Raw genomic sequence first — 230686 nt, forward strand, 5'->3', positions numbered from 1 at the left:
GGATGAAGAAGCACTGAGGTTGGCGGACATCACATCAGAGGAGCTGCCAATTATCCAGCCGACTACATATTATTGGGACAAACTCTCTGAAGTCCTTGCACAAAAAACAGGTCTCGATCCCTCGGTAAAAGTAGTACTCGGAGCAACAGATGGCCCGTTATCGAATCTCGGAGTTGGGGCGATCTCACCAGGAGATGTAGCGGTAACAATCGGGACAAGCGGAGCAATCAGAACCACTTCAACTTCACCTGTACTAGATACAGAAGGCCGAACGTTCTGCTATCCGCTAACTGAAAATCTTTGGGTTTCCGGCGGTCCCGTAAACAACGGCGGGATTGCCTATCAATGGATTCATGACATTCTGCAAAAAGACGGAGAAAGTGCATATGAACAGCTCTCGAAGGATGCGGAAGACATTCAGCCAGGAGCAGAGGGACTTCTTTTTCTACCTTATCTAACCGGTGAACGAGCACCATTATGGGATGCTCAAGCAAAGGCGTCTTTTATCGGTCTCACGCTGCGTCATACTCGGAATCATATGGTGCGGTCGGTGCTAGAAGGAACGATCCTAAACCTTTACAGTGTCTATGCCCTGATTAAAGATCACGTTGCGGGTAAAGATGTTAAGATTTTCGCAACAGGCGGTTTTACGAACTCACCTCTATGGAAACAGATTTTAGCGGACGTTTTTCAAACCGAAGTGAGTATTCCTGAACATACGGAAAGTTCCTGTCTTGGTGCGGTTTTATTAGGAAGATATGCGATTGGGGAAACAGAGACATTACAAGAGGTGCCTTCTGAAACGAAACAGTACGAAAAAATCATGCCGAATAAGGCCCATCAGCAGATCTATCAAGAATTGTTTAACCTCTATCAATCCCTATCAAATGTGATGCAGTCACAGTATAAAGCGTTGCATGATTTTCAAAATAAACATAAAAAAGAGAGCGGAGAATAATCCGCTCTCGGCTTTAGTTGATATATGTAGCATTGATTAACGGAAGTCCTGACTTAGCGTCCTTGCCATTTTTCACGTTTCCATAAACCGTGATTTCTGAACCTTCTTTAAAACTGCTATCCATTGTAAAGTTCATTACTTTAAACGTTTTGTCGCCAACTTTCATCTCAAAGCTGCCGCCCATCCCTTTTTCTTCATAAGCACTTACAGTTCCAGTGGCTTTAACAATTTTTTCTTCATACACTTTAGGATCTGATTCAAGCGCTTTTGGATCTAACGCAACCGCGTTTTTCTCCATATTTTTAATGATTTCAGCTTGTTGACCAGCTAGATCATCATTCGTGTTTTGGTCTTCATTTGCTCTTTTCTCTGTTTTTTCTTTTGCTTCAGGCTTTGCTTTTTCTTCGCTGCAGCCAGCTAATGCTAGTACTAAAACAAGGAGACTCGCTCCAAACCACTTTTTCATCATGCTAAAAAACACCCCTTATATATAACTCTATCTCTATTATGTATCATCATACCATGTTCATTCCTATTAAATAAAATGAATTTTCACACTTGTGCATTTCCTCTTACAAGTCAAAGCATTAACGTGTAAGATAGAGGGGTATGTTACAATCATAATAATTTTTCACATAAGGTAAGGGGAAGCGAAATTGAACCATTTGAAAACAGCTGATCAAGAAGTCTACCAATCCATTATGGATGAATTGCACCGCCAGCGTACGAAAATCGAATTGATTGCTTCTGAAAACTTTGTAAGCCAAGCCGTAATGGAAGCTCAAGGCTCCGTTCTAACGAATAAATACGCTGAAGGCTACCCGTCTAAACGCTATTATGGCGGATGTGAACACGTGGATGTTGTTGAGAATTTAGCAAGAGACCGCGCGAAGAAAATTTTTGGAGCGGAACATGCTAACGTTCAACCTCACTCAGGTGCACAAGCAAACATGGCTGTCTACTTTACGATTCTAGAGCAAGGTGACACTGTACTTGGAATGAACCTTTCTCATGGCGGTCACTTAACACACGGAAGTGCCGTAAACTTCTCAGGAATTCAATACAACTTTGTTGAATATGGTGTTGATGCAGAGAAGAACGTGATCGATTATGAAGATGTTCGTCAAAAAGCACTTGAACACCGTCCGAAGCTGATTGTAGCGGGAGCGAGCGCGTATCCGCGTGCGATTGATTTTGCAAAATTCCGCGAGATCGCTGATGAAGTTGAAGCTTACCTTATGGTGGATATGGCCCACATCGCAGGACTTGTAGCGGCTGGCCTTCACCAAAATCCAGTTCCTTATGCAGATTTTGTAACGACAACAACACACAAAACACTTCGCGGTCCTCGCGGAGGAATGATTTTATGTAAAGAAGAATTCGCGAAAAAATTGATAAATCTATCTTCCCGGGCATCCAAGGCGGTCCTTTGATGCACGTGATCGCAGCAAAAGCGGTTGCTTTCGGTGAAGTGTTAACAGACGAGTTCAAGAGCTATGCAGAGCAGATCGTAAAAAATGCGAAGCGTCTAGCAGACTCTCTGAAAAAAGAAGGCATCACACTTGTTTCTGACGGCACAGACAATCACTTGATCCTGATCAACGTGAGCGAGCTTGCGCTAACAGGAAAAGTGGCTGAAAAAGCATTAGATGATATTGGAATCACTGTGAACAAGAACACGATTCCATTTGATAAAGAAAGCCCGTTTGTAACGAGCGGTATCCGTATCGGAACAGCAGCGGTAACATCACGCGGCTTTGTTGAAGAAGATATGGACGAGATTGCAGCAATCATGGCTTCTGTACTGAAAAACATCGAAGACGAAACGGCGTTGAAAGATGCAGAAGCACGCGTTGAAAAGCTAGCAGGGAAATATAAGTTATACGAATAAAATAGAGATAAAAAAACCAGTTTCTAAGCAGAAACTGGTTTTCTTTGTGTTGACTCTGAATGAGTTTTATTTTTGCGTTTAGAAGGAACTGGAATGATATATTGATGCTTTGGAAGTTGTTGAATGAGCTTAACGATCAACATGGTTACAATTAGAACGGCTATAAACATAATCGGCATAATTTCTGTTTCCCAAAATTTTGGTGGCAGTGTTTTTTGAAGTGCGATAAGTGTAAAAGGATGTACTAAATAAATCCCCATGGATAGTTTACCAACAGATTCTAACCATTTCTTAATCCAGCTTATTTTACTTAAATAAGAGTACAGTCCTATAGTAGCAAGGCTTAATAAAGGTAAGTTGATCAGATTTGTTACTCGAATCGAAGAGACTGATCCCATCATTTTGTATTCAATTACTGCCCCAATATAAATTGGCACAACAAGTAATCCAAGAAGTAAGACATGTTTTTTTGCCCAATTAGAGATTGGTTTCCAATAATAAGCTAAGAAACCTCCAAATATAAAGAAGTAAATCCAATGTAAAACAAAGACTTTATGCATCATTAATTTCTCTAGCATTCCCGTGATCATAGGAAGCTCTTCGACACTTATAAAGTACGAACTAATGGCAGCTGAAATGAGAAGTCCGATCCACCAGCCAATGCCGTTTTTTATAAAACGCAGAATAGGAAACAACAAATAAAACTGAACCACGATTGCCATGAAGTATAGATGGTAATAAGAGCCACCCATTAAAAATTTATATAGAAAAAGTTTTGCGTCAGCAGAGCAAAGGCTCATCTTTCATAAAAACGGTAATGAATTGATAGAAAATACTCCAAATAAAAAAGGGCAAAATGATTTTTGTGGTACGGGACATTAAGAATTTTTTAAAATTAAAACCGGCTTTATTTACTTGGTTGAAAAGCAAGAAACCACTGATAATAGCAAATGTAGGTGTGCCAAATCGGCCAACTTGGTTAAAAAAATAAGTGAAACCATTAAAAACATTGCCAGCTTCATCATAATAAGTTGCAGACACATGAACTAAAAGTACACCGATACAAGCAAAGGCTCTTAAAAAGTGAATTTCATTGAAATATTCTTTGGTATTCGTTTTTGTATTCACTTTTTTACATCCTTCCTATACAGAAAATATTTAATCCGTTTAATCATTTACACGTCTATACCATTCGAGCACACTATTATAAAGACTAGGGTTATGTGTCTTGTAATATTTGGGATTTCCCGAATCTGAAATAGAAAGATCATTTGATAGTATCTTAGAGATCGAACTTCAGCGTTCTTTTTTAATGCTTCGACAAAAAAACAAAAACTTTTTTTAAAAAAAGTGATCCAAATATAAACTCTCTCCGTTAGCTAAGTGTAAAAAACAAAAAAGGAGAGATTCCAAATGAAAATGAAAAAAGCGTTTTTAGCTGTACCGTTAAGTGTTTCTCTATTAATCCCTACATTCAGCGTGGCAAATGCACATGGCCACGAAAGCCACAGCAAAGGTCACATGTCAGCAGAAGTTACAAACCCGGCGATCGATCTTCGTGCTTCACTTGATACTCTTCTTTCTGAACATGCATTTTTGGCAGTAGTTGCCATGCAAAAAGGAATTGATGGAAAAGAAGACTTTGAAGCAGCAGCTGGACAGCTGAACCAAAATACAGAGGCACTGTCAAAAGCCGTTGGATCTGTTTATGGTGAAGAAGCAGGAGCACAGTTTAAAGAAATCTGGAGCAGCCACATCGGCTATTTCGTAGATTATGTAACAGCAACAGCGGAAAATAACGAAGAAGGAAGAAAGCAAGCACTTGCGGAATTGGACAAATACCGCGTAACGCAAGCGGATTTCCTGGATAAAGCAACAGAAGGCAGATTAAAAGCGAAAGATCTTGAAGAAGGATTGAAAGTTCACGTTGATCAACTGGTCTGGGCATTTGAAAGCTACAGAACAGGTGACTATGACAAAGCTTACGATAACATTTCAGAAGCCATGCACCACATGTTCATGACAGGTAAAGGTTTATCTTGGGCGATTACGGATCAGTTCCCTGACAAATTCGAAAACAAATCAGTCGATACACCAGCAGCTGATCTTCGCGCAGACTTGAACAGCGTATTCTCAGCACACGCAGCATTAGCAGCATTAACGATGCAAAAAGGAATCGATGGTGCGAAAGATTTTGAAGCGGCAGCAGCAGAGCTTAATGAAAACACAGATGACATCACTGCAGCTGTAGAATCTGTATACGGTGCTGAAGGCGCAGCTCAATTTAAGGAAATTTGGAGCAGCCACATCGGATACTTCGTGAATTATGTAACGGCAACAGCTGAAAACAATGAGGAAGGCAAGAAACAAGCGATGGCTGAACTGGACAAGTACCGTGCTGAACAAGCTAAATTCCTAGACACGGCAACTGAAGGACGTTTAAAAGCAGCTGACTTAGAAGAAGGCTTAAAAGTACACATCGACCAATTACTAGCAGCGTTTAACAGCTACACAGGAAAAGATTATCCTGCAGCATATAAGAACATTTCTGAAGCATATGCTCACATGTTCGGTGTAGGACAAGCGATGTCTGGTGCGATCGTTGATCAATTCCCAGAGAAGTTTGCTGGCCAAAAGCCATCCGAAATGCCTAAAACAGGTATGGGCGGCATGAGCCAAACAGCAAATGACGCTGTACTTTGGAGCTTGTTCGGGTTAATCCTAGCTTCTGCTACAACAGCTATGATTCTTCGCAAAAAAACAACAAACAACTAAAAGAGTAAAGAATGGAGGACGAATCTGTCCTCCATCTTTTCTATCTACTAGAGATGGAAAGGAAGGTTTTTATGAAAAAATTACTTGCAGGTATATTGCTAGCTGGACTGATCGCAAGCGGCTGTTCGAATTCAGAAGAGAAAGGGAAAAGTGAGAGTTCTAATAAACCTGTCGAATCTGTGAAAAAGCAAGAGCAGCAGGAAGAAGTGGCGTCCTCATCAACTGAGTTGACACCGCCTGAAGGATTAAAGTTAAAGGCAGATACAGAGGGAATTACACCTTCTACGATAGAAATTCCAGCATTGGATATCAACACCGACATTGAAAAAGTCGGTACGTTGAAAAATGGTCAGATGGGTGTTCCTAAAGGAATGGATACCGTTGGCTGGTTTGGTGACGGGGCGAAACCCGGTTCGCCAGGAAACGCTGTAATGGCAGGGCATGTTGACAGCAAGACAGGTCCGGCTGTGTTTTATAAACTAGAAGACCTTGAAAAAGGCGATGTAGTAATCGTTAAAGACAAAGACGGCAAAACACTAACGTATGAAGTAACTGGAAAAGAAAAATACGACAGAAAAAATGCGCCTGTCGATAAAATATTCGACTATTCGTATGGCAGCAAGCTGAACTTAATCACGTGTACCGGTAACTTTAATCGTGAAGAAGGCACACATGAAGAGAGATTGGTTGTTTATACAGAGTTGAAAACGGGTGAGTAAGGATGAAAATAACATAGGTTTTATTTAATGAAAAGCATCCATTCATGTGGGTGTTTTTTGTTGTGCGGGAGAACTAAGTGGACAGTATTTTTGCAGAAGTGGACAGTAAAATCAGAAAAGTGGACAGTAAACTTTAATTAGGGCTCAACCATCCCACGAGGGTAGCAAGCATATAGAAAGTTTTTCAGGATTTCACCTCTGAATTCAGGGAATAGTAGTAGAAGAGTTTATATGTAAAATTTGGAGTTCAAATTCCTTCTTATTAGCCGCTAGTTTTCCTTGAAGTGCATGACTTTTTTCTGTACAATGCTAGAGATGCTTTTTGAACGACAATAAAAGATACATAAGGAGAGGTGCTTAAACATGAGCAATGTATATGTCCTTGATCATCCGTTAATTCAGCATAAACTAACATACATCCGTGATGAGAGAACGGGTACAAAAGAATTTCGCGAGCTTGTTGATGAAGTAGCGGGGCTTATGGCTTTTGAAATTACACGTGATCTTCCATTGCAAGAAGTAACGGTGAAAACGCCGGTTGCTGAAGCGACAATGAAAACAATCGCTGGGAAAAAATTAGGGCTAGTACCGATCCTTCGTGCAGGACTTGGAATGGTAGACGGAATCCTTAAACTGATTCCAGCGGCAAAAGTTGGACATGTTGGCCTTTACCGTGATCCTGAAACACTAACACCGATTGAATATTACGTGAAGCTTCCTTCTGATGTGGAAGAGCGTGATTTCATCGTAATCGATCCAATGCTTGCTACAGGCGGATCTGCAGCAGCAGCCATTGAATCGATTAAGAAGCGCGGCGCAAAAAACATTAAGCTTATGTGCTTAGTGGCAGCTCCAGAAGGTGTTAAAGTGATTCAAGAAGAGCACCCTGACGTTGATATTTTCTTAGCAGCACTTGATGAAAAATTGAACGATCACGGATACATCGTTCCAGGTCTAGGCGACGCTGGAGACCGTTTATTCGGAACAAAATAAGATGAAATAAGATGAAAAGATGAAACTGACTCGATCGCGGGTGAAAAACCCTCTGTCGGGCCAGTTTTTTTGTTAATAACAGAGCTTAAATCTTCGCTGTGAGCGAAACTCCGGTGATTCTGAGTGAAAACTCTACTCAACTGAGCGAAACTGAGGCCAGACTGAGCGAAAACCCTACTCAACTGAGCGAAACTCATGGTCTTGTGCGCGAACGTGTAATAAATTAAAGAACACGTACCGTGAAATCGCAAAAAAGAAGGCTGACAAGCGTCAGCCATCCCAGAAAGTTTATCTAATTCATTTCCTCAAACTTCATATCCATCAGCTTGTTGTCATCATGCATCACGCCAACTTTGACTAAACGCTCCTTATCACCCTGGTACACGGTAAAATCAAAAAAATCTGTAATCGTGCCGTCCGGACTAACGCGTCGTGTATCGTACTGATAGTCGCTCACTTTGCTGTTCGCATACTTTTTCTCGTCTCAGCCAAAGCGATCTTACCCCATTTTGCGTAATCTTTTTGTGTCATTGACGAATCCATATCCGTCGGGGTCTGGTCATTGTATTGAACATTTAATGGCTTCGTACGTTCGTTCTCCACATTATTTCTCATATTTGTAGACTCTTCAGTTGGCTTCTTATCATTGTTCATGCATCCACCAGCAACCAAAACAGCGATCAACGCAAAGAAAAAGATCCATTTTTGTTTCATGTCGAACATGCTCCTTCACATATAATTAATGTAAGTATTTATCAAATGCAGTTAATTATTCAGGATAATGGAAATAGTAGGAAGAGATAGTAAACAAAGTGAATAATAAACCATTAAAACAAGCCACAAAATTTCCACAATTTATTTAATAAACCGTCCCGGAAGTCGTTGACATAGAAATGTCACTATTGTATTCTTACAAAGGGAATATGGTAAGGTTTACATTCTTGTTATTTCAAGGTTTTTCAAGAAAAAATTACCAGGTTTCCACAAGGAAGGAGTCCATACGATATGAGCAATGGGAAACGCCCTTATAAAGCGATGGCTTTAATGTCTGGCATTCTTTCTCAGCTTGTTGGCTGTATTTTGGTTGGACTTTTTGGAGGGAAATGGCTGGACGAGAAAGTCGGCAATGAATTTCCAATCTTCCTTATCATCGGGTTGTTTCTAGGTCTTGGAACAGGTGTTTACGGGATGATCCGCTTAATATCGAAGTTTTCAGGGGACGGGCAATGATGAATGAGTACAAATCGGTGTTTTTCAAATACATAAAGTACACATTGTATCTTCTCTCTCTTATTTTCGTCGGTTATGCTGTCACTCCTTACAAAGCTATCTTTTTAGGACTGGCTCTAGGAACTGTGTTTAGTCTCTACAATCTTTGGAGCATGTACTCGAAGATCGAACGAATGGGACAAGCAGTCATTCAGCAGAAAAGAGTGAAAACGCTCGGTTCACTTTCAAGACTCCTCTTTGCAGGGTTAGCGGTGCTCATCGCGATGAAATACCCGGAACATTTTCATTTATTAAGTGTGGTAGTGGGATTGATGGCAGTCTACATTATCATGTTAATAGATTCACTAACTCAAGTTACACGTACTCCAAAGGAAAAGAGGTGAACATAGGTGGAACATGGTGCAGTTACAGCTGATTTTCTAGGTTTGACTTTTAATCTGTCAAACGTACTAATGATCACAGTTTCATCCGTTATTGTTTTCCTTATTGCGGTACTCGCTACTCGAACCCTGTCAATGCGACCAGGAGGAATGCAAAACTTCCTTGAATGGGTAGTCGATTTCGTAAAAGGAATCATCAACAGCACAATGGATTGGCATACGGGCGGACGCTTTTTAGCTTTAGGACTTACATTAATCATGTATATTTTCGTTGCCAACATGCTGGGATTACCTTTTGCAGTAGTAGTCGACCATAATCTATGGTGGAAATCCCTACTGCAGACCCGACCATTACATTGACTCTAGCAGTTATGGTAGTGGCGCTTTCACACTACTACGGTGTGAGAATGAAAGGGTTCAAGGAATATGGAGCTGAATTCTTCAAGCCAATGAAGTTCTTGTTCCCACTAAAGATTATTGAAGAGTTTGCGAACACTTTAACGCTAGGTCTTCGTCTTTACGGAAACATTTTCGCTGGTGAGATGCTTTTAGGTCTATTAGTAGGTTTAACAAAGATGGGTATTTTTGCTGGCGTACTAGGAATCTTCCCATTAATCGTGTGGCAAGGCTTCTCAGTATTCGTTGGTGCAATCCAAGCATTTATCTTCACAATGCTAACAATGGTTTACTTGGCTCATAAAGTAAGTCACGATCACTAATCTTCAGGAAATATCAAGCTTCTATAAATAGGAGCCCATTTTCATAAAAACTTTAAGGGAATTCAGAAGGGAGAAATTTTATCATGAATCTTATTGCAGCTGCAATCGCGGTAGGTCTAGCGGCACTTGGTGCTGGTATTGGTAACGGTTTAATCGTAGGACGTACAGTTGAGGGGATCGCTCGTCAACCAGAACTACGTGGTACTCTTCAAACAACAATGTTCATCGGGGTTGCGTTAGTTGAGGCACTTCCAATCATCGGTGTTGTTATCGCGTTCATCGCGCTTGGTTCTTAATAAGCATAACAACCACTGTTTATTACGATTTCTATAATGGCGAAGCAAGTTTCCTTATTGGGACTACCCTTCGCCATTCCTTATGTATGATTGATTGAAGGGAGGAAATGGTGTGCAAAACTTAATTCTAGGTGCTGCTGCAGGTGGAGGCCTGAACACAGGTGATATTCTTTACCAGCTGGCTGCATTTTTAATCCTACTAGTATTATTGCGTAAATACGCATGGGGCCCATTAATGGGAATCATGAAAGAGCGCCAATCACATATCAACAGCGAAATTGATGCGGCTGAAAAATCCCGTCAAGAAGCTAAAAGCTATCTTGAGACTCAAGTTGAAGAGTTAAAGAAAGCGAAAGAAGAAGCAAAAGCTATTATCGATAATGCGAAAAAGCAAGGCGAAGCACAAGGTGAAGCGATCATTAAAGCATCTCGTGACGAAGCTGAGCGTGTGAAAGAAGCTGCATTGGCTGAGATCGCTTCTGAGAAAGAAAAAGCAGTTGCAACACTTCGTCAAGAAGTTGCTACTCTATCCGTTAAGATCGCTTCTAAAGTTATTGCAAAAGAACTTGATGAAAGCTCTCAGGAGAAGCTCATTAACGAATACCTTCAAGAGGTAGGCGAGTCTCGATGAGCAAAGATCAAGCAATCGTAGCAAAACGTTATGCATTAGCACTATTTGAAGTAGTTGGTGTTACGAAACTTGAAGATACAGTTTCAGAATTGCGCCTTGTGAAAAACGTACTGGAGATCAACAAAGATCTTCAAAAAGTTTTATCACATCCAAAAGTATCAAAAGATCAGAAGAAAGAATTGATCAAAGAGAGCGTTGGAGCTGACCTTTCTACTGCTGTAATGAACACGATTTATCTGATGGTAGACCGCAACCGTTACACATACATCACAGAGATGGCAGCGCAGTTCATTGAATTAGCAAATGAGGCACAAGGCATTGCCGACGCAAATGTATACTCTGTACGTCCTTTATCAGACTCAGAGATACAGAAGTTGGAGCAAACGTTTGCTGCCCGAGTCGGCAAAAGAGCGTTGCGCATTAATAATATTGTAGATTCTTCTCTTGTTGGAGGAATTAAGATCCGCATTGGCAACCGTATTTTTGACGGAAGCATCAGCGGAAAGTTGAATCGAATGGAACGTCAATTAGCTTCTAACGGAAGCTGAGAGGATAGGGTGAAATTCATGAGCATTAAAGCTGAAGAAATCAGTGCTTTAATAAAAAAACAGATTGAAAACTATCAATCTGAGATCGAAGTTAATGATGTGGGTACAGTTATCCAGGTCGGTGACGGTATTGCCCGTGCCCATGGATTAGATAACGTTATGGCTGGTGAGCTAGTTGAATTTTCTAACGGTGTAATGGGTATGGCCCAAAACCTTGAAGAAAACAACGTAGGTATCATCATTCTTGGGCCTTACCAAGAAATTCGTGAAGGTGACGAAGTAAAACGTACAGGACGCATCATGGAAGTTCCTGTAGGCGAAGAACTTCTTGGTCGTGTAGTTAACCCTCTTGGACAGCCTATCGATGGCAAAGGTCCAATTGCTACTACAAAGACTCGCCCAATCGAGCAAAAAGCTCCAGGAGTTATGGCTCGTAAATCAGTACATGAGCCGCTTCAAACGGGTATTAAAGCGATTGACGCACTAGTGCCAATCGGACGCGGACAACGTGAGCTTATCATCGGTGACCGTCAAACAGGTAAAACAGCTGTAGCGATCGATACGATCCTTAACCAAAAGGATCAAGATATGATCTGTATCTATGTAGCGATCGGACAAAAAGAATCAACAGTTGCGGGCGTTGTAGAAACACTTCGTACACACGGAGCGCTTGATTACACAATCGTTGTATCAGCATCTGCTTCTCAACCTGCACCAATGTTGTTCCTTGCTCCTTATGCTGGGGTATCTATGGCTGAAGAGTTCATGTGGGCTGGCAAGCACGTATTGATCATTTATGATGATCTTTCTAAGCAAGCTGCTGCATACCGTGAGCTTTCCTTGCTACTTCGTCGTCCTCCAGGCCGTGAAGCTTATCCAGGGGACGTATTCTACCTTCACTCACGTCTATTAGAGCGTGCAGCGAAGTTGAATGACGACTTAGGTGGCGGATCCATCACAGCGCTTCCGTTCATCGAAACGCAAGCATCTGACGTATCTGCTTATATTCCAACAAACGTTATCTCTATCACAGACGGACAGATTTTCTTACAATCTGACTTGTTCTTCTCCGGTGTTCGTCCGGCGATCAACGCAGGTATCTCCGTTTCTCGTGTAGGGGGAGCTGCTCAGATCAAAGCGATGAGTAAAGTATCCGGTACACTTCGTCTGGATCTTGCTTCATACCGTGAACTAGAAGCATTCGCTCAGTTCGGATCTGACCTTGATAAAGCCACTCAAGCAAAACTAAACCGTGGTGCACGTACAGTTGAAGTACTGAAACAAGGACTTCACAAGCCACTAAAAGTTGAGCACCAAGTTGCGATCCTTTATGCATTGACTCGTGGTTACATTGATGATGTAGCTGTTGAAGATGTAAACCGCTTTGAAGAAGCGCTTTACGCTCACATGGAAGCAAACTCTAAAGACGTTCTTGATGCGATCAAAACGACTGGTAAACTTCCTGAAGGCGACAGCCTAGACGAAGCGATCAAAGCATTCAAAAAGACATTCGCGTAAGATTTTAAATAGACTTTAAAGCAGCGGTACGGCGGTTAGCCGTGCCCTGCAACCAGCTTACAACAAAGGTTTGTTTTAAAACGTGGATTGCCTATGTTTTAAAACTTTCACTAAAAGGTGGTGAAAATGAATGGCATTAAAAGATATTAAAGCACGTATAGACTCCACTAAAAAGACGATGCAGATCACAAAAGCGATGGAGATGGTTTCAGCTGCAAAGCTAAACCGTGCTGAGCAAAATGCGAAATCTTTCGGCCCTTACGTGGACAAGATCCAAGAAGTGGTTGGAAGCATTGCATCTGGAAGCAACGCGAAACACTCTATGCTTTTAACACGACCAGTGAAAAAGACGGGTTACTTCGTCGTTACAGCTGACCGTGGATTGGCAGGTGCTTATAACTCAAATATTTTGCGTCACGTTTACCGTACGATTCAAGAGCGTCACAAGTCACCAGATGAGTACGCATTGATCGTAATCGGTAAAGTCGGTGTGAACTTTTTCAAAAGCCGTAAGATGTCTATCTTGGACAGCATCACAGGCGTGGCAGACCAGCCATCCTTTGCTGAAATCAAGGCGATCGCATCAAAGGCAGTAGGTCTTTATGCGGACGGGACATTTGATGAGCTTTACATGTATTACAACCATTTTGTAAGTGCCATTCAGAGCGATCTGACGGAGAAGAAGCTTCTTCCGTTAACTGATATCGCTGCAACAAAATCAAAATCTTCTTATGAGTATGAACCATCAGAGGACGAGATCCTTGAAGTGCTTCTTCCTCAATATGCAGAGAGCTTGATTTATGGTGCTTTACTTGATGCGAAAGCAGCCGAGCATGCTTCTCGTATGACTGCGATGAGAAATGCAACGGATAACGCTAATGAACTGATCGGCCAATTGAACCTCTCATACAACCGTGAGCGTCAAGCAGCCATCACTCAGGAAATTACGGAAATCGTCGGCGGTGTAGCAGCTCTAGAATAGACTTTTTTAAGAAAGTGATTTTAGCAGCTAATGTGCAAAGTAAGATAGGAGGGAAACCGATGAATAAAGGCTATATTACTCAAATTCTTGGACCGGTCGTTGACGTTAAGTTCGAAGGCCAGCTTCCAGAATTGCTTAACGCTTTAACAGTTAGCGCTGAGGGTGTTGACTTAACACTAGAAGTAGCACTTCACCTTGGTGATAACATGGTTCGTACAATCGCAATGGATTCAACGGATGGTCTTGTTCGTGGAATGGAAATCGCTGACTCAGGTAAGCCGATCTCTGTACCAGTAGGTGAAGCAACACTTGGACGTGTATTTAACGTAACAGGTGATCACATTGACCTTGGTGAGGCAGTACCGGCAGATGTTCGCCGTGACCCGATTCACCGTTCAGCACCTTCTTTTGAAGAATTAACAACTAAAACTGAGATCCTTGAAACAGGGATCAAGGTAGTTGACCTTATCGCTCCATACGTAAAAGGTGGAAAAATCGGTCTTTTCGGTGGTGCGGGTGTAGGTAAAACAGTACTTATCCAGGAGCTTATCAACAACATCGCACAAGAACACGGTGGTATCTCCGTATTCGCAGGTGTTGGTGAGCGTACTCGTGAAGGAAATGACCTTTTCCACGAGATGAGTGACTCTGGTGTTATCAAGAAAACGGCAATGGTATTCGGACAAATGAACGAGCCGCCTGGAGCACGTGCACGTATCGCTCTTTCCGGTTTAACAATGGCTGAATTCTTCCGTGACGAGCAAGGACAAGACGTTCTTTTCTTCGTAGATAACATCTTCCGTTTCACGCAAGCAGGTTCGGAAGTATCTGCCCTTCTTGGCCGTATGCCATCAGCGGTAGGTTACCAGCCAACTCTTGCAACTGAGATGGGTCAATTACAAGAGCGTATCACATCTACGAAAAAAGGTTCTGTAACATCTATCCAAGCAATCTATGTACCTGCCGATGACTATACGGATCCGGCTCCAGCTACAGCGTTTGCTCACTTAGATGCAACAACAAACCTTGAGCGTAAACTAACAGCTATGGGTATCTATCCAGCGGTAGATCCATTGGCTTCAACTTCTCGTGCACTTTCTCCTGAGATCGTTGGAGAAGAGCATTACGAAGTAGCTCGTAAAGTACAGGCGACTTTACAGCGTTATAAAGAACTTCAAGATATCATCGCAATCCTAGGTATGGACGAGCTTTCTGAAGACGATAAGCTAGTTGTACACCGTGCGCGTCGTATCCAGTTCTTCTTATCTCAAAACTTCCACGTTGCAGAACAATTTACAGGACAAAAAGGTTCATACGTTCCTGTTAAAGAAACAGTTCGTGGATTCAAAGAAATCCTTGAAGGAAAATACGATGATCTTCCGGAATCAGCGTTCCATCTCGTAGGCTCTATTGAGGATGCTATTGAAAAAGCAAAAACTTTGGCCTAATGCCTGAAAGGGGTAAGATTGGATGAAAACCATTCAAGTCAGCGTAGTAACCCCTGATGGTCCTGTGTTTGAAGGAAATGCGAAAATGGTCAGCGCGAAAGCAAAAAGTGGGGAGCTTGGAATTCTTCCAGGCCATATCCCTCTTGTAGCTCCTTTAACGATCAGCGCCGTGCGTGTTCACGACGTTGATGGGAAAACACAATATGTGGCCGTTAGCGGTGGATTTATTGAAGTGCGACCTGAAAAAGTCACGATCTTAGCAGAAGCTGCTGAAATCGCTGGGCAAATCGAAGTGGATCGTGCACGTGCATCAAAAGAACGTGCCGAGAAGCGTCTTGCAGGCAACAAACAAGACAACTTAGATGCAACGCGTGCGGAGTTGGCACTTAAACGTGCGATTAACCGTATCGACGTAGCAACAAAGCGATAATTTTCAAGCCTTCCAGCTCTCCTTTTGGAGAGTTGGGGGGCTTTTTTGTTGTGGTTACGGGGTTTTAGAGCTGTGACGTAGGGGTTGAAGAATGAGCTGCCTGTTGTCTGTGTATGGTGGGGGTATAGGTGTGGTCGAGACATGTCGGAATTTATCGACTCGCCGATATATGGCAAAAACTCGCCGGATTATCATTAAAACTCGTGGGAATAACCCCGAAACTCGCGGGAATATTGCACAAATTTCCAGAATTAATTTGTTAAATACCTATGTGGGTATAGGCATAGTCCAGTTTCGGGAACCGAAACTATACGTATTTTAACTTCAAGTAGACTAAAATCGACTCCTCCTAAGTAAAAAACCAAAGACATAAATGCTTTTTCGCTAGATCCTAAATAAAAGATTGTGCTTTTGTTCTTTTTTATTATTTTTTGTACCTCCTCCTCATTGAAAAGTTGATTGGAGTGCAAGGTGAGAGACTACGGCTAGGACAAACAGAACCAAAAACCCGAAAACCCCTCTGCCTTGTCTAAAACAAGATCAGGGGGCTCTCTAAAACAACATCACGGTCTAATGGAGGAGGTTGAAGACACGTTGATCCGTTTTATTTAGTTTCTTCCAAATGCCGGCGGAGCACCAGGTACCCTTCGTAACCACAGCTGGTCACCATTTTCATCAGGAATAGCGTTCATTTCCATAACCTCTTCTCCTTCAGCTACTTCATCACCAAATGGGTTAAGAAAGCTGCCGACAGGAGATAGTAGAGGTTTTTTCTCTTTTTTATCAATCAGATCACCTCCTCATGTAAGGAAGTGTGGAAAATATAGCTTCCCAAAAAGCTATACACTATTAAATGCTCGTCCCGCAGAGCTTGTATGTGTTATTATCACTTAATATGTAAAAAAAGGCGGATTTCCCAAAATGCAATAAAATACAAAAAATGGTGAATGATAAGGAAAGATGAGGAGTGTGCACGATGAGTTTTCATGGGCAACAAGTATTGCCGGCAGCTAGGAAGATGAAGGATTTTGAAAAGCTGCTGAAAAGCAAATATACATACATCGTTTGTTTGGATACACATATCAGTCAGCTGAAATTTATGATCTCTATGGCAAACGAAAGAAACAAGAAGGTGCTTGTTCACCTCGATCTTATCAACGGTTTAAAAGCAAATGAATACGCGGTTGATTTTTTAGCGCAGGAAATGAAACCGGCAGGAATTATCTCCACGCGTTCCAACTGCATCATTCGCGCCAAAAAGAAGAACATGATTGCCGTTCAGCGTTTATTTTTATTGGACTCTTTAGCCCTTGAAACGAGTTACAAAGTCATCGAACGTGCACAACCAGACTATTTAGAGGTTTTGCCAGGCATCATGCCGGAAATAATAAAAGAAGTGAGCCAGCATGCAGGTATACCGGTTATTGCAGGTGGTTTGATTCGTACAAAAATGAATGTAAAAGAAGCTCTTAAAGCAGGTGCAGAAGCAGTAACAACTTCAAACCCAGAATTGTGGATATAATGTTCTTGTGAAATAACGTTTGACAACGTTTACATCCTTGCTATAATAGAGACAAGTTCATAAACGTGACGGAGAACATGGAGATCCACAAGGGTTACTTATAGCAAAACTATAGGTATCTTTTGCTGGGTCTTTTTTTGTTCGAATTCCGCACATTAACAGCGCTTGTCAAAGCACAAAGGAGGAATTACGATGTCAACATTCATGGCAGAACTTATAGGTACCATGATTTTAATCATATTTGGCGGTGGCGTTGTTGCAAACGTTTCCCTAAATAAATCGAAAGCTCAAGGGGGCGGATGGATCGTTGTTGCACTTGCTTGGGGACTAGCCGTTGCAATGGCGGTTTACGCTGTAGGAAGTTTTAGCGGCGCACACCTTAACCCGGCAGTAACACTTGGTCTCGCATCAATCGGTGAATTTGCTTGGGCAGATGTGCCAGCATATATCATTGCTCAAGTACTCGGTGGAATGCTTGGTGGGATGGTTGTTTATTTTCACTTCCTGCCACACTGGAAAGCGACAGATGACCCAGCGGTTAAGCTAGGCGTCTTCTCAACAGACCCAGCAATTCCGCACACGTTTTCGAATCTTTTATCAGAATTTATTGGAACAGCGGTTTTACTAGTAGGATTATTGTCAATCGGAGCGAATAAATTTTCAGATGGTTTAAATCCTTTGATCGTTGGATTTCTAATCGTGGCAATCGGATTATCCCTTGGTGGACCTACAGGATACGCGATCAACCCAGCTCGTGATCTTGGCCCAAGAATTGCACACTTTATCTTGCCGATACCCGGTAAAGGCGGATCCAACTGGACGTATTCCTGGATTCCGATCGTAGGACCAGTACTTGGCGGTGTTTTCGGTTCATTATTTTATCAGGCGGTCTTTACTGGAAAAGTAACAACGCTTTTCTGGATCTGGACAGCGGTATCACTGGCAATTTTCGTAATCACATTTTTCTTAGGAAGCAAAGGCACACATGCACTGCCTCACGGAGATGAAATAGAAAACTAAACAACATACTTTTGGGAGGGTTTATTTATGGAAAAGAAATATATCATTGCACTCGATCAAGGAACAACAAGCTCAAGAGCGATTCTTTTTAATAAAGCAGGAGAGGTCGTTGAAATCTCACAAAAAGAATTCAAGCAGCACTTTCCAAAGCCAGGCTGGGTAGAACATGATGCACAAGAAATCTGGGGAACCATCTTAGCGGTTGTGGCGGAAGTTCTTTCAAAAACAGATACAGATCCAGGTGAGATCGCTTCGATCGGTATCACGAATCAGCGTGAGACAACGGTTGTTTGGGACAAGAACACAGGAAAACCAGTTCACAACGCGATTGTTTGGCAATCCCGTCAAACAGCAGAGATCTGTGATGAGCTGAAGAATCAAGGATTGAACGACAAGTTCCGTGATAAAACAGGACTATTAATCGACGCTTACTTCTCTGGAACAAAAGTAAAATGGATCCTCGATAACGTTGAGGGAGCAAGAGGAAAAGCGGAAAACGGTGACCTTTTATTCGGAACGATCGATACGTGGCTCGTTTGGAAGCTCACAGGCGGCAAGGCTCACGTAACCGATTATTCCAACGCATCACGCACGCTCATGTATAACATATACGATCTAAAATGGGACGACGAACTGCTTGAAATTTTAGGGGTTCCAAAATCGATGCTTCCAGAAGTGAAGTCGTCTTCAGAAGTATATGGCGAAACAATCGATTATCACTTTTTTGGTAAAAACATTCCGATCGCAGGTATCGCGGGTGATCAGCAGGCCGCGCTTTTCGGACAAGCGTGCTTTGAAAAAGGAATGGCCAAAAATACGTACGGAACGGGCTGCTTCATGCTAATGAACACAGGTGAAAAAGCGGTTAAATCAGAGCATGGACTATTAACGACCATCGCATGGGGAGTGGATGGGAAAGTAGAATACGCCCTAGAAGGAAGTATTTTTGTAGCGGGTTCAGCGATTCAATGGCTGCGCGACGGACTTCGTATGTTAAAAGATGCAGCAGACAGTGAAGCTTATGCAGAGCGCGTTGCTTCAACAGATGGCGTATATGTTGTCCCTGCATTTGTTGGCCTCGGCACACCTTACTGGGATTCAGAAGCACGTGGTGCGATCTTCGGACTGACGCGCGGTACTGAAAAAGAACATTTTATCCGTGCGACACTCGAGTCGCTAGCTTATCAAACTGCAGACGTACTAACTGCGATGGAAGCAGACTCTGGGATCGAACTGAAGAAACTGCGTGTAGATGGCGGAGCAGTTAAGAACAATTTCTTGATGCAGTTCCAGAGCGACATTCTAAATGTTCCTGTTGAGCGTCCAGAAATCAATGAAACGACAGCGCTTGGAGCCGCTTATCTTGCAGGACTTGCTGTAGGTTTCTGGGGAGATCGCCAAGAAATTGCAGATAAGTGGAAAGTGGACAAAGACTTTGACGTAAACATGAAAGAAGAAGAGCGTAAAGAGCTTTATGACGGCTGGAAAAAAGCGGTTGAAGCAACGATTGCGTATAAACCGAAAGCATAACCCTTTCAAAATCTTGAAAACTGCGTTATACTAAACCCAAGTTGATATTGAACCGGTTGGAGATTAGGAGAGACCACAAAACCTCGTACAGAAGATGCGAGGTTCTTGTGGTCTTTTTTTGCGCGCTAAAACACGATAATGTTGAAAAACGCGTGTTGCAGCCGCCATTTCCGGGAAAATTACCCGTATTATAAGATGTCCATCGGTTCTGTACAGAAGGAGTGAAGAGAAAATGACAGCATCATTTTCAACATATAATAGAGAAGCAATTATCGGTGATATGAAAAATCAAAAGCTTGATTTGCTCGTAATCGGAGGCGGAGTAACGGGAGCGGGGATCCTTTTAGACGCGCAAACGCGCGGAATGAAAGTAGGCCTTGTAGAGATGCAAGACTTTGCTGCTGGAACGTCCAGCCGATCCACAAAACTCGTTCACGGCGGTCTTCGTTATTTAAAGCAGTTTGAAGTGAAGCTCGTTGCTGAGGTTGGTAAAGAACGTGCAATCGTGTACGAGAACGCTCCACACGTAACGACACCAGAATGGATGCTTCTTCCGTTTTATAAAGGCGGTACGTTCGGCAAATTTTCTACGTCGATCGGTTTAAAAGTATACGATTTCTTAGCTGGCGTTAAACGAAGAGAACGCAGAAAGATGTTTTCAGCAGAAGAGACATTGCGCCGTGAACCTCTTTTGAAAAAGAAAGACTTACTTGGCGGAGGCTATTATGTTGAGTACAAAACAGATGACGCTCGTCTGACGCTTGAAATTATGAAAGAAGCTGTTGAGCGCGGTGCATCAGCTGTAAACTACGCGAAGGTAACTAGCTTTATCTACAACGGAAAAAGAGCAGTCGGCGTAAAAGTAGAAGATCAGCTGACAGGTGAAGTTCATGAAATTTATGCGAAGAAAATCGTTAACGCAACTGGCCCTTGGGTAGATGAACTACGCGAAGAAGACCGTTCTAAAACAGGAAAAGAAATTCATCATACAAAAGGAATCCACCTTGTAATTGACGGATCAAAGTTCCCGCTAAAGCAAGCGGTTTACTATGACACGGAAGATGGCCGTATGGTATTTGCCATTCCGCGTGCAGGCAAAACGTATGTTGGTACAACAGATACGGATTATAAGGGAGACCTTGCAAACCCTGGCATGACAGAGGAAGATTTAGAGTATGTACTGAAAACCATTAGCTTCATGTTCCCTGATGTGAAAATTACACGCGATGATGTAGAGTCGTCATGGTCAGGATTACGTCCATTGATTCATGAACCGAAAAAGGGTCCTTCTGAAATTTCTCGTAAAGATGAAGTGTTCCACTCACCATCAGGATTGTTGACGATCGCAGGCGGTAAGCTTACGGGTTACCGTAAAATGGCTGAAAAAGTAGTAGATATTGTTCGCGATCAGCTTGGAGAAGAAGAAGGCGCGAAGTTCCCGAGTTGCCGTACACAGCATATGGAGCTATCCGGCGGTAAGATGGGTGGAAGCGAAAACTTTGCGGATTTCCTGCGTACGAAAGTGCAAGAAGGGTTAGCTCTAGGCTTGGAAGAGAATAAAGCCCGTGAGCTCGTTCAGCGCTATGGTACGAACATTGATATGGTTTATGGATTCATGAAAGAACGCGGTGAAGAAGCGAAGAGCTATAATTTGCCGAAGAGTCTATATGCTTCATTACTTTACGCGTTAGAGTATGAGATGGCTTCTACTCCATCAGACTTTTTGATCCGCCGTACTTCCGCTTTATACTTTGATATCGATACCGTTTATAAGTGGAAAGACAGCGTGATTAACTGCATGGCAGATAAATTGAGCTGGGATGCAGAGCAAAAACGTGATCACGCAGAACAATTTGAAGAGCAATTGAGATTGTCTGTAGAGGCGATCTAATAGGTTTTTTGTAGGGAAGGCATTCCGTTTCGTTGAGCGGGATGTCTTTTTTGTGGGGTGGGGGTATTTGATTGGGTGAGTTTGTCGAAATTTGTAAACTCGCCGATATATGGCAAAAACTCGCCGGATTAATGGTAAATCTCGCAGGAATAAGTTATAAAGTCGCGGGATTAATGTGCTTTTTCTTGCATTATCTTTTGAAATACCCCTTGAGGTATAGGTGGAGAACAGTTTTGTTCACCGAAACTGCTCCTATTTAACCTATAACAAAGGATGCTCCCAATAATCTGCGGAAGCATCCTTAATTTTTAATAAAAGTTGAACGTAATAAGTAGTCTGAAGGGTATTTTTGCAGCAAATACTGCAAAAAAAGATCGATCTCATATGGAACTTCATCAAGATAATCATTATTTGATCCTCTTAACGTTTCCACTAACTCAATAAAGTGTTTTTTATCGGATTCATCCGCTGATTTCTTAAAATAACCCCAAACATGCTCAAGCGTGTTGCATAAAGCGCGCCGTTCAAAAGGCTTATCCTTCAAGTCGGCGATCATCATCATAATTTCTTTGTAATCGGCGTCAGATTGAGCATCTCTCATCAAACCCTGAACCTCTTTGTAAAAGTTATAGCCCTTTGCCATCACCGTGTACTTTTCACTGGCCCATAGCAATTCGGTTTCTATTTTCAAATGAGCTCACATCCTTTGCATACCGACATTTTATTAAAGATAAATGTACAGAGCAAGTGCAATAATGGAGATGAGTATGACAACTGCATAGATGGCAGTTAATCGAACCAAGTTTTGTTTTGTTGAGCTGCCGTATTTTTCGTCTTGCGTTCTAGAGATCATAATCGTACCGACTAAGCCGGCGATTGAGATCACAACAATCAAGAAATAAGCGATCCACCATATATCCATTTTAAATCTCCCCTTTCCTCTATAATACTGCTAACTTTCTGTCGCACACATGCAAAAAATTTACAGGATTATGAACATTTCTATAGAAAAATAAGAAGGAGACATTTATATAGTGAAGATCCCATATGTGAAGAAGCACATCGACACAAAATATGGAATTTGCTATAATTAAAGCGGTTACAGAATTTAAAAAATTCTGAAGATTAGGGGTAGTCAGAATGGATTTTTATCATCTGTATCAAAACAATTACCTCATTGTGGCTGTATTTTTATTTTTAGGGATTCTGTTGCCGGTGGTCGCATTGACTGCAGGCCGTTTGCTGCGTCCTTATAAACCATCAGCAGAGAAATACACCACGTACGAAAGCGGAATCGAACCTTTTCATCAAAGCTGGGTTCAATACAATGTCCGCTATTATTTGTTTGCGCTTATGTTTGTTATTTTTGATGTTGAAACCGTATTTCTATATCCGTGGGCCGTTGCCTATGAAGAGCTAGGTGTGTTTGCCCTGATTGAGATGGGAATTTTCGTCGTTCTTTTAACGTTAGGTCTTGTATACGCTTGGAAAAAGAAGGTGCTTAAATGGACATAAAGTGGGAGCTTACGGCTGAAGAACGCGCCGAACTAGATCGCAACGTATTCATGGTAACACTCGAACAAGTAAAAGCTTGGGCCAGAAGTAATTCGCTATGGCCGTTAACTTTTGGGCTCGCTTGCTGCGCCATCGAAATGATGGGTACAGGATCGTCACATTATGACTTAGATCGTTTCGGGAGCATCTTTCGGACGTCACCGCGTCAATCCGATGTGATGATCGTTTCTGGAACGGTAACGAAAAAGATGGCTCCTGTATTAAAAAGATTGTATGAGCAGATGCCTGAACCGAAATGGGTCATTGCGATGGGTTCTTGCGCAACAGCTGGCGGACCATACATCAAATCCTATGCGGTCGTAAAAGGTGTCGATCAAATCGTGCCTGTGGATGTATACATACCGGGATGTCCACCGAATCCAGCAGCACTCATTTATGGCATCAACAAGCTTCAGGAAAAAATTCGTTATGAAGCGAAGACCGGCAAGAAGGTGATGAGCGAATGACAGATAAGCAAAATGAATCCAATGAAGGATTATCGATAGAAGAACAAAAGAAGAAAGCAGCCGCTGAAGCGAAGGCAAAAGCCCTGGAGCTCGCGAAGCAGCGTCAGGCTGAAAAAGCGAAAGCAGCGGAAACAGCCGAACCGCCAGCCACTGATCCAGAGTTAACAAAAGAAGAGCTAAAAAGAAAGCGGCCGCTGAAGCGAAAGCAAAAGCGCTCGAGCTCGCAAAACAGCGTCAGGCTGAAAAAGCGAAAGCAGCGGAAACAGCCGAGCCACCATCAGCCGAACCAGAGTTAACAAAAGAAGAACTTAAAAAGAAAGCGGCCGCTGAAGCGAAAGCAAAAGCGCTCGAGCTTGCAAAACAACGTCAGGCTGAAAAAGCGAAAGCTTCAGAAACAGCCGATCCGCCAGCAATCGAACCTGAGTTAACAAAAGAAGAACTTAAAAAGAAAGCAGCTGCTGAAGCGAAAGCAAAAGCGCTCGAGCTTGCTAAGCAGCGTCAGGCTGAAAAAGCGAAAGCAGAGGAAGCGACGCCAGCCACGGATGATTCAACAGATGACCTTGCTAAACAAAAAGCACTCGCAGCCGCGAAAGCGAAGGCCGCAGCAGCAGCCAAGGCGAAAGCCGCCGCTGCCGCAAAAGCAAAACTAGCAAGAGAAGCGGGTGGCGACACATTAACAGAACCCGCAACCGATGACGAAAAAGCGAAAGCAGCGGCAAAAGCAAAGGCCGCAGCAGCCGCTAAGGCAAAAGCCGCCGCCGCTGCCAAAGCAAAAGCTTTACGAGAAGCAGGTGGCGACGCACCGGTTGAAACACCCGCCGGCGATGATGAAAAAGCAAAAGCAATTGCAGCCGCTAAAGCAAAAGCCGCTGCCGCTGCAAAAGCACGTGCCGCCGCAAATGCAAAGGGGCCGCAGCCGAACCGGCAGCAGAAGAAAAGCCATCACCAAACCAACCAATCCTCGATACCTACATAAAAGTCATCAAAGAACATCTAGGAGAAGATGTACTAGAAGATTCCTATATTAATAGGCTGTCTAAAGACGTGCCTACCTTAGTTGCGAAACCCGATACCTATTACAAAATCGCTGAGTTTTTAAAACATAACGATCAGCTTCGTTTTGACTATCTGTCCGAAATGCATGGCACAGATTTCGAGACGCACTTTGAAGTATATAACCACCTGTATTCGTACAATCACCGCCAGTCGGTCGCACTTAAAGTGAAGATTGACAGAACAAGTGCTACTACCCACTCTATTACCCCGTTATGGGAAGGAGCAAACTGGCCAGAGCGTGAAACGTATGACCTTTTAGGCATTCACTTTGAAGGTCATCCGAACTTAACACGCATCATGCTTCCAGATGACTGGGTAGGATATCCGCTCCGAAAAGATTACGAACCGCATGACGTGGAGGTGTAGACATTGATCAGAACAGAAGAGATGCTCCTCAACGTTGGACCTCAGCATCCAAGTACACACGGTGTGTTCCGGATCGTGCTGAAAATTGACGGAGAAACCATCATTGAAGCAACCCCCGTTATCGGCTACCTGCACAGGGGTACGGAGAAGCTTGCAGAAAACCTTCAGTATACACAGATCATTCCGTACACTGACCGAATGGATTACCTAGCAGCCATGACGAACAACTATGTCATCTGTCACGCGGTCGAAACAATGATGAGCCTTGAGATTCCTGAACGAGCGGAGTATTTGCGCGTAATCGTGATGGAGCTTGGCCGAATCGCAAGCCATCTCGTATGGTTCGGTACCTATCTATTGGATATCGGGGCGATGAGTCCTTTCCTATACGCGTTTCGTGAACGTGAAGCCATCATCAACATGCTGAACGAAATTTGCGGCGCACGTCTTACATTCAACTATATGCGCGTTGGCGGTGTGAAGTGGGATGCGCCAGATGGCTGGATCGAGAAGGTCCGAGATTTTGTTCCGTATATGAGAGAAGAACTTGCCGGCTATCACGATCTTGTGACAGGCAACGAAATCTTCCTGAACCGTGTAAAAGGAATCGGATATTACACGAAAGAAGAAGCACTGAACTTTAGTTTGAGCGGTGCCAACTTAAGATGCACGGGTACGAATTGGGATCTTAGAAAAGATGAGCCCTATTCGATCTATGACCGTTTCGACTTTGATGTTCCGGTCTTTCATACGGGCGATGCATGGGCGCGTTATCAGTGCCGCATGCAGGAAATTGAAGAATCATTAAAAATTTTAGAACAAGCGGTTGAGCAGTTTCCGGCAGAAGGTCCTGTGATGGCGAAAGTGCCAAAAATCATTAAGCCTCCTAAAGGAGAAGCTTTTGTCCGGATCGAGTCTCCACGCGGAGAAATCGGCTGTTATATTGCGTCAGAAGGAAAGAAAGAACCTTACCGCCTGAAGTTCCGCAGACCATCTTTTTATAACCTTCAGATCCTGCCAAAACTTTTAGTCGGTGAAAACATCTCCAACTTGATTACCATCTTAGGCGGTATTGATATCGTTCTCGGGGAGGTTGATGGCTGATGGAGGATCTTTTATACGCACAGCCTGGCTGGACGCATGTAGTGATTTTCTTTGCACTAGGTGCGGCATTGCTTGTAACGGTTCTTGGATTCGTAACATACGCGATCCTAGCTGAGCGTAAAGTACTCGGATTCATGCAGATGCGTACGGGGCCGAACCGGGTTGGAGGTCGCTTTGGTCTTCTTCAGACCGTAGCTGACGTTTTTAAACTTTTAATAAAAGAAGATACCATCCCGAAGCTTGCTGACCGTCCCTTGTTTATATTGGCACCGGTTATCGCGTTTGCGCCAGCTTTCATGGTGCTCGCGACGATTCCTTTCTCGGAGAACATGCAGTTCGCGGACCTTGGTGTGGGCCTGCTCTATTACGTAGCCGTTTCAGGTATCTCAACAATCGGAATCTTGATGGGTGGCTGGGCGTCTAACAATAAATACTCGCTTCTCGGCGGCATGCGTGCTGCAGCACAGATGATTTCATACGAGATTCCGCTCGTCATCTCCGTTATCGGAGTAATCCTGTTTGCCGGAAGCCTGAACTTAAACGACATCGTAAGAGGACAAGAAAACATCGCATACATTTTTTTAACACCGATCGGATTTTTCGTATTTTTGATCTCCTCGATCGCCGAGTTAAATCGTACGCCGTTTGACTTGCCGGAAGCCGAGTCAGAGCTCGTAGCCGGTTATCACGTGGAGTACTCAGGATTTCGCTGGGCGTTCTTCATGCTCACAGAGTATGTGTACCTGTTTGCAATGGCGTCCCTAACAACTGTCCTGTTTCTAGGAGGCTGGAACTCGATTCCGTTCTTAGATTTCATTCCGGGTATGTTGTGGTTCGGAGTCAAATTTAGCATCGTCGTATTTTTCATGATCTGGATTCGCGGAACACTCCCAAGACTCCGTGCCGATCAGCTGATGGGCTTCGCATGGAAAGTTCTACTGCCGCTAGCATTGCTAAACATTTTCGTCAGTGCAGCAGTCAAAGAACTGTTCTTATAGATTAATCTTGTTCATTGCCTTACTTTTTGCAGGTGGTTATAACAATCAAGTTTTTTGATGTAGCTTCATTGACTAGTTGATTGGAGCGCAAGGTGCGAGACTCCTGGGGGATTAGCGGGACAGGTGAGACACCTATGGTGCGAAGCACGAGGTGGCTCACCGCACGCCCCCGGAAAGCGAGCATCCTGGAGCGGAGATCAACACTTTCAAAAATGCTACACAGTGTCAGCCCACATAAGGTTAAAGTCCAACCCTGCTAATACAAAGAAAGACCAACGCATAAGGAGCGTGATCTCAGGATGAAAGGTCTTGTGAAAGGTTTAAGCTATACCGTCAAAAACCTGACAAAGCAAAACGTCACGACAAGTTATCCGGACGTGCCAATCCAGATGCCTGACCGTTTCCGCGGCATCCAAAAGTTTTATCCAGAAAAGTGTATCGTGTGCAACCAATGCGCGCAGATCTGCCCGACCGACTGCATCCAGTTAACGGGTAAGCCACATCCGGATCCTGCGAAAAAAGGGAAGATCATCGATACGTACGACATCAATTTTGAAATCTGTATTTTGTGCGATTTGTGTACAGAAGTTTGTCCGACTGAAGCAATCGTCATGACCAATCAGTTTGAGCTTGCAGAATACAGCCGGGATGAACTTTTTAAAAACCTCGAGTGGCTCGATGAAAACGATGAGAATGTCAGAAAGGAGAACAAAGCATGACCGGTGAAATGATCGCTTTTTCTTTCTCGCACTAACAGCCATTGCCGGCGGCGTTCTTCTCATTAACCTGACAAATGTCGTACACATGGTTGTTGCTCTTATATTTACGTTCATTGCCATTGCAGGGATCTACATCACATTATCGGCTGAGTTCGTTGCCGTCGTGCAAGTGCTCATTTATTCAGGTGCCATTACGATTATCATGCTGTTTGGAATCATGCTGACACGGCACCAGGAAAAAGAAAAACCGTTGCCTCGTTTAAAGTTCATCTTAACAGGGCTTGCGATTGGGCTTTTCTTTCTGATCATGTACGGCAAGATTAAAGACCTTGATTTTGGACAGCAGAACGCAGAGCTTCATATCGATAACACGAAAAAAATCGGGATTGAACTCTATTCCCATTATGTGATTCCGTTTGAGCTAACATCCGTGCTGCTGCTTGTTGCATTGATTGGCTCGATCATTCTTGCCAAGCGGGATGACGATGAAAAGGAGGCAAAAAAATGAGCTCTGTCCCTTTAGCAGCTTACTTAATGCTTGCCTTGATTCTTTTTTGCATCGGACTATTCGGTGCACTAACGAAGCGAAACGCGGTTATTGTACTCATTTCAATCGAATTGATGCTGAATGCCGTAAATATAAACTTGGTTGCTTTTGCTAAATACTCAATCAACCCAGGGCTGACTGGTCAGATTTTCTCGCTGTTCACCATAACGGTTGCAGCAGCAGAAGCGGCAGTTGGACTTGCGATTCTCATTGCACTATACCGAAACAGACAGACGGTAAATGTGGATGAGATGGATACGATGAAGCGATAAGGAAGGAGATGGACGATCATGTTGCAGAGTAGTTGGCTTATACCGTTGTTCCCGCTTTTATCCTTCATTTTATTGCTCATTTTTAGAAAATCAAGAAGTGAAAGCACGGCTTGGATCGGAGTGCTGTTAACTGGAATTTCGCTCGTGATGTCTCTTGGGGTTTGGCTCGCAGTATGGCAAGGTGACGGGATTAAGGTTGAGGGCACTTGGTTTCAAATCGGTGAACGTGCCATCACAATGGGCTATGAAGTAAATCCTCTGAATGCGCTCATGCTTGTGATCGTTTCACTTGTTAGTTTTCTAGTGCACTTGTACTCAAAGGGGTACATGCATGGTGATGAACGGTTCCCGGTATTCTTTGCGTATTTAGGATTGTTCTCGTTCGCGATGCTCGGACTCGTTCTTTCTCCGAATCTATTACAGCTCTATATGTTTTGGGAGCTGGTAGGGCTAGGTTCATTTCTATTAATCGGGTTCTATTATTTTAAGCCAGAAGCGAAAGCCGCTGCGAAAAAGCCTTCGTAATGACCCGTATCGGGGACGTTGGTCTCTTTATCGGAATGGTTTTGCTATTTTGGCAGGTTGGTAGTTTTGAATATGACCAGATTTTTGCTTCCGTTCGAAATGGTGATCTATCTTCTGGGATGCTGACGCTCACAGCACTTTGTATCTTTGTTGGAGCGATCGGTAAATCAGGTCAGCTACCACTTCACACATGGCTGCCTGACGCAATGGAAGGTCCGACACCTGTTTCAGCACTTATCCATGCGGCAACGATGGTAGCGGCTGGGGTTTATTTGGTTGCTGCGATGTATCCACTCTTCCAAGCATCAGAAACAGCGTTAACGGTTGTGGCTGTTGTAGGCGGAGTAACTGCAATTTTTGCGGCTACGATCGGCCTCATGCAAAAAGACATCAAACGCGTTTTAGCGTATTCAACCGTCAGTCAGTTAGGGTACATGATGCTCGCGCTTGGTGCATCAGGCTATGTGGCAGGCATCTTCCACTTAACGACACATGCTTTCTTCAAAGCGCTGATGTTCTTAGCTGCCGGTAGTGTCATTCATGCTGTACATACACAAAACATTGAAGAGATGGGCGGGCTTTGGAAAAAGCTTCGTGTCACAGGACCGCTTTTTTTAATCGGTGCACTCGCTATATCAGGTGTTCCGCTTCTATCCGGATTCTTTTCAAAAGACGAAATTCTGGCCAGTACGTATGCAGATGGCCGGTATGGACTATTCTGGCTAGCTGTTGTTGCTGCGTTCATGACCGCTTTTTACATGTTCCGTTTGTTTTTCCTCGTGTTTACAGGAAAACCGCGCGGCAATCAGAGTGGCGTTCATGAATCACCTAGCGTGATGACACTTCCGATGATCGTCCTAGGCGTTTTGGCAGTTGTTGCGGGTTACTTGAACACAACATGGTTCGGCACGTTTTTATCCGATTACTTGGCACAAGGTCCTGTTGAACTGCCCCATGGCGAGCATCACGGTCCAGGGTGGATTCCAACCGTCGCGACAGTCGCTTCGCTTTTAGGAATTGTTCTAGCTTATCTAATCTATCAAAAAGGTGCATTATCTCGAGATTGGATGACACGCTCATTGCCAGGACTCAGCAACGTGATCTACAACAAGTGGTACGTGGATGAAGGATATGACGCCACATTTGTAAAAGGAACGAAGGGCTTAAGCAAGCTTGGCGTTTTATTTGATAAATATGTAGTAGACGGACTCGTTGCCGCAGTGGTGAGCGGAGTACAAGGTCTGAGTAAGGTCGGTTCAAGACTGCAAAACGGGCAGGTTCAGTCATATGGAACGTTTGCCGTCTTTGGCATTGTCATTTTATTGCTGATCGTCGCATTAACAGGGGGTACTTTTCATGAACACATGGCTTCTATCCATCTTGGTTTTTTCCCCATTGTTAGGCGTACTTGTTCTTATGTTTACTCCTTCTCATGATGAGAAATCGATTAAATGGATTGGGATTTTAGGGACGCTATTCCCACTCGGCACAGCACTCGTAACGTTGTCTGCTTTTAATATATTAGGTGAGGGTCTTCAGCTAACCGAGAAATTCCAATGGGTATCTTACGAAGTCTTTCAGTCAAAAGGGGATGTAAGCTATCCGATTTTTTATGAAGTTGGTGTAAACGGCCTATCGATGGTGCTGATTCTATTAACGGCAGTTGTGAGTGTGCTCGCCGCCATCGCGTCGTTTTCTATAAAAAAGGACTGGAAAAGTTACTTCATTTTGTTCTTTTTGCTTGAGATCGGAATGCTCGGTGTATTCGCCGCACAAAATCTATTTTTGTTCTTCATTTTCTTTGAGATCACGCTTATTCCGATGTTTTTCTTAATCGGACGCTGGGGTTATCTAGAAAAAGAAAAAGCAGCGTACAGCTTTTTGATCTATAACGGAGTCGGTTCAGCCATTCTCCTTATCGCGTTTGTAGCCTTGTTTATGAAGACCGGAACGATGAACTTTGAGCAGCTTGCTTACACGTTCTCGCTTCCGCAATCTGAGTTGAACCAGCTGAATATAACGAAGAATTTTAAGATGGGTATGCTGATCGCGCTTCTAGTTGCGTTTGCGGTTAAGTTGCCGGTCGCACCACTGCATTCATGGATGGTTCGCGTCCACGTTCAAGCGCCGCCGCCGATCGTTATGATCCACTCAGGGATTCTTTTAAAAATCGGAGCATACGGTTTGATCGTGTTTGGCGCAGGACTTTTTCCGGATCAGTTCAAGTCTCTCGCGTTTATCATCGGATTGTTCGGTGTGATCAACCTGCTTTACGGAGCTTTTTTAGCATTAACACAGACTGACATGAAACGAGTGTTAGCTTATTCATCTGTCTCTCATATGGGAATCGTGCTCATCGGACTTGCGGCGGTGAACGAAGCAGGGATGACCGGCGCCGTATTCCAAGTGGTCTCTCACGGGTTGATCTCCGCGTTGTTGTTTTTCTTAGTAGGTGTTCTTTATGAACGAGCAGGCTCTTCTGAATTGAAAGATTTTGGAGGAGTGGCTAAAAAAATGCCGATCTTCGCGGGTGTCTTGCTCGCCGGAGGTCTCGCTTCACTAGGTCTGCCGGGGATGTCAGGTTTCATAAGCGAATTTATGGCGTTTTTAGGATTGTTTGAGAAAATGCCTGTGTTAGCCGCTGTAGGAACGCTAGGGCTGATTTTAACAGCAGTCTATGTGCTGCGAGCGGTCTTAGCCATCACGTTTGGTGCTGAAAAAGAACTATCAAATGCATATGATCTCTCTTCAACAGAACGGATTCCGGCGTTTATCTTGCTTGCAGCGATTTTGTTTATCGGAATCTATCCTGCTTGGTTAAGTGATATGCTCCGTCCAACATTAGATGTCATTCTGCTAGGGTTAGGGGCTAAGTCATGGATTTAGATACATTATTTTCTTTTGAGTGGGGCATTATGGCTCCAGAATTTATTATTCTTGGCGTCGCAACATTACTTTCAATCATCGATCTTTTTATGAAAAGAGAATCCAGCCGAAAACTTCTGGCTTGGCTTGCTGGAGCGGGAGTTTTGGCTGCACTCGTCGCGATCTTCATGCAGCTCGATCAAGATGTTACATCGATTCTTTATGATACGTATAGACTGGACTCGTTTTCAAAAGCCTTTAAGATTCTGCTTTTATTAGGAACGCTGTTGGTAATCGTATTAGCGTCCAATTATAAAAAAGAAGATTTGGAAGAAAACCGTGGAGAGTTCTATTACTTACTGCTAGCCGCACTATTAGGAGCCATGATGATGGCTTCAAGTGCAGATTTAATCACGCTTTTCGTTGGACTGGAGCTTCTTTCTCTATCCTCTTATATTATGGCTGGGCTGGAGAGACGAAATAAGAAAAGCAACGAATCAGCGTTCAAGTATGTCGTTTCAGGCGGAATAGCAACAGCCATTACTTTATTTGGGATGAGTTATATATTCGGCCTGACAGGCGAAACCAACCTTTTTAAGATTGCTGAGAACATGGGGAACGTTGAACTATTAAAGCACAGCTTTTTGATTGTCTTTGCATTCATTATCACGTTTGCGGGACTAACGTTTAAAATCGCAGCTGCTCCACTTCACATGTGGGCACCGGATGTTTACGAAGGCGCACCTGTTCCGGTTACGGCATTTTTGAGTGTCGTATCCAAAACAGCAGGCTTTGTGATTTTACTGCGTGTGATCATCATCACCTTTATTGCGGCACCTGGTATTGATAGTGAACCGCTTCTGCTGCAAGTTCAGCCGTACGTTATGCTATTAGCTGCCGCAACCATGATCATCGGTAATGTTACCGCGCTCCGTCAACGAAACATTAAGCGGATGTTTGCCTATTCGTCTATCGCACAAGCGGGTTACATTTTAGTGCCATTCGTTTCCAATTCGTCATTGCTGTTTGAGCTGATCTGGTTCTATCTGCTGGCATATCTGTTCATGAATATAGGCGCGTTTACCGTAATTCAGCTGTTAACGAGTCAAGAAGGTTCGAACGATATCAGTGTATTTCGCGGATTGTTTAAGCGTTCACCATGGCTTGCCGTTCCGATGACTTTTTTCATATTATCACTGGCTGGAATTCCTGTAACTGCTGGATTTATAGGGAAGTTTGGAATCTTTATGGGAGCGCTCGGATTGGAACCAGCCCATTATTGGCTTGCGGCTGTGATGATGGCGACGACCCTCGTATCTTATGTGTATTACTTTAATATCATTGCGATCATGTTTTTCCGTGATGAAGAAGGAGCGAAGGTATCGGTTCCGGGAGGCATGGCCGCCGTGTTGGCGTTCTGTACCGCATCCATCCTGATCTTAGGTGTCATGCCAGATCTCGCACTGGATTTCTTCTACGGGAACTTTGACGTGAACGAATTCTTTATGCAGATTGAAACAGAAGTTCATACGCATGATCATTGATTTTGAGTAATTTAAAAAGCTAGCTCATTGGGGTCTCTGCTAAGAAGACCTCAATGAGCTTTTTTGATGAAAATCAGCTAACGTGAAATTATTTAAATTAACGTGAATATATGGTGTTTTAACGTGAAATTATTGTAACTAACGTGAATATATCATTATTAACGTGAATATGATTTGTCTTCTCTTTATCTGATACGTTTCATGTCCGTTCCAGCTGGATAAAAATTAAATTTTCTCTCTGAAAAATACATCTCCTCACACTTCCACTCAAATTCAAAAATCCCCTTCAAAAATGAGTCAAAACTACCGTAACTTCTTATCATTTCTGTCGTCTAAATATAATGAAACGACTGTCTAAACTTTTTTACAGATAATAGTCGTTACAACTTTTTGAACTTCTTGTAAGAAAGGGCTTTCAAAACAGTTAAGTAGGGAAAAAGTATCTATCTAAAATAACGCGAAAGAATTATGCTTAAGATGTCGAAATATGTAATGAGGAGGTCAGACGTTTTTATGATTCCAATCGGACAACAAGCTTTGTTACATATCATCGTACATCTATTGTTTCTCGTTATTGCTTGGTGGGCATTGCAGGCGATCCACTTTGATAAATGGATCAAAAAGGGTAAGGTCATGCAGGCTAGAGTTTTATACATACTGCTAGTGATCAGTCTTGCGAGTATAGCGAGTGATTTTTTCTGAAGTATCTACAGTATTCCACCAATCTTAGTCAGTTATTTGGATGATTCATTGCAGCTTTACCAATAACGGAATTGTCGGAATATGACTACAACTTCCACGGATATCCTCTGTCTCTTTGGCAACAATGAGAAATAGAGAGGATGTGGTGGGGAATGAAAAAATGGACAATGACGATTACAGCGATTTTGCTTTTAGTTATGATTACTTCTGGATATGCAAAAACAGACGAAAAAACAAATGAAGTTACACATATAATAGACGTTTTAAAGGACGAGGGGTAAAACCTGACAAATGGACCATGTATTTTCGAGGTCAAATAGGTTTTACATCTAAAGGACTAGGGTATTTAAAACAAGCAGAAGAGCTTAAACGTAATTATCCTGAATTTGACTGGGCGGTAACGGAAGATGAGGCCGGACATTATAAAATGACCGGATTGTTTGAGCGTAATGACATCGGGGTTTCAGAGAAAATGACCATCATTACATACCCCCAAAAAGATCAATCTGCATCGTATTTTATTTATGCGGTTGAAGGACTTGTAAATACAAATCAAAACTGGAAAGAAATCCAGAACCTGTTTGATAGCCGTGTTGAACAATCAGTAGGAGGAAATCCCAAAATTTTCTCTTGTGTTACCGGTACATACGGTGATAGAATGGTGGTTGATTTGTATTCGCAAGCAAATGAATTGGTACGCGCCTTTTCTGGTGTTTCTGTAGAGGAACTAAAAGAAGAGACGTTTGTGTCGCTTTCTGCATATACTAAGCAGTGGGAACAAGCGATTTATACCGGTCATCAACATAAAATGAATCTTCAGGTTGCACTGCGAACTGAAGGATTGGGCAGTGAAACTACTGTCACAATTGGCACACCAATAATTACGTCTGAATATTAATATACAAATTGGACGCGGAGGGGAATATCGTTGGAAAAAATCATTGTCCGTGGTGGTAGGCGGTTAGAAGGCTCTGTACGAGTTGAAGGAGCTAAGAATGCCGTACTTCCTGTCATCGCAGCATCCATTTTAGCGAGTCAAGGCAAGAGCACGATTAAAGATGTGCCAGCCCTTGCTGATGTGTTTACGATTAACGAAGTATTACGTTATTTAAATATTGACGTAGCATTTGAAAACGGAGAAATTTCTGTCGATGCTACAAACGAATTAAAAACAGAAGCACCATTTGAGTATGTCCGCAAAATGAGAGCATCATTCCTAGTTATGGGACCGTTGCTTGCTCGTGTTGGACTATCTCGTATCGCACTTCCTGGAGGCTGCGCAATTGGATCACGTCCAATCGATCAGCATTTAAAAGGATTTGAAGCGATGGGAGCTACGGTTAAAATCGGGAACGGTTTTATCGAAGCAAAAATTGATGGCCGCTTGCAAGGTGCAAAGATTTATTTAGACTTCCCAAGTGTAGGGGCTACTGAGAACATCATGATGGCTGCAACACTTGCTGAAGGTACAACAATCATCGAAAACGCTGCAAAAGAACCAGAAATCGTATGTCTAGCTAACTACTTGAATGCGATGGGTGCAACAGTTATCGGTGCAGGTACAGGTACAATCCGTATCGTCGGTGCTGAAGAACTTACGGGTGCTGAGCATACTGTAGTTCCAGACCGTATCGAAGCAGGAACGTACATGGTAGCAGCAGCTATCACAGAAGGCGACGTATTGATCGAGAATGCAATCGCTGAACACCTACGTCCTTTAATCGCAAAAATGGAAGAGATGGGTGTACAAATTCAAGAAGAAGGAAACGGACTTCGTGTTCGCGGACCTCGTGAATTAAAACCTGTTGATATTAAAACAATGCCACATCCAGGATTCCCGACTGATCTTCAGTCGCAAATGATGGCGCTATTGCTTCGTGCAAACGGAACAAGCGTAATCACGGAAACTGTATTCGAAAACCGCTTCATGCACGTGGAAGAATTCCGCCGTATGAATGGTGATATTAAAATTGAAGGCCGTTCTTCTGTAATCAACGGACCTGTAAATCTGCAAGGTGCTGAGGTTGCTTCAACTGACCTACGCGCAGGTGCAGCTTTGGTACTTGCTGGGCTTGTCGCAGATGGTTACACACGTGTAACTGAACTCAAGCACATCGACCGTGGATACGTTGATTTTACTGGAAAACTGGCTGCATTAGGTGCTGACATCGAGCGTGTGAACGAAGATGTGAAATCAACACCTGCAAAAGAAGAGCAATCATTAAAAAGTAATTTAGCTTAATTTATACCAGTGAGGCTGACTCTAAGGTGCTTAATGTACCTATGGAGTCAGCTTTTTTATTTTTCGATTGTAAGTAGTTGATTTCCGCTCCAGTTTGCTCGCTTTCCGCGGGGCAGGCGGTGAGCCACATTCGTACGTTTCACTCTTAAGTGTCTCACCTGCCCACCCGCAGGACAAGGAACGCTTCGTCAGCGAAACATCGCACGAAGAAAATTTGAAGTTCAATTTTCGAGGAGTCTCGCATCCTTCCGCTCCAATCAACTTGGCAGTGAAGAGAATGAACAGTACGATTTTAAAGCAACAACCTTTTAGAAAAGAGCCTCTCAATGAGATCGTTCTTTAGATTAACAATGATTACACCAAATTGCGTGGAAAGAAGGCAAACCCTGCGTGAAAGAATTAACCGTATCATTCGCATCTTTGTGCCGGGAAAAGACTACAAAAAGTTTTAAGCCAAAATTGTTTATACCGCATGCTGTTCGGGAAATCTAAAGCTATAACTAAACATATCTATTTTTCTCGGAAAGGATGTCGAACTCATGCTTTGGACCATTATCGGAATATTAGTCGTACTCTGGTTATTAGGTGTAATCTTTAAAGTAGCAGGCGGTATTATTCATATCTTACTCGTCATCGCTTTGATCGTCTTCGTTTTAAATTTTATTAAAGGCAGGAAAATGAAATAGCTGTAGAAAAGCTGGCACAAGTAGCCGGCTTTTTTCATTGTCTAATTTTTGGAGTAATGGAGTCGCTTAATCGGTTATTTCCGGACTACCTTAGAATTATTGAGTCCATACAACAAAAAAACATATCTTTCGAGTGTGAAAATATAACATTTAATCAAATTTATAGTAAAAAACACCCATTTTATTGAAAATTAGCTTTCAACTAGTACCTTATAATCAAAATTTTTAAAATAGTTTGAAAATAAAATAAAAGGTGCTAATATAAATCCACTGGCTTTAAAATTTGAAAAAGCAAAGGGGATTGGAAAGGGATGAAAAAGCAGTTATCGGTATGGGGTTTGGCACTCGGTCTTGCGGTGAGTCCATTAGCGGCAGGACAAGCTTCAGCAGAAGCACCAGTTAATGTTTTATCAACAAAGCAGTTCAATAGTTTAACGGGTACACCATCTTTTGTATCAGGTAAATTAACGGAGGCATCTTCAAAATCTGCAAAAGAAGTTGTCATGTCTTACCTGCAAAAAGAATCAAATACATTTAAATTAGGCAGTCAAAAAGCGGAAGAGGCGTTCACGGTTAAGTCTGTGACAAAAGACGAGTTAGGCAGACAGTTGGTTCGCCTTCAGCAAACATATAAAGGAGTTCCTGTTTGGGGATCCACACAAGTGGCTCACGTAAACGATAAAGGAGAGCTCGTTGTTTTCTCTGGAACAGTGGTTCCGAATCTGCAGGACAAGCCAGGATTAGGCTTCGGCAAAAAAATCTCGGCATCTAAGGCAGTAGAGGAAGCCGTTAAAGATTTAGGCTTCACACCTGAATATGAAGAAGCAGATCCAACTTCTGATTTAGTTGTTTATACAGAAGGAAATCAAGCTACATATGCTTACTTAGTAAACCTTAACTTCTTATCTCCTGAGCCAGGGAACTACAACTATTTTGTAGATGCTGTAACAGGTAAGATTCTTAACTCTTACAATGACCTAGACGAGGCACATGGCGATACGAAAGCACCTCCAACTGGCGGCGGTGGATCACTTGTTGGAACAAATGCTGTCGGATCAGGTACGGGTGTCCTTGGTGACTCGAAAACCCTGAATACATTACTATCAAACGGAACGTACTATCTGCAAGATAATACAAGAGGTGGCGGCGTATTTACATACGATGCTCAAAATCGCCAGCAGCTTCCAGGCAAGCTATGGGCTGATGCGGATAATCAGTTCAACGCAACGTATGACCGTGCAGCTGTAGATGCTCACTATTATGCAGGTGCAACTTATGATTATTATAAAGAAGTCTTCAACCGCAACTCTTATGACAATAAGGGAGCTGCGTTAAAATCAACGGTACACTATGGCCGCAACTACAACAATGCATTCTGGAACGGCCAGCAGATGGTTTACGGTGATGGCGATGGAACAACTTTCGTCTCCTTATCCGGTGGTCTGGATGTTGTAGCACATGAATTAACGCACGCTGTAACAGACTTTTCATCTGATCTGATCTATCAAAACGAATCTGGTGCGTTAAACGAAGCAATGTCCGATATTTTCGGTACGTTAGTTGAGCACCATGAAAATAACAATCCGGATTATGAGATCGGCGAAGACATCTACACGCCAGGAACGCCAAATGATGCACTGCGTTCGATGAGTGATCCAACAAAGTATAATGACCCTGACCACTATTCTGTTCGCTACACAGGAACAGGGGACAATGGTGGGGTTCACATCAACAGCGGTATCATCAACAAAGCGGCTTACTTGCTGGCAGTTGGTGGAACGCATTACGGTGTAACGGTTCCTGCAATCGGCAACCAAAAAGTAGGAGCGATCTATTACAGAGCGAATACGGTTTACTTAACGGCTTCTTCTAACTTCAGCCAGGCAAGAGCAGCGCTTGTTCAATCGGCATCTGACCTTTATGGCGCAACATCAGCTGAAGTAGCAGCAGTTAAAAAATCATACGACGCAATTGGCGTAAACTAAATCATAATGAAGAAACCCTGATCTTTGAAAGTGGAGATCAGGGTTTTTTGCTGTATTCCTCTCTACAACCCATTCACCGCCATTTTTCCAAGCGGACCGTTCTCATCAATGATGTTTTGCAGGTCAAAAACAGAGATCGGAAACATTGGAAAACCGTACGCATATGCGGTTAATTCATAAAGCTGAAAATAAATCACGAGTGATTTGTCTGCGATATAAAAGTCTTGATCGGGCGAGATGCTTTTAAACGGCTCGAGCGTATCGATCTGCCGTGACTTAATCTGTGCTTTTATGATGCGGTTCAACACTTCCACATAGTTGCTGCCAGGTTTAAATAGATCTCTCAACTGATAAGTTCTGCCCGTAGTGAGGTCCCACGTCTGTGATTTAATATACGTCATGCCATGAGCGGCCATGGGTGTGTAAGCATAATTTAAGAAACCAATGCTTAAAATGTTTTGCTGGTTTGTTTTTACAGCAAACTCTCCATACATGCCCGGACGTGCCTGGGGATTTTGCATTTGCTGAAGCTCTTGATTGATCTGGATGATCTGCTGATTTACTTGCTGCTGAATACGAGGGTTGATGCGCCCTTCTATCTGCGGATAATAAATCTTTATGTTGCCAGGTGCATACGTAAGCGTTCGAACCAAAACAGGCGGCTGAAAACTGTCCATGCTGTTCACCCTTTCACACTGGTCATCTCTCCATTTTATGCGGAGAACGGCCTGTATCAGTCCCTGAACCAAAACTTGTAAAACAGGAATAAGTGAGCACATTTCAATTGTAAAAATGCTAGTTTCGAGTTCTAAAGACCCGCCTTTTTGTATAAGTTGTATGGTAGAAAACAATATAGGAGGGCATTGGAACGTGAATGTAAATATCAAGCCGCTGATCTGGATTCTAGCTATTTTTGTCGCTATCATCGTCCTGCTTCCCACGATACTCGTACTACCATTTTCGTCAGCACCTCCTGAATGGAAGGAAGAGAAAGCAGTGCGGCCATCTGAGAGAATGCTAGCTTTGGAAATTCCTCACTCAGATATCGTCGTCCCTGTTTTCAGAACGTCCATGGATACGGTTGAGAACATCCCTTTAGAAGAGTATGTGGCAGGTGTGGTCGCTTCTGAAATGCCGGCAGACTTTGAACTTGAAGCACTGAAAGCACAAGCATTAACCGCAAGAACGTTTATCGTAAAAGCACTATTAAACCGAGGGAAAGATGATAGTTTGCCAGAAGGAGCCGTTGTGTCAGACACCGTTATGCATCAAGTGTATAAAGGCAACAAAGAGCTAGAAACGCTTTGGGGAGATGATTTTGACAAAAAAATTGAAAAAATCATTAAAGCAGTCTCAGAAACAAAAGGACAGATCTTAACGTATGAAGGTGATCCGATTCAAGCAAGTTTCTTCTCCACGAGCAATGGATTTACGGTTAATTCTGAAGACTATTGGAAAAACGAATACCCGTATTTAAGAAGTGTAGAAAGTCCGTGGGATAAAGAAGAATCGCCAAAGTACACAGAGACTATTCAGCTCCCTGTCAGTACGGTAGAACAAAAGCTCGGCGTGTCACTTTCAAAGAACGGTAAGATTGGAAAAGTCGTCGCAACGACGAGCGGGAAACGAATCGGTACGTTCGCAATCGGAAAGAAAAAGTTTACCGGAAAAGAAGTGCGAGAAAAGCTGGAGCTGAGATCAACGGATTTTCAGATGGAGAAAAAGGGTAAGCAGGTCAGCATTACGACCCGTGGATACGGACATGGAGTAGGACTGAGCCAGTACGGGGCGAACGGAATGGCGAAAGAAGGCAAGAACTATAAGGAGATCGTTAATCATTATTACAAAGGAATTGAGATCACCGATTATAAGCCGATTGCTGATAAAGGGCTAGCCTATCAGCCGCAATAAATTGTGTGAAATTGTGTGAAATTGTGTGGAAATTGTAGGGGTCTGTCCGGGGACAGACCCCTACAATTTCATTCAACTAAATTCAACTACTAAATTTAACTTAGTTTAACCGCATTGTGCGATCAAGCATGATGCGGTTTTTTTATAATGTCGAAAAGAAATTTTATAAAAAATAGAGTGCTAAAGTATATATTTTCAGAATTCTGTTCAAACTTGTTGCTGAGGTGATGAAAAATGAAAGAAGAAGAAAAACAAACCAAAAAAACAATACCGATGAAAGGTAAGAACGCTATGAAAAAACGTTGGGTTTATCCGGCAGTATATCTTAGTTTTGCAGCAGTCATTTTAACATCTGTTCTATGGTATCAAAACGATGCGAAAAACACGGAGAATAACAATACTCCAGACAGCGCGTTGGAAGACAATGGAGCAGCAGTACCAGTATCACTTACAAAAGAACAATTCCAAATGCCAGTTGCTGACCCTGAAGCCATTGAAGTAGTAAAAGATTTCTTTAGTTCAGATGCTACAGCTCAAGAGCAAGAAGCAGCACTCGTATTCTATAACAATATTTACTACCAAAACCGCGGAATCGACTTAGCGACGGCTGACAACAAAGCATTTGACGTAACAGCAGCATTAAGCGGTAACGTTGTAAAAGTGGCAAAAGATCCAGCACTAGGATTCGTAGTAGAAGTAGAGCATGACAAAGGTGTTGTAACCCATTACTCATCACTTGCTTCTGTATCTGTTAAGCAAGGCGACCAAGTGAAACAAGGTACAGTTTTAGGACAAGCTGGTGAGAATGCATACGATAAAGATGCTAAGATTCACGCGCACTTCGAAGTTCGTAAAGACGGAGAAGCAGTAGACCCGGTAATGGCTTGGGATCAATCTGTTGCACAGCTTGCATCTGCAGTTGATGATTCTCGTAAAGAGATGAAAAAAGCAGAAGAGCAAAAAGCTGCGGAAGAGCAGAAAAAAGCTGAAGAGCAAAAGCCTGGTAAAGAAGAAGAAAAGCCAGCACCAAAAGCCGACGATAAAGGCGGCAAAGACACGAAAGATTCAAAAGACACGAAAGACACTAAAGATGGCAAAGATGCCAACGGTGAGCAAGAATCATCATCTCAATCAGCAGAAGACACTGGCGCACAAGCCGACGACTCTGGTGCTAACGAATAATTTTCACAAAAAAGCTGTTTCGGATAAAACCGAGGCAGCTTTTTTCAATGTTTGTTTAATTGCTGCTCAATATGCAGGTGAAAATCTTCCTAATAACTGAAAAATTGGGTTTGTGAGCGAAAAGAGGGTCCCATTGAGCGAAACGACGCATACATTGAGCGAAACTCACTATAGTCTGAGCGAAAAGAGACCTTGATTGAGCGAACGTGTAACAGATAAAAGAACACGTACCGTAAACATGAACAACGATTTAAAAAAACTTAAGTGGTTTAATTTTCCATGTGTTTACGCAGGTTTTTTCAAGAAAATGGACATTTCCCCTTGTCCCAGTTGAGATTTAGGCATATAACGAAAACTTGGTTAATAAGATGTTACAAAACCTACAATAATTCAATTGAGGGTGAGCGGTGAGAAATCGTACTATGGCTGCGGTGGAAAAAGGGGAATGGAAGCAACACTTATAAGCCGAAGATGACAACGAAACTTGTCACGTAGCTTGTTCATAGAAGTCTCTATCGCATCTCTCACATCCATTTTAGGGAGGCGAGTGGTGTGCACGATTACATCAAAGAGCGAACCATCAAGATAGGACGGTATATCGTGGAGACAAGAAAAACAGTCCGCATGATCGCAAAAGAATTCGGGGTTTCCAAAAGCACGGTGCATAAAGATCTCACCGAGCGGCTGCCTGAAATTAATCCCGATCTTGCAAATAACGTAAAAGAAATCCTCGAATACCATAAGTCCATCCGCCACTTGAGAGGTGGGGAGGCGACACGTGTGAAGTACAAAAAAGGCACAGAGGAAGTTGTTCAGTAAGTCTGCGATTGATAGGGATGCAATATGACACTTAAAAACATTATGTGCCGTATAGGTCTGACGCCCAATAATTAATTTTTGACAATATTTAACCTTGTTCGACAAACTTGTGATATAATGATAAATTGGATAGAACTTCGATTTTTTACTAAAAATGTCATTATATTGTATGGATGTTAACAGGGAGGATATAACATGTTTTCAAGGGACGTTGGAATTGACCTTGGTACCGCTAATGTACTGATTTATGTAAAAGGAAAAGGAATTGTGCTTGATGAGCCATCTGTTGTTGCAATCGACACGAATACCGGAAAAGCACTCGCTGTAGGGGAAGAAGCCCGCCGTATGGTAGGCCGTACACCAGGAAACATCGTGGCGATCCGTCCGCTAAAAGACGGAGTTATCGCTGACTTTGAAGTAACCGAGCAAATGCTGAAACACTTTATTAATAAAATCAAAGTGAAAGGCGTGTTTGCGAAACCTAGAATCTTGATCTGTACGCCAACGAATATTACGTCTGTTGAACAAAAAGCCATTAGAGAAGCTGCGCAAAAGTGCGGTGCTAAGCAAATTTTTCTTGAAGAAGAGCCGAAAGTGGCTGCAATTGGGGCGGGGATGGATATCTTCCAGCCGAGCGGCAATATGGTTGTTGACATCGGTGGTGGCACAACTGACATTGCGGTCTTGAGTATGGGCGATATTGTCACCTCCTCTTCTATTAAAATGGCTGGGGACAAGTTCGATACAGAAATTCTCCAATACATAAAGAAAGAGTACAAGCTGTTGATCGGGGAACGTACCGCTGAAAACATTAAATTGAACGTCGCGACGGTTTACGAGCGTGACGAAGAATTAGAGATCCGCGGCCGTGATATGGTATCAGGACTTCCGCGTACGATTACAGTAGGTTCTAAAGAGATTCAAAGGGCGTTGATGGAGCCAGTGATGGTGATCGTGCAAGCGGCGAAGAGCGTGTTAGAGAAGACTCCGCCGGAATTATCCGCAGATATCATCGACCGTGGAATCATGCTGACAGGTGGAGGAGCACTTCTTCACGGAATCGACAGATTGTTTGCTGATGAGTTAAAAGTGCCCGTGCTGATTGCAGAAGAACCGATGAGAGCCGTAGCTAACGGAACCGGACTAATGCTTGAGCATATGGATAAAATCGCGAAACGAAAAGTGTTTTAATGAGAAAAAGCCATCCTGCTGGGTGGCTTTTTTAGTACTCATTTATTTATCGAAAATCCTCACGCCGTTGGGGTCAACGACGTTCGACGATGATAATCCTGTGATATTCGCTTCTTTTATAGTTACTTCACCACCGACCTCCGAGGAAATCTCTTTTACGGGTTTACGAAGCAGAATAGCCAGATCGTCTTCTAATCCTTTCTTTTTCGTTGCCACAATCATTTTCTTTATGTGAGTATCGTCCGTCATCGAATCAATAACATCAGTATTCATTTGGAGCTCGATTTTAAAAGCATAAGGAGTTGAAATAAAGGTTCTCCGCTCTCCTCTTTTCACTTCCCAGGTCATCTTTTCTGCACGCTCGCAAATTTCATGATGCTCGTTTTCTGTAACCGAAAAACCAATATGATCAAACATGATTCTCTTTCCATAACCGAACGTAATATTTACTGCTCCTTTTCTTGCTTCAATAATACGAAACAAAATATTTTTCTCGCGGAAATCATTCCACGTTAATGGAGGATCAAACGCTTGGAACTCCCGGAATATTTTCCTACCCGTTGAGAAATACGAAATCCATGCTGTACATAAAAATTCTCTGTTTCTTCAACATTAGGGGTCCAAAAATGATAATGAAAAAGCATAAAAGCCACCTCTTTTGTAATAACCGAATAACTAATACTTTTCGGCACAACCATACAAATACCTCTTCATACGTTTTATGGTACAAATTCCTCATTTGAAAAAGGATTCCGTCAATTTTCGCAGAATTCTATTAAGAAATGTAAAAAACTGTCGATAAGACGGATGAGACATATTGTGTCCAGATTACAAGTGCAGGAGGAATACTCCGTGTTAAGAGGCTTTTATAATGCTGCAGCCGGTATGCTGGCACAGCAGCGCAAACAAGAAATTTTAACGAACAATATGGCGAATGCCAATACACCAGGATATAAAGCAGACAATGCGAGTCTGCGCACGTTCCCGACGATGCTGCTCCAGCATATGGGTCAGACCGAATTAAACGGGAAAAAATACCGAATAACTACTCGCTCGGTAAAGATGTCCCGTTATCAACGGGAGTCTATGTGCAAGAGACGACACCAAACTTCCTGCAAGGTGATATGCGGGAAACGGGAATCAAAACCGACGTTGCACTTTTACAAGGTCAAGTTCCTGCTGACCCGCAAAGTGGAGCTCCCGGCGGACTCTTTTTCCGATTGAATGTGAATGGCGAAGAGCGTTTTACACGAAATGGCCATTTTTCGGTAGATGCGGAAGGAAGCCTTGTGACACCTGAAGGCTATTTTGTGCTAGGAACGGATGGGAATCCAATTACGGTAACGACCGACAATTTTACAGTGAACAAAGACGGTACAGTCATTGATAATGGAGTGGTTGCGGGTCAGATTGATGTTGCTTATGTAGAGAACCCGAACAATCTTGTAAAAGAGGGATCAGGCTTGTTCAGGCTTAATGGTGAAGCGGACAGTGCCATCGGAAACCCGAACATTACTTACAATCTGCAGCAAGGATTTGTGGAGCGCTCTAACGTGAACACAGAACAGACGATGACTGAGATGCTGACGGCATACCGCGCATTTGAGGCCAATCAAAAAGTACTTCAAGCGTATGACCGAACGATGGAAAAAGCAGCAAACGATATTGGCAGGATCGGCTAGGGGGACCAAGTATGAATCAGTCTATGATTTCAGCAGCAGTTACGATGGGACAGCTTCAGCATAAGCTGGATACCATTTCGAACAATATGGCGAACAGCACGACGAACGGTTATAAAAGACGTGAAGCGCAGTTTTCTGATATTCTTTTTCAGCAGATTAGAAGTGAAGCACTTGAACCGACAGAAGACGGCCGGTTAACGCCGAACGGGATTCGACTCGGAAGCGGAGCGCGTGTTTCGTCCACGGCAGTAAGTATGGAAACGGGCACGTTGCAGCAGACAGGACGTGCGCTCGATGTAGCACTTACACAGCCTAACCTGTACTTTCAGATTGCTGGAGTCGACAATAACGGAAATGGGACTCTGCAATTTACAAGGGACGGCGCGTTTTATTTATCACCGTCGGCCGGTAACCCTAATGAAATGGAACTCGTGACATCAGATGGCAATAAAGTGATGGGCGTTGATGGACCGATCACCATCCCAGCTGACCATAACAAAATTACCATTGGACAAAACGGCCAAGTTTCGGTAACGTTAAATAATGGAGCGGTTGTTGAATCAGGACAACTGGCGATTGTAAATATGATTCGGCCGCAGCAGATGTTATCTGTTGGGCAGAACTTACAAGCGCCGCAAAACATACCGTTAAATCAACTTATAGAGGAAGTAAATGCTGGAGCAGGTAATTTCGTTCAGCAAGGTGTACTCGAATCCTCGAATGTTAACATTTCCAATGAGATGACGGAACTGATTCAAACACAACGTTCATATCAATTTAATGCGCGTTCTCTTACAATTGCTGACCAGATGATGGGGTTAGTAAACGGGCTTCGCTAAATGAGGTAGGTTTGTATGACGAATAAGATGCAAGAGTTGAATAATAACGAAAAACCAAAAACACAGCGTTACAATGAGAAAGAGAAATCTCTTAAAGAAGAGAAGAAACAGTGGTATCACCGCCGAACGAAAAGAAGCTTCCCAATCTGGCTTCGTCTTCTTCTGCTTGTATGCGGAATCATTGTGTGCTTTGCTGTGGGTACGATGGTAGGCTATGGCGTAATTGGTGACGGTAAGCCGATGAACGTGTTTGAAAAAGAAACATGGACACATATCATCGACCTTGTACAAAAAGAAATGTAAAGATATAATAAAAAAACAATGGCAGAACTGTTGCGTCATTGTTTTTCTTTTGAGATAAAATTAGTACCAGGTAACAATACCAAGTATAATAAAAATAGATGTTCATGATGATGAAAAGAAAGGTGATGTTTTCGTATGTTAACGATTGAAGAAATCAAAGAAATTATCCCGCACCGTTACCCGTTTTTATTGATTGACCGCATTCTAGAAGTGGATGAAGGTCAGCGCGCTGTCGGTATCAAAAATGTAACAGCAAACGAAGAATTCTTTAACGGCCACTTCCCGGACTACCCAGTGATGCCAGGTGTATTAATCGTTGAAGCACTTGCTCAAGTAGGAGCAGTGGCAATGCTGAAAAAGGAAGAAAACCGCGGTAAGCTTGCCTTCTTTGCAGGAATCGATAACTGCCGTTTCAAAAAGCAAGTCGTACCCGGCGATCAGCTTCTCCTGGAAGTAGAGATGACACGCGTGCGTGGTTCGATCGGTAAGGGCAAGGGAATTGCAACGGTTGACGGCCAGGTAGCCTGCGAAGTCGAAATCACCTTCGCTCTAGGCAAATAGGGGTCTGACCCCACACAATTATCATAAAAGCTTGAAATGGAGCAAACACCTTAACGGAATGCTCCATTTCAAGCTTTTTTTATGTTATTTTAAATAGAGAACATTGAAAATAAGAGAGTGGAGGAGAAATGTAAATGGATAAAATCTATAAAATTATTCTATTTGATCTAGACGGTACACTATCTGACCCGAAAATAGGAATCACTAAATCTGTTCAATTTGCTTTAGAAAGAATGGGCATCAAAGAAGAGAACCTAGATCACTTAGAATCTTTTATCGGGCCACCGCTTCAACAATCTTTCGCAGACTACTACTACTTCAATGAAACACAAACTCAAACAGCCATCACGCATTATCGTGAACGATTCAGCGATGTGGGGATGTATGAGAACACACTTTATAAACAGATTCCTGAGCTTTTACAGGAATTGAAGGAAAGCGGCTTTACGTTAGTTGTTGCTACTTCAAAGCCAACTGTCTTTGCTGAAAAAATCTTGCACTATTTTGATATCCATCACTTCTTTGATCTAATCGTCGGAAGTAACCTCGACGGAACACGAACCGCTAAAACGGAGATCATCCAGCACATACTCGATCAATACAGCGATAACCCAAAAGAAGATTTCATCATGATCGGTGACAGAAAGCACGATATCATTGGAGCGCATAACACCGGGATTGATTCAGTAGGAGTTACGTACGGTTATGGTTCGTTAGACGAGATTACAACAGCAGCGCCTACTTTTATCGCTGAAAATGTCCTTGAATTACGGAATAACTTATTAAAGTACACTTCGATTAAAGCGTAATTACTGGACTCGGTAAAATTTATTAGAAAAGTGTATGTCTGAAATGAACATTTTAAAAAATGTATGAAGAAGACGAACACCTAATAATAATTACGAGGTAATTCATTTTATTTCCGCAATAAACGTCTATAATTCCGGGTATAAGCTAAATAATTCCGTGTATAAAATTATTTATCCGATTTTCGACAAATTCGTCATCTTCATCATCTCCATCGACCTCAACCAAACCATAGAACTATCCATAAAAAATAAACCTGGAACTCACTCCAGGTTTTTATTTCGCTCTCGCCACAATCCCGTTATGCACTTTGATATACCCGTGCTTTAAAATATCAAGTCCGTTTTCATGCAGATAAAGCCCCATCTGATCAAGCGTCATCAACTCTCTGTACGTATGATTCATCACATCAGCCATGATCTCGTAATACAACTTCGAACGCAGCTGCGCACGCGGTGTGGTCATCACGATATAGCCGCTTGGCTTCAAAAATTTACGATGCCACTCTACCACTTCAGACTTCATGGAATCTGGAAAGTGCTCTAATAAACCAACGCTCAGCACAATATCAAACTCCCTGCCATACGGAAGGTTACGAATATCGTCCACCACATACGAGATGTTGAAGTCATTTTTATAATAGACTTTATCTCCGCCAGTTCTTGGATTCTCCCCTAAAAATGGGTAAGCCTCCGGGAACTCCGCAAACCTTGCATCGCGACAGAAAGGATCATAATCGACCATCACTACTTCGCCGCCAGGATACATCGCAGACAGCTGCATCGCTTCATAGCCTTCAGCTGCACCTAAAAAAGAATACGAGGTTTACTCACATTAAGCCCTTCAAAAAGAGCTCTCTTCCCTCGAGGATCCCATATGCCATCTTGAATACGATGCACATAATTCCATAAATGAATGCGCAAATAATCTCCCAGTGCGACTTTTACCTCTGAAGGCTTAAAGCTTTTTAAACTATGAAAAAATGCAGTTTTCTTATCGTGAATATCAGCTGGTACATCCTTCGAAAACCACTCGTGAAACGACTGGTTGAACATCGTCCATGATGTATGGACCGGAAGTGCTTCGCCGTGCTTATGCTCCCACTCCGTTTTTTCTTTTGCAAAAGAAGTCACCTCATACGGCTTGCCGACATCTTTCCAAGACACGGTAGACCAATCATTCACCGTATTAACTTTTACAAACTTCTCATATTCTTGTTTGTTATATTGGCGCAAATCCATGCGATAAGACGGTCTCATTTCGGTTTGACCTAAATTTACCGGGCGCTGAACAACAGTTTCAAGCATATTTGTCCTCCTGTAAAAAGGATTTTTTATATGTATTCAAAGAAATAATGTAAAATCCTCTAAAACCCTAACTTTTTACTTCAGCATGATAAAATAGAAGAAAAGAAGAGAGAGGGAATGAGCGTGAAAATTATTTTTATTGGCGACAGCATTACCGCTTCAAATAAAAACACAGATACTGAACGACTCGGAAATGGATATGTTCGAATGATTAAAGAAGCCCTTCCAAAGGACGTAAATGTTATCAATAAAGGTATAAACGGACATCGTGTTACTGATCTTGCTTTTCGTTGGCAGCGGGATGTTCTTGATTTGGAGCCTGACCTTTTATCGGTTTCGATCGGGATCAACGATGTTTGGAGACAGCTTGATAGTCCCGGTATCGCACAAGTCGATGTATTGAAATTTGAAGAGGTGTACCGTGAGCTATTATCGCAAGTTCCTTCTGCTACCAAACTCGTACTCATGGAACCCACGATCATAAAAGAAAACCCGCAATCTCAAGGAAATCAGATGCTCATTTCGTATGTAGAAGTGGTTCGAAAACTAGCAGTGGAATTTGATGCCGTGCTTGTTCCAACGCACGATGTCTTCATCAATCATCTTACAAAAAAGCCCGATGTTTCCGTAACAACAGACGGCGTACATATGAGGAAAAAAGGCAATGAACTACTAGCAAAATGCTGGCTAGAAGCAACAGAGTCACTCATCAACGAATAAAAATGAACCGAGGTTATGGATATGGCAAACTCGATACTCGCTTTTTTGAAGAAAAACATAGAGAAGTTCTGGACGCATTCTATCTGCCTGAAGATCAGGAGAAGTTTACGGCAATGCCAAGTGACGCTTTACAAAAGTGTGAAGAAGATCAGGAAAGGAATCCAGTTGTAATTGAAGCATTCGGCAAAACAGTCGGCTTTTTCGTTTTACATACGGGCGAGAACATTCGAGATTTTACCGCAAACCCAAATGCAATGGTGATTCGCGCGTTATCCATCAATCACCCTGAGCAAGGAAAAGGGTATGCGAAGGATGCGATGCTGCAGCTACCTAAGTTCGTCGCAGCGAACTTTCCTGAGGTGGACGAACTCATCCTAGCGGTGAACTTTAAGAATGAACCGGCTAAAAAGCTCTACGAAAAAGCAGGATTTGTAGATCGCGGTCAAGTCAAACAGGGTCCTGTGGGTCCTCAATATGTGCTCCATTATGATCTATAATTATTAAGCTAATATAAAGGTGATTTTAGAATTGTAAAGTGTTGGTTATGACTTGGTAAATTGCGTCTTTTCGGGTTTTTTTCATGATATATTCTGAACAGGGACAAAGAAATCCCATACTCATGCAAAAAATCAAAATGAATATCCGAAGGGAGCAATTTTGAAATGAGCAAAACGTTTATGGCTAAAATCGGAGCATCTCTTTTGGCAATTTTCTTGATCACTGCATGTAACAACGCGGAAGACACGAACACTGAGGAACAAACAAACACAGAAGAAACTGACACACAAGACGAAGAAACTTCTACAGATGAGGAATCAACGGAAGAGTCAGCTGAATAAGATAGAGTATGTGCCGGGCCTCTACCTACCAGAGAGGACCCGGTTTTTATTTTTTGGGTAACTGAGGTTGCTGTAATGGAATCTTGTGTTATTGAAACTCTAACGTGTGTTTACGTAAAAAAACCTGCCGAACATTTCGGCAGGGAGTATTATTATTCTTTATTTTTACCTTTATCCTCTTTATCCTTTTCTTTTTCACTTTCTTCACGGTCATTTTTACGGTCATCATTGCCTTTTTCTTCTTTATGATTATCTTTTTTTCCGCGATCTTCATTCTTAGCTTCTTCTTTTTTAGGTTGCTCTTTCTTTGGTTCTTCTTTCTTTGGCTGTTCCTTTAAAGGAGGAGTCTCTTTCTTCACATTATCTTTTTTAGGTTGTTCTTTCGCTGGCTTAGTCTGTTCTTTCTTCGGCTGTTCTTTTTTTGGTGCGGGAACAACAGGCGGCTGCTTAGTTTGCTTTTCTTTTACAGGTACGGCAGTTACTGAGGGATGGTCTTCAACAGCTTCTGTTGTGTCATCAGCCGGTCCATCCACTACAGGATCTGCCGCGACAGGCTCCTCAGCTTCTTGCTCTTCCGTTTCAGTTGAAGGATCTTCATCCTCAGTGGACTCATCCTCCTCTTGTTTCTGTTTCTTCTCAAGTTTTGCTATTTTCTTTTCAAGCTTTCCAAACGCTTTTGCAATATTTTTCGAAAGTGCTTCTTGCGCTTTTGGATTATCAATCTTTTCAAGAGCTGTCATTAACGCAACGATGTTTTGGAATAACTTTTTCTCAAGCTCAGTAGCAGTGTCTTCTTCCTCTGCAGCTTCTTCCTCACCGGTTGTTACGTCTTCTGTTCCTTCTTCATCAGAGTCCTCGGCTGGTACCTCTCCGGTAATTTCCTCAGCTGTATCTTCTTCAGAAGCTCCTTCCTCTATTTCAACAGCTTTTGCTTGCTGAGCAATCGCTTCTTCTAAAAGCTTTGTTGCGCCTTCAACATCCCCTTCTTGTAAAAGGACATTTGCCTCCTTAATACGTTCAGCAGCAAAATCAGCTAAAAGTCTTGCTTCTTTATAGTCATCTGTCGTTACAGCAAGCTGCATTTTCTCCATCATGATTTTTATAAAATAAAAGAAATTTCCAGGTACTAGTTCTGGTGCTTCTTCTTGCGTAGGCACTTCTCTGTCACCGAATCGTCTGATGCACTTTCATCTGTCGTTTCTGGTGGTGTCGTCTCAGTTACTTCCTCTGTCTGCGTGTCATCAGCGGGCTCCTCCACAGGTGTTCCAGCTCCCGTGTTTGCAAAAACGGACGGGCCAAACCCAGTTGTTGCAAGTCCTAACGCTAAAAATGAACTTAAAATCTTCTTCACTTTCATTCTCCCTTTCTTATTTAAAGAATTGGAAAACAATAAAAAGACACACTCATGCCGTTTGGCGGAGTGTGCTCCGAAAAACGGCAGCTGGCTGGCATTACACGATGTGTGTAGAAGCCCCTTTAGCTTTGCGTCGCTATGTTTCCATAGGTTTGCCTTTTTCCTTTTATGTTTCCGGTATTCGTAATGCATGCTTTATATCGGCTAGAAGAGTGAGTTATAAAGATTCTATTGGGAAATAAGAAAAAATACCTATTTATAAACAGTTTTATCAGCCGAATGACTTATTTTCCAATAAAAGAAAACATGACATAATAAAGGAAATGAAAGCGTTGTCTTAAACATATTTGTGCAAACGCTTTCACTAATTTGCACACCATTAAAAGGGGGAAATGAAGTGAGGAAAACGAAATCACGCTATGCGGTTTCATGGCTATTACTTTTTACAATGATTTTGCAAACGTTTGCATCTACATTGCTTATACAACCAGCTTCAACAAAAGCGCAAGAGCGCACAGTTACACTTGTTGGAGATCTTCAAAATGAACTAGGAGGAGCAGCTGACTGGAACCCAGCAGACACAGCCACGAAAATGGAACTTCAACCAAACGGAAAGTACAAGCTCACTGGAAAACTTCCTGCTGGTAACTATGAGTACAAAATTGCGATCAACGGCTCATGGGACGAGAACTATGGAGTCGACGGAAAACAGGGCGGCGACAACTACAAACTGACTGTCGACGCTGAAAAAGAATTCACGTTTGTGTACGATGACACGACGCACAAAGTTACGATTCCAGAACCACTTCCGGCCGAACAAACACCACGAATCGTTGGTGACATTCAGCCTGATATTGGTGCGGGTGGCGAGTGGGCGCCTGGAGAATCAACAGCCCTTTTACAAGACGAAGACGGTGACAACATCTACACGTTCACTGCACAAGTACCAAAAGGGAAGCATGCTTTTAAGATCGTGCTCGGTAACAACTGGGACGCAGCTGCATACCCAGCGAGCGACTTCAAACTGAACGTTATTAAAGACGCTGAAATCACGTTCTTTTACAACCACGACACAAAAGAAGTGTACACAAACTATGACGCTGGATTGCCGGATGGCAGCGTGAACGCGGGCAAGCTTTTCCATGACACTTGGAACGAAGCATTCCGTGCGCCGTTTGGAGCGATCAAAGCAGGACAAGACGTAACACTGCGCCTTCAAACGAAAAAAGGCGACCTGACTGGAGCAAAACTTTACCTTCGCAACTATAACTCTGGCTCTACGACTGTAAAAGATATGGAGAATGCGGGCTGGACAACTGTTAATGGTGAAGAGATCGAGCTTTGGGAAGCGACTGTAACTCCTGAGGAAAAAGGCGTTTACGGATACAAATTTACTGCGCGCGATGGAGATGCGGTAAAAGAGTACGGTGAAGATACAGGAGAAGGCGGAAAAGGAGCAGCATCTGATACGAACGCTGGACTTTTCCAAATGACCGTTTACGATCCGTCTTATAAAACACCTGACTGGATGAAAGAATCTGTCGTTTATCAGATTTTCCCGGACCGTTTTTATAACGGAAACAAGAAAAATGATACAGCCAAAACAACAGCACGTGGAACAGAACCGATCGAGCACCAAGATTGGAGTGAGCTGCCAGATAACCCGCGCCAAGCTGAAACAGAAGGGTACACAGGCGACGAAATCTGGTCGAACGATTTCTTTGGCGGTGACATTGCCGGCATTCAGAAGAAACTAGACTACATCGAGTCACTTGGCGTAAATACGCTTTACCTAAACCCGGTCGCACATGCTGCATCCAACCACAAATACGATGCGACTGACTACAAAGCGATGGACCCGATGTTTGGAACACCTGAAGAATTTAAAGCCTTCACAAAAGAATTGAAAAAACGCAAGATGCATTTGATTCTAGATGGCGTGTTCAACCATGTTGGAGACGACTCGATCTATTTTGACCGATACGGTAAATACGACACGGTCGGTGCTTACGAATATTGGGCAAGCATCTATGATCTGATGAGCACCCAAGGCTTAACAGAAGAAGAAGCGAAAAAACAAACGGAAGCGAAATTCACTGAAGAAGGCCAAAAGTTCAGCACATATGGCTTCCACAACTGGTTTAACATCGAGAACGAAAAAGTGAACGGTGTGTACAAATACCAAGCATGGTGGGGCTTTGACTCACTACCTGAGATCAAATCAATTCCAGGTGAAGCTGTGGACTATGATTCAGAACTAAACAACAAACCGTTCGCAGATTACATCATGTATGACGAAGATTCTGCGGCGAAATCCTGGCTTGACCGCGGTGCATCAGGCTGGCGTCTGGATGTTGCGAACGAAGTAGATACCGAGTTTTGGAGAGAGTTCCGAAATGAGTTAAAAGAAGGCAAGAAAGAAGATCCGCTTATCTTAGGTGAAATTTGGGATGATGCGTCTGAATACTTCCTTGGCGATCTTTATGACTCTGTTATGAACTACCGATTCCGCGGTGCGATGATCGATTACCTAAAGAACGGTAACGCGGAAGGCGCAGAAAATCAGCTGAACGCTGTATTTGAAGATTATCCGCAAGAAGCATTCTACGCACTAATGAACTTGATGGGATCACATGACACGCCACGTGTGGCATTTATCCTTGGAAACGGAACAGATTCCTACGAGCGTGCTGAACTTGATCCTAAATACGATCATGAGTTAGGTGTGAAACGTCTGAAGCTTGCAGCTATCTTACAGATGGGCTATGCAGGCGCACCGACGGTTTATTACGGAGATGAAGCGGGAGTTACGGGCTCTAAAGATCCAGATGACCGCAGAACATATCCGTGGGGCTCTGAAGATAAAGACTTAGTGAAACACTATCAAAATATCGGAAAAGTACGTGCAGACTATCATGATCTGTTCAGCTATGGCGAGTTGAACCATCTATTCGCTGAAAAAGACGTGTTAGCGTATACACGTACTGATAAAAAGAACGCGGCACTTGTGATCACAAACCGCGGCAATGAAAACAAGACAGTTGAACTTGATGTAAAGAAGCTGATCGTAAACAATGTGAAGCTGACAGATCAACTGGATAAGAAGTACAAAACATCCGTAAAAGATGGCAAACTGACGGTAACGGTTCCGGCAATGACGGGACGCATGCTCGTTTCGGATAAAGGTCAGAACTTGAAGACACCAGAAGCTGTAACGAACGTGAAAGCAGAAGAAGGAAGCCACTCTGTATCCCTATCTTGGGAAGGTGACGCTAGAAGTTACGCAGTCTACCAAACGACAATCTCTGGTGCTTTTTATGAAAAGATAGCTGAAACAAAAGGCAACTCTATCAAGATTGACGACCTGGATAACGGACGCAAATACTATTTCGCTGTTGTCGCAATCGACAAGAATAACAATGAATCTGTAAAAACAGAATCAAAAGCGGCAATCCCGCACGTTGCGTTAAAAGACGGAAACTATGAAATTGCTGGAGTAACAGCACTAGAGAACGGTGTAATCGACCTTTCTAAATCACAAAACGTTTCAGCTGATATTTTTATAAAAGGTGAAACAGAAAGTGACTTGGCAGAAGGTCTGCAAGCTGAACTTCAAGTGAAGGAGCCAGGAAAAGACACTTGGACATCTCACAAAGCAAGCTACACAGCTCAAAACGGAGAATTTAACACATTCAGCTCATCATTCCTGCCGTTTAAAGAAGGAACGTACGAATACCGTTATGCGTTCTCTACTGATCTCGGCAGTACATGGGTAACGAGTGAAACAAAATCCGTAACGTTCACAAAAGGTGATGACACAACAGCTCCAGCTGATTCTGTAACACTAGAGGAGCCAGCGCAAGAGTCTGGACAAGTGAATCTGAATTGGTCGGTTGAAGGTGCGAACGAACCATATTTGTTCACGATCGTACGTGACGGAGAGGTTATCGACCGAGTTCTAGACACAAACGCAACAACCTACAAAGATATCAACGTGACGAACGGAAAAACGTATTCGTATGAAGTGCACATCTACGATAAAGCAGGTAACAGCGTGAAGTCGAACGCGGTAAGTGTAACACCTGACCTTGTTATGGTAAAAGTAACGCTGAAAGTGAACGCGCCGGAGTATACTCCACAAGGAGTAGATCTGACGGTTCCAGGAAGCAAGAACGGCTGGAATACAGGTGCGTGGAAGATGACGCGCGGCGGTGCTGTAACAAACGATTACGAGTACACGTTTGAAGCTCAAGAAGGCGAAGTGGTTACGTACAAATACGTGAAGAACAGCTCATGGGATCAAGAAGGGCTAGCTGACCACACGCCGGGCAACCCAAATGACGATGATGTAAGTTATTACGGTTATGGTGCAGCAGGAACAGACTTAAGTTTTGTTGTTACGAACCAAGGCGGCAATAAGATGACGGTACAAGACAAGATCGTACGCTGGATCGACATGCCGGTAGTTGTAACGTCACATAGTGATGGCCAAACCCTATCATCTGATACCATCACGCTAAAAGGTACAGCCATTAAAGAAGGCGTGATGACGATCAACGGTGAGCCTGTAACAATCAACGATGACATGACGTTCTCGCACACAGTGAATCTGAATGCAGGGGAGAACAAACTGAACATTCATATCGAACCGTCGGAAGAGAACAAATCCACCGTCTTCAAGAATGATGGCGGTGCGATTGCCAAGAACACGAAAGATATTGTGATGACGATTATTAAAAACTAGTTAGGTAGGGTGCTGCTTCTGTAATGGAGCAGCATTTTTTTTTGAATTAGCCAAGCTCAATTAATTCAAATGACTTTTATAGCTTCAAGTCCATTAGACTGTCAGAGCTTGAACAAAAACCCAAATAATAAATAAAAAATAATCCTTATTCCTTAGTTAATTTACCTTAATATTAACCTTTTGATAATGAACGTTATTTCATTCAGGTATATTGACCTAACTAAATAACCCAATAGTTAATTCCAAGAAAATTACTTAAACTTTAGTTATATTTGGACTTTTAAAATTACTAGGGAAAGTGGGATTAATGTGCAGATTCAATCAATCTTAAAAAAAGTGTTAATAGTAACGTTTATGTCCAGTTTGTTATTATCACCTTTTGATTCAGTGAACTTAGCGACAGCAAAAGAATCCGATGCTGCAAAAATTCTTTCGTCATTGGATGATAGACAGAAAGCGACCCTTCATATGTTAGAAACGTCTGAACAAAAAGGATTACAACTAGATTCTACGGTAAATCTTAATGATGATCACGTAACGAATGTGATCGTTGAGTTCCATCAACAGCCAGTAAAAACAGAAGTCTTGCTAGAGAAGGAAAAAGGCAGAACAATCTCACTAAATGAAGCAAATAAGAAGGTCAATGCTGCACACGAGCAATTTAAAAAGGATATCGGAATTATCTTCAAGCAACATAAAAAAGAGAAAGAAATGGTAATTAAAGACTCGTATAAGAATGCTTTTAACGGTGTATCAATGTCCATTCCAGCAAACGAGATAGAAAATTTATTAAAATCAGAAGTTGTCAAAACGGTTTGGAGCGACCAAGAAGTGAAGCTAGAGCTTCCAAAAATCAAGGAAGAGACTCCCAAGTTTACCCAACTGCCTAAGAATCTCAACATGCTGCATACAAATGGGATGACTGGAGAAGGAGTTAAGGTAGGCGTCATCGATACTGGGATCGACTATAACCATCCTGACCTTAAAGAAGCGTATAGGGGTGGGTATGATTTTGTAAATGATGATAACGATCCGATGGAGGCTACATATCAAGACTGGAAGACCTCGAGGCAGCCTGAGTTCTCTCAGAACGGTAATGCGTACTATACGATTCATGGGACTCACGTTGCCGGTATTATTGTTGGAAACGGAAAAAATGAAAGTGAATACGCAACGACAGGGGTTGCACCAAAAGCAGAGCTCTACGGATACAGAGTACTTGGACCTTATGGATCGGGGGTCTCAAGTGACATCATTGCAGCTATTGATCAAGCTGTTACCGATGAAATGGATATTATCAACCTATCATTAGGTAATTCTGTTAACGATCCCTCGTACCCTACCTCTATAGCTGTAAACCATGCTGTTCTAGCGGGTGTTACCGCAGTGGTCGCAGCTGGTAACAGTGGAAGTAACATGAAGACGTTAGGATCGCCTGGTACTTCAACACTCGCACTTACGGTAGGGGCTAATAACGAGTCAATTACTGTACCTACTTATAAAGGGAGTGTAGAAGGTATAAACGCTCCAATTAGTCTACGTCTTCTCGCAAAAAATATTACCGACCAGCTGTCTAGCCTTGAGAACCTGTCTTTATCCCTTGTGGACGTTGGACTAGGGCAGACAACGGATTATAACGGTAAAGATGTGAGAGGAAAGGCGGTCTTAATCGAGAGAGGAATTACATCGTTTGATGCCAAAATCAAACTAGCAAAAAATAAAGGGGCTATAGCCGTCTTCTTATATAATAACAGTGAAAGTGAAGGGCACATTCCTTATTATATTGGCGAGACTGCACATTATGTTCCTACTTTCTCGTTAACTAAAAGTGATGGTGCAGCATTAAAAGACAAATTAAAAAATGGAAATATATCCATTACGTTAAAAGAACCAGGGGAGCATATTATTGAGGGCGGTTATCTTGCCGATTTCAGCTCACGTGGACCGTCAAGAATCCTACACGAGATCAAACCAGAAATAACAGCTCCAGGTGAAGGAATACGGTCAACCGTTCCAACTTACGCTCATGGAGAGTCGTATCTAGGAAACTATAAATATGCTTACCAACGCCTCTCTGGCACGTCCATGGCTTCTCCATATGTTGCAGGAGTGGCAGCTTTACTGTTGCAGCAGAATCCAGCTATGCTGCCTGACGAGATAAAGTCCATCCTGATGAATACAGCTGATCCTCTTAACAAATCCTACAGTGTGTTCGAAGCGGGAAGCGGAAAGGTGGATGCAGTGGAAGCTATAGAGTCTGAAATGGAAATCATGGTGGATAATCCGACTTTTACTTATGTCGACGGTGTTGAAAATAAGCTGCAGTCAAAATCAGGTGCTCTTAATTTTGGAAGTGAACTAAAAACGGGTAAGAATCTCTCTGAAACCCGAGGAGTAACACTAACGAATCTAGGGAAAAAGCCTAAGAATTTAGAAGTGAGTGTGGACTTTCAGGTAGGTGAAAGGGGCTCTAAAGACCCTGTGCCAAACGGTGTATCGCTGACTGTTGAAAAACATATTACGGTTCCCGGCAACCAACAACGTTTGTTGGATGTATCCATTAACGTTCCAGGAACAGCTGAACCGGGAACGTATGAGGGCTTTGTAAAAATACAAAACAAACAGGTTAAAGAAGAGACCTATCAAATTCCGTTTGCATTTGTAATCACTGAAGAAGGATTCTACGAAATGAAGACAGACCCTAAAGTTTTATCTTCTAACTATGGAATCTATTATCCTTTCGTCCCCTATGAGACTGGCGTTTCATTTAGTTCTAAATCTATCATGGAGACCATTGATTTTGTTCTTCTAGATGGAAAGACAGATAAGGAAATTGGATTCCTAGGCAGATTGAACACATCTTCATTACTAGAAGACACAGAGTATTATGTAAATGGTGTATTTAAACGTTCCTATTATCTATTCACAGGAGATCCTAATTCTCCTATTTCATCAACAAGGGTACCCGTCCCTTATGGACCTTCTCACTATAAAGTAAAGATGATTGGGACCAATAAAGAGGGAAGAACTTTTACCCAGACTGATCACACGATGATTGATATTACAGGTCCAGCGTTCAATACAGATCTAACAGAGGGTATTATTGAATATGCACCTGGTACTAGTCATTATCCTGTAAATGGAAGCGTTATTGATAAAAACTACTTAGATTATCAAGAACAGGGTATTGCCGGAATCGATCACTCTAAAAATTTTGTGATGGAAAAGAACAATAGCAATGTGTTCACTTCAGGTTTTCAAACAGACGCTAATGGAAACTTCTCTTACAACATTCCGATTAGCAAAACGGTAAAGAGTACGAATGTAGAGCTAACGGGATTCAACTCTGCAGGAATTGGAAGGGAATCAAAATACTTTACCTTTATTGAGCAAGGACACCCGTATGTCGTTGGAAAACGAAAGGATAAGCGTTTGAAGATGGGAGAAGAAACAACAATCACTCTTATTGCCAACAACCTTGATAATACTAAGGAATTAACAACGAGCTTTGCTTTTAACAAAAACTTGTTAGAAATTGTGAGTGTCAAGCCTCATGAATCGCTGGAACAGCTCGGAAAAGATAATATTGAGTTTACGGCACAGTCTATGCCTTCAGGCTCTACTGACATGAAACTAAGCGTTAACCTTAAAGTTTCAAATCAAGCCCTCTCAGGGGACAAGCCATTTGCGGAAGTTGTAGTCAGAGCTAAAGACATGACATACGATCAGATTGTACCGTTAAAGAATCCAACGTCTTTATTCAAAGATGAAAACGGAGATACTAAATCATTGACTTCTGTGTTCTATCCAATCTGGCTTGTACCAACATTCTCAAAGATTACGGGTACTGTCTCGTCACCTTCTTCTTTACAATCGGATACGAACAGTAACTGGAGAAGGGATATCGATACATCACAGCTTGGTGCGGTCGTAACGGTCAAAGATAAAGCTGGCAACAACTATAGTCGTTCATTGGAAAAATATGCAAGGATCAACGTGGATAAGCTCCCAGTGACACTCGAACAATTTGAAGTGAGAGTCGATATACCAGGTCATTTTACAGTACTCAACTCGTTCTACGTTGGTTATCAGGATGACGATGGTGAGCTGGTCGGACACTGGAATCCTGAAGTAAATGTGGGTAAAGCAACACCAGGGGATGTCACAAAAGATAATGTGATTGATATTCTGGATGCAATACAGCTTGAAAGGAATTGGGGGACAAACGAAAGAAGCGCTGATATTAACTTCGATAAGATTGTTGATGCTAAAGATATGAAATATATTCAAGATCATTACTTAAAGCAAAACCCTGATTTTAATGATACTACTGAACCTAAAACCGTGCACGAGGGAAGAAATCTAGAAGATATTCTTGAAGGGTTAGGGTTAAATTAAGAGAGACAATTCTTTTTATTAGACTCTAAGAGGAGTCTTATAAAGCATTCTAAAAATTTGAACTCCATTTCTAGGAGGGTACAGTTCTATTTATAGAAAAGTACCCTTTTTTTATGTTTCACTATGATTGCGGAATAAGGATAGTAAATCAGTTTGCACATATCACTCTCGATACCTCTCCAAAATCCTCTCCGTCACACCCCGCATATCCCCATTACCTCTTTTAGCATCCGCATACTGCTCATAATCTTCAGCGGAAACCTCCAGCAAAAAGCTTTTTGGGAAGATATAAGGCTTTCCTTTGTCCTGCTCGTCTAAGTTGTTCATCACTTCAAGCTCATCGTCGTTTTCTTCGTTTGTCTCAGGATCGAAGCTAAACAGCTTGCCGTACTCTTCTTCTACACTTTTATTCACATTCATAAAGTATCGCATGATAACACTCCTATTTATGGTTATGTAAATGGTATTCCCTAGACGCCTGAAAAACAGACATGTTTCCGTGTGAAAAAGGGGATTAAAAAATCATAACAGTTGTACAAGCACGACTCGTCATAATTCGTACTTTGTCCCGATATGATGTATAGAGAGCCTGAACCGGCAGGCTTATCAACGGTTGAGGGAGTTGAATGAAATGAAAAAAGCTGCAGATTCCTGGTCTCATTCTTTGAAATTTCTTTTTTCAGTGCAGTCGGCATTTTCATGTTCTTCGTTCCAATCACGGTAAAAGGGAAGTCGTCCATTCCGCTCGATCACCTCGTCACGTGGGTGAGAGAAACAGCGGGTGAGGCCGTACCGATTTACGCTCTACTCGTCATTCTTCTCGGTGCGGTCTATCCGTTCTATACAAAAACGTGGAACAAAGACCGAGTCACAACCACCTTTTCACTTTTAAAAGTAGTCGGTCTAATCGCGGCAGTGCTTCTATATTTTGAATGGGGTCCGAGCTGGTTGAGCGATCCGAACATGGGGCCGTTTTTATTCGAAAAACTGGTTATTCCAGTAGGGTTGCTTGTTCCGATTGGGGCAGTATTCTTAGCCTTTATTGTCGGTTATGGACTGATGGAATTTATCGGAGTGCTTGTGCAAAAAATCATGCGACCGATTTGGAAGACGCCAGGCCGATCCGCGGTTGATGCGGTTGCTTCGTTTGTTGGAAGTTATTCGATCGGACTTTTGATCACGAACCGCGTGTTTAAAGAAGGGAAGTATACGGTAAAAGAAGCAGCGATCATTGCAACAGGCTTCTCAACCGTATCCGCCACGTTCATGATTGTTGTGGCGAACACGCTAGGGCTGATGGAGATGTGGAACACGTACTTCTGGACGACGCTCGTTGTGACGTTCTTAGTAACGGCGATCACGGTTCGATTGCGTCCATTAAGCAGAATGGATGATTCGTATGTTGGCGGGGAGGGACAGCCAGAGGAAGTTGTAAGCGAGAAATATCTGCAAACCGCGTGGAGAAGCGCGATGGATTCATCACAGAACGCTCCAGCATTTTTGAACAATATCTGGTCTAACTTAAAAGATGGTTTTGTCATGGCGATGAGCATTCTGCCTTCCATTATGAGCGTCGGGCTTATCGGACTGCTACTCGCAGAATACACGCCTGTTTTTGACTGGATCGGCTATGTGTTTTATCCGATTACATGGGCGTTGCAGCTTCCAGATGCCATGCTTGCGGCAAAAGCAGCATCAATCGGTGTAGCTGAAATGTTCCTCCCAGCACTATTAGTAACAGAAGCGGCACTCGTAACAAAATTCGTAATCGGCGTCGTGTCCGTTGCATCCATCCTGTTCTTTTCAGCAAGCATTCCATGTGTGTTATCAACGGAAATTCCAATCAGTGTGCCTCAGCTCATATGGATTTGGTTCCAACGCACGGTTTTGGCATTGATTTTGGCCACTCCAATCGCGTATTTGTTGTTGTAAATTGAATAAAAGTCAAAAAAGATGCTGCCGAAGGTTTGGTAGCGTCTTTTTTGTCGTAAAAAACTTATTTATTCAGACGGAAGATATATAGTTTGACTCGTTTGTCGTTCATTGCGCGTAAAAGTGCGCGAAACTCCCTTCATCTCGCGCGGAAAATAGTTCAGACTGCGTGGAAGTGGTGCTGACCTGCGTGGAAAACTAGTTTTACTGCGCGAACGTGTAATAAATATAAGGACACGTACCGTAAAAAAACAAAAGACGCTAACTACAGACCGAAAACGTACGAACCACACAGTACATACCGATGACCGATGATCCAGTGATCCACTATGTTTGTTGGTGCTGCGCAAGCCACTTACGCAACTAAGCAGTTTAACTACATCTTTTTTACACTTGTTGTTATTAATCTTGTTTAACGATAAAATAGATGTATTGAACTAATAAAATAGTTATTCACCACTAGGGGTGCCTTTGTAAGGCTGAGATTAAAGTGTACTTTAAGACCCTTGGAACCTGATTTGGTTAGAACCAGCGTAGGGAAGTGGTGTGTTGAACAGAATCTCGCTAAACGAATGCTGAATTTTGTAAAACCACCTCTTTTCTAAACAAAGGAGGTGGTTTTTTGTTGTGAAAAAAGAACTTCATGTGATTTCTACAGGTAAGCAGTCAGAAGAGAAGCTCATGGATATTCTTTACAACATCTATCCGTACATCACAGCTTTTCATATCCGTGAAAAAGAAAGAACAGCCAGAGAGCTCTCGACCCTGATCACAAAGCTTCTGGAGATTGGTGTGCCGCGAACCAAGCTAGTCGTCAATGATAGAGCAGATGTCGCGGAATGTTTCGGTACAAGAGGTGTTCAACTTCCCTATCATGGATTAGACGTGAAGCATGTTAAACGTTCATTTCCGAAACTCACCATCGGCTGTTCGGTTCATTCGATGGAAGAGGCACACTATGCTGAAAAAAACGGTGCTCATTTTCTGTTGTATGGCCATATTTATTCTACAACATCCAAGGAAGGAAAAATGCCGCAGGGACTCCAAGGACTAAAAAAGTAACAAGCAATACCTCTCTTCCCGTAATCGCTATAGGCGGCATTCAGCCAATAAATGTTCGAGAGGTTATCCAAGCGGGGGCTGCCGGCATCGCGGTAATGTCTGGCATCATAGAATCAGATTCACCGCTTGAAGCTGTTAAAGAATATCAGCAACAACTGGAGGTGTGCTAATGCGCTCAACGTATGATGCGGTCATTATCGGAGGAGGGGTCATCGGCTGTTCGATCGCCCTACCAGCTATCCAAAAGAAAAAGAAAGTTCTTCTGCTAGAAAAAGGGAGAGTGGGAGAAAAAGCATCCTCTGCAGCAGCTGGCATGCTTGGAGCACAAATGGAGTTTGGTGTAGACCATCCTTTCTACCCGCTTGCCAAAACCAGCCGTGAGATGTTTCGGACTCTCTCTCAAGAGCTGTACGAGATAAGTGGCATGGACATTGAACTAATCGAAAAAGGAATCTATGAACTGGCCTTTACAGAAGAGGAGGTTTTTCAACTTCAAAGAAGAGGAGAAACGGAATATCTTTATGGGGAAAACATTCGTTGGCTTTCTTCTGCAGAACTGCAAGATAGAGAACCAGCGTTGTCAAACTCTGTACGTGGAGCACTTTTTTTCCGAATGATGGTCAAGTCTCGCCTGTAAAACTTACAGAAGCTTATCTAAAAGCCGCAAAGATAATGGGTACAGAAGTCAGAGAACAAACGGAAGTCATCAAGCTGGTACAGAATAAAAAGCGGATAACTGGTGTTGAAACGAATACAGAAACGATTCATGCCGAACATGTAATTTTAGCAGGCGGGGTATGGAGCTCTAAATTGGATTCTGCCCTTCAGATGGTGCCGGTAAAAGGAGAATGTGTTTCCTTTAAGGCGGATAACCCCTTCTGACCGGGACCGTTAAATATAAAGAATGTTATCTTGTACCGAAACGACACAACCGGATTGTGATCGGTGCGACCAGTATTTTCGGTACGTTCGATGAAAAGGTGACGTTTACTGGTATGTTTCAGCTGATGGAGAGAGCGAGGCAGATTGTACCCGGTATTCGAGAATCTGTTTTTGAAAAAGCATGGACAGGTATCCGTCCTCAAACACAATCCGGAAAACCCTATATCGGTCCACATCCTGAATGGGAAGGGATGTTTCTTGCAGCTGGACATTACCGCAACGGCATCCTGCTGTCTCCTGTAACAGGAAAGATGATTGCCGACCAAATTGAAAGCGAGGTGCGTATTAGTGAAGCTTATGATCAACGGAGAAGAGATACAGGTGCCGGATTCGCTGCAGTCGATCACTGAACTGCTGGAACACTTAAAATTGGACGACCAGATCGTGATAGCTGAAGTGAATCAAGATATTATCTCGAATGAAAAACAAAGTGAGACTCAAATAAAAGAAAACGACAAAATCGAACTAGTGCGTTTTGTCGGTGGAGGGTGATTTCATGCTAAACATTGGACCTTATTCATTTTCATCAAGACTTCTCTTAGGCACAGGCAAATACCCTGATTTTGAAACACAGAAAAAAGCGATAGACGCCTCCGAATCTGAAATTTTAACGTTTGCTGTTAGGAGAATGAACATATTTGAGGCGAGCCAGCCTAACTTTTTAGAAATGCTGGATCTGAAAAAATATACACTGTTACCTAATACGGCTGGAGCAAAAACGGCAGAAGAAGCCGTACGGATCGCAAAACTAGCAAAAGCATCCGGATTATGTGATATGGTAAAGGTAGAAGTCATCGGCTGTGACAAGACGCTGCTGCCAGATCCAGTAGAAACGTTAAAAGCGACAGAAGAACTGTTAAAAGAAGGCTTCATCGTCCTGCCATATACGTCAGATGATGTGGTTTTGGCAAGGAGAATAGAAGAACTAGGTGCACATGCCATCATGCCAGCAGCCTCTCCTATCGGTTCGGGTCAAGGGATCATTAATCCGCTTTATTTAAAATTCATTATTGAGCAAACAACAGTACCGGTCATTGTAGATGCTGGAATCGGTTCGCCAAGTGATGCCATGATTGCCATGGAGTTAGGGGCGGATGGTGTGTTGTTGAACACAGCAGTAGCGGGTGCAATAGATCCAGTGAAGATGGCACGGGCGATGAAGATGGCTGTAGAAGCTGGTCAGTTAGGGTTTGAAGCAGGCAGGATTCCAAGAAAAGAAACCGCAACAGCCAGCAGTCCTTTAGAAGGGTTGAGTGTGAAGTGAATGAACGATATTCAAGGCAGGAATTATTTAGCCCGATTGGTAAAGAGGGGCAAGCGAAAATAAGGCAAAAGAGCGTACTGATTGTTGGAGCAGGAGCGCTTGGCGCAGCAAGTGCGGAATCGCTCACACGAGCTGGCGTTAAACGCATCGTACTCGTTGACCGTGATTACGTCGATTGGACAAACCTGCAGCGCCAGCAGCTGTATGCAGAAGAAGATGCAAAACTGCAGCTTCCAAAAGTGATTGCCGCTAAAAACCGACTAGCCAATATCAATTCCGAGGTAGAGATCGAGTCACATGTTATGGATATGGGCATTGAGGAAGCGGAAGAGCTGATCTCAGGAATCGACCTCATTATTGATGCGACGGACAATTTTGAAACGCGATTACTTATTAACGATTTAGCTCAGAAATACGAGGTGCCTTGGATCTATGGGGCTTGCGTCGGGAGCTACGGCATCTCCTACACCATTATTCCAGGAGAAGGGCCGTGCTTGAATTGCCTTTTAGATAAGATTCCTGCAAACGGCCAAACGTGTGATACGGCTGGAATTATCGCACCAGCAGTTCAAATGGTGACAGCTTATCAAACGGCTGAAGCTCTAAAAATATTGGTCGAGGACTTTGAAGCTGTTAAGAATAAAATCGTGACCTTCGACCTTTGGACCAACCAGCATGTTCAATTAGGAATGGGTAAGGCAAAGAAACAAGACTGCCCGTCTTGCGGAACTCATCCGACTTATCCGTATCTTCAAAAAAATTCCGAAATGAAGACAGCCGTTTTATGTGGACGGGATACTGTACAGATTCGCCCATCCTCCAACCGAGAAATTGATTTAGAGCAGATGGAAAAAAGCATAGTTTCACACAGGAAAGTTCGCCGAAATCCGTATTTGCTGGAGATCCAAAGCGACAATTACAGATTAGTTCTTTTTAAAGACGGACGTGCGCTCGTGCATGGAACAAAGAGTACAGCAGAAGCAAAGTCCATCTATCATAAGTTTATAGGATAAAGAAAAAGATGCTGCTTGAAGTTAAGCGGCATCTTTTTTGCGTAATCTTCTGTTCCGAATCTCTTCAACCGCACCAGAACCCAACAGAACGCCGGTGATAATGAGAAAAAATCCGAGTATATGCTGAAAAAGTATTTTTTCACCTAAAAACAAAACAGCCCCAACTAAAGCAAAAAACGGATTCAAGTTAATAAAGATGGACGCTTCCGAAGCTCCAATTTTACCGATCGCTTCGTTATAAAGCATGTGCCCCATCGCTGTTGCGATACAGGCAGAAGCGAAATAGATCAGCCATAGTGATAACGTTGAATTCTCAACGACTCCTGCAAATCCTTGTGGCTCCTCAATCAAACCAATCACAATCAAGAACAGCGAGCCAATCACCATCATGTAACCGGTCATCAAGCGGGGATCCAACGTGTGTGCGACCCTTTTTATCAAAATAAAACTAACGGCTTGCGTAAGAACAGATAAAAGGATGTACCCGTCACCGAACGAGATGCCCGTCACTTGGCTGCCTTCTAAGACGATGAAGGCTACACCAGAAAATCCCAGTAAAAGTCCGACCGTCTTCAGCAGTGTTAATGGTGTACCTAAGAACGAGATGGCAAGGATGGTCGTCAGAAGCGGCGACATTCCCATGATTAAACCGCCATTTGTAGCTGTTGTTTCGGTTAAGCCGATCGATAGAAAATAATGATGCGCCACAACATTAAAGATTGAGGCGAGAAAAACATACCAAAACTCTTTTTTCGTTAGCATTCGAACTTTTTTAATAAGGGAGAGAAGCAGAAATACCGTTAAGCCAGCGGTTAAAACACGAATCCCTGTGATCGTAACGGGCATGAAGTTGGTAACGAGAATCTTCGTTGCCGTTACATTTAAGCCCCACACCACCATCACAGAAAATAAAATGATATACGTCCGATACGGTTTCATCACGTCATCTTCTTTCTTCAGCATTTACTTCATGAAGTAAAGTATTAAAATGATTTTAGTTTCCATTGTACAGCATTGTGAATGAATTTACAGGAAAAAAGCTTACAAATTTTAGATTGAGGCGAAATGACCATATCTACTTTAAAAGGTAGTCTGATATAGTGGGAGAAAATGATTTTGAGGCTGTTGATAAAAGGTGAGATTGGTTTGCTTGGCGACTTATTTTTTGTCCGGTTTGTCGAATGGCCTTTATTTTTCTATTTAGACTTAATTGGTAGCCGTTTAGACTTAATTTCTTCTAAAAAAGACCTAATTGAAGCCCAAAAAGACTTAATTACAAAAAAAGGTGTGATCATCACATGAAAAAAGTGAACCCATATGTACTTCTAGTTGTTGCAACCTTGATCTGGGGAGGCAATTTCGTGATTGGACGTGCAATTACGAGCAGTTTACCGCCTGTTACACTCTCTTTTTTGCGATGGTGCACAGCATTCATCATATTCCTCCCATTTGCCTGGCCATTTCTGCGTAAAGAGTGGCAGGTGGTGAAAAAGCAGTGGCGAATTGTACTATTCATGGCACTGACTGGCATCACGGGCTTTAACACACTTCTTTACATCGCACTTCATTACACGACTTCCATCAACGCATCACTCGTTAACACATCGACACCGATTATTATCTTTATGCTATCTTTCTTTTGGTTAGGTGAGCGGCTAAATGCTAAACAAGTTACAGGTGCCATTCTTTCAATAGTAGGACTTCTCTTTATAATTTCAAAAGGCTCAGTTGGTGTGTTGCTGAAGTTTTCCTTTAACATAGGGGACCTGATCGTAATCGCAGCAGTCATTTGCTGGAGCATTTATTCTTTACTTATAAAAAGATATGCTGGAAAACTTCCGACATACAGTACGTTCACCGTTTCGATGGTTCTCGGCATCATAATCTTGCTTCCGTTTTTTATAAAAGAAGCACAAGACACAGAGATCGTCTGGTCGACCGGTTCCGTACTAACGATTTTATACACAGGAATCTTTGCGTCCATCGTTGCGTTTATGTCTTGGAACACCGCGGTAGAGCGCGTAGGACCGAGTAAAGCAGGCATTTTTCTGAACTTGATTCCGGTGTTTGCTGCCACTTTTGCCGTTCTGTTTATAGACGAAACGCTCGCTTATTATCAAGCGGCAGGCGGAGCACTAGTCATACTAGGTGTTTATATATCAACACGTGTAACAAAAGAGAAAAACGAAAGGTTACAGTAGATAGAAGCCTTCAGCATAAAAGTAAATAATTTACAAAAACATTGAAACTATCCACTGCTTTCACTCGTATAGATAATTGGAAAAAAGAGAGAGTTGAGATAGGAGGAGTTGGAAATTTCATGACAACACATACGCTTGAACTACAAAACTTAACGAAAAAGATCAAAGGCAAGACCATTGTGGATGATTTGTCGTTTTCGGTTAGAGAAGGAGAAATCTTTGGCCTGCTCGGTCCGAATGGTGCCGGGAAAACGACGACGATCCGAATGATTGTGGGGCTCATCTCAATAACAGATGGTGATGTTCTGATCAACGGTGACAACATTCGTGGAAACTATGAAAAAGCGATGGAACGCGTTGGTGCAATTGTGGAAAATCCTCAGTTGTACGATTATCTGTCAGGCTATAAAAATTTGATGCAATACGCGCGAATCATGCCTGATGTGACGAAAGAAAGAATCGATGAGGTCATTGAACTTGTTGATCTGAAGTATGCCATCCATGACAAAGTAAAGACATACTCGCTTGGTATGAGACAGCGACTGGGAGTTGCGCAGGCCCTTTTACATAAGCCAAACGTGTTGATTCTAGATGAGCCGACGAACGGACTTGATCCACAAGGTATTTATGATCTAAGAAACTATTTGCGCCTTCTCGCAAACAACGGCACATCTGTCGTCGTCTCATCTCACATGCTTGCTGAGATGCAGATGATGTGTGACCGCGTTGCCATTATTCAGCACGGAAAACTTGTGCGAATTGACGAAATCACGAACCAAGAAGATGAAGCAGACGTAAAAGTTCACTTTCAAATCGAGGGAGATCTTTCCCAGGCCAAACATGTTTTATTGGAGATTTCCGAAGAACTTGTGGTTATGGAATCCGGCAATGAACTTATTGTGCAAACATCAGACGTGCGATTCATTGCAGAGCTGAACAAACAGCTTGTACTAGCCGGTGTTCTCGTTGTAGGAATACAGCGTAAAACGAAGACGTTAGAAGAGAGATTCTTAGAAATGACAAAGAGAGGGGCGATGTAAGTGAAATGGCTGTCCCTGTTAACGAATGAGTGGATTAAAATTTTTAGCCGTGTGAGAACATGGATTTTCCTTGCGCTTCCGATCATCATTATTATCGGTGTTGCCGTCTATGATAAAGTGACGACGGATGAAGAAGTGAATAACAATTGGAAGCAAGAACTGACACAAACGATCAATGACGATACAAAGGCACTAGAAGAAGCAAAGAAAAACGGTGATGATGAGTTTTATATCGAGATGCTTGAAACAAATATAAAGCAAAACGAGTACTCCATAGCTAACGACATCTCCCCATATGAAACGACAACGTGGCAGTTTATGAAAGACATGGCGCCGATTTCATCTCTAATCGGGCTGTTTGTTATTGTCGTTGCAAGTGATATCGTATCCAGTGAATTTTCAAAAGGAACGATTAAGATGTTGCTTATACGTCCTTATAGCAGATGGAAGATTCTTTTATCGAAGTTCCTTGCAACATTAGGGTTTGCCTTTGTGATGTGGCTGGCTGTTATTGCCGCAACGTGGTTAGTCGGTGGTCTCGCGTATGGATTTGGAGGAATGGATCAATCGTATCTAATTGTAACCGAAGATCAAAGAGTAAAAGAAAGACTGATTGTTGAGTATGTCTTTGCTAACATCGGTGTAGAGTTTATCGAATTGACGGCACTAGTAGCGCTATCGTTCATGATTTCCACCCTGTTCATGAGTAACTCGGTCGCGATTGGGGTTGCCATGTTCACGATGTTCGCTGGTAACACGATAGTAATGCTGCTTGCAACAAAAGATTGGATCATCTACACACTGTTCGCAAACATGGATCTTAGCGTGCTAATTGACGGGCAAAATCAGCTGATTAAAGATTTAACGTTGCCGTTCTCGATTAGTGTTCTCGCGGTATATACAGCAGTGATGCTTGCGATTACGTTTACGGTTTTCCAAAAGCGTGACGTAAAAGCATAAGCCATCTTCTTCTTCCGATATATTAGCAGTGGGTTTCGCATAAGAAAACCACTGCTTTTTGTATATAATTTTTTGCGTAAAGGGTGTGCAAAATTGAACTCAGACCTGTGGGAAAAAGAACTAGATTTTCATTACAAAGGTGATGTGGATTTAGATGTGTTAAAACTGTTAGAGAACGAATTGAAACTAGAGCTACCAAAATCCTATATCGATTTGATGACACAAAGGAATGGTTTTTACTTAAAAAACAATATTACCCTACGACTACACCGAACAGCTGGGCTAACAATTCTGTACATATTGGTTTTTTATATGGTATAGGAGAAAATCCTGGCTTGTTAGATAACAGTTACTTGAGAAAAGAATGGGGTATACGAAGCAAGAAGCTGCTTATTATTTCAGACGAACCACCGATATTTATCTGTTTAGATTATAGAAAAAGAAAAAATCCTTCTGTTGTTTTTATAGATGTTGACCAAAACCAGGAAATACAATTAGCAAATAATTTTGATGAATTTATTAATGGACTTGTTGATGGGGTTGAAGAAGATGATAAAAATTTATATGTGAATGCATTATCAGAACAACGGATTAAAGATTACTATCCAAAGATTGATAGTGTAATAGCAAAGGGAAAACTAAAAGAGATAGACCGTTTATTAACGGAGATCCTTTCAACAAATACAGAATTAATTAGATATTTAGTAGAAAAAATGAGACATCATGAAATTCCAAAAGTACAATTTTACTTAATGTTATTTTTATCTGAATGTGCAGAAGGGAACAACAAGGGAACTATAGAAGATGAGTATTTATTAAAAGTTTTAAATGAAATTTCTACTAGTAAAAATAAAGACGCAAAACATCTAGCGCTATATAGTTTGGATCGACTGAGTAAGAGGCTAAATGTATAAAATGCTTAAACAACAATATAGTCAAGATTAACCAAAGATTAGTTGAGATTCCCATGTTAAACTATAGAAAGCAAATAGATATCAATGAAAAAGGTGAATAGAACATTGGAAACTCAAACAAAACAAAAAGAAGATGTAAAGGGAATAGGGGGCTGGCTGCTGTTAGTAGCGGTGGGACTCATCTTAGCTATTCCGTATAAGCTAAACGCTATTTTAATTGGACTCCAAGCCATAAAAGGCTATGCGCTGAATTCTTTATTATTGAAGTACATCATTTACGGAGAATTGGTCTTTAACATAGGTTTACTGCTGTTTAATGTCTATCTTCTTTATTTATTTTTTACAAAGAAAAAAGTTTTCGTAAAATCATGGCTGTTTCTGCTGCAGATTACGTTATATTTTGCCATCGTGTTAGATGTATTGCTTCTCTTCGTAGACGAAGTGGATACAGGGACGGCATTTGTAAACTCGGCTTCTGCTGCATTAGCCTTTGTCATCTGGTCAGCGTATGCCAAAAAATCGTGGCGCGTCCACAACACATTTGTAAACTAATCTAAAAAGGACAGGGGCTATTTGCTCCTGTCCTTCGTCTATTTATCTCCTATCCAACAACTCTATTTCTATGCTTTCTGTGACTGAAACTGATCTTCTTCTGTCGATCCTTTAAGAGCGGTTGTTGAAGCTGTGCCGCCTGAAACAAGCTGTGTTACTTCGTCAAAGTAGCCTGTTCCTACTTCGCGCTGGTGACGTGTTGCCGTATAGCCATCGATCTCACTATCAAACTCTCTTTGCTGAAGCTCAGAATAAGCACCCATGCCTCTTGCTTTGTAGCCTTTTGCAAGCTCGAACATGCTGTGGTTCAGTGCATGGAAGCCTGCAAGCGTAACGAATTGGAACTTGTAGCCCATTGCCGCAAGCTGCTGCTGGAACGTCTCAATTGTTGCGTCATCCAGCTTCTTTTTCCAGTTGAAAGAAGGAGAACAGTTGTATGCTAATAGTTTGCCAGGGAACTGCTCGTGGATCGCATCGGCAAAACGCTGCGCTTGCTCTAAGTTTGGTTCACTCGTTTCACACCAGATCAGATCCGCATATGGTGCATACGCAAGACCGCGTGCAATCGCTTGATCCAGTCCTGCATTCGTACGGTAGAAGCCTTCAGCCGTTCGATCACCTGTAATGAATGCACGGTCAACAGGATCGATGTCACTCGTAATCAAGTCTGCAGCGTCAGCATCTGTACGTGCGATCAATATTGTTGGCGTACCCATTACGTCAGCAGCCAAACGTGCTGAAATTAAGTTGCGCACGGCCGTTTGAGTCGGCAGCAATACTTTCCCGCCAAGGTGACCGCACTTTTTCTCAGAAGATAACTGATCTTCAAAGTGAACAGCAGATGCTCCAGATTCAATCATACCTTTCATTAGTTCGAACACGTTCAATTGTCCGCCAAAACCAGCTTCTGCATCGGCAACGATTGGGAGGAAGTAATCGACTTCATTTCCGCCTTCCATATGCTGAATCTGATCAGCGCGCTGAAGAGCAGAGTTAATGCGTTTTACCACGTGTGGCACCGAGTTTGCTGGGTACAAACTTTGGTCAGGATACATGTTTCCAGATAGGTTTGCATCTGCTGCGACCTGCCAACCGCTTAAGTACACGGCTTTCAGACCTGCCTTTGCTTGCTGAACAGCCTGATTACCCGTTAAAGCTCCTAAAGCGTTTACATATGTTTCGTTTTGAAGTAGATCCCAGAATTTTTCGGCACCCTTTTTTGCAAGGGTATGCTCGATATCGATGGATCCGCGCAAGCGAATAACCTCTTCTGCTGTATATGGACGCTGAACTCCTGACCAGCGCTCTTCGTTTTGCCACATTTCCTGTAATTTCTCCACACGTGATTGATTCATTTAACTCTCTCCTTAAGTTTTCATAGTATTTTGAAACGGTGTTTTCATTAAAGTTGCTTAAATAGCGCTTTTTAAAACCTACAACACCTCATAACCTCGGTTGGTTAAGAAATCTTGAAAATCATCATCGCGAATTAATTCATCAAACAACCCGACAGCCTCCATAAAGCGGCCTGAATTGAATGGTTCCTCATTCATTTGCTGTCTTAATTTTTGAACTTCCTGAAGCTTTAGTTCCTCTACCAGCTCGAATGTAACTTTGCGGCCGTCGTTTAAAATACCTTTAGGATGTCGGATCCATTGCCACACTTGGGCTCTTGAGATTTCTGCAGTTGCCGCATCTTCCATGAGATGGTTGATCGGTGCAGCACCTTTTCCTCTAAGCCATGATGCGATGTATTGAATGCCGACACTAATGTTGACGCGCAAACCTTCTTCTGTAATTTCGCCCTCTGGTACAGCCACTAAATCGTCAGCCGTCACGACAACGTCTTCACGTTTCCGGTCGATCTGGTTCGGCTCTGGCATGATTCGGTCAAACACTTCCATCGCGACAGGTACAAGTCCCGGGTGGGCAACCCATGTCCCGTCATGACCATCAGAAGCTTCGCGCTCCTTATCAGCACGTACTTTTTCAAAAGCAGCCGCGTTTGCCGCCTCATCATTTTTAATCGGAATCTGTGCAGCCATCCCGCCGATTGCAGGGGCATTCCGTTTGTGACACGTCTTAATCGCTAAGAGAGAGTAAGATCTCATGAATGGTACAGTCATCGTAACAAGCGATCGGTCAGGCAGGATCACTTGAGGCTGATTACGGAATTTTTTAATATAGCTGAAAATATAATCCCAGCGTCCGCAGTTCACGCCTGCAGAGTGTTCACGCAGTTCATATAAAATTTCATCTATCTCAAAAGCGGCGACAATTGTTTCAATTAGTACAGTTGCTTTAATTGTTCCCCTCGGAATTCCGAGCTGCTGCTGCGCGTAGATGAACACATCGTTCCAAAGCCGCGCTTCTTTATGACTTTCCATTTTTGGAAGGTAAAAATAAGGACCAGAACCCTTTTCAATAAGTGTTTTCGCGTTGTGATAAAAATAAAGTCCAAAATCTACTAAACTCCCAGACATGAGTTCGTTATCTACCACTATATGTTTTTCTTCTAGATGCCAGCCGCGAGAACGCACGATTAACGTGGCGATGTCCTTATTCAATGTATATTTTTTGCCGTTCGGATTTTCAAAAGAAATGGTACCATTAACGGCATCCTTCAGATTGATTTGACCCTCAATCGTGTTTTCCCAAGTAGGAGAGTTGGAATCTTCAAGATCGGCCATAAATAGTTTGGCGCCAGAGTTAAGCGCGTTGATCACCATTTTCCGGTCAACAGGTCCTGTAATTTCCACTCGGCGGTCTTGAAGATCTTGAGGAAGAGGCGAGATGGTCCAATCACCGTTTCGGATATGTTCGGTTTCAGGTAAAAAGGTGGGAAGAATCCCGGAATCAATTTCTTGTTGTTTAACTTTACGTTGTTCTAAAAGTTCTTTTCGGATGGTATTGAATTGAAGGTGCAGTGACTTTAAGAAAAGAATGGCACCTGGTGTTAATATCTTTTCATACGCTGGGGTTATATCGCCTAACACTTGAAGATTAGAGGTTTCAATGGTCACTTATTCCACAGTCCTTTCTAAATATGTTATTAAACAGGTGCTTATGTTTATTATTGTTATATAACAGTAGAAGTAAAAAAATATTTACCTCTCGTGTTTGCCCATGCAACGCTCGCACTCATAAAGGTATGATTCGTGCTGCTCCTCGATCACACATCCACATTCTGTACACGTTTTTTCTGGCATGTTGCGGTGAAGCTCCAAGTAATTTTTCATTTTAAGTTCCTCCTGTTTTGTTTTTGATTTGATTATAATGCATTGTATTATAACAGATTAATTTTTGCAACACCTGTTTTATAACATTTTTCGATTTTTGGTGAAATTGAGTCATCTGTCCTGCTGTTTTTCCTTGATATATCAGCGTTTGTCCTAATTGAAAGTTTTTTTGAAGCTGTTGTAATACAGAGAGGGAATTGTTTTAAAACAAAAAGGATCCATTTGTCGTATATCGATTAAAATCTCAATTTACCTCGTATAAAAAATAATTGTCTTGGAATGATTGTCCTCCCTATACTTTTTCTGTTAAAAAGACAGGTAAAAAGCCTAGTGTGAACATGCCCAAAGTAGGAAACATTATACCTGATACTAGAAAAAATAGGTTATAGGAGGGATGCACATGTTTGGTTTTGAAGATGTTTGGAAGTTTTTCTTTTCATTTTTTCTCGTTTTACCGATTGTTACCTTTATACACGAAGCAGGTCATCTCTTTTTCGGAAAAATGACGGGTGGCAAAGTCCGCATTCATATAGGAAGTGGAAACAGACTGTTTAAGATCGGTCCCTGTAACATTCGGAAATTGTATTTTTGGGACGGTTGGTGTGAATATGAAAATTTGAATAACCACACAAGAAGACACTTAATCCTCGTTTATTTAGGAGGTCCGTTATTCACCATACTAAGTATGCTGATCGTGAACATCCTGATTTACATGAAAATATTTGAACCAGGCATCTTTACGTACCAATTTGTGTACTTTTCCTTCTATTTTGTATTTTTCTCTCTGATTCCGATCGAGCAAAATGGGTATCCGACAGACGGGAAAGCGGCATGGGATGTGCTTAAACAGAAGACGTTAAAAAACAACCCACTGAGTTAAAAGATAGAAGACATAACGTTTGGACGAAAGCGGTCCAGACGTTTTTTTGTTTTAAGACGTTGAGACAGTTACGCGTCTCACCCTTATGGTAAGATAATGTAAAATTGATGTTGGCATGTTGGACAAAACAAATGAATATTTTTTAGGGGAAACGGGGGATTTAGGATGAAACCGATATGGCTTGGTATTGCGGCTGCCTTTTTCTTTGGGGTGACCTTCATATTGAATCGTTCGATGGATTTATCAGGCGGAAGCTGGCATTGGAGTGCGGCCCTTCGCTTTTTTTACATGGTGCCGCTTTTGTGGCTGATCGTTTGGATACGTGGAAACGTGCGTCCTGTTTTTCAAGAGTTAAGAGCTCAATTTGGCACGTGGTTTTTATGGAGTTCAGTTGGCTTTGTTCTCTTTTATGCGCCGATTACGTATGCTGCAGGATTTGGAGAAGCATGGCTCGTGGCAGCAACATGGCAGATTACGATTGTTGCAGGTTCTCTTCTCGTGCCGTTCTTTTATGAAGGAGAAGGGAAGAATAAAGCAGGTGCGTCCCGGCAAAAGATACCGTTTAAAGGGCTAGGCTTTTCTGTCATCATTTTAGGAGGAGTCGCGCTCGTTCAAGTGCAGGAAGCGAGTGGGGTGAATGGCTCTGCGTGGTTAAATGTTGTGCTGCCTGTCTTGGTTGCAGCAATTGCGTATCCGCTAGGCAACCGAAAAATGATGGTTGTTACGAACAAGCGTCTTGATGCTTTTCAGCGTGCGTTTGGCATGACGATCACTTCACTGCCGTGGTGGATCGTTCTGGCTGTAATCGGCTGGGTTGAAAGTGGACCACCGACGAATGATCAGCTGTGGCAGACCTTTTTAGTCGCGATTTCATCAGGCGTCATCGCAACCGTACTCTTTTTTCAGGCAACCGATCTTTGTGCGAATAACCCTGTAAAACTAGCAGGCGTTGAAGCAACGCAATCAGCGGAAATTATTTTTGTGCTGGCCGGTGAGATGTGGTTGTTATCGATTGCGAGTCCAACTTTCCTTTCTTTAATGGGCGTTTTCGTCATCATGCTCGGCATGTTTTTACACAGTTATTACGGAAAAACAGAAGTGGTTCAAAAAAATCTATGAAACTTGCAAAATGATGAATAAAAAAATGTGAGCTGGGAATAGTAGTACTACCCCCTTTTTATATAGTAATTTGGAACAGCCGTTGCCCGTAGCAGCGGTTGTTTTTTGTGCAAAAAGGAATCCGTCATATCTGTGCATAATAAGTCGGGTAGGCCACATGAGTTCCTGTTATTGTTTTGTTGAAAGGAGGCGTTCATATGGATTCGCTTCAAAGAATGAATGACGCGTTGAACTTTATCGAGGAAAATTTGGCAGACGAAATTGATTTTAAGGAAGTAGCGAGACGTGCATATTGCTCTGAATATCATTTTAAAAGAATGTTTTCATTCCTAGCTGGTGTTCCACTATCAGAATATATCCGCCGCAGACGTCTGACTCTTGCAGCATTTGAACTTGCGAATGGTGAAACAAAGGTCATTGATATCGCTGTAAAATATGGCTACCGTTCACCGGATGCTTTTACAAAAGCGTTTCAACTTTTGCACGGTGTAACACCATCAGAAGCTCGAAGGAACGGTCATTCTTTAAAAGCATTTCCACGCATGTCCTTTCAACTATCGATAAAAGGAGGAAATGAAATGAACTATCGCATCGTTGAAAAAGAGGCGTTCCGCATTGTGGGAATGAAGAAAAGAGTTCCTTTAATTTTTGAGGGAGTAAATCCGGAGATCGCAGCTATGTGGCAAAGTCTAGACCTGGACACCATTAACGAGCTTAAATCGTTATCAAATATAGAGCCAAAAGGGCTAATCAGTGCCTCAACGAACTTTTCAGAGAGGATGGCTGAGAACAGTGAACTTGATCACTATATTGGGGCAGCTACGACTAATGAATGTCCTGGTCACTTGGCTAATCTAGAGGTTGTCGCATCTTCTTGGGCCGTTTTTGAAGCAGTAGGACCCTTTCCTGAAACGCTGCAAAATGTATGGGGTCGCATCTATGCAGAATGGTTTCCGTCATCGTCTTACGAACAAACAGAAGGACCGGAAATGTTATGGAACGCGGATAAAGATACCTCATCGCCAACGTTTAGAAGTGAAATTTGGATTCCGGTAAAAAGAAGTAAAAAAGGAGCATCGGCTGGAAGAGGCCGATGCTTTTTCGCGGTTTTAAGCGATATCTTTCACTTTTTCCTTCTTATATCTCCACCCATACAATAGTGCGCTCATAGAAAGGATTGTTACGAATGAGATCGGCACGAGATGCTGAGGCAAATGAACGTCAGTGATGTACTGTACAAGATAGCTTGTTCCCATCCCAAACAGGATAAATGAGAGAGGAACATGCAAGCCGACACTCGTCATATAGTTCGGCGCGATTCTTGAGATACAAGCTGCGATCAAAACTAATGCTATTCCCAAAAGATAGATGAAAATTACCGTAAGAACGATATATTGAAAGAACGTGATGTCATACCAAGAAACAAAATTATTGTAAATCGAGTTAATGGTTAGCGGGAAGAACATACTCGTGTCATTGCCAGCATAGAAAACGAAAAAACAGCCGAGTTGAATCGTAATAACGAGTAAGGAAGCTATTAATCCCGCTAAGAGTTTCTTCGTAAAAAGCGTACGCCCAACTTTGGATGTGTACTGCAGAAAAACAGCGTGATTGCGGTTGTCCGAAATGTATAACGGCATGATTACTAACATGATGCTAAGGAAGATCAAAATCGCTACATTTTTGATCAGTGTATTGTAGTTTTCAAACACTAAATAAGTAAAAACAGCGGTTGTTGCTCCTTTTTCCACCAATTCTTGAATACGAGCTTCTTGTTTATCGTTTAGCTCACCGGGTCCGTATTGGCTAAAACGCTCAGGATATTCGTACGTTTCAATCATTCTTTCTCTCGCTTGAATCTCCCAAAATACGTCCACATAATCCTCAAACACCACTTTGTGATAAAGAGCTGCTAGCTTTTCGTTTTCAAGATCCATACTGCGAAATTTTTTGTATGAGTCTATACCCGCAGCCACCAGTTCATCTTGTGACTTTACATACTCTGTCGCTTCATCAATTCGTTGCTGATAAATATTTTTAAAATCTTCAAATTCATCCTCATCCATCGTTTCTCCATAGTCATTCAGCATTTTTTGAGTAGCAAGGAACGTATCAAGTAAGGGCCTGCCGTTCGGAAAATGTTTAAAATCGAACATGATAAACTGCTGGTACATGATAAAGCTGACCAACAGGAGCAGTATAATGGCTTTTACCGTAAACAGCTTCTTTAATTCCTCGAATAAAATTCTCATGAGTTCGCGTCCTATCTATAAGTTTTCTCGTGTGAAACGGCTGATACAGAACCAAGATAGAAGTATTAAAGCGACCGACCAAGCAGACACCGTAATGACTTCATAATATTTATACGTTGTAAATACACCGCTTTCCATCCACCATTTTTTCACGTTCATCACGAGCATAAAGGGTGAATAGTGCGTGTAAATAAGCATCACGCTATCTTTTGATATTTTACTTGGCACGAGAAGACCTGCCCCAAAAATGACGCCGAATACCGTAAACACTATATAACTATTTCTGATCCACATCGAGAGACAAAACGTGATCAGAGCGAACATGAATTGGCAAATAATCAACAAGGTACAAGATAACAGCAAGTACTGCCAAAAAGTTAAGTTCCACCAACTGATCAATGGAATGTTGTTTAGTTCAATTAAAAAGCCTGTGCTGATCGGAACGCTCCAAAGACTTGAATAATCAAATACCATAAAATAAACGATTAATGTCGCGGCTAACAAAATGAATGTGGCAAGGATTGAAGAAAGTAGAGCTACAACCAGCTTATCCCACACTAATTTTCTTCCTCGTTTTGTTGAATACGCCACCAATGACGTTTTTTGCTCGAATTCATAATTGACGATGAACCCCGTGAACAGGACGACCAAAATCATCGCCTGAAAGATGACGAACCCAAACATAGTCTTAAAAAGGAAAGAATGTGTACCAAAGATCTTTCCGTGAAAAAAGAGGTGTAAATGCTCTTTATTTTGGATTAACTTCTCCACTCGTGGCTTTAACGAGGCATAATGAGCGCGAACGGTTTCAGCTGCAGAACCGCTTAATCCGTAAAGGCGGATTCCTTCTTCAGCGTTGTCCATGACATCCAAGTTTTTGTACTTCATTTCGATCTCTTTAATCGTCGTAACATACGTTTCTTTTAACGCTAAGGCATTTATCGTTTTCAGTTCTTTTTCGCTATACTTTTTAGCGTCCAGCAAAGCATAAAAGTGCTCTGGTTTGTAAAAGTCTGTTGCTTGCTTATACGTATCGCCTGTCTTACTTTCTGCAAGCTGATTCCACGCTTTTAACTCTTTTTCATAGGACGATTGCAAACCACTCCGGCCTTCTATATCCATCAATGTACCGTTTTCTTTTACAATGGGTTGAAGCCGATTCATATCTTCACGTATCGGTGATTGCTGATAGATCAGAAAAAAATTAAACAAAATGAACAGGATAAAAAGACCTAATATGATGGGTGAGGTGACGATCTTTTTGAATTCGAGCCGCTTAATCATAAAAACCGTCCTGAGCCGGTACTTCATCTTGATAGATGTACAAAAATACATCTTCTAAGTTCGGATGAACAGATCTCCATTCAGGTTTCGCGGTGTCTGTTGTCAAAAACCGCATGTGCATACTGCCTGCTTCTTGTTTTTCAGAGAGAGTGAGGTATGTGGAGCGAAATTTTTCAGTGTTCTCGTAATCAACTTCGGTCTCATAAACCAAGCCCTCAATTTTGCGGCAGATGTTAGAAACGCTATCTTTGTATAACACTTCTTGATTTTTTATCATGATGATTTCGTTTGCGATCGACTCCACATCAGACACAATGTGCGTGGATAAAATCACGATTCGGTCCCGTGCGAGGTTCGTCAGCAGATTGCGAAAACGAACTCTTTCTTTTGGATCAAGTCCAGCTGTTGGTTCGTCTAAAATAAGAATCTTAGGATCGTTTAACATGGCTTGCGCGATCCCAACACGCTGAATCATGCCGCCCGAGAACTTCTTCATCTTTTTACTCGCCACATGATCGAGTGCTACCGTTTTAAGCAGCTCTTCCACGCGCACGACAGCTGTTTTTCTGTCTATCCCTTTTAGCGCAGCCAGATATAGAAGGTAAGCAGTCGGGCTATAATTTTTGTAATAACCAAACTCTTGCGGCAGATATCCAATGATATCTCGGTACTTCTCATCCATCTTGATAATATCTGTTCCACCGTAAGAAATCGTGCCGCTAGTCGGAAACAATAGAGTCGTTAGCATCTTAATGAGCGTTGTTTTCCCAGCTCCGTTTGGTGCTAATAAACCGTACACACCGTTATGAAACTCTAAATTTATATTTTTTAGTGCATTGAACTTCCCAAAATTTTTCGTGACCTCTTCTACTACTAACATCTATAGAACTCCTTCTGCATGACGAAATGCGATTAGTTTTTTTAATGAGTTAACATAGAGTGCAAGACTTGCGGCACATACCACTATGTACACATAGGCCGGTACATGACTTAGAAAAGCAGAATATCCATCTTGGCTAAGAAATGCTGGGATGAAGTTTATTAACAGCCAACCCGCCATCAAAGCATATGTGGAATATCTTCCTTTTACATGCTGCAAAACATAGAGATAAAGAACGGAAAATATGCTCAATGAGCTACATGATAAGAGCAAGGCTTGAAGTACGCTGATAGATTGAAAGAGTAGGGATACAACAAGTATTAGAAAACTATTGAGAATGAGTGTAATTAAGCTGAAAATTAGCATTCGAAAGGCTGCCAGCTGAAATACGTGATATTTACAGGTCATCTCAACAGAAAACGTGTTTTTTGTTAACGCATTTACTAAGAAAAGCGAAGCAACGGTAAAATAAAGAACAGGTGACAAGGTAAATATAAATGAGTAAATGTCATCCGTTTTTACAGATGAATCTAGCGAGAATATTCCGTATATCAACACACAAAGTGCTAAAGAAACGACGAATAGAATCTCAGTCGCATCACGAAACAGGTAACGGAAACCGAGCTGCTGATACATTTCTCTTAAGGATTGCTGAAAAGATTTTGGTTTAGTAAGCCCAGCTGAAACAATGTGTTGAATGTGGTTTTTTATTTCGTGATCCTCAGGGAAATCAACGTGAAACTTGTGCTTGTCCATCTACTCATCCTCCATTCGCTGTTTGAGTTTTTTTATTGCAGAATAATACTTGGTCTTAATGGATGATTCAGGAATATCTAGTGTGCTGGCGATTTCCGAAAACGTATACTCGGCGAATAATTTGAGGCGCAGAATTTGCTGATCTCTTACATGAAAAGCGTTTAACATTTCGGTCACTCTTTCGATGTCTTCTTTATATTCCAGCTCAATCGTAAAATCTGAAGATGCAGCTACTTCAACAAATTCCATAGTGTCTGTGGACTGAGCATATGTATAGTGGCGAGATCTAAAATAATCAACCACTTTATACGTTGCGATTCGGTACAGCCAGGTTTTAAAGGATGCTTTTTTGTCATCGTATTGCGTAATGGACTGCAGCATGCTGATAAAGATTTCTTGCGTTAAGTCCATTGACAGTTCTTTGTTCAGTGTCTGCTTGTAAACGTAGGCATAAATAGACGGATAATAAACTGCAATCAGTTCGTTCGCAGCGTTTTCATCTGATTTTTTCTGGATTAGCTTGATCCATTTTTTCTGTTGCAACAGTTTCATCATGATTTTTTCTTCACTTCCAGACTGCAAAAAGGTGTCTTACTCATACATTCGTAAAGAAGAGATAAATAGTTTTACTTTTTATAAAATTTTTTCCAATTTCTATTATAGACTTAATAAATCATCAATAAGTAGGTTTACTGTGGGACTAAAAAGGTTGTCTAACTCATATGTTTTTAAGGAACGAATTAATAGATTTTGTTTTAGGATAAAGCATGAAAATTTATCAAGAAGGATAATGTTGGTTTTTGTGTAATTCCTAAGTTCAACAATCCTTATACGTTAATAGAAAGTTGGGTGATTTTACATGCTAATGGATACTGATAACTTGTTATATGTAGCATTGATTGTGTTATTGCTTTTTGTTGGTGTTGCCATTGCAGCTGCAAAGTCGAAAACAGCTCCTGTTGAGGAAGGTGGAGAACACATGTTTAGAAATTTGTATATTTATTTGGTGTTATTTACAACGCTTTTGTTAACACTTGGAGGAGGCATTAGTGTATTTATGGGCGTAGCTGATCTGGTTAGCCCAAACACGTATCATGCTAGTTTTACAGAATATAAGCTTGGTCAAGCTGAGTCAGTATTTGATGAAAATGGAAATCCAATGCCTAGTAAAACGACGGAAGAAGAGTTGCGGAGAGAGTATAAATTGATGTTAGAAGATGAAAAAGCACAGATTAAAAGAAACGCAACGAACAAAATTGTTAAAAGTTCAGGATTTATACTAATTCCACTACCGGTCTTTCTTTATTTCAATCGCCAATTGCGTAAAAAAGAAGCAAAATAAACAGAACAAAACGAGCGAATACTTTCCGCTCGTTTTTTATGTGCTAAACAATTCTATTGCTCCACAATCTCCTTCAGCTTGCTCTGCCACTTGTCGTCATCCAATATGATCTGAAACGAGATTCGGCGGTTTTTTTGAAGAGCTTGAGCTGAGTTTCCTTCTGCAATCGGTTTATACTCGCTGTAGCCTGTTGCCGCCAAGTATTGCGCGTACTCCTTTCTCGCCAGTTTCGGATTTGCTTTTCCAAGATAATCGACGACCGCCACCGCACGCTGGGTGGAGAGGGACCAGTTGTCATACGGAACAGAATCGGTGTGACCTTCTATCAAAATGATGTACAGGTACTGACTCATGTCTTTTTCCTCGATAATCGCGGCGAGTGCATCAGCGAGGGGTCAAGAACTTGTTTTCCTTTTGCAGAAATCTCTGCACTCCCGGTATCAAAAAGAATATTTCCTTCTACAGAGATCGTGTTGTTCGGACCCCTGATGATCTTATCTTTTCCAACGTTTTCTTCGAGCTGTTTTTGGATGAGGTCTGAGATGTGCTTTTTCACCTCAGCCACCTGACCAAGTTCGCGCTTGATCTGTGCCTGGTCATAGGCGTTGTAGATGCTCTGTACGTAGGCTAGTATGGCGATAAAGACCATAACGAGCACCATCATCGCCATCATATCGGTAAAACTCGGCCAGAAGATCTCTTTGGTTTCTTGGCTCTCGTCGTTGTAGTAGGATTTGCGCGCCTTCATACCGGTCACCGTCTCCTAAAATTCGGGTTGGAGATCTCAGGCATCCGCTCGTCATCCACGTATTCGGCTGCGCGAGGATTGCGCGTTTCATAGACCACCTGGTTGGATTGGTTCATAGCGGCTTGGTAGATGCGCTGCATGAGGTGGTACATGTCTGAGAGCGTCCGGTTATTGTCTGTGATGCTTCGAGTTAGACTATGATGAAGGTTTTCAAGCGTGCGTGCGAGTTCACGCATATCGTCATCGCGGCTGTTCTGGTTTTGTGAGTTGTTAAGGATGGAAGCGAGCTGACGGCTCTGGCTATCCATGACGTTCCGGACTTGGTCGGTAAAATCACGTTTGATGTGTTCAACGGCGGAATAAAAGCCTTTTTCAAGCTGACCGACGCTTGAAGCGAAGTCCGCTGCTGCACGGCCGTACTCGCCTTGTTTTTCAGAGTATCGGTAATGCCACTCATCTTGCTTTTGTGCAAGTCGGTTTTCGAGCGCATCATGCTGGTTTTGGTAATGCTGAAGCTGCTCTTGCATGCCGCGAAGCATGGATTGCGCGTGTTCTTCCGATCTGCGCTGCGCTTCTTGCAGCATTTTATCAGAGCGCTGGATAAGCTGGTCGAATTTTTGCTGACCTTGTGTGTGCCGGTCGTTGCTTGTTTTTAGCTGCTGTTCGAAAGAAGATATGTTTTTGGCGAGTGCGTTGATGCTCGTGTCGACGGTTTTTGTATCGTACCCAGTTCTTTCGTTGTTTCGTTAAAACGCTGACCGAACTGATCGAGCTGTGTGGTGGAGGCCGCGAACCGTTCGGAGTGCTCACGTTGTGCTTCAAAAATACCGTTCACGTCTTCCATCGCTTTTTGAAGGCCAGCTGTAAAATTAACCATTTGAGATGCGAACTCGCCTAGTGTTTTATCGAAGGATGATTCAACACGGGACGCTAGACGGTCAAGCAGGCGTTCAACCGAATCTTGAGGCTTGTCGTTGATCAGCTCGCTGTTGATGTTGTGATCGAGATATACTTCACAATCGGCTAAAAGTTTGTTCTGCATGTAGGAAAGGGAAGTGCCTTGTGAGAAAAAACCTGACTGAATCAGGTTTAGGAAGAGAGCTGCACCAATCCCTGCGATACTTGTAAAAAAGGCAACGCTCATTCCTTCAAACGGTGCTGTGAGTGATGAGATGATTGAGTTTAGTGTGAGGTTGGAGTCCGCTGGCTGAGTGCCGAGTGTCATGAGCGTGTCTTGCATTGATACAAGAGAGAGCGTTAGTCCGATGAAGGTTCCGAGGACACCCAGAATGATGGTGAAGGACGGAAGCTGGTTGAGTAATTTTTGTATATTTCCGACCGGTACTCTAAAAATACCGAGCAGTGGAATGCGTTCGTTGTAAAGGTGCTTTTCGATAAGCGCTTGAGTGTTTAGTTGAGGCACACCAGCGAGATGAAATTGCTTGTAGTCTGATGTGACGCGTTGCAACCAATGCGAGTAAGGCTGCTGATCTTTATTCGTCTCGATCTGCTGCAACTCCTTGCTCCATTTGCGAAAGTGGTAAGCGGTTTGGGTATACCCTACGATACCCATAAATACGAGAAACCCAATGACCCCGACGACGATTACAGTAAGTTGATCCATCATGCCACCCCTTAGATGTCTTGTCTGATTGTCCTTACTGATAGTTATGTCCTAGGAGCGGGAAATATTTAGGGAAATGGGGTCTGGCCCCAAACAAATACAAAAACCCCTGTATTGTCCATCTCATATGGACAATACAGGGGTTTGTTCAACCGCTTAATTATTCTTCTCAGTACTAACTAAGCACAACCTGAAAGCGGCGCAGTCTCTAGAAGCCAATTACGCCTCTTTTTGCTGTCTCACTAAGTTTTCGTAAAATGCAGCATATGACGCACTCATATACGGTGCAAGCCAAAGAAATCCGATTCCTAGTGTTAATATACATAGAATTCCCCAGCCTATGAAGCTTAACTGCAGCACGAAAAATTGCCACTTGTGGCCATTCATCAGCTTACGGCTTTTGGTAATAGCAGCATTGATGCCGATTCTTGGATTATCCCTTAACACAAAATACGTTTGTGAATAGGAAAATGCCTTAATGATACCGGGAATCACTAGAAGAAGTGTCCATAAAAACATGTACACCATCATCACCAAGTACGTTCCTAGAATTCTCACGTACATGCTGATCTCCGAAAAAGCTTGAAGAAGACTAGAAAACTTAATTTTTTCACCAGTGCGGATTACTGATAAAAAAGTCCATAAATATCCGATATATAATGGCAGTAAGACGAGAGTGATGATAAACGTACTCGCTGCCGGTCCATCGACATTTTCAGGCTTGTTCACCCAAGCTTTAAAGCCTCCGCTTAAATTAATTTCTATGATTAATGGGATCAAATAATAAACCGAAGCGAATAGCAGTGTAAATAATGCCGCTGTGCCCCATTGTCCTTTTAGGTGCTGCCGTGCTTGCATTTTGATTTCTTTATTTTTCATGATGTACTCACCTTTCTAGGTCTGTCCTCTTATTATAATACGTAACGGTAAAGAGAAAGATGTTTTTTTGATGAGCATTAATAGTAAAATAGAGGGAAACTACGTTGGTAGAAGGGAGAGTTACTTATGGAGAATTTGGAAGAAAATAAGGCTTTTCTTCTTTTTGACGGAGTATGTAATCTTTGCAATGGAAGTGTGCAATTTATTCTAAAACATGAGAAAAGCAGTGTATTAAAGTTTGCAGCCATACAATCAGAAGCTGGACAAAAGTTGCTCTCTCAATACAACATAGACCCAGAGTATACCAATTCCGTAATTTTAATAAAAGAAGGAAAAGTCTATACAGAATCAGATGCAGTGTTTAAGATCTCCCAGTTCTTGAAATTCCCTTTCAGATTAGGAAGGTTTTTAGTTGTTGTACCACAGCCTATTCGGAATTTCATTTATAGAAAAGTAGCGAAAAATCGGTATCGGTGGTTTGGCAAAAAGGACAGCTGTATGATTCCAACGCCCGACCTGAGAAATAGATTCTTACAATAGTTTTTACGACCAAACTTCATAAGACAACACATTGCCTAATAGGATAAAACAAAAGCCTAAAAGGGGATTCGTGCAATGGGACAAAAAGTTTTGTTCTTTGGTGACGCAGGAATTGATGATGCAGTCGCCTTAACATATGCCTATTTAAGCGAGGAAATAGATATTGTAGCGGTTGTTGCGGACTATGGGAACGTAGCCAGAGAGCAGACGATTGCAAATGTAAGTTATCTGGCAAAAACATTTAACTATCCAAGTGATGTCAAAATTATCGGTGGTGCAGAAGTTCCTATGACAGGAGAACAGCCTACATTTTATCCGGATGTACATGGCGTGTACGGTCTAGGGCCGATTATACCCGGTACGTATGATGGATTCATCGAAAACTTCTTCGAGATCGTGAACATTATTGAGCAGTATCAAGATGATCTCGTTATCGTAAATGCAGGAAGGCTGACTTCGCTAGCTACAATGTTTATCTTGTTCCAATCGCTTATGAAGAAAGTAAAAGCGTATTATATTATGGGCGGAGCGTTTTGGGTGCCTGGAAATGTTACGGCTGTGTCTGAAGCGAACTTCCATGGAGACCCAGTCGCAGTAAGAATCGTTCTAACCTACGCGGATAACGTAACGATCATCCCGTTAAACGTAACGGACAGAGCGCTTGTTACCCCAGAAATGGTCAACTACATTGATTACAAAGGAAAAGCACCGATCATCAAACCGGTGCTGGATTTTTATTATAATTTTTATAAAAGCAGAAATCCCGAGATCCAAGGAAGTCCTGTCCATGATGCAATCACTTTACTAGCTTGCATAAGAGAAGACATGTTCACGTTTAGGACGCTTCCAGTACATATTGTGCTGCAAGACGGAAACACAGCAAGAGGTCAGAGTATTGCAGATGTCAGGCCGTATGTGCAGTTTAATGAAAGTGACAAAAAACATCGAATCGCGTTTGATTTCGATTACAACTATTTTTTTAGAGATTTTATGAGCGTGATGACGGGAGAAACGTTTAGTTAATTATATAATAAAAAACCGGTGATTCTGCTAGCGTAAGAACCCCGGTTTAATTTATGTGATTAAGCGCAATCTTTAATTTGATCTAGTTTGTTTAATTTCTCATCTAGTATCTGACTTAGCTGAACAAGAAGCGGATCTGCAAGACTATTAACCTTTTTACTTACCTCATACATGGTCGTTCGAATGGCGTCTATCTCTGTAGTTAAGACAAGAGCATTGCTTCGGCTCATGGTCCATTCCCCCTCTAATATAATAACCACTTCTGCACCATTAATGTCGGTAAATCTTGTAAATATTATATACCATATTTTGTGTCTAGTCTATTATTTTTTTACACATATAGGGGGACAGACCCTATACAATTACACATTCGCCGTTTTTGTCTTCCTCAAAAGACAAAAACGGCTCTTTTTTAGTAAAAATTTGTTGCATTCTGTCGATATACTTTTTGCTGCCTAGAAAAAGTGAATGTTGGAGGAAAAAATGATTAAAAAAAGTCTACAAAGGCAAATCCTTGTGCCTTTTATATTGCTCATTATGATGACTGGTTTAATAGTGAGCGGAGTAAGTTATATGTTCAGTATGAAAACAACCGTTGATAATTCATCTGAAGATACATCAGACCGTATGCACGATCTAAACGAGTCATTGAATCGCTTTTTACAAGATAATGCCGATTTTGTTTCAGCTTATGCAGATTCGGCGACGATTAAACTACATGAAAAAGGCGATAGTACTGATTACATTATTTCAAAGTTTGAAGACTACCATCTAGCAAACGAAGCCATTATGAATAGCTATTATATTTCGGATACAAAGGAAGTTGTCATGTATCCAATACCTTCAACAATTGTTGAAGACCTGACTTTAACTCCTTGGTATCAACAAGCGGCTAAAAATCCTAATGAAGTCTTCTGGACAGATCCTTTTATCGATCAAGCAACGGATCGGCCTGTTGTAAAAGCTGTAAAAGCAGTTGAGTACAGTGGCAAAGTCGTTGGTGTTACTGCCATTGATATTGCCGTTAATGATATTTTGACACTCATGCAAAATGTGAAGATCGGTTCAACAGGTTATGCTCTTCTACTCGATAATTCCGGAAACTATATGGTGCATCCTGATGCAAAGATGCTAGGGAAGAGCGCAACAAAAGAATCATTTTATAAAAAAATCACGGATAAGACGGGTATTGTAACCACAAATATCAACGGTGAAGAGAGAGTTGTGAGCTACTCAAAGAATGAAACGACTGGTTGGAAACTAGCGGGAACTGTAGCGGTAAGTGAGTTTGAACAAAAAGCGTCTGTCATTCTATTACCCATTGGAATTGCTTTGCTGGTAACCCTTTTAGTGGCTGCTGTGATCTCCTTGTTCGTTTCAAGAAGGATCACGGTACCTGTTAAACAATTAAAAAATGCGATGCATGAAATAAAAATGGAAACCTGCAGACCAGCGTCTCCATACAAAGAAAAGACGAAATTGGAGAACTAGCTGCGAGTTTTGATGAGATGTCTAGCCAAATGCGTACGTTAATCGCGGAAATGGCTCAGATTACCGATCATGTTACAGATGCATCCCAAACCGTAGTAGCGAGTGCAGAAGAAAATTCAGCATCTGCACAGGAAGTTTCAACGACGATGCAGCAAATCGCAGCGGGGTCATCCCATCAAGCAGAATTGATGGATGAAAATGCAAAATCAGCTAATGTGCTAGCTGAGCGTATCAGTCAAGTTCAAGCGCATGGGGAAACAATCGAAAAGGCAACACAGCAAATGAATGAAGAATCGCTGACAGGTGTAAAAAAGGTAAGCATCCTGAAAGAAAAATCATTAATGACAACCGAAATGACGAAAGAAATGATCACTTCAATAAAAAAATTAGATGAAACATCAGGCAGCGTTCAAAAGATTGTATTGACGATTAGTGATATCGCGAACCAGACGAATTTACTGGCATTAAACGCAGCAATCGAAGCGGCAAGAGCAGGAGAGTCTGGGAGAGGTTTTGCGGTTGTGGCTGATGAAGTTCGAAAACTAGCAGAGCAGACCGAGAATTCTTTAAAAGATATTAGCTCTCTGATTACCGACATGCAGCAGGTAACGGAAAATACCGTCGGACAAGTTCAAGAAGCGGCAGCCCTTGTTCTTTCTCAAAGTGAAGCAGTTGAAGAAACTGAACAAACCTTTACCGCTATTTCTAAGGCTGTTCGAGGTAACGCAGAAGCATTAAAAGACGTGATACAGTCTGTTGAAGAGATGACAAAGCAAAAAGATGTCCTGTTGGAGAACGCTTCGCATATTTTAGCGATTACGCAAGAAACAGCGGCTGGAACCGAAGAGGTTTCTGCATCAGCAGAGGAGCAATCAGCCTCTATGGAACAACTGAATCATCTAGCAGATCAGCTTGAGCAGTATGCAGAGCAAATGCGTACGCACGTTCAGAGGTTTAATTTCTAGAGGGGGACAGACCCCATACAATTACACATTCGCCGGTTTTGTCTTTTTCCAGAAGACAAAACCGGCTTTTTCTTTGATATGGATGAATTTTTAACATCATTAGTGTGTAATATTACAAGAAATTTAGGTTTCTACTACCGGTGAGGTTCTGCTTTCTACATATTCTCGGTATTGAGGTTTTGAATCTTGAAAAAGTCCAAGTATGGTTGAGGTGTCTACGAAAGGGCATACCGATTGGGTGACATAATATCGATAACTACTCCAAGGGTATTCGAGAGGAAACATTACAAGATCGGCGGCTACAGGGTTTAAGTGAATGTAACGACTCGTATCTAGCAGGTACGAACGATCTTCAATCAGTTCTGCTCCGTAGCGGCCTTGAAACACATGGCCAGTTAGCTCGTATTTTTTGTTGAAATACATGGCATACGTTTCATTTAGTTCTTTCATAAATTCTCCAGGTGGGGACTTGCTGCACAAAATTTGAAGGTGCGTGTGGTTTGTCAAGAGGCAATAAGAGAAGAGCCCGACAGCGTGCTTTTTAACACAGTGACTTAGGATCTTTAAGTAGCAGTGGAAATCCAGGTGGGAATAAAAAGAGGTTCCCTGCGGTTTCCGCGGGTAGTCACGTGATAAACAGCATCAGGATACCAAATGCGACGTGTTCTGGGAATGATTTTCACCTCCTTTCAGTTGTACTTCTATTATACTTCCTTGTAACTAGATGTGGGAAATAGGGACTGACCCCAAACAATTTATTTCCCTCATCATTATTGAGTAAAACCTCTTAAGCAATCTGGAATGCAATCGGTTCTAATCTTCTCTTTTCGCAAAGTTGTACTTTTTTCGTAACGGTTCCACATAAATTTTGTCGAAAGTGCAACATTCATAGCACTTCTTATCAAATTTCCCCGGAAATTTTTCTTCAAAAAAACCTAATAAGTGAATAAGCGACCTCTATCTACACAAAATAACCCCGTATTTTTATTTAACGGAGGTATAAAATTGAATCCAAATCAACCAAACACGAATCAAAATCAACAACCACCAAATGCTAATCCAGAATTCTTGCATCAGAATATGCAGACAGGTCAGATTCCAGCTCATCTAAATCACGGTGGGCATGAGATGTTTGATGTCCATGAAATGCTGAGTGGCATTGTATCAACATTGAATCTATACACGATGTGCAGTGGACACGTGCAAGATCAGGAATTAAAAACAATGCTGAATCGTCATTATCAGCATATTTCAAAGGAGTATAATGCATGTGTACAGGCTTTTCAAACAGGGAAAAATCCTGCTATGGAAACAAAATCTTATAAGATGCAGCAAGATAATGACTTTGTGTACGGATTAAAACCAGCGCAGCCGAAAAAACCGATTCAAAGCGTTTCTGAATTAAATGATGAGTCAGTCTCTAGCCTTATACTAGGAACATTGAAATCCAATGCATCATTAAGAGGAATGGCAACCTTAGAACTTACAAATCCGGTATTGCGACGTGTTTTAGCAGATGGAATTCCGAACTGGATTGAGATGGCTTACGAGCTTTCGATCTGGCAAAACAAGCATCATTATTATCAAGTGCCACAGCTCAACCAACAAGATATGACCAGCATGCTGAACGCATACGCACCGTCACCACAGACACAACCGCCACTTCAGTAATTTCTACAAACATTGAAACGAGTACCTGAAAAAAGGGTACTCGTTTTATATTGTCTTTTAACCTCACGTAAACAGGGATATCATGAGTAGGAATAGAAGAATTCTTAAGGTCGAAACAACTCGACAAGGTGATATGAATTTGCCATAGTAATGAGTGGACTTATATTTTGTATTGAAACTCCAGGGGTTAAAAGATGAAAAAGGGTATCGACTGGCGATACAGAGTCTCAAATAAAGAAGCCATCATGGGTACTGTGCTCGCTATTTTAAACTTTATCTGGTGGTATGCGTTTGCTTACGGTTTAGGCGGACGTCCTGTTAAAGAATACACTTACATACTCGGATTTCCGGCTTGGTTTTTTTACAGCTGTATTGTAGGATTTTTTGTTTTTACCGTTTTGGTATGGATCATGGTGAAATTCTTTTACACAGAAGTTCCATTTGAAACGGATGAGACAGACACTAAAAGGGATGGTGAAGCACGATGAACTGGGATGTGATCCTTCCTTTAGGCGTCTTTTTGATACTTGTTTTTTAGTTGGTATTTACACCTCTCGTCATATTAAAAGCGGACCGTCTTTTTTACAAGATTACTTTTTAGCAGGCAGAGAGCTTGGTGGTTTTGTTCTTGCTATGACGATGGTTGCCACATACGGAAGTGCCTCAAGTTTTATTGGAGGACCAGGAGCTGCTTATCAATTGGGACTGGGTTGGGTACTGCTCGCTATGGCCCAGCTTGTGACAGGTTATTTTACACTCGCTGTCCTCGGAAAAAAGTTTGCGATTGTCGCACGTAAGATTAATGCTGTTACACTTATTGATTTCCTCAAAGCACGTTATGAAAGCAAGTGGGTTGTGATTTTGTCAGCATTAAGTATTGTCATCTTTTTGTTTTCAGCGATGGCTGCTCAATGGGTCGGTGGAGGACGGTTAATTGAATCGTTTACCGGACTATCGTATACGACAGCACTATTTATCTTTTCGGGATCTGTCTTGGTATATGTGATTGCGGGTGGCTTTCGTGCTGTTGTAATCACGGATGCGATACAAGGTGTGGTTATGGTGATTGGAACTGTAATCATACTAGCCGGAACGATAATAGCTGGTGGTGGAATTGAGAACATTATGGGTGAGTTAAGAGCAGAAAATCCAAATCTCATTACACCGTTTGGTTCCGATCAATCTCTTACACCTCTTTATGTTTCGTCATTTTGGATTCTAGTTGGTGTAGGTGTTGTAGGATTGCCACAGATTTCGGTAAGGGCGATGAGTTACCGAAACGCAAAAGCCATGCATAGAGCGATGATTATCGGAACGTTTGTTGTAGGGTTCATCATGTTAGGCATGCACTTAGCGGGTGTTTTTGGAAGAGTGGTCCTTCCGGGGATCGAGGTGCCGGATAAAGTAATGCCTTTATTGGCACTCGAGGTACTGCCGGGGTGGTTAGCTGGAATCGTCTTAGCTGCGCCCCTTGCTGCCGTTATGTCAACGGTTGACTCGGTGCTTCTGCTTGTTAGTTCAGCTATTATAAAGGATGTTTATATCAATTACATCAAGCCAGATGCAGAAGAGCAATTTGTAAAAAAATTAAGCTTTGGAATCACAGCTGTAGTGGGCTTGAGTGTGTTCGCGATGGCTATTCATCCGCCCGACTTGCTGATTTGGCTCAATCTATTTGCATTTGGCGGGTTAGAAGCAGCCTTCATTTGGCCAATTGTAATGGGGCTGTATTGGAAAAGAGGAAATGCAAATGGAGCCATCGCATCTTTAGTTGTTGGTGTAGGAACGTACATGTATCTGCATCTTAACTATCCAAACCTATGGGGCATGCATACGGTTGTGCTGCCGATCGTGCTATCCTTTTTTGCCTACATTGTGGGGAGTTTCACAAAGGGGACAGACCCCAGACAAATACATTTTAGACGACATTGTCCACTCGAGGTGGACAATGTCGTCTTTCTTTTCTATTATTTCAAAATAAAATCTTAAAATAAAATCCTACTAAAATGAAAATTTAGTAATAAATTACTAAATACCCATTTACAGTGAATTGAGCGGATGGTAATTTAGTATCAGAATATAATTAGATAGTGTGGAGCTGTGAAGGTTGTTCTGTATATGGGCGCTTGGAATAACTGAAGCTAGTAGCGCAACCGACCGCTTTCTTTATGCGTTCTATATATAAAGGAAGGGGTATTTTGTTATGGAAATCTCTCGAAAAGAAAAATTCAGTGCAAAGAAAAAGTCGACGAAGAAATGGCCGAAAATTGTTTTAGCCTCAACGTTGGCATTAGGTATAGGTTCAACATCTGCATTTGCAGCGAATAATAATCTTGCTGACTATCTCTACAAGCAGATCGTTTCGTTCACATACAAATCAGATATCGATAAAGCTCTTCAGGATGAAGAAAAATCCCTATTGAAAGATTTGAGCGCGAACATCGCTTCTATCTTTACAGGTGCGAAACAAGAGCTGGAAGATGAGAAACAAAAAATCATTACAACCAAAAAGACAGAAATACAGACTCACTACAACCAAGAGATGGCTGAAGTTACAAAGAGAAAAGAAGAAGCTTTGACAAAAAAGAAACAAGATATGAATGCTGAAGCTGCCACCACAACAGCTGACATAAAAGTGAACATCACAAAAGAGATTGAAAAAGAATTAGAGAAAAACCAAAACACAAAATAATTTATCCAAGAGCGGAATCTTCATCTCCGCTCTTTTTCTTTTTCTGATATCCTAGAATATAGAAAATCTACAAACGGAGACCACTCTATGAAAAAATTATTTTTAGCACTTAGCATTATCTTTTTCGTTTACGCAACGGCTATGCTCATCCAAACGACCAACATGGATATGGGTCTTGCAGTTTTCTTCTTTTTGGGTGCACTTTTTTTCGTCATCTACTATCGACATAATACGGCTATGAAACTTTTTCAAACCTACCGAAAAACAACCGCAACAATCGTGGTCCTATGCTTCCTTTTTGCTGCAACGCTAGAAACTCTTATTCTTACATCCGCTAATACTGATCCAGAGAAGGTTTCTGGAAAGATAGACTCCATCCTTGTTCTTGGTGGCGGTACGAAGAACAATCGACCTGGAGCTGTTTTGAAAGGAAGATTGGATCAAGCGCTTGCTTATGCAGAGAACCATCCGGATGTGACGTTTATCTTAAGCGGCGGGCTTGGGTTTGGGAAAACGACGAGTGAGGGCACCATTATGAAAAACTACTTAGTGGAGAATGGAATTGAGCCTGACCGCATACAAATTGAAGAAAAAGCGACCAGTACGTACGAAAATCTTTTATATACGAAAAAATGATTTCTTCTGATGATCAATTGCTGATCGTAACGAGTGATTTTCACCTTTTCCGAACAAAGATGATTGCAAAACGTGTTGGAATTGAGGCAGAGGGACTAGGCTCACCGCTCAGAATCTCGTCAGTCCCTCAAGCTCACGTGCGAGAATATATGGCGATTATAAAGAGCTATTTTACCGACCGCTAAAGGATTGAGGCCACCATGGATAAAAGTAAGTATCATTGCTGTGCGACATGTATCAATTTCAAGCCGGAAAAAACGACCCAAGGCATGCGCTATCACTGCGTACGCCTTGGTTATGAAACAAAACCACAATACCAGTTCAATTGCTGGGAGCCGAAACCTCATGTAGTGGAGCTAATGAAGAAAGAAAAATAAATTTTACCGATACAAGGCTTTCTAGAGGAAACCAAAAACTTCATCATATGAATTGAGAGCTGATTCCTTTTAATCAGCTTCTTTTTATGAAGTGATTGGCAACGTCTTGATAATAACAAATCAGTTTGCATAAACACGCCACTTGCACTGAAAAAGCTTACAATGTTACATTGTGTAAGGCTTTACACAGCAAATTAGTGGAAATACTGTTGATAGATGATGTGATCTTGAGCGAGATCATCGAAATAGAAAGGATTTTTGATATGAATCTTCAAATCCCGATTGAAATAAAAGAAAAGCTACAGCGAGACGCAGCAAAACGATTAGAAAACTTAACAGATGTATATAAAGAGTTAATTGGTGAGCCAGGGTACACAGCGCCTGACGCTTCACTTATAGAAGATGCTGTGATTGCACTTGCTTTAGGAAAAAATGTCCTGCTGAAGGGACCGACAGGGTCAGGTAAAACAAAGCTTGCCGAGCTTCTTTCAAACGTGTTCGGGCAGCCGTTACACCAAGTAAATGCTTCCGTTGATCTTGATGCAGAAGCTCTTCTTGGTCATAAAACATTAAGCTACAACGAGGGAAAGCAAGAGATCGAGTTCATTCCAGGTCCTGTAACGAAGGCGGCAACGAACGGACATTTCTTGTACATCGATGAAATCAACATCGCAAAACCTGAAACATTGCCAATTCTAAACGGAATGCTCGACTACCGACGTACGATCGCAAACCCGTTTACTGGTGAAGTGGTAAAAGCTCAACCTGGATTCAATGTCATTGCCGCGATCAACGAAGGATACATCGGAACGGTGCCTTTGAATGAAGCGTTGAAAAATCGTTTTGTGGTGATCGAGGTGCCTTACATTCAAGGCGATACGTTAAAAGAAATGTTGAAAAATCAGTCTCAGCAAAAAGACGAAGATGTTCTTTCGAAGTTTGTCCAGCTTTCGTCTGACCTCATCGGTCAGGCGAAAGCCGGCCATCTGTCCGAGGACGCCGCATCCATCCGCGCACTGCTGGATGCGGCCGACCTCTCCGTCTACTTGCCGGCGAAGCGCGCCATCCAGCGCGCAATCGCCGACAAACTCGAAGATGCCCGCGAACGCGCCCTCGTTTCCAACGTGGCCGCGACGCTGTTTGCGTAAGCTGGGAAATGGGGTCTGTCCCCACACAATTTATTTCCCACGACGATTTTGGAGGTTTTCCCTAGATGAAATTCCTAGTATTTGCGGATACAAAGATCGATTCTTTTGTTCACATGCAACTGATCGACCTTTCACGCTCACTCTCAAAAGTGGATAAAATGGACGTTTCGTTCTCGTACCACTCGTACTTGGAACGAAACAGCGGCGTCACTCACGTCAGCCAGTTCTGGAACCCATACCCGCGGGATATTCAGCTCGAAGGCTGGAAATCTGACGTGTATTTGCGCAGCTATGGAACGCAGTTTCATACGGACGACAACATCATTTGGAATGCGCTAACCCAACTAAAAACACATCCGCACCGGGAATTTCTCAAACAGGTCCTTCTTTTCGCGGAAGACTTCCGATTGGAACAGATCTGTACAAACGACCGGCCAGGGATGATGCATGCCTTCAAGCTGCGCAAAGAAACGTTTCAGGTGCACTATAACCGCGAGTACCGAAAACATATTCAGCAAAAGCGTGAACTTGACGCGCTTTTTTGCCATATCATTCTTTTGGCTAATAAACGTTTTGTCGCGGTACCGACAGAAACACAAACCTTATACCAACAGCTGCGACCTTTGCTCACAAACCTAACAATAGCTCAATCAACACAAGACATTGCGGAGATCATCTTCCAAATGGCTGAAATCACAAAATCTCACACTGAACTAAAAGACATGAAAACAGCTTACCGAAGTTTCGCCGATCAGCCGAAGCTCACAGAAAGTACCGAAGAAAACCAACAGCAATTCGACGACTTAACACGAAACAACGAAACCAAAACAAAAAAATCGATCACCAAAGATGATGATTCAGAAAAAGATGAAGACGAGAAAGAAAAGGAATCACATTCTTCCTGGCATGATGAAACTTCTGACCCGCAAGATTCATTTTTACAAATGGATTTGGATCAAGGGACGAACACGGATTTGTTAGGAGAAGGTGCGAGAGAAGCGGAAAGTGGAGATGCGGTGTTCGGATCAGTCCAAACGAGCGCGCAAAGAACGGACAACAACGACTTCAACACCCAAAACGAACATGAAGCAGAAACAGACAACAACCAATCTGGTTCAGATTCTGCCAATCACTTCCCATACGGCGAAGTTAACAAAAACGTAACCGAGCATTTCGTTCCAGCAAAACCGGCGTCACCAGACGAAGTCGCTCAATACGAAACCTACAACCAAGAAATCGCGCCATTCGTCTCACAGCTCAAGCAAAACTTCCTAAAAACAATGGAGCACAAGCGAACAGCACCGAGAGATGATCTGCACTTCGGGAGACTAGGGAAGAAGCTTACAAGACTTGCGACCGATAAGAACCCAAGACTTTTCCGAAAAAGCAAGAGTCTCAGCATGAACTCGACACAACGTTCACGCTGCTCGTAGACTGTTCAGCGTCCATGTTTAACAAGATGGAAGAGACGCAAAAAGGGATTGTTCTTTTTCACGAAACATTAAAAGCACTCAGAATCCCTCATTCCGTTGTCGGTTTTTGGGAAGATGCAGCTGATGCTACATCCAACGACCAACCCAACTACTTTCATGAAGTGATTTCTTACAGAAATTCGCTTCATCAGTCAGGATCATCGATCATACAGCTCGAGCCGCAAGAAGACAATCGTGATGGCTACGCGATCCGCCGTATGGGTGAGGAGCTCGCAAAACGGCCAGAGCAGCAAAAGGTCCTGCTCGTTTTCTCAGACGGTGAGCCAGCCGCCTTCGATTACGAATCGCACGGTGTACTTGATACGCACGAAGCGGTTACTCGAACGCGCAAACTCGGAATCGAAACGATCGGCATGTTCATCGCGAACGGAGAAATAACGGAGGAAGAAGAGAAGCTAATGCAGAACATTTACGGACCGCAAAACGTAGTCGTGCCAAGCGCGGCTGAACTTGTTGACTACCTCATGCCCGTATTGCGCAAACTGCTTTTCAAATCTTTATAAAAACGCCAAAACGCCCAGGACAACAGATCCCAGGCGTTTTTTTATGTATGTATTAATACTCCAGCAGCTTCAGCCAAGCGAAAATCACGCCAACAAACCCCGTGTAGCTAAAGATCCTGACAGACCATTCTGGTAAGGCTGTTCGAAGCAGGCTTGAGAATATGCCGACCACTATAAAAGCAGCAAGCAAAATATAAATTGAAATGATATCAAACGGAATACGCAAAGACAGCCAGTGTTCCATCGCCAAACCCCCTAGTATGGATAATATCGGTCAAAATGCCTATACATTAAGAAAGAAAATCCTTGAAAACAAAAATTCGTACCCAAAATCCAGCATTCTAAGGAGTTAACATCGGGCACCGGAACTAGGGCAAACGCATATTGTATTGTAGATATCAGGGTGTAAGGAGTGAAGAGTTTGAACCAGCGTGTAGTAGACGTTATTTTAGCAGAAGCAGAAGAACAATACTTAGCGAACAATAAAGACGGTGCAACGTTTGCAGCCGAACTCGCCTTGCTCGCATCAACGCTCGTAACTGCCGGGGACTTCCTGGCAACATTCAGCGCTGCCATCGCACTCAAACAAATCTACATCGATCAAGCACAAGCTCAAAAAGACCAGCAAGAACAAGAAGCGCAGATGAAAGACATCCAAGATCAGCTGACTGCACTCAAAAACGAAATCAAAATGCTTAGGGGAAAAAGGTAAAAGCACTTTTCCCCTTAACTATTTTCCCGAAGGATCAATCATACTCTTTCTTCTTCCACTCATCCTCAGGCATCTCAAACTCATCGCTCGAGAAACGCTCCTCCTTAAACGGATCACCGTACATATGAAAGCCATTCTGCTCCCAAAAACCAGGCTGATCTTCCGCTAAAAACTCAAACTTTCGGATCCACTTTGCGCTTTTCCAAAAATAAAGATGAGGAACCACAAGGCGAAGCGGGAATCCGTGCTTGTCTGTTAGCGGTTTGCCGTCAAATGAGTGTGCGAGCAGCACGTCATCATGCAGCAGATCTTCAAGCGGTACATTCGTTGTATAATCATAATCCGCGTGGACCATTACGTACTTCGCTTTTGGATCCACATCAATGTGCTTCAGAAAATCTGTAAACTTGACGCCTTCAAACGCATTGTCGAATCTCGACCATCTTGTTACACAATGAATGTCGCGTACGACCGTGGTTTGTGGCATCTTCATGATGTCTTCAAAAGTAAATTCGACATGTTTCCCAACGAGTCCTTCTACAGAGAACGACCATTTTTTCATGTCATAAACAGGCACGTCACCTTCGTGTAAAATTGGAAACCGCTCCGTAACCACTTGTCCAGGCGGCAGCCTGCCTTCAAGCTTTTCATCAACTTCTGGAACGCGCATCTTCTTAATGCGATCCGCTTTATTAAGACTCATAAATCTCAGCATCCTCTCTAACAAACTAAAAAACGCCCTCTTTTAAATAAAAAGAGGACGAATGATTCCGTACACATCCTCTTATCTTTCAGTTTAAAAACTGTTAGATGTAGCACCGTGCCTAAAGAATAGGTGGTTGCCGGGCTTCATAGGGCTAATTCCCTCCGCCTGCTCGAAATAAGAGACCGAATAAATCGGCTAAAACGTATTAAAGTTACACTTATTATGACATAGGAGCATAAAAAATCAATGACATTTCCTTGGATATTCCAAGATACAACACAACGATTCCGAAAATGGCGGTGCTGATCAAGAAGAAGTAAACGATTTTTTCTTCCGCTTCCTTTTCGCTCTGTCTTTTTTCCGCTTCAGTCGATTCGCCCTTACCAGAACCTTGCGACGTTCTTTTCTTTTGTTTACCAAAACCAAACATAGGATTACCCTCCGCTCTTCACACGTTTCCTGTTAACAGTTTTTCATGTAAAAGCGAATTTTAAACAAAAAACCCCTAGAAGTCTTATTAAAAAAGACTCCTAGAGGCTATGAAACCACTTCTCACATATTATTGCTGAACGGCTTTTGCTGCATTCACTCGGCCGTTTTGGAACAGCGTGCCCGTGCCTGTTACAGGATCAGCTGTATCTTCAAGTGCTGCACGAATTTGTGAAGCGTTCTTACCTTGAGCAGCCAGAAGTCCAGCTACACCTGCAACAACGGGTGATGCCATGGACGTTCCTGAGAAACTCGCATACTGGTTGTTTGGTGTTGTCGAATAGATATCCACGCCAGGTGCCGCAATATCAACCCACGTACCAAAGTTAGAGAAAGAAGCTTTTTGATCGTTTTGATCCGTAGCGGCAACCGCGATCGCGTTCGAATAGTAAGCAGGATAGCTAGGAAGTAAGACCCCAGAGTTACCAGCAGCAGCGATTACGAGCGATCCTTTGCTAGATGCATAGTTCACCGCATCTTCAAGAGTTTGCGTACCAACAGATCCACCGAGACTTAAGTTGATAACTTGCGCGCCTTGATCAGCCGCATAACGGATACCTTGTGCTACATCATCCAGTGAACCACTGCCTTCTGCGTCTAACACGCGAACAGCTAGAATTGAAGCTTTAGGAGCCAGCCCTGCGATACCAACACCGTTATTCGTGTTCGCAGCTGCGATACCTGCAACGTGAGTACCATGTTCGTTCTCATCGATCGGATCGTTGTCATCATCAACGAAGTCAGCACCCTTTATTACTTTTCCAGCTAGATCCGGGTGATTGTAGTCAACGCCGGTATCGATTACAGCGATTTTTACAGATGACGAACTTTGCGTTGTGTCCCAAGCTTGCTCGGCACCAACTTTTTGAGGAGCGTATTGTTGCTTATATGCAGGGTCGTTCGGAACATAACTCGCATGGAACGTAGCGTTCGGCTCAGCGTATTCCACGGATTCTAAACTCTCATATTTCTTTACTGCATCTGCCACATTGCCATCGACTTTTACAACGGTAAAGTCTTTCGTCACATCCACAACTTTACCACCAAACTTTGAAACACTATTTTCAACAGAGCTTGCAGCTGAAACAGAATCCTTGAAGTGTACGATAATTTCCTGTGATGCAGCTTCCTGTTTAGCTGAAGGTGTAAAAGAAGCTTCCTTCACTCCTGACTCAGCAGCTGAAGCTGGAAGAGCCAAAGAGACGACTAGTGGTACAGATGCGGCAAATGCCACGAAACGCTTTAACATAAAAATCACTCCTCAGATGTATTTACCAAGCAGACTTGGCTTTGGTTGGTAAGGAATTCAACAGCATTTTACAAAACCCTTTATTGTTATCCGAAAATAATGATAACTTACTACAATGCTGTCGAAGGTGAGACTTTTTATCTATGGTTAAAGCGTAACATGTGAAACTATTTTATTATCTTAAGATAGAGTTACGATAGTAAACATTACATAACAAAACTGTAAAGGAAACATAAAGACGTGAGCTGAAACAGAATGATGTAAACTTTTGGAGAAGCCATGTAAGCTAAAAATGAATAATGAAATTTGAGGAGGAGGATAAAAAATGGCACGTTTACCCGAAGTGAATGTTGAGGGAACACCGTTTAAAAAAGCACTTGCCAATGCGCCAGAATTCTTGATGCTTTTCAGCAAATGGACAAGGCACTGAACAACATCCTAGAGCCAGAACTCATGGAAATGCTCCGCTTGCGAGCGGCCTCAAACAACGGCTGCGATTACTGACAAAGCATGGACTACGGGACTCTGGACGAGTCCGCTCGACAAACAGCGATGAAACAAGGAAACGCTGAACTGTCAGACCGCCAGCGGCTAGCTTTAGAACTCGCCGACCACATCATGGCGTATCACGGCCAGCTGCCAGATGAACTTTACAACCGGTTAACACAACATTTTACCCGCGAAGAAATCATTGCGCTCTTTTTCCAGATCGGAAGTAAAAACGGAGCAAACTGGTTTATTATCGCGATGGGAATTTAAAATAAATAAGTAATTAGAAAACGTCCAGATCAGCTTCATCTGGACGTTTTTATGTATTATCTATGTTGATCCACAAGAATAGGGTTGCCATCAGGATCCTCTATTGTAAAACTAGCCGGTCCTGCGCTCGTTTCGTCAGCTTCCGTCAGCAATTTTATTCCTTCTTCCTTAAGGTGTTTTTGAAGGTCTCGGATATCCGTAAAGTGATCGAGGTTTTTGGCATCTTGATCCCAACCCGGATTAAAAGTGAGAATGTTCTTTTCAAACATGCCTTGAAACAGACCAATAATGGTACTTTGATTCTTCATGATCAGCCAGTTTTGAGTAATGTCCCCGCCTAATGCTTCAAATCCTAAGTTTTCATAAAATGCTTTTGACTTGTGAATATCTTTTACACTTAAACTTACAGAGAATGCGCCTAGTTTCATAAGTCCTCCTCAGGAAAAATAAGATACCTCAACTATAATTGTGAATTTCCGCAAACACAATATGGACGAAACTTTAACTGGAAAAAAACGTATTAGTGAAGTAGAGGAGGTTGTAAACGATGTATGAAAGTCGACCAAAATTTAAAATTCCTAAGACATTACTTGAAAACTTTTTAGACATAGCTACGATTTCTCTCTTTATTGCGGCTGTAGGAAGCTTAATGATGCAATGGTCTTCCATTCCAGACACCGTGCCGACTCATTATAACGCAGCGGGTGAACCAGACGGCTGGGGAAGTAAAAACAATCTTTGGATTCTGTTCGTCATTGGATTAATGACATGGATTTTACTTACCATCGTAGAAAAATTTCCGCACATCTACAATTATTTCAATCTCACCGAGGAAAACGCAGAGCGACAGTACAAAAACGCACGCCTTATGCTAAATATCATTAAAAATGAAATGCTATTGTTCTTCGTTTATATGAGCTGGGTGAGTGCAGGAGTGGCAAAAGGGGTTCAAGAGGGACTAGGCGTGTGGATTTTACCGATCTTTATCATCGGAATCACCGCAACAATTGCTCTTTTCATTGTTAGATCCATAAAATTGAAGTGAAGTAAGGGGGATGAACTCAATTTTATTGAGGGAATGCCTCTTTTTTATTATGTAGAGGAAATGGTGTCTTTATGAAATGGACATATTGTAGTAATGTCCATTTCAAGCGGTAGCGCAAAATTTTATACGAGGTAATTAAGAATATATCAGTATATAAGCTCCATAATTACGAGGTAAATCTTGATAATTCCGTGTATAAATTTTTTATCCGATTTTCGACAAAAACCACACGACAGCGACACAAAAATGACCCACAAAGGTCAAATTCCACCTTCATGAGCCACTCACATTGCTATCCATTTAATTTTTACTGATCCTGATGATTACGAGCACGTGCTTCATCAGGACTTTCCATCTTAGCAGCGCCTGAATACTTCAAGTCTTGGTCACGGTCAGATTCAACGCGTCCAGACTCTCTCAATTTCTTCTCTTGTCTGTCTTTTCCCATTCTAATAACCTCCAATCTAAACTCATTTTTCTTAGTATGGTAACTACATCCGACTTTTATGTAAAATGACTGCTTTATACCTGAACTGCCCACCCGAACGTTTATCTTTTATAGAAAAGGGAATCCCCTTACTACGAAAAAAATTATTTGAGGGAGGACTCAAAATGGCACAAAGTGTAAACACTAGAAACGGATACGAAAGCGGCTTATACCAAGAAAATACGTATGGAACGGTACAAACGGAACAAATCGCAAACCCGCAAAACAGCAAGCTTTTAAAAGGAATTATAATCGGCGGGATCATTGGCGGAGCATTAGCCTTAATCGATTACAATACGCGCACAAAAGTGAGAAACACAGCAGTAGGATTGAAGGACAGCTCCAGTAAGGTACTAACAGAGGTAAGAGAAAACCCGACAGAAGTGAAGGATCAGATGATCACCCAGTTCAAAACAGCAACGAACACGCTGAAAGATGCGATTAATGATGCGCAAGTGCTGTATCAGCGCCTCAATAAAGACGTGTTCGGAAACATCAACACGTTAAAAGAAATCTCAAGCGATGTTCTCTCCACTGCAAAAGAAACAAAAGGGGAGCTCGGGAGCATCAGCACAAAACTAAAAGAAGCGGGAACCGAACTAACGGAGAATCCGATCGGAAAGGATAATCTGCAAGATTATTCTTCTGCATCGAATCAAACAGGTTATACCACTGAAAACGATCAAAATGTGGTTTCAGTAGGTGTCACTTCTCAAAATAACCGAAAAAATTTATAAGGAAAGAAAAAACAGCGCTCTGCCGTTAAAGCAGAGGGCTGTTTTCATGTATATATGGATTTAGCTGTTTACCACTTGTCGAATATCATTGAGTCGAACAACTTGCTTTGCATCTTCAAAATGCTCGGTATAATTTTCTGTTACGGAAAAGTCCACAACAGCGGTGTTGGTCAACAATGAAGTAATTTCTCCTTTTAAGCCGTCGAACGTTTCAATAATGTCACCGATTTTAAATTCCATGCCTTTTCCTCCAACTGTTTTTATGTTTGTACTATTTTACCATAATTGTGACTATATTTCCTTTTATTTATAAAAAATTCTATTTGTTAAGCATTATATCGAAAACACAAAATCATTACCATTAAAGCGCTTTAATTAAACGCTTCCAAAATCATGTAATATAGCCAATAATTCAACCGATATATAAGTTATCCAGAGGTTATCCACATTAAGCGCTTTAAAAATTCCTCGTCAAATGTAACTATCCACTTATTTATCCACATTATCAACATTATCCACAGGTAAAGCAAAACCGCCTCCTAAACCAATGGGTCTGAAGACGGTTTTTTACGGTCGCTATTTACTCGTTAAAACTTAAAGGTTGATCTCGCTCACTTCACGGTCAACGATACGCGCACCTTTTTTGCTCGTATAGTTACCGCCAGATGAAGTGAAAATGTTTTGGGCGATTACCGTGTCCATCGCTGCGTTTACAGCTGCAGGATCAACCGGTTCGATCGGTGCATCCAGGCGGATGGTTACCGTTTTGTTTTCTTGGTTTAAAAACTGCAATTCAAGCACTTTGGCCATTGAAATCCCTCCTTTCCTCTATATTTTCCTCGCGACTACTTCTTAAGAGTGAATCGCGAAGGAATCATTACGCTTAATCATCACAAGTGGATAAACTTGAAGCCCTGTTAACGCGTTTGCTACTGCTAACAGTTGGTCAGGGGTTGCGGAAGTCTTCACGTTAGCGAAGTTTTTGTACTTCACCACCGGTTTAAAGTCTGCATCCAAACCTCCGTCAAGCTCTAAACGCATCGCGGAATCAATCAAAGCTGCTGTTGCCATGTGCCTCACCTCCTTTCACATCATAAATTCCAGAAAGAAGTGGAAAGGAGCCATGAGGATATAAATTATTTAAGAAGGTCTTTTGTTAAGGCTTTGTTTTAAAGAAGTCTCTTTTAAAAAGAGCGTTGCTTTTAAGAATTGAGTTCTTTCACTTCATTGTTAAGTTGATTGAAGTGTAAGATGCGAGACTCCTCGAAAATGAAATTCGCATTTTCTTCGTGCGATGTGTCGCTGCCGAAGCCTTCCTTGTCCTGCGGGACAGGCGGGCAGGTGAGACACTTAAAAGTGAAACGCCCAAGTGTGGCTCACCGCCTGCCCCGCGGAAAGTGAAGCATCTGAAACGGAAATCAACTACTTACAACATCAGTGAATAACTACAGCACTTATTCACAATCCCCTCTGATTTACTCAAAAACACCACCTGATTTTTACGAAATTAAGCATTTCACACAAAAAATATATCGATTTTCGTAATTTGACACCCATTCTGTGGATAACTTTTCAAAAGTTTCCTGCAACTTTTGTCTTTTTGCATCTTTTTTGAGTCAACTTTTAAAGAGTGACACTTTGTTTTCCAAAACCACTCCAATCTATAGTGAGGGTACCGCGGAATTCCCAGAATGTGCGCACATTCCACAAGGATGTATTCCCATGAAAAACATGCCCTTTGAAGAAGTAGCTGCCATGTTTGACCCTCTTATCAAGTCACAGATCAAGCGGTATCACCTTACCGCACTTTTTGATCAATACTATCAAGCTGGTTTACTCGGACTCTGGAAAGCTTACAAAACGTATGACCCTGAAAAAGGGCAGTTCTCTTCGTATGCGTTCCTTCTTGTTCGAGGACGTATTTTACAAGAATTAAGAAAAGAAGTGACGCGGCTTGAAAGAGAGGTAAGCCACGATCCGCATGAGTCGCTCACGTTTCAGCATCTGACTCATCAAGACAGCATCCCATATCTAGAGGACGAAACGCTGAATCTATACTTGATGCATCTTACCGAAAATCAGCAGCGGTGGGTCATTCAGCGCGTTTTCCATATGAAAAGTGAGTCTGAAATTGCGGAACAGTTTAACGTCACGATCTACGCGGTGAAATCTTGGAGAAAGGCGGCTATTAAGAAGCTTCGTACAGTTTTAAATACCCAATAAAATCAAACTTTCTTACTATGTGATTTGATGGATATAATTCTAGAATTAGGGTATAGTAGAAAACTGTGGGCGAAAAATTCCTTTTTACCCATAAAAGCCACTAGAGAAAGAAGCTACTATTTTTTTAGAATAACAGTGTAATAAGTTGGTAGGACAAAGCTTATATATTTATTAAGAGGGGGACAACCAAACGATGGAAACACAAGTTAATCAGAGTACTGGAAACAAGAAACGACCGTTGATTATTGGGCTTGCGATTATTGCAGTGCTTGCGATCGGAGCTACGGCTTATGCCATGTTCATTGACCTATCTCCGCGTGAATTGTACTTAAAGTCGGAACTAAACACATTTAAAGCCCTAAACGAATCTTTTGAAGACAGCTTTGGAGATGCGCTGGCTCTTTCAGAAAAGCAAATGGACGAAGCCTATAAGTCCGAAGCGCGTGTAGGTGTAGAGATGGATCCGTCCATGTTTGGAGCAGGAGGAATGGAAGCGGCGATGATCGGCTCCATTTTATCAAACAGCGAAATTAAAATGACGACACAGCATGACCCTAAAAAAGAAGAAGGTTCTGCAGATGTTGCGTTAACGATAAACAACGCAGACCTTGTAAAAGCTGAGTTTTATCAAAACAACAAGCAGACGGCGCTAAGTGTTCCTGCTGCTTACGACAAGCACGTATACTTCCCAAACAGTCAGTTTGGCGACGTAATGCGTAAGTTCGATCCTGCGTACCAAGGCATGGAGAAGCTAGAAAACTTCTTTAAAGCAATCGATGGCGACGTGAGTGAAGAAGCACGTGACGAAGCGTTCCAAGAGTTTGCGAAAGTGTATGCGGACAGCGTTAAAGACGAAAACGTAACGATGAAGGACGATGTTGATTTTAAAGGGGAGAAGCTTCGCGAACTAACAGTTTCTCTATCTGAAAAAGAAACAAAAACAATGCTAGTGAACTTTATCGAAAAGGTTGAAGAAGATGACGAGATCTTAGATGCAATCGCTGAACAGTCAGCATTGCAAGGCGGACTTCAAACAGGCATGATGGCTCCGACAGGCAGCATGAGCAAAGAAGACGCGAAGAAAGAACTGAAGAAAGTTTTAGCAGATGCAAAAAAGCAATCAATGATGATCTGCAAATCCCTGGCGGCATGAAGCAAGTTGTAATCATTGATGGAGATGATAAAGTGGTAAGCCGTGACCTTTCTATGAAAATCGGTGCTAACGGCGAAGAAGCTGTTCCGATGAACTACAAATCTGAAAGCTGGACGAAGGGCGACGTAACGAACTCTTCTTGGGTTCTTAATGCAGGTCCTGAAGGCGAAACGTTGCTCGTAGATGTGAAAATGGAGAGCGAACCTAAAGGCAAAGACGGCAAGAAGCGCGATATTAAAGCGAAGTTCGAAATGACGGAAAACGGTACAACAGAAGGTATCGGATTCCAAATTAAAGGTGAAGGCACAGATAAGAAATCCAAGTGGACGGCTAACCTTGTCCCAGCTGGTGATGCGCCGATGGAACTTCCAGACATGACGGTTGAGATCGAGCACACAGGCGACCAAAACCTTGATAAAGATTATGCGAACCACGATTACAAAGTAACGTTGACTGGCAACGATGCAACAATGGGTGACATCAACGTTGGACTAAACATCAAAACAAAAACAACGTTCGGTGATAAGCTGAAGTTCCCTGAGTTATCAGAAGGAAAAGCAGTGAACGTAGCTGAGATGAGCGATGCTGAAATGATGGGCATGATGTCCGAGATTCAGCGCAACATCGAGCAGTTTGTAGGCGAAAACGCTTCAATGTTCCAAGGATTCTAAACGAGATTTATAATAAGAAGGACAGAGATAACTTCAAACAAAGTTGATCTTTGTCCTTTTTTTAAACTCATGAGGGGTATAAAGTGGAAGTGGGCTGCGCGTAATTTGTCGAGGATTGTAGACTCGTGGATAAACTGCCAAAACTTTTGGATTGAGAGGCAAAACTTTTGGATTCAGCACATCAATTTTTGGATTGGTGCAGCCAAATACCCCGCTATGTATATGTTCTGACCAGTTTCGGGTACCGAAACTCTACAAATTTTAAGCGAAAGGAACGACACTATGAGGCAAACGCTACTCATTGCCCATCTAACGGTAAAATGCTGGCTAAAGCAGCCGTTTCCCCTGTTTGCCATGATGCTGTTTCCGATCCTTTTGCTCGGAATCACGTATCTTGGATTGAAACCGCTGCTCCAAGACAAGCAGTGGGTCGAACCTTTTGCCGTCGCGATTGTGGATGAAGATAACACCTTTGAAACAAAACTGCTGATGAAGCAGTATGAAGAATCTGAAGAACTGCAAAACGTGCTTACCTTTGAAAAAACAGATGCCACGACTGCAAGTGAGCGGTTAGCTGCCAGCGAGATCGCTGGAATGGTCATCGTGCCGGACGGTTTCACGAAGGGCATCCGCCGCGGTAAGAACATTCCCGTTACGGTGATTGGTAACCCAGAGCGTCCGTATCAAGCTGAACTTCTGCAGCAAGTGATGGTGTCTAACGCAAACTTGATTTCCTCTGCCCAAAGCGGGGCAAACGCAGCTTTTCACTATTTGCGGAAGATGGGCTTAAGTTCTGAGGAATTTGCGTCGTACCGCGACACCATTATTACCGATTTCACGTTGCAGGCATTAAACCGGAACAAAATTTATGAAACTGAAACACTAAGCGCGTTTGGCGGCATCATATCGGTTGAATTTTACAGTTTATCAGGCGTGTTATCTCTGCTCTTAGTCGGTGGACTGTTCGGGATGAGCTTAACAGCAAGAAGTGAACATACAGCTTTGCGCGAAAGACTAACGCTTCAAGGCGTAAGGTCTGGGGTTTTCTTTTTTAGCAATATCTTGTCCGTTTTCCTACTGCTCGTCATTCAAAGTATGATTCTAATATCCCTTTTTTACAGCGTCACCAAAACGTGGAGCCTCGCCGCGACGATTATCATCTTTGCTTACTGTTTAGCGGTATCCTCCATATTTGCACTCGTTCAGGAGCTATTTCAGCGAAACGGTGCAAAGTGGGGTACGGGCATCGTACTTGTGGTGAGCATGGCCGCAACGAGCGGAAGTATTTTACCGCTTTCGTATCTGCCGGAAGTATGGCGCAGTGTGAGCTTTCTTAATGTGATTCACCACTCGCATAGCGGTTTGGTCGAGACGCTCTTTGGTGGCAGTGATTCTTGGGTGCCGGCCATCGTGTTACTCAGTTTTTCCGTTGCAATTTCGGTGGTAGGATTACTACTTATTACAATAAAGAAGAGGTTGCCATGGTCTGGACAATTGCCGTTACACGTATAAAATTATTGCTTCAAAGTCCGTGGAGCTGGATCGGCTTGATTATTCCCGTCCTTTTGCTTGGTTTTTTAAGTATGTCTGTTGAAAAGACCGCGAACGCAACGAAAATCCCTGTTGTGATCGTGGACGAGGATGCAACAGAGTACTCCAAAACCGTCATTGAGAGAGTGAGTAAAAATCCGGCTATCGCTGTAAGTACGGTTACCGAAGATGAAGCGCGTAATCAGATCGAGACGCAAAAAGCGGCAATCGGTTTTCTCATATCAAAAGGATTTATGGAACAAATCAAGAAAAATGATGATGATGGCTTGGTCACGATGTGGCTCTCAACCGGTACGATCTCACATGGCTTAGTGCGCGAAATATTTGCAAGTGAAGTTAAGCGTCTGTCGAGTAATTCGTATGGCGCGAACACCGTATTAAAAACATACGGAAAAAGCGAGAATTTAAATGCGGCAGAACAAGCATCCGTCTGGAAGGACGCTTGGGCGTATAGCGACAAACATTGGGAGCCAAAACCGCTCATGACCGTTGACTACAAAGTCGGTGTCACAAGTGAAAAAGCCGAAGTAGCAGAGAGTGGAGCGGCTTCGATCTATATCCCCGGAATGCTCGTCCTGTTGATGTTGTTCAGTTTTTTGTGGAACAGTTGGCCAATCAAAGACCGTGATTCAGGTATGCGCTCAAGGGTGCCGTATTCGGTGGGACGATTTTCAGTGTATTGGATTGGGAATGCCTTTGGGGTGCTGATTTTGCAGCTAGTGTTACTGCTTCTGTTATGTGGTTTCGGATGGTGGAGGGGTGAACTCGAGGTAAACGGAGTGGTGATTTTGGCACTCGTTGGATACGTGCTATTTTTAAACGCGCTATCCCTAATCTTCGCTTATTTCGTTCGCAGCAACCGCACATGGCAGGCGATCACACTCTTTGTTGTGCTCGCCACATCGCTATTAAGCGGCACCTTTTTTCGAGTGACGAACTTTCGAGCTTTTTAAACAGCGCCGCACAATGGACACCGCAATATTGGGTCGTTTCATCACTACATCAGGAAACACTTTTGATTCCATTCGTTTTCATTGGAATCAGCATCATCTTATACGGACTTTCAACAATAAAGGCAGGTGACAACGCTTGATCGCAGCAGAAAATCTTACAAAGAAGTTTGGCAGAAAAGAAGTTTTAAAGGAAATGAACTTCTTTATTCAAAAAGGAGAAACCGTCGGCGTTGTTGGCCCGAACGGTGCAGGAAAGTCTACGTTGCTCAGAATCATCGCAACCATCATGAACGCTTCGAGTGGAACCGTTGTGGTCGATGGATTGGACGTTAAAAAAGAGAAAAAGGTAATCCGTCAGAAGATTGGTTACGTGCCGCAAGAAATTGCTGTGTATCATGAGTTAACAGCTCGAGAGAATTTAAGGTTTTTTGGAAAGTTAGCGAAACATTCATCTGAAGAGAGATGGATGAAACGATGTGAAGAGTGGCGGCTTGCTGAGCATCTTGATAAAAAAGTGAAGCATCTGTCCGGCGGAAATCAGCGAAAGCTTAACATCTTAATCGCGATGCTGCATGATCCGGATATTCTGATTCTCGACGAACCCACAGTAGGCATCGATATTTCTGCAAAACAGGAAATCGTGAATGATTTGCGTGAACTTGGAAGAGAAGGGAAGACCATTCTGTATTCTAGCCACGACGCACAAGAACTGGAGACATTATGTACCTCCTTTTTGATTTTAAAAGAAGGAGAGCTGCTGTTTTATGGATCCAAACAAAAAGTAAGGCAGTTTGGCTCGGTTGCACAGTCTAAGAATTTTGCGGAGACGCTTGGGGAAATAGTGGGGTAAAGCCTGCCAATATGGTGGGCTTTTTTTAGTTATCCTGAATATTCCAATGTATTGCCGATAGTGATATACTTTATGTGAAGTATTTCACAAGTGAAAAAGGAGATTCTGTATGGATGATAACCTTTTAAGAAAAGTAAAATCTGCTTTCTATTCATCTTTATTAATGCCAGTAATCATGTGTATTGTCTTTATTGGATCATACGAAGTTCTTGCTGATTTTATAATTCTTTTGATTGTATTCTTCTGTTCGTTGATAGGAATTTTTTTACGGCATACCCGTTTCAATCTTGTGTGACAAGTTAACACGTAAGTTTTCGAAATACCGATTCTTGATGTCGACCTTTCTGCATATTTTCTTTGCCTTTATTACCATTATTTTAATAAAAGGTCTAAACATTTATGCAATCTCTTGTGCCTTTTTTTCCTTCTGTGTGAAGTATGGCAAAAGAGAAACGAGTCATTAATAGAAGTAAAACAAATAGTAGTGAACGGAATCTCTGTTGTTGTCATTGTCGTTCTTGCTGTTTCCTCCTCTTTTCTACTATTCCACTTGACCGAAAAGAGCACGAAAGAATATTATTTGATTCCTGCTGGTTACGTTGGTGAAGTGACCGTAATATACAATATGAAAGATGAACCAAAGCCTAAGAAAATAGGGGATTATAATTTGATTAACATAAATGAATCAGGTTATGGACTCACTTCATTGCCTCCTACCAAAGGTATCATTGATAATAAATACTATTATATCGATAAAGTGGGTCATAAAGAAAAAATCAAAGAAAAATGTATACACATAGGAAGCTCTGGATCAACTTCAGGAGAAGACTATGAATTCTTTTTTCTTCGTTTACCGTTACGAATACCGGCTGCACAGAGCAGTTTTCTAATTATGGAAGCAACTATTTAGAAGATCATAGCTTGGATATCGATGAGATTTTACAACGCGAAGGTCTTGTTGATTTTGGGTGGTAAAGGTAAGGCAGAAGAACATATAATAAACTTTATTTCAGAATAATAGTAAATTCGACAAAAAGTGCAAGTGGACGATATTCCTATTTTCCGTAACCGAAGCGTAAAACACAACCTCATTTTTATATAGTAGGATAATAATAGATTACTTGGAAAATTAAAGGGGTTAGGGATAAATAATGAAAAAATGGATAGCAACATCAGTTTTAGGAGCAACTTTATTATTGTCGCCACTACAGGCATTTGCAAATATTGGAGATCAAACACTTCGTCCAACAATGACTCATTCAGATGTAAAAACATTACAATCAATATTGCGCGATAAAGGTTACTTTACATATAGTGGTTCTTATACATCGTATTATGGATCCTACACAAAGAGTGCTGTAATTAGTTTTCAACGTGCAAAGGGCTTAACAGCTGACGGAATCGCTGGCCGCAACACGTTTAACAAACTAGGAGTCTACAATGTTAACAACTCATATCTAGTAGAATATGCAAAACGTTTTGTAGGCACACCTTATGTATGGGGTGGGACAAGCCCGTCAGGTTTTGACTGTTCTGGATACATCAACTATGTATTTAAAAACTCGCACAATATTTACTTGCCTCGTACAGTAAAAGACATGTGGGCAAATACAGGGTATAGAGTTTCTACTCAAGCTGTAGGAGATCTTGTATTCTTTGAAACTTACGAGCCAGGTGCATCACATATGGGGATCTATATTGGAAACGGGAAGTTTATACACGCTGGATCATCAACAGGCGTAACGATTGCTGATATGAATAATACGTACTGGAAGCCACGTTATATTGGTACAAAACGCTTATAATAAAAAAAGAGGATGCCCCTTTAGGTCACTCCTCTTTTTTTATGTCTATGATATGAATTAATAAACCAAATCTCTCTTTTTACTTCTATTATTTAGAACAGTTTTCCTTTTACCCTCAGTTATCGTTTGATCCGAATGATAACTTAACTCTGAAAAGAAACAAAAGCGAGTAGCAGGATGAGGATGTGACAACTGATTTAAATCAAGACCTGTTGCGCGGTATACCTCTTCTATACAATCTAAAGCGACACTTTCTAATCCTTGATTGATAACTTCTTGCATATCTTCGAAGTCTGTCATTCGAGATATGGATGTCCCCATGCGGTAATATGTAAATTTCACTCCAACTTGATTATTCATTAAAAATACCTCCGTTTTAAAAGTAAGTTAAAATAATGATTACTACAGCTAGCCATGCATTTTGGTAGATATTTTATAAAATATGGGTATGGTATTATTTAAACTAATATTATACAAAAAATAAAAATATTACTAATAGTATTTTTCAATGATTTATAATTTTGTAGTTGCCCATATATTTATCGGCTGAATTACAACACTTTTTACTAAAAACTTGGATATTTTTAATTTTTTTCTGTGCAATTGTTTTTAGATAAAAATATATCAAAGGAATTTTGGGGAACAAAAAGTAATTGAATTTCCACTTGAGTGAGCTATTACTGCACCCTTTTTCAAAAATATGTTTTCTTAACTTTAAGGCTTATTCTTAAATTAAAGATAGTAGCCCGACTTGGGCTACTATCTAAGGCTTTCATCCTAGAACAAGATTCTTGCCCAAGGATCGCAGCAGCAATGATGCTTCTTCTTTTTAACTTTCTTGCACTTCAAGACATGAGAGCTTGAAGAAGAAGAAGAGGATGAAGATGAAGAAGATTCACACTTGTGATCGTGCTTTTTCTCTTCTTTCTTCCACTTCTTTTCTTCCTTATGCTTGCAGTGGTCGAAGTTACCGCATTTGTAACACATTAAAAATTCACCTCGCAAATTGATACCGATTTCCATTTTGGCTTCGGTTTCTGTATATCATATGTACGTGAAGACAAGTTGCTTAGACGAATGTTGGGGTTTGAAAGAAATTGGGGTCTGGCCCCAAACAAATACAAAAACTTCAATTATGTTCTTTCCACAAATACACAGAGCTATCACCAAAAAAACCACAAAAAAAGCCACGCCGTAGCAATCACGGCGTGGCTTTACCTATATTTATGGGGTGTTGGGATATTGGATAAACATTCCTTCTTTTGCAAATGCAAAATGAATGGCGTGTTTCAGGTTTCTGAAATATGTACTTTCTCCAATGGAGTATTGATGTTTTGTTACTTCTATACTCAACTCTGGTGAGATACCCACTAACAACGTCTCCATACCGAACAATCGGGCAGAGGATACGAGCTTATTCAGCATATCCACCATCTCTGAATCTATCGATTTTATACCGGTTAAATCCAGAATCACAAATTTAGCACGATGCTGCGGTAGAGAAGTAAGAGTATGTTCAAGCATATCTTTGGAACGCAATTCATTATATTTACCGATCAGAGGAATTACCACAATGTTATCGGTTACTGGAATAATAGGCGAAGAAATCTCGCGGATTAGATCAGTTAACTCTCGTGTGCGATTTTCAACCATCGCCTCGAGTTTTACAATTTCATTTTGTTCTTCACGCTGAACGAGTTCGCGAATATTATCTTTTGGCGTAATAGTTGACTCTGTAATTCGCATTTTTAGAAAATCAGAGGGAAGATCATGCTCGATCACTTCGAACCACATGTTTGTATCTAACAGACCTGTAAATACACCAGCCCAATGTCCAGGTAAGAAGCGGCCCATCCGATTGCTGTTTTGCGCCTTCTTCACTTTTGTTTCCCAACCATTAGAGATGGTAATAACAGCTTCTTTCTTTTCCAGATCTACATCAATAAACGTTTTTCCCCAACCAGCATTTGCATATATGTTCGGTAGAGCTTCAATAGACTGTTCTATGTTACCGATTGAGTTTTTATAAAAATCGCTTACGACGAGTCCTGTACGATATCCAGCCGTTTCAAAAACAAGGTCAGCCGTTCCTTCTCCTGTAATCTCTTCAATTGAATCCAGAAATACCTTAAACGCTGAATCGGTCCAAAACATCATGACGTCTGCGCCTTCAAATTGAAAGATACCTTTTGCTGTGTCCCAATGAAAAGATGAACCATTAACATCAATACTTGTTTGAGATTCTAATAATTCATTCGGCGTATGATTCATAGACAAATCCTCCATAGGCTAAAAAATAATAGACACCCAATTCATTTACCCTATTTAAATAATCATGAAACATATATTTTTCGACAAAGGGGTCTGACCCCAAACAAAGACAAATCTCTCTTTTGTCCATCCTACGAAGACAACCGATTAAATACATTAATACACGTAAAAACCACCCGATCATCTCGGGTGGTTAGTTTTGCTTGTTTTTCCATTTATTAAATTCTAAGAACTCTTTAAACTGCTCTTTGCTTACACCAGATCCCATGGCTTCTTTTACAAGATCCGCCCATTCTTGGTCTAAGTTTTTAGTGTCAACTTCAGGTTTTATCAAGTGGTCAACTGAAATATTCAAAACATCTGCAATCTTTTCCAGGAGCTGAATAGAAGGATTTTGTTGAATATTTCGTTCAAGTGCACTTATATATGATTTTGCTACCCCGCTTTATCAGCTAAAGCTGTAATGGAGAGCCCTTTTTCAGTGCGGTATTTTTTTACGCGTTCACCAATCATCATTTGCAATCCCCATTTAAGTAGTAATTTGCCTTTATTATATCTTTCTACATTAGGGAAGTAAATAAATTCTGTGACCTGTTTACTACTTAATTTCCTTGTAACTGATATTCATCCAAAGCTAATTGGGGATTCTTTAAAAAACTCATAATTTCTTCTTTAGTGAAACCCTGATCTCTCGCTTCTTTCATTAATTCAATCCACTCGTGATCTAACGCTAAAGTATTCTCCACTAAAAAATCCCTCCAGAAAGTATGTATTGTCCAGGTAACCCGGCGATCATAGCTAAATAGCTTTAGATCCGTGGCTTTGCGCCCATTTCTTTCGAATATGTTTGCCCTTGACTGAAGGATCATTAGGTATAAGTCCCTAACACTAATTGATTATATACAAGCCAATAAGAAAATGTTGTCAGAAAATGACTGTAATAAAAATGTAATATTAGAAAAGCATTTCTACCCCTACAAAAATGTTTTAGAGGATTGGAAAGGGATATGTGGAAGTTTTACATATAAAAAAACTGCTAACAATAAATTTTTTTGAAAGGATGAAGAAGTTTGTCTAATAAATTACCACTAAGTTTGTCGAATCACCTATGTTTACCTGTGATCAACGCCCCAATGTTTTTAGTTTCAAGTCCTGATATGGTTATTGAAAGCTGTAAGAACGGAATTATAGGCACGTTTCCATTATTAAATGCACGTACCTCTGAGCTATTAGAAAACTGGATGAAGCATATTTCAGAAGAACTCCACAAATCACAAACAGAAAATCCAACTGCTAAAATAGCACCTTGGGGAGTAAACTTAATCGTTCACCGTACCAATAAACGATTTGAAGAAGACTTAGAGCTCATTAAAAAGTATGAGCCACCTGTCGTTATTACGTCATTAGGGAATCCGAGTGATGTAGCTAAAATTGTTCACGAATATGGTGGTCTTGTGTTTTCAGACGTAATCTCCCTAGATCACGCTCGAAAAGCAGCAAAAACAGGCATCGACGGGTTGATCTTAGTCTGTAGCGGTGCTGGAGGCCATGGTGGTACATTAAATCCGTTTGCATTCTTAAAAGCCGTAAAAGAATTCTGGGATGGTATAACGATTCTAGCAGGAGCCATTTCTACTGGTGAAGAGATACTTGCAGGGAAAATTCTTGGAGCGGATCTCGTATATATGGGCACCCGTTTTATTGCGACACAAGAATCATCCGCCAGTGAAGAGTACCGTCAGATGTTAATTGACTCAACAATTGAGGATCTTGTTTATACAGACGCGATAAGCGGAATAAAAGGTAATTACCTGCTCCCATCATTACAAAAAGCAGGATTTGATATAGAAAACTTGATGAAAAAGGATTCTGTAGACCTTTCATTCTCAGAGTCTAAAGCAAAAGCATGGAAAGATATCTGGTCGGCTGGACAGGGAGTAGGAAGCGTTAAGAAAATTTCTACAATAAAAGAAGTTGTTGATGAACTAAAAGCTGAATATCAAAAAGCATTAACTACAAAAGAAGCGATTAGCACAATTAAGTAAAGGTTCTTTACAACTGAATCCCCCAAATCCACTGTTTATAAACGTGGATTTGGGGGATTTTTATATTGTATTTCTGAGGTGAACAAAATTAATGAATTTGTATTTGTATGGGGTCAGACCCCTTGTGAAGAAACTAGCAAATCACAAAAGCAAAGGAAAAAGAGGAGTACACACAAACAGGGCGAAAGTATAAGTAATATCTTTATGTAAATAAAACATGTAAACTAGACGAAATATCAATAGAAACAATAAATAATTAAATACTAAACGGAGGTGTTACCATGAATTTATTCTCATCCATTACCGAAGAAAGTTTTGACTACTTAATACGTGATTATGGATTTTCTGAACCGGTCGATACAGATGGGAGTTGGAAGACAACCTTCTTATATGCCAATGACCAACTTGAAATTGAAATAGAACTGAATTATCGGGATATGGATACGTTTGTATTCATGAGAAGGTTAGAACGTAAGGCAGAAGAGTGCTCAGATCGCATGCAGTTAGAAGAAATTATTAATGTAGAGCCAGTAAAAAGTAACGGAGATCAAACAACGATTGAACAGTTTGAAGAGGGAATCATCAAAAAGGCTGCATTATTAAAAAGCAACCTGGATCAGATCATCAATAAAACAGAGATAATATTCTCTTAAGTAGTGAAAGAGATAACGCCAAAAACATGGGGTTATCTCTTTTTTTAGTTATGAAAAACTGGTCATAAGAGTAACAATTGCGATATACCCAATAAACATTAGGAATGCTAAAAACACACCCATACGGCTTGTTCCTCCACGTTTGCGAATTTCGTGCATTTTTTCTTTTTCTCCTAAAGACAGTTGATTAATCTCGTTTATTTGTTTTTGGGCATGTCTTTTATAAAGGAGATTGCCACCAACTCCTAATGAGCCTGATAATGCGAATCCTAATGATCTGTCGATCGTAGAGCCTTCTATACCGAGTAATAAAACGATAATATCAATTGCTAGAAAAGCTAAAATAATAAAAAGTATGGGCTTAAACATCTTTCTGTAGCCGAGCCATAAAAATGTGAGGAAAAAAGCAGCCCAGTTCCAGCTGTTGTCTTTTTGCCATTTTTTCAAGTAAAATTCCTTTTTCTTTTCCCCTACAAATTCTTCAAGCTCCTCACTTACCCCTACATTACTCGTTAATGATTTAGAATCTGTATACCCTGTTTGAAAGTCCAATTTACATCTCCTTTCATTTTTCACGATAAAATCTACTAAATCACAAGTAATATTCCATAATATAGAAAATGATAAACTTGTTTTCGATAGAATTCTTTTAATTTCAACTGTACCAGATGATTCTTTTTCAGTTGTTGAACTCTAAAATTCTTTTAAAGCATTATATTTTTCCTGAGCAGAAGGTTTGTTCTTTATAGTCCAATATGAAAACACGAAACACCAGTTGTCTCTTATAGCAGTTTCTCTTACTGTTTGTTAAACCCCTTAAGTGAAAAGATAGAGTATGTTCTTAAAAATGAATAGAAACGTGTTCAAAAACCTTGCATTTAAGTTCAGTCCATTCTATAATCATAAAAAATGTTCTTTTTAATGAACAAAACGACTAGTATAAAAAACGACGGTAGGTGATTTCTTGAAGATATTATTTGTTTCACCTAGACTGCCTTATCCTCCAAAAAAGGGAGATCAATTGAGGGCTTATAACCAAATAAAGGGCTTAAAGTCTTTTGGTCACGAAGTTCATCTAATTTCCTTTGGCACTGAACCAACCATTCCTTATCCACTTCAGCAACTGTGCAGCGAGGTTTCTGTAGTGCCTTTTAGCAAGATGGAAGCTTTGAAGAATATGGTGATTGGATTGTTTAAGGACTGGCCTTTACAAACATCCCTCTACTATTCTCATGAACTTCTTCATGCCATAGAACAGGCTGTATCAAAGAATGATTATCACATTGTTCATCATCAACTCGTTCGTTTACTTCCTTATCAATCTTCTATTAAACATCTACCTAACGTAATTGATTTTGTCGATTCTATTTCTCTCAATCTTAATCGGTCAGCTCACATGAAAAAATCGCTGCTGAATCCTTTCATACACTGGGAAGCAAAAAACATACATAGAATGGAACAGTTAGCATGCTCTCGTTATGATGGAGGCATTTTTATCTCCGAAATCGATAAGAAGAACGTATCTTTGAACCACAGTACATTAACTACGATAGCAAATGGAGTAGACCTCGAGTATTTTACTTATCAGCATCAATTAACAAGCGAGAATAACTTAGTTTTTGTAGGTAATATGAGTTACGCTCCAAACCGGGAAGGGGTTAAATATTTTATCAAGCATATTTACCCTCTAATAAAAAGGAAGCGAGAAGATTTTACTTTTTATATAGTAGGTCGTAATCCAACTAAAGATCTTTTACGTCTTTGTGAAAAATATGAAAATATTATTGTAACTGGGGAAGTTGACGATGTTCGAAAATATCTTTGGAATGCTAAGCTTTTCGTTTGCCCACTTAAATCAGGTGCAGGGCTGCAGAACAAAGTGTTAGAAGCGATGGGATGCGGAATACCTGTCATTACCACTTCAATTGTTAACGATCCAATTCGGGCAAAAGACGGACGAGACATTGTTGTCCGTGATCGAGACGATGATATGGCTGAAACCATCGTTGAGTTACTTTCTGATTTCACCCAGCTGGAAAAGATACGTAAAGAAGCAAGAACATTTGTGGAAGAAAACTATCAATGGAAACGGTTGAATGAACAGTTGATAGAGTTCTATAAAAACACAATAAAAGGCAGCCGAAAACGAACCGATCTTGCAAAATTTGAAACGAAAGCTGGTGTGATTGGATGAAGCTGGTACTTTTGTCAGGAGGATCAGGAAAACGTTTATGGCCACTATCAAATGATGCACGTTCGAAGCAGTTTTTAAAAGTCTTAAAAGATGAGAATGGTATAAGCCAATCCATGATTCAGCGTGTTTGGAATCAATTAAAGAAAGCGAACCTAGAAGATTCTACACTTATCTCGACAAGCATTTCACAAATGGATATGATCATGAATCAGTTAGATCTTGTTAATAAAATCATAGTTGAGCCTGAACGGAGAGACACCTTTCCAGCTGTTTGTCTGGCAGCTTCTTATCTATATTCACAAAAGCTGACGGATCCGAATGAAGTAATGGTTGTCTTGCCTGTAGATCCTTATGTAGAGCAACAATTCTTCTCTAAAGTGAAGGAACTTGAAGAGACTCTTACACGATCAGGAGCAAACATTGCCTTAATGGGTGTGGAGCCAACCTTTCCGTCTGAAAAATACGGCTATATTATACCGAAAAAGACAAACAATACCCTTTGGAATGAAGTGATGTATTTTAAAGAGAAACCATCAAAGAACTTGGCTGAGGAATTTATAGAGCTTGGAGGTCTGTGGAACTGTGGGATATTTGCTTTTAGATTGAACTATATGATCTCTATATTGAATAACATGGGGTTGCCTACCAACTATGAAGATTTGCTGGCAAAGTATTCTCATATTCCTAAAGACAGTATGGATTACGCGGTTATAGAAAAAGAAGAGAATGTGGTTATGCTAAAGTACAAAGGGGATTGGAAGGATATTGGCACATGGAATACATTAACAGATGTAATGAACACAAATCAGTTAGGGAACGGAGTAATAAGTGAGGATTCAATAAATACTCATTTGATTAATGAACTTCATATACCCATTACTGTGATTGGAGGCTCAAACCTGGTTGTAGCAGCAAGCCCTGATGGAATATTAGTCTCTGATAAAGAAAAAAGTCCGTTGATTAAACAAATGTTACAAGGTGATGAGCAAAAACCGATGTATGAAGAACGAAGGTGGGGCTGGTATAAAACATTGGAACATATCAAACTGGATCAACAGAAAGAAGTGTTAACAAGAAGAATTGTCATAAACAAGGACAAGAACTTAAGTTACCACATGCATGTTCATAGACATGAAGTATGGACAGTCATTAAGGGAGAAGGAGAGTTTGTACTGAACGGAGTCATCAAGAAAGTAACAGCAGGAGACATACTTGAAATACCTCCAAAAGCTACACACAGCATAAAGGCGGTAAAAGATCTGGAAATCATTGAAATTCAGACAGGTTCGAAATTAATAGAAGATGACAAACTGTGTGTATCTATGGACTGGGAAGATCTCGTTCGTCAATATATTAAAACAACAATTGTGATTTAACCCAAAACGAAGTTGCACATAAGCATGTAACGTCATATCTTATAGTATCTATTAAGCTTGTCTTATCTTTGGAAGAGGCATGATTTAATAGAGTGACAAGCAGTAAAGCTTGTTAGGAAAGGTATGATAGTCATGACAATCCTAGCGGATAACTTTAAAGGTGCGAATGATACAGCAACTGTTCAGGCGGCCATTGATTATGCTTTTGCTAATAAAGGTTCAAAAACGGTTCTTCTCTCAGAGCGAGATTATACCATTACGAGTAAGATCGTCATTAAGGAAGGCATCCAATTGCTGTTTGGTTACGCTTCACGCTTTGTGATTTATGGTAATTTCCGAGTATTGGAACTACAAAAAAATGCTTCCTTAGAAGGTGCGTATATTGCGATTGATGATGTCAACTTCAATTCGCAGGTCATCTGCCTTGACGGAAAATACAAGTATTACAACACGTGGAATAAAACCAAGATAAAAGATATTAATATTGTAAACTGGAGCGGCAGTTACAAAGGAACTGGATTGCACCTTTATTCGAACGGAACAGGTCACGAGATTTCATTTGTTAATTTTGAAAACATAAACATTGCGGGATTAAATACAGCTATTCGACTACAGAGTGTTAAACCAGCTTCAGGGTACAGCTGGATCAATGCAAATCGTTTTACCGATGTGTCTATTGATGATTGTGTGCAAGGAATCGTTTTTATCTCAAGTGAAAGTATTCCTAATGAATGCAGCGGGAATTTCTTTATGAACATACAAATACAGCCATCTGCTAAAACAGTTAAATTATTGACCATATCAGGACAGTACAATGAATTTCATGGTATGGCATGGGATCTATCACAAGTAAAAAATAATACGCTAGTAGAGTTCACTTCCCAAAGCTCCTATAACCAAATAAGCATTAGAAGCATCCCAGCATCTCGCATCGTAGATAACGGAAGGTTCAATGTAAAGTGAATAGTTAGAAACTCCAATCACTTGGAGTTTTTTAATTGGGGGTTTTACATGTTTAAAAAAATAGCAGCCGCATGTTTGATCTCAGCTCTCTTGGCAGCTGCACTAACGTTAGTCGCTCAAAAGATGTTCAATCAGTCGATGAGTTTGGAGAGCCATGGGGAAGATGCGAAAGATGATACTAAAGTTATTCAACATGCGATTAATGAAAGTTACAAAAATAAAGGGGGAATGGTTAAGTTACCAGGCAACAAACAGTATGTAATCCGATCAGGCTTAATCATAAGAGAAGGGGTAACCTTAGAGCTCGGACAAAATACTAAAATTCTAGTCGATGGGGACTTTAGAGCAATCCAACTAGAAAAAAATGCTTCGATCGTAAATGGGATACTAGAAGTCGTCAATCCTAGTTTTAAGTCAGAAGTGATTTATTTAGATGGAGAGCACCAATTCTGGTCCTGGGAACGAACTACTGTTCACAATCTATCCATCATCAATTCAAGCGGTTCACATAAAGGAACAGCAATTTCTCTTTATGCAAAAGGAAAAGAAAATTTTATAAGCTTTGTAAATTTTACAGACAATAAAGCAGCTGGTTTTAATACGGGAATTAAAATGACGGTTGATCATGAGGGGAAAAAAGAAGGGCAGAGTTGGATTAACGGAAATCGTTTTGTAAACCTGACATTAGATGATTGCGTAAATTTTATTGTCATCGACTCATCTGTAACGATCCCGAATGAAAGTTCAGGCAACCAGTTTACGGGGTTACAGATTCAGCTATCTAAAATATCCAAAACTATCATAAAGGTAAGCGGATCATACAATACGTTTCAAGGAATGGTTTGGGATCAGCACCTGTTAGGAAATCAAAATCGTGTTGTCCACTTTACTCAAGAATCTGCAAATAACAAGTTGGATATGAATATTGATGTTTTTTCTATTTTGGATGAAGGAGTTAAAAATCGTAATGAAGAATAGTGAATTAAGATTGTTCTTAAAAATGAACAACGAGCGTTCATTTTATAAGATAAAAGCTAACAACCCTTTTAAAAATAACATTAACTCTTTTTTTGACTAATCAGTTCATTATTTAGAACAAAATTTTGAGGAGGTTAATGATGGAACAGGGAATAGATTTGAAAAAATTTCTTCAAATTTTAAAAAATAGAGCCATTACGATAATCGTAACCACCTTGTTTATTACGGCTATAGCCGTAATAGCCACGATCTATTTTGTAAAGCCTTCCTATGAAGCAACAGAATATATCATTGTGGGTAAAGAGCAAAACGAAAACAGCTATACAGAAAACCAGGAACTCATCCGAATACTGGCATCCGCTGTTGATTTAATAAAAAGCCCCATTGTCCTTAATGCTGTAAAGGCTGAACTAGACAATCAAGACAGTCTTAAAGAGCTAGAGGAAAAAATATCCGTACAAAACAATAAAGATTCTCAAATTATTCACATCGTGATCAAAGAATCAGATCCTGAACGCTCAAAACAAATAGCATATGTTGTTGGAAATGTTTCTGTTCAAAAATTAAATGATTTATTAAATGTAAAAAATCTAAAAATAGTCAGCAAGTCAGAATCGGATATTTCAGTTAAACAAGTTGGCGATCCTCTATTCAACATTGCAATCGGATTATTTGTAGGTTTATTTCTCGGAATAGGTATAGGGGTGCTAAAAGAGCATTTAGATCAATCCGTTCAGGATGCTACTGAGCTAGAACGAATGCTCGGACTACCTGTTTTAGGAAACGTACATGTAAAAAGAAAAGAAAAAAGGTTGATACAGTATCAATCATTACAAAGAGGTGAAATCAGTGTTAAGTTCTAAAAAAATTCAGTATCAAAATTTAGTCAAAGATCAGAGGAAGTTAGGATGTTAAGAAGCAACATTGAAAAACAAATGGAAGATACTGAATCTAAAGCTTTGATGATAACCTCACCTAAAGGCTCATCGCATCACATCTGTATCTCGTCACAATTAGCAATTTCTTTTGCAGAACAAGGAAAAAAGTCTTACTCGTAGACGCTAATCTAAGGACTCCAACCCTGCATACGTATTTTAATACGCCTAATACAAAAGGTTTTTCGGATGTGCTTTTACATGGAGATAATGTATTCTTACACGCTCGTAATGATTATCTAAAGGGGCTATCCATTCTTACTGCAGGTAACTTATACAATACACCTTTTGACTTTTGGATCAACCAGAAGATTCACCATGTCGTAACGAACTGGAAAGAGCGATTTGATTTGGTCTTGTTTCATGCTCCAAGCTATTTAGAGATCTCCGATGCTCAAGTATTAGCCAATCAGTGTGATGGAGTTCTGTTAGTCGTTCAGAAAGGGAGAACAAAAATAGAAGACGTTGCAACTGCTAAACAGCAGATTAACCGATCCAAAAAACCCATACTTGGGGTGATCTATCAAACGGGATAGAAAGGTGTTTGTACATGAAAGAAGTTAAAGCCAATTCCATTTCCAAAAATATCTTTCACCTTTTTTATAGTACGGCAGGTGCGAGTTTCCTTAATGCTTTTGTTCTTATCTACTTAGCCTCTTATCTGGAAGCCTATCATTATGGGATGTTTAGCGTTGCATTGGCGTCAGCCATGGTAATGGGGTATTTCACGGATGCAGGTCTAACAGAGATTGCAATAAGAGAGGGTTCAAAAAAGATGCTGGACTAAGCGCCATATTAGCTTCTTATATAAAAGTGAGAGCACTTCTCCTTTTTGTTACTTTAGCAGCTGGAGCGAGTTACATTACCTTTTTTTATGCTGAAAATGAAGAACTCACAAGAATTGGTTTTTACTTATCAATCCCTATGGTTACGGGTCTAGCCTTACAAGGAATCGGCACCATGTTCTTTCAGCTGATTCAGAAAATGCAATACATCGGTTTTATTAAGATGTTTACCTCTTTGCTCCTGATTTGTACGCTTGCCATAAGTATCTTATTTTCCCTTTCACCAGTCATTGTTTGTCTGATGTATGGCCTTTCCTATTGTGTGGCTGGTATTTTTTCAATCTTGTTAGTTACAAGTCATATTTCTATTCGCTTGAATGTTCCTTTTTTGCCTGGTTTCTTAAAAAATTTTACTTCTTTTATGTTTAGCGGGTTGTTATTTATCCTAAGCCCTCAATTAGGTCCGATTATTCTAGAAAAAACATTAACGCTAAAAGAAGTTGGATTGTTTGCGGTAGCATATCGCATCCCACAAGCATTACAGCAGTTGCCACTAATTGCTGCTGGTGCTTTCAGACCTGTAATGTTTAATCACTTTCATAACCAAAAGATAGAGCAGCATGTAACGTTAAATGTAACACTCATTAAGTTGATGGCGATTTTGGGAATGATTATTACAATTCCTCTCTACTATCTAGCGGATGAATTCATTCTTCAATTATTTGGTGAGAGCTGGATTCCTTCTTCAGAAGCTTTAAAGATCTTATCACTGCTTATATTAATACAAGCCGTAGGGATTGGATTAGCTGATGGGCTTACAACGAGGGGTTGCAGACGTATCGAACGGGTGTGCAACTATTTTCAGTACTTGTGGGTATTGTTGTTTATATCCTGTTCAGCAGTATGTATGGAGTGACGGGTGGGGCGTATGCAGGTCTTTCAGTAGAAATCATCGCTCTTATTGGATATTGTATTTTTCTTCCACAAAGAAAAACAATCGCTTTTCATTCCTTTGTGCCATATTTACTTTACTTTGGTTTGTTTCTGACTTTTTGTTCCTTAATCATGATCAATCATCCTTATATGGCTGCATTTACCCATCTATTAGGTGTTGCCGTTCTATTATTTTTGGATAAAGAAATGAAGGGAAAGTTAATCGTGCTGTTCCGTCAGTTGAGCTCGAAAATCAAGATGAAGGAGAGGGTGGAAGATGTCATCGATAAGTAAACAAGAAGGCTTTCGCCTACGTTTATTTTTACTTTTTCTCCTCGTCTTTTTAGGAAAGTATAGTCTGGATGTTGGGTTTGCATTAAAGCCGTATATGATGTTTTTAGTTCTTTTTTATCTGATACATCTATCGAGACTACATTTTTACAAACTTCAATTATTTGAGTGCAGTATGCTTTTGTTCTATTTGGTTTATTGCCTGTCTGGCATATTCGCGTTATACAGCACGGTGAGTTTGCGGATTATATGTGGAATTACTCTTTACTTATGCTGCTATTTTTTAATGAAGAGTTTGATCAGTTCTTCCCCAGAAATTCATATTGAACGTTCACTGTCGTACGCAGGTATTGTATTTAATATAGGAAGTTTATTTTTATATTTTCTGGGGCTGAAAAAGTTAAACTTCGTTTTACAAGGTGATGGTGTCTATTCACTAGGAGTTTTCATGGATCGTGAATACCCTCGACTGATAGGCTTAGTCGCAGACCCGAATTATCTGGTATTCAATAATACTCTTTTTTCACTTACTTCTTATGCAACCTCAACACACTGCGAAACCGAATCGGATTAATCTTATGCATTTTAACGAGTTTACTTTCTTTTTCTAGAGGAGGAATAGTAGCATTTATTGTTATTTTCTTTTTATATGTTTTCATCGTAAATCATCCCATGAAACAACTTAAACTTTTAACGGGTGCATTTCTTTCCATTGTTGTTTCTTTATATGTAGCTATTACCATATTTCAATTCAACATTTATGGTGTAATCCAGTCTCGCATACAAGACTTTTCCAATGATGGAGGCAGTGGAAGATTCGAGTTATGGGACAGAGCCTGGCGTTATTTTGCAGAGAGTCCATGGGTGGGAGTAGGGGCATCGAACTTTCTTCCGTACAATCAATTTCAATTCGGTGATTCATTACAAGTGCATAATACTCTTTTAGAAATACTATCAGAAACAGGCGTTGTCGGAACGTTTTGTTTTTTACTCTTTCTGTTACTTACGATTTATCAGTTGTTTCAACATAGAGTCTATCGCAAGAAACCCTACTTATTTTTAGCCTTTTTTGGCTTTCTTTTGCAGATGATATCGCTATCCGTAATTATAAATGACTTGTTCTTTATGTATTTAGCTGTTCTTTCCGTATATTTTCACCAAGAAGATCAAGTGGTGTTAAAACGGAAAGAGATTCATTTAATAGAAAAATACTCGCGAGGAGGTGTCAGTCTGTGAATGTTCTTTTAATGACAGATAAGCTAACAACAGGTGGAGCCGAGATTTATTTTTGCAAACTGGAAAACAATCTTCCCCACGAAAAAGTGAAGGTGTATACGGCTGCAGGAGGAGGGGAGCTCTACAAACAAATTAAACACAAAGATCGATATCTAGAGCTAAGTAAATCAAATCATCTATTAAACTTCTGGAGAATAAGGAAACTTATTTGCAGCAAAGAAATGGATATTATCCATGCTAACAGCTTAAGAGTAGTATTATTGCTTATTTTAATTAGATTGACGATCTCTCACTCTTTTCAGTGTATTTACACAAAACATAATGTAACCCTATTAGAGAAACAGGTTCCTGACCTTTTTGTTTTTTTGTTAAATAAATTTGTTACTAAAATAATCACTGTAAGTAACTTTGAAAGAAACAACTTGATCGAATTAGGAGTTCACCCACAAAACATAGCGACAATCCATAATGGAGTAGACTTAAAACAATTTCAATATCAAGATAAACGACCGGAACAGATATTTAAGGTCGGAATTTTAGCAAGAATTTCTGAAGAAAAAAATCATGCTCTTTTTTTAGAGATTGCAAATCGATTAAGTCATCATACGAATATTGAATTTTACGTAGCGGGTGATGGGCCTGACTTTCAAAAAGTGAAGGATCAAATAAAAAACTCAAATTTAGAGCATAAAGTTAAATTGTTAGGAAATCTAGAAAAGCCTGAGAATTTTATAAAAGAGATGGACGTCCTATTACTAACGTCAAAGAGAGAAGTCTTTCCGATGGTAGTAATAGAAGCGATGGCTGTAGGTACACCCATGATTACCATCGATCAGGGTGGGATTAGGGAGGCTATTATTAACAACGAGACTGGGATACTGATTCCATCACATTCAGTAGATATGTTCTGTACGAAAATAATAGAACTTCAAGAGAACAAATACTTTCGCTTAGCGCTCACACGAAAGGCAAGATACAAAGTGATGCGGGAATTCTCATTAAATCATATGATATCAAAAACGTACGAGGAATACGAAAGGTATAATTTTTTTAAATCAGTATTCTTTATTAAGAACAATTACGATTGTTTATAGAACAAAAGAGAGATGGAGAGGTGTTATATCGTGCTCAGGAACTATAAAGGCCGTTTCTATTTCCTTACGATGGGAGTAATAGATGCCTTACTAATCTATGTTAGCTATCTATTTACGATCTATCTGTTTAACCTATTTACCACGGAACCATTGCTAGAGCCATTGGATAAAATGGTTGTAGTCATTTCAATATGTTCTATTGCATCCTTTTTTTATTCGATTGTTATACCTTTTTTAAGCGGAAAAACTTTAATAAGGTGCTACTAAACCTTGTATTAGCGTTATTAATCATTAACTTACCTCTGCTTTTTATCATTGGATTTAAAATAATTATAGTGGCTTTCATCACACAAGCATTTTGTGTAGGTTTCTTTCGGTACATCATTTGGCGCATGACCCAAAAAAGTTTTGGTCAAAAAAAGGTCTTGGTAATTACAGATGAGACAGAAGAACGAACGAGAATAATCAACAAAGTTTTACGTCACACACCGGGGTGGTTTGTTTTATCGGGAATTCTATCATCAAAAACATATCATGAAGAACTTAAAAACTTTGATAGTGTCATGATCGGTCCTTCTATTCAAGAAAGATGTAAAAAGGAGATCATTCATTTTTGTACAGCTGCAGAAAAAGAAGTTTTACTTATCCCAGATTTTTATGACCTATTGGTTACAACGAGCGATATCCAACAAATCGATGATATGATGGTTTATTCCATTCAGCCCACTAACCGTTTAAAAAGTAATGATTGGTTGAAGAGAGTGTTGGATGTGATCGGTTCATCTATTCTTCTTCTGATAAGCAGTCCATTTATGCTATTGTTCTTCATTTTGATTCCGTTAACTTCTAAAGGACCTGCTCTGTACGCCCAAGAAAGAATTGGATTAAACGGAAAGCCATACTTTATATATAAATTTAGAAGCATGATAACAAATGCAGAAAGTCAAACAGGTCCTACTCTGGCTACAGAAAGTGATCCAAGGATAACAGCTATAGGAAAATGGATAAGAGCAACGAGGATTGACGAATTGCCTCAACTATTTAATGTTATTAAAGGTGATATGAGTTTGGTGGGGCCAAGACCTGAACGGGATTATTTTATTCAGCAATTCAATAAGGATATTCCTTATTATAATCAGCGCTTAGCCGTTCGGCCGGGAATTACAGGTCTTGCACAAGTATTAGCAAATTATACAACATCAGTTGAAGATAAACTTCACTATGATTTGATGTACATTCGCGATAATTCTATCTTTTTGGATGTCAAAATTCTGTTTCAGACCATAAGAGTGGTATTACAAAGGGATCAAGCTCAAGGTGTTCCGCTCAACACATTTATGTCTTCAAAAGATTTAGTCATTCATACACTTAAAGTAAATAGGCAGCACAAAGCACACTAGGTTAATAGAAAACCAAAGGGGGACGTCATATTACGAATAAAGCATTAGGACAACACATTAAGGATCTCCGTTTATCAAAAAAAATAAGTATGACGAACCTTGCTTTAATGGCTGGAATCTCAAAAGGTCATTTAAGCAATATTGAGAATCGTGGTTCAAGTCCATCTGTTCAGGTGATTAAAAAACTTGCCCACGCACTTGAAATCCCTGTTGGATCCATTATCCCCAATTACGAGGATCAACTTGATCTGGAATGGACAGACCTCATAATGCAAGCGAAGAATATAGGGATTAGTAAAGAAGAAATCAGAGCTTTTTTGCCTATGAGAGTTGGAAGATTCAATTAAAAAAGAAGTTTGATGCACACAAAATCTCCCATAGAACACTTAGGGGTTCCAATTTTCTAAAAAATATAGTAAAATAATTTGAAAATTAGGTTTCGTTTTATCAGAATTGGGGAAGGAGAGTATATTTGGGGATGAAACATATTACATCAGGGTTTGGATTTGCGTTTATCTTCTTAGCCGGACTATTTGCTTTGGGACTGTATCAAACAGTGATGGTATGGGGAAATATTAATTTGTTCTTTGAACGAATTATGGGACTTACTTCAACTTCATTTATTTCTTCCATACTTCTATTCTGGTCCATTACAAGTGCTTTCTGGATTCTTAGCTTAAAAGTGCTAGATCTCGCACATAAGACAGAATTGTTCAATACGAAGAATGCGATCTTCGGTATGTTGTTTTTGTTCTTTGCGGTTCCATTCGGTATCTGTGTGCAAGTGTATCACGCTTTAAATATGAATTCAGGTGTAACAACCATCACTACGGCATTATTCATCATGACGATTGTCTCTTTTATCATTGGATTTGTATTTAAATTTAGACGAACAGCGAGATAAAAAATACCCTAAGCCCTAAGAGGCTTAGGGTATTTTTGGTTTTTTAGGAAGATATAAAAAAATAGACCTGTGAATCGTTGTTCTTAAGGTGTTCAAAAATTGTCCCCCAACGCTAACAAGCGTGAATGTGCTGCGGATTTATGCCAAAAGATATATAAATACCACCAAAATTTCGTGTTAACTCATAAGATTTTCTGGTTTTAATAGTTGGCACATCTTTTTGTCATGCATAGAAACCCATTTTGATACAGAAAACTTCCTAAATAGTCTATGGTGCGTGAAAATCGCCGAGATCTGCGCGCAAATCGTTCGTTTGTGCGTGGGAATAAATCTCAGCTGCGCGTAAACCTCATCCAACTGCGCGTAAATGAAGGGTAGCTGCGCGAACGTGTAATAAATAAAAGAACACGTACCGTAACCACACAAACAGTGCTGAAAATGCGACCAGGAAAACAGGGGAAGCATAGGACTAGAACGCTACATTAAGTTTCGTATAAGAAAATTTAACAACATTTAAACGAGTAAAAATGGAAAAAGAAGATGGCCAACAGCATTCTTTTTTTCTTTTTTACTTAAAGTTTGAATATTAGTGGAATAAGAACAAGCGATATGAATTGACATATACAATAAAAAGCTTGCAGTTTTGACTGCAAGCCGGAACACAGTTATTCATAAATCATAAATCCGTCATCTGAACGCACAGTAACTTCACGCTCGAAGTCGGATCCTTTAACATGAAAGACAAATGCATTAACATTATTTATTTGTATTTCTCTTATAAAGGTTGCGCTCTGCGTTTCAGTTACTAGGAGCTGATGAGCTTCTTCTTTAGTCAATTTTAAGTTAGTTCCTTCTAATGAAGTGTGTGTCCAGTGATCCATCTTCCATTGTTCCCCTTCTCTAACAAGTGTGAATGTCCATTGATCGCCTACGTTAACCTCGCCTGTAGGTTCCAATCCACCTATTAAAATTTGGTCTTCTGTAACCGACTTTATGTTAAAGCGAACGACGGGATGAATTCTTGGTAGAAAACCAATATCACATTGACAATAATAGTTAGGAAGTAAATCTCTTAGTATGTTTTCGGAAAAATTTTGAGTAACATAAGGCTCGAAATCTGGCCCAGCCACCTCGTAAGTTGCAGGGTTTTTGGCATTCCAATTATTCTTCTCACCAGATACGGCGAATGTTCTAGAAATATCAGCTAAATTTTTTGTGAATATTTGTTTAGCTTCATCCAAAGTTACTTTTTCCATTTTTGAAGGAACCGGTGCCTGTTCTTCCTTTTTTCTTCAGTTCCCTTGTTCTCTCCCTCTTTCTCTTGATCTGAATTCTGTTCTTTCTCATCAACAATTGGATTGGAATTAGGGTCTTTCTTTTCATCCATTAAATAATCAACAGAACTAATGATAAATGAACTTATGGTTTTGGTGCCGTTCATGGCTTCAATCTGTATGGAACTCATCAGGTCTTCTTTGGTGACTTCCTCTTTGAGCAGAAACTCTTTTGATAAGGTTTCGCTTTCATCCATTCCTATAGGCTTGAAGGTTTCAGGTTTAATTATTTCAGATCTAGTACCTGCCGCATCCACTAAATGATCATTTAAAAAAGATATACGGTACGATAGCGAATTCTTTATTACGTCCTTTGACTCATTTTTTATGGTGAATGTAACCGTTAATCGCTTTTCACCAGAATATTTTGCTAAGCCACTCCCAGATACCTGCTGCGTAATAACAGGAGCTACAGGCGCTGGCGCTTCTTCATTAATCTGAACCTCAGGAGTGGACATGAATTGTTTGTCAAAATAATAATACGATGAAAAGATGATTCCTGAGAAAAGGGCTGCGGTGAGTAGTTTTGGGATGAATACATGTGGAGTCTTTTTTGAAATTGGATTTGATAATTGTTTAATTTGAGAACGTATTTGGTGTTCGTCCTTTTCTGTAAAAACTTTTGTTCTCGAAATCTCTTGATCCATACTGATAGAAAGCCTTTTTAGTTTATCCTCCATCATCTTTCACCTCCAAGTTTCACATATTTTTCATGAAGCAATTTTCGCGCGCGACTTAGCCGTGTTTTTACCGTAGCTTCATTCAAAGAAAGAAATTCACTTGTCTCGCGAATTGAAAATTCTTTATAGTAGTGTAATAAAATGACTTCTCTATACTTAAGTGATAATTGTAGTACAGCCTGATACAATATTCGGTCTTCCGAATTAGAAATAACGTGGACTTCCACAGCGTTTTTCTCACTGGAGGTTTCGCCTGTGAATTTATCTGCCAATTGTAACTTACGATATTGCCAACTTTTTAAGTAATCTTTTGATTTATTAATTGCAATGGAATAGATCCAACTGCGTATGGCTGCATTCCCTTGAAAGGAATCTAATTTTGTATAAATTGTAATAAAAACGTCCTGTGTAATATCTTCTGCTTGTGGCCAATTTTTTACAAATGTATATACAAGGCGTTTGATTTCTTCTCCATATTCTTTCATTAAGCAGATAAGAGCTTCTTCATGGCTGAGCGCAGTAATTGAAAAGTCTGTGCTCAAATCCCCTTTTTCCACATTACATGACCTCCTCGTTGTTCTGATGGTAAGACGATACAGATATGGTAAAGGTTTCAACAATAGTTTAATACATTTTATTTTGGATTCGAAAATTTTTTTGTTACACCAAGGACGAATTGGTCTGTGAAGTGACGGTAAACTAGCGTGATAGTGAGGAACTGGCTTCTTAGCGAGGTGTTAGATCTTTTTTATAGATTATTTTTGTTGTGAGAGTGAAATGATGATGATTGATTTAATATGGCTGGAGAGGTAGTTTTAGTACTTCTATTTAGCTATTTTGTAGCATGATTTTATGTCATTTATGTGTGACTTGATGGTAACTGCGCGAAAATAGCAACATCCTGCGCGCAACTGGGCTCGATGTGCGCGCAACTTAGGTGCAACCGAGTGTAAAATTAACTCAACTGCGTGAAAAACATGTAATCGTGCGCGGATGTGTAATAATTATAAGAACACGTACCGTAAAATATATTAGCTCTTAAATAATAGCCCTTCCTTCAAAGAGAAGGAGGGCTACACTAAAAACACATGTATCAACCATTCACAACCTGCCGCGCCATTAATATAAATCAAACCCCTGTATAGACGGATCAGCAAGGACTGACCATAGAACCACTATCTATAGAACAGTTCTATCTCTTATACCATACTCTTAATAATGATGTTCTGAACAATCAGGAGCACTCCATTCACTGACCAGTAAAAAGGCAGAATGGAAGGGCTGCTAATAGACACTAGAAAGATAACAATGGGGGATATAAGCATCATCCATTTCATATTACTCGGACTACTCGAACTGGTAATATTGGGACTACTCTTCCCCTGAAAATAGTAGATAAACCCAGCTACTAAAGCTAAAACGATACTTGTCTCTGTAAAATTAAACATTAAAAAGGAATGATTTGAAACATTAGCTATCTCGATAACCGCCCAATACATTCCCATCACAATTGGCAACTGGATAAGCATAGGAAGGCACCCTGTAGAAAAAGGATTAATCTTATACTTCCCATAAAGTTGAACCATTTCCTCTTGCTGTTTTTTAATTTCTTCAGGTTTTTTTCGATTCTTATATTTCTCTTTTAACCCTTCTAATTCTGGCTTAATCAGCTCTAGTTTCTGGTTTGTTTCTTTTTGCTGTTTAGCTTGCTTAATAAACAGCGGCAAGAGTATGATTCGTAAACCCAATGTGATGGTGATTACAGCTAATCCGTAACTGCCATTAAATAAATCTGCAACAACATGTAACATCTGACTGAAAGGATATACAATAAACTCAATAATACTCAACATCTAGTCTCCTCCTCTATTTTATTCGTTAGAGAAGGAGCGAACAATCCTCCAGATCTTTGTTCGATGAGTATTTAATCTTAAGCTTTTGAAAGGTGAAAATGAAAATTCTTATATGTAAAACACGGCTATGTAGATTTATAACAATATTAGTAGCTACCTTAATACATTGAAATGAACACAAAGTTTCCTTGCCAACAAAAGAAGTAACAGAAGGCAGCTGATAAATGGTTATGAAAAGTAAGAGAAGTGTAGAGATAAAAAGATACTGTTCAATGAATAAAGTAAAATCAGTCATGTTTATCTCTCCCTTCGATTTTTAATTATTACGTGTATACATTAAAAAAGTTCCAAAAAAAGACAGCCAATAGTAGCTGCCTGATCATTATGTTTTAGAAATAAATAAATATTGATATCTGTTAAAAGCCTTGCCATTCACGACAATAAGTTTTTCATTATAATCATCAATATAGCCAGCGTCCACGGTTACCTTCTCCTTCACACAAACAACGTCTACCTTAACCATTAAATAACGATGATAATTAAAATCATGATCATTATGGATTGAACTTCCGGTTGGAATGATATACATGGACCGTGCTCCTTTTTGACTGATGATAATCCAATCATAATATGGTAAATATTAACTGTAAAGAAATATTTTACGCATTTTAAAACTGATCTCCTGCATCCTTGTACCTAATACGTATACTAAGTTTACCTTCATCTGTTTCGGAAATACTGAGCAGTTGATTGGTATTTTTGTCATAATACCAATCGATGCCCGTTTCACTTTTATGATAGGGTTCACCTAAATCGTAAATATATTGTAATAAAGCATCAGATTTAACAATGGATATACCAATATAATTCACAGTTCCATTTTTTTCTTGAAAATTAGGATCATTGTAACCATTCCTAATTGAAAAATAGGTGAATTACTATCATGCTATTGATTTTAAAAGTTAAAGCTTCCTAAGGGATTTCATTTTAGTATCGGTTTGTTAATTAGCACAAACTTAAAAAAAGGACCACATAAGCTCCATGTTGTTTACAATTAAGTTCTCTTTGCATAAATAATATATCTTTCAGGTGCGTTTCCTATATACGAAAAAGGATAACAAGTAGTCAAAACCAGAATTTCTTCAGGATAGGTTGATTGGATAACCGTCCGATCGTTGGCATCTACAATTTTTGTTTTAAATATTTCGTAGGTGTAAACCCCAGAAGAGAGTTTAATGGTTAATTTATCTCCGTTACTTACCTTTCCTAAATTTCTAAATACAGTATCCCGATGCCCAGATAAGAGAATTTGATCTTTTTCACCTGGAAGTGATGAGCCAGAATAATGGCCAACACCTCTCTCCAGTTCATCCGGATCGGTACCCTCAATAATTGCAAGCGCAGCATCTATTGTAGGTATCGAGAGTAATCCAATAACTTCCCCTTTATTCAGTTTAGTATTTATAGACTTTTTGTTAGTAGTTGGTGATGAAGAGGATTTTATAACTTCCTGTGCTTTCCTTAAACTGCTATCTTGCTGCTCTTTTAAAGATGTAAATTGTAATAGTCCATAAACCAATAATAGAAATCCACTGATTAAGATAATCCATGATATTAATCTGCGCACAGTATCACCTCCTGTATTAAATATTTAGTTGATATATGTTCTTAATAATGAAAATTAAACAATTCATCTAAGTCCATTATAATGAACATAAAGTTCTGTAAAAAATACAATTTTTTAAGTATTTGGAAGAAATTGAGTGATTTATTTAGAAAAATGTTCTTTTTATAGAACAAACGGCTTATTTTACACCTTTTTGAATTAGGTAATATGTATTATACTCACATTATAAGTTCTTAATAAAGAACAAAGCGAATTATTTAATTACAAACCCTTTTAAGAACTTGAACATAAGGGGCGTGAAACCAGTAATGAATACATTTCCAAGTCGGCGGACAAAGCATAAAAGATTAACCAGAAGAAATAAGAATAAATTCTGGTTAATTACAAACATATGGATGTTTTATTTAATTGTTATTTCAGTTCTTTATTTACCTAATTCAAGTACATATTCAAAATTTAATGACACAGAGAAGATAGCGAACACAATAGCCACTTTAGAAGATTTTTGTTCGGATAAGGAGTATGAAAAGAAAAATAAAGAAGCTTGCAAGAAGAAGGATGACTCTGGCTTAGGTAATGGACCAAATGAGGGAGACGATGGAGAGTCTGGGGATCCTGATAACCCTGGAAAAGGGAACGAAGACAAAAAAGATTGTCTTCCTGATGAATGTGTAGATGATCATCCTAACAATGGCAATCAAGGTGGTAACTCTAATGGGGATAAAAGTAAGAGTGTGAACGAAGAAAAGAAAAATGAAACAAATAAAGAAAAAGAAGAAACAACTGATAAAACTGAACCAACAGAGGAACCAGTTGTTTCAGACTCTGAAGGACCTAAGGAAACCGAGGAAAAGAGCCCAGAAAAAAGGAACCTACTATTAAGAATAATGAAGAATCAACAGAATCAAAAACGATTGAGGAAAATCAAAAAACTACAACAGAATAAATCTTTCACAATAAAAGTAAAAGGTGGTTTTTATGAAAATAACAATAAAAATTTTAAATGGATTGATAACTACTGTTTTAGCCATTACATTACTTAGCATGATTTTTATAGTGATTTCATCTAAAGCATCTGGTGGAGAACCTAGTTTCTTTGGATATCAAATAAAGACAGTTTTATCAGGGTCAATGGAACCAACTTTTAAAACAGGTTCAGTTATTGCGGTAAAACCTTTAGAAAATGCTATGAATCTAAAAAAACAGATGTTATCACGTATTTAAAACAAGATCAATCAATTGTGACTCATAGAATTGTAGAGGTTATTAAAAACGGTGATCAAGTTATGTATCAAACAAAAGGGGATAACAACAAGGCCGTCGATACACAACTTGTTCTCGCACAAAATGTGATGGGTAAGTATTCAAACTTTACAATTCCTTACCTTGGTTATTTCATAGACTTCGCTAAATCCAATAAAGGTACTGCATTGTTGTTAATCATTCCAGGTGTCTTGCTACTCATTTATTCTGCAATCTCCATCTTAAAAGCGTTAAAAGAGCTCGATAAAATAAATAAGAATTCAAGTGTAGAAAAAGCGGTATAAAAATGATTGTATCCCTGACAAAGGGTTCAATATAAAAATTACATACCTCGTAACCGAGGGAGAAGAGGGGAAAAAATGAGTATTAAAAAACAGTTAGGTATGGGAGTAGTAACAGCAGCACTAGGATTAACATTAGTAGGTGGGGGAACTTGGGCAGCATTTAACGATACAGCAGTTACAAATAATCATTTTGCAGCAGGAACATTAGATTTGGAAGTTGGAAAAAGTGGCTCTAAACCGATTACTTTTGATCTTTCGAACATGAAGCCTAAAGATAATGTTCAAAGAATTTTCAAATTAAACAATAAGGGAAGTTTAGCTATTAAAGAAGTTTTATTAAATACTACTGCAAGTAATTTTGATGGTAAAACTGATTCAACTCAGAGTGAGTATTTATCACAATTTGTAATCAACTTTGCTGCAGTTGATGGTGAATCTACTAAGTGGGAACCAAGAAATCAAATTGTTAAAGCAGGGGAAGAACTAACTTTGGCAGATCTTGTAGCTGGTCCATCTGCGTACAAATCAAAAATTAACGCAGCTTTTTTAGCTACTGATGGATCTGATCGAATTAACTTAGCACCTCTAACTGTAGCAGACAAAGATAGACGTGGCATTCCTGTGAATCCTACAGATTCAGATGATGTATTTATCCAAATTACATTTAAAAATGACGAAAATAAAAATGATAAAGGAGAGTATTTCCAAAATAAATTCCAAGGTGATAAAATTGATTTCTTCTTTAACCTGGAAGCTACTCAATGGGATGGAGTACATGTAGATTCTCATAATGGCAATGGTGCAATCAACAACGATGTTCAAGGGTCTGCAGATGGAGCTACAATGCCAAATCCTGTTACAGAAGGTTCTTCAAAGCACACTGAAGAAGTCAACGACTAATTTATTATAGTTATTAGGAAAGAAAAGGTGGGGGATCCCACCTTTTATTAATATAAATACTATTATTTTTTGAGAGGTTCAAAATGAAACTATTAAAATTACTTCTCACTTCTTTATCAATTTTATTATTACTACCAACGTTGGTTCATGCTCAACCAAACGAATCACTTAATATCAATACAAGTCCCAGCAGTTTTTTATTTAATCTTACGAACATGAAACCTGGTGACTGGGCAACTAGGAAGCTTACTATTCAGAATAGAGGGGCAGAAGATTTTAAATATAATATTCAAGCGATATTTAAAGGCGGTTCTAAAAAGTTATATAACGAATTTTTGCTTAAAGTGTGGGATTCAAAAGGTGTTTTACATACCGGCAAACTAAAAGATTTTAAGAGTCTGCCTGCAAGGTATTTAAATTCGAAACATCAAGAAGATCTTATGTTTGAAGTTAAATTCCCTAGTGAACTTGGTAATGAATTTCAAGGATTAGCCTTCGACGTGGAATTTAAGTTTATTGTTGAAGATAAGGTTACAGAACCAAACGAACCGTCCGAACCAGATGACAATGGGCCGATCAATCCTCAGCCTGGAGATGACGACACTATATCTCCTGAGCGTCCAATTCCTTCAGATGGTTTGAATTCCCCCCAGTTGAGGGTCATATTCTTCCTGAAACATCCACAAACACATATAATTATTTGTTTAGTGGAATCGTACTTTTACTTTTAGGAGCAACCACACTATATAAGCAAAGAAGAAAAACTATAGATTTATAAAAACAGTATGTAAATGAAAAGGAAGCTGGTGATGTTAAACAAAATTGGGATTGAAATTAAAAGACGAAGATTATATAAAAATTTAAGTATTACTAAGCTTTCTGAGTTGGCAGGCATCTCAAAAAGCTACCTAAGCAGCATCGAAAATCATGAGACAAATCCATCTGCGCATATGATTCAAAAGATAGCGAAAGCGTTAGAGGTTCCTGTGGAGCAGTTGTTAGATATTCAAGTTGAAATTCTCGATCAAGAATGGGTTGAGCTTTTGGCTCAAGCTAAAGAACTAGGTCTAGAAAAAGAAGAAATTCGCGAATTCTTGGCTTATGAAGCGTGGAAACGTTCCATCAAGAGGGAGTGTAACGGTGATTCGGTTAGGAAATGGTTTGTACATCTGTCATCTTAATGGGCACCTATTAAAAATAGTATATAAAGGGAATAACGAATGCGAGATATATTTAGGTGATGATTATCAGGGTAGAGCTTCTTTTGATTATGTAAAGAAAAAGTTAAACATGATGGAAAAACGGTGGAACACATCTAAGATCAGCCACTATCAATATAAGGAATTAAAAACCACATATGATCAAAGTGTATAAACAAGCCAAGACCTTAATTAGGTGTTGGTTTTTTTATTTTTTAAATTATAAAAAAACTAGACCTGCGGATAGTTGTTCTTAAGGTAACCACACCATTTTTGTTATAACAAGCTCACAAGTGTGATTGTGCCCTCAAAAATTCGGTTTAACAATAAAGAATTATTGTATCTATAGCTGCTTAACCCTACTAACATGCATAGAAGCCCTTTTCGATACCAGAAACTGCTTAAATTATTCTTGGGTGCGTGAAAATCACCGAGATGTGCGCGCAAATCAAACGTTTTTGCGTGGAACTGAAGCATAACCGCGTGTAAACGGCATTGGACTGCGCGTAAATGGAGAATATCTGCGCGAACGTGTAACAAATAAAAGAACACGTACCGTAAACACATAGACAGCGCTAAAGAAAAATGCGTCGAGGAAAAGAAGAAAGAAGAAGTATTTCATAAACAGAGTGAAACCCATAATCCGTCTGTTTCGTCTAATGAATAACCAAAATAAAGGAGAGGATTAGTTGATGAAACGACTTCTGATCGCAGTATCGTTATTCTCAATGATTATGATGGGTAGTGTAGTGACTGATTCCGTTGCAAAGGATTCTATTACAGTAAAAGCATCTGAAAAGCAAGTCAGTTTAGAAGATGTAAAAGGGAAGTTGAAAATTGGACAGTCTAAAAAAGAAGTAAAAAGCATATTGGGTGGATCGTACTCGAAAGTTAGAGGAGCTATGGATAACAGCTACATGTGGAGATACAATATTAATACCATCCAAGGATATAAATTTAAAACCGATACAGATGAAGTGGATCTAAACGGTCTGCAAAGTAAAGAGGTAGAGCTTATTGTATTCATCAAATGGAATGAAGAAAGTAAGACAGTATCATCTTTGACCGTTTACTATGTGGATGAAATCGATGGAAGGATTCACGAATATCGATTGTTACCAGATGGTACTACAAGGGATACCGTCATTTATTAAAAAAGTTTATTAACAAGTTTTTAGGTCAAAGAAGCCTCTCAAAGTCCCAGAATTAAAACAAACTGGCTAATTAGGCCAGTTTGTTTCTTAATCTATCCATTTACAACCTTACCGCCATTAATATGAATCATCTGCCCCGACACATAAGAAGAATCTTCACTTGCTAAATACACATATGCTGGTGCAAGTTCTTCTGGCTGACCTGGACGACCCATCGGTGTATCCTTTCCGAACTGTTCTACTTTATCTGCTGTAAATGTCGATGGAATGAGCGGTGTCCAGATTGGACCTGGCGCCACGCCATTTACACGGATTCCTTTTTTACAAGGTTATTGGATAACGACCGAGTAAACGACACGATCGCACCTTTCGTTGAAGCATAATCAATCAACTCTGGATGTCCTTGATAAGCTGTGATCGATGCTGTGTTAATAATCGTGCTTCCTTGTTTTAAGTGAGGTAGTGCAGCTTTCGTTAAATGGAACATGCTGAAGATGTTGGTGCGGAATGTTTTTTCGAGCTGCTGGGCTGTAATGTCCTCAAAGTTTTGCTGTGGATGCTGTTCGGCCGCGTTATTTACAAGTACATCAAGTCCACCAAACGAGCCGACTACATCACGAACTGCTTGATCGCAAAACGATTCGTCACCAATATCTCCTCGAATCAATAAGCACTTTACGCCTTCTTCTTCCACTTGTTTCTTCGTTTCCTCCGCGTCCTGGGATTCTTCTAAATAGATGATTGCCACATTTGCGCCTTCTTTTGCATACGCAATAGCTACGGCTTTACCAATTCCGCTATCTCCACCCGTGATTAATGTGGATTTACCTTTTAACTTTCCGCTCCCTTTGTATGTAGGGCTCTCGGACTGTGGTTTTGGTGTCATTTCAGATTCTACACCAGGCTGCTGATTTTGATGTTGTGCAGGTTGACCTTTAGGATGATTTTGATCAGACATAAATTCATGCACTCCTTTTTTAATGTTTTCTCTTCTAAAACTACCTTTCCCAACTCTCAACTGAATAAACATTTAGAGTGCAAAATTAAGTCCATAAGGGGTAAAAAACAACTTGCTCCGTATGAATTCTTAACAATTGCATATGAATTGTAAAAACGATGTAAAAAATTATGAATCGGGAAGAACTATGTAAACGAGTAAGGTATGATGAAGGAGATAAGGCTAAATACATGTGAAATTCTATATAAAGGAGTTCACCAAATGAGAGTAAAAAAGGCGATTATTCCTGCCGCAGGACTGGGCACTCGGTTTCTGCCAGCGACAAAAGCTATGCCGAAAGAGATGCTTCCGATCGTGGATAAACCGACGATTCAATATATTGTTGAAGAAGCGGTTTCTTCCGGAATTGAGGACATCATTATCGTTACAGGTAAAGGAAAAAGAGCGATCGAGGATCATTTTGACTTTTCATATGAATTAGAGCAGAACTTGTTTCAAAAAGGAAAACTTGAGCTGCTTGAAGAAGTGCAAAAACCATCTAAGCTCGTGGATATTCATTATATTCGACAGAAGGAACCAAAGGGGCTTGGCCATGCCATTTGGTGTGCACGGAAGTTTATCGGAAATGAGCCTTTTGCAGTCCTGCTTGGTGATGATATCGTAACATCCGATACGCCTTGCTTGGAACAGCTTATTCATCAATACAACGAGTATCAATCTTCTATCATTGGTGTTCAGCAAGTGCCAGAAGAAGAAGTTTCTCGATACGGAATTGTTGATGGCAAACAGTTAAACGACCGTTTATATTCGGTGAGCCATTTGGTCGAAAAGCCGAAACAACAAGAATCACCATCCAATGTTGCCATTATGGGACGCTATATTTTAACTCCTCAAATTTTTGAAATCTTAGAGAATCAAACACCTGGTGCAGGCGGCGAAATCCAGCTAACAGATGCCATTGCCGAACTTAATATATCTGAAGACGTGTATGCGTACGATTTTGAAGGTGTTCGATATGATGTTGGGGAAAAGTTGGGTTTCATTAAGACGACAATCGAATTCGCTCTCCAACGAGACGATTTGAGATATGACTTGCTAGACTACTTATCACACCTGCTTAAACACTCGGATTTGCCAACAAAATAAGATAAATTTCTGAAGATGGTTCCCAAGCGGAGCCATCTTTTTCATATAAAATTAGTTTTACGGTACGTGTTCTTTTATCTGTTACACATTCGCGCACTTACTCGCTGTTTGCGCGCAGGTTCCCGCCTTTTACGCGCAGCTTTCCGCTTTACGCGCGCACATTTTCATATTTTACGCGCACATACCGACGCAATCCGCGCACGCGCCCCTAATCTGCCGCATAATGGCGGCCTCTACTCATCAAAACATCAGGAATAACATTAAAAATGATCCTACAAAATCAGATTCTACCTTTATCCGGTGTTTTTTATTAAAAATCAGTGCAATCAACAGGTTTTTTCTGTATTTGCTTGCTATATAAACAATCACAAAATAGCAGCTAAAAAATATTTAATTATTTTTTTATCATGATGGCTCTTTTTCTCTTTCTCAAGACATTTATAGATGAGTCAATAAAAGGGAGGAACAGAAAAATGAGAGCGGGTAACATCTATCAATTTAAAAACTTAAGTAAATTCCAAAATGTGACAGAGTTTAACGAACAGGTATATATGTTTTTTCAACAGTACCCAGATTTGCTCACCCGATCGGAGTACATCGCGTTTGAGGTGTTATGTCAATATAGTGTAGTCGTACCAGGCGTGGCAAATGCGAAGATTGCTACACTTGTCTCTGCGTGCTCAAAAAAACAGGGAGGGATCTCGCGCGCGACATTTGTCCGCATGCTAAGAAAAGTGAAAACAGCAGGATTCTTACATGTATATAAAACGTATCGATCAAATGGAGGATTTGCTCATAATGTCTTTGTGTTTCAGCCAATTGATGTATCGCTGAAAACACAACTGACGTATCGGCATGCTAACGAAACTCCTTCAGAGAGTAGGGGAGAAACATCAAAATCAGCACCTGAAACTAAGAATCTCTACTTAAATCTAGAAAATAAAGATCTAAACATACGTCAGGAAAAGAACGTCATTATCACATCACAATTTCCGGCTGCATCGGCGACTTCTCAACTTCACGATCTCGACTACACCTTCGTTCCTGATAACGTCCCAAAACCATTCATCCAATCAGTAAAACCATTCTTTGACCGAGCAGAAGAGATCTATACGTTCTGGCACAAAGCATTAATCGCATATAAAAAGTTTAATTTTCGTACACCGATCGAACAGTTAACATCGTTAGTCGTTGAAGCATTCAAAACCACTGTATTTCTTTATAAAAAACGCAAAATCAAAACGAGTTTCACACAGTACTTCTATGGAACATTGAGTGGAATGTTCAGTACGGAGAAGAGGAGAGAGCAAGCAGCCTATCAAACCACGCCTCGCTATAAGTGGTTAGAGGAATAAAAAAGACTGGCTCAAAGAAATCTTTGAACCAGTCTTGATAACTGTAACTATTGTTTAGCTTTATCAACAATACGGCCCTCAACCACAGGGTTAACTGTTTTTAACTCAGCTACATAATCACGAAGGTTTTCCCAGTCTGAAGCACCGAGGTCTGTAACGCGGCCTTGCTCGTACGCTGTTTTAAATACTGTAAATCCATCTCCACCCTTAGCGGTGAATGCGTTTGTAGCAATTACATATTCTTGAGATGGGTTAATTGTAGTAAAAGTGCCATCTGCGTTCTTCACTTCCATTGTTACAACTCGGCTGCCAGCTGGTTGTGTGCTGTCATACGTAAATTTCATGCCTGAAACGTGAAGGAAACCACCACTTTCTCTTGGTGCTTGGCTTACACTGTGCTCTAATGCCGTCTTAATCTCTGCACCAGTTAACTTCATCGTTGCAAGTGTGTTTCCGAATGGAAGAGTCGTTAGTACATCACCGTACGTAATCTCACCTTGATCAATCGTTGCACGAATTCCGCCGCCGTTTTGGAAGGCCATAACGACATTTGGATTATAATCCTTAGCTTTATCAAGCATAGCGTCTGTAATTAGGTTGCCTAGTGGAAGTTCGCTATTTCTTACACTCGTTCCAGTTCCGCTAGTACGTGGCGCTAACAATGCCTGTTCAGCTACACCGCCAGTTGGCGTGTTTTTAATCTCATCTATTTTACTTGAGTACTTTTTCAAGAGTTCAGCAGCTTCAGGATCTTCTGATTTCCCTTTAATCTCAATCAACTTTCCAGCTTGACCAACAACTTTTCCTTTTTTATCAAATTGAACATCTAACGTTCCTAAGAAATCGTTATATTGATAGGCTTGTACGATAACCGTAGAGTCCTTTTGTTCGCCATTTTCATCTGCTGAAACGACAACAGGAGCATTTAATTGTGTATGACTGTGGCCGCCAACAATTACATCAATGCCATCTACATATTTTGCTAGTTCAAGGTCATTGTCGTACTCGGGATTGTCATCAAAACCAAGGTGAGTAATTGCAACGATTTTATTTACGTCACGCTCTTCTAATTCTTTTACTGCTTTTTGCGCTTCTTCAATATAATTTTGGAATTCTACAGATTCAGGACTAGAAATATCAGCCGTTTCCGCTGTTGTTAATCCAATAAAACCAACTTTTTCACCGTTCACTCTCTTAATAACGGAAGGGTAGATCTTGCTGTCTTTAGGATTGCTTGCGTATTGTTCTTTATATAGAGGGCTTAATTTTGCATCCTTAGAAAAATCAACATTCGTACTTACGAATGGAAAGTCAGCGTTCTTAACAAAATCGGCTAATGCTTGATGACCTTCAGGGCTTGAACCGAGATCAAATTCGTGGTTACCGAATGTCATAAGATCATAGTCTAAAAGGTTCATAAACTCTAGGTCTGCTTGTCCTTTAAATTGGTTAAAGTATAGCGATCCTGAGAATACATCACCTGCATCGAGCAACAACGCATCCGGCTTAGCTGCACGGACTTCTTTTACGGCTGTTACTTTTTGGCAACATTATCTAAACGAGCATGAGAGTCGTTTGTATGCATGATAGACAGGTTGAAAGTTCTGTCTTTGGAAGGTTTTCCTTTTGCATCTACAGAACCAGGCATTGCTAGTGGAGAAGCGATTACCCCAACAGCAAGGGAACTAACTAGTAATCTTTTAAACGATTGCTTAATTGACATTTCATCACGTTCCTTTCAAAATTTGTCATACCATACTAATTTATCATTTATAATAGGGAGCGCTAGTCGAAATTTGTCGAGTATCGTAAAAAACTTTTAAATTTTAAGTAAATAGTTGGTTGTGTTTTAAACGTACACAACGAAAAGACGACAAAATAAAAAAGCCTACGCATCCGTATGGCTTTTTTACTTCCATTTCTTCATCTTTTCTTTAAGATAGTCTCGTACTTCTTCAGCTTCCGTTCGATCTACACTTTGAAAATCACCGTCATGTTTTACGATGAAAAAAGCGTCCTTAGGCTTTTTCTTTCCATATGTAAGCTCATATCCGTTATCAACATTGCAGACAATTTTAAATGGCGATCGGTAAAAGGGCTGCATATCTAAAGGGCCGCTTACGATGTCTTCAAATACTCTTAAGTTATTATCAATCGATACAATCGAAGGGCGTTTGGATGGTTCAACCATTAAAACAGAAATTGTAGACACTGATATTCCTCCTCGTTCATCCTACTATTATCATAGTATCATACACCTTGTTAATTGGTAATAGGTGTAAATTAAGTGATTTTGTCGAAATATTACAAATAATGTTGTTTTTTCAAGAAACTGTTCTATATTCTAGCAATGCTTGTAAATAAACAAAATACGGTTAATTATACTAGTAAATTATTATTCTTCAAGAAGTATAACAAAAAACCAGACCTTTACAAGGTCTGGTTACAATTACCTATTATTTCAAATATTCTTTCAACAGATTCTGAACACGTTCTTTCTCTGCGTCATCCACGATTCCGTAGTAAGTGCCGCCGATCATTTTACCTGAGCTCTTAATTTCTGTTGATTCCATCTTGTGGCGTGCGTTTTTATAATTCTTTTGAATATCTTTCATCTCGCTGAACGTCATATTCGTTTTTGTATTTTCACTCATGATATCAAGTATGTTATCAAACTTACTTATAGAGGAAACACGTGCACCTTTGTCAATGATCGACGTTATGACCTGACGCTGACGGTCATTTCTTCCTAAATCCCTTTTGTATCTTCGTATCTCATTCTGGAATAGGCAAGAGCTTTCTTGCCATTTAATTCTTGTGGACCTGCAGGGAATGAGTAGCCTTCATAATTAAATGCTTTTGGGTTATTAACGTTAACACCACCGACAGCATCTACTACATCCCGAAAGGATTCCATATTTACTTTTACATAATAATCAATAGATGTATCAAGGAAATTTTCTACCGTATCCATGGCCATTTGTGTTCCGCCAAATGCATAGGCGTGATTAATTTTATCGTCAAATCCTTTACCAATAATTTCAGTGCGTGTATCACGCGGAATGCTAAACATTAACATCTTATCGTCTTTTGGATCGACCGCCACAATAATGATTGTGTCAGATCTCCCAGCGTCTCCAGCTCTTTCGTCAACACCTAATAATAGGATAGAAATGGGTTTTAAATCTTCCTGATTTCCTGTAACCGTAGGCTTTGGTTTATCGGTTTCTACTTTTTCGTGCATGTCTGATACCGCATCCTTCGCCGTGTCATACAAGTAATAGCCATAACCTCCGACACCGACTACAGCTATCCCTGCAATGATGCTCAATATGATTAGAAATTTCTTCATATAAACAATCTCTTCTTTCTCCAAATAATAGGTTTCCTTTATTTGGAGTATATCAGATGAAAACATACTTGAATATTCTAAAATTACTATAAAATTAGATTCCGGAAAAACTATGTTACGATAATGTAAAGAAAAGACCATAATTTTCAAATATTTATAAAAAACCACCTTTATTGGCAAATAAATATGCTATAATACAACGAAATTACAAAACTATCAATAGTACCGGAGGCATTCATGGAAGAAACGATTTCCTTAAAAGATATTGCCGTTACTTTAAAGAAACGGTTCGCTTTAATTGCGCTTATTGCTGCAATCGCAGTAGCTGTAAGTGGTGTGATCTCTTACTTTTTCCTCACACCGGTTTATCAGGCATCTACGCAGATTCTGGTTAACCAAAAAACAGAGCAAACAGTACTTGATCCAAATCAAGTTCGGACAAATGTTGAAGTTATTAACACATACAGCGTAATCATAAAAAGTCCAAAAATTTTAAATGAAGTTGTACAAAAACTGGACTCCAATTACACAACAGACTCACTGGTTGAAGCGATTACAGTCAACAGTGAACAAAACGCACAAGTTTTTAACTTAACAGTACAGAACGAAGACCCCGCTAAAGCAGTGAAGATTGCCAATACCATCGCAGAGACATTCCGTGCAAAAATTCCTGAAATTATGAACGTAGATAACGTAGAAATTCTTTCGCCAGCTGTTTTAAAAGACAATCAAGCTCCAATCAAACCGAAACCGCTCTTGAACATTGCCATCGCATTAGTCGTTGGGTTAATGGCAGGTGTAGGAATTGCCTTTTTACTCGAATACTTAAATAACACGATTAAGACAGAAGAAGATATTCAGAAGATTTTAAATTTACCTGTACTTGGATCCATTCCAAAAATCTCAATCGATGATGAAAAATCACCTATTTCTAAAAAAGCAAAAAAACGCATGGGAAGTGAAACGCTTGAGTCGTAAATTTAGAAAGACCATTCAAGATCTAACCCAAAGAAGTTTGATTACACATAATAACCCGAAGTCACCGATTTCTGAACAGTATCGTACAATTCGTACCAACATTCAATTTGCATCTGTCGATCAAGAAATGAAAACGTTGATGGTAACATCCGCTGGACCAGGGGAAGGGAAATCAACGACGGCTGCTAACTTAGCGGTTGTTTTAGCTCAGCAAGGAAAACGGGTTCTTCTCATTGACGCTGATCTTAGAAAGCCTACGGTACATTACACATTTAAAATCAGTAACATATACGGCGTAACCAATGTATTAACTCGACAAACGACATTAAAAGATACGGTAGTCGCTACAAAAATTCCTGATGTGGATGTTTTGCCGAGCGGACCAATACCTCCTAATCCTTCTGAATTAATTGATTCTAAATCAATGGATAGCTTAATTGAGGAAGCACGTGCCCTATACGATTACATTTTGTTCGACACGCCACCGATCATGGCTGTTACAGATGGACAATTGCTGTCTAACAAAGTGGATGGAGTCATACTCGTTGTTTCAAGTGGGAAAACAGAGGTTGAAGCAGCGGTTAAGACAAAAGACTTGCTTATGCATGCGAAAGCGAAGGTAATAGGAGCCGTTTTAAACGAAAAAGAGATACGAAACGACAATTATTATTACTATTACGGTACGAATTAACACATTATTTGCACAATTCGACAAAAAAACACCGTTGTAATAATTACCAGCTATGCTAATATAGCGTTAGGTTTCCAAATGTAAGCAAATAGAACTAGTTCACAAAGGTACTAGTTCTATAGACCTTCTTAAGGTGGAGAAAGCTTCTTATGATTGATATACATAGTCATATTTTACCAGGTGTTGATGATGGAGCTCAGAATCTTGAAGATGCGATTGGAATGGCTGAAGCAGCAGTGAAAGAGGGGATTACCCATCTATACGCAACTCCGCACCATCGAAATGGAAGATACGAGAATAACAAGGACTCAATAATTCATGAAGTTGATATTTTTAATCAAGAATTAAATAAACGTCATATATCGCTTCATGTCTTACCTGGACAAGAAATTCGTTTATACAAAGAACTAGTGGAAGATCTTGATCAGGGTACCTTAATACCATTACACCATGAGTTGAAATATTTACTGATTGAATTTCCTTCTAATCATATTCCTTTATATGCCGCAGATGTTCTCTACGAATTGAATCTTAGAAACTATCAGCCAATCATTGTTCACCCAGAGCGAAACAGCGAGATTATTCAAAATCCAGATTTGCTAGTTGACTTTATAATGGCTGGAGCACTCACACAACTAACTGCGAATTCAGTAATCGGTCACTTTGGAAAAAACATCATGAAATTTTCACATGAATTGTTAAAAAACAACATGGCGCACTTGATTGCGTCCGATGCGCATAACGTAACAAGCCGTGGGTTTTCTTTAGCCCAAGCTTATGAAACCATACAAAAACAGTATGGTGTGGATATGAGATATTACCTGCAGGAAAACGCTGAACTTGTCCTTAAAGGTGAAAGTATCTTAATCGAACAGCCAACACTTATTAAGAAAAAGAAATTTTTAGGTATCTTTTAGAGGAGGACAACCTTACCAATGAAAAAAGTAAAAAAAGCAATCATACCTGCAGCGGGATTAGGGACCCGTTTTCTGCCGGCAACAAAAGCCATGCCTAAAGAGATGCTGCCAATTGTGGACAAACCAACGATTCAGTACATCGTTGAAGAAGCCATAGAATCGGGCATCGAAGACATCATTATCGTGACAGGTAAAGGGAAACGAGCTATCGAAGATCATTTCGACCACGCCTTCGAACTCGAACAGAACCTGTTTGAAAAAGGGAAACTAGAGCTATTAGAAAAAGTTAGACACTCTTCAAAAATAGCTGATATACATTATATTCGTCAGAAAGAGCCAAAAGGTTTAGGTCATGCCGTAAATTGTGCGAAAAAATTTATTGGAGACGAGCCTTTTGCCGTATTACTAGGAGATGACATCGTCCAAGCGGAAAAGCCTTGCTTGAAACAGCTTATAGAACAATATGAAGAAACAGGCTCTTCTATCATTGGTGTACAAGAGGTGCCCCAAGATCAGACAAGCCGTTACGGCATCATCGATCCGATGAGCCAAACAGGAAATCTGTATGGTGTTCAAAACTTTGTAGAAAAACCGATGCCCGGTACAGCGCCATCTAATCTTGCCATTATGGGCCGTTATATCCTAACACCGGAAATCTTTCAATTTCTAGATGCACAAGAAAAGGGTGCTGGCGGAGAGATTCAACTCACCGATGCCATTCAAAAGTTAAATACTTTGCGGCGAGTTTTCGCATATAACTTCGAAGGCAGACGTTATGATGTTGGGGAAAAGTTAGGGTTTATCACAACAACACTAGAGTTTGCTCTGAAAGATAAAGAGATTAGTCACCAGCTGTTACCAGAGCTAGAAAGACTATTAGAACGGATGAAAGTAACCCTTTAGGCTTTATTGTTAAATAAAGTAGAAGGTTTGTTAATTAAAAGTTAATACCTGTTTAGGGTATTATTTTGCTCAAAAAATACAATGTAAAGAAGGGATTTAAACTTGAGCTATCAAAAGCGAGTATCGATGCTGATTCTACTGGATTCGTTAATTGTACTAACGTCAATTTATGTAGGTTATTACACGCTTCATCCATACTTTGATATTTTTAACTTTCCAATGCTTGTCATTAGCTCTATTGCACTTCTTGCTAGTCATCATTTATTTGCATTTAAATACCGCTTGTATCATAGAGCCTGGGAATATGCGAGTGTAGGTGAAATGCTTGGAATCGTTCGTGCCGTTACGTTATCGATTCTTGCGGCAGGAGTAATCCAACTAATTGTGAGTGGTAATGTATATGTAAGAGTGCTTGGAATCACATGGATGCTGCATATCATTTTGATTGGGGGATCACGCTTCTCCTGGAGAATGTTTAGAGATAATTACATAAGCTCACAGATTGAAAAGAAAAGAGCCTTAATAATTGGTGCGGGTTCTGCAGGTTCTATGCTTGTTCGTCAATTGAAAAAGAGCAATGATACTGATCTTTATCCAGTTGCTTTTGTAGATGACGATCCTAAAAAACAAAGACTTCAGATTTATGGTGTACCCGTTAGTGGCAAAACCAATGATATTCCGAAGCTAGTGGAAGAACTTAACGTTGAAAAGATCATCATCGCGATTCCTTCCTTAAGTAAGAAAGAAATCCAAAAGATCTATCAAGAATGCAGTAAAACCACAGCAACTACCAAGATTATGCCGATGATTGAAGACATTGTGTCGGGTAAAGTATCCGTTAATCAATTTCGTGAAGTGCAAGTAGAGGATCTACTAGGCAGAGATCCTGTACAGCTTGATACTGACAGTATATCGAAGACAGTGACAGGTAACACGATACTCGTAACAGGTGCTGGTGGATCCATAGGATCTGAAATTTGCCGCCAGGTGAGTAAGTTCAAACCGAAAAAACTTCTATTATTAGGTCATGGTGAAAACTCGATCTATCAAATCGATATGGAACTTCGAAATAAGCATGGTAAAGATTTAGAAATTATTCCTATTATTGCAGATATTCAAGATCGAGATCGTATCTTTGAAGTGATGAGTGTATATACACCAGACGTAGTTTATCATGCAGCGGCACATAAACATGTTCCGTTAATGGAGTACAATCCGAAAGAAGCTGTAAAGAACAATGTAATCGGTACGAAAAACGTAGCTGAAGCAGCAGATATGTTTGGGGTAACGACTTTCGTACTTGTTTCATCTGATAAAGCTGTTAATCCTACAAACGTGATGGGATCGACAAAACGAATAGCAGAGATGGTTATTCAAAAATTGGACAAGGAAAGCCAAACGAACTTTGTCGCTGTTCGATTTGGAAACGTGCTAGGAAGTCGTGGATCCGTAATTCCACTCTTTAAAAATCAGATTCAAGCAGGTGGACCAGTTACCGTTACTCATCCAGATATGACTCGTTACTTCATGACAATTCCAGAAGCATCACGACTCGTTATGCAAGCGGGTGCGTTGGCAAGAGGCGGGGAAATCTTTGTTCTCGATATGGGAGAACCCGTTAAGATTGTAGACCTTGCTAAGAACCTTATCCGGCTATCAGGTTATAACCTTGATGAAATTGGGATTAAGTATGCTGGTATCCGACCTGGTGAGAAGATGTATGAAGAGCTTCTTGGAGAGAATGAAGTTCATAAGAAAGAGGTTTTTCCTAAGATTTTTATTGGGAAGACTGTGGAGTTTGATTATGATAGAGTGTCTAATCTAGTTGAAAATCATCAATCTTTTGCCGCTCATTATTTATCGGATTATGTTTTAGAACTAGCGAATAAGAATGAACAAATGTTAGTGAAAAATGTTAACTAAGAGCTAATGTGAAGTAAAAAAAGATAAAGGGGTCCCTTTTTATAAGGGCCCTGCTTGTATGTTAAAAGGTAAGAGGAAAGTGGCTGCGAGCTAAGAATAAATGCTGAAAATCTTGAGGTATGTAGTAAGAGTTATTTGAATGAATGGTATATATAATAGGTAGAAACTCGGTTTTGTAATTAAGTGTCGTGTTTGATTATTAAATATAAATGCATTATTAGTGGTTTAGTAGTTGGTTGGAAACAAAGAGTTCTAACCAAGTCCTAATCTACTAAAGCATTAACTTAACATAGGAAGGAAGACTTGAAGATGGCAACTACAAAAGTAAACGAAAGAATATTCCTCTCTTCACCACATATGAGTGATGAAGGTTATGAATTGCAATACGTACAGGAAGCATTTGATACAAACTGGATTGCTCCTCTTGGAGAAAACGTAAATGGATTTGAAAGAGAGCTGGCAAAAAAGGTTGGTTCTAAAGCTGCAGCAGCACTTTCCTCTGGCACGGCTGCTATTCATTTAGCTCTTAAAGCAGCAGGAGTTGGAGAAGGGGATATTGTATTCTGTCCAACACTCACTTTCTCTGCTACTGCTAATCCAATCATCTATCAAAATGCTATTCCTGTTTTTATAGATAGTGATTATGAAACTTGGAATATGAGTCCGAAAGCATTGGAAGAAGCATTTCAGAAGTATCCAGAGGTAAAAGCAGTTATAGTTGTTCACTTATATGGTTTATCCGCTGATATGGATAAAATCCTGGAGATTTGTAAGAATCATAACGTAGCCGTTATTGAAGATGCTGCTGAGTCTCTGGGTACTTACTATAAAGGTAAGCATACTGGAACTTTCGGTGATTATGGCATCTTCTCTTTTAATGGAAACAAGATTATCACAACTTCTGGTGGTGGAATGCTTGTTTCTAATAATGAAGAAAGAATTTCTAAGGTAAGATTCTGGGCTACCCAATCAAGAGATCAAGCAAGGCATTATCAACATAGCGAATTAGGATTTAATTACCGAATGAGTAATGTTGTTGCTGGGATTGGTAGAGGTCAACTAAAGGTTTTAGATCAGAGAGTAGCGAAGAAAAATTATATCTTAGAATTTTATAAGAGGGAACTTTGTGGACTAGAAGGTGTTGAGTTTATGCCAAGTAATGAGTGGGATGAACCAAATTACTGGCTAAGTTCGATTACGTTGACTGGTAAGGTAAGACCAATTGATATATTTAATGCATTGGAAGCAGAGAATGTTGAGTCAAGGCCGGTTTGGAAACCGATGCATCTGCAGCCGTTCTTTGAAAAATATGATTTTGTTGGTGAAGGTATATCTGAAAAGTTGTTTGAGGATGGGGTTTGTTTGCCTTCTGATACGAAGATGACGGATGGGGATTTAGAAAGAGTTGTGGAGATTATTAAAGGGTTGTGGATTAAATAATGAAGAATTCCCAAGGTGGTATTTATAGAAGATTTATAAAAAGGCCGATGGATTTCATTCTTTCTTTAATTGCTATTATCATTCTTACTATTATTCCAGTTTTCCCTATAGTGGCAATCCTTGTGAGAATTAAGTTAGGCAGTCCAGTCCTTTTTAAACAAGAAAGACCAGGGCTTAATGAAAAGATCTTTATGATGTATAAGTTTCGAACGATGACGGATGAAAGAGATCATAATGGTGAATTTCTGCCAGACAGTGTTAGGCTAACGAAGTTTGGAAGGTTCCTGCGTTCTACGTCACTCGATGAACTTCCGGAGCTTTTTAATATCTTAAAGGGAGATATGTCCATTGTAGGACCTAGGCCATTATTGGTACAGTATTTGCCTCTTTATAATGAACGTCAAAAACGGCGTCATGAGGTTAGACCGGGGTTATCTGGTCTGGCTCAGGTAAGTGGTAGGAATGCTATTGGTTGGGAAGATAAGTTTGTTCTTGATGTACATTATGTGAATCATGTGAGTTTTTTAGGTGATTTAAAAATTATATTTTCTACTTTAAAGAAGGTTTTTGTAAGAGAAGGTATCAACTCAGAGACGGCAGCAACTATGGAACCATTTAAAGGATCTGAAAAGGAAAAATTAGAACTATGAAAAGTAATTTACTAATTATCGGTGCTAGTGGACATGGTAAGGTTGTTGCTGACATTGCATTAAAAATGAACAAATGGGATAGTATTGCTTTCTTGGATGATAACTCAAATATAAAATCAACAATGGGAATAAAAGTAGTAGGTAAAACGTCTGATGCATTTAAGTACTTACAGAATAGCGATATTTTTGTAGGTATTGGCAATAATTTCATAAGAAGAAGACTTCAGCAAAAATTAGAAGCTGAAGGTGCAAATTTACCTATTCTTATTCATCCAAGTGCTGTTATTGGAGAACAAGTTTCATTGAGTTCTGGAACGGTAATAATGGCAGGAGCTGTTATTAACTGCTGCACAACAATAGGAAAAGGATGTATCGTAAATACAGCTGCTTCAATAGACCATGACAACGTTATTGAAGATTATGTTCACATTTCACCTGGCGTTCATTTAGCTGGGTCGGTAAAAATAAGGCGTGGTTCGTGGCTAGGTATTGGTAGTATAGTAAGTAATAATGTAGTAATTGAACGAAAATGTAAGATTGGTGCAGGAGCCGTGATACTCAATGATTTAACTGAGAGTGGTACTTATGTAGGTGTGCCAGGCAGGAAATTATGATTGAATTTAATGGACCATCTTTATATGGATAAAACCGACCGACATATCAACTAGGAGATTTGATTGTGAAAATATTAATTTTAGCAAATAATGATGTTGGATTATATAAATTCAGAAATGAGCTAATACAAGAGTTAATTTCACCTGGAAGCTATTTAGATAAAGAGATTGAAAGTATGAGTGTGACTAAAGAAAAAAATGAAGTTTTCATTTCTTTACCAAATGGTGAACTGGTGCATCCTTTATTAGTAAAGGGATGTAAATTTCTAGATACACCTGTGGACAGAAGAGGGATTAATGTTCTTAAAGACCTGAAACTAATTATTAATTATTTCAAATTAGTTAGTCAAATTAAGCCTGATTTAGTAATTACTTATACGATTAAACCAAACATATACGGTGGTTTAGTATGTAGATTTAGAAAAATACAATATGCAATAAATATAACTGGTTTGGGTACAACTTTTCAATCTGATAATTTTATTAAAAGTTTAGTAACACGTTTATATAAAATTGCTATTAAAAAAGCCAAAGTTGTTTTCTTTGAGAACGATGAGAATAGAGAAACATTTATTAAAAATAAGATCATTGAAAAAAGCAAACCTTTAAATTAAATGGAGCAGGTGTAAACTTGGTGGATTATCCATTTACTGATTATCCAACTGATGAAGAAGGACTTCATTTTTTATTTATCGGTAGAGTAATGAAAGAAAAAGGAATTGATGAACTTTTTGAAGTAGCAAAAGAGATTAAGAAAAAATATAAGAATGTGGTATTTAATATTGTAGGTCCATACGAAGATGATTATAAAGAAAAAGTGGAAAAGTTACATAACGATCGTATTATAAAATATCATGGGTTTCAAACAGATATAAAACCTTTTGTGAGAGAAAGTCATTGCTTTATATTACCATCCTATCATGAAGGCATGGCGAATACCTTGTTAGAAGCCGGTGCTATGGGAAGACCTCTAATTACAACTAACATCTCAGGCTGTAAAGAGGCAGTTATTGATAAAATTAATGGTTTTTTAGTTAAAGTAAGTGATACATCAGACTTATATAACAAGGTTGTAGAATTTATTGATCTAGATTTTTTTAATAAGAAAGAAATGGGATTAGAGTCTCATCAGCACATTTCAAATAAATTCGATAAAAAAAGGTTGTATATAACACAGTCAAAAGAGTATTTGGATGATTTTGTTAATCCTGACTTTCGAAAGTAATCTAAGAAAGGATAAATAGTATGGAGAATATAATAAGAGTTTTACATGTTTTTAATTCGATGAATAGGGGCGGAGCAGAATCAATGATTATGAATTTATATCGCCAGATTGATAGGAGTAAAATTCAGTTTGATTTTGTTGTTCATACAAAAGAAGAGTGCGCATTTAATCGCGAAATTGAAAGACTAGGCGGTAGAATTTATTATCTTCCGCGCTTTAAGGGGTATAATTTAATAGATTTCATAAAAAAGTGGAAAACTTTTTTTGACAATCATAAAGAATACAATATAATTCATGGCCATATTGGCAGTAGTGCTGCATTGTATCTTTATTTAGCAAAAAAATGGATTATATACAATTGCTCATAGTCATAGTACAAAACAATTTACTCTAAATATTAATTCTATAAAGGAAATGATGTTTCACTTTATTTCGTATTTTACTAGATATGTAGCAGACTATTTTTTTGGATGTTCAATGCTAGCGGGGAGAAGTCGCTACGGCCAGAAAATTGTAGAATCAAAAAAATTCACAGTATTAAATAATGCTATTAAAATTAAGGATTATATTTTTGATGAAGATATACGAAAAAAATATAGATTCAAGTTCAATTTGGAAGATCAATTTGTAATTATTCATGTTGGTAGATTTGACATCGCTAAGAATCAGACATTTCTAATAGATGTTTTTAAAGAATACTATAAATTAGATAAAAATGCTATTTTAGTTTTAGTGGGAGATGGCCCCTTAAAGAAAGAGATGGAAATAAAAGTAGAAAAATACGGGTTGATAAATAATGTTATTTTTACTGGAATTCGAGATGACGTTAATCATTTATTACAAATGAGTGATATGTTTGTATTTCCATCAATATATGAAGGGTTACCTGTTACTTTAGTTGAAGCACAAGCTACAGGATTGAAATGTTTAGTTTCAGATAATGTTACAGAAGAAGTTAAATTAACAGAATTAATTGAGTTTATATCATTAAATGAGTCTAAAGAAAACTGGGTGAGAAGGATAAATGAGTCCACCAATTATAAACGTGCCGATTTAAGTAAGGATTTAACAATGGGGGCTATAATATAGAAGAAACTGCAAATTATTTAGAGGAGTTTTATATAAATGGATATAAACAATGCTATTAAAGATTTAATTCGTACAATTATTGGGGAAGTACCCACTAAAAAATTATTAAGACGAGGATTAAAGGTAGGGAGAATTTTTCCAGGCAACAAGGGTGTTTTATTGACCCTACACATTGTTGGTTAATTTCTATAGGGAATAATGTAACTTTTTCCTTACGTGTTACTGTTTTAGCCCATGATGCAAGTACTAAACTTATTACTAATTACACGAAAATAGGGCGTGTATCTATTGGAGATAATGTATTTGTAGGAGCTAATGCTACAATCTTGCCTAATGTAATTATAGGAAATAATGTTATTATTGGTGCTAATAGTGTTGTTACAAAAAATATTCCTAGTAACTGTATAGTTGCAGGAAATCCTGCAAGGATTATTAGGACGGTTGAGGAATCTACTGAAAAATTGAATGTACTTTTCAATAATTCTACTAAATTCTCTAAAGAATATACAATAAATGGTAATTTAACCAAAATGAAGAAGAAAGAAATGTTGGAGCACTTAGCTAATGGGAAATGTGGATTCATTGAATAAGGAGCAAGGTGAAAATGAAAATAAAGATCAGCGAAAACTGGATCATAAATATAAATAGCTTTATACAAGCGCTAATGATATCAACAAGTTTTTTAGCTGCTTTTTTATCTTTGCGATTTAATTTTAATAGTGGGTTTATACTTATCAGTACCGCAGTTATACTTATTATTCTATTATTAGAAACAATGATTACAAACAGAGTCCATATCCCCAAAAGGTTTATTTGGTTTGTTGGTCATATTCTATTGTTAGTTGTCTTCACATTTCTTTTAAATGGCGATAAGACAAGTATCAATCTGATTTATATTTTTTACTATTGCATTCTAGCATACTATGTAATGAGTTTGAAAAATAATATTGTCGTGTTATTAAAATCTATGATTTACATCTCTGTGATTTCTATATTTGCCTATGGGATTATCTTTGAAGATATGGATTTAGGTAGAGCATATAGTATGTTACCGGGTATGTTGGCAGTTTTAATATTCTTGAAATTTTATAGACATAAATTAAATGTGATCTTATTGGTATGTTGCTTAATCGATTTAATAATCTTGTTAAAATTAATTATGACTGCCAACCGTGGTGTGATAATAGCAATTGCATTTACAGTTCTTGTTGCCATATTAAATAGTTTTGATAAGAATGGCATTATAAATAAATTAAGTACACTCAAAATAATATTATATTTAATGATTGGTGTTTTCACTTATGTAATTATTATTTATTTTGAGCAAGTTCTTGAAAACTTATTAGTAATATGTAGGATGTTGAATATAGAAGCCTATTTTCTGGAGAAATTTAAAATTTATTTAGAATTGGGCGACGTTACTAACGGACGCACGGATATCTATAAAGAAGCTATAAATGGGTTCGCTCAAAGTCCAATTGTAGGAAATGGTATTGGTGTTTTTCAATATAATGAGAATACTAATACAAGTTATTATCCCCATAATTTTGTATTACAGTTATTACATGACGGTGGCCTTTTGTTAGGTCTGTCTTTTATTTATAAAGCAATAAAGCTTACATTTGCAAGTTTCATGGGGAAAATTGAAGAAAAAGATGATTTTTGTCTTGTAGTATTTATAGTTTGCGCTTCAATACCTCAAGTTAGTTTTTCAAGTGATATTTGGATGGTACCATCTTTTTGGATGGTAATTGCAGTTTTTGATAAATTGTACAAGAAAAAGACAGTTCTTAAATCGTTTTAAAAGTCTGTTGGGATTTGGAAATCGAATGATTTAGCTATCCTGATAAGGAGGTCTAGGATTGGAAAAAGTAGCCGTAATCATTCCATCTTATGGTGGTGGAGAATTCTTAGATAGAACTCTGAAGAGTGTTATCGAGCAAGATTATGAAAATTTTGAAGTGGTAGTAGTAGATGATAATGGAGAAGGCTCAAAAAATCAATTGCTTACACAAAATGTTATTGAAAAATATTTAGAGAATCCACGTTTTCGTTATTTGGTACATAAGCATAACATAAATGGTTCAGCTGCAAGAAATACTGGAGCAAAGAGTACTGATGCAAATTATTTAGTATTTTTAGATGATGATGATGTTATGTGTAATGGAACCCTAAGATCACAATATAATATTTTAAATTCATTAGATGATTCATGGGGAATGATATATTGTTCTTCTAAAGAATATTATAAAAATCAATTATTTGCAGTTTATAACTCAAAGAAACAAGGTCAGTTATTATATACAGCCCTTACTCACAAAATACATGCTGCTACTAGTACATGGATGGTGAGAAGGGCTGCATATGAAAAATTAAATGGGTTTGATGAAAGTTTTAAGAGACATCAAGATTACGAGTTTATTGCTAGAATGGCTTATAATTTTAAAATAGCATCTAATCCGTATTTTGGGATAATTAAAAACTGGTCTAGTGTGACAAGTTCCTCAGACATACAGCAAATTCGAAATCATTACCTATCAAAAATGGAAAGTATTATTAAGACTTTTAGTAAAAGCAAACAGAAAAAAATCAAACTCATAAATCAATTAGATATTTCTATGGATTTATTAAAAAAAGAAATTTTAAAGGTTTTTTCCTCCGTTATAATGAATTAAACGGGGGTGTTAAGAGTGCCTTTGTGATTTTTGGTTTTTTTGGGAAGTGTTTAAAAGGAAAATAGGTTTATTTTTGTGGATTATACGTGATGGAAAAAATAATATAAAAAATTAAAAACGCATTGTAGAGGTGATAAAAAAATGCTAATAAATTTAATAAAGAGAATAATTTTCCCTAACACATATTCTTCGGAGGCATATGTTGAATTCTTAAGAAAAAAAGGATGTAAAATAGGGAGAAATTGCATGATTTGGAGTCCTAATCAAACAGATATTGATGCTTCAAGGTCTTGTTTGCTGGAAATTGGAGATAATGTGAAAATAACTAAAGGTGTAACTATATTATGCCATGATTATAGCAGATCTGTATTAAGATTGAAATTCGGAGAAAATTTAGGTGAAGCAAGGAAAACTCTGATAGGGAATAATGTTTTTATTGGTATGAATAGTGTAATATTGATGGGTTCTAGTATTGGAAATAATACTATAATTGGTGCTGGATCAATAGTATCAGGAACATATCCGGATGATGTTGTTATAGCTGGTAATCCCGCGAGAGTAATTTGTAAATTGGATGAATACTACGAAAAAGAAAGGTTAATAGTATAAAAGAAGCAAAAAATTATGCGAATTTTTTTATGCACAAAATAAAAGATATCCTACTATTGAAGAAATGGGGAATGCTTTTTCTTGGCAGTATTTACCGAGAAATTCTGGTACTTTAGAAAAATATGATCAATTCTTTAAATTGAATGGTGATGATTATGAAAATGTTATAGAAAGTTTTATGAATTCAATACCATTATATGAGTCGTACGAAACTTTTATTTCTCACTGCAAAGAAGAAAGAGAATTATGATAAGGCTTATTAAATATGCCTAGTGTTAAAAAGAATATATTATATAGTTTAATTTATCAAATATTACAAATAATATTACCGTTGGCTACTATTCCATATATTGCTAGAGTTTTAAATCCTGATAATGTAGGTATTTACACATATACATACTCAATAGCAAATTACTTTATGCTCTTTGCTATGTTGGGAGTAACTAACTACGGTAGTAGATGTATTGCAAAAGCAAGAGATAATGAAGATGAAAAAGAAAAAACATTCTGGAGCATATATTATGCTCAGTTTACGACAGCGTTTATTGCAACTTCATTATATATAAGTTATCTCTTGTATTCAAATTATGATTATAAATTAGTAGCTTTGATGCAAATAATATATGTAGTTTCTGGCTTGTTTGATGTTAATTGGTTTTACTGGGGAATAGAAAATTTCAAAGTTACTGTTATTAGAAACAGTATTATTAAGGTAGCAACGGTTATATGTATATTTTTATTTGTAAATTCAGAAGATGATATATATATATATACATTAATAATGTCATGTGGTGCTTTTTTGGACAAACGGTTACATGGTTTTTTCTGAAAAAGCATTTGAAGTTTCAAATGCCAAAATATAAAGAATGTATAGTTCATTTTAAGCCTCTGTTAATACTGTTCGTTCCAGTAATAGCCATTAGCTTATATAAAACTATGGATAAGATAATGATTGGTATATTAAGTGATTATGCTGAAGTAGCTTATTTCTCATATAGCGAGAGTATTATCGCTATACCCGCAGTGCTGACAACTGCTCTAGGTGCTGTAACCTTACCTAGGATTACAAATCTTATTGCTAACAATAATAAACAAGATGGAGTTAAATATACGGAATATTCCTTGCAATTAGCGATGTTTCTATCATGCGCTATGGGGTTTGGAATGGGGGCTGTTTCAGATTTTTTTGTACCGATATTCTTCGGAAGTGATTTTTCAAGAAGCGCAATAATTATGAAGGCACTATTTCCCACTGTAATATTTACTGCATGGGCAAGTATAATTAGAACACAATATTTAATACCAAATTCGAAAGATTCAGCATATATAGTCTCTACTTTTATTGGAGCTATAGTAAACTTCTCTGTAAACTTAATTTTGATTCCAAAGTATGGGGGACTAGGAGCTGTTGGGGGTACTTTGTTAGCAGAAGGTTCAGTAGCGGTATACCAAAACTGGGTTGCTAATAAAGATCTTAATATAACTAAATATATTAAAGATAATTTAATATACTTACTCGCTGGATCAGTTATGTATATATTTGTACAATTATTTAAAGGTTATTTAGAAATTTCTGTATTAAATTTAATTGTAATAATATGTTTTGGAGGTATTATATATTCTAGTATATGCGTTTTTTATCATTATAGTAGAAAAACTGAGATATATACAATAATAAGACAATTGAGAAGATAAAACAAATACTAAATGAAAAGTCAACTTTAGTTGCTTGACTCACTATTTAACTATGGTGAGCTTTTTTTGTCTATTATTTCAAATATTTTCGGATAGATTTCTAGGATTCAATTGAATTGTAAGTACAGGAAAGGATATTAAGCAATTAATGTAATTATTCTCGTCCTGCTAAACGTTCTGTATTTTATACTTGGAAATTAGGGTTTTTCCCAATTTTTGAGGGCTAGCTTTATCCATTGTAATTTCTACACTTTCTACTTTTGACCTGATAGTAAATGTGAAGGATTTAAACTCATCATACCTTGAATTTGAATACGTATACTTGGCATGTTGATTATTGAATGTGTTATTCCAAGTTTACGTAAAAAAATTTAAACCTCATAAATAGGCATTAATTAGGGGGTGACCGAAACTTTTTACCTAATGGAGCGTATAAAATAAATACAAGCTAGTAACATGTATACTTCAAAAGATAGAAGGTTTTTTTATGACACGAAAGAAGAAAATAGCGAAGGTCTTTTTCTGGGGTATCTTATTATCCCTTCCCATATGGTTGATTGTCACCTTAGTCATCGTTACCATTTGGATCATATTTTAATGGAAGCACGGGGCGGTTCTCGCACTTCCTTTAACCAATATTCTTCCTCTATATTAGTTCATCCAAAGGGTTTCTGATTGGTCTAGACCAATCAGCATGTGCAAAAAGTATCTTTTAAATAAGACAGCAAGAATGCAAAGTAACACCACTGACTACATTAGCAGTGGTGTTTTCGTTTTAATAACTGCGCTAGAGGGTTAGGCTATGGAGTTTTATAGATGTGCAGACAGAATAAATAGGACGGTGCTTAAACAAATGTCTCACGTTGTGTGCTCTAAAATCATAAATATGATATGTAGGTTAAAAAAATATTAAATACGGAGGCAGATAAATGGGTGAATTAATTCCTTTTCCACTTCCAAACGGTAAATTAAACGCAGAAGAAACGTTAGAATACTATGAGCTAAAAGCTGCTCTTGAAGAAGCTACAACTTTTCGAGGATATCGCATTTAAAAAAGAAAAGTAAAATCATTTATTAAAAAGGTGGAAGATAGAACTATCAGTGAAGATTAGTCTTTGGATGAGAAATCACCTTTTTGTATAGATAATGAGTGATTTGTTAATGATTTCTAGTAATAGTTAGCAAATCTATTTATTATAAGGAGTTTTACATATGGGTGATGAAGGGAATTTCTTCAAGGGCTTGTTCTGGGGAACGATGTTCAGCATTCCACTCTGGATGGCGATCTTCGGCTGGATTCATTTAATTGTTTAAAGTAAAGTAAAACACCCATATCCAAGTGAATCATTAAGTTTGGTTTAATATGGTAAAATTAATTGAATGCAATGTTTTATATAAAATGAGCTGCCTCTAGGTAAGCTCATTTTTTAGGCATTTCTTTAAGAGGTTATTACTTAATACATAACTATAATTTTTTAAAAAATATTGAACCTTTTAGCAAAAACAAGACAATAACATACGAATGACCAACGATTAGGAGGACCTTCATGGAAACAATAATACCACCAGAAGTTATAGATCGTTTAAAAGAAGGGGATTTAACAGCTTTTGACGAGATGTATGCAGCTACTATTCACAAAGTATATAGAACGGTTTATGTCCTTGCGTCCAATAAGCAAGAAGTCGACGAAATCGTAAATGAAATATACTTTCAAGTCTGGAAGTCCATTTCAAATTATAATGCATCCTCTCCATTTTTATTTTGGCTGAACGGTTTAGTTTTTCGTCAATTGAAGAATTGGAAACTGAAGGCATGGAAGCGTATAGAATTGATCCGCCAAATAAAAAAGGTCAGTCTAAAAGAGTCGTTTATAGATGATGATCTGTTGAAAAACCAAAATCAAGAAGAGATTTTGTCTATGTTAAACACCATGCCCTACAAATTAAAAGAAGTCTTGTTACTAGTGTACTATTATGATTATTCTCAAAAGGAGATTGCTAGTCTATTACGTATACCAATTGGAACGGTAAAGTCTAGACACCATACGGCTATTAAGTATTTACAAAGAAAAAATGGTACATCGAACATAGGAGAGGCAGGGATTAATAATGCTAAATGAAGATAACAAATTAAACAAGCGCTTATCTGAAAGCTTAGACCACATTAATCCACCATCTTCTTTACATAATGAAATTAGGCAACGGCTTATAAGAGATGAAGGCTCAAGCAAATTGTGGCGGAAATTAAAAATAAATATGGTTGCTGCCTGTACGGTTTCAATATTATTAATACTAGTATTGGGAGGTGGATTTGTTTCTCCACGCCTTGGAACTGTATTACAAAAGATTCCGATTGTTGGGTATATCTATACAGATTATCAATCCGATATTGGACTGCAAAAAGCTGAAGAAGTCGGTCTAACAGAAGACTTTCAAAAGACTATAATCTCAGAAGATGTTGAGGTAACACTGACGAAAATTTATTACGATGGTGTTAACCTCTCAGTTGGATATAAAGTAATAAATCATACTTCAAAAGAGTGGCCAGATCCTCCTAAGATGAGCGCTGGGACCTCACCTTTCTTACTCCTAAAAGGTTCAAATGAATTTAGAATAAATGGAACGAATATGTTAGGAGGGATGAGTGATGAATCTAAGGAAGTACGCCCTGGTGAGTATGAAGGGGTTTTACAATTTCACCCCAATAAGTTCCCTAAAGAAGACAAATTTATTTTAGAATGTCTCTTTACAGAAATTCAAGGAGTAAAGGGAGAATGGAATTTTAAAATACCTGTTACTAAAGAGAAGGTAAAAGGAATTGTACATTCTTTTGAGCCCAATCATAAAGTGGAAGGACTGGGCGGTGAGATTATCGTGAGTAAAGTAGATTTTACCCCGACAGCCATTGGGCTTGAAACAGAGATGATCAGAAAAATAACTGAAGAGAATAAAGATGATTCCTATTTATTTAGTATAGTTGAAGTAGGCGCAGATAATGGGGTGACTGCAGACGCAGAAAAGCTGGAAAATGGTAAAATACGTATAACCACTCGCTCTACTTTTCCGCCGCTAAAAGAAGTTCCAGAATACATCACGGTCAAGGCATATAATCCATCTGACCTTTCAGAAAGTGTACAGTTCAAGGTGCCGCTTAATAAAGAATAAGATTAAAGCCTGTCTCGGGATGAGATAGGCTTTTTTTATTGTTTAGGAAACTATAAAAAATAAGACCTGTGAATCGTTCTTAGGATGAACACACCATTTTGTGCCAACGAGCTCACAGGTGGGATTGTGCTGAGGAGATATAGCAATATCTAACGTAATACCTCAAAATTTTCGGGTTAACACTAAAGATTTATCGTATTTATAGCTGGTATAGCCTGCTGACATGCGTAGAAGCCCTTTTCGAATACCGCAAACTGCTTATACTGTTCTGTGGTGCGTGAAAATAGCCAAGATGTGCGCGCAAATCAATTGTTTGTGCGTGGAACAGAAGCTCAACCGCGTGAAAACTACCTTTAACTGCGCGTAAATGGAGAATATCTGCGCGAACGTGTAACAAATAAAAGAACACGTACCGTAATCACATTAAAAATGCGACGAGGAAAAGAAGAAGAGCTGGTCACAAATAGACAGAAAACAGTTCTTTAATACAACGCATGCTTTTTTTAATCATTATAAAGGATAACTTTTGAATCGGGTCCATTAATGGGTATTTAGAACTAATGGGTAAAGGGTACTATTACCCTATTAATGTGTGAATCTATATTGTCGATAATAATGCAGAATATGTCTAAATATGTCTAACGGTGGTGCAGAAGTGCATAAAGCAAAATTACACATTCACAAACTGTTATTTAATTATAACCTGATCCGCTATAAAAGTTGTATAGATGTAAAACGAGGAGAGAAATACTTTGATAGGGTAGATTACCATGAGAGACAGATTCAATTACTTTCTAACAAATTAAATAAACTTTATAAAAATTGATCAAAGGCAGCCTATTCGGTTGTCTTTTTTTTGTCTAAAAAACACTAGAAAATATAGCCAAGAAATAAATATACGTTTAAGCTCCGTTCGTAAAAGCCAGTGATAGTAGATTCCAACTACTTGATAATCATCATCACACTTTGAAAGTGAATTATCTAAAAATGATTATTATTTTCTGTAATTATACGATAGGATTAAAATGGAAGAAAAAACAGGAAGGTGAAAATTTTGAGCGGGATAGTTACGAGGATAATATCAGCTATAGCATCTATGGGTGTTCTTTTAGTTTATTTAATCTCTAGCATTTTAAAGAATGGTAATGTTGGAGAAATTATAGCTACAGCATTTTGGCTTGGGATAGTAGGATTTATGATTACGCTTGTCTATGGAAGTATTATTTCTATATTTATTGAGTGGTTATTAAAATCCATAAAAATTGATCATACATATCTCTATTATATTTTGTTCATTGTGTTACACGCTTTGGCAGGCTCAATAACCCACATGATTTTTCCTTTCTTCGGGAACATCGTCGCAGTATTTTGCGCTGTTTTTTATTTATTGCTTAAGAACAATAAGACAAAAGAAGTTTTGTACATCTTAACAGTAATGGTTGTTTTTATAAGCAATGGGATATGGTTAGAATCAAAATTTGATAACAGCAGTAATCTTAGCTTTAGTTATTTATGGAGCTTATACGCAGCACTCATTATAAAAGCAGTAATTATTTTAATAGTCGGGATGAGATTATTAAAAACGGAGACATGGATTAAATTCATCATTATTGGTGTTTCAATAGCAGTAGTTACGTTGCCTTCCATTTTTATAATAACCACGATTCAAAAACAAGTGCAGCTTAATTTTGAACAAGATAAAGAATTAGCGCAATTATATAAAGAAATAAAGAAAGAGAAGTCAGAGTTTCTGTTTGATCCTGTTCGTTCATTTGAAAATGGATATACGCTAGACCTAACAATCATGAAAGAAGATGATCAGCCTTCACCTAAAAAAGTACTAGAATTTGTAGAATGGTTGCCCAAAAGAGAAGAAGGGTATTACCTTAAAATCTATTACGAGGAAGAATATCTGTATCTCACTCTTGATTCAATGAATACCATTACAGAGTGTGATAATCCAAATGCTGCTAAGAGTATGTGTACTAAACTAGCAGAGTAAGTCTCTAGTAAAGATGGGCTGTAAATTTTTTAAATTGTAGTAAAAAAATACTAGTAAACTATACCTATAATTAAGAAAATGATGTAAAATATACTAGATTCGTACAATTGTTGAGAGGATGTTATATTTGAAATTATTTTCTAGGTTTACTTTTACACTTAGTATTTTGTTAGTAGCCGTCGTTTTATTTGCACCAAATAACCCAGTTCATGCGGCCATAAGCGATGCAGCGCAGATTGAATTGAATAAAAGCCTTTTTGGAAACATTACAAACAATGAAGAGGATTATTATAAATTTACTCTGCCTAGCGATGGGAATGTTTCATTAGAAGTTAAACAACAGTCGGGTAAAACCTGGTTTGCACAAATCCAAGATAGCTCAGGAAAAATATATGAAAATCTTTATACTGACGATAGCGAGTTAGTAAATGGCTATGCTGTAACCCAAGTTGGTTTACCAAAAGGCACATATTATTTAAAGATTGAAGACTATTATAGTAATAACGGGCAGTATGAGTTTAAGGTGAATTTTTTAGCGAGTAAATTCTTTGAAAAAGAGTTTAATGACAGTATTACATATGCCAACCAAATGAATCTTAACCAAAATTATAAAGGTAGCATGAAAGATTCTGCGGATGACGATTTTTATAAAATTTACCTCCCAACGGCAGGGAATGTAACTTTATACGTCAAACAAAAATCAAATGTTCGATGGTACGCACATATTCAGAATAGTAAAGGGAGATTTACGAAAGTCTTTATACAGACGAAAGTGAATTGGTTGAAGGGTATGCAAAAGTTCAAGTAGGTCTTCCAAAAGGAAACTATTATATACAAATTAGTGATTCCTATGATTCTGATAATGTTCCTTATGAAATAAAAACGGTTCTTACTAAAAGCACCAATTACGAAAAAGAATTCAATAACAGCCTTACTACAGCAAATGCAATGAACGTAAATCAAACTTACAAAGGCAGCCTTTCAAATTCTTCAGATACTGATGTTTATAAGGTTACACTGCCATCTGATGGTAACGTAACACTTTCAATGAAACAAAAAGCTGGCGTAAGTTGGTATGCTCATATTCAAGATAGTAAAGGGAAGGTATACGAAAACCTTTACACGGACTATAGTGAGCTTGTTGAAGGACATGCCAAAACACAAATTGGTCTTCCAAAAGGTACTTATTATATAAAAGTAAGTGATTCTTATGATGCTCATGATCTGCCTTATGAAATCAAAGCCAGTTTTTCTGCCAGTACGGTTTATGAAAAAGAGTTCAATGATAACCTAACTTCTGCAAATGCCATGAAATTGAATAAGTTCTTTTATGGAAGATTATCTAATTCAAGTGATAAGGACATCTTTAAATTTACAGTTCCAACAGATGGAAATGTTTCGTTATATATTAAGCAATCAGCTGATGCATCATGGCGTGGTCATATTCAAAATGGCACAGGTGATGAGTACACTTATTTGTATACAGACTCTGATGATTTAGTTTCAGGTTATGTGTCTACTAAATTATGGCTTAAAAAAGGAACATATTATTTCGTCATGCAAGATTCCTACAACTCATATGACAGACCTTATGAATTTAAGGTTTCTATGAAATCTAATCCGTTATCAGCTTCCAAAATCAAAGTGTACAATAATAAAGGAAAATCTGATTCTGTGTCTGTAAGCGGAGTAGCAAAGGGCGATGTGGTTAAGATCTATAATGCAAGTTCTAAAGGTACAGTGCTTGTAACAAAAGAATCTACAGGTTCTTCGGTTTCTTTATCCATTAAACAGCTTGGACAAAAGAGCGGGAAGATCTATGTTACGGTTACAAAACCAGGCTTAGCAGAAAGTGATCGTGTAGCTGTATCTTTTGCAGCTGAAAAAAAATAGTAGGAAAAGATGGGGTGCTTCGGCATTCTGTCTTTTTTTGTGTTTTTAGGATGAACACGTTATTATAGTGCCGCCCAGTTGACGGATTGTGCAACGGTAATATAGCAAAATCTAACGTCAATACCTTTAAAATTGTGGGTTAACACTAAAGGTTTATGTATTCCTAAGTTAATATACCTTTACTGACATGCGTAGAAGTCCCTTTTGATACCGAAAACTGCCTATATTTTTGGGTGGTGCGTGTAAAACGCCGAGATGTGCGCGCAAATGGTTGATTTGTGCGTGCAACTGAGGCTCAACTGCGCGTAAACTGCATTCAACTGCGCGTAAATGAAGAGTAGCTGCGCGAATGAGAAATTAATAAAAGAACACGTACCGTAACCGCACAAACAGCGCTACAGACCAATAAAACAAGAGAGCTGGTACACCAATAGACAGAAAACAACCCCGACTGGTTTGGGGTGAGTATAGCTGCCATTGCACCTATTTTTGTTTTGTAATTTATTAGTCTATATACCTATCTTTCTGATATACTATTATTTGTAAATATTAGGATAAGTTGGTGTTGTATGAAAAAGTGGTTAATAAAGTTGTTTGTGGTTATGCTAATTCTCAGCTCTGTACAGTTTACTAGTAAAAATGTAGCTTTCGCAGCTGATCCATTAGTAACTGTTTCATTAAAACAGGATATCCAGAATGTCTCAACTCTTCAATTTTCATTAAAAGGTACGTATAAAGAAACGATTAGTGGAAGATCGTTAACTGCCGGGAAAAAATACACCGTCAAAATGGCAAGTGACGAACTTCTGTTATATGACGGAAGTACCCTGATTACAAAAGGGAAAGAGTTATCTGTTGTTCCAACGGAAGTGAAAATTAGTCATCTCATCACTTTATATGGAAGTACCGAAAGATCGTATTTAGGCACGATGGAGTTTACGATTGAGAAATCTAAATACATAAGACCATTAAACACCTTGCCAGTGGAGGAGTATGTAAAAGGTGTTGTTCCAGGGGAAATGAATTCCTCATATCATATTCATGCATTGCGTGCACAGGCAATAGCTGCAAGAACATATGTGATGTTCGCGTTAAGTAAGAACATAAATAATAAAGAAATAGATGATACACCATCATTTCAGCGCTATGCAGGGTATTCTATGCAATATAACGATTCTATTAAAGCTGCGTATGAAACAAGAGGGAAAGTTCTTACTTATAACGGTGCGTTTATAGAAGCTCTTTATTCATCATCAAACGGAGGTTTTACAGAAACCAATGTTGGAGCATGGCCAGGAAAACAGGAGAAATTACCTTACTTTACAGCCAAAGCAGACTCATATGATCCAAAAGAGGTTTGGGATTCAGTTCCAACCTTTGATAAAAAACAAATCTCTTTAACGGGATTAGATTTAAAAATCCGGACCAGTGGTGGGATTCTGTAAACGAAAAGAATCCTAAGTTGGCTGAACCCATAATTATAAATATGAAGGCAACAAATGTTAAGGTGCTCGACGTTACTTCATTTGATCTAACAAGTGAAAGAACAGAAGGAAATCGAATTAAACAAGCTGATTTTGGTATCGTTTATATCATGAAAGATTCTTCTGGAAAAGTCGTGTTAGACGAAAATGGTGAAGTGAAACGTTTTACAGGAAAAGCGTCCATTACCGCAGCTCAACTTAAAGCTGCTCTTAATTTAAAAAGTACGTATGTTACAGCAGCCAAGGCTTCAACAACGGCTTTCCGTATGTCAGGATTAGGTTTTGGCCATGGGGTAGGTATGAGTCAAAGAGGCGCGCAAGCAAGAGCCATAAAGGGAATGGGATTTCGAGAAATATTAGCTTTTTATTATCCGGGAACGGTTATCACAAATGATAAAACCAGTAACATACCGACAGGACTTACTCAGGTGATGGGGTCCATTAATTATGAGGGGACAAATATCCGAAGAAATCCTTATAAAACACTAACGAACTCGATTACTACACTTAAATTTGGGGAAGTTGTAACCATATTAGGAAAGTCTAAGGATTGGTTTAAAGTAAAAGTCGGTAATACGATTGGATATGTACAAGAAAAAAATGTGGATGTTCACCAAACCATCACTTATAAGAACGGGACTACACCTATAACTTCAGGGAAAATAAAGGATTTAGGTGCACCAATCATAAGGGTAAATAACATCCTTTATGTACCGTTAGAACAATTATCGAAACGATATGGATGGACGTTCAGTCAACCAACATCCAGCAGCTTTTCTGTTATTGTTGGGAAGAAGAAAATTACCGCTTCTACTAGTCACAACACAGTGATTATTAATGGGACTTCCAAGAGGTTAACGGTTAGGGCAAAAATGGAGGATGCTGGGGTCTATGTCCCAGTAACATTCCTAACTGAAACAGGAATTGCCGCTTACCACGATGAAAAAGCTGAGAATGTATTATGGATTAATAAATAACAAAGAAGCTCTGCAGAGTAAGATCTGCAGAGTTTTTTTGTGGTTATAATTTCAGGAAATAAGCATACGATAACAATTGGGCAGAAACTTGAATGTATAAAGAGGACCAAAATATGGAGCATTAATATTACAAACTTAAGTACTATTGGTATGGAAATAAATAAAATATTTTACATATTTTACTGTTATTTTGATATAATTGTCTCGATTAAACCTAGATTCATAGGATATAAGAAATTTTTTTACATAGGAGAGTTCATATGAAGAAAAAATGGGTAAAGTATTTTCTTTTGTTTTGCCTCGTATTGTCTCAATTTCCAGGTACCACAGTATGGGGAGCTGTAGATGTTACTAAGCCAGTTTTTGAGAGTATTAGTGTAGACAAAACGGATGTGTCAGTAGGGGATACGGTAAACTTTACGATAAAAGCCACTGATAGTGAGTCTGGTTTAAAAAGTAATGGATATTTATATTACAAAACTCCGATTACAGGTAAATATGAAAGAGTAATTGTTAATTATGATTTCAATACAGGCAGCTATAAAGGTTCATTAACAATGACTGATGCCATGGAGTCAGGAGAGTGGAAAGTTGCTTGGATTACACTATACGATCAAGCTGAAAATGAAACAACAAAATATGGACCATTACAGGCGAGCAATTTCACATTATCAGGAACAAAGCCTGATGTAAATAAGCCAGTTTTTGAGAGTATTTCTATAGATAAGACAGAAGTTACATTAGGAGATACGGTTAATTTTATAATAAAAGCCACTGATAGTGAGTCTGGCTTAAAAAGTAATGGATATTTATATTACAAAACCCCAATTACCGGTAAATATGAAAGGGTAATTGTTAATTATGATTCCAATACAGGCAGTTATAAAGGATCATTAACAATGACTGATACAATGGAGTCAGGAGAGTGGAAAGTTGCTTGGATCACAATTTACGACCTTTTGGATAATGAAACAACAAAATATGGACCAATTGTGGGAAGCAACTTTGTATTGTCAGGAACAAATCCAGATGTAAATAAACCTATTTTTGAAAGTATGACCATTGATAAGTCCGATGTAAAAGTAGGCGATGTAATTAATTTTTCGATTAAGGCTAAGGATAATGAATCTGGTTTAAAGAATAATGGATATTTATACTACAAAACCCCAATTACCGGTAAATATGAAAGGGTAATTGTTAATTATGATTCCAATACAGGCAGTTATAAAGGTTTGTTGACAATGACGGATACAATGGAGCCAGGAGAGTGGAAAGTTGCTTGGATTACCATATACGACCAAACAGATAATGAAACAACAAAATATGGTCCAATTACCGGAAGTAATTTCACATTAAGAGATTACACTCAAGATGTAACCAATCCTTTGTTTAACAACATCAGTGTCGACAAAAACGTATCTGAAATTAATAATTCAATCGGCATAACAGTCGATGCTTCCGATGACACGTTGGTTAAGAATGTTGTCGTTAATTATGTGAAACCGATCTCGGGTGAAACTGAATCTATTTCCTTATACAAAGGTTCCAATGGATTATTTAGAAGTAATTATTACTTAAATAATGATGCTGAGTTTGGAAATTGGATCGTTTCTTCTATTGAACTAACAGATCTGAACAACAACAAAGTAACGGTAACTGAGGGATTGCAAGCTGGTAATTTTACTGTATTAAAGCCGATTCAATCACTGGGGCATAAATATGTGCTTAACAATGAAACATGGTCAAATCAAACAATCAACGGCGATGTATATATCGGGCCAAACGCCATCTTAACGGTGAATCAAAACGTCACGATTAACGGGAATATCTATGTTCTCGGAGCATTAAGAACATATGGTGGTTTGACTGTAAAAGGTTCAATCCGTGCCAAAACATTTTACTGGGGCTATCGCTCTTATTTATTTAATGGAGATGTCACACTGAGCGGCAGTAATTCAATTTTCACGATGAGTGCATCCAACTATCCGTTACAAGCAGTTCCGGTTGAAGTGTATGATACACCTTTAATAAAAGAAGATGGGAAAGTTAATATACAGGGAGCAACATTACCAGTAGTTGACGTGTATTTAGATAATCAAAAGATCCAGGTAAATAACAATGGTACGTTTAGGCTTTCTGATTATTTAATCGGCGATCGAAAAGAAATCACGTTTACTACTGTCGATGTGTTTGGTTACACAACAACAAAAAATTACAAAGTGTATACCAATGATATCCCCGTTGTTTCAATTGATAAGCCTGACGGAATTTATTTAGGTTCTCAGTCCCTTGCACTCTCACTCTCAAAGGATGGAACGATCTACTATAGCTTAGATGGAAGTGAACCAACGAAGAATAGTTCTATTTATAGTAAGCCTATTCAATTAAACGGTTCGGCTGTAGTAAAGTACATGGCTGAAGATGAGATAGGGAATAAATCCGAAGTTTATACAAAGAATTTTAAGCTGTTTTTTATCGATGATGTGACGAATAAAACTAATGTTGTTAAAGGGAAAGGCGAATCAGGATTGACCCTTACTTTTACAAGTAATGAACAAACGTATACAACAACCATTGATGCTGCAGGAAATTTTGAATTAGAAATCCCTAACGTGAAGAATGAGAAAGAGATTTCGGTTGCAGTGAATGATCAAGATGGGACAGTGAGCAGTCTCTATAAGATTCAAGTAAAAGACGTAATTGCACCTATTATTAATGGAGTAGAGCAAGATGGAATTTACAAGACTGACAAAACCATTACATTTAATGAAGGAAATGCAAAACTAAACGGTGTTTTAATTCAGTCAGGATTCATCGTGAAAACTGAAGGTGTTCATACTCTTGAGGTAACAGATGAAGCAGGCAACAAAACGATTGTCCGTTTTACTATTGATAAAGCGGCTCCTGTTGTAACTGGTATAACAGACAATACACTATACAATAAAGATGTTGTCATTTCTTTTAATGAAGGGACGGCAACGTTAAATGGGGCTCCTTTTGCAAGTGGTACTTCCGTTCAAGCGGATGGAACGTATACACTTGAGGTAATAGATGCAGCTGGTAATAAGACAGTCAAGCATTTTACTATCGACAAGAAAGCTCCTCAAATAAGCGGTGTCGTTAATAATGGCTTTTACAACAAGGAAGTTACGATTGCTTTTAATGAAGGAAAAGCAGAACTTAATGATGCATCGTTTGTAAGTGGAACGATTGTTGATGGAGAAGGCACTTACTCATTAGTGGTAACGGATGAGGCAGGAAATAAGGTGCAATTGAAGTTTACCATTGATAAAACAGCCCCATTAGCTCCAGTGGTAAATACCGTATCTGATCGATCCACGACTGTTAGTGGAAAATCAGAGCCAGGGGCAACTGTAACGCTTAAAGTCGGATCAGTGATACTTGGAAAAATAACAGCTTCAAATACGGGTTACTTTGCAATAGCTATTCCGAAGCAAAAAGCAGGTACAAGGCTGATTGTATCAGCAACGGATAAAGCGAAGAACGCGAGTGTGGGGAACACTGTTATTGTTATCGATAAGACGGCTCCTACGCTTTCTGCTGTAAACATCGTTGACGATAACGACCTTAAAGTTACAGGTAAAGCTGAACCCTACTCAACAGTAACAATTAAAGTGGGCACTAAAGTAATCGGAACAGCAACAACGTATAGTTCTGGCGTGTTCTCTGTACCGATCGCTAAACAAAAAGCGGGAACGAATCTCTCAGTAACAGCAACTGATAAAGCAAAAAATACAAGTGCTGCCAAAACGGTTAAAGTATTAGATAAGACACCACCTTCTGCTCCAATTGTAAACAGAGTCGATAGCAACGATCTAAAGGTAACAGGAAAAGCAGAAGCAGGATCGACGGTTATCGTAAAAGCGGGAACCAAAACATTAGGCACAGCAAAGGCTTACAGTACTGGCATGTTTTCAGTTAAAATGGCTATGCAAAAAACAGGAACAAAATTAACGATTACAGCTGTAGACGTTTCTAAAAACACGAGTAAAGGAACTGTGGCAACAGTAGTAAAATAATACGGCAAGAAAAACCTGTAGAGACAGATGTCCCTGCAGGTTTTTTATAAAAAGTTCTTTTAGTGGGTGGGAACGTTTGATAAACTTATAGGTAATAAATGTAAAATACATTAAGGAGTTTACCAATGCATAGCGGATTAACTTTTTTGAAACGATCATGTGTATTTATCTTATTAATATGTTTCATTTCCATGCCTGTTGTTCAACATGCAAGTGCAGCAACGGACCCTATCCTTACATACATAAAAAAGCAAAAGGGTACGATTTCCTATCAATATGTGAATCTGAAAACAGGTAGGAAGGTGGGGTATAAAGCGACAAATCAATATCGCGCAGCAAGTACGATCAAGCTTCCTTTAGTTCTTTATGTGTATGAATTAGCCAGTCAAAATAAATTGAATCTCAATGAGAAGCTGACGTATAAAAGCTATCATTATAACGGTGGCAGTGGCGTCATCCAGAATCATAGAGTCGGATCGAAGTACACGATTCGCAAACTCGCGGAGTATGCCTTCGTACATAGTGACAACATTGCCTTCGTTATGCTCCGTGAAAAAGTAGGAAAGCAAAATTTTATTAATTACACCAAAAAACTGGGGTCTAAAGGGGCATATCCAGGCGGTCAAAACCTGACGTCCGCTTCCGATCTAACCCTATATGCAAGCAGACTTTATGCGTTTGCCGAGAAAAATGAACTAGGGAAAGAATTGGTTTCGTATCTAACTCGCGCTGTGTATCGATCAACGATTCCAAAGGGAATACCAAATGTGAAAGTGGCGAACAAAGCAGGCTTAATTCCTATGAATCTCGTATACAACGACGTAGCGATTGTTTATGAAAAAATGAACCCTATGTCTTAGCGATCATGACAAACGGAATTTCTTATGAAAAGTCGCAAAAAATAATAGCTGAGCTCTCAGGAGTTATTCATAGAGAGCATTTGAAACGGGTTAAATCTACTCCTTTAAAAGCGGCCAGCATAAAGGTGGTTAATAACAAAGGGACAGCGGACCTTATTACAATTACTAGCCTATCAAAAGGGGATGTAGTGAAGGTTTTTAATGCGAATTCTGGTGGCAAGCTGCTCACTTCAAAACAAGCATCGGGCTCTTCCGTCACGTTATCATATAACCAGTTAGGAGTGAAAAAGGTAACATTTTCGTATCCGTAGTGAAGTCTGGTTACGCCGAAAGTAAGAGAGTTTCAGCAGCCTATTCTGGCGAACCATCAGAACCTCTTCGTGCATCCGATGTGAAAATTATCAATAATAAAAACAAAGCAGATGCGATCTTCATCTCGAACATAAGGATTGGAGATTTCATTAGAGTATATAACGCATCTAAAGGTGGAAAACGCATTGCTTATTCAGGTCCTGTAAAGAGTTCAAGCATAACGATTTATCCGAAGCAATTAGGAACAAGTGCAGGATTTGTTTATATCTCAGTCACCCATACTGATAGGGCGGAAAGCGGCAGGACAGCGATTCGTTATGGTGAAGAAAAATAGTGATATCAACAAGACAGAGTTGAGTGCGCTCTGTCTTTTTTGATTATTAAAGAACGTTAAGAGTTTATTAGTTTTATGTAAATTTAAGAATAAAACCTCTTCTTTTTAGTATGATGAGTTATTATGTGAATCTGAAATGTTGAAGAGGTTCTTTATGACTAAATCTAGCTTGAGGAAGTACTATTTTGAAATAAGCCTTTTTCTCAGTTTAGTTGTCCCGCCAGTAGGAATTTTACTTTTGTTGTTTACGGGTTGGTTTCACTTGCACCAAGTTTGGAGAAAAGGGCAGCGAATTAAGGTAACGCCAGGGCTTTTTTGCTTAATTGTATGTTCATTTCAACCATATGTGCAGCGATCGCAATGAACAATTATTCCTTCTTCTTGGTTTCCGCACTTATTCTGGCTTATATGGGCATGTATATCAAAATGTTAAACAACCGTTTAAAAATGTTAGCTGCATTTAAATGGGCAACGATTTTTTGTGGTATCTATTTTTATTGTCTTTATCCTTTTCAGAAGTTGTTAATGGAAATGCCGGTATTTAGTTATATGACGGGAACAGTACTAATTGGAGCGGCTGGTATCGATCTGCAAACTTATACGAGACTGATTGGGTCGACGTACAATCCCAATTTTTCAGTCGCGATCTTGCTATTGGGTTTGTCATTTCTGTTGGCTGAATGTTTAAAAAGCCTTAAGGAATCCGCGTCCTTTTATAAATTAGCCATGCAATTGACGGCTGTCTGTGTGTTCGTACATGCAATTTTTTTAACGGGCTCCAAAGCTGGTTTTGTTAGTATGCTTATCATTTTCATTAGCTTTTTAATTAGATGGAACAAGTGGATTTCTATTGTTTTTAGTATTTTAATGGCAGTGAACATTTCTTTAATTACGGATTGGATGCCAAGAAGTGAGCAGCTGATCGAATCTGCAGCATTAAGAAAAGAGATTTGGAAGAATTCTTTTACCATTTGGCAGGAACATTCGTTATTTGGTACAACTCCTATAGGTTTTTACAAGGAGTATTCTTCTCTTTTTCATGAACACGTGCCTCATGCGCACAACATGATCTTAGGAGTATTTACGGAGTACGGTGCTTTAGGAGGAATAGCTCTTCTTTTTGTTATTTTTATCAACGGTTATAAGGTGATTTATCTTTACTTCTCTCAGTCAAAGAATAAGATCCACCTGAATGTGTTTTTGTTTTCCGTACCTGTAATCCTTTTGACAGGTGTTTTCGATTATGTATTGTTTTCCCGCAGGTCGCCTTTTTGGCAATCATACTTCTAGCATCTTGGGAAAAGTATACGGCAAAGGTAACGCTAGTGAATCCGCGGTTGGGTGAGCTTGCTATAGGAATGATGAAGAAACACTCTTTTAGAGCTTCTAAAAATAAGAAACCACTAAGAAGATGAAACCCCTCATAATTTGTGAGGGGTTTGCTGTTTATTTTTTCTCCTCCAACTTCACATCATTTTCCTTTGCCAACTTTTCAACATCTGTCTTGTATTCACGCATCATTTTGCGCGCAGTATTCAGTTTCTCGTTCGCTTCATTAATTAAGGTGCTGTCCTGGTTTTCAATGGCCGTCACGATCTGTAGAAAAGCACTTGCTTGGATATTGGCCGCCTCAATATAATCTTCGTGAATTTTTCGCAGCTCATCTGTTTCAATTTCCACGGCTTCCAGGTCACTAATAAACGCGTTGTACTCGGGTATGATCTCTAATTTCAGCGCATCGTACAGGGTGTAATCATCAGTATAGTTCATGCCGGTCACATCTGCATATTTTTCTACAATCTTAGTCTCGTCATCACCCAGTTTTGGCATCTGTTCGTTTACATAGTTTAGCAGGTCATCCTGAACGGGATCACCGCACCCTGACAGGATCAAAATGAACATGAGAATACTCGCTAACACGCATTTTTTCATTAATTTCATCAGCCACCTCCCTCAACCACTGTATTCATGGTAAAAATTGTCCTATGACTGGGGTTTTTTGATGTGATTTTCGTAGGCGGAAGGGGTGGTGCGCGCAAAATTAATATAGCTGCGCGTGAAAGTGCGGCAGCTGCGCGTGAACAAGGGGAAGGCGCGTGGAAGTGAGGGAGAACCGCCCGTAAAACGCTGTGCACTGCGCGAATGTGTGTAACAGATATAAGAACACGTACAGTAAAAGAAAGAAGTTCACAGCCCTCACTGTTTTTTCTTATTTCAAAAGTAGATATACGCTGGAAAATCCTCATGGCATGTTCCAAGTGTACGCCATCTCTTCTACAGTTAGGCACCGGTTCTATAACCACGGAAAAGGAAAAATATGTGATACTCATGTCTTAACTGCATTCCGAACTGAGTTCAGTTAATTTTAAATATAGTGGACGTAAAAAGTTTTAGTTAAAATTTTAGTAAAAACAATTGACTGGAAATTATCTGTGGTTTACTATTTTATTGAAGGCGCTTTCATACTGGTGCTTAAATAAGAGGGTAAGTGAAAGGGGAAACGATTCATGAAAATTACAAAGTATTTAGCTTTAGTAGTTTCAGTTTTTCTGTTGCTAGCAGGTTGTTCAAGTGGCTCATCTTCTTCTGATTCTAAGAAGACCAAGGATGGGAAGATTAAGATTTCCTTTATCAATGGCTTTACCGGTGGCGATGGTGCTTATATGAAAAAGATCACTGAAGCGTTTAATGCTTCACAAGACAAATATGTGGTGACTGAATTACAAGAAAAAGACCACTATACGAAGTTTAAATCCGGAGATTATGATTTAGTTGTTATTCACGGGAACAATCTTGAAACATACAAACAAGATGGACTTATTCAGGATATTGGTCCGGTCATTGAAAAGGCTGGAATTAAGGAGTCAGATTTCCATCAAGCTGGATTGGATATTGCTAAGCTGGAAGGTGGAATGTATGCTGTTCCTCTAGATATTCACCCGTTAACCATGTTTTATAATAAAGATTTAACAGCTGAAGCTCCAAAAACATACGAAGACTTAAAAGCTCTTAATACAAAGCTTCAAGCAGAAAATAAAGATACTTATGCGCTAGGTGTTCCTTCAAGTGGTTTAGTTGAATTCTACATGCTTATGATCGCAGCGCAAAATGGCATTGAATTAAAAGATGGTGAAAAACTAAACTTTGCTCAAGAGGAATACGCGGATGCGTTAATGCAGTTCCATGATATGGTTTGGGAAGATAAAGTTTCTCCAGCCAAGCTGGGCCTTGATGGTGAATTCCAAACATTCATGAAGGAAGCGAAAGAAGGTAAGGCGTACCAAACAGCAGTAGCTCTTACTGGACCATGGTTCTATGGAGCAGCAAAAGAAAAGTACGGAGATAAGCTAGGGGTCGCTCCAATTCCTCAGATTGGTTCGCAGCTCGCGTCTTATGGTAATGCACATACGATCGCCCTTTCAGCGAAAGTAAAAGATGATCAAGTAAAAGAAGGTATTGCGGAATATTTGAAATTCATGTTCACACCTGAAAACCTTTTAAATTGGGCAGAAGGCGGACAAGCTCCGGTACACTTAGCAACACTTGAGAAAATCGAAGCAGAACAAGAAAAGTATCAGATCGCTTATCAAAACTCTAAGCAGTTTGAAAACTATGTAAATCCTCCGCAAGTTTATCAATTTGGAGAGCAGATGCGTTACATGAATGAGACAGTTTTTAGTAAATTAGTTACGACGAAAGATTTTACTAAAAAAGATCTAATGAAAGAGTTAGAAAAAGCGACAAAAACGGCAGAACAAATTGCTTCTACTGCGCCGAAAAAATAATCAAGAAAAATAGCATGAAATCAAATAAAGAGTGGCAGCGCCTTTACGGGTGTATTCCACTCTTTATTTATCATAATCAGGAACGAATGAAACATAAGTGAAAGGACAAGTGTTCTTTCGGATGGAGGGCAAAATGTATAAAGGAGCTTCCCATAAAATCTGGTCAGTGTCCATGGTATCCCCATTTGTTATTTTATTTTTAGTGTTTTGGGTGCTTCCGCTTGTACTAGGTATTTGGATCAGTCTTCACAATTGGAATATTTCTTCTGGGAACTTAGGATTCATCGGAATAGAAAATTATAAGTCGATCCTTACTCCTGGCACCCTTTACTATGATCTTTTTATGAATGGTTTAAAAAACACGCTGTACTTTGTTGTGATCAGTGTTCCACCACTGGTATTAATTAGTCTGGCACTCGCTTTGATCATTGACAATCTGCCAGGAAAATTCAAACCTTTGTACCGAACCATTTTCTTTATCTCTTATTCCATTTCTGTAACAGCCGTATCTGCTATCTTTTTATGGCTCTTTAACGGTAATGGCGGTTATATCAATCAAGTACTAGAGTCCGTAGGGATCATAAGGGAGCCGATCAACTGGCTCGGCGAACAGCCGTATGCCTGGATTACCATTCTGATTGCTACAGTGTGGTGGACGATAGGCTTTAATATGATGTTATTTATAAATGCATTGGATGAGGTGGATGCTTCGCTTTATGAAGCAGCAGATTTGGATGGTGCAGGAGCGTTTTCGAAGTTCATCTCTGTAACTTGGCCGCAAATAAAGAATGTTGCTTTTTTATCCTTATTATGACGGTGATTGCTTCCTTTAACCTTTATGGACAAACCAAACTAATTACTGCCGGCGGACCGGAACAGTCTACAAACTCACTAATTATGAATATTCAAACCTCTGTATTTGGAATGAATCAGCTTGGGATTGGCTCTGCAATGGCCATAATCATGGGGGTTATCATGATGACTATCATTGGTTTCCAATACTGGATTTCGTACCGAAACAAAGAGTAAAGGAAGTGAAAAGATGAAAAGATCAACACGAAAAAGCTTGCCGATCTTAATCGTGGCCACATTTATTGCGTTTTTGTTCCTATTGCCTTTGATCTGGATGCTGTTTACATCATTTAAAACGCTAAGTGAATCGATGGCGAGTGCAAGTATCTTGCCATCTGCCTGGACATTAGAAAATTATATGGGCATCTTCTCGTCTGTTACGGAAGCACCCATAGTAAGATGGTTGTTTAATACGGCCTTAATCACTGCAGTTGGTACAGTGCTCGTCGTATTTGTTGATATTTTAGCAGCGTACTCCCTTGCTAGATTGAATGTGCCAGGTAAGAAAGTGATCTTAGGAATGGTTTTTGCTGCTCTTGCTATTCCTGGAATCGTTACGTTGTTCCCGGCATTTTACATGTTTAAAACAGCAGGTTTGTTAGATTCATATATTCCGTTAATCTTACCGTATACAGCAAGTACCATGGGTGTGTTTTTAATCTACAACTTCTTAATCTCGTTCCCGAAGGATCTAGAAGAAGCGGCCTATATAGATGGAGCTACACAATGGCAGATCCTCTATCATGTTATCTTTCCGACGATTAAGCCTGTTGCGATGACGCTTGGTGTTATCACATTCTTAGGGATTTACAATGACTTCCTATGGCCTTCGCTCGTTACCAATTCAAATGATATGAAGACCATCACACTAGGTATTGCAACATTGATACAAGGCGCAAACTTCGTAAATCCAGCGAAAATGATGGCTTCAACGGTAATCGCTACAATACCTGCGATCATTGTCTTCTTAATCGCGAACAAATATATTGTTAAAAGTGTCACCAATACAGGTATTAAGTAAAAATCGTATAGGATCGAACAACAGTTTATTAATGCTGACAAAACAAATATAATAATGGGTGAGTATTATGGAAATAGGATTTCGTACGATAAAAACAGTAAAAACAGATGACATTCATATGAGAGATCCTTTTGTTTTCACTTGTACAAAGGAAAACAAGTACTATTTGTTTGGTACCACGTTTGCAGATGGCTGCGGAGACAAGGATCCGATTTTTGAAGTGTATCACAGTGAAAATCTGATGGATTGGGAAGGTCCATATGTTGCCTTTCAGCCTCCAAAAGGATTTTGGGGTGTACGGCATTATTGGGCTCCTGAAGTGTTTGAAATCGATAGCCGCTATTATATGTTTGCCTCTTTTAAAGGAGGTATTGGTGAACATCGAGGTACAGGGGTTTTAGTTTCCGATCATCCGGCAGGGCCTTATGTGCCGCATAGTGATGGACCGGTTACGCCAGCTGATGCTGAATGCCTTGACGGAACGTATTATGAAGATGGTAGTGGACAAAAGTGGATCTTTTATTGTCACGAATGGACGGAACTTTATGAAGGCAGGATAAAAGCTTTGCGTCTAAGTGATGATTTGAAGACCTCATATGGTGAACCGATTGAAATACTAAATGCAGCAAAGATGCCATGGATCCGCCATTTCGGAGATCCTCGCATTGAGAAGACAGGCTATCTAACGGATGCTCCATTCTTGTACCGTGCACAAAACGGAGAACTCGTCATGCTTTGGTCTAGTTATTCCGTTCCGAATTTTGGGGATGCTGGTCTTGGCGGTTATACGGTAGCAGTGGCTCGGTCAAGTGACGGGCGTGTAGAAGGGAAATGGACACACGATTCAAGCCTCCTTTTAGACCGGAACGCGGGCCATTCAAGTCTGTTCCGGGATCTTGCAGGTCAGCTTTATATTTGTACGCATTATCCTGACACACCTCATGGCAGTGAACGTCCTCTTTTTATTAATGTAAAAGAAATTGAGAGTGGTATTAAGATGCTGGATGATGAGAAATAAACTTTTTATGAATTTGAGAAGAGGTTAAAACGATGGCAACGATAAAAGATATCGCTGAACGAGTCGGGGTTTCCATTGCCACCGTATCGAGAGTACTAAATTACGATTCTAAGCTTTCTGTAGGTGATGAGACAAAACAGAAGATTTTTGAAGTTGCAGAAGAATTGTCGTATCGGAAAAAAACGACAAGAAGAACCGCGGCTTACAAAATCGCAATCATTCATTGGTACACGGAAAAACAAGAGCTTGATGACCTTTACTATATGTCGATCAGACTTGGTATCGAAAATCGCTGTGAAGCTCTTGGTATACAAGTAGCAAAGATGTATAAAGGCAGCGTCCAGCAGGATGAAGAGATCAACGGAATTATCGCGATAGGTAAATATAATAAAAGGCAAGCGGAAGAGCTTCGGCAGCAGACAGAAAACATTGTTTTTGTAGACAGTTCGCCAGACGATGATCAGTACGACTCTGTTCTTAGTGATTTTTACAAAGCGACTGAAAATGTTCTTCAGCGATTCATAGAAAATGGCCATACCAATATCGGGTATATCGGCGGCAGAGAGATCTATGAAGATCAAACGGAAGAAATTGAAGACCCGCGCAGAATATGCTTTGAAAAGTATCTTTCTCAACGAGGGCTGTACGATGAAACGAAAGTGTATATGGGGAAATTCTCAGTTGAAGATGGCTATGCCTTAACAAAACAAGCGATCGCTGATCACGGAGACAACCTTCCAACGGCATTCTTTGCTGCGAATGATTCAATAGCGATCGGTTCTTTAAGAGCTCTTCATGAAGCAGGTATTTCTGTTCCAAACCAAGTGAATCTTATAGGGGTTAATGATATTAGTGTATCTAAATACATTTATCCACCTTTAAGTACGGTTAAAATATTTACTGAGGTGATGGGTGAAACAGCCGTTGATTTGCTTGTTGAAAGGCTCGCTGATCGTCACATTGCCAAAAAAGTAGTCATAGCTACAAAACTTGAAATTCGGGGTTCTAGTACGTAGGAAAACACACAGTGGAATGTGTGTTTTTTTAATTGTTTAGTTTGCTAAACCAGTGGGTTACTATTCTTACGAAGTTTGGAGGTGCATTATGCTTGTTTTATAGAGTGAAAAGCGTAATTATGCTGCGATTTCTTCAAAATTTTGTGTTACCTCACTTTTTGTCATGTATAGGAGCTAATTTTGATCTAGAGAACTTCCTAAATCGTGTGTGGTGCGCGCGATTAGCCGTTTTGTGCGCGGGAATCGTTCATTTGCGCGTGTGAATGAAAAGAAGCTGCGCGTAAACTTCACTTAAGTGCGCGTAAATGAAGGATGGTCGCGCGAATTTGTAATAAATATAAGAACACGTACCATAACAACACAAACAAACTAACAAACAAACAAGGGTATAGGATTGCCGTCATCTCACCCTCACTTATCACCCCTCTCAGTTAAAATAAGCGGACCGTTCAAACACGGCCCGCTAGGTTTTTATTTCGTATCAATTGAAGGAGGGGTTTGTTTGCCTTCACCTGGAACAAGGTCGTTTACCGTTGGCCATCCGTCTTTCCAAACCATTGGATCAACCATAAGAGGACGTCTTGTTGCTCCGCTATCTAACTTAGGCTTATTTTTATCGATAGCATGATAGATGATCCAGTCCTTACCCTTATCATCAGAAATAATGGCATTGTGCCCAGGACCAACAAAATTCTTACCTTTTGATATAACGAGTGTTCCTTCAGAGGCAAGAATGTCTACACCTTTTTTGTCCAAATAAGGTCCTTTGATTGATTCAGAACGAGCGACAGATACCCTGTACGTACTAGCATCCCCTTCGCAGCACGATCCAAGTGAGCCGAAAAAGTAATAATAATTGTTCCGTTTAATAATATAAGGCGCTTCATAGGCATTACCCGCTACATGAAAAGGCTCGCCATTAGTTTTCATGCCATCTTCTGATAATTCAACTCCGTAAATACCATGAAAGCTTCCCCAAAATAAATAGGGAATTCCGTTATCTTCCATAAAGTAAGGATCAATGGAATTTTCTACACCAATTTCGCTGCTTCGGAAAACTTGTCCGTGGTCTTGGAAAGGACCTTCAGGAGAATCGCTGGTAGCAACACCTATTCCAGGATCGTAATCTCCCCAAGTGGATAAAGAATAATAGAGATAGTATTTATCCCTATAGTGTTGAATGTCAGGTGCCCATAGCCCCCTTGTTTCCATGTTGGACGGTCTTTGTCTGTGAATGCATTCCCGATGTATTTCCAATCTTTTAAATTTGAAGACTTAATGATTGGTATGTACTTACTTCCTTCACCGTCACCCCAATCGTCCTCAGTACCATAAGCGTAAAAGCTTCCGTCTTTCGCTCTAATAATGGAAGGATCTGCAATTACAGGTTCAAATACTGGATTTTTAAAATAATCTTTGCTGGTTTCGGGGTTCTCTGTGTTGGAGCAGGCAGTAGTAAGAAAAAAGGTGGCTGTAGCGATGGGGAGAATCATTTTTCCTAGCTTCAATCGTACCATCCTTTCTATTTATATATGATATAAAACGCTTACATTATCATTTTATAGGAAAGAAAATAAGCATTCAATGATTTTAGTTAAATATTTAGTTAAAATTTTAGTAAAAATATTGACGCTGTTTTACCCATCTACTACAATGAGTGTAAAGCGCTTTCAATATGTAGCAATGACAACTCCTCGATAAAGAAACGTAATAGATGAACCACTATAAAGGAGAGATATATATGATGCATCGTCAAGAATATCCGAGACCGCAGCTGGTACGTAAAGAGTGGCAGAATTTGAACGGAACATGGGATTTTACATTTGATGACCGAAACGAAGGAACTAAACAGAAATGGTACTTAAAAAATTCTAAAGCATTTGATAAAGAAATAAATGTGCCTTTTGCTTATCAGACAAAATTAAGTGGCATTTCAGATCCGGCCTTTCATGACGTCGTGTGGTATAAGCGAGAATTTTCTGTACCTGACAATTGGAGGGATCAAAGAGTTATCCTTCACTTTGGGGCTGTTGATTATCGTACATGGGTTTATGTAAATGAGAAATATGTAGGCTTTCATGAAGGTGGAAACACTAGTTTTTCTTTTGATGTAACAGACCAGCTTACGGACGGTACACAGACGATCGTGGTGAAAGTAGAAGATCCTTCAACAGATGAAACGATACCTCGCGGAAAACAATATTGGATAGAAGAGTCAGATGGTATTTGGTACACGCGTACAACAGGAATCTGGCAGACCGTCTGGTTAGAAGCTGTTAATCCTCTGCATCTATCCAAACTTCGGTTTACTCCTGATGTAGATCAAGGGAGATTAAAGTAGAGTTTGAAATCAATGGACACTTAGACGATATTGACGTGCAATTTGAAATCCAGTTTAAAGGAGAACGAATTGTAAAGGATAACGTCTCCATTCATGAACCTTATAACAGAAGGACATTTGATCTATATAATCATAAAATTTTTCGAACAGGATTCCATCATGACGGATGGAATTGGACACCTGAAAATCCAAACCTGTTTGATGTGAAAATTAAAGTTTTAAAAAATAATGAGGTTATCGACGAGATTGAATCTTATTTTGGAATGAGAAAGGTACATGCCGAAAATGGAATGATTTATCTCAATAACCGTCCCTATTACCAAAAGCTTGTACTTGATCAAGGATATTGGCCTGAAGGACTGTTAACCGCACCTTCTGATGAAGACTTAGTAAAAGACATTGAGCTATCAAAGAAATTAGGATTCAACGGCTGCCGAAAGCATCAAAAGGTGGAAGATCCTCGTTTTCTTTATTGGGCAGATCAGCTTGGCTTCCTTGTTTGGGGTGAATGTGCAGCATCACCATCATACAGTGAAAATGCCGCTGCGCGACTTACTAAAGAATGGATTGAAATTATTGAAAGGGATTATAACCACCCTTCAATAGTGGCTTGGGTACCTCTTAATGAAAGTTGGGGAATTCCAAATGTTCGTGACAATCACCAGCAACAACATCATTCACTAGCGATGTATCATCTGATTCATTCTCTGGATACTACAAGACTTGTTGTATCAAATGATGGGTGGGAGCTTACAAAAACAGATATTTGTGCCGTACACAACTATAATCATGGAAATAAAAATGAAACCGCAAAATATGAAAAATATAAAGAAGACATTGCGACAATCGACGGGGTGCTATCTTCTAAACCTGCTCGTCGTTCTATATATGCGAATGGTTTTGAACATAAAGGCGAACCCATTTTGCTTACAGAATTCGGCGGAATTGGCTTTAAAGTAGGAGAGGATTCAGGGTGGGGCTATACATCTGTAAACAACGCTGAAGATTTCATTGCTGATTATGAGCGTATCATGCAGGCGGTATACAGTTCTAAAGCTTTATTTGGTTATTGCTACACTCAATTGACAGATGTTGAACAAGAAATCAATGGTTTGTTGACGTATGACCGTAAACCAAAGTGTGAATTGGAACAAATAAAAAAGATTAATGATATGTGGCATCCAGGGGTTATCTAAGGGAAAGTGAACTAGATTGCTGAAGGCATGGTCTTCATTCCCCGTCACTCTGATATAACTTGAGAGGAACGATACGATGAATTTACAGCGATTAACCGATACATTTTATGAAATTTTCCCTGTAGATGGACATGGAGATGTTAGGCTTTTCTTTTCACCTGGTCGAATTAATTTAATTGGAGAACACACGGATTATAACGGTGGTCATGTATTTCCAAGTGCCATTACATACGGTACATATGGAATTGCTCGAAAACGAGATGATGAAGTGATCAAGTTGTTTTCCATGAATTTTCCAAATGAAGGTGTCATTGAGTTTACATTGGATGAACTAGATTATCGAAAAGAGCATGGATGGGCGAACTACGCAAAGGGAGTTATTCGTTATATAACAGAGAAGTACGGTTCACTGCCGAGTGGATTGAATATCGTAATCAATGGAAACATTCCTAATGGTGCAGGACTATCTTCATCAGCTTCCCTCGAGATGCTGATTGGGGTTATGATCAGTGAAATGTTTAATCTTCATCTGGATCGCTTAGAACTAATTAAGCTTGGCAAAAGGGTTGAGAACGAATTTATTGGTGTTAACAGTGGAATTATGGATCAGTTTGCTGTTGGAATGGGGAAAGCGGACTACGGTATCCTGCTAGATTGCAACACCTTAAAATATGAATACGCTCCTCTTCCGCTAGATGGATATCGCATCGTTATCATGAATACGAACAAACGCAGGGAATTAGCTGATTCTAAATATAACGAAAGACGAAGCGAATGTGAAACGGCTTTAAGTCGTTTGAAAAAAGTGCTCGCTATTGAGGAATTAGGAGATCTTTCAGAAGCAGAATTTGAAGCAAATAAAGAGATTATTCGTGACGAGATATTAATGAAGCGTGCGCGACATGCTGTATATGAAAACCAGCGAACATTAAAAGCTCTTAAGGCATTGCGTGGTGGAGAACTAAAAGTTTTCGGGAAATTGATGAACGATTCTCATCATAGTTTAAGAGATGATTATGAAGTTACAGGTGTAGAACTTGATACGTTGGTCGAGGCTGCCTGGAAGCAAGAGGGATTACTGGGTGCACGAATGACGGGAGCAGGTTTTGGTGGATGTGCTATTGCCATTATTGAAAGTGACAGAGTGGATGAATTTATTGTAAAAGTTGGACGTGAATATCAAGATAAGATAGGATACGAAGCTGACTTTTACGTTGCAAGCATAGGTGATGGAGCAAAAGAGATTACCAGGGAGGTCGTATAATGAGTATTCTTGTTCTCGGTGGTGCTGGCTACATTGGATCGCATGCGGTATACGAGTTGATCGAAAGGGATTATAAAGTGGTTGTTGTAGACAATCTTCAAACGGGCCATAAACAGTCCCTGCATCCTGATGCGACTTTTTATGAAGGTGACATCCGCGATCAAGAATTTCTTAGGACTGTTTTTTTAAAGAGAAAATTACCGGTGTCCTTCACTTTGCTGCCAATTCCCTTGTTGGAGAATCAATGGATAAACCCTTATTGTACTTTGATAATAATGTATACGGCACTCAAGTGTTGCTTGAAGTTATGAGGGAGTATGGCGTAAAACATATTGTTTTCTCTTCCTCAGCTGCGACATATGGTGATCAAGAAGTGATGCCAATTACGGAAAATCTGCCAACGAATCCTACGAGTGCTTACGGTGATACCAAGTTAATCATGGAAAAACTAATGAAATGGTGTGATATCGCTTATGGAATGAAATATGTTTCCCTGCGTTATTTTAACGTTGCGGGAGCGCGTTCAACTGGAGAAATTGGAGAAGACCACCAGCCAGAGACGCACTTGATTCCACTCGTACTTCAGGTCGCACTTGGAAAACGAGAGTTCATATCCATTTTCGGGGATGACTATGATACAGAAGATGGTACATGTATCCGCGATTATATTCATGTTGAAGATTTGATCGATGCTCATATCTTGGCTCTTCAGTATCTTCAAAACGGTGGAGAAAGTAATATTTTTAACCTAGGTAGCAGTCAGGGGTACTCGGTTCAACAAATTATTGAGACGGCTAGAAAAGTAACAGGTCACACCATTCCTGAAAAAGTGACACCGAGAAGAGCAGGAGATCCAGCGAGCTTGGTAGCGTCTTCTGCAAAAGCTATGGAAAAACTTGGTTGGGAGCCGAAACGTACAGAAATTAATCAAATCATTGAAGACGCATGGAAATGGCACCAATCACATCCTCAAGGTTATGACCAGTAGGAGGCATTGGATGGAAATCTATTCAGTTATACAAAGTATAATTCATAAAGCAATAGCTTTAGATTTAATCGATCAACGAGACGAAGTATATGTTCGTAACCAGATGATTGCACTTCTTGAGCTTGATCATTTTGTAAAAGAAGAGAGTGAATGGACAGACGAAAGCATTCCAAATCTTTTAGAGCAACTTGAGATTTATGCTGTGGAAAAGGGAATCATAAGAGACTTGTTGGATGAAAAAGAAATATTCTCTAGTAAGATAATGAATGTTTTTATGCCTCGTCCTTCGGATCTGAACAAAATGTTCATAGAAAAGTATAAAGAAGATCCAAAAGCAGCAACGTCATTCTTTTATGAGCTAAGTCAAAACAGCAACTATATTCAAACGAAAAGAATTGCCAAGAATATTAATTATAAAACGAAAACGACATACGGTGAGCTGGATATTACTATTAATTTATCTAAACCGGAAAAAGATCCAAAACAAATCGCAATGGAAAAGGAAATCAAATTCTCAAACTCCGATTATCCGAAATGTCTGCTATGCATGGAAAACGAAGGGTACGAAGGAAGAATCGGTTATCCTGCGCGTTCAAATCATAGGTTGATACCTATAAATCTTAAGGACGAGGAATGGTTTCTTCAATACTCACCTTACGTCTATTACAATGAGCATTGTATTTTATTCTCTAGTGAACATCGTGACATGAAAATCAGTCGAGATACGTTCAAACGCCTATTATCGTTTGTTGATCAGTTCCCGCATTATTTTGCAGGATCGAATGCAGACCTTCCGATTGTGGGAGGGTCCATCTTAAGTCACGACCATTATCAAGGCGGAAATTACGAATTTGCGATGGCAAAAGCCGAAGATGACTACTCGTTTTCACTGGATGCATTTCCAGAGTTAACAGCCACAACGATTAAGTGGCCGATGTCTGTTATTCGTTTAAGAGGAAGAGATATAAATGAGCTTGCAGATGCCTCGAAACTCATTTTGAATAAATGGATTTCACATAACGATCCAAGTGTAGGTATTGTTTCATCAACGGGAGATGCAAGGCATAACACCATTACTCCGATTGCACGTTTTAGAAACGGTGAATTTGAGATGGATCTTGTATTAAGAAATAATCGAACGAGTGATCAGCATCCCCTTGGTATTTTTCATCCCCATGAAGAAGTGCACCATATCAAAAAGGAAAACATAGGTCTCATTGAAGTAATGGGTCTTGCTGTATTACCGGCCAGGCTGAAAGTTGAATTGGAAAATGTAAAAAACTATTTATTAGGATTTCAAAATGAAGTGAGCGAATATCATCTGCCATGGGCAAATGATATGAAGGCTCGTTATAAGGGAGAGATAAACGAGAGTTCCGTTGAAGAAATCCTACAAAAAGAAGTAGGATATAAATTTCTTCAGGTTCTTGAGGACGCAGGTGTTTATAAGCGGGACGCTAAAGGGCGAAAAGCTTTTCAGCAGTTCTTACATTCCTTAAATTAGTAACTATACAGGAAAATCGGGCATTCGTTAGTGAACTGGCGAATGCCAATCTTCTAGTAAGGAGAATGTTGTGATGGAGGTCATTCAGAAGAAATTTGGAGAAATCAACGGCCAAACTGTAACATCCACTACTCTAGTAAACAAGCAAGGGATGGAGGTTACAAGCATCGATTACGGCTGCATTATTACAAAGATGGATGTGCCAGATAAAAATGGTCATTTGGAAAATGTAGTCCTCGGCTTTGACTCTATTGAAGAATATGAGAAGTATTCGCCTTATTTTGGAGCGGTAGTTGGACGATTTGCTGGCAGAATAAAAGGTGGTACGTTTAACTTGGATGGACAAACGTACCAGCTTGAAAAAAACAATATGGGAAATCATTTACATGGTGGCATACAAGGCTTTGACAAGGTCGTATGGAACACAGAAATAAAGACTGGTGGTCATGAGAATAGTGTGGTTTACACGTACGTAAGTCCTGACGGAGAAGAAGGATATCCGGGTAATGTAGAAATACAAGTAACGTATAGCTTATCGGATACAAATGAATTCACTATTACTTATGAAGCGATTTCAGATAAAAAAACACTACTAAATGTAACAAACCACTCTTATTTTAACTTGTCAGGAAACTTAAAGAGGGATGTTCTGAATCACGAATTATCATTGAAGAGCGAATCATTTCTTAAACTTGATAATGAACTGATTCCTACAGGTGAAATTCTACCGGTAGGAGGGACGCCATTTGATTTCAGGGAAGGTAAATTTATTAAAAGCGGAGTAGATTCCCACCATGCTCAAAATATACTAGCGGGGAAAGGGTATGATCACCCGTTCTTATTATCTGACAATCAAAACAAAGAGATTGTTTTGAAAGACGAAGAGAGTGGCAGAGTGCTTTCTGTTGAAACCGATCAGCCGGCTGTCGTCTTATACACTGGAACGCAGTTATCTTCAGATTTTGAAATACGTGGTGTAAAGTCCCGTAAATACCTTGGTCTCTGCTTAGAAACTCAGGGTCTTCCGGACAGTATTCACCATCCTCATTTTCCATCCAACATTCTTGAAAAAGGTGAGGTTTTCCGTTCAAAGACAAAATATACATTTAGTGTGATGTGATACAAGAAAACATCGGACCGTCCAAGGTCTTTTCGTTTCATCTCGTAAAATCATAAAGAGGCTGACGAAATCGTCATGCCTCTTTTTTATATTGCAAGAGTTGTCATCCTGAACGGAATCCCGCACCCTGAAAGGATCAAAATGAACATGAGAATACTCGCTAACACGCATTTTTTCATTAAATTCATCAACCACCTCCCTCAACCACTGTATTCATGGTGAAAATTGTCCTATGACTGGGGTTTTTGATGTGCTTTTTCGTAGGTGGGAGGGGGTGGTGCGCACAAAATTAATATAGCTGCGCGTGAAAGTGCGGCAGCTGCGCGTGAACAAGGGAATGGCGCGTGGAAGTGAGGGAGAACCGCGCGTAAAACGCTGTGCACTGCGCGAATGTGTAACAGATATAAGAACACGTACCGGAAAATCGTTAATCCAGCTCGTTTAAATGAAAAATATGGTGAAGGCCATTACTCGATGTAGGGAGATTACTCTTATTCAATAAATGCCTAACCATGTGGCGAGAGGGAATCTGAAGGAAGTCGCAACATTCGCGGATGGTAATGAAAGTTTTATAGAGGGTGGCGTATTCTTTCAATGCTTGTAGGTGAGAATCCTTATTTTCATGGCCGCATCGCACACAAAACCATTGTCCTTTTTGCCACACCATTGGTAGTGCCATACATTTTGGACAGGCTACACCTTTTTGTATATCGTGGTCCACTAAAGAAAACTGTTTGAACAGATCGGGAGTCTTGGAGCTGTGTTGTTTTAGTAAAGTCCTCGATAGTTTTTTAATTTCTTTTCTCGTAATTTTCTCTTCTTTATATCTGTTTTGATACCCGTGAAACCTGGCCAAAAGATTTGTACTGTGCGTGACTGTCTTTCTAGCTGGAGTGTTTTGAGGAATCATTTTTATACAAGTCTGAGGGTTGCTTATGATGACGAGTGACTCAATGGGGATAGCGGGAAACCGATGCTGTTTCAACCATTCTTTTAATAGAAAAGTTTGGCGGTAGAGTTGCGAGATCGGGTCTGGAAATGTTTCTTCTTTGTCTTTAGAAATACGATTTAGTTGATAAAATTCTTGATCAAAGATTAATGTTCCGGACATGTTTTTCACTTCAATGATAAGAAAGAATTTTGTTGTTAAGATGAGGATATCGATCTGAAAGTGGTTGGATCCATAGGGAATGCGGAGGTCGTGGAAGATAAACGTGTCGTCATCTGGCAGTAAGTTCAAGTGGAAGTCCATCGATTTTTCGCCTTGGTAACCAGCGATACTTCGGGCAAGTTCATTCTCCATTTCTTTTCGAAAAAGGAATTCGGGATAAGAACGGTGTAACATGATACGTAATTGCCTAATTTTAATAGATTCTGTTGCTTCTTTTAATAACATTGCATCACTCCTTATATGATTTACCCTAAAGTTCTTTGTTTTTCGACGATATCCTGCTTCTGAAGAGGATTTTTTTATTGTTTGTGAGTGGGTGCGCGTAAACGGAGGGAAAGTGCGCGCAATTAATGGGATCGCGCGTGAAATTTTGCCCGATGCTCGTGAGATTCTAACTCAACTGCGCGTAAACACCGCAATCCTGCGCGAATGTGTAACAGATATAAGAACACGTACCGTAAATCCTTGAAAGTGCTGGACCTCCACACCATCAGCATCCCAACAAATTAACACAAAAAAAGGAGCCAGATAGACTCCCTTTTCTTATTGAGCTTTATATTCTTTTACCCATCCCTTACCTTCTGGGGATTCAATGTAATACCAAATATCTTTCCATTTTTTTGTTACCCGGACTTTACCTTTTTGAAGAACAGTATCTGTTTTCCTTACTTCTATCGGATACGTGTATAGATTTTTTGCGTTAGATAACTGTATGTCTTTGTTAATGGCAACCGGTTTATAGTTCTGAATCATATTCTTCTGTTTAATCCATTTTACCCCATATGAAGTCTGGATCGCATACCAGTTTTTATAGGACTTTACGGCTTTAACTTCACCAGCATTAATCGTTTTTGAAGTAGCCTTGTTTTCTAGCGGAAAGTTATAAAGTTTTAGTGGTTCAGTTAACAATAGATTAACGGGATTCTTTGAAAAATCTGTAATAGCACCTACTACAAAATCTCCTTTTGGAACCCATTTTTTTCCGTGAATAGTATTTAGTCTAAAAAAGTTGCTGTTTTCTGCTATAACCGTTGCAGGCTGTGCGTTAAAACGCAATGTTGTTTTATACTTTGACCCTGGTCGGTCGTATAGATAGGTGTTGTCAAACTTCGTAATTAGGTAGTTTGTTTTCTTTAATTTAGCTTCCCAAAGTTTTCTGCCCTCGTCAGCAAGATAAAGACCTGCTTTTTTGTTGCGTCTCCACTCTTCAGGGATGACAGATAAAGGAGGATTCGTTTCGTTCACAGCATAACTTAGTTCTGGTGTAAAAGCAGGACGTTGGAATTCAGTAATGAACCAATCCTTATATCCACCTCCACCGCCTGAGCTAGGTTTAACGAGTGAATACCCAGTCATAGAAGAGAAGGCTTTTGCCAGAGTGTAGTCTCTTTTGTAATTTGCCTTTGTGTTGTTGTAATGCCAATAAAGAATGCGCCCTGCTGAGTGGTAGGAAACCGTTATTTCAGGGTCCACATAGTATGTAAAATCATATAATAACTTGTTTTCAATCGTTTGCAGCGGTTTTGTTCCTTTATAATTTTTGAAGGAAGGCCTGCTAGGGTTATTTCTGAGCTTGCTCCATCCTGCAGGGTACTGACGGTTTGGATCGATTCCTTGTGCATTTGCTTTCCAACGCTTAAAGTTTTTGCTACCATTATTCATCTTGATTAAGTTAGCTCTTACACTTGATGGAAACGCTTTTGCTCCAAACTGTTGGAGGGTAACTCCATCTGGATTAACCATGGGAACAAACCAAATAGACACGTTGTTTAATAGATTAAAAACATTGTAGCCATCAAAGTTAGATTTGTTCTTATAAGCATTTGCATACTGATCTATCATTTCCATTGTAATATTTGTAGAGATCCATTCGCGTCCGTGATGAGCGCCATTGTAAAAAACGGTAGCGTCTCCTTTACCTAGCTTAACGGCCCAGATATCTCGGCCATATATGGTTTTGCCTAATGATTTATAAGTAATGAGTCCAGGGTAATGGAAGGCAAGCTCCTTAATATCTTTGGTGATGCTGGTATATGTAGCGGTTTGAGTTAAGTTCACATAATCTGCTGCATTGGCAGGAGAAACCATGAACGGAAAAGTCAATCCGGTACATAAGAGGAGTGCCAGTAATTTATTTTTCATAAAACCCTCCAAAAGTAATAGTATATTTGCAATAATTAGTATAATATGAAATATTTGGATAAAGGGAGTTATTTTTGTGAAATTAAAAAGATTAGTAGTATGTGTTTTCTCCTTGTTGTTGATTATTGGGATTTTATCAGAGCGAGTCAGCTCAACAAAACGGATGCCCTACGAAAAGCAATTATTATCACACGCTATTAAAAAGAAAAAATCCAAACAAGTAATCATTGTTAAAGCAGACAGAAATAATTCATTTAAAGCGACACTTGCAGCTTATGAATATAAGAATGGCAGCTGGAAACGCGTATATACATTTCCTGCAGTCATAGGTAAAAATGGAATCTCCTCGAAAAAAGAGAGGGCGATGGAAAATCCCCAGCCGGCATGTATTTTATAGGGCAAGGGTTCGGTACAGTAAATAAGCCAAAAGGAATAAAAATGTCATATAAAAAAACTACCTCTTATGATTATTGGATCGATGACGTAAAGTCTAAAGACTATAATACATGGAAGGTTTACAAAGGGAATCCACTTTCTAAGTGGAAATCATTTGAACGGTTGAAGCAACCATTATATAAGTACGCAGCTGTTATTCGCTACAACGAAGATCAAGTTGCTGGAAAAGGAAGTGCTATTTTTCTGCACGTGTGGCGAAATGGTTCGAGTCCAACAGCAGGTTGTACTGCTCTTCAGGAAGGTAATGTATTGCGTTTAATGAAGTGGGTAGATTCGGACAAACGTCCATTAATCATTCAAGGAACGGAAGCCGATCTGAAAAAAATGGCTCAATAAAAGAATAAGTTATAAAAAAACCAATTCATAAAAGCGAATTGGTTTTTCTATTTTAATTATAACTGATAGCTTGTTTACCCATCTGTTCCCAACCAGCTATAAAATGTTTCATATTTAATTTTCGGTTTTTTTGTTTAGATAAAGGATTATTGACGTAGACATACTGACCTTCATATCCAGTTAAAAGCACGGAATGTTCACGATATGTAATTTTTATTGGCCCTTGAGGCGTGTAATAGTATTGAAAAGAAGACTCTGGTAACCTAGAGAACTGAGAATTAACAATGACCCAAACTGGCTTTCTTTGATCAAGTTGTTTTTTTACTTCATTAAACGATTTTCCAGTAAGATTTACGACTCTTTTACCTAAATACTTTCTTGCTAAATCCTCAATAGGCTTATGGTAGACACCGTACCCCGATTTTTTAAATGTGTACATATCACCGACAAAACCCACATGCGGATTACCAAAATAGACCTTCCCGTTTTTTTCTTGTATGGGGTAGGATCTTTTTTTACTTCTTTCGCGAGCGTCATCTTACTTACTCGCTTCCCAGCCTGGTTAAGCATCATCGCAAGACTTGTAACTTCGCATCCACGTGCCAGTTCTGGCATTTGCAAAATAAGTGGTGCACGAATTGGTTTATAGGCTGGGATTTTTGAACTCACATATTTGTTATTTACCCAACCATATTTCTTATTAGGAAGCTGTACATAATACCACAATTCTTTTTTCTATTGTAGTCATATTTCGATGCGGTGACTTTTGTTCTAAAAATACTTGTAGCTATGATCTTGTGTTCCGCACCTAATCCACTGCGAATGTTTGCTGAATCTGCATGAATATAAAGCACCTTATTTGTGGAAGTAGCACTAGCAGAAGCTGTTGGTGTCATACCATCCGTGAAGACTGTTAAAATTAAACAAACTAATAAAAGCCTTAGTAGATTTTTCATTGAACCCCCCATCCTTTATTTACCATTATATTGAATTATGTCTTAGTTGCCAAACAAAAAAATGAAACGAAAGAGCTCCACCTTTCACGCATTGTACGCGGTGTATTATTTGTATAGTTCATGCCAGTTCATTTGCCTAATTTTCCTGAAATCTCTGCCTCCGCATCCGTCCTTTCACGTAATTTAGTAGAACATCCTGAACGGGAGCTCTCCACACTGAAATGACTAAAATAAATACTCGCTAACACGTATTTTTTCATTAAATATATCAGCTACCTTCATTTAAGACTGTATTCATTCGCTGATATTGCCATTAACCGGGGTTTATGATGCGGATTTCACCAGGCGAAAATGTGTACTGCGCGAAAAAAGCCGCAGCTGCGCGTAAAATTAATATACTTGCGCGGAAACAAGGGTAAAGAGCGTGAAAGTAGAGGGAAACTGCGCGGAAACGGCTACAAACTGCGCGAACGTGTAACAGATATAAGAACACGTACCGTAAAACCATACAAAAAAGACCGACCCTATGAGCCAGCCTCGTCTTAAGTTATTGTTCCGCGATCCACCTGTTCGTTCAGAATGTTCATGTTTTGCTTAACCGCCTCCGAAACTTCACATAGTGCTTCAATCGCCATTCCTTCTTCCTGATCCGATAATTGGAACACGATGTCTTTAAATAGACGATCCATATCTTCTAAAATACTCATCGCGGCAAGATTGTACAAATACACATTATAAAAGTTGGACTGGCTGAAGAGTGCAGAGTAGAGATATGGCTTAAAGTTCTCTAACAATTGCGGAAAGTAGGCGATTAGATTACCTATTCCACGGCGAAGTCCTTCTACCGTATCCGCGAGTTCATCGATTGGTTCGAGTGCGGCATGTACTTTATCGCGAATTTTATCATCATAATCAGAGAAAAAGCCGAGAAGCATACCTGGCACAGTTCTGTTTAAGGCAACGTGAAGTGCACCTTTTATAATTGCAGAAATACTCTCTAACGTACTTTCCAGCTGGATGGTGATAAGCTCAAGTCCTGCTAAAAGAGGCAATAATAAACCATGAGTAATGTTTTTTACTCTTTCGTATGCGAGGTCTAGTTGAATTTCTAGTATTTTCATTCCCATTTTGAGATAAGGCGACTCCTCCATAAGATAGGTACGAGTCGGATCTACGGTAGGTGCTCCTAATGAAGCTGTAGCTTTATTGTTAATGGCATTTGCCAGCAGCGTATCCCGATTCTTAAAATCTACTGCGACATATGTTACTTGGCTTTGATAGTCTGTAAGATGTTTTCCGATTAAAGTGTTGTTTTTACCAATAATTTCGAAATGTGCCTGCAACTCACCAACAACGGCATCCATAAAATGATCCGTTCCGCCTTCGAACAATTTAGGTATTGTGTTGGCGACAAAATTAGGAAGAAAGTGAGAGAGTTCATCGACGTCAGATCGTATCGTAAGCAAGAAATTCCTAGCGTCATTAAAGAGAGTCTCTGTTTCAATGTTTTGTCGGAAGACGTGCTCTATAATCTGAGCGGGTGGTGAATTGAGTACAGCATTTAAGGCTTTGGCACTCGATTCAGCCGTGTCTAACAAAGAGATCATACCGTCAATCGCGGATTTTATAATGTAGCCGGAAGTTGTAATGCCCGCAAAAAGTGGACTTGCAGCTCCTTCTTCAAACAATCTCCTGAACGTTTCCTGTAAGTTCGAAAGTCTCTCGTAATAGCGGCTGCCTTCATCTTGCACGATAGCATTAGAATTCTTTAAATATGTTTCAACCAAATTGACTCTTTGTATCACATGACTTTTTAGTGAACTTGCCAGTACATGCATGTTGTCTTGGTTAATTTTTATTCGATCGGATTGCCCTCCGTAAAGGGGTTGTCCTGTCCATATACTTGAAACCACAAAAGCGTCAGCATCAATATAAATTTTCCCATAGCCTGGTCGGCCAGGTTGACCAATAAAATAATACTGCTTGCCGTTTTCCTCTCCAATATAACCTGTGTGGTTTGTTAAAAATTTTGAAAACTCCGGTATGCCGCTGTTAATCGTATACTGATTCCCGGGAATACGATGACCGAGCCCCAGTGCTGTTTCAATTTTTGTTAATCCATCATATTGAGAGAAGTAGTTTGTTATATTGGTATACTTTTTATCGTAGTCAACGAGTCCTTCTGGAAGCAGGGCAGGGTTGAGCGTAACGGTTTTCACATCGGGATGCTCAATACCGACTGCATTGGCGTTCCCGCCGCCAAGCGAGTTGCCGCACACGTAAGAGACAGGACCGAATTTCTTATTAATATCATCAAAATATTGACGGGCAGCGGTCACTTGAGCAGGTGTCATGTCACTCAATAGCTGTGCATCAGTTAAGAGATCTTGGTGTGTCGAGGGATTTGTTCCTGTATAGGCAATGATAATTTCTTTTGTTTCATTAGATTGAAAAACAACTGCATCGAGCCCTGTTATTTTGTCCTCATGTATATCCATTACAACATATTTATTTCCGTTTACATTAACCTTTTGTCTAAGTTTATATGTCATATAGGCATTATAACCGGCGATTTCTACCAAATCTTGATCACTTACCACTTGAACATCTTTTTTCACATGAATCATTGGTCGCCTCCTATGGTTTCTTTATCTCATTAGGAAATGCCCGTTCAATTGTGTTGTCTTTCGTTCCGTTTGCTGATTCTGCAAGGATAGTATTGTCGTTTAGATACACACTGTAACTACCCGGAGATAGAGTATCCATGTTCTCAAGATCTGACACAATGGTATCAAGTATTTTCTGATCTGGTTTTTGATTTTTTCTTTCATGAATAATTGAAACGTAATGAGATACCCATCAGGATCTATGTTCAGAGACTTCGCTTTGTTCTTCCATTCTTCTTTTGTTGTTTTAGGATTTTGAATGTATTCTTTATAGAATGTGTCATATGCTTCATCTAGTATGGTTATATAATAGTAAGGTGTAGTGAAACCGGTAGAATAAGTGTTTTGGATTGCTTCATCAGTCACCCCGACAACAGAATGTTCGGATACAAATTTTTCTAAGTAGTTATCTAATTCTTTTAGCTCTTTATCATAAATCATGGCATAAATTCCACTCATTATTGAACCTTCTACTTGTCCTTCCTGCGTCCAAATGCCGTCCATTATTACTTTTTCTTGACCGTTTATTGGAACAATGGCATACGTGTAAAAGTGAGGCTCGCCTATTGACTCAACAAAAACAGTCGCTCCATCCTTGTTTCCAACAATGTTATGTACCTTTACTTCTGTTTTGTATGTATCCAGAAAAAATTGTTTCATCGCTTTATCAATTTTGTCACGATCGGCTTCTGCGATTTTATCGTTTTTCTCTCCACTAGGTAGATCAAAACCTTGACCTGTATAATCTTGCACACTCACTAAATTGTTAGATTTTCCACTCACTGTTCCATTACCTCCTTTGTCTGGATCATCGTTATTCAGGCACCCACTCATAAGAAGAACGGTGCCAATTAATGTTATGGTTAACTTTTTACTAAATAACATATGGATAGAGCCTCCTTATTCATTAATTCCTTGAAGTTAAATGTAAGTCTTTTACATTCTACTGGTATGAACGGCTATGTACCACTTGAAATATACCCAAAAAAAGTAAAAAGAGAACCTGTTTATTGGAAATTTGTAAGAAAATAGTCCTTGAGATGATTTTTTGTTTAATAGGGCTGTTTTTATTGAAGACTTAGCAGTGTTACCGTTCAGAATGGTGTGTTATTTTTTTGGGGTGCGCGGAAATAAAGGAGGGCTGAGCGCAATTGGTGTGATCGTGCGTGAAAAATGAATGAATGCGCGTGGAAATTTGACTCAACTGCGCGTAAACACCTTAATCCTGCGCGAACGTGTAACAAATATAAGAACACGTACCGTAAAACGCGCAGTCAACAGATGAATATGATTACGAGGACTGGCGGAAGGGCCATAATTGTTTTAAGATACATGTAGTATGCTAGGTCGATTGGAGGCCGTTCAGGAGGAACCATGTTACAAAAATTCGGTTTTTCACAATATGAAAGTCAGGTGTTCGAGGTCCTCGCATCAAGTGAGGAACCGATGGACGCAACGAACATTGTTAAATATTCAGGTGTTCCTAAATCTAAAATTTATGAAGTGCTTTCGCGCATGATTGAAAAAGGGATGGTCCTGGATTCAGTGTCGGAAAAGAAGAAGCTGTATACGGCTCTGCCATTATCGATCGTGATTGAAAAGCTTACGAATGAGTTTCAGGAAAACGTGGAGCAGCTGAAAAAAATACGTCGAAGAGAAAATTTTATGATGAACACGTTTGGAGCCTGAAGGTGGATTCGTCCATTCGCGCGCAGACGAAGCAGCTGGTGCAATCCGCGGAGAAATCGATTCGAGTTTCTGGCTGGCAGGACGATATTCAGGAGATCCTCTCTCTGCTTCAAGAAAAAGAAAAGCAGGGAGTAGATGTGGAGGTCCTAGTAGTAGGTGAGCTGGAGTCAACGCTATCGCATGTACATACACTGATCCCGGCACAAGAGCACCATTCGTTGGAACGGTTTCGATTAGTGGTGGTAGATGAGGAAGAAGTCATTTTTGCAGGGATGGAAGGGCAAAGCTGGCAGGCGATGAAAACGAAATCCCGTCCGTTCATTAAAGTCTTCATTGAATTCTTTTATCACGATGTGGCGCTTGCCAAAATTACGGAGAAGCATTCAGATTTAATGATGAATGATGAAGAGATTAAAAGTGTTTTAATGAAATTAAGGTATTAAAAAAGGAGGCCACTGCGAGCCTCCTTTTTATATGCTTATTGTTCTGAACTAACTACTTCCAACGCCATCTCAATCATGTCATTGAAAGTCGTTTGGCGTTCTTCCGCTGTTGTTTCTTCACCTGTGAAGATGTGGTCACTTACAGTCAGGATTGATAGTGCGTTCACACCGTACTTCGCTGCAATTGTGTAAAGTGCTGTTGTTTCCATTTCAACCGCTAATACGCCGTTATCCGCAAGCTTTTTCACGATATCCATGCTGTCGCGGTAGAATAGGTCAGCCGTCAACACGTTACCTGCCTTGATTTTCAAGCCTTTTGCTGTTCCAGCTTCATATGCTTTCCTTAAAAGGTCGAAGTTGGCGCATGGTGCGAAGTCGATGTTAGGAAACGCCAAGTGGTTCATGCGTGAATCCGTTGATGCTGTCATCGCAAGGATTACGTCACGAACTTTTACGTCTTGTTGAATCGCGCCACATGTACCAACGCGGATTAAGTTTTTCACGCCATATTCACGGATCAACTCGTTTGTGTAGATTCCGATTGATGGAATCCCCATGCCTGTCCCTTGAACCGACACGCGCTTTCCTTTGTATATTCCTGTGAATCCAAGCATGCCGCGAACTTCGTTGTAGCATGTTACATCTTCTAAAAATGTTTCTGCGATATATTTTGCTCGAAGCGGATCTCCTGGTAATAGGATGCTTTCTGCGATTTCACCTTGTTTTGCGCCGATATGAATACTCATTTGTTCACCATTACAACATGTTGATTGTAATGGTTTCACCTCCTAGAAAAATAATTTCATCTACCATTATCATGCCATAGTTTTTGCAACCTAGCTAATTGTATGTGCGCGGACTTTAGAACTCTTCTTTTTACCCATAGAAATGACAGCTGTCCCTAAAGCCAGTATCACCAACAATCCGCCGACCGTTGCATTCATCTCGACAGATGCGTTCTCAATCACGATTCCGCCAATCATGGATCCGAAGGCAATTCCGAAGTGAAGCGCGGAGTTGTTCAGACTTTGCTGGATATCGGATGTTTCAGGAGACGACTCGATTAAGTAACTCTGCATCGCAGGCGTGATTGCCCAGCTGAGCATGCTCCAAATGATCATCACCATTAAAAATAGCGGAAAAGCAAAAGTTGTATATGGAATCATAAAGATTGAGATACCAAAGATTATTATAACGCCTAAGATTGTAGGCTTCGTGCCAAATCGGTCAGCGAGCATACCGCCGATCCCGCCGCCAAGTACAGCCGCAACACCAAAGATTAAGTACACGATGCTGACCCATGTTCCGTTAAGTCCAAGCGTCATTTTTAAAAATGGCGTGAGATAACCGTATAGTGTTAAGTGGCCGGCTAAGAAAAGAAACGACGTAATTTGAGCAAATAAGATGCGTCGGTTTTTTAATGTTTTTAGCTGCTGCCTGATTGGGATCGCAGGCTTTGGAGCGAGTCGTCCCATAAATAAATACACACCGAGTATGGATAAAACGGTAAGTGCTGTGATTAAGAGGAATGGAGCGCGCCAGCCGAAAGCGTTTCCTAACATTAAACCGATAGGAATCCCGAGTACAAGGGAAGCACTGATCCCCATAAACACCACACCTATCGCGCGAGCACGATATTTCTCTTCTACAATATTGGATGCCATCGTTACGCATAGGACAACGAGTAACGATCCACTTGCAGCTGATAAAATTCGAGCAACCAGTAACATAGAATACGTTGGACTTACGATAACCAGTGCGTTTCCTATCAAAAATACCAATAACGAGATAAGGGTTAATCTTTTTCTCTCTATGTGAGCCGTCATCGTCAGCAAAATGGGAGCTGCAATCGCAAACACGAGCGAGAAAATCGTGATGAGAAATCCAGCTTTACCTAGACTTACACCGAGATCCTCTGCAATAAGATCTAGAATTCCACCTATAATTAACTCAACCATTCCCACAACAAACGAAACGATCGTTAATAAGTAAACACGTTTATTCACATCAATCTACCTTCTTTTTAATAAAAGTTACCCCTGTAATGGTAACTTATTTAGAATCTTATATCAATCATAAATTTTAACCACACAACTATAAGAAAAAGCGTTTAGTTATTGGATAATAAAGGAAATAAACTAGAGGTGATACATGTTAAAGAAAATACAATAAAAAGAGAGGGCCACGGTAGATGGGGAGTAAAGTGTACGAGGCGTCAACCTTGAAAGCTGCAACCAGAGAACGAGCCCAACAGTATGTTAGGTTAAAGGAACAATTTGAGACATTGAAAAAAGAGTTTAGAAAAATCGTGGATAATACTGAGTTTCAAGGTCATGGAGCAGAAGCCATTAAAGGATTTTACCTAGGTCAGATTGATGTGGTGGACGCTTGGATTCTATTTATTGATATGAATGTGGAATTTTTTAATAGGATACCTGGAGATATGAAGGGTGTAGATCTTTCTGAAGATACGGTCGTGCAGGTACCGTTTTTAGAGGATAGTGTTGAACAAGCTGGGAGAATGGCAAAGGAAATGGTCGCTGATCAACAGGATGCTCTCCGGCATATTTTTAACGGAATTAATGACTTAGTCCCTCTGACGGTTTTCTCTAAAGATGCATTCGACAACCATATGGATCAAGCTGAAAAGAAACGGGTACAAACGGTCGATAAAGTAAATGAACTGGACAATAGGTTATCACAAGAGTATGTAAGTTCTCGAACTCAAGAGCAGCACATTTTCGCCCTTTTTCTCAGTTGATGGAGGCAACTCGCCAAGGAGAGAACATCTCACCTCTTTATTTTAACGCAGAAGCTTATCACTCAGGTAAAGCCTACCAAGTTTATGCCGAAACCATAGGGATTGCAACTTCATCTGTGAAGCAAGGGGAGAACGGACAAGCACCACAAATTGAAATTAAAAACAATGAAGTGCAAAACCCCGGAGATGTGGCTGTTGTCAAAACCGTTGAAGTCTTTGATGAGATCGAAGGCAAAACGAACGGAACGTATTACTTATACGAAAATGGCCAAATTATTTGGAAACATCCCACTCAAACGGGTAAAGTTGTTTATAAAGAAGTGGATGAAGTACCAGAAAGCAGAGTTGGTGGGGTAGAAGAACTTGATTCGGCTTTTGATGGAACAGGGCTTGCATTCTTGGGTTGGCTGCATCCGAAAGATGTATTAAAGAAATCCGTGAAATTGGTCATAAAAAAAGGCGGAAAAACAACCGTCAAGAAGCTCTCCAAAAAAGAAATTAAAAAAGTGTCAGCCAAACGCTTTGTGTATGACGAGAAGACAGGTACGTGGGTAGATAAGAGTGGAAAGCCGTTGGTAGAAAGTACTAATAAATCTTTAAAGGGTAATAAAAGTGTAAACAAAGACATTAAAGAAATAGACTATGGAAAGCACTATAAAAAAGGTAAATACGGTAGAAGAGAGCTAGCTCCGCAGGTAAGATACGTAACTGAAGACGGATATAAATATAGGACAGATGATTTAGGAAGAATAGTAGATGTAGAAGCCGATAAGTTAATTCTTAAGGATGGGAAAAGAAACGAAAGTATGCAAAGAGTAGCGGGTAGGCAAGATAGATTACGTGACGATGACGGTGGTCACATAATAGGTAGTCAGTTCCATGGCTCAGGAGATATTGATAATCTCGTAGCTCAGAATAGCCAAATTAATCGCTCTGGTGGCGAGTGGTATAAAATGGAAACACAATGGGCGAATGCTTTGAAAGAAATTCCACCGAAAAAAGTTTCTGTAAAGATTGAACCGGTATATTCGGGTAATTCACTTAGACCTAATTATTTTGAAGTCATATATAAAATTGAAGGGAAAAGACCAGTTAAAAAAACAATCAAAAATCAATCAGGAGGTTAATTACCTTGAGTATGGAAACAAAAATGAACCAAATATATAGAGAAATAGCTGAAACAGTTAATGAAATGATTCCGGAAGAATGGAATAAATTTTATTTTTATGCCCAAGTATCAAAAGATGGGGGAGGAACTTACTTTTTCTATAATACACCTGACGATACACAAAATTATAAATACAGCTTAGAAATCCCTATTGAATATGATATTGATGATGAACAGTTTAAGTTAAAGGATAGGGTCTTATTTGAGTTAAGTGAAAAATTAAGAAAAGTTTTTATAGATAATCAGCAAGAACCTTGGTACTCATTTACGTTATCTCTAGAGAATAATGGAAAATTTAAGATGCATTACGATTATACGAATTGGTTCAATACTGATTTTAGCTTTGATGACCAGTTAGTAATTTGGGAGTACAAATATTTAGGGAATACACCAACTGACAATGAAAATAAAAAGATAATTGATAGGTATCAAGAGGAGTTTCCGAACAATCCTATATAATTAAGTTTGCAAGCCAAAAAGAGATCTGCAAAGCTAAAGGGTACTTGTACCTCACGAAGTCTGATGATTTTAAAGAGTTATACCCTAATAGACAACTTCCTTCTTTTAGTAGGTTTATTCCACTTGGTACAATTGAAATAGAAGGAGAAAACTTCAAAAATTGGTCAGGACATCATTTCTGTTTATCATCAAAAGGTGATAACTCCAAAGGCACTAGATTGTTTTGAGGAATTTTCAACGGATAACTGTGATATTAAAACTTTAACACAACTATAAGAGTTAGTTTCGTAATCATAAGTTCTACAAATGAACTTTGAATATTCTTGAATAAGTATGGTTGAGCAGGAGATTTGGAGAGGATATTCTAAGATTCGGTAAATCAAATATCTCTTTCTAGCCAATGTTCAACAGTAGAACCATGGGCAAGAAAGTTTGATAACAAAATTTATATAAAATATTAGTAAAGAGGTCAGTTTTCATGGATCGTAAAGAAATAAGTTTAGTTGAAGAGCTACTTTATCATACAGAAAATGCAGATACAATTAAACAGGTAAGTAACATAGATAAGCCTTTAATTCTCCACGTTATTGCAGCGAATTATAATTGGAATAGCGGTTTTGATGTACCTAACGCACTTCTTGAAAACAAGAACTGCGATTTAGGTACGGGATTATTAATGTTTTATTATGCAGATGGATATCGTTTGTTAGAATCTCCAGAGGAAGTTTCAAATTCTACATTAGAAGAATGGAAGAATTTTATATTTAAGTTGTATAACAAAGTTTTAAATTTAGAATTTAAATCCCAAGATATTTCTTTTACCCCCGAATTAACTAGAATTCAAAAATTTAAGTTACAAAAGAATAATCCAAATCTTCCTGATATCTTTATTAGCAAATCACCTGGTAATTCTTTCGATATTCCTAAAATATAAATAGCACGATTAAAAACCTTGATTGAATAAGTCTTTCAAGGTTTTTTAATAGTATAAGGGTAATTAGTAGAGTACTTCTCTAAGTTAGATGACCTACCAGGGACATGGCGAAAATGAAATAGGAAGGATGATAATTAATGGAATTATTTTTTTAGAACCTGAAGTTTCTGGTGGTCACGGTGAAAAAACAGTTTATGGAACTGAACAGGACATAGCGAAAAAGGGTGTAAATGGAAAGGTGGAGTTCTTACATTATGAGTTTGAAGGGTGGTTAGGTGATGACATTCTAGAGTCAACACCAGCTTTTATAGTGTCGAATACATTAGAAGCTGCACTTGAAAAAGTGAATTTGAAGACTACGAATTAGAAAAATGCTTAATTACAACATCTGATGAATTTAAAGAGTTATACCCAGATAGAGAACTCCCTGCTTTTAGTAGGTTTATTCCACTTGGTACAATTGAAGTAGAAGGAGAAAACTTCAAAAATTGGTCAGGGCATCATTTCTGTTTATCATCAAAAGGGGAGTTAATCGTAACTCAAAAGGCACTAGATTTTTTAAAAAGATTTTCAATGGATAACTGTGATATTACAGAGCTAACACAGCTATAAGAGGTAGTTTCTAAGAGATCATGTAAGACTTTTGTGAAAGAGACGGAATAGGTAGTTATATTTTTTATGGAACCTTGACCTTGATTGGCATAGCCTTTCAAGTTTTTTTAAATAGAACTATGAGTAATTAAAAGTAGAAAATTTACCAGGGACAAGATGATCTTCAACTAAAGAGTAATAGAATCAATTAAAATTTGGTTATGAAACAAACCTGCTTATCATGAAAGAAATTTATTGGAATAAGTGTACAATAAACGTAAAACACCCAACATTCCGCCTTCCCCGAAGTAATTGTAAGATTTATAATAGAGACACATAGACAGAAAAAGGGGACATGGGGAGTATGACAGACATACTATGGACGATTTATTTAGGAATTCTCGGCGCGTTTGCAATCGGTTACCTCATAAAAGGCGGCTACAAAACGCACTCCGCAAAACTAGACTTTGTGATCTCAATTATCACGTGGATCGGGTTGTTTGGTTATGTAACAAGCAACGAACTGTTCACGCCTCTCGTGTGGAAGTTTGTTTTCTTCGGTGGGCTCATGTGGGATTTAGCATATGGCTTGAAGAAGTTTAATGAAGATGCGAATGAGATCCCAAGAGCAGCTCGGCCTGTTGTGTTTGGGTTAACAGCTATCATTATGATTGGTCCGCTGTATTATGGACTGTTTCAATATGCGTTTTAAAAAAGAGAGGAGTGATCGCGATGATCACTCCTCCTCTTTCATATTATTTACCTTTACCAGGCCCGACCTTATGAACCACGGTTGAGATCTTACTGTTATCTGTTTCAGAGGTAGTCGTAAACGTAAGCTCAGTTGGTTTCGGACCACTCTTCGCATCCGGAATCTTCACATAAACAGGAACTTGTACGGTTTCTCCAGCTTCCACTTCAATCACATTGTTTTCTAACTGAAGCTCCCAGCCGGCTTTTGTACTCGCGTTAAGTCTGAAAAGATCTGTTGCTTCCCCTGTATTCGTTACATTGAAGTTGTACACGGCTACTCGGCCAGGTACAGCAAATTCCTCTGAACCTCTCACTGTCTGAACGCCGCGCTCGTAAGGACCAGCTCCGTCCATATGCCTCACAGCCACTCGGTAACTAAGCGCACCTTGTTTATCTACTTTTTCTTCAACACATAAAAATGAAGGCGGTTGTGTTCGTCTTTATATTCACTCACAACACCATCCGCTGTTCCTGCTTTAAAGAGGGAGTCGGCAAGCTGCTGGAAATCTCCTTTTGACATCATCGCGTCCGTTCCGTCTGGTCGCTTGAAATCCACTTGATTGATGTCTTCTTGATGAGAGTCGATGACCCAGATGTTCGGTGCTGATTCGGTGTTTTTCGTTTTTGCGAGCAGTACGCCAGCATCCGGCGCAAAGGAATCGTAGCCTACACGATCAACCACTTCAATCGTATAGTTGTTGTACCATTTTGCTCCGCGCTGCATGTCAGCACGCCAGTCATCTTTTAACGTGTTAGCCGGTGTCAGGTCTTCCATAGCAATTTGGATACCGTGCAGTCCTGTTCGGCCAAATTCTTCGCCGGTTGGTACTTCACGCGCTAGAATATCCGCAAAAACAGGACCAGTTTCGGCAAGCTCGTCTCGATTCAGACTCAAATACTGATCTTCATTTAAGAAGCCTTGTTTGATTTTATTACGCAGCATGTGATGGGATGGAGCGGATGCGCCAAGTGGAGATGGCACCATCCATCTCGTATGCGGTCCGCCTGGGCCGTTGAAGCTGCCGCGGCTCATTAATTCCCACGGACCTGAATACGTCCGAGAAACAGGGTTCGCATAAGGGTTGTTGTAGTTGTCACCGAGTTTCATGATGTGGCCGAACTCATGAGCGAACGTGCCCATCCCATCATTCTCCCCTTGAATGGATGTTCCGCCACCTGCGCTAGACCAAATACTTTTAGCCGCATACCAAGACGTCCAGGGTACATAGCGGGTTACGGCTGAATTCGGCATCCCCGCATATGGCGGTCCAAACGGTTTCGTTACAGATTCAGGTGTTTGGAACATCATTTCACCTAACTCCTGCCACACACCCGATTCGTCATAGCCGGCATGCACGATAAATCGGAAATCGTATTGTTCTCCCGATGCATCGATATCCGCTTGTGCTTTTTGAATGGCTTCGGATCGAAGGTTTTTACCTGTAAAACCTGCAGGCATATTCTGCATCTGATTAAATTCGTTGAGCCCATATTGAAATTCGTTGTGATCCATGCGGTACGTTCCAAAAGCATCAAGCTCAACTGCCCACTTGCCATAAGAATTCTCTCGCCAATATTCATCGATTGTTCTGTAGTTGTTGAGGGCTTGAGGTTTGTTTAAGAAGTCTAGCCAAAACTGCCCCATCTGATCTCGAGAGATGTTACCGGTGTTGATAGGATTGCCGGCAATTTCGGAGCCTTCTGGCTGACTGAGGATAAATTCACGATCTGGGAAATCTACAATGATGAGTGCGCCTTTAATGACGCGTTCTGGCTGAACATCTGAATTCCGCCAATCGATCCCTGGAACTGGCCGGTAATCATTCCACGTCATATCTCGTGGCAGCGTCCAGGATTCTTTGTCGACCGGTTCAGGGAATGCAGGCAAGCCAGGCTTGTCGGCATACGCGGTGGTCGAGATGGTCAATAGAAGCAAACTGAGGGAAAAGGAGGCAAAGGACTTTTTACTCAACATTAATGCAACAACTCCCTATTTAAATTGTCTGACAATTTTATAAATAACATGAATTCTTTCCGAATTGCATGTATGAGAGCTTGTTTGTCGAGAGAATGGGAGGGAACACCTATGTGTGATGATGTGTTATAAGGAATTGGACATATGAAAAATAGGTGAAAGGTGGTGAAAAAGGTATAGCAGGAAATCAAGTGAAGTGGAAGATGTAGTTTTGGTTTTTTAGCAATTATCATGGGAATACTACCCTTTGAATTGGGGTGTGATATTCAATGACCAAAAACATAGAAAAATTGTTGGAAAAATTGATTCAACAAAATGAACAACAGAATTCAAAATTACCCGAACGGTCTTTAGAGGAAGCAACCAGTGAAAGGACCGTATACGGTCAAGAGATCGGTATGACCGAATCACTGGAAACCAACACGAAAATCCTTAAACATATGGTAAACGGTGCTCCTTTAAAAATTATAAATTATGTAATGGGAAGAGATGCAAAGACCAGTGTCAATGTGTTTTATATTGAGGGAAGAGTAGATCATATCACGTTGAAGCGTGTCATGAATAAAGTCTCAAATCTAGATGTGGACTATATGTTTAATGCAGAGGTGATTGCTGACGAATTAAAAATTAAAGGTTCGGGATTGTTTCCTATGACAAAGTTTACAGAACGGTTTGAAACGATCGCTTCTGATTTATTGCAAGGTAAAGTAGTGATTATATCGGACCACACCCCTTACGCATTAGTTGCGCCGTTACTATTTTGGGAATTGTTTCAGACGGAAAACGAATATACGACTAGTTACGGTTCCTTCGCAAATCGTTTGATGAGAATGTTTGGGTTTTTGGTAACCGTATTTTTACCTAGTATCTATGTAGCCGTGGAAAGATTTCATTCGGGGGTATTGAATCCGAAGTCATTAATGGGTGGTTTCACGGGAAAGAGGTACTGGGTGCGTTTTGGGAAATGGTATTTATTTTATTTATTCTAAGGATAACGTTTGATGTTTCGTTGCACATTTATAAAAGTTTAACGATTATGATAACCGTATTAGCCACATTAGTAGTCGGTGAACATGCGTTAACCATCCATTTGATAAGCCCTGCTGGATTAGTAGTAGCGGGATTAAATCAGTTGTGCGTGTTCTTAGTCCTAGTAAAAGGCATCGTTCCGCTTTCTACGACTCTTAGGTGGTTAATGTTGATAGTTGCTTACTTCTTTGGTTTTAGTGGACTAATCATCACTTTCACTCTATGTTTTTTATGGGCAACGAATTTAAAACCATATGGAATTCCCTATTTAACACCTCTCCTACCTTTCCGTCCATGGGAATTAAAAGACGTGTTATGGCGTGGGAGTCTTAAAACAATTATTAATAGCAAGCATTCATTTAGGGAATAAATATGAACTTATAATAGAATAAAATAGTTTACTCAACAAAAACGGGAGCATTTCTTCAGAAGGAGAAATGCTCTTTTTAATTATGTATAGAAATCCGTCATGTATTGGATAAGCCCTCCATATAGTAGTAGTAATCATCATACTAGTGGCTTCTTATGTAAGAAATGCCTGTGATTAGAGGAGGGGTCGAATGCTTCATATTGTGGCTTGCATCAAGCAGGTGCCGGATACGAAGATCATCAAGATGAACCCAAAGACGAATACGATGGACCGCGCGAGTGCGCCTGCGATACTAAACCCATATGACGCGCATGCGGTGGAAGAAGCGGTGCGTTTGAAGAAGAGATACGGCGGAACGGTTTCAGTTTTGACGATGGGTCCGCCGCCAGCGGTTAAGGCAATTAAAAAATGCATCGAAATCGGTGCAGATGAAGGCTACATGATTTCCGACCGTGCTTTTGCAGGGGCGGATACACTGGCAACGAGCTATGCGCTAACAAAAGCGATAGAAAAAATCTCAAAGATCAAACCAGTGGATCTTATTATCTGCGGAAAGATGACGATCGACGGTGACACCGGACAAGTTGGCCCAGGAATTGCCCGTAGGTTAGACATGCCACCTCTCACTTCGGTTAACAAGGTAAAAGAGATCAATATTGAAGAAGGCTATGCGGTTGTCCACCGAAAGTTAGAGGATGGATATGAAGTCATTCAGTCTACGATGCCTTGTTTAATGTCGGTGGAGAAAGAGATCAACGAAGTTCCGTATTCATCGATGACGAACATGCTGAAAGCTGCTCGTTATCAGCCTATTATCTGGGCGGTTGCTGATTTAGAGGATGTGGAGAGAACACAGCTCGGGCTTAAAGGTTCACCAACCATTGTTTCAAAAGTTTGGGCACCGACAAAACCGAGTGGCGGTGAGATGTTAGAAGGTGATGCAGCTGAGCAAACAGAAAAGCTGCTCAATATTTTGCTAGAGAAAAAGAACTTTTGCTGTGAAGGGAGGGTCTGGCGTTGAGTTTTGAGGATTACTCAGGCATTTGGGTTTTTATTGAGGTGAAGGATGGGGAGGTTGTGCCGGTTTCGCTTGAATTGTTAGGAGCGGGGAAAGAACTGGCGGACAAACGGGGCACAGAACTTGCGGGTGTTTTAATTGGTGAAAACGTGACACATCTAGCAGACACGGTATTCGAATACGGGGCGGACACCGTCTATGTGTATGACGATGCTATTTTTAAAAACTATCGGACCGAATCGTACATGAAAGCATTGCTAGAGTGCTGTGAAAAATATAAGCCGGAAGTCATTTTATATGGTGCTACATCAACGGGTAAGGACCTGGCGAGCGCAGTAGCGACGGACCTGCCAACAGGACTCACCGCGGACTCTACCATTTTAGACATTGAGGAAGACACGGGATTGTTGCTTGCGAGCCGACCAGCCTTTGGCGGTAACATTATGGCTACAATTTTATGTAAAAAATACCGTCCGCAGATGGCGACAGTCCGGCCAAAAGTGATGAAGGCACTCACGCCTGAACCTGGCAGAACGGGTAGATTAGTAGAAGAAACAGCTTCTATAAAAGAGGAAGACATTCGAACGAAGGTGCTCGAAATCGTACAGCACACGACGAAAAAAGTCAGAATTGATGAAGCTGATATTATTGTGGCTGGCGGAAAAGGATTAGGAAGTGCGAATGGGTTCCAGCTTGTTCATGATCTCGCTGAAACACTAGGTGGAGCGGTTGGTGGAAGCCGCGATGTGGTTGAAGCGGGTTGGGTGGAGCATCATCATCAGGTAGGACAGACGGGTGTGACGGTTACGCCTAAGATCTATTTTGCAATAGGGATTTCAGGAGCGATTCAGCACATTGTTGGGATGCAGAACTCTAGTCTGATTATCGCGATTAACAATGATCCTGCAGCACCGATCTTCCAATCCAGTCACTACGGAATTGTAGGCGATGCCTTTGAAATTGTGCCGCTGTTAATTCAGCAATTTAAACAAGCGTTTAACCAGGAGGTGGTGGACCATGTCTGAAAAATTTGATGTGATCGTCGTCGGGGCAGGTCCTGCCGGGATTTCCTGTACTTACGAACTGGCGAAAGCTGGGGTTAACGTTTTGTTAATTGAACGCGGGGAGTATCCGGGTTCGAAAAACGTCATGGGCGGAGTGCTCTACCGAAAGATGATGGAAGACGTCATTCCTGAGTTTTGGAAAGAAGCACCGCTCGAGCGGCCGATTGTGGAACAGCGGTTCATGATGATGGATAAGGAATCCGCAGTGACGTTCGGCTACAAAGGGATGGAATGGGGACAAGAGCCATACAACAACTTTACGGTACTGCGCGCGAAGTTTGATCAATGGTTCGCGGGGAAAGCCGTTGAGCAAGGTGCGTTGCTGGTAAACGAAACCGTTGTTTTAGAGTGTATCGTTGAGGACGGAAAAGTAGTCGGAGTACGGACTGACCGGCCAAATGGCGACCTTTATGCCGATGTAGTGGTTTTAGCAGATGGAGTAAATTCACTTTTAGCGAAGTCGCTCGGATTCCACAAAGAGTTTCGTCCAGATGAAGTAGCACTCGCAACGATGGAAATCATTAAACTCGATAAAAAGACCATTGAGGACCGCTTTAATTTAGAAGAAAACCAGGGCACGACAATCGAGCTTTTTGGTGACGCGACAAAAGGAATTCTGGGCACTGGATTCCTCTATACGAATAAAGACACACTCAGTCTGGGAGTTGGTTCACTTCTATCTGGACTGATTAAGCATAAAATAAAACCGTATGAGCTGCTTGAGTATGTGAAGAACCATCCGATGATCCGTCCTTATATTGCTGGTGGCGAGCCAGTTGAATATTTGGCGCACATGATTCCGGAAGGCGGCTATAAATCGATGCCAAAAGTGGCGGGGAATGGGGTACTCGTTGTTGGGGATGCAGCCCAGCTTGTAAATGCCATCCACCGAGAAGGCTCAAACCTCGCGATGAAGTCCGGTCAGTTTGCGGCTGAAGCGGTGCTGCTCGCGAAGGAACGCGACGATTATTCAGAAGCGACACTCAATCATTATAAAACTCGCTTGATGAGCAGTTTCGTCGGTCAGGACATGAAGAAGTACAAAGATTCTACACATCACTTCGATAAGTTCCCACAGTACTTTGAAAAGTACATTCCGATGGCGAATAAGGCGATGAGCCAGATGTTCACGGTGGACGGGACATCTAAATGGGATAAACAAAAGAAGATCTGGCGTGATGTTGGGACAACAGGAGAGAAACTTAAACTAGCTCGTGACGCATACCGGGCGTGGAAGGTGATGAAGTAAATGAGCGAAAGAAAGTGTCAGACTATCGAAGAAAAACAGTATCTCGTTCGTTTTAATGCAGACACGAAGTCACATCTTACCGTCATGGATGCCGATGTTTGTTTGAACCACTGTCCGGATAAAATCTGTACGATCTTTTGTCCGGCAGAGGTGTATAAGTGGGAAGAGATTCGGATGCACGTTGGATATGAAGGCTGCCACGAATGCGGAAGCTGCCGAATCGGGTGTCCGCATCAGAACATTAAGTGGGAATATCCAAAAGGTGGGCATGGGATTGTGTTTCGGTTGGGGTAAATGGCTGGGAGAAGGGAATTTTTTAAAACAAGCGTTTAAACTCTACATCAAAAAAGCACGCTGAACCGTGCTTTTTTTGATGCTATTTCAGTATACCTGTCTTTTCAATCGCCACTTCAACCTTCGTATTTATCTGAATGGATGGATACGTTTTGCGCCAGTCAAGAGCTTTCCAAGCTGCCGGATCGGCTTCTTTTATTTCTCGTCCAATTCCCAATACATCACTGTTGGCTTTCTAGGTCTGTTTCATGATAGATTGAGATTTTTTCGTTAAATCCTTTGAAATGGTTTCTTCTAACTCTTTAATCTGCTTTGAGCTGATTTTTTCGGTTCTAGGGTATTGATGAATCATTACTTTAAGATTCAAATGGATATCAACCATTGGTTTTCCTGAAGCATCTTTCTTTATATCCAGCTTCCTTTTAGACTTTTCAATTCTATAGGAAACTTGATTATTTAATTTCTTTTTATCATTCAGATATGATTCTAGATCGACAAGTACTCCGTAATCATCCATCAATAATAAAAATAGGGGACATTCTTTTAGAGAAATCATCTTTCCAGAATAAGCATTATTACTGATTAAACCAGCTCCTGATACTCGTATATTGCCATTTCTTTGCTCTAATATTGGGAGGATAAAATCTTTTCCTGGTTCATTAAAGTAAGTAAATAACGTGTTCAGCGTTCCTTTGGGAACCGTAGAATTGCTTTCAGCAGCATCAATGATTTCATACAATCCCAAGGCGATAGGGTTTGTGCCGATCTCTTTTAGTGAAAAGATTTCACTTGCTTCCACTCCTTTACAATCGCTACTTTACTCCCTAAATAGGGATCTGGAATGCGATAGAAAAAATCGAGATAGGAGTTTAAGTTTTTCTTTGCGAAACTTTCTCCAAACAAAACAATGCGTGATTTTGAAGCGGATAAAGGACCGGTATAATACGTTCTTAATTCCCGATATGTATCTTCTATAGAATAACCGGTAGCAGAAGAAATCTGATTTTGAAAATCAAAAAAGCCTGTTCCCTTAGGTATGATGTTCAGGACAACTATTGTAGATCTAACTTTGTCATCCTCTAAATCAAAACTTACGCCGTTCATCACTTCTTGGTCCACAATTAATTTTTGATCCCAGCAGCCGGTCAGCAGAGGAAAAACGAACAATAGAAGGGTTATTTTTTGAAAAGTATTCTTCATCCTTTTATTCCTTTCAGTTTTGCGATGATGAGCAGCAAAGCCGGAAAAATAAAAACAAAGATGATATTTAAATAGATCATGATACTAGACAGTGATTCTTTCACCGAAAAACTTATAGGGAACAAACCTAAGCATAATAAAATAATCGTAAGTATATACACTGATTTTTTCCTTTGGATGGAAAATAAGTTTTGGACGCCATGGCTTGCATTAAAAAGCTGAATAACAAGTGTGGTGGATATAGGCACAATCCAGAAGGAAAGAAAGATAATATCAATTCTCTCAACAAATTGAAAGGACAGACCTCTAAAAAGATATAATAACGGCTCATGAATAAGGCTGAATTGCACGCCGCTAAAGGAAATTACACAAGTGATAAATAAGAATGTATACAGCGTAAGGGTAAATAAATTTGCGAATGAGAGAACCTTTAAGCTCTTTTTAGGGTTTTTTATAAATGGCATGATGAATAAAATGAGCTCGAAACCAATAAGTGAAACGAATGCATCAGGACTTGCTTTTACTATTTCTGTAAAACTGTTTGAACCAACAGGCTGCAGCCTTCCAAAGTGAATATCTTGAGGGTAGACAAGAATAAGTAAAAAGATCAAGGCGATAAACAAAAATGAAAAAAGAGAAACGCTCTTGAAATAGTCAATATTTGCTCCTTCGCAATATAAGATGTTGCGGTTAGAAGCATTAAGATGATTGCCCATCGTGGCGTCTGATGAAGAATCCATGTGTTGATAACATCTGTAACAAGTATCATGAGCAGCATGGAAAACGATATAAAATACAGCACATAAACGATGTTAACGATCTTTCCTAAAAAATCTCCTAAAAGCCTATGGTTGAGTTCATAAAACGTTTCCTTCGGTGAAGTTCTGCTTAACGCGACAAGAATGATAATGATCCCTTGTGCTAAAACTCCAGCGATCAGAAGAGACATCCAGCCGTCTTGCTGTACATGGTTATATAGGATATAGGGCAGACCGAGGATACCGATGCCGATCTGGGCTTGTATAATTAAGAAAAATAAATTCTTATTCGTGAGCATTCGTATCCTGATCCTTTCCATTTTTAGGCTGTTTGTTTAGGAATGATTGAAATATTTTAGGTGCCTCAACATAAACTTTTCCTGCAGAAGTCAGCTTAACAAGGTGTGTCGTATAGACCATTAATCCGAATGCAATTCCAATAAAGCCAAACATAGCTGCAAGGAAAATTAATGGAAAACTCATTAGCCTCATAGTTGTGCTCATTTCCCCGATTGGAATGACAAAGGATGAAACGGCAGTAATCGCAATAACAACAACCATGGTGTTGGAAATGAAATTGGTTTGAACGATTGCTGAACCGATCACAATAGCCCCTACTGTACCAATGGTTTGTGCAACGGCTGAAGGGAGTCTGACGGATGCTTCCTTCAACAATTCCAAAACAATCTGCATCATGACCGCTTCAACAAAAGGATGAAATGGGACATTCAAAACGGAAAGTTTGAGTGTATAAAAAGTGCTCACCGGTAAGATTGCAGAATGGTACGCATTAACAGCGATATAAAAAGCCGGGAGTGTTACGGACAATATAAAAGCCAATAATCGTAAAGAATAATAAAAAAGTTAACGAACCATCTTGAGTTATAATCTTCAGGGCTTCTTAAAAAAGAATAAAAGGATATAGGTGTAATTAAAGCAGAAGGTTCATGCTCAAGAAAAATCACTGTATTCCCATTTAAGAGATTAAAGGCTGCTCGATCAGGTCTTTCCGTTCTCAAGGATTGCGGGAAAGGTGAATACGGATAATCCTCAAGTGCTTCTTGTATCTGTCGGGAGTTAATAAGATCTTCATTCTGAATTTTTTCTAATCTGCTTTTAATCGAATGAAGGACAGTCAAATCAACTTTTGACTCAAGATAACAGATCGCAACTTCAACATTTGTTTCCGTTCCATATGTTCGATACTCCACTTTGAATTCTGGTGTTCTGAGCCTTTTTCGAAGCAAAGATATATTTGTACTGGCGTTTTCCACAAAACCATCATGTGAACCCATCGTTACTTTTTCATTAAGAGATTCATTGATTGCGCGCTTTTCATCTGATAGGGTTGTAATGGAATAAGCGATGTTGCAATCTTCCATCATTAAAATGGTATTACCCTCTGCCAAAGAGTCACTAATGTCTTTATACGTTGTCATGATAGAAAATTGTTTAGTGCCTAATGTATTCTCGATACTTTTAGATTCTTGTTTGTTGATCGGACTGATAATATGGAGTTCAATCGTTTCTTTATCTGCAATCGTATCAAGATATAGAAGGATAATGGCTTTACCATGAAAAGTTAATTTTCTTCGTTTTAAATCCGCCGTCTGCTTCATTTTATCTTCTATTATTTTTAAATTTCGCGTTAAATCAGAACTAAGAAATTCATTTTTGGATTCTGCCATATTGCATCAATCTTCTTTCTTTTAAGTCGATAGTATGCAGTATAGACGCGAACCCCAGTGAATATTCTTTGAGGCTTATTTTGGAGAAAATCAATTGTTATATATCGATTTCTATTGATAGAGGCAGAAGTTGAATCGGAAGTGGAATGGGGGAATTAGGATCTAAAGTAATCCATGAAGAGTGTAGAAACCGCAGAACAGCTACAATTTCTGCAGCAAATGCAATGTAACGAGGTGCAAGGCTACTACTTCGGCCGACCGATATCAGGGGACTGGCAGTCATCTTTTCAAGAGCGACCGGTGTTTAAAGTGTGCTAGTTTGTAAATATAGAATGCTGAAAAATTTCAAAGAAAAAAGCACTTTTAAAAGTGCTTTTTTCTTTTTGGGTATATGTTAAACGTAGGTGACACCTAGATCATGCAATCTTCTTAGTGCATTATAAGCCCTTGAATAATATTTGCTCGCTTGTTTATATTTTTGAGTGTTCTCAAAGTAACTGCCTACTATCGGATAATATACAGATAGATGAACCCATTCGTTTCTTTGTTCAAAGTAAGGAAGTAGTTCTTTAATCATGAAATGAATAGATGAATCATTATGTTCACCGTGTGTAAATATGTGCTTGTGATATAGAAAATGAAGTTCATATTCTCGGTAAAGCGGATTTTCTGTAACCTGTTCCAGCCATGTTTCTATGAGTGATAATCCTTTTTCGTTATCTGCAATCTTTTCATATTCTTTTATTAGGGCATAGATTGTCATTATTTTAGCGAATAGAGGCTCTTTTTCCTTAGCTACCAGACTTTTAATATATAGTTCAATAGCTTTATGGGTTTCACCTTTATGATTAGCGATACCGCCTAAGTTGTGATAAATGACGCCCTTTAATTCTTGGTCATTGAAAGAGTTTGCTATAGTTTCTGCAAGTCGCAGTTGTTTAGCTGATTCATCAAAATTTCTAATTCGGAGATGAATAATAGCAATAATTACTCTGCAATCGGCACATCTTCTGAAATAGTAGCTTTTCTCAAATATGTCTAGTGCTCTTTTGGTATATTCTAAACCAACTATACTATAATAAAGTTGATTGGCAGTTAGTCCAATCATGTAAAAAAGATACCCTTTTTCCCATTCTTGATGATGATATTCTTCTAAGAATTTTTCTGCTTTGTATAAATACTGGATAGCTTCCTCAAAATCTTTTATGAGATAACTGAGCAGCCCTTTGGCAAGGAAATAATAAAAAGCTTTTTGCCCTTTTATCACGTCCTCTATGTAAGACACTTCGTTTAATAAAGATTCTACACCCGGAATTTCTTCTGTAGTCATCATAATATAAATACTTTTAAATATCTTTTGCAAAATGTCTTCATCCACTGACCGTGGAGGTAGGTTAATTAGCTTATAATATTTATCTTTAGCAGTTGTGTAGTCTCGTTGATAAATAGAATGGAACAAACTTACAAAATCATGAATGATTTCATTTTCGTTTAAATAATTTAAACTAATATCCAATCGTACTGCTAGATGCTGCTGTATTTCCTCTGAAGGTTCAGTGACTCCATTTTCAATTTTACTCAAATAAGGAACCGAACAAATCCCGGCAGCTAGTTCTTGCTGGGATAAGTTTTTAACTCTTCTGAAATAACGAATCTTTTCTCCTAGATTCATTTTTTATCCCGCCTTTTATAAGATTTAATCATTTACATTTATTAGTATGTATTTAGTTCAAGTTAACTTCCTTATCTAAATATACATGAACTTTAACTGTAAGAGGAAACTAGTATCAAGTTATTGCAATTTGAGCCCTAAATCACTTCATGTTTCCCAATTTTCCTTCGTTGATTTTTAGGTATAATTAACTATAGAAACTAACAACTAGGGTGAGGACATGACAATAGAAAGAGGAGATCTCGTTACATACCAAGATGAATTACACAAAGTGCTACATGTATATTCATCAGACTTCCTTGAGATTAGGAAAGTGAATGAACGTTACGTACCGCGTGTTATTTTGGTTCATAAATCAGAGGTTACCCAACAAATTGATTAATAGATTGTTTAATTTTAAGAATTCTTAGCTTCATCCATATGCGAGTCTTTTTTACTTGCTAGATCGTGATCCAGGAGTGACCTCTTTTCTTCAATTTTTTTTAGGGCAGAATGTGTGTACTCTGATATTGTTGTTTTATGCTCATACCTTGGATAAAAAACTTTATTAAACAAAAAAGAACCCAATCAAGAGTTCTTTTAACATGATTCATCAAAAAACAAAAGCGTACCTTCTTCCTTTACTGGTGTTGCCCCCATTTTGTTGACCTCGTACGTTTTAGTCCAATAGCTTAAGAAAAAATGAGAGTATCCTCCTCCTTCATCCCACACGGAGTAGAAACCGAAAACCATAGATGTTAAAAAGGTAGAGGTGTATGTTGCAAATATCTTCCGACGTGCAAAGTTATCTTTCATGTGGGTTCTCCTTTAAAAACGTTTACTCATCTGCCGCTTTTTTTGTTACCATTTCTGTAAGTACTTAAATACGGAGGACTCACAATGTTAATAAAAATGGTGAGTATTATATTAACTGCAATTATTACTTCTATTATAATGGGAGCTTTTAACTTCTGGAATTCTTTTTACCCTAATGGAGAATTGCTGCCAGCATTCCTGATCTATGTTGCGTATCAAGTTGTCATTTTTGGTTTCATCGGAACTGTAATTACAGCGCTTCTCGAAAATATACGAGAAAAATCAAGAATTTCTCCTTATTGGTGGTGCTTGATTGTGTATGGAGGGTGCAGTCTTGTTTTTCCACTATTCTATATACCAGGTTTTAGCATAGGGAGTTTCATCATGCTCGGATTGCCGTTTCTATTATTTTTTCATCTGAACCTCTTAATCGGGAAACAAATAAAAAAGACCTTCAGCTAAAAGTCTCATTATCTATTTTCTCTGTCTATGCTTCAATTACGTTTTGTGATATTCCTTTGGTAGATCTATTAAATACCAACCAATAGAATGAGCTGTTCTAAGCAAAACCTATTTATGCCGAGTGTTAATTGTTTCGTGATATGTATAGTGTGAAAATAACTGTAAGAAAGCAGCGGGCATGAGCACTTGCTCTATTTTACAAAATATAAAAAGTACCCTAAAAGTAGGAAGCTATGACAAATTACTGTACTATTCTACTAACTATGCTGATATAGTTTTTTAACTAGAAAACGCAGGTTAGATTAGAAGATTATTCTATCTGAGATTAAAGAGAGGAATAAAGTGATATCATCATTTAATTAAGGAAGTGGAGTTCTTGTTACTTTCATTAAGAAATAATGAAACCACATAAAAGCTGAATATGAAATTCATTTTAAGAAAGGTCCTACTAAATCAGTTTAGTAGGACCTTCTTTTTTATGGGTAAAATGGGTTGCGGTGGCTGTACTCTATCTACTCATCAGTACCTTTATACCAGGACTTTTCAACTCTTTTCATGTAGCTTTCGACAAACTATTTACAATTTTCTGAAAATATATTAGCTTTATATTATTATTTTTTTATGTAACAAAATTTTTTTTATGGGTTAGTAAAGGGTTTTTTAGCGTGAAAGAGATTTTTGTGATTCAGACTCAAGAGCAGTTGAAGGTTTTTTCGGATAAAAACAAGACAGAGATTTTGAACATCATGATTGCTGCAAAGAAGCCAATGAGTGTGAAGAACCTTGCGTATACGTTGGATAGAATCCATTCCAAGGTCAATTATCATGTGCAAGCATTAAAGGCTAACGGTTTTATTGAATTAGTACATAAAGAAGAAAAAGGGGAGTGATTGAAAAATATTATGAGCCTGTTGCAAAGATTTTTAATGTAGATAAGTCCCTTCTTGAATTCAGTGATGGTAATGATCCGGACAGTGAATTAAAGGCCATGCATCGCAAAGTTATCACAAAGGTCTACAATGATTACCTGGAATGGGTGGAGGAATCATTAAGTGTAAAGAACACAAAAGAGATTCAGCTGATGTATAATACGGTTTTTTAACCGAAGAAGAGGTGAAAGAAATCAAGACGAAGCTCTATGAGGAATTTATGGAGTGGTACAGAACGAAGGGCAACGAAGAGCAGGTAGAACAGACAGAACAAAAAGATGCCTATTCATTGGGGATGCTGTTATTTCCAAAAACAAATAAAGATGATATTTAGGGGGATGGGTTAGGATGAAAGCAAAAAAGCAATGGATGATAGTGTTGGCTATTTTGTTAATTACAATCAGCATACTGCCAAATATGATTGTTGCAACGGAGAACACCAAAAGCACGCAAGCGACCAGTGAGGCTGCCTTCAGTGAAGCGGTCAAACAGTTGCATAACAATGTTTTAGCAGAGAACTCAATAAAATTGGGAAGTAAAGAATTAAAAGAAAACGACACACAAGGAGAAAAGAAAGAAAATGTAAGGGTCATTATCGAATACAAAGGTGACTCTGTTCTTGAAACGTTTAACAAAAACAAAAAGAGCATAGGGAAAGCACCAAAGAAAGATGTGGAAAGTGCCTATAGCAGTGCAAGCAGATCACACAAAGAATTCACAAGTCAGGCTAAAGCGAAAGGGCTTTCCATTAAGTATAAGCACAAATACAAAACAGCTTTTAACGGGGCCAGTGCAGAAGTGAAGCGCAATGATATTAAAACAATTAAGGAGCTTCCTCAAGTAAAAGAAGTGTACTTGGTGAAAGAGTACGATTTGGATATGAATAATGCAACCAAACTTACCAACGTTCCGCACGTATGGGATGGAGAAGAGAACGGTCTTGGCAGTGATTTTCGTGGAGAGGGTATGTTGATTGCGGTAATTGACTCTGGGATTGATTATACTCACAGGGACTTGGTTCTATCTGAGGGAATGGAGAAGAAACTATCGAACGAAGAAGATTTGGCAAAAGTGGTTCAAAAATTACCTGAAGATTCTGAATTTAAGGATTTAACTCTTAAATGGTTCTCAGATAAAGTTCCAACAGGGTATAACTGGGCTGACCAAAATCATACCATCTGGGAGACTAGTAATCTTGGAAGCAATCACGGCACACATGTAGCCGGGATTATTGGAGCAAATGGAAATGTAGAGGATGGTGGGATTAAGGGGTAGCTCCTGAAGCACAGTTGATTTCTCAGAAGGTGTTGACCAATAATCCACTCGCAGGCG

Annotated in this window: 240 protein-coding genes, 19 pseudogenes and 5 riboswitches (2 of these 264 running past the window's edge); of the genes and pseudogenes, 185 read left to right on the plus strand and 74 right to left on the minus strand. The window is 39.6% G+C overall.

What is annotated here, in order from left to right; all coding sequences use genetic code 11:
• A protein-coding gene (locus tag ACEWFH_RS03050; RefSeq protein ID WP_473726052.1) for a gluconokinase crosses the window boundary here: on the plus strand, nucleotides 1-958 show its 3' portion. It extends 572 nt beyond the left edge of the window; 958 of the gene's 1530 nt are visible here — the last part of the coding sequence; the start codon falls outside the window, past its left edge; the stop codon is at nucleotides 956-958.
• A gap of 13 nt (nucleotides 959-971) precedes the next feature.
• On the opposite strand, the gene ACEWFH_RS03055 is transcribed toward ACEWFH_RS03050, so the two are convergent.
• Nucleotides 972-1427 (minus strand): hypothetical protein, encoded by a 456-nt coding sequence (locus ACEWFH_RS03055; RefSeq protein ID WP_473726053.1) that lies wholly within the window; start codon nucleotides 1425-1427, stop codon nucleotides 972-974.
• 232 nt (nucleotides 1428-1659) lie between these two features.
• On the opposite strand from ACEWFH_RS03055, the pseudogene ACEWFH_RS03060 reads away from it, so the two are divergent.
• A pseudogene (locus tag ACEWFH_RS03060) lies at nucleotides 1660-2849 on the plus strand (serine hydroxymethyltransferase).
• A 23-nt stretch (nucleotides 2850-2872) separates the two neighbouring features.
• Here ACEWFH_RS03060 and ACEWFH_RS03065 read toward each other — a convergent pair.
• Both ACEWFH_RS03065 and ACEWFH_RS03070 read right to left on the minus strand, forming a co-directional pair.
• Complete coding sequence (locus ACEWFH_RS03065) at nucleotides 2873-3649, minus strand: acyltransferase family protein (protein ID WP_473726054.1); 777 nt, start codon at nucleotides 3647-3649, stop codon at nucleotides 2873-2875.
• Complete coding sequence (locus ACEWFH_RS03070; protein ID WP_473726055.1) at nucleotides 3630-3977, minus strand: acyltransferase family protein; 348 nt, start codon at nucleotides 3975-3977, stop codon at nucleotides 3630-3632. Before ACEWFH_RS03070 ends, ACEWFH_RS03065 begins: the two co-directional genes overlap by 20 nt.
• Nucleotides 3978-4262: 285 nt before the next feature.
• On the opposite strand from ACEWFH_RS03070, the gene ACEWFH_RS03075 reads away from it, so the two are divergent.
• The 3 genes from ACEWFH_RS03075 to upp all read left to right on the plus strand — a co-directional run bounded on the left by ACEWFH_RS03075 (nucleotide 4263) and on the right by upp (nucleotide 7336).
• Nucleotides 4263-5624 carry a copper amine oxidase gene (locus tag ACEWFH_RS03075; RefSeq protein WP_473726056.1) on the plus strand — a complete coding sequence of 454 codons (1362 nt, stop codon included), beginning with the start codon at nucleotides 4263-4265 and terminating at the stop codon, nucleotides 5622-5624.
• Nucleotides 5625-5695: 71 nt separating this feature from the next.
• Nucleotides 5696-6343, plus strand: a complete 648-nt coding sequence (locus ACEWFH_RS03080; protein ID WP_473726057.1) for a class F sortase — start codon at nucleotides 5696-5698, stop codon at nucleotides 6341-6343.
• Nucleotides 6344-6706: 363 nt separating this feature from the next.
• A complete protein-coding gene (upp, locus tag ACEWFH_RS03085; RefSeq protein WP_066244766.1) occupies nucleotides 6707-7336 on the plus strand; it encodes a uracil phosphoribosyltransferase in 630 nt (209 codons plus the stop codon).
• Between the two features lie 292 nt (nucleotides 7337-7628).
• Here the strand turns inward: upp and ACEWFH_RS03090 are convergent, their stop codons facing one another.
• Both ACEWFH_RS03090 and ACEWFH_RS03095 read right to left on the minus strand, forming a co-directional pair.
• On the minus strand, nucleotides 7629-7793 hold the full coding sequence (locus tag ACEWFH_RS03090; RefSeq protein WP_473726058.1) for a hypothetical protein: 165 nt from the start codon (nucleotides 7791-7793) through the stop codon (nucleotides 7629-7631).
• Nucleotides 7790-8050 carry a hypothetical protein gene (locus ACEWFH_RS03095; RefSeq protein WP_473726059.1) on the minus strand — a complete coding sequence of 87 codons (261 nt, stop codon included), beginning with the start codon at nucleotides 8048-8050 and terminating at the stop codon, nucleotides 7790-7792. Before ACEWFH_RS03095 ends, ACEWFH_RS03090 begins: the two co-directional genes overlap by 4 nt.
• Before the next feature lie 291 nt (nucleotides 8051-8341).
• On the opposite strand from ACEWFH_RS03095, the gene ACEWFH_RS03100 reads away from it, so the two are divergent.
• The 14 genes and pseudogenes from ACEWFH_RS03100 (at nucleotide 8342) to ACEWFH_RS03165 (ending at nucleotide 21481) form a co-directional block, all read left to right on the plus strand.
• A complete protein-coding gene (locus tag ACEWFH_RS03100) occupies nucleotides 8342-8566 on the plus strand; it encodes an AtpZ/AtpI family protein (RefSeq protein ID WP_066244770.1) in 225 nt (74 codons plus the stop codon).
• Nucleotides 8563-8949 (plus strand): ATP synthase subunit I, encoded by a 387-nt coding sequence (locus ACEWFH_RS03105; RefSeq protein ID WP_473726060.1) that lies wholly within the window; start codon nucleotides 8563-8565, stop codon nucleotides 8947-8949. The genes ACEWFH_RS03100 and ACEWFH_RS03105 overlap by 4 nt, the downstream gene beginning before the upstream one ends.
• Nucleotides 8950-8955: 6 nt before the next feature.
• Nucleotides 8956-9665: pseudogene (atpB, locus tag ACEWFH_RS03110) on the plus strand (F0F1 ATP synthase subunit A).
• A gap of 83 nt (nucleotides 9666-9748) precedes the next feature.
• Nucleotides 9749-9961 (plus strand): F0F1 ATP synthase subunit C, encoded by a 213-nt coding sequence (gene atpE, locus ACEWFH_RS03115; protein ID WP_066244772.1) that lies wholly within the window; start codon nucleotides 9749-9751, stop codon nucleotides 9959-9961.
• Between the two features lie 112 nt (nucleotides 9962-10073).
• A complete protein-coding gene (atpF, locus tag ACEWFH_RS03120) occupies nucleotides 10074-10592 on the plus strand; it encodes a F0F1 ATP synthase subunit B (RefSeq protein ID WP_473726061.1) in 519 nt (172 codons plus the stop codon).
• Nucleotides 10589-11140 (plus strand): F0F1 ATP synthase subunit delta, encoded by a 552-nt coding sequence (locus tag ACEWFH_RS03125; protein ID WP_473726062.1) that lies wholly within the window; start codon nucleotides 10589-10591, stop codon nucleotides 11138-11140. Before atpF ends, ACEWFH_RS03125 begins: the two co-directional genes overlap by 4 nt.
• Nucleotides 11141-11158: 18 nt before the next feature.
• The gene (gene atpA, locus ACEWFH_RS03130) at nucleotides 11159-12658 is read left to right on the plus strand and encodes a F0F1 ATP synthase subunit alpha (RefSeq protein ID WP_473726063.1); all 1500 of its coding nucleotides are present in this window, start codon (nucleotides 11159-11161) and stop codon (nucleotides 12656-12658) included.
• 130 nt (nucleotides 12659-12788) lie between these two features.
• The gene (atpG, locus tag ACEWFH_RS03135; RefSeq protein ID WP_289494063.1) at nucleotides 12789-13640 is read left to right on the plus strand and encodes an ATP synthase F1 subunit gamma; all 852 of its coding nucleotides are present in this window, start codon (nucleotides 12789-12791) and stop codon (nucleotides 13638-13640) included.
• Between the two features lie 59 nt (nucleotides 13641-13699).
• Entirely contained in the window at nucleotides 13700-15088 is a 1389-nt protein-coding gene (gene atpD, locus ACEWFH_RS03140; RefSeq protein WP_066398935.1) for a F0F1 ATP synthase subunit beta, read from the plus strand.
• 22 nt (nucleotides 15089-15110) lie between these two features.
• Complete coding sequence (locus ACEWFH_RS03145; protein WP_473726064.1) at nucleotides 15111-15518, plus strand: F0F1 ATP synthase subunit epsilon; 408 nt, start codon at nucleotides 15111-15113, stop codon at nucleotides 15516-15518.
• A 976-nt stretch (nucleotides 15519-16494) separates the two neighbouring features.
• Nucleotides 16495-17040, plus strand: a complete 546-nt coding sequence (locus tag ACEWFH_RS03150; protein ID WP_473726065.1) for a glycerol-3-phosphate responsive antiterminator — start codon at nucleotides 16495-16497, stop codon at nucleotides 17038-17040.
• Between the two features lie 192 nt (nucleotides 17041-17232).
• The gene (locus tag ACEWFH_RS03155) at nucleotides 17233-18060 is read left to right on the plus strand and encodes an MIP/aquaporin family protein (protein WP_473726066.1); all 828 of its coding nucleotides are present in this window, start codon (nucleotides 17233-17235) and stop codon (nucleotides 18058-18060) included.
• Between the two features lie 27 nt (nucleotides 18061-18087).
• Nucleotides 18088-19590: a glycerol kinase GlpK gene (gene glpK / locus ACEWFH_RS03160; RefSeq protein WP_473726067.1), complete on the plus strand. Its 1503-nt coding sequence runs from the start codon at nucleotides 18088-18090 to the stop codon at nucleotides 19588-19590.
• Between the two features lie 232 nt (nucleotides 19591-19822).
• Complete coding sequence (locus ACEWFH_RS03165) at nucleotides 19823-21481, plus strand: glycerol-3-phosphate dehydrogenase/oxidase (protein ID WP_473726068.1); 1659 nt, start codon at nucleotides 19823-19825, stop codon at nucleotides 21479-21481.
• A gap of 301 nt (nucleotides 21482-21782) precedes the next feature.
• Here ACEWFH_RS03165 and ACEWFH_RS03170 read toward each other — a convergent pair whose 3' ends face one another.
• Both ACEWFH_RS03170 and ACEWFH_RS03175 read right to left on the minus strand, forming a co-directional pair.
• Entirely contained in the window at nucleotides 21783-22172 is a 390-nt protein-coding gene (locus ACEWFH_RS03170; protein ID WP_473726069.1) for a DUF1722 domain-containing protein, read from the minus strand.
• A gap of 33 nt (nucleotides 22173-22205) precedes the next feature.
• On the minus strand, nucleotides 22206-22403 hold the full coding sequence (locus ACEWFH_RS03175; RefSeq protein ID WP_473726070.1) for a hypothetical protein: 198 nt from the start codon (nucleotides 22401-22403) through the stop codon (nucleotides 22206-22208).
• A gap of 218 nt (nucleotides 22404-22621) precedes the next feature.
• Between ACEWFH_RS03175 and ACEWFH_RS03180 the strand changes: the two genes are divergently transcribed.
• From ACEWFH_RS03180 to ACEWFH_RS03265, 18 genes and pseudogenes are all read left to right on the plus strand, one after another.
• Nucleotides 22622-22996 (plus strand): NADH-quinone oxidoreductase subunit A, encoded by a 375-nt coding sequence (locus ACEWFH_RS03180; protein WP_473726071.1) that lies wholly within the window; start codon nucleotides 22622-22624, stop codon nucleotides 22994-22996.
• The gene (locus ACEWFH_RS03185) at nucleotides 22987-23502 is read left to right on the plus strand and encodes a NuoB/complex I 20 kDa subunit family protein (RefSeq protein ID WP_137791106.1); all 516 of its coding nucleotides are present in this window, start codon (nucleotides 22987-22989) and stop codon (nucleotides 23500-23502) included. Before ACEWFH_RS03180 ends, ACEWFH_RS03185 begins: the two co-directional genes overlap by 10 nt.
• Nucleotides 23499-23798 (plus strand): hypothetical protein, encoded by a 300-nt coding sequence (locus ACEWFH_RS03190; protein ID WP_473726072.1) that lies wholly within the window; start codon nucleotides 23499-23501, stop codon nucleotides 23796-23798. Before ACEWFH_RS03185 ends, ACEWFH_RS03190 begins: the two co-directional genes overlap by 4 nt.
• Before the next feature lie 167 nt (nucleotides 23799-23965).
• Nucleotides 23966-24924 (plus strand): annotated as a pseudogene (locus ACEWFH_RS03195) (NADH-quinone oxidoreductase subunit C); the annotation flags it as partial.
• A gap of 3 nt (nucleotides 24925-24927) precedes the next feature.
• Nucleotides 24928-26028, plus strand: coding sequence for an NADH-quinone oxidoreductase subunit D (locus ACEWFH_RS03200; RefSeq protein WP_473726073.1), 1101 nt, complete (start codon nucleotides 24928-24930; stop codon nucleotides 26026-26028).
• Complete coding sequence (gene nuoH, locus ACEWFH_RS03205; protein ID WP_473727195.1) at nucleotides 26025-27026, plus strand: NADH-quinone oxidoreductase subunit NuoH; 1002 nt, start codon at nucleotides 26025-26027, stop codon at nucleotides 27024-27026. The genes ACEWFH_RS03200 and nuoH overlap by 4 nt, the downstream gene beginning before the upstream one ends.
• Before the next feature lie 299 nt (nucleotides 27027-27325).
• Nucleotides 27326-27745, plus strand: coding sequence for an NADH-quinone oxidoreductase subunit NuoI (gene nuoI / locus ACEWFH_RS03210; protein WP_066244809.1), 420 nt, complete (start codon nucleotides 27326-27328; stop codon nucleotides 27743-27745).
• Nucleotides 27742-28253, plus strand: a pseudogene (locus tag ACEWFH_RS03215) (NADH-quinone oxidoreductase subunit J). Before nuoI ends, ACEWFH_RS03215 begins: the two are co-directional and overlap by 4 nt.
• A complete protein-coding gene (nuoK, locus tag ACEWFH_RS03220; RefSeq protein WP_144696957.1) occupies nucleotides 28250-28564 on the plus strand; it encodes an NADH-quinone oxidoreductase subunit NuoK in 315 nt (104 codons plus the stop codon). Before ACEWFH_RS03215 ends, nuoK begins: the two are co-directional and overlap by 4 nt.
• An 18-nt stretch (nucleotides 28565-28582) precedes the next feature.
• Nucleotides 28583-30438: pseudogene (gene nuoL, locus ACEWFH_RS03225) on the plus strand (NADH-quinone oxidoreductase subunit L); the annotation flags it as partial.
• Between the two features lie 7 nt (nucleotides 30439-30445).
• The gene (locus ACEWFH_RS03230; RefSeq protein ID WP_473726074.1) at nucleotides 30446-31975 is read left to right on the plus strand and encodes a complex I subunit 4 family protein; all 1530 of its coding nucleotides are present in this window, start codon (nucleotides 30446-30448) and stop codon (nucleotides 31973-31975) included.
• Nucleotides 31966-33498: an NADH-quinone oxidoreductase subunit NuoN gene (nuoN, locus tag ACEWFH_RS03235; RefSeq protein ID WP_473726075.1), complete on the plus strand. Its 1533-nt coding sequence runs from the start codon at nucleotides 31966-31968 to the stop codon at nucleotides 33496-33498. The genes ACEWFH_RS03230 and nuoN overlap by 10 nt, the downstream gene beginning before the upstream one ends.
• A 513-nt stretch (nucleotides 33499-34011) precedes the next feature.
• Nucleotides 34012-34200, plus strand: a complete 189-nt coding sequence (locus ACEWFH_RS03240; protein ID WP_473726076.1) for a DUF1146 family protein — start codon at nucleotides 34012-34014, stop codon at nucleotides 34198-34200.
• 152 nt (nucleotides 34201-34352) lie between these two features.
• On the plus strand, nucleotides 34353-34481 hold the full coding sequence (locus tag ACEWFH_RS03245; RefSeq protein WP_473726077.1) for a hypothetical protein: 129 nt from the start codon (nucleotides 34353-34355) through the stop codon (nucleotides 34479-34481).
• Nucleotides 34482-34498: 17 nt separating this feature from the next.
• Complete coding sequence (locus tag ACEWFH_RS03250) at nucleotides 34499-35098, plus strand: YwmB family TATA-box binding protein (RefSeq protein WP_473726078.1); 600 nt, start codon at nucleotides 34499-34501, stop codon at nucleotides 35096-35098.
• A gap of 30 nt (nucleotides 35099-35128) precedes the next feature.
• Nucleotides 35129-36442 carry a UDP-N-acetylglucosamine 1-carboxyvinyltransferase gene (gene murA / locus ACEWFH_RS03255; RefSeq protein WP_473726079.1) on the plus strand — a complete coding sequence of 438 codons (1314 nt, stop codon included), beginning with the start codon at nucleotides 35129-35131 and terminating at the stop codon, nucleotides 36440-36442.
• A gap of 539 nt (nucleotides 36443-36981) precedes the next feature.
• On the plus strand, nucleotides 36982-37128 hold the full coding sequence (locus ACEWFH_RS03260; RefSeq protein WP_289494081.1) for a lmo0937 family membrane protein: 147 nt from the start codon (nucleotides 36982-36984) through the stop codon (nucleotides 37126-37128).
• 311 nt (nucleotides 37129-37439) lie between these two features.
• A complete protein-coding gene (locus ACEWFH_RS03265) occupies nucleotides 37440-39113 on the plus strand; it encodes a M4 family metallopeptidase (protein ID WP_473726080.1) in 1674 nt (557 codons plus the stop codon).
• Between the two features lie 62 nt (nucleotides 39114-39175).
• Here the strand turns inward: ACEWFH_RS03265 and ACEWFH_RS03270 are convergent, their stop codons facing one another.
• Complete coding sequence (locus tag ACEWFH_RS03270) at nucleotides 39176-39790, minus strand: RsiV family protein (protein WP_473726081.1); 615 nt, start codon at nucleotides 39788-39790, stop codon at nucleotides 39176-39178.
• 193 nt (nucleotides 39791-39983) lie between these two features.
• Between ACEWFH_RS03270 and spoIID the strand changes: the two genes are divergently transcribed.
• From spoIID to mreB, 4 genes are all read left to right on the plus strand, one after another.
• Nucleotides 39984-41024, plus strand: a complete 1041-nt coding sequence (gene spoIID / locus ACEWFH_RS03275) for a stage II sporulation protein D (protein ID WP_473726082.1) — start codon at nucleotides 39984-39986, stop codon at nucleotides 41022-41024.
• A gap of 234 nt (nucleotides 41025-41258) precedes the next feature.
• Nucleotides 41259-42206 (plus strand): peptidoglycan DD-metalloendopeptidase family protein, encoded by a 948-nt coding sequence (locus tag ACEWFH_RS03280; protein WP_473726083.1) that lies wholly within the window; start codon nucleotides 41259-41261, stop codon nucleotides 42204-42206.
• A gap of 552 nt (nucleotides 42207-42758) precedes the next feature.
• Complete coding sequence (gene spoIIID, locus ACEWFH_RS03285; RefSeq protein ID WP_007203593.1) at nucleotides 42759-43025, plus strand: sporulation transcriptional regulator SpoIIID; 267 nt, start codon at nucleotides 42759-42761, stop codon at nucleotides 43023-43025.
• Between the two features lie 195 nt (nucleotides 43026-43220).
• Complete coding sequence (gene mreB, locus ACEWFH_RS03290; protein WP_473726084.1) at nucleotides 43221-44216, plus strand: rod shape-determining protein MreB; 996 nt, start codon at nucleotides 43221-43223, stop codon at nucleotides 44214-44216.
• Nucleotides 44217-44258: 42 nt separating this feature from the next.
• Here the strand turns inward: mreB and ACEWFH_RS03295 are convergent, their stop codons facing one another.
• Nucleotides 44259-44699, minus strand: coding sequence for a hypothetical protein (locus ACEWFH_RS03295; RefSeq protein ID WP_473726085.1), 441 nt, complete (start codon nucleotides 44697-44699; stop codon nucleotides 44259-44261).
• 369 nt (nucleotides 44700-45068) lie between these two features.
• Here ACEWFH_RS03295 and ACEWFH_RS03300 point away from each other — a divergent pair.
• The 5 genes and pseudogenes from ACEWFH_RS03300 to ACEWFH_RS03320 all read left to right on the plus strand — a co-directional run bounded on the left by ACEWFH_RS03300 (nucleotide 45069) and on the right by ACEWFH_RS03320 (nucleotide 48410).
• Nucleotides 45069-45898: pseudogene (locus ACEWFH_RS03300) on the plus strand (flagellar hook-basal body protein).
• A gap of 11 nt (nucleotides 45899-45909) precedes the next feature.
• A complete protein-coding gene (locus tag ACEWFH_RS03305) occupies nucleotides 45910-46737 on the plus strand; it encodes a flagellar hook-basal body protein (protein ID WP_473726086.1) in 828 nt (275 codons plus the stop codon).
• A gap of 15 nt (nucleotides 46738-46752) precedes the next feature.
• Nucleotides 46753-47040, plus strand: coding sequence for a DNA-directed RNA polymerase subunit beta (locus tag ACEWFH_RS03310; RefSeq protein WP_473726087.1), 288 nt, complete (start codon nucleotides 46753-46755; stop codon nucleotides 47038-47040).
• A 135-nt stretch (nucleotides 47041-47175) separates the two neighbouring features.
• The gene (gene fabZ / locus ACEWFH_RS03315; RefSeq protein ID WP_473726088.1) at nucleotides 47176-47601 is read left to right on the plus strand and encodes a 3-hydroxyacyl-ACP dehydratase FabZ; all 426 of its coding nucleotides are present in this window, start codon (nucleotides 47176-47178) and stop codon (nucleotides 47599-47601) included.
• Between the two features lie 134 nt (nucleotides 47602-47735).
• Entirely contained in the window at nucleotides 47736-48410 is a 675-nt protein-coding gene (locus ACEWFH_RS03320; RefSeq protein ID WP_473726089.1) for an HAD family hydrolase, read from the plus strand.
• Nucleotides 48411-48684: 274 nt separating this feature from the next.
• Here ACEWFH_RS03320 and ACEWFH_RS03325 read toward each other — a convergent pair whose 3' ends face one another.
• The gene (locus ACEWFH_RS03325; protein ID WP_473726090.1) at nucleotides 48685-49191 is read right to left on the minus strand and encodes a class I SAM-dependent methyltransferase; all 507 of its coding nucleotides are present in this window, start codon (nucleotides 49189-49191) and stop codon (nucleotides 48685-48687) included.
• Nucleotides 49192-49214: 23 nt separating this feature from the next.
• Nucleotides 49215-49715 carry a hypothetical protein gene (locus ACEWFH_RS03330; protein WP_473726091.1) on the minus strand — a complete coding sequence of 167 codons (501 nt, stop codon included), beginning with the start codon at nucleotides 49713-49715 and terminating at the stop codon, nucleotides 49215-49217.
• 117 nt (nucleotides 49716-49832) lie between these two features.
• Here ACEWFH_RS03330 and ACEWFH_RS03335 point away from each other — a divergent pair, with 117 nt between their 5' ends.
• The 3 genes from ACEWFH_RS03335 to ACEWFH_RS03345 all read left to right on the plus strand — a co-directional run bounded on the left by ACEWFH_RS03335 (nucleotide 49833) and on the right by ACEWFH_RS03345 (nucleotide 51274).
• Nucleotides 49833-50435: an SGNH/GDSL hydrolase family protein gene (locus ACEWFH_RS03335; RefSeq protein WP_473726092.1), complete on the plus strand. Its 603-nt coding sequence runs from the start codon at nucleotides 49833-49835 to the stop codon at nucleotides 50433-50435.
• Between the two features lie 2 nt (nucleotides 50436-50437).
• Entirely contained in the window at nucleotides 50438-50932 is a 495-nt protein-coding gene (locus ACEWFH_RS03340; RefSeq protein ID WP_473726093.1) for a GNAT family N-acetyltransferase, read from the plus strand.
• A 165-nt stretch (nucleotides 50933-51097) separates the two neighbouring features.
• Nucleotides 51098-51274, plus strand: coding sequence for a hypothetical protein (locus ACEWFH_RS03345; protein WP_473726094.1), 177 nt, complete (start codon nucleotides 51098-51100; stop codon nucleotides 51272-51274).
• 152 nt (nucleotides 51275-51426) lie between these two features.
• On the opposite strand, the gene ACEWFH_RS03350 is transcribed toward ACEWFH_RS03345, so the two are convergent.
• Entirely contained in the window at nucleotides 51427-52431 is a 1005-nt protein-coding gene (locus ACEWFH_RS03350; RefSeq protein ID WP_473726095.1) for a DUF5667 domain-containing protein, read from the minus strand.
• On the minus strand, nucleotides 52401-52625 hold the full coding sequence (locus tag ACEWFH_RS03355; protein WP_473726096.1) for a hypothetical protein: 225 nt from the start codon (nucleotides 52623-52625) through the stop codon (nucleotides 52401-52403). Before ACEWFH_RS03355 ends, ACEWFH_RS03350 begins: the two co-directional genes overlap by 31 nt.
• 82 nt (nucleotides 52626-52707) lie before the next feature.
• Nucleotides 52708-52795, minus strand: a riboswitch (cyclic di-GMP riboswitch).
• 230 nt (nucleotides 52796-53025) lie between these two features.
• Here ACEWFH_RS03355 and ACEWFH_RS03360 point away from each other — a divergent pair.
• Both ACEWFH_RS03360 and ACEWFH_RS03365 read left to right on the plus strand, forming a co-directional pair.
• Nucleotides 53026-57372: an alpha-amylase family glycosyl hydrolase gene (locus ACEWFH_RS03360; protein ID WP_473726097.1), complete on the plus strand. Its 4347-nt coding sequence runs from the start codon at nucleotides 53026-53028 to the stop codon at nucleotides 57370-57372.
• A 309-nt stretch (nucleotides 57373-57681) separates the two neighbouring features.
• Nucleotides 57682-61770: a S8 family serine peptidase gene (locus ACEWFH_RS03365; protein WP_473726098.1), complete on the plus strand. Its 4089-nt coding sequence runs from the start codon at nucleotides 57682-57684 to the stop codon at nucleotides 61768-61770.
• A gap of 162 nt (nucleotides 61771-61932) precedes the next feature.
• Here the strand turns inward: ACEWFH_RS03365 and ACEWFH_RS03370 are convergent, their stop codons facing one another.
• Nucleotides 61933-62202 carry a hypothetical protein gene (locus ACEWFH_RS03370; protein WP_473726099.1) on the minus strand — a complete coding sequence of 90 codons (270 nt, stop codon included), beginning with the start codon at nucleotides 62200-62202 and terminating at the stop codon, nucleotides 61933-61935.
• Between the two features lie 219 nt (nucleotides 62203-62421).
• On the opposite strand from ACEWFH_RS03370, the gene ACEWFH_RS03375 reads away from it, so the two are divergent.
• The 7 genes and pseudogenes from ACEWFH_RS03375 to ACEWFH_RS03405 all read left to right on the plus strand — a co-directional run bounded on the left by ACEWFH_RS03375 (nucleotide 62422) and on the right by ACEWFH_RS03405 (nucleotide 67983).
• On the plus strand, nucleotides 62422-63702 hold the full coding sequence (locus ACEWFH_RS03375) for a YjiH family protein (protein ID WP_473727196.1): 1281 nt from the start codon (nucleotides 62422-62424) through the stop codon (nucleotides 63700-63702).
• 451 nt (nucleotides 63703-64153) lie between these two features.
• Nucleotides 64154-64259, plus strand: a riboswitch (TPP riboswitch).
• Nucleotides 64260-64401: 142 nt separating this feature from the next.
• A pseudogene (locus ACEWFH_RS03380) lies at nucleotides 64402-64934 on the plus strand (thiamine phosphate synthase).
• Nucleotides 64934-65646 (plus strand): annotated as a pseudogene (locus ACEWFH_RS03385) (NAD(P)/FAD-dependent oxidoreductase). Before ACEWFH_RS03380 ends, ACEWFH_RS03385 begins: the two co-directional pseudogenes overlap by 1 nt.
• Nucleotides 65643-66056, plus strand: a complete 414-nt coding sequence (locus ACEWFH_RS03390) for an FAD-dependent oxidoreductase (protein ID WP_473727197.1) — start codon at nucleotides 65643-65645, stop codon at nucleotides 66054-66056. Before ACEWFH_RS03385 ends, ACEWFH_RS03390 begins: the two are co-directional and overlap by 4 nt.
• Nucleotides 66028-66198, plus strand: coding sequence for a sulfur carrier protein ThiS (gene thiS / locus ACEWFH_RS03395; protein ID WP_473726100.1), 171 nt, complete (start codon nucleotides 66028-66030; stop codon nucleotides 66196-66198). Before ACEWFH_RS03390 ends, thiS begins: the two co-directional genes overlap by 29 nt.
• A gap of 4 nt (nucleotides 66199-66202) precedes the next feature.
• The gene (locus ACEWFH_RS03400) at nucleotides 66203-66970 is read left to right on the plus strand and encodes a thiazole synthase (protein ID WP_473726101.1); all 768 of its coding nucleotides are present in this window, start codon (nucleotides 66203-66205) and stop codon (nucleotides 66968-66970) included.
• Nucleotides 66967-67983 carry a MoeB/ThiF family adenylyltransferase gene (locus tag ACEWFH_RS03405; RefSeq protein ID WP_473726102.1) on the plus strand — a complete coding sequence of 339 codons (1017 nt, stop codon included), beginning with the start codon at nucleotides 66967-66969 and terminating at the stop codon, nucleotides 67981-67983. The genes ACEWFH_RS03400 and ACEWFH_RS03405 overlap by 4 nt, the downstream gene beginning before the upstream one ends.
• Nucleotides 67984-68004: 21 nt before the next feature.
• On the opposite strand, the gene ACEWFH_RS03410 is transcribed toward ACEWFH_RS03405, so the two are convergent.
• Nucleotides 68005-68946, minus strand: coding sequence for a DMT family transporter (locus ACEWFH_RS03410; protein ID WP_473726103.1), 942 nt, complete (start codon nucleotides 68944-68946; stop codon nucleotides 68005-68007).
• Nucleotides 68947-69099: 153 nt separating this feature from the next.
• Here ACEWFH_RS03410 and ACEWFH_RS03415 point away from each other — a divergent pair, with 153 nt between their 5' ends.
• The 7 genes from ACEWFH_RS03415 (at nucleotide 69100) to ACEWFH_RS03445 (ending at nucleotide 73650) form a co-directional block, all read left to right on the plus strand.
• The gene (locus ACEWFH_RS03415) at nucleotides 69100-69285 is read left to right on the plus strand and encodes a hypothetical protein (RefSeq protein WP_473726104.1); all 186 of its coding nucleotides are present in this window, start codon (nucleotides 69100-69102) and stop codon (nucleotides 69283-69285) included.
• Entirely contained in the window at nucleotides 69282-70184 is a 903-nt protein-coding gene (locus ACEWFH_RS03420; RefSeq protein ID WP_473726105.1) for a DMT family transporter, read from the plus strand. The genes ACEWFH_RS03415 and ACEWFH_RS03420 overlap by 4 nt, the downstream gene beginning before the upstream one ends.
• 119 nt (nucleotides 70185-70303) lie before the next feature.
• Nucleotides 70304-71224 carry an ABC transporter ATP-binding protein gene (locus ACEWFH_RS03425; RefSeq protein ID WP_473726106.1) on the plus strand — a complete coding sequence of 307 codons (921 nt, stop codon included), beginning with the start codon at nucleotides 70304-70306 and terminating at the stop codon, nucleotides 71222-71224.
• A complete protein-coding gene (locus ACEWFH_RS03430) occupies nucleotides 71225-72184 on the plus strand; it encodes an ABC transporter permease (RefSeq protein ID WP_473726107.1) in 960 nt (319 codons plus the stop codon).
• A 93-nt stretch (nucleotides 72185-72277) separates the two neighbouring features.
• Nucleotides 72278-72505, plus strand: a complete 228-nt coding sequence (locus tag ACEWFH_RS03435) for a hypothetical protein (RefSeq protein WP_473726108.1) — start codon at nucleotides 72278-72280, stop codon at nucleotides 72503-72505.
• Nucleotides 72484-73098, plus strand: a complete 615-nt coding sequence (locus tag ACEWFH_RS03440) for an SMI1/KNR4 family protein (protein ID WP_473727198.1) — start codon at nucleotides 72484-72486, stop codon at nucleotides 73096-73098. The genes ACEWFH_RS03435 and ACEWFH_RS03440 overlap by 22 nt, the downstream gene beginning before the upstream one ends.
• A 105-nt stretch (nucleotides 73099-73203) precedes the next feature.
• Nucleotides 73204-73650: a DUF2569 domain-containing protein gene (locus ACEWFH_RS03445; RefSeq protein ID WP_473726109.1), complete on the plus strand. Its 447-nt coding sequence runs from the start codon at nucleotides 73204-73206 to the stop codon at nucleotides 73648-73650.
• A gap of 68 nt (nucleotides 73651-73718) precedes the next feature.
• On the opposite strand, the gene aceA is transcribed toward ACEWFH_RS03445, so the two are convergent.
• The 3 genes from aceA to yhfH form a co-directional block, all read right to left on the minus strand.
• Nucleotides 73719-75005, minus strand: a complete 1287-nt coding sequence (gene aceA, locus ACEWFH_RS03450) for an isocitrate lyase (protein WP_473726110.1) — start codon at nucleotides 75003-75005, stop codon at nucleotides 73719-73721.
• 78 nt (nucleotides 75006-75083) lie between these two features.
• Nucleotides 75084-76673 (minus strand): malate synthase A, encoded by a 1590-nt coding sequence (aceB, locus tag ACEWFH_RS03455; protein WP_473726111.1) that lies wholly within the window; start codon nucleotides 76671-76673, stop codon nucleotides 75084-75086.
• An 84-nt stretch (nucleotides 76674-76757) separates the two neighbouring features.
• Entirely contained in the window at nucleotides 76758-76889 is a 132-nt protein-coding gene (gene yhfH / locus ACEWFH_RS03460) for a protein YhfH (RefSeq protein WP_188400762.1), read from the minus strand.
• A 400-nt stretch (nucleotides 76890-77289) separates the two neighbouring features.
• On the opposite strand from yhfH, the gene ACEWFH_RS03465 reads away from it, so the two are divergent.
• From ACEWFH_RS03465 to ACEWFH_RS03475, 3 genes and pseudogenes are all read left to right on the plus strand, one after another.
• Entirely contained in the window at nucleotides 77290-77769 is a 480-nt protein-coding gene (locus ACEWFH_RS03465; protein WP_473726112.1) for a site-2 protease family protein, read from the plus strand.
• Nucleotides 77770-77934: 165 nt separating this feature from the next.
• A complete protein-coding gene (locus ACEWFH_RS03470; protein WP_473726113.1) occupies nucleotides 77935-78888 on the plus strand; it encodes a DMT family transporter in 954 nt (317 codons plus the stop codon).
• A gap of 197 nt (nucleotides 78889-79085) precedes the next feature.
• Nucleotides 79086-79949 (plus strand): annotated as a pseudogene (locus tag ACEWFH_RS03475) (AraC family transcriptional regulator); the annotation flags it as partial.
• Nucleotides 79950-79997: 48 nt separating this feature from the next.
• Here the strand turns inward: ACEWFH_RS03475 and ACEWFH_RS03480 are convergent.
• Genes ACEWFH_RS03480 through ACEWFH_RS03500 form a run of 5 tightly spaced genes read right to left on the minus strand, consistent with a single transcriptional unit; the run spans nucleotide 79998 to nucleotide 84615 of the window.
• Entirely contained in the window at nucleotides 79998-81140 is a 1143-nt protein-coding gene (locus ACEWFH_RS03480) for a hypothetical protein (protein WP_473726114.1), read from the minus strand.
• A gap of 15 nt (nucleotides 81141-81155) precedes the next feature.
• Nucleotides 81156-82424 carry a hypothetical protein gene (locus ACEWFH_RS03485; protein ID WP_473726115.1) on the minus strand — a complete coding sequence of 423 codons (1269 nt, stop codon included), beginning with the start codon at nucleotides 82422-82424 and terminating at the stop codon, nucleotides 81156-81158.
• On the minus strand, nucleotides 82417-83304 hold the full coding sequence (locus ACEWFH_RS03490) for an ABC transporter ATP-binding protein (RefSeq protein WP_473726116.1): 888 nt from the start codon (nucleotides 83302-83304) through the stop codon (nucleotides 82417-82419). Before ACEWFH_RS03490 ends, ACEWFH_RS03485 begins: the two co-directional genes overlap by 8 nt.
• Nucleotides 83305-84060: a hypothetical protein gene (locus tag ACEWFH_RS03495; protein WP_473726117.1), complete on the minus strand. Its 756-nt coding sequence runs from the start codon at nucleotides 84058-84060 to the stop codon at nucleotides 83305-83307.
• Entirely contained in the window at nucleotides 84061-84615 is a 555-nt protein-coding gene (locus tag ACEWFH_RS03500) for an RNA polymerase sigma factor (RefSeq protein WP_473726118.1), read from the minus strand.
• 304 nt (nucleotides 84616-84919) lie between these two features.
• On the opposite strand from ACEWFH_RS03500, the gene ACEWFH_RS03505 reads away from it, so the two are divergent.
• Entirely contained in the window at nucleotides 84920-85402 is a 483-nt protein-coding gene (locus tag ACEWFH_RS03505) for a hypothetical protein (RefSeq protein WP_473726119.1), read from the plus strand.
• Between the two features lie 53 nt (nucleotides 85403-85455).
• On the opposite strand, the gene ACEWFH_RS03510 is transcribed toward ACEWFH_RS03505, so the two are convergent.
• The 5 genes from ACEWFH_RS03510 to ACEWFH_RS03530 form a co-directional block, all read right to left on the minus strand.
• A complete protein-coding gene (locus tag ACEWFH_RS03510) occupies nucleotides 85456-85755 on the minus strand; it encodes an OmpA/MotB family protein (RefSeq protein ID WP_473726120.1) in 300 nt (99 codons plus the stop codon).
• Nucleotides 85752-86159: a hypothetical protein gene (locus ACEWFH_RS03515; protein WP_473726121.1), complete on the minus strand. Its 408-nt coding sequence runs from the start codon at nucleotides 86157-86159 to the stop codon at nucleotides 85752-85754. Before ACEWFH_RS03515 ends, ACEWFH_RS03510 begins: the two co-directional genes overlap by 4 nt.
• Nucleotides 86156-86734: a hypothetical protein gene (locus tag ACEWFH_RS03520; RefSeq protein WP_473726122.1), complete on the minus strand. Its 579-nt coding sequence runs from the start codon at nucleotides 86732-86734 to the stop codon at nucleotides 86156-86158. The genes ACEWFH_RS03515 and ACEWFH_RS03520 overlap by 4 nt, the downstream gene beginning before the upstream one ends.
• Before the next feature lie 68 nt (nucleotides 86735-86802).
• Nucleotides 86803-87777: a hypothetical protein gene (locus ACEWFH_RS03525; protein WP_473726123.1), complete on the minus strand. Its 975-nt coding sequence runs from the start codon at nucleotides 87775-87777 to the stop codon at nucleotides 86803-86805.
• Nucleotides 87778-87993: 216 nt separating this feature from the next.
• Complete coding sequence (locus tag ACEWFH_RS03530; RefSeq protein ID WP_473726124.1) at nucleotides 87994-88653, minus strand: DUF975 family protein; 660 nt, start codon at nucleotides 88651-88653, stop codon at nucleotides 87994-87996.
• A 126-nt stretch (nucleotides 88654-88779) separates the two neighbouring features.
• Between ACEWFH_RS03530 and ACEWFH_RS03535 the strand changes: the two genes are divergently transcribed.
• Complete coding sequence (locus ACEWFH_RS03535; protein ID WP_473726125.1) at nucleotides 88780-89193, plus strand: thiol-disulfide oxidoreductase DCC family protein; 414 nt, start codon at nucleotides 88780-88782, stop codon at nucleotides 89191-89193.
• A gap of 75 nt (nucleotides 89194-89268) precedes the next feature.
• Nucleotides 89269-90216 carry a nucleoside hydrolase gene (locus tag ACEWFH_RS03540; RefSeq protein WP_473726126.1) on the plus strand — a complete coding sequence of 316 codons (948 nt, stop codon included), beginning with the start codon at nucleotides 89269-89271 and terminating at the stop codon, nucleotides 90214-90216.
• A gap of 59 nt (nucleotides 90217-90275) precedes the next feature.
• Here ACEWFH_RS03540 and ACEWFH_RS03545 read toward each other — a convergent pair whose 3' ends face one another.
• Entirely contained in the window at nucleotides 90276-90446 is a 171-nt protein-coding gene (locus ACEWFH_RS03545) for an aspartyl-phosphate phosphatase Spo0E family protein (RefSeq protein ID WP_082820769.1), read from the minus strand.
• Between the two features lie 253 nt (nucleotides 90447-90699).
• Here ACEWFH_RS03545 and ACEWFH_RS03550 point away from each other — a divergent pair, with 253 nt between their 5' ends.
• Nucleotides 90700-91707 carry a HAMP domain-containing protein gene (locus tag ACEWFH_RS03550; RefSeq protein WP_473726127.1) on the plus strand — a complete coding sequence of 336 codons (1008 nt, stop codon included), beginning with the start codon at nucleotides 90700-90702 and terminating at the stop codon, nucleotides 91705-91707.
• The gene (locus ACEWFH_RS03555; RefSeq protein WP_473727199.1) at nucleotides 91677-92672 is read left to right on the plus strand and encodes a methyl-accepting chemotaxis protein; all 996 of its coding nucleotides are present in this window, start codon (nucleotides 91677-91679) and stop codon (nucleotides 92670-92672) included. The genes ACEWFH_RS03550 and ACEWFH_RS03555 overlap by 31 nt, the downstream gene beginning before the upstream one ends.
• A gap of 123 nt (nucleotides 92673-92795) precedes the next feature.
• Here the strand turns inward: ACEWFH_RS03555 and ACEWFH_RS03560 are convergent, their stop codons facing one another.
• The gene (locus tag ACEWFH_RS03560) at nucleotides 92796-93257 is read right to left on the minus strand and encodes a transposase (protein ID WP_473727200.1); all 462 of its coding nucleotides are present in this window, start codon (nucleotides 93255-93257) and stop codon (nucleotides 92796-92798) included.
• A 495-nt stretch (nucleotides 93258-93752) separates the two neighbouring features.
• On the opposite strand from ACEWFH_RS03560, the gene ACEWFH_RS03565 reads away from it, so the two are divergent.
• The 9 genes and pseudogenes from ACEWFH_RS03565 (at nucleotide 93753) to ACEWFH_RS03605 (ending at nucleotide 101192) form a co-directional block, all read left to right on the plus strand.
• Nucleotides 93753-94343, plus strand: a complete 591-nt coding sequence (locus tag ACEWFH_RS03565; protein WP_473727201.1) for a spore coat protein — start codon at nucleotides 93753-93755, stop codon at nucleotides 94341-94343.
• A gap of 194 nt (nucleotides 94344-94537) precedes the next feature.
• Complete coding sequence (locus tag ACEWFH_RS03570; protein WP_473726128.1) at nucleotides 94538-94831, plus strand: YhdT family protein; 294 nt, start codon at nucleotides 94538-94540, stop codon at nucleotides 94829-94831.
• Nucleotides 94828-96332: pseudogene (gene panF, locus ACEWFH_RS03575) on the plus strand (sodium/pantothenate symporter). The gene ACEWFH_RS03570 and the pseudogene panF overlap by 4 nt, the downstream one beginning before the upstream one ends.
• 96 nt (nucleotides 96333-96428) lie before the next feature.
• A riboswitch (cyclic di-GMP riboswitch) is annotated at nucleotides 96429-96511 on the plus strand.
• A 35-nt stretch (nucleotides 96512-96546) separates the two neighbouring features.
• Nucleotides 96547-97035, plus strand: coding sequence for a hypothetical protein (locus tag ACEWFH_RS03580; protein WP_473726129.1), 489 nt, complete (start codon nucleotides 96547-96549; stop codon nucleotides 97033-97035).
• An 87-nt stretch (nucleotides 97036-97122) separates the two neighbouring features.
• The gene (locus ACEWFH_RS03585; RefSeq protein ID WP_473726130.1) at nucleotides 97123-97671 is read left to right on the plus strand and encodes a YdcF family protein; all 549 of its coding nucleotides are present in this window, start codon (nucleotides 97123-97125) and stop codon (nucleotides 97669-97671) included.
• The gene (locus ACEWFH_RS03590; RefSeq protein WP_473726131.1) at nucleotides 97668-97856 is read left to right on the plus strand and encodes a hypothetical protein; all 189 of its coding nucleotides are present in this window, start codon (nucleotides 97668-97670) and stop codon (nucleotides 97854-97856) included. The genes ACEWFH_RS03585 and ACEWFH_RS03590 overlap by 4 nt, the downstream gene beginning before the upstream one ends.
• 455 nt (nucleotides 97857-98311) lie before the next feature.
• Complete coding sequence (locus ACEWFH_RS03595) at nucleotides 98312-99196, plus strand: ATP-binding protein (protein ID WP_473726132.1); 885 nt, start codon at nucleotides 98312-98314, stop codon at nucleotides 99194-99196.
• Between the two features lie 65 nt (nucleotides 99197-99261).
• Nucleotides 99262-100629, plus strand: a complete 1368-nt coding sequence (locus ACEWFH_RS03600; RefSeq protein ID WP_473726133.1) for a hypothetical protein — start codon at nucleotides 99262-99264, stop codon at nucleotides 100627-100629.
• A 14-nt stretch (nucleotides 100630-100643) separates the two neighbouring features.
• On the plus strand, nucleotides 100644-101192 hold the full coding sequence (locus ACEWFH_RS03605; RefSeq protein ID WP_473726134.1) for a vWA domain-containing protein: 549 nt from the start codon (nucleotides 100644-100646) through the stop codon (nucleotides 101190-101192).
• A gap of 52 nt (nucleotides 101193-101244) precedes the next feature.
• Here the strand turns inward: ACEWFH_RS03605 and ACEWFH_RS03610 are convergent, their stop codons facing one another.
• Entirely contained in the window at nucleotides 101245-101436 is a 192-nt protein-coding gene (locus tag ACEWFH_RS03610) for a hypothetical protein (protein WP_473726135.1), read from the minus strand.
• 177 nt (nucleotides 101437-101613) lie between these two features.
• On the opposite strand from ACEWFH_RS03610, the gene ACEWFH_RS03615 reads away from it, so the two are divergent.
• A complete protein-coding gene (locus ACEWFH_RS03615) occupies nucleotides 101614-101904 on the plus strand; it encodes a hypothetical protein (RefSeq protein ID WP_473726136.1) in 291 nt (96 codons plus the stop codon).
• Nucleotides 101905-101938: 34 nt separating this feature from the next.
• Here the strand turns inward: ACEWFH_RS03615 and ACEWFH_RS03620 are convergent, their stop codons facing one another.
• The 3 genes from ACEWFH_RS03620 to ACEWFH_RS03630 form a co-directional block, all read right to left on the minus strand.
• Entirely contained in the window at nucleotides 101939-102607 is a 669-nt protein-coding gene (locus tag ACEWFH_RS03620; RefSeq protein ID WP_473726137.1) for a sulfite oxidase-like oxidoreductase, read from the minus strand.
• A 78-nt stretch (nucleotides 102608-102685) separates the two neighbouring features.
• Nucleotides 102686-102791, minus strand: a riboswitch (SAM riboswitch).
• A 39-nt stretch (nucleotides 102792-102830) separates the two neighbouring features.
• Complete coding sequence (locus ACEWFH_RS03625) at nucleotides 102831-103040, minus strand: hypothetical protein (RefSeq protein ID WP_473726138.1); 210 nt, start codon at nucleotides 103038-103040, stop codon at nucleotides 102831-102833.
• Nucleotides 103041-103169: 129 nt separating this feature from the next.
• The gene (locus tag ACEWFH_RS03630) at nucleotides 103170-104348 is read right to left on the minus strand and encodes a S8 family peptidase (RefSeq protein ID WP_473726139.1); all 1179 of its coding nucleotides are present in this window, start codon (nucleotides 104346-104348) and stop codon (nucleotides 103170-103172) included.
• Nucleotides 104349-104858: 510 nt separating this feature from the next.
• Here ACEWFH_RS03630 and ACEWFH_RS03635 point away from each other — a divergent pair.
• A complete protein-coding gene (locus ACEWFH_RS03635) occupies nucleotides 104859-105107 on the plus strand; it encodes a carboxymuconolactone decarboxylase family protein (RefSeq protein WP_473726140.1) in 249 nt (82 codons plus the stop codon).
• Nucleotides 105108-105163: 56 nt separating this feature from the next.
• On the opposite strand, the gene ACEWFH_RS03640 is transcribed toward ACEWFH_RS03635, so the two are convergent.
• On the minus strand, nucleotides 105164-105535 hold the full coding sequence (locus ACEWFH_RS03640; RefSeq protein ID WP_473726141.1) for a VOC family protein: 372 nt from the start codon (nucleotides 105533-105535) through the stop codon (nucleotides 105164-105166).
• Nucleotides 105536-105654: 119 nt separating this feature from the next.
• On the opposite strand from ACEWFH_RS03640, the gene ACEWFH_RS03645 reads away from it, so the two are divergent.
• Entirely contained in the window at nucleotides 105655-106152 is a 498-nt protein-coding gene (locus ACEWFH_RS03645) for a DUF1648 domain-containing protein (RefSeq protein ID WP_473726142.1), read from the plus strand.
• A gap of 307 nt (nucleotides 106153-106459) precedes the next feature.
• On the opposite strand, the gene ACEWFH_RS03650 is transcribed toward ACEWFH_RS03645, so the two are convergent.
• A complete protein-coding gene (locus ACEWFH_RS03650; RefSeq protein WP_289494150.1) occupies nucleotides 106460-106600 on the minus strand; it encodes a YpzI family protein in 141 nt (46 codons plus the stop codon).
• A gap of 164 nt (nucleotides 106601-106764) precedes the next feature.
• On the opposite strand from ACEWFH_RS03650, the gene ACEWFH_RS03655 reads away from it, so the two are divergent.
• A complete protein-coding gene (locus ACEWFH_RS03655) occupies nucleotides 106765-107376 on the plus strand; it encodes a hypothetical protein (protein WP_473726143.1) in 612 nt (203 codons plus the stop codon).
• 60 nt (nucleotides 107377-107436) lie between these two features.
• Here the strand turns inward: ACEWFH_RS03655 and ACEWFH_RS03660 are convergent, their stop codons facing one another.
• From ACEWFH_RS03660 to ACEWFH_RS03670, 3 genes are all read right to left on the minus strand, one after another.
• Nucleotides 107437-107616 carry a DUF2187 domain-containing protein gene (locus ACEWFH_RS03660; protein ID WP_473726144.1) on the minus strand — a complete coding sequence of 60 codons (180 nt, stop codon included), beginning with the start codon at nucleotides 107614-107616 and terminating at the stop codon, nucleotides 107437-107439.
• Nucleotides 107617-107970: 354 nt separating this feature from the next.
• On the minus strand, nucleotides 107971-108186 hold the full coding sequence (locus tag ACEWFH_RS03665) for a DUF2922 domain-containing protein (RefSeq protein ID WP_473726145.1): 216 nt from the start codon (nucleotides 108184-108186) through the stop codon (nucleotides 107971-107973).
• A gap of 42 nt (nucleotides 108187-108228) precedes the next feature.
• Nucleotides 108229-108447: a DUF1659 domain-containing protein gene (locus ACEWFH_RS03670; RefSeq protein ID WP_473726146.1), complete on the minus strand. Its 219-nt coding sequence runs from the start codon at nucleotides 108445-108447 to the stop codon at nucleotides 108229-108231.
• 180 nt (nucleotides 108448-108627) lie between these two features.
• Here ACEWFH_RS03670 and ACEWFH_RS03675 point away from each other — a divergent pair, with 180 nt between their 5' ends.
• The 9 genes from ACEWFH_RS03675 to ACEWFH_RS03715 all read left to right on the plus strand — a co-directional run bounded on the left by ACEWFH_RS03675 (nucleotide 108628) and on the right by ACEWFH_RS03715 (nucleotide 116582).
• The gene (locus ACEWFH_RS03675) at nucleotides 108628-108777 is read left to right on the plus strand and encodes a hypothetical protein (RefSeq protein WP_473726147.1); all 150 of its coding nucleotides are present in this window, start codon (nucleotides 108628-108630) and stop codon (nucleotides 108775-108777) included.
• 321 nt (nucleotides 108778-109098) lie between these two features.
• Nucleotides 109099-109599, plus strand: coding sequence for a sigma-70 family RNA polymerase sigma factor (locus ACEWFH_RS03680; protein ID WP_473726148.1), 501 nt, complete (start codon nucleotides 109099-109101; stop codon nucleotides 109597-109599).
• Between the two features lie 193 nt (nucleotides 109600-109792).
• Nucleotides 109793-110752: a hypothetical protein gene (locus ACEWFH_RS03685; RefSeq protein ID WP_473726149.1), complete on the plus strand. Its 960-nt coding sequence runs from the start codon at nucleotides 109793-109795 to the stop codon at nucleotides 110750-110752.
• Nucleotides 110749-111423, plus strand: coding sequence for a hypothetical protein (locus tag ACEWFH_RS03690; protein ID WP_473726150.1), 675 nt, complete (start codon nucleotides 110749-110751; stop codon nucleotides 111421-111423). Before ACEWFH_RS03685 ends, ACEWFH_RS03690 begins: the two co-directional genes overlap by 4 nt.
• Before the next feature lie 282 nt (nucleotides 111424-111705).
• Nucleotides 111706-112935, plus strand: a complete 1230-nt coding sequence (locus tag ACEWFH_RS03695) for an ABC transporter permease (RefSeq protein ID WP_473726151.1) — start codon at nucleotides 111706-111708, stop codon at nucleotides 112933-112935.
• Complete coding sequence (locus ACEWFH_RS03700) at nucleotides 112905-113927, plus strand: ABC transporter permease (RefSeq protein WP_473726152.1); 1023 nt, start codon at nucleotides 112905-112907, stop codon at nucleotides 113925-113927. Before ACEWFH_RS03695 ends, ACEWFH_RS03700 begins: the two co-directional genes overlap by 31 nt.
• A 136-nt stretch (nucleotides 113928-114063) precedes the next feature.
• Nucleotides 114064-114777, plus strand: a complete 714-nt coding sequence (locus tag ACEWFH_RS03705; RefSeq protein ID WP_473726153.1) for an ABC transporter ATP-binding protein — start codon at nucleotides 114064-114066, stop codon at nucleotides 114775-114777.
• A 484-nt stretch (nucleotides 114778-115261) separates the two neighbouring features.
• Complete coding sequence (locus ACEWFH_RS03710; RefSeq protein WP_473726154.1) at nucleotides 115262-115687, plus strand: DUF6843 domain-containing protein; 426 nt, start codon at nucleotides 115262-115264, stop codon at nucleotides 115685-115687.
• 241 nt (nucleotides 115688-115928) lie between these two features.
• Nucleotides 115929-116582: a C40 family peptidase gene (locus tag ACEWFH_RS03715; protein WP_473726155.1), complete on the plus strand. Its 654-nt coding sequence runs from the start codon at nucleotides 115929-115931 to the stop codon at nucleotides 116580-116582.
• Between the two features lie 57 nt (nucleotides 116583-116639).
• On the opposite strand, the gene ACEWFH_RS03720 is transcribed toward ACEWFH_RS03715, so the two are convergent.
• The 4 genes and pseudogenes from ACEWFH_RS03720 to ACEWFH_RS03735 form a co-directional block, all read right to left on the minus strand.
• Nucleotides 116640-116942: a hypothetical protein gene (locus tag ACEWFH_RS03720; RefSeq protein WP_473726156.1), complete on the minus strand. Its 303-nt coding sequence runs from the start codon at nucleotides 116940-116942 to the stop codon at nucleotides 116640-116642.
• 864 nt (nucleotides 116943-117806) lie between these two features.
• Nucleotides 117807-118853 carry an STAS domain-containing protein gene (locus ACEWFH_RS03725; RefSeq protein ID WP_473726157.1) on the minus strand — a complete coding sequence of 349 codons (1047 nt, stop codon included), beginning with the start codon at nucleotides 118851-118853 and terminating at the stop codon, nucleotides 117807-117809.
• 193 nt (nucleotides 118854-119046) lie between these two features.
• Nucleotides 119047-119366: pseudogene (locus tag ACEWFH_RS03730) on the minus strand (helix-turn-helix domain-containing protein).
• Between the two features lie 89 nt (nucleotides 119367-119455).
• Nucleotides 119456-119599 carry an anti-repressor SinI family protein gene (locus ACEWFH_RS03735; RefSeq protein ID WP_473726158.1) on the minus strand — a complete coding sequence of 48 codons (144 nt, stop codon included), beginning with the start codon at nucleotides 119597-119599 and terminating at the stop codon, nucleotides 119456-119458.
• A gap of 30 nt (nucleotides 119600-119629) precedes the next feature.
• A riboswitch (cyclic di-GMP riboswitch) is annotated at nucleotides 119630-119715 on the minus strand.
• Nucleotides 119716-119923: 208 nt separating this feature from the next.
• On the opposite strand from ACEWFH_RS03735, the gene ACEWFH_RS03740 reads away from it, so the two are divergent.
• Nucleotides 119924-120898 (plus strand): NAD(P)H-dependent flavin oxidoreductase, encoded by a 975-nt coding sequence (locus tag ACEWFH_RS03740; RefSeq protein WP_473726159.1) that lies wholly within the window; start codon nucleotides 119924-119926, stop codon nucleotides 120896-120898.
• 281 nt (nucleotides 120899-121179) lie between these two features.
• The gene (locus ACEWFH_RS03745) at nucleotides 121180-121551 is read left to right on the plus strand and encodes a hypothetical protein (RefSeq protein WP_473726160.1); all 372 of its coding nucleotides are present in this window, start codon (nucleotides 121180-121182) and stop codon (nucleotides 121549-121551) included.
• Nucleotides 121552-121599: 48 nt separating this feature from the next.
• Here ACEWFH_RS03745 and ACEWFH_RS03750 read toward each other — a convergent pair whose 3' ends face one another.
• Complete coding sequence (locus ACEWFH_RS03750; RefSeq protein ID WP_473726161.1) at nucleotides 121600-122103, minus strand: DUF2628 domain-containing protein; 504 nt, start codon at nucleotides 122101-122103, stop codon at nucleotides 121600-121602.
• A gap of 412 nt (nucleotides 122104-122515) precedes the next feature.
• Here ACEWFH_RS03750 and ACEWFH_RS03755 point away from each other — a divergent pair, with 412 nt between their 5' ends.
• The 14 genes from ACEWFH_RS03755 to ACEWFH_RS03820 all read left to right on the plus strand — a co-directional run bounded on the left by ACEWFH_RS03755 (nucleotide 122516) and on the right by ACEWFH_RS03820 (nucleotide 134640).
• Complete coding sequence (locus ACEWFH_RS03755; protein WP_473726162.1) at nucleotides 122516-123745, plus strand: glycosyltransferase; 1230 nt, start codon at nucleotides 122516-122518, stop codon at nucleotides 123743-123745.
• Entirely contained in the window at nucleotides 123742-125121 is a 1380-nt protein-coding gene (locus tag ACEWFH_RS03760) for a sugar phosphate nucleotidyltransferase (RefSeq protein WP_473726163.1), read from the plus strand. Before ACEWFH_RS03755 ends, ACEWFH_RS03760 begins: the two co-directional genes overlap by 4 nt.
• A gap of 132 nt (nucleotides 125122-125253) precedes the next feature.
• Complete coding sequence (locus ACEWFH_RS03765; RefSeq protein ID WP_473726164.1) at nucleotides 125254-126084, plus strand: pectate lyase family protein; 831 nt, start codon at nucleotides 125254-125256, stop codon at nucleotides 126082-126084.
• Nucleotides 126085-126132: 48 nt separating this feature from the next.
• Nucleotides 126133-127062, plus strand: a complete 930-nt coding sequence (locus ACEWFH_RS03770; protein ID WP_473726165.1) for a hypothetical protein — start codon at nucleotides 126133-126135, stop codon at nucleotides 127060-127062.
• Between the two features lie 140 nt (nucleotides 127063-127202).
• Nucleotides 127203-127925 (plus strand): YveK family protein, encoded by a 723-nt coding sequence (locus ACEWFH_RS03775; protein ID WP_473726166.1) that lies wholly within the window; start codon nucleotides 127203-127205, stop codon nucleotides 127923-127925.
• A 263-nt stretch (nucleotides 127926-128188) separates the two neighbouring features.
• Nucleotides 128189-128533, plus strand: coding sequence for a P-loop NTPase family protein (locus ACEWFH_RS03780; RefSeq protein WP_473726167.1), 345 nt, complete (start codon nucleotides 128189-128191; stop codon nucleotides 128531-128533).
• Between the two features lie 14 nt (nucleotides 128534-128547).
• Nucleotides 128548-128784 carry an oligosaccharide flippase family protein gene (locus tag ACEWFH_RS03785; protein ID WP_473726168.1) on the plus strand — a complete coding sequence of 79 codons (237 nt, stop codon included), beginning with the start codon at nucleotides 128548-128550 and terminating at the stop codon, nucleotides 128782-128784.
• A gap of 26 nt (nucleotides 128785-128810) precedes the next feature.
• On the plus strand, nucleotides 128811-129698 hold the full coding sequence (locus tag ACEWFH_RS03790; protein WP_473726169.1) for an oligosaccharide flippase family protein: 888 nt from the start codon (nucleotides 128811-128813) through the stop codon (nucleotides 129696-129698).
• The gene (locus tag ACEWFH_RS03795) at nucleotides 129695-130009 is read left to right on the plus strand and encodes a hypothetical protein (RefSeq protein ID WP_473726170.1); all 315 of its coding nucleotides are present in this window, start codon (nucleotides 129695-129697) and stop codon (nucleotides 130007-130009) included. The genes ACEWFH_RS03790 and ACEWFH_RS03795 overlap by 4 nt, the downstream gene beginning before the upstream one ends.
• Nucleotides 130010-130579: 570 nt before the next feature.
• Nucleotides 130580-131242, plus strand: coding sequence for an O-antigen ligase family protein (locus tag ACEWFH_RS03800; RefSeq protein WP_473727202.1), 663 nt, complete (start codon nucleotides 130580-130582; stop codon nucleotides 131240-131242).
• Entirely contained in the window at nucleotides 131239-132336 is a 1098-nt protein-coding gene (locus ACEWFH_RS03805) for a glycosyltransferase family 4 protein (RefSeq protein WP_473726171.1), read from the plus strand. The genes ACEWFH_RS03800 and ACEWFH_RS03805 overlap by 4 nt, the downstream gene beginning before the upstream one ends.
• 191 nt (nucleotides 132337-132527) lie before the next feature.
• Nucleotides 132528-133736 (plus strand): sugar transferase, encoded by a 1209-nt coding sequence (locus tag ACEWFH_RS03810; protein ID WP_473726172.1) that lies wholly within the window; start codon nucleotides 132528-132530, stop codon nucleotides 133734-133736.
• Nucleotides 133737-133792: 56 nt separating this feature from the next.
• Complete coding sequence (locus tag ACEWFH_RS03815; RefSeq protein WP_473727203.1) at nucleotides 133793-134083, plus strand: helix-turn-helix domain-containing protein; 291 nt, start codon at nucleotides 133793-133795, stop codon at nucleotides 134081-134083.
• Nucleotides 134084-134214: 131 nt separating this feature from the next.
• Nucleotides 134215-134640, plus strand: coding sequence for a hypothetical protein (locus tag ACEWFH_RS03820; RefSeq protein WP_473726173.1), 426 nt, complete (start codon nucleotides 134215-134217; stop codon nucleotides 134638-134640).
• 665 nt (nucleotides 134641-135305) lie between these two features.
• Here ACEWFH_RS03820 and ACEWFH_RS03825 read toward each other — a convergent pair.
• The 6 genes from ACEWFH_RS03825 to ACEWFH_RS03850 all read right to left on the minus strand — a co-directional run bounded on the left by ACEWFH_RS03825 (nucleotide 135306) and on the right by ACEWFH_RS03850 (nucleotide 140134).
• The gene (locus ACEWFH_RS03825) at nucleotides 135306-135896 is read right to left on the minus strand and encodes a hypothetical protein (protein ID WP_473726174.1); all 591 of its coding nucleotides are present in this window, start codon (nucleotides 135894-135896) and stop codon (nucleotides 135306-135308) included.
• On the minus strand, nucleotides 135884-136657 hold the full coding sequence (locus ACEWFH_RS03830) for a hypothetical protein (protein ID WP_473726175.1): 774 nt from the start codon (nucleotides 136655-136657) through the stop codon (nucleotides 135884-135886). Before ACEWFH_RS03830 ends, ACEWFH_RS03825 begins: the two co-directional genes overlap by 13 nt.
• Nucleotides 136654-137211, minus strand: a complete 558-nt coding sequence (locus tag ACEWFH_RS03835; protein ID WP_473726176.1) for a sigma-70 family RNA polymerase sigma factor — start codon at nucleotides 137209-137211, stop codon at nucleotides 136654-136656. Before ACEWFH_RS03835 ends, ACEWFH_RS03830 begins: the two co-directional genes overlap by 4 nt.
• Nucleotides 137212-137853: 642 nt before the next feature.
• Complete coding sequence (yidC, locus tag ACEWFH_RS03840) at nucleotides 137854-138507, minus strand: membrane protein insertase YidC (RefSeq protein ID WP_473726177.1); 654 nt, start codon at nucleotides 138505-138507, stop codon at nucleotides 137854-137856.
• 382 nt (nucleotides 138508-138889) lie between these two features.
• The gene (locus ACEWFH_RS03845; RefSeq protein WP_473726178.1) at nucleotides 138890-139096 is read right to left on the minus strand and encodes a hypothetical protein; all 207 of its coding nucleotides are present in this window, start codon (nucleotides 139094-139096) and stop codon (nucleotides 138890-138892) included.
• Nucleotides 139097-139561: 465 nt separating this feature from the next.
• Nucleotides 139562-140134, minus strand: a complete 573-nt coding sequence (locus ACEWFH_RS03850) for a class D sortase (RefSeq protein WP_473726179.1) — start codon at nucleotides 140132-140134, stop codon at nucleotides 139562-139564.
• 308 nt (nucleotides 140135-140442) lie between these two features.
• Between ACEWFH_RS03850 and ACEWFH_RS03855 the strand changes: the two genes are divergently transcribed.
• From ACEWFH_RS03855 to ACEWFH_RS03885, 7 genes and pseudogenes are all read left to right on the plus strand, one after another.
• Nucleotides 140443-141177: a hypothetical protein gene (locus ACEWFH_RS03855; protein WP_473726180.1), complete on the plus strand. Its 735-nt coding sequence runs from the start codon at nucleotides 140443-140445 to the stop codon at nucleotides 141175-141177.
• Nucleotides 141113-141681 (plus strand): annotated as a pseudogene (gene sipW, locus ACEWFH_RS03860) (signal peptidase I SipW). Before ACEWFH_RS03855 ends, sipW begins: the two are co-directional and overlap by 65 nt.
• Nucleotides 141682-141756: 75 nt before the next feature.
• Nucleotides 141757-142581, plus strand: coding sequence for a TasA family protein (locus ACEWFH_RS03865; RefSeq protein ID WP_473726181.1), 825 nt, complete (start codon nucleotides 141757-141759; stop codon nucleotides 142579-142581).
• 83 nt (nucleotides 142582-142664) lie between these two features.
• Nucleotides 142665-143312 (plus strand): hypothetical protein, encoded by a 648-nt coding sequence (locus tag ACEWFH_RS03870; protein ID WP_473726182.1) that lies wholly within the window; start codon nucleotides 142665-142667, stop codon nucleotides 143310-143312.
• Nucleotides 143282-143359: a hypothetical protein gene (locus ACEWFH_RS03875; protein ID WP_473727204.1), complete on the plus strand. Its 78-nt coding sequence runs from the start codon at nucleotides 143282-143284 to the stop codon at nucleotides 143357-143359. The genes ACEWFH_RS03870 and ACEWFH_RS03875 overlap by 31 nt, the downstream gene beginning before the upstream one ends.
• Before the next feature lie 31 nt (nucleotides 143360-143390).
• Nucleotides 143391-143762 carry a helix-turn-helix domain-containing protein gene (locus ACEWFH_RS03880; protein ID WP_473726183.1) on the plus strand — a complete coding sequence of 124 codons (372 nt, stop codon included), beginning with the start codon at nucleotides 143391-143393 and terminating at the stop codon, nucleotides 143760-143762.
• A 707-nt stretch (nucleotides 143763-144469) separates the two neighbouring features.
• A complete protein-coding gene (locus tag ACEWFH_RS03885; RefSeq protein ID WP_473726184.1) occupies nucleotides 144470-144934 on the plus strand; it encodes a hypothetical protein in 465 nt (154 codons plus the stop codon).
• A 92-nt stretch (nucleotides 144935-145026) separates the two neighbouring features.
• On the opposite strand, the pseudogene ACEWFH_RS03890 reads toward ACEWFH_RS03885, so the two are convergent.
• Nucleotides 145027-145892 (minus strand): annotated as a pseudogene (locus tag ACEWFH_RS03890) (SDR family oxidoreductase).
• 261 nt (nucleotides 145893-146153) lie between these two features.
• Between ACEWFH_RS03890 and galU (ACEWFH_RS03895) the strand changes: the two are divergent.
• Together galU (ACEWFH_RS03895) and ACEWFH_RS03900 are read left to right on the plus strand one after the other, a co-directional pair.
• Nucleotides 146154-147038: a UTP--glucose-1-phosphate uridylyltransferase GalU gene (gene galU / locus ACEWFH_RS03895; RefSeq protein ID WP_473726185.1), complete on the plus strand. Its 885-nt coding sequence runs from the start codon at nucleotides 146154-146156 to the stop codon at nucleotides 147036-147038.
• A 473-nt stretch (nucleotides 147039-147511) separates the two neighbouring features.
• Nucleotides 147512-148393, plus strand: coding sequence for a hypothetical protein (locus ACEWFH_RS03900; protein WP_473726186.1), 882 nt, complete (start codon nucleotides 147512-147514; stop codon nucleotides 148391-148393).
• A gap of 47 nt (nucleotides 148394-148440) precedes the next feature.
• Here the strand turns inward: ACEWFH_RS03900 and ACEWFH_RS03905 are convergent, their stop codons facing one another.
• From ACEWFH_RS03905 to ACEWFH_RS03920, 4 genes and pseudogenes are all read right to left on the minus strand, one after another.
• Entirely contained in the window at nucleotides 148441-149886 is a 1446-nt protein-coding gene (locus ACEWFH_RS03905) for a bifunctional metallophosphatase/5'-nucleotidase (RefSeq protein ID WP_473726187.1), read from the minus strand.
• 41 nt (nucleotides 149887-149927) lie between these two features.
• The gene (locus ACEWFH_RS03910; RefSeq protein ID WP_473726188.1) at nucleotides 149928-150116 is read right to left on the minus strand and encodes a hypothetical protein; all 189 of its coding nucleotides are present in this window, start codon (nucleotides 150114-150116) and stop codon (nucleotides 149928-149930) included.
• Nucleotides 150117-150302: 186 nt separating this feature from the next.
• Nucleotides 150303-150605 (minus strand): hypothetical protein, encoded by a 303-nt coding sequence (locus tag ACEWFH_RS03915; protein ID WP_473726189.1) that lies wholly within the window; start codon nucleotides 150603-150605, stop codon nucleotides 150303-150305.
• Between the two features lie 244 nt (nucleotides 150606-150849).
• Nucleotides 150850-151769, minus strand: a pseudogene (locus ACEWFH_RS03920) (LCP family glycopolymer transferase).
• A 213-nt stretch (nucleotides 151770-151982) separates the two neighbouring features.
• Between ACEWFH_RS03920 and ACEWFH_RS03925 the strand changes: the two are divergent.
• The 31 genes from ACEWFH_RS03925 (at nucleotide 151983) to ACEWFH_RS04075 (ending at nucleotide 183636) form a co-directional block, all read left to right on the plus strand.
• A complete protein-coding gene (locus ACEWFH_RS03925; RefSeq protein ID WP_473726190.1) occupies nucleotides 151983-152723 on the plus strand; it encodes a YveK family protein in 741 nt (246 codons plus the stop codon).
• Nucleotides 152713-153414, plus strand: a complete 702-nt coding sequence (locus ACEWFH_RS03930) for a CpsD/CapB family tyrosine-protein kinase (protein ID WP_473726191.1) — start codon at nucleotides 152713-152715, stop codon at nucleotides 153412-153414. The genes ACEWFH_RS03925 and ACEWFH_RS03930 overlap by 11 nt, the downstream gene beginning before the upstream one ends.
• Nucleotides 153415-153563: 149 nt before the next feature.
• Entirely contained in the window at nucleotides 153564-154331 is a 768-nt protein-coding gene (locus tag ACEWFH_RS03935; RefSeq protein ID WP_473726192.1) for a tyrosine-protein phosphatase, read from the plus strand.
• An 18-nt stretch (nucleotides 154332-154349) separates the two neighbouring features.
• Nucleotides 154350-155234 (plus strand): UTP--glucose-1-phosphate uridylyltransferase GalU, encoded by an 885-nt coding sequence (gene galU / locus ACEWFH_RS03940; RefSeq protein WP_473726193.1) that lies wholly within the window; start codon nucleotides 154350-154352, stop codon nucleotides 155232-155234.
• 102 nt (nucleotides 155235-155336) lie between these two features.
• Nucleotides 155337-157157 (plus strand): polysaccharide biosynthesis protein, encoded by a 1821-nt coding sequence (locus ACEWFH_RS03945; protein ID WP_473726194.1) that lies wholly within the window; start codon nucleotides 155337-155339, stop codon nucleotides 157155-157157.
• A gap of 309 nt (nucleotides 157158-157466) precedes the next feature.
• Complete coding sequence (locus ACEWFH_RS03950; RefSeq protein WP_473726195.1) at nucleotides 157467-158597, plus strand: DegT/DnrJ/EryC1/StrS family aminotransferase; 1131 nt, start codon at nucleotides 157467-157469, stop codon at nucleotides 158595-158597.
• Nucleotides 158597-159247 carry a sugar transferase gene (locus tag ACEWFH_RS03955; protein WP_473726196.1) on the plus strand — a complete coding sequence of 217 codons (651 nt, stop codon included), beginning with the start codon at nucleotides 158597-158599 and terminating at the stop codon, nucleotides 159245-159247. Before ACEWFH_RS03950 ends, ACEWFH_RS03955 begins: the two co-directional genes overlap by 1 nt.
• Nucleotides 159244-159861 (plus strand): acetyltransferase, encoded by a 618-nt coding sequence (locus tag ACEWFH_RS03960; protein ID WP_473726197.1) that lies wholly within the window; start codon nucleotides 159244-159246, stop codon nucleotides 159859-159861. The genes ACEWFH_RS03955 and ACEWFH_RS03960 overlap by 4 nt, the downstream gene beginning before the upstream one ends.
• Nucleotides 159862-159926: 65 nt before the next feature.
• Nucleotides 159927-160475 (plus strand): glycosyltransferase, encoded by a 549-nt coding sequence (locus ACEWFH_RS03965; RefSeq protein ID WP_473726198.1) that lies wholly within the window; start codon nucleotides 159927-159929, stop codon nucleotides 160473-160475.
• Nucleotides 160476-160495: 20 nt separating this feature from the next.
• Nucleotides 160496-161086 carry a glycosyltransferase gene (locus ACEWFH_RS03970; RefSeq protein ID WP_473727205.1) on the plus strand — a complete coding sequence of 197 codons (591 nt, stop codon included), beginning with the start codon at nucleotides 160496-160498 and terminating at the stop codon, nucleotides 161084-161086.
• Between the two features lie 83 nt (nucleotides 161087-161169).
• A complete protein-coding gene (locus ACEWFH_RS03975) occupies nucleotides 161170-161454 on the plus strand; it encodes a hypothetical protein (RefSeq protein ID WP_473726199.1) in 285 nt (94 codons plus the stop codon).
• Nucleotides 161455-161563: 109 nt separating this feature from the next.
• Complete coding sequence (locus ACEWFH_RS03980) at nucleotides 161564-162175, plus strand: glycosyltransferase (RefSeq protein ID WP_473726200.1); 612 nt, start codon at nucleotides 161564-161566, stop codon at nucleotides 162173-162175.
• A 326-nt stretch (nucleotides 162176-162501) separates the two neighbouring features.
• Nucleotides 162502-162765 (plus strand): acyltransferase, encoded by a 264-nt coding sequence (locus tag ACEWFH_RS03985; RefSeq protein WP_473726201.1) that lies wholly within the window; start codon nucleotides 162502-162504, stop codon nucleotides 162763-162765.
• Between the two features lie 14 nt (nucleotides 162766-162779).
• Nucleotides 162780-163979 (plus strand): O-antigen ligase family protein, encoded by a 1200-nt coding sequence (locus ACEWFH_RS03990; RefSeq protein WP_473726202.1) that lies wholly within the window; start codon nucleotides 162780-162782, stop codon nucleotides 163977-163979.
• Between the two features lie 58 nt (nucleotides 163980-164037).
• Nucleotides 164038-164850 (plus strand): glycosyltransferase family 2 protein, encoded by an 813-nt coding sequence (locus tag ACEWFH_RS03995; RefSeq protein WP_473726203.1) that lies wholly within the window; start codon nucleotides 164038-164040, stop codon nucleotides 164848-164850.
• Nucleotides 164851-164991: 141 nt separating this feature from the next.
• Nucleotides 164992-165459 carry an acyltransferase gene (locus ACEWFH_RS04000; RefSeq protein WP_473726204.1) on the plus strand — a complete coding sequence of 156 codons (468 nt, stop codon included), beginning with the start codon at nucleotides 164992-164994 and terminating at the stop codon, nucleotides 165457-165459.
• Between the two features lie 265 nt (nucleotides 165460-165724).
• On the plus strand, nucleotides 165725-166288 hold the full coding sequence (locus tag ACEWFH_RS04005; RefSeq protein ID WP_473726205.1) for a lipopolysaccharide biosynthesis protein: 564 nt from the start codon (nucleotides 165725-165727) through the stop codon (nucleotides 166286-166288).
• 20 nt (nucleotides 166289-166308) lie between these two features.
• Entirely contained in the window at nucleotides 166309-167154 is an 846-nt protein-coding gene (locus tag ACEWFH_RS04010; RefSeq protein ID WP_473726206.1) for a lipopolysaccharide biosynthesis protein, read from the plus strand.
• 929 nt (nucleotides 167155-168083) lie between these two features.
• Nucleotides 168084-168206 carry a hypothetical protein gene (locus tag ACEWFH_RS04015; protein ID WP_473726207.1) on the plus strand — a complete coding sequence of 41 codons (123 nt, stop codon included), beginning with the start codon at nucleotides 168084-168086 and terminating at the stop codon, nucleotides 168204-168206.
• Between the two features lie 495 nt (nucleotides 168207-168701).
• A complete protein-coding gene (locus ACEWFH_RS04020; protein WP_473726208.1) occupies nucleotides 168702-169274 on the plus strand; it encodes a sigma-70 family RNA polymerase sigma factor in 573 nt (190 codons plus the stop codon).
• Complete coding sequence (locus ACEWFH_RS04025; RefSeq protein ID WP_473726209.1) at nucleotides 169264-170319, plus strand: DUF4179 domain-containing protein; 1056 nt, start codon at nucleotides 169264-169266, stop codon at nucleotides 170317-170319. The genes ACEWFH_RS04020 and ACEWFH_RS04025 overlap by 11 nt, the downstream gene beginning before the upstream one ends.
• Before the next feature lie 1054 nt (nucleotides 170320-171373).
• Nucleotides 171374-172321 (plus strand): hypothetical protein, encoded by a 948-nt coding sequence (locus tag ACEWFH_RS04030; protein WP_473726210.1) that lies wholly within the window; start codon nucleotides 171374-171376, stop codon nucleotides 172319-172321.
• A gap of 127 nt (nucleotides 172322-172448) precedes the next feature.
• On the plus strand, nucleotides 172449-173129 hold the full coding sequence (locus ACEWFH_RS04035; RefSeq protein WP_473726211.1) for a hypothetical protein: 681 nt from the start codon (nucleotides 172449-172451) through the stop codon (nucleotides 173127-173129).
• Entirely contained in the window at nucleotides 173099-174214 is a 1116-nt protein-coding gene (locus tag ACEWFH_RS04040; RefSeq protein WP_473726212.1) for a hypothetical protein, read from the plus strand. The genes ACEWFH_RS04035 and ACEWFH_RS04040 overlap by 31 nt, the downstream gene beginning before the upstream one ends.
• Nucleotides 174215-174783: 569 nt before the next feature.
• Nucleotides 174784-175659: a SpoIID/LytB domain-containing protein gene (locus tag ACEWFH_RS04045; protein WP_473726213.1), complete on the plus strand. Its 876-nt coding sequence runs from the start codon at nucleotides 174784-174786 to the stop codon at nucleotides 175657-175659.
• 62 nt (nucleotides 175660-175721) lie between these two features.
• The gene (locus ACEWFH_RS04050) at nucleotides 175722-176675 is read left to right on the plus strand and encodes a stalk domain-containing protein (RefSeq protein WP_473726214.1); all 954 of its coding nucleotides are present in this window, start codon (nucleotides 175722-175724) and stop codon (nucleotides 176673-176675) included.
• 260 nt (nucleotides 176676-176935) lie between these two features.
• Nucleotides 176936-180715, plus strand: coding sequence for an Ig-like domain-containing protein (locus tag ACEWFH_RS04055; RefSeq protein WP_473726215.1), 3780 nt, complete (start codon nucleotides 176936-176938; stop codon nucleotides 180713-180715).
• A gap of 125 nt (nucleotides 180716-180840) precedes the next feature.
• Nucleotides 180841-181575, plus strand: a complete 735-nt coding sequence (locus ACEWFH_RS04060) for a serine hydrolase (protein WP_473726216.1) — start codon at nucleotides 180841-180843, stop codon at nucleotides 181573-181575.
• Nucleotides 181576-181966: 391 nt separating this feature from the next.
• Nucleotides 181967-182221 carry a hypothetical protein gene (locus ACEWFH_RS04065; RefSeq protein WP_473726217.1) on the plus strand — a complete coding sequence of 85 codons (255 nt, stop codon included), beginning with the start codon at nucleotides 181967-181969 and terminating at the stop codon, nucleotides 182219-182221.
• A 360-nt stretch (nucleotides 182222-182581) separates the two neighbouring features.
• Nucleotides 182582-183511 (plus strand): O-antigen ligase family protein, encoded by a 930-nt coding sequence (locus ACEWFH_RS04070; RefSeq protein WP_473726218.1) that lies wholly within the window; start codon nucleotides 182582-182584, stop codon nucleotides 183509-183511.
• A complete protein-coding gene (locus ACEWFH_RS04075; RefSeq protein WP_473726219.1) occupies nucleotides 183493-183636 on the plus strand; it encodes a hypothetical protein in 144 nt (47 codons plus the stop codon). The genes ACEWFH_RS04070 and ACEWFH_RS04075 overlap by 19 nt, the downstream gene beginning before the upstream one ends.
• Before the next feature lie 31 nt (nucleotides 183637-183667).
• Here ACEWFH_RS04075 and ACEWFH_RS04080 read toward each other — a convergent pair whose 3' ends face one another.
• Nucleotides 183668-184162 (minus strand): hypothetical protein, encoded by a 495-nt coding sequence (locus ACEWFH_RS04080; protein ID WP_473726220.1) that lies wholly within the window; start codon nucleotides 184160-184162, stop codon nucleotides 183668-183670.
• A gap of 566 nt (nucleotides 184163-184728) precedes the next feature.
• Between ACEWFH_RS04080 and ACEWFH_RS04085 the strand changes: the two genes are divergently transcribed.
• From ACEWFH_RS04085 to ACEWFH_RS04110, 6 genes are all read left to right on the plus strand, one after another.
• Nucleotides 184729-186006 (plus strand): ABC transporter substrate-binding protein, encoded by a 1278-nt coding sequence (locus ACEWFH_RS04085; protein WP_473726221.1) that lies wholly within the window; start codon nucleotides 184729-184731, stop codon nucleotides 186004-186006.
• Nucleotides 186007-186139: 133 nt separating this feature from the next.
• On the plus strand, nucleotides 186140-186820 hold the full coding sequence (locus tag ACEWFH_RS04090; protein ID WP_473726222.1) for a carbohydrate ABC transporter permease: 681 nt from the start codon (nucleotides 186140-186142) through the stop codon (nucleotides 186818-186820).
• 2 nt (nucleotides 186821-186822) lie between these two features.
• Nucleotides 186823-187035 (plus strand): hypothetical protein, encoded by a 213-nt coding sequence (locus ACEWFH_RS04095; RefSeq protein ID WP_473726223.1) that lies wholly within the window; start codon nucleotides 186823-186825, stop codon nucleotides 187033-187035.
• Nucleotides 187036-187048: 13 nt separating this feature from the next.
• Nucleotides 187049-187879, plus strand: coding sequence for a carbohydrate ABC transporter permease (locus tag ACEWFH_RS04100; protein WP_473726224.1), 831 nt, complete (start codon nucleotides 187049-187051; stop codon nucleotides 187877-187879).
• A gap of 67 nt (nucleotides 187880-187946) precedes the next feature.
• Nucleotides 187947-188897 carry a glycoside hydrolase family 43 protein gene (locus ACEWFH_RS04105; RefSeq protein ID WP_473726225.1) on the plus strand — a complete coding sequence of 317 codons (951 nt, stop codon included), beginning with the start codon at nucleotides 187947-187949 and terminating at the stop codon, nucleotides 188895-188897.
• Between the two features lie 32 nt (nucleotides 188898-188929).
• Nucleotides 188930-189913: a LacI family DNA-binding transcriptional regulator gene (locus ACEWFH_RS04110; RefSeq protein WP_473726226.1), complete on the plus strand. Its 984-nt coding sequence runs from the start codon at nucleotides 188930-188932 to the stop codon at nucleotides 189911-189913.
• A 471-nt stretch (nucleotides 189914-190384) separates the two neighbouring features.
• Here the strand turns inward: ACEWFH_RS04110 and ACEWFH_RS04115 are convergent.
• A pseudogene (locus ACEWFH_RS04115) lies at nucleotides 190385-191430 on the minus strand (family 43 glycosylhydrolase).
• Between the two features lie 224 nt (nucleotides 191431-191654).
• Between ACEWFH_RS04115 and ACEWFH_RS04120 the strand changes: the two are divergent.
• The 6 genes and pseudogenes from ACEWFH_RS04120 to ACEWFH_RS04145 all read left to right on the plus strand — a co-directional run bounded on the left by ACEWFH_RS04120 (nucleotide 191655) and on the right by ACEWFH_RS04145 (nucleotide 198326).
• Complete coding sequence (locus tag ACEWFH_RS04120; protein WP_473726227.1) at nucleotides 191655-192254, plus strand: sugar-binding domain-containing protein; 600 nt, start codon at nucleotides 191655-191657, stop codon at nucleotides 192252-192254.
• A gap of 35 nt (nucleotides 192255-192289) precedes the next feature.
• Nucleotides 192290-193450 carry a glycoside hydrolase family 2 TIM barrel-domain containing protein gene (locus ACEWFH_RS04125; protein WP_473726228.1) on the plus strand — a complete coding sequence of 387 codons (1161 nt, stop codon included), beginning with the start codon at nucleotides 192290-192292 and terminating at the stop codon, nucleotides 193448-193450.
• 76 nt (nucleotides 193451-193526) lie between these two features.
• Nucleotides 193527-194714 carry a galactokinase gene (locus tag ACEWFH_RS04130; protein WP_473726229.1) on the plus strand — a complete coding sequence of 396 codons (1188 nt, stop codon included), beginning with the start codon at nucleotides 193527-193529 and terminating at the stop codon, nucleotides 194712-194714.
• Nucleotides 194714-195702, plus strand: a pseudogene (gene galE / locus ACEWFH_RS04135) (UDP-glucose 4-epimerase GalE). The gene ACEWFH_RS04130 and the pseudogene galE overlap by 1 nt, the downstream one beginning before the upstream one ends.
• Before the next feature lie 10 nt (nucleotides 195703-195712).
• Complete coding sequence (gene galT, locus ACEWFH_RS04140) at nucleotides 195713-197206, plus strand: UDP-glucose--hexose-1-phosphate uridylyltransferase (protein WP_473726230.1); 1494 nt, start codon at nucleotides 195713-195715, stop codon at nucleotides 197204-197206.
• A gap of 73 nt (nucleotides 197207-197279) precedes the next feature.
• Nucleotides 197280-198326 carry an aldose epimerase family protein gene (locus ACEWFH_RS04145; RefSeq protein ID WP_473726231.1) on the plus strand — a complete coding sequence of 349 codons (1047 nt, stop codon included), beginning with the start codon at nucleotides 197280-197282 and terminating at the stop codon, nucleotides 198324-198326.
• Between the two features lie 427 nt (nucleotides 198327-198753).
• On the opposite strand, the gene ACEWFH_RS04150 is transcribed toward ACEWFH_RS04145, so the two are convergent.
• Nucleotides 198754-199722, minus strand: coding sequence for a nuclease-related domain-containing protein (locus tag ACEWFH_RS04150; RefSeq protein WP_473726232.1), 969 nt, complete (start codon nucleotides 199720-199722; stop codon nucleotides 198754-198756).
• A gap of 112 nt (nucleotides 199723-199834) precedes the next feature.
• Here ACEWFH_RS04150 and ACEWFH_RS04155 point away from each other — a divergent pair, with 112 nt between their 5' ends.
• Nucleotides 199835-199966 carry a hypothetical protein gene (locus ACEWFH_RS04155; protein WP_473726233.1) on the plus strand — a complete coding sequence of 44 codons (132 nt, stop codon included), beginning with the start codon at nucleotides 199835-199837 and terminating at the stop codon, nucleotides 199964-199966.
• 74 nt (nucleotides 199967-200040) lie between these two features.
• On the opposite strand, the gene ACEWFH_RS04160 is transcribed toward ACEWFH_RS04155, so the two are convergent.
• Entirely contained in the window at nucleotides 200041-201639 is a 1599-nt protein-coding gene (locus tag ACEWFH_RS04160; protein ID WP_473726234.1) for a M14 family metallopeptidase, read from the minus strand.
• A 76-nt stretch (nucleotides 201640-201715) separates the two neighbouring features.
• Here ACEWFH_RS04160 and ACEWFH_RS04165 point away from each other — a divergent pair, with 76 nt between their 5' ends.
• The gene (locus tag ACEWFH_RS04165) at nucleotides 201716-202036 is read left to right on the plus strand and encodes a hypothetical protein (RefSeq protein ID WP_473726235.1); all 321 of its coding nucleotides are present in this window, start codon (nucleotides 201716-201718) and stop codon (nucleotides 202034-202036) included.
• Nucleotides 202024-202431: a L,D-transpeptidase family protein gene (locus ACEWFH_RS04170; protein WP_473726236.1), complete on the plus strand. Its 408-nt coding sequence runs from the start codon at nucleotides 202024-202026 to the stop codon at nucleotides 202429-202431. Before ACEWFH_RS04165 ends, ACEWFH_RS04170 begins: the two co-directional genes overlap by 13 nt.
• A 52-nt stretch (nucleotides 202432-202483) precedes the next feature.
• On the opposite strand, the gene ACEWFH_RS04175 is transcribed toward ACEWFH_RS04170, so the two are convergent.
• The 5 genes from ACEWFH_RS04175 to ACEWFH_RS04195 all read right to left on the minus strand — a co-directional run bounded on the left by ACEWFH_RS04175 (nucleotide 202484) and on the right by ACEWFH_RS04195 (nucleotide 206938).
• Complete coding sequence (locus tag ACEWFH_RS04175; protein WP_473726237.1) at nucleotides 202484-202888, minus strand: C39 family peptidase; 405 nt, start codon at nucleotides 202886-202888, stop codon at nucleotides 202484-202486.
• Entirely contained in the window at nucleotides 202813-203046 is a 234-nt protein-coding gene (locus ACEWFH_RS04180) for a C39 family peptidase (RefSeq protein ID WP_473727206.1), read from the minus strand. The genes ACEWFH_RS04175 and ACEWFH_RS04180 overlap by 76 nt, the downstream gene beginning before the upstream one ends.
• Before the next feature lie 65 nt (nucleotides 203047-203111).
• Nucleotides 203112-203387, minus strand: a complete 276-nt coding sequence (locus ACEWFH_RS04185) for a hypothetical protein (protein ID WP_473726238.1) — start codon at nucleotides 203385-203387, stop codon at nucleotides 203112-203114.
• 542 nt (nucleotides 203388-203929) lie between these two features.
• Entirely contained in the window at nucleotides 203930-206014 is a 2085-nt protein-coding gene (locus ACEWFH_RS04190; protein WP_473726239.1) for an SA1320 family protein, read from the minus strand.
• A gap of 99 nt (nucleotides 206015-206113) precedes the next feature.
• A complete protein-coding gene (locus ACEWFH_RS04195) occupies nucleotides 206114-206938 on the minus strand; it encodes a DUF1672 family protein (RefSeq protein WP_473726240.1) in 825 nt (274 codons plus the stop codon).
• Nucleotides 206939-207427: 489 nt separating this feature from the next.
• Here ACEWFH_RS04195 and ACEWFH_RS04200 point away from each other — a divergent pair.
• Nucleotides 207428-208185, plus strand: a pseudogene (locus tag ACEWFH_RS04200) (TrmB family transcriptional regulator).
• Nucleotides 208186-208220: 35 nt separating this feature from the next.
• Here ACEWFH_RS04200 and deoD read toward each other — a convergent pair.
• On the minus strand, nucleotides 208221-208931 hold the full coding sequence (gene deoD, locus ACEWFH_RS04205) for a purine-nucleoside phosphorylase (protein ID WP_473726241.1): 711 nt from the start codon (nucleotides 208929-208931) through the stop codon (nucleotides 208221-208223).
• 90 nt (nucleotides 208932-209021) lie between these two features.
• Nucleotides 209022-210191: an MFS transporter gene (locus tag ACEWFH_RS04210; protein WP_473726242.1), complete on the minus strand. Its 1170-nt coding sequence runs from the start codon at nucleotides 210189-210191 to the stop codon at nucleotides 209022-209024.
• A gap of 185 nt (nucleotides 210192-210376) precedes the next feature.
• Between ACEWFH_RS04210 and ACEWFH_RS04215 the strand changes: the two genes are divergently transcribed.
• The 6 genes from ACEWFH_RS04215 to ACEWFH_RS04240 all read left to right on the plus strand — a co-directional run bounded on the left by ACEWFH_RS04215 (nucleotide 210377) and on the right by ACEWFH_RS04240 (nucleotide 214810).
• On the plus strand, nucleotides 210377-210946 hold the full coding sequence (locus ACEWFH_RS04215) for a T7SS effector LXG polymorphic toxin (RefSeq protein WP_473726243.1): 570 nt from the start codon (nucleotides 210377-210379) through the stop codon (nucleotides 210944-210946).
• Nucleotides 210947-211518: 572 nt separating this feature from the next.
• Nucleotides 211519-212073 (plus strand): DNA/RNA non-specific endonuclease, encoded by a 555-nt coding sequence (locus ACEWFH_RS04220; protein WP_473727207.1) that lies wholly within the window; start codon nucleotides 211519-211521, stop codon nucleotides 212071-212073.
• Nucleotides 212074-212084: 11 nt separating this feature from the next.
• Complete coding sequence (locus ACEWFH_RS04225; protein ID WP_473727208.1) at nucleotides 212085-212573, plus strand: antitoxin YezG family protein; 489 nt, start codon at nucleotides 212085-212087, stop codon at nucleotides 212571-212573.
• Between the two features lie 478 nt (nucleotides 212574-213051).
• Nucleotides 213052-213507, plus strand: a complete 456-nt coding sequence (locus ACEWFH_RS04230; protein ID WP_473726244.1) for a DUF4274 domain-containing protein — start codon at nucleotides 213052-213054, stop codon at nucleotides 213505-213507.
• Nucleotides 213508-213634: 127 nt separating this feature from the next.
• Complete coding sequence (locus ACEWFH_RS04235; protein ID WP_473726245.1) at nucleotides 213635-213874, plus strand: hypothetical protein; 240 nt, start codon at nucleotides 213635-213637, stop codon at nucleotides 213872-213874.
• Nucleotides 213875-214462: 588 nt separating this feature from the next.
• Complete coding sequence (locus tag ACEWFH_RS04240) at nucleotides 214463-214810, plus strand: hypothetical protein (RefSeq protein WP_473726246.1); 348 nt, start codon at nucleotides 214463-214465, stop codon at nucleotides 214808-214810.
• A 43-nt stretch (nucleotides 214811-214853) separates the two neighbouring features.
• Here the strand turns inward: ACEWFH_RS04240 and ACEWFH_RS04245 are convergent, their stop codons facing one another.
• Together ACEWFH_RS04245 and ACEWFH_RS04250 are read right to left on the minus strand one after the other, a co-directional pair.
• On the minus strand, nucleotides 214854-215204 hold the full coding sequence (locus tag ACEWFH_RS04245) for a FixG Ig-like domain-containing protein (protein WP_473726247.1): 351 nt from the start codon (nucleotides 215202-215204) through the stop codon (nucleotides 214854-214856).
• 41 nt (nucleotides 215205-215245) lie between these two features.
• Complete coding sequence (locus tag ACEWFH_RS04250) at nucleotides 215246-216826, minus strand: M6 family metalloprotease domain-containing protein (protein WP_473726248.1); 1581 nt, start codon at nucleotides 216824-216826, stop codon at nucleotides 215246-215248.
• A 269-nt stretch (nucleotides 216827-217095) separates the two neighbouring features.
• Between ACEWFH_RS04250 and ACEWFH_RS04255 the strand changes: the two genes are divergently transcribed.
• The 6 genes from ACEWFH_RS04255 (at nucleotide 217096) to ACEWFH_RS04280 (ending at nucleotide 221850) form a co-directional block, all read left to right on the plus strand.
• Nucleotides 217096-217815, plus strand: a complete 720-nt coding sequence (locus ACEWFH_RS04255; RefSeq protein WP_473726249.1) for a spore germination protein — start codon at nucleotides 217096-217098, stop codon at nucleotides 217813-217815.
• Nucleotides 217791-218225: a spore germination protein gene (locus ACEWFH_RS04260; protein ID WP_473726250.1), complete on the plus strand. Its 435-nt coding sequence runs from the start codon at nucleotides 217791-217793 to the stop codon at nucleotides 218223-218225. Before ACEWFH_RS04255 ends, ACEWFH_RS04260 begins: the two co-directional genes overlap by 25 nt.
• A 190-nt stretch (nucleotides 218226-218415) precedes the next feature.
• Entirely contained in the window at nucleotides 218416-219246 is an 831-nt protein-coding gene (locus ACEWFH_RS04265) for an electron transfer flavoprotein subunit beta/FixA family protein (protein ID WP_473726251.1), read from the plus strand.
• Nucleotides 219243-220268 carry an electron transfer flavoprotein subunit alpha/FixB family protein gene (locus tag ACEWFH_RS04270; protein ID WP_473726252.1) on the plus strand — a complete coding sequence of 342 codons (1026 nt, stop codon included), beginning with the start codon at nucleotides 219243-219245 and terminating at the stop codon, nucleotides 220266-220268. Before ACEWFH_RS04265 ends, ACEWFH_RS04270 begins: the two co-directional genes overlap by 4 nt.
• The gene (locus ACEWFH_RS04275) at nucleotides 220261-221556 is read left to right on the plus strand and encodes an FAD-dependent oxidoreductase (RefSeq protein ID WP_473726253.1); all 1296 of its coding nucleotides are present in this window, start codon (nucleotides 220261-220263) and stop codon (nucleotides 221554-221556) included. The genes ACEWFH_RS04270 and ACEWFH_RS04275 overlap by 8 nt, the downstream gene beginning before the upstream one ends.
• Nucleotides 221557-221850: a ferredoxin family protein gene (locus ACEWFH_RS04280; RefSeq protein WP_082820778.1), complete on the plus strand. Its 294-nt coding sequence runs from the start codon at nucleotides 221557-221559 to the stop codon at nucleotides 221848-221850.
• 82 nt (nucleotides 221851-221932) lie between these two features.
• On the opposite strand, the pseudogene ACEWFH_RS04285 reads toward ACEWFH_RS04280, so the two are convergent.
• The 6 genes and pseudogenes from ACEWFH_RS04285 to ACEWFH_RS04310 all read right to left on the minus strand — a co-directional run bounded on the left by ACEWFH_RS04285 (nucleotide 221933) and on the right by ACEWFH_RS04310 (nucleotide 227963).
• Nucleotides 221933-223050 (minus strand): annotated as a pseudogene (locus tag ACEWFH_RS04285) (Ger(x)C family spore germination protein).
• Nucleotides 223047-224128, minus strand: a pseudogene (locus ACEWFH_RS04290) (GerAB/ArcD/ProY family transporter). Before ACEWFH_RS04290 ends, ACEWFH_RS04285 begins: the two co-directional pseudogenes overlap by 4 nt.
• Complete coding sequence (locus tag ACEWFH_RS04295) at nucleotides 224094-224648, minus strand: spore germination protein (protein WP_473726254.1); 555 nt, start codon at nucleotides 224646-224648, stop codon at nucleotides 224094-224096. The pseudogene ACEWFH_RS04290 and the gene ACEWFH_RS04295 overlap by 35 nt, the downstream one beginning before the upstream one ends.
• Complete coding sequence (locus ACEWFH_RS04300; protein WP_473726255.1) at nucleotides 224627-225496, minus strand: spore germination protein; 870 nt, start codon at nucleotides 225494-225496, stop codon at nucleotides 224627-224629. The genes ACEWFH_RS04295 and ACEWFH_RS04300 overlap by 22 nt, the downstream gene beginning before the upstream one ends.
• Nucleotides 225497-225890: 394 nt before the next feature.
• A complete protein-coding gene (locus tag ACEWFH_RS04305) occupies nucleotides 225891-227168 on the minus strand; it encodes a helix-turn-helix domain-containing protein (RefSeq protein WP_473726256.1) in 1278 nt (425 codons plus the stop codon).
• 579 nt (nucleotides 227169-227747) lie between these two features.
• Nucleotides 227748-227963, minus strand: a complete 216-nt coding sequence (locus tag ACEWFH_RS04310; protein ID WP_473726257.1) for a hypothetical protein — start codon at nucleotides 227961-227963, stop codon at nucleotides 227748-227750.
• Nucleotides 227964-228047: 84 nt separating this feature from the next.
• On the opposite strand from ACEWFH_RS04310, the gene ACEWFH_RS04315 reads away from it, so the two are divergent.
• From ACEWFH_RS04315 to ACEWFH_RS04340, 6 genes are all read left to right on the plus strand, one after another.
• Complete coding sequence (locus tag ACEWFH_RS04315; protein ID WP_473726258.1) at nucleotides 228048-228425, plus strand: hypothetical protein; 378 nt, start codon at nucleotides 228048-228050, stop codon at nucleotides 228423-228425.
• 665 nt (nucleotides 228426-229090) lie between these two features.
• Nucleotides 229091-229315 carry a winged helix-turn-helix domain-containing protein gene (locus tag ACEWFH_RS04320; protein ID WP_473726259.1) on the plus strand — a complete coding sequence of 75 codons (225 nt, stop codon included), beginning with the start codon at nucleotides 229091-229093 and terminating at the stop codon, nucleotides 229313-229315.
• Complete coding sequence (locus ACEWFH_RS04325; protein ID WP_473726260.1) at nucleotides 229312-229527, plus strand: hypothetical protein; 216 nt, start codon at nucleotides 229312-229314, stop codon at nucleotides 229525-229527. Before ACEWFH_RS04320 ends, ACEWFH_RS04325 begins: the two co-directional genes overlap by 4 nt.
• Before the next feature lie 11 nt (nucleotides 229528-229538).
• Nucleotides 229539-229688 (plus strand): hypothetical protein, encoded by a 150-nt coding sequence (locus tag ACEWFH_RS04330; RefSeq protein WP_473726261.1) that lies wholly within the window; start codon nucleotides 229539-229541, stop codon nucleotides 229686-229688.
• A 14-nt stretch (nucleotides 229689-229702) separates the two neighbouring features.
• Nucleotides 229703-230629, plus strand: a complete 927-nt coding sequence (locus tag ACEWFH_RS04335) for a S8 family serine peptidase (protein WP_473726262.1) — start codon at nucleotides 229703-229705, stop codon at nucleotides 230627-230629.
• Between the two features lie 32 nt (nucleotides 230630-230661).
• Nucleotides 230662-230686, plus strand: partial view of a S8 family serine peptidase gene (locus ACEWFH_RS04340; protein WP_473726263.1) — the beginning only. The gene runs 3899 nt beyond the window's last position; only the first 25 of its 3924 coding nucleotides appear in the window; it begins with the start codon at nucleotides 230662-230664; its stop codon lies beyond the right edge, outside the window.

Source organism: Fictibacillus sp. EA-CB0309, assembly GCF_055814265.1.

Bases quoted from the DNA above. Each gene is read 5' to 3' on its own strand.
- ACEWFH_RS03055 (WP_473726053.1), bottom strand. From the start codon at position 1,427: ATGATGAAAAAGTGGTTTGGAGCGAGTCTCCTTGTTTTAGTACTAGCA.
- ACEWFH_RS03065 (WP_473726054.1), bottom strand. From the start codon at position 3,649: ATGAGCCTTTGCTCTGCTGACGCAAAACTTTTTCTATATAAATTTTTA.
- ACEWFH_RS03075 (WP_473726056.1), top strand. From the start codon at position 4,263: ATGAAAATGAAAAAAGCGTTTTTAGCTGTACCGTTAAGTGTTTCTCTA.
- ACEWFH_RS03080 (WP_473726057.1), top strand. From the start codon at position 5,696: ATGAAAAAATTACTTGCAGGTATATTGCTAGCTGGACTGATCGCAAGC.
- upp (WP_066244766.1), top strand. From the start codon at position 6,707: ATGAGCAATGTATATGTCCTTGATCATCCGTTAATTCAGCATAAACTA.
- ACEWFH_RS03095 (WP_473726059.1), bottom strand. From the start codon at position 8,050: ATGAAACAAAAATGGATCTTTTTCTTTGCGTTGATCGCTGTTTTGGTT.
- ACEWFH_RS03100 (WP_066244770.1), top strand. From the start codon at position 8,342: ATGAGCAATGGGAAACGCCCTTATAAAGCGATGGCTTTAATGTCTGGC.
- ACEWFH_RS03105 (WP_473726060.1), top strand. From the start codon at position 8,563: ATGATGAATGAGTACAAATCGGTGTTTTTCAAATACATAAAGTACACA.
- atpE (WP_066244772.1), top strand. From the start codon at position 9,749: ATGAATCTTATTGCAGCTGCAATCGCGGTAGGTCTAGCGGCACTTGGT.
- ACEWFH_RS03125 (WP_473726062.1), top strand. From the start codon at position 10,589: ATGAGCAAAGATCAAGCAATCGTAGCAAAACGTTATGCATTAGCACTA.
- atpA (WP_473726063.1), top strand. From the start codon at position 11,159: ATGAGCATTAAAGCTGAAGAAATCAGTGCTTTAATAAAAAAACAGATT.
- atpG (WP_289494063.1), top strand. From the start codon at position 12,789: ATGGCATTAAAAGATATTAAAGCACGTATAGACTCCACTAAAAAGACG.
- atpD (WP_066398935.1), top strand. From the start codon at position 13,700: ATGAATAAAGGCTATATTACTCAAATTCTTGGACCGGTCGTTGACGTT.
- ACEWFH_RS03145 (WP_473726064.1), top strand. From the start codon at position 15,111: ATGAAAACCATTCAAGTCAGCGTAGTAACCCCTGATGGTCCTGTGTTT.
- ACEWFH_RS03150 (WP_473726065.1), top strand. From the start codon at position 16,495: ATGAGTTTTCATGGGCAACAAGTATTGCCGGCAGCTAGGAAGATGAAG.
- ACEWFH_RS03155 (WP_473726066.1), top strand. From the start codon at position 17,233: ATGTCAACATTCATGGCAGAACTTATAGGTACCATGATTTTAATCATA.
- glpK (WP_473726067.1), top strand. From the start codon at position 18,088: ATGGAAAAGAAATATATCATTGCACTCGATCAAGGAACAACAAGCTCA.
- ACEWFH_RS03165 (WP_473726068.1), top strand. From the start codon at position 19,823: ATGACAGCATCATTTTCAACATATAATAGAGAAGCAATTATCGGTGAT.
- ACEWFH_RS03175 (WP_473726070.1), bottom strand. From the start codon at position 22,403: ATGGATATATGGTGGATCGCTTATTTCTTGATTGTTGTGATCTCAATC.
- ACEWFH_RS03180 (WP_473726071.1), top strand. From the start codon at position 22,622: ATGGATTTTTATCATCTGTATCAAAACAATTACCTCATTGTGGCTGTA.
- ACEWFH_RS03185 (WP_137791106.1), top strand. From the start codon at position 22,987: ATGGACATAAAGTGGGAGCTTACGGCTGAAGAACGCGCCGAACTAGAT.
- ACEWFH_RS03190 (WP_473726072.1), top strand. From the start codon at position 23,499: ATGACAGATAAGCAAAATGAATCCAATGAAGGATTATCGATAGAAGAA.
- nuoI (WP_066244809.1), top strand. From the start codon at position 27,326: ATGAAAGGTCTTGTGAAAGGTTTAAGCTATACCGTCAAAAACCTGACA.
- nuoK (WP_144696957.1), top strand. From the start codon at position 28,250: ATGAGCTCTGTCCCTTTAGCAGCTTACTTAATGCTTGCCTTGATTCTT.
- ACEWFH_RS03230 (WP_473726074.1), top strand. From the start codon at position 30,446: ATGAACACATGGCTTCTATCCATCTTGGTTTTTTCCCCATTGTTAGGC.
- nuoN (WP_473726075.1), top strand. From the start codon at position 31,966: ATGGATTTAGATACATTATTTTCTTTTGAGTGGGGCATTATGGCTCCA.
- ACEWFH_RS03240 (WP_473726076.1), top strand. From the start codon at position 34,012: ATGATTCCAATCGGACAACAAGCTTTGTTACATATCATCGTACATCTA.
- ACEWFH_RS03245 (WP_473726077.1), top strand. From the start codon at position 34,353: ATGAAAAAATGGACAATGACGATTACAGCGATTTTGCTTTTAGTTATG.
- ACEWFH_RS03250 (WP_473726078.1), top strand. From the start codon at position 34,499: ATGTATTTTCGAGGTCAAATAGGTTTTACATCTAAAGGACTAGGGTAT.
- ACEWFH_RS03260 (WP_289494081.1), top strand. From the start codon at position 36,982: ATGCTTTGGACCATTATCGGAATATTAGTCGTACTCTGGTTATTAGGT.
- ACEWFH_RS03265 (WP_473726080.1), top strand. From the start codon at position 37,440: ATGAAAAAGCAGTTATCGGTATGGGGTTTGGCACTCGGTCTTGCGGTG.
- ACEWFH_RS03270 (WP_473726081.1), bottom strand. From the start codon at position 39,790: ATGGACAGTTTTCAGCCGCCTGTTTTGGTTCGAACGCTTACGTATGCA.
- ACEWFH_RS03280 (WP_473726083.1), top strand. From the start codon at position 41,259: ATGAAAGAAGAAGAAAAACAAACCAAAAAAACAATACCGATGAAAGGT.
- mreB (WP_473726084.1), top strand. From the start codon at position 43,221: ATGTTTTCAAGGGACGTTGGAATTGACCTTGGTACCGCTAATGTACTG.
- ACEWFH_RS03305 (WP_473726086.1), top strand. From the start codon at position 45,910: ATGAATCAGTCTATGATTTCAGCAGCAGTTACGATGGGACAGCTTCAG.
- ACEWFH_RS03310 (WP_473726087.1), top strand. From the start codon at position 46,753: ATGACGAATAAGATGCAAGAGTTGAATAATAACGAAAAACCAAAAACA.
- fabZ (WP_473726088.1), top strand. From the start codon at position 47,176: ATGTTAACGATTGAAGAAATCAAAGAAATTATCCCGCACCGTTACCCG.
- ACEWFH_RS03320 (WP_473726089.1), top strand. From the start codon at position 47,736: ATGGATAAAATCTATAAAATTATTCTATTTGATCTAGACGGTACACTA.
- ACEWFH_RS03325 (WP_473726090.1), bottom strand. From the start codon at position 49,191: ATGCAGCTGTCTGCGATGTATCCTGGCGGCGAAGTAGTGATGGTCGAT.
- ACEWFH_RS03330 (WP_473726091.1), bottom strand. From the start codon at position 49,715: ATGCTTGAAACTGTTGTTCAGCGCCCGGTAAATTTAGGTCAAACCGAA.
- ACEWFH_RS03335 (WP_473726092.1), top strand. From the start codon at position 49,833: ATGAGCGTGAAAATTATTTTTATTGGCGACAGCATTACCGCTTCAAAT.
- ACEWFH_RS03340 (WP_473726093.1), top strand. From the start codon at position 50,438: ATGAACCGAGGTTATGGATATGGCAAACTCGATACTCGCTTTTTTGAA.
- ACEWFH_RS03345 (WP_473726094.1), top strand. From the start codon at position 51,098: ATGAGCAAAACGTTTATGGCTAAAATCGGAGCATCTCTTTTGGCAATT.
- ACEWFH_RS03370 (WP_473726099.1), bottom strand. From the start codon at position 62,202: ATGCGATACTTTATGAATGTGAATAAAAGTGTAGAAGAAGAGTACGGC.
- ACEWFH_RS03400 (WP_473726101.1), top strand. From the start codon at position 66,203: ATGCTAAACATTGGACCTTATTCATTTTCATCAAGACTTCTCTTAGGC.
- ACEWFH_RS03410 (WP_473726103.1), bottom strand. From the start codon at position 68,946: ATGCTGAAGAAAGAAGATGACGTGATGAAACCGTATCGGACGTATATC.
- ACEWFH_RS03420 (WP_473726105.1), top strand. From the start codon at position 69,282: ATGAAAAAAGTGAACCCATATGTACTTCTAGTTGTTGCAACCTTGATC.
- ACEWFH_RS03425 (WP_473726106.1), top strand. From the start codon at position 70,304: ATGACAACACATACGCTTGAACTACAAAACTTAACGAAAAAGATCAAA.
- aceA (WP_473726110.1), bottom strand. From the start codon at position 75,005: ATGAATCAATCACGTGTGGAGAAATTACAGGAAATGTGGCAAAACGAA.
- yhfH (WP_188400762.1), bottom strand. From the start codon at position 76,889: ATGAAAAATTACTTGGAGCTTCACCGCAACATGCCAGAAAAAACGTGT.
- ACEWFH_RS03465 (WP_473726112.1), top strand. From the start codon at position 77,290: ATGTTTGGTTTTGAAGATGTTTGGAAGTTTTTCTTTTCATTTTTTCTC.
- ACEWFH_RS03470 (WP_473726113.1), top strand. From the start codon at position 77,935: ATGAAACCGATATGGCTTGGTATTGCGGCTGCCTTTTTCTTTGGGGTG.
- ACEWFH_RS03480 (WP_473726114.1), bottom strand. From the start codon at position 81,140: ATGAGAATTTTATTCGAGGAATTAAAGAAGCTGTTTACGGTAAAAGCC.
- ACEWFH_RS03485 (WP_473726115.1), bottom strand. From the start codon at position 82,424: ATGATTAAGCGGCTCGAATTCAAAAAGATCGTCACCTCACCCATCATA.
- ACEWFH_RS03490 (WP_473726116.1), bottom strand. From the start codon at position 83,304: ATGTTAGTAGTAGAAGAGGTCACGAAAAATTTTGGGAAGTTCAATGCA.
- ACEWFH_RS03495 (WP_473726117.1), bottom strand. From the start codon at position 84,060: ATGGACAAGCACAAGTTTCACGTTGATTTCCCTGAGGATCACGAAATA.
- ACEWFH_RS03500 (WP_473726118.1), bottom strand. From the start codon at position 84,615: ATGATGAAACTGTTGCAACAGAAAAAATGGATCAAGCTAATCCAGAAA.
- ACEWFH_RS03505 (WP_473726119.1), top strand. From the start codon at position 84,920: ATGCTAATGGATACTGATAACTTGTTATATGTAGCATTGATTGTGTTA.
- ACEWFH_RS03510 (WP_473726120.1), bottom strand. From the start codon at position 85,755: ATGAGTCAGTACCTGTACATCATTTTGATAGAAGGTCACACCGATTCT.
- ACEWFH_RS03520 (WP_473726122.1), bottom strand. From the start codon at position 86,734: ATGCTGCAAGAAGCGCAGCGCAGATCGGAAGAACACGCGCAATCCATG.
- ACEWFH_RS03525 (WP_473726123.1), bottom strand. From the start codon at position 87,777: ATGATGGATCAACTTACTGTAATCGTCGTCGGGGTCATTGGGTTTCTC.
- ACEWFH_RS03530 (WP_473726124.1), bottom strand. From the start codon at position 88,653: ATGAAAAATAAAGAAATCAAAATGCAAGCACGGCAGCACCTAAAAGGA.
- ACEWFH_RS03535 (WP_473726125.1), top strand. From the start codon at position 88,780: ATGGAGAATTTGGAAGAAAATAAGGCTTTTCTTCTTTTTGACGGAGTA.
- ACEWFH_RS03540 (WP_473726126.1), top strand. From the start codon at position 89,269: ATGGGACAAAAAGTTTTGTTCTTTGGTGACGCAGGAATTGATGATGCA.
- ACEWFH_RS03545 (WP_082820769.1), bottom strand. From the start codon at position 90,446: ATGAGCCGAAGCAATGCTCTTGTCTTAACTACAGAGATAGACGCCATT.
- ACEWFH_RS03550 (WP_473726127.1), top strand. From the start codon at position 90,700: ATGATTAAAAAAAGTCTACAAAGGCAAATCCTTGTGCCTTTTATATTG.
- ACEWFH_RS03565 (WP_473727201.1), top strand. From the start codon at position 93,753: ATGCAGACAGGTCAGATTCCAGCTCATCTAAATCACGGTGGGCATGAG.
- ACEWFH_RS03570 (WP_473726128.1), top strand. From the start codon at position 94,538: ATGAAAAAGGGTATCGACTGGCGATACAGAGTCTCAAATAAAGAAGCC.
- ACEWFH_RS03580 (WP_473726129.1), top strand. From the start codon at position 96,547: ATGGAAATCTCTCGAAAAGAAAAATTCAGTGCAAAGAAAAAGTCGACG.
- ACEWFH_RS03585 (WP_473726130.1), top strand. From the start codon at position 97,123: ATGAAAAAATTATTTTTAGCACTTAGCATTATCTTTTTCGTTTACGCA.
- ACEWFH_RS03590 (WP_473726131.1), top strand. From the start codon at position 97,668: ATGATTTCTTCTGATGATCAATTGCTGATCGTAACGAGTGATTTTCAC.
- ACEWFH_RS03595 (WP_473726132.1), top strand. From the start codon at position 98,312: ATGAATCTTCAAATCCCGATTGAAATAAAAGAAAAGCTACAGCGAGAC.
- ACEWFH_RS03600 (WP_473726133.1), top strand. From the start codon at position 99,262: ATGAAATTCCTAGTATTTGCGGATACAAAGATCGATTCTTTTGTTCAC.
- ACEWFH_RS03605 (WP_473726134.1), top strand. From the start codon at position 100,644: ATGTTTAACAAGATGGAAGAGACGCAAAAAGGGATTGTTCTTTTTCAC.
- ACEWFH_RS03610 (WP_473726135.1), bottom strand. From the start codon at position 101,436: ATGGAACACTGGCTGTCTTTGCGTATTCCGTTTGATATCATTTCAATT.
- ACEWFH_RS03620 (WP_473726137.1), bottom strand. From the start codon at position 102,607: ATGAGTCTTAATAAAGCGGATCGCATTAAGAAGATGCGCGTTCCAGAA.
- ACEWFH_RS03625 (WP_473726138.1), bottom strand. From the start codon at position 103,040: ATGTTTGGTTTTGGTAAACAAAAGAAAAGAACGTCGCAAGGTTCTGGT.
- ACEWFH_RS03630 (WP_473726139.1), bottom strand. From the start codon at position 104,348: ATGTTAAAGCGTTTCGTGGCATTTGCCGCATCTGTACCACTAGTCGTC.
- ACEWFH_RS03635 (WP_473726140.1), top strand. From the start codon at position 104,859: ATGGACTACGGGACTCTGGACGAGTCCGCTCGACAAACAGCGATGAAA.
- ACEWFH_RS03640 (WP_473726141.1), bottom strand. From the start codon at position 105,535: ATGAAACTAGGCGCATTCTCTGTAAGTTTAAGTGTAAAAGATATTCAC.
- ACEWFH_RS03645 (WP_473726142.1), top strand. From the start codon at position 105,655: ATGTATGAAAGTCGACCAAAATTTAAAATTCCTAAGACATTACTTGAA.
- ACEWFH_RS03650 (WP_289494150.1), bottom strand. From the start codon at position 106,600: ATGGGAAAAGACAGACAAGAGAAGAAATTGAGAGAGTCTGGACGCGTT.
- ACEWFH_RS03655 (WP_473726143.1), top strand. From the start codon at position 106,765: ATGGCACAAAGTGTAAACACTAGAAACGGATACGAAAGCGGCTTATAC.
- ACEWFH_RS03660 (WP_473726144.1), bottom strand. From the start codon at position 107,616: ATGGAATTTAAAATCGGTGACATTATTGAAACGTTCGACGGCTTAAAA.
- ACEWFH_RS03665 (WP_473726145.1), bottom strand. From the start codon at position 108,186: ATGGCCAAAGTGCTTGAATTGCAGTTTTTAAACCAAGAAAACAAAACG.
- ACEWFH_RS03670 (WP_473726146.1), bottom strand. From the start codon at position 108,447: ATGGCAACAGCAGCTTTGATTGATTCCGCGATGCGTTTAGAGCTTGAC.
- ACEWFH_RS03675 (WP_473726147.1), top strand. From the start codon at position 108,628: ATGCGAGACTCCTCGAAAATGAAATTCGCATTTTCTTCGTGCGATGTG.
- ACEWFH_RS03680 (WP_473726148.1), top strand. From the start codon at position 109,099: ATGAAAAACATGCCCTTTGAAGAAGTAGCTGCCATGTTTGACCCTCTT.
- ACEWFH_RS03685 (WP_473726149.1), top strand. From the start codon at position 109,793: ATGGAAACACAAGTTAATCAGAGTACTGGAAACAAGAAACGACCGTTG.
- ACEWFH_RS03690 (WP_473726150.1), top strand. From the start codon at position 110,749: ATGAAGCAAGTTGTAATCATTGATGGAGATGATAAAGTGGTAAGCCGT.
- ACEWFH_RS03695 (WP_473726151.1), top strand. From the start codon at position 111,706: ATGAGGCAAACGCTACTCATTGCCCATCTAACGGTAAAATGCTGGCTA.
- ACEWFH_RS03700 (WP_473726152.1), top strand. From the start codon at position 112,905: ATGGTCTGGACAATTGCCGTTACACGTATAAAATTATTGCTTCAAAGT.
- ACEWFH_RS03715 (WP_473726155.1), top strand. From the start codon at position 115,929: ATGAAAAAATGGATAGCAACATCAGTTTTAGGAGCAACTTTATTATTG.
- ACEWFH_RS03720 (WP_473726156.1), bottom strand. From the start codon at position 116,942: ATGAATAATCAAGTTGGAGTGAAATTTACATATTACCGCATGGGGACA.
- ACEWFH_RS03725 (WP_473726157.1), bottom strand. From the start codon at position 118,853: ATGAATCATACGCCGAATGAATTATTAGAATCTCAAACAAGTATTGAT.
- ACEWFH_RS03745 (WP_473726160.1), top strand. From the start codon at position 121,180: ATGAATTTATTCTCATCCATTACCGAAGAAAGTTTTGACTACTTAATA.
- ACEWFH_RS03760 (WP_473726163.1), top strand. From the start codon at position 123,742: ATGAAGCTGGTACTTTTGTCAGGAGGATCAGGAAAACGTTTATGGCCA.
- ACEWFH_RS03765 (WP_473726164.1), top strand. From the start codon at position 125,254: ATGACAATCCTAGCGGATAACTTTAAAGGTGCGAATGATACAGCAACT.
- ACEWFH_RS03770 (WP_473726165.1), top strand. From the start codon at position 126,133: ATGTTTAAAAAAATAGCAGCCGCATGTTTGATCTCAGCTCTCTTGGCA.
- ACEWFH_RS03775 (WP_473726166.1), top strand. From the start codon at position 127,203: ATGGAACAGGGAATAGATTTGAAAAAATTTCTTCAAATTTTAAAAAAT.
- ACEWFH_RS03785 (WP_473726168.1), top strand. From the start codon at position 128,548: ATGAAAGAAGTTAAAGCCAATTCCATTTCCAAAAATATCTTTCACCTT.
- ACEWFH_RS03810 (WP_473726172.1), top strand. From the start codon at position 132,528: ATGTTCTATTGCATCCTTTTTTTATTCGATTGTTATACCTTTTTTAAG.
- ACEWFH_RS03820 (WP_473726173.1), top strand. From the start codon at position 134,215: ATGAAACATATTACATCAGGGTTTGGATTTGCGTTTATCTTCTTAGCC.
- ACEWFH_RS03825 (WP_473726174.1), bottom strand. From the start codon at position 135,896: ATGGAAAAAGTAACTTTGGATGAAGCTAAACAAATATTCACAAAAAAT.
- ACEWFH_RS03830 (WP_473726175.1), bottom strand. From the start codon at position 136,657: ATGATGGAGGATAAACTAAAAAGGCTTTCTATCAGTATGGATCAAGAG.
- yidC (WP_473726177.1), bottom strand. From the start codon at position 138,507: ATGTTGAGTATTATTGAGTTTATTGTATATCCTTTCAGTCAGATGTTA.
- ACEWFH_RS03845 (WP_473726178.1), bottom strand. From the start codon at position 139,096: ATGTATATCATTCCAACCGGAAGTTCAATCCATAATGATCATGATTTT.
- ACEWFH_RS03855 (WP_473726180.1), top strand. From the start codon at position 140,443: ATGAATACATTTCCAAGTCGGCGGACAAAGCATAAAAGATTAACCAGA.
- ACEWFH_RS03865 (WP_473726181.1), top strand. From the start codon at position 141,757: ATGAGTATTAAAAAACAGTTAGGTATGGGAGTAGTAACAGCAGCACTA.
- ACEWFH_RS03870 (WP_473726182.1), top strand. From the start codon at position 142,665: ATGAAACTATTAAAATTACTTCTCACTTCTTTATCAATTTTATTATTA.
- ACEWFH_RS03880 (WP_473726183.1), top strand. From the start codon at position 143,391: ATGTTAAACAAAATTGGGATTGAAATTAAAAGACGAAGATTATATAAA.
- galU (WP_473726185.1), top strand. From the start codon at position 146,154: ATGAGAGTAAAAAAGGCGATTATTCCTGCCGCAGGACTGGGCACTCGG.
- ACEWFH_RS03900 (WP_473726186.1), top strand. From the start codon at position 147,512: ATGAGAGCGGGTAACATCTATCAATTTAAAAACTTAAGTAAATTCCAA.
- ACEWFH_RS03910 (WP_473726188.1), bottom strand. From the start codon at position 150,116: ATGTCAATTAAGCAATCGTTTAAAAGATTACTAGTTAGTTCCCTTGCT.
- ACEWFH_RS03925 (WP_473726190.1), top strand. From the start codon at position 151,983: ATGGAAGAAACGATTTCCTTAAAAGATATTGCCGTTACTTTAAAGAAA.
- ACEWFH_RS03935 (WP_473726192.1), top strand. From the start codon at position 153,564: ATGATTGATATACATAGTCATATTTTACCAGGTGTTGATGATGGAGCT.
- galU (WP_473726193.1), top strand. From the start codon at position 154,350: ATGAAAAAAGTAAAAAAAGCAATCATACCTGCAGCGGGATTAGGGACC.
- ACEWFH_RS03950 (WP_473726195.1), top strand. From the start codon at position 157,467: ATGGCAACTACAAAAGTAAACGAAAGAATATTCCTCTCTTCACCACAT.
- ACEWFH_RS03955 (WP_473726196.1), top strand. From the start codon at position 158,597: ATGAAGAATTCCCAAGGTGGTATTTATAGAAGATTTATAAAAAGGCCG.
- ACEWFH_RS03960 (WP_473726197.1), top strand. From the start codon at position 159,244: ATGAAAAGTAATTTACTAATTATCGGTGCTAGTGGACATGGTAAGGTT.
- ACEWFH_RS03975 (WP_473726199.1), top strand. From the start codon at position 161,170: ATGATTATGAATTTATATCGCCAGATTGATAGGAGTAAAATTCAGTTT.
- ACEWFH_RS03980 (WP_473726200.1), top strand. From the start codon at position 161,564: ATGCTAGCGGGGAGAAGTCGCTACGGCCAGAAAATTGTAGAATCAAAA.
- ACEWFH_RS03990 (WP_473726202.1), top strand. From the start codon at position 162,780: ATGAAAATAAAGATCAGCGAAAACTGGATCATAAATATAAATAGCTTT.
- ACEWFH_RS04000 (WP_473726204.1), top strand. From the start codon at position 164,992: ATGCTAATAAATTTAATAAAGAGAATAATTTTCCCTAACACATATTCT.
- ACEWFH_RS04005 (WP_473726205.1), top strand. From the start codon at position 165,725: ATGCCTAGTGTTAAAAAGAATATATTATATAGTTTAATTTATCAAATA.
- ACEWFH_RS04010 (WP_473726206.1), top strand. From the start codon at position 166,309: ATGCCAAAATATAAAGAATGTATAGTTCATTTTAAGCCTCTGTTAATA.
- ACEWFH_RS04015 (WP_473726207.1), top strand. From the start codon at position 168,084: ATGGGTGAATTAATTCCTTTTCCACTTCCAAACGGTAAATTAAACGCA.
- ACEWFH_RS04020 (WP_473726208.1), top strand. From the start codon at position 168,702: ATGGAAACAATAATACCACCAGAAGTTATAGATCGTTTAAAAGAAGGG.
- ACEWFH_RS04025 (WP_473726209.1), top strand. From the start codon at position 169,264: ATGCTAAATGAAGATAACAAATTAAACAAGCGCTTATCTGAAAGCTTA.
- ACEWFH_RS04045 (WP_473726213.1), top strand. From the start codon at position 174,784: ATGAAAAAGTGGTTAATAAAGTTGTTTGTGGTTATGCTAATTCTCAGC.
- ACEWFH_RS04055 (WP_473726215.1), top strand. From the start codon at position 176,936: ATGAAGAAAAAATGGGTAAAGTATTTTCTTTTGTTTTGCCTCGTATTG.
- ACEWFH_RS04060 (WP_473726216.1), top strand. From the start codon at position 180,841: ATGCATAGCGGATTAACTTTTTTGAAACGATCATGTGTATTTATCTTA.
- ACEWFH_RS04070 (WP_473726218.1), top strand. From the start codon at position 182,582: ATGAACAATTATTCCTTCTTCTTGGTTTCCGCACTTATTCTGGCTTAT.
- ACEWFH_RS04080 (WP_473726220.1), bottom strand. From the start codon at position 184,162: ATGAAATTAATGAAAAAATGCGTGTTAGCGAGTATTCTCATGTTCATT.
- ACEWFH_RS04085 (WP_473726221.1), top strand. From the start codon at position 184,729: ATGAAAATTACAAAGTATTTAGCTTTAGTAGTTTCAGTTTTTCTGTTG.
- ACEWFH_RS04090 (WP_473726222.1), top strand. From the start codon at position 186,140: ATGTATAAAGGAGCTTCCCATAAAATCTGGTCAGTGTCCATGGTATCC.
- ACEWFH_RS04100 (WP_473726224.1), top strand. From the start codon at position 187,049: ATGAAAAGATCAACACGAAAAAGCTTGCCGATCTTAATCGTGGCCACA.
- ACEWFH_RS04105 (WP_473726225.1), top strand. From the start codon at position 187,947: ATGGAAATAGGATTTCGTACGATAAAAACAGTAAAAACAGATGACATT.
- ACEWFH_RS04110 (WP_473726226.1), top strand. From the start codon at position 188,930: ATGGCAACGATAAAAGATATCGCTGAACGAGTCGGGGTTTCCATTGCC.
- ACEWFH_RS04120 (WP_473726227.1), top strand. From the start codon at position 191,655: ATGATGCATCGTCAAGAATATCCGAGACCGCAGCTGGTACGTAAAGAG.
- ACEWFH_RS04130 (WP_473726229.1), top strand. From the start codon at position 193,527: ATGAATTTACAGCGATTAACCGATACATTTTATGAAATTTTCCCTGTA.
- galT (WP_473726230.1), top strand. From the start codon at position 195,713: ATGGAAATCTATTCAGTTATACAAAGTATAATTCATAAAGCAATAGCT.
- ACEWFH_RS04145 (WP_473726231.1), top strand. From the start codon at position 197,280: ATGGAGGTCATTCAGAAGAAATTTGGAGAAATCAACGGCCAAACTGTA.
- ACEWFH_RS04150 (WP_473726232.1), bottom strand. From the start codon at position 199,722: ATGTTATTAAAAGAAGCAACAGAATCTATTAAAATTAGGCAATTACGT.
- ACEWFH_RS04160 (WP_473726234.1), bottom strand. From the start codon at position 201,639: ATGAAAAATAAATTACTGGCACTCCTCTTATGTACCGGATTGACTTTT.
- ACEWFH_RS04170 (WP_473726236.1), top strand. From the start codon at position 202,024: ATGTATTTTATAGGGCAAGGGTTCGGTACAGTAAATAAGCCAAAAGGA.
- ACEWFH_RS04180 (WP_473727206.1), bottom strand. From the start codon at position 203,046: ATGCCAGAACTGGCACGTGGATGCGAAGTTACAAGTCTTGCGATGATG.
- ACEWFH_RS04185 (WP_473726238.1), bottom strand. From the start codon at position 203,387: ATGAAAAATCTACTAAGGCTTTTATTAGTTTGTTTAATTTTAACAGTC.
- ACEWFH_RS04190 (WP_473726239.1), bottom strand. From the start codon at position 206,014: ATGATTCATGTGAAAAAAGATGTTCAAGTGGTAAGTGATCAAGATTTG.
- ACEWFH_RS04195 (WP_473726240.1), bottom strand. From the start codon at position 206,938: ATGTTATTTAGTAAAAAGTTAACCATAACATTAATTGGCACCGTTCTT.
- deoD (WP_473726241.1), bottom strand. From the start codon at position 208,931: ATGAGTATTCATATCGGCGCAAAACAAGGTGAAATCGCAGAAAGCATC.
- ACEWFH_RS04215 (WP_473726243.1), top strand. From the start codon at position 210,377: ATGGGGAGTAAAGTGTACGAGGCGTCAACCTTGAAAGCTGCAACCAGA.
- ACEWFH_RS04225 (WP_473727208.1), top strand. From the start codon at position 212,085: ATGGAAACAAAAATGAACCAAATATATAGAGAAATAGCTGAAACAGTT.
- ACEWFH_RS04230 (WP_473726244.1), top strand. From the start codon at position 213,052: ATGGATCGTAAAGAAATAAGTTTAGTTGAAGAGCTACTTTATCATACA.
- ACEWFH_RS04235 (WP_473726245.1), top strand. From the start codon at position 213,635: ATGATAATTAATGGAATTATTTTTTTAGAACCTGAAGTTTCTGGTGGT.
- ACEWFH_RS04240 (WP_473726246.1), top strand. From the start codon at position 214,463: ATGACAGACATACTATGGACGATTTATTTAGGAATTCTCGGCGCGTTT.
- ACEWFH_RS04245 (WP_473726247.1), bottom strand. From the start codon at position 215,204: ATGGACGGAGCTGGTCCTTACGAGCGCGGCGTTCAGACAGTGAGAGGT.
- ACEWFH_RS04250 (WP_473726248.1), bottom strand. From the start codon at position 216,826: ATGTTGAGTAAAAAGTCCTTTGCCTCCTTTTCCCTCAGTTTGCTTCTA.
- ACEWFH_RS04255 (WP_473726249.1), top strand. From the start codon at position 217,096: ATGACCAAAAACATAGAAAAATTGTTGGAAAAATTGATTCAACAAAAT.
- ACEWFH_RS04260 (WP_473726250.1), top strand. From the start codon at position 217,791: ATGGTATTTATTTTATTTATTCTAAGGATAACGTTTGATGTTTCGTTG.
- ACEWFH_RS04265 (WP_473726251.1), top strand. From the start codon at position 218,416: ATGCTTCATATTGTGGCTTGCATCAAGCAGGTGCCGGATACGAAGATC.
- ACEWFH_RS04275 (WP_473726253.1), top strand. From the start codon at position 220,261: ATGTCTGAAAAATTTGATGTGATCGTCGTCGGGGCAGGTCCTGCCGGG.
- ACEWFH_RS04280 (WP_082820778.1), top strand. From the start codon at position 221,557: ATGAGCGAAAGAAAGTGTCAGACTATCGAAGAAAAACAGTATCTCGTT.
- ACEWFH_RS04300 (WP_473726255.1), bottom strand. From the start codon at position 225,496: ATGGCAGAATCCAAAAATGAATTTCTTAGTTCTGATTTAACGCGAAAT.
- ACEWFH_RS04305 (WP_473726256.1), bottom strand. From the start codon at position 227,168: ATGAATCTAGGAGAAAAGATTCGTTATTTCAGAAGAGTTAAAAACTTA.
- ACEWFH_RS04310 (WP_473726257.1), bottom strand. From the start codon at position 227,963: ATGAAAGATAACTTTGCACGTCGGAAGATATTTGCAACATACACCTCT.
- ACEWFH_RS04315 (WP_473726258.1), top strand. From the start codon at position 228,048: ATGTTAATAAAAATGGTGAGTATTATATTAACTGCAATTATTACTTCT.
- ACEWFH_RS04335 (WP_473726262.1), top strand. From the start codon at position 229,703: ATGAAAGCAAAAAAGCAATGGATGATAGTGTTGGCTATTTTGTTAATT.